199 protein-coding genes, 8 tRNA genes and 1 pseudogene (2 of these 208 only partly in view) are annotated in these 230,686 nt (G+C 59.6%); 167 read left to right on the top strand and 41 right to left on the bottom strand.

Annotated elements, in window-relative coordinates; translation table 11 throughout:
- The 3 genes from GT571_RS01305 to GT571_RS01295 all read left to right on the top strand — a co-directional run.
- Positions 1-3,386: the 3' portion of a P-loop NTPase gene (locus GT571_RS01305; RefSeq protein ID WP_161154956.1), read on the top strand. Its footprint begins 271 nt before the window's first position; the window shows 3,386 of its 3,657 coding nt (coding positions 272-3,657); the start codon falls outside the window, past its left edge; its stop codon occupies positions 3,384-3,386.
- Between the two features lie 92 nt (positions 3,387-3,478).
- Complete coding sequence (locus tag GT571_RS01300) at positions 3,479-3,814, top strand: hypothetical protein (RefSeq protein WP_117774269.1); 336 nt, start codon at positions 3,479-3,481, stop codon at positions 3,812-3,814.
- Between the two features lie 74 nt (positions 3,815-3,888).
- A complete protein-coding gene (locus tag GT571_RS01295) occupies positions 3,889-4,593 on the top strand; it encodes a hypothetical protein (protein WP_161154954.1) in 705 nt (234 codons plus the stop codon).
- 186 nt (positions 4,594-4,779) lie between these two features.
- Here the strand turns inward: GT571_RS01295 and GT571_RS01290 are convergent, their stop codons facing one another.
- Positions 4,780-6,108 (bottom strand): hypothetical protein, encoded by a 1,329-nt coding sequence (locus tag GT571_RS01290; RefSeq protein ID WP_117774271.1) that lies wholly within the window; start codon positions 6,106-6,108, stop codon positions 4,780-4,782.
- 887 nt (positions 6,109-6,995) lie between these two features.
- Positions 6,996-8,378 (bottom strand): RNA-binding domain-containing protein, encoded by a 1,383-nt coding sequence (locus GT571_RS01285; protein WP_117774272.1) that lies wholly within the window; start codon positions 8,376-8,378, stop codon positions 6,996-6,998.
- 642 nt (positions 8,379-9,020) lie between these two features.
- Between GT571_RS01285 and GT571_RS01280 the strand changes: the two genes are divergently transcribed.
- The 9 genes from GT571_RS01280 (at position 9,021) to GT571_RS01240 (ending at position 21,317) form a co-directional block, all read left to right on the top strand.
- A complete protein-coding gene (locus tag GT571_RS01280) occupies positions 9,021-11,156 on the top strand; it encodes a DUF4118 domain-containing protein (protein ID WP_204987178.1) in 2,136 nt (711 codons plus the stop codon).
- Positions 11,153-12,058 (top strand): hypothetical protein, encoded by a 906-nt coding sequence (locus GT571_RS01275; protein WP_161154950.1) that lies wholly within the window; start codon positions 11,153-11,155, stop codon positions 12,056-12,058. Before GT571_RS01280 ends, GT571_RS01275 begins: the two co-directional genes overlap by 4 nt.
- Positions 12,055-13,935, top strand: coding sequence for a DUF2194 domain-containing protein (locus GT571_RS01270; protein ID WP_161154948.1), 1,881 nt, complete (start codon positions 12,055-12,057; stop codon positions 13,933-13,935). The genes GT571_RS01275 and GT571_RS01270 overlap by 4 nt, the downstream gene beginning before the upstream one ends.
- A complete protein-coding gene (gene pelF / locus GT571_RS01265; protein WP_161154946.1) occupies positions 13,932-15,359 on the top strand; it encodes a GT4 family glycosyltransferase PelF in 1,428 nt (475 codons plus the stop codon). Before GT571_RS01270 ends, pelF begins: the two co-directional genes overlap by 4 nt.
- A 3-nt stretch (positions 15,360-15,362) precedes the next feature.
- Positions 15,363-16,907: an exopolysaccharide Pel transporter PelG gene (gene pelG / locus GT571_RS01260; RefSeq protein ID WP_161154944.1), complete on the top strand. Its 1,545-nt coding sequence runs from the start codon at positions 15,363-15,365 to the stop codon at positions 16,905-16,907.
- Positions 16,897-18,666, top strand: a complete 1,770-nt coding sequence (locus GT571_RS01255) for a CotH kinase family protein (protein WP_161154942.1) — start codon at positions 16,897-16,899, stop codon at positions 18,664-18,666. Before pelG ends, GT571_RS01255 begins: the two co-directional genes overlap by 11 nt.
- A complete protein-coding gene (locus tag GT571_RS01250) occupies positions 18,653-19,444 on the top strand; it encodes a polyphosphate polymerase domain-containing protein (protein ID WP_161154940.1) in 792 nt (263 codons plus the stop codon). Before GT571_RS01255 ends, GT571_RS01250 begins: the two co-directional genes overlap by 14 nt.
- A 3-nt stretch (positions 19,445-19,447) precedes the next feature.
- The gene (locus GT571_RS01245) at positions 19,448-20,113 is read left to right on the top strand and encodes a DUF4956 domain-containing protein (protein ID WP_161154938.1); all 666 of its coding nucleotides are present in this window, start codon (positions 19,448-19,450) and stop codon (positions 20,111-20,113) included.
- Positions 20,114-20,324: 211 nt separating this feature from the next.
- Complete coding sequence (locus tag GT571_RS01240) at positions 20,325-21,317, top strand: PLP-dependent transferase (protein ID WP_161154936.1); 993 nt, start codon at positions 20,325-20,327, stop codon at positions 21,315-21,317.
- A gap of 225 nt (positions 21,318-21,542) precedes the next feature.
- Here the strand turns inward: GT571_RS01240 and GT571_RS01235 are convergent, their stop codons facing one another.
- Positions 21,543-21,890, bottom strand: a complete 348-nt coding sequence (locus GT571_RS01235; RefSeq protein ID WP_161154934.1) for a winged helix-turn-helix domain-containing protein — start codon at positions 21,888-21,890, stop codon at positions 21,543-21,545.
- Positions 21,891-22,083: 193 nt separating this feature from the next.
- Here GT571_RS01235 and GT571_RS01230 point away from each other — a divergent pair, with 193 nt between their 5' ends.
- From GT571_RS01230 to ffh, 26 genes are all read left to right on the top strand, one after another.
- Positions 22,084-23,595, top strand: coding sequence for an IMP dehydrogenase (locus GT571_RS01230; protein ID WP_161154932.1), 1,512 nt, complete (start codon positions 22,084-22,086; stop codon positions 23,593-23,595).
- Positions 23,596-23,965: 370 nt separating this feature from the next.
- Positions 23,966-26,542, top strand: coding sequence for a leucine--tRNA ligase (leuS, locus tag GT571_RS01225; protein ID WP_161154930.1), 2,577 nt, complete (start codon positions 23,966-23,968; stop codon positions 26,540-26,542).
- A gap of 257 nt (positions 26,543-26,799) precedes the next feature.
- Positions 26,800-27,294: a ribosome maturation factor RimP gene (locus tag GT571_RS01220; RefSeq protein ID WP_118267782.1), complete on the top strand. Its 495-nt coding sequence runs from the start codon at positions 26,800-26,802 to the stop codon at positions 27,292-27,294.
- Between the two features lies 1 nt (position 27,295).
- A complete protein-coding gene (nusA, locus tag GT571_RS01215) occupies positions 27,296-28,543 on the top strand; it encodes a transcription termination factor NusA (protein WP_022094169.1) in 1,248 nt (415 codons plus the stop codon).
- Between the two features lie 91 nt (positions 28,544-28,634).
- On the top strand, positions 28,635-31,349 hold the full coding sequence (gene infB / locus GT571_RS01210) for a translation initiation factor IF-2 (RefSeq protein ID WP_117779148.1): 2,715 nt from the start codon (positions 28,635-28,637) through the stop codon (positions 31,347-31,349).
- An 11-nt stretch (positions 31,350-31,360) separates the two neighbouring features.
- Entirely contained in the window at positions 31,361-31,771 is a 411-nt protein-coding gene (rbfA, locus tag GT571_RS01205; RefSeq protein WP_117647311.1) for a 30S ribosome-binding factor RbfA, read from the top strand.
- Positions 31,764-32,807, top strand: coding sequence for a DHH family phosphoesterase (locus GT571_RS01200; protein WP_161154928.1), 1,044 nt, complete (start codon positions 31,764-31,766; stop codon positions 32,805-32,807). The genes rbfA and GT571_RS01200 overlap by 8 nt, the downstream gene beginning before the upstream one ends.
- Before the next feature lie 15 nt (positions 32,808-32,822).
- Entirely contained in the window at positions 32,823-33,755 is a 933-nt protein-coding gene (gene truB, locus GT571_RS01195; protein WP_161154926.1) for a tRNA pseudouridine(55) synthase TruB, read from the top strand.
- Positions 33,755-34,759: a riboflavin biosynthesis protein RibF gene (ribF, locus tag GT571_RS01190; protein ID WP_161154924.1), complete on the top strand. Its 1,005-nt coding sequence runs from the start codon at positions 33,755-33,757 to the stop codon at positions 34,757-34,759. The genes truB and ribF overlap by 1 nt, the downstream gene beginning before the upstream one ends.
- The gene (gene dnaG / locus GT571_RS01185; protein ID WP_161154922.1) at positions 34,752-36,881 is read left to right on the top strand and encodes a DNA primase; all 2,130 of its coding nucleotides are present in this window, start codon (positions 34,752-34,754) and stop codon (positions 36,879-36,881) included. Before ribF ends, dnaG begins: the two co-directional genes overlap by 8 nt.
- 110 nt (positions 36,882-36,991) lie before the next feature.
- Complete coding sequence (rpoD, locus tag GT571_RS01180) at positions 36,992-38,335, top strand: RNA polymerase sigma factor RpoD (protein WP_161154920.1); 1,344 nt, start codon at positions 36,992-36,994, stop codon at positions 38,333-38,335.
- Between the two features lie 160 nt (positions 38,336-38,495).
- A tRNA-Asn gene (locus tag GT571_RS01175) sits at positions 38,496-38,570 on the top strand.
- Positions 38,571-38,731: 161 nt separating this feature from the next.
- Positions 38,732-39,121 (top strand): Asp23/Gls24 family envelope stress response protein, encoded by a 390-nt coding sequence (locus GT571_RS01170; protein ID WP_006234031.1) that lies wholly within the window; start codon positions 38,732-38,734, stop codon positions 39,119-39,121.
- Between the two features lie 27 nt (positions 39,122-39,148).
- Positions 39,149-40,810, top strand: a complete 1,662-nt coding sequence (locus GT571_RS01165; protein WP_161154918.1) for a DAK2 domain-containing protein — start codon at positions 39,149-39,151, stop codon at positions 40,808-40,810.
- A 9-nt stretch (positions 40,811-40,819) separates the two neighbouring features.
- A complete protein-coding gene (gene recG / locus GT571_RS01160) occupies positions 40,820-42,997 on the top strand; it encodes an ATP-dependent DNA helicase RecG (RefSeq protein WP_161154916.1) in 2,178 nt (725 codons plus the stop codon).
- Complete coding sequence (rsmD, locus tag GT571_RS01155) at positions 42,994-43,650, top strand: 16S rRNA (guanine(966)-N(2))-methyltransferase RsmD (protein WP_161154914.1); 657 nt, start codon at positions 42,994-42,996, stop codon at positions 43,648-43,650. The genes recG and rsmD overlap by 4 nt, the downstream gene beginning before the upstream one ends.
- Positions 43,643-44,140, top strand: coding sequence for a pantetheine-phosphate adenylyltransferase (gene coaD / locus GT571_RS01150; RefSeq protein ID WP_117716044.1), 498 nt, complete (start codon positions 43,643-43,645; stop codon positions 44,138-44,140). The genes rsmD and coaD overlap by 8 nt, the downstream gene beginning before the upstream one ends.
- A gap of 68 nt (positions 44,141-44,208) precedes the next feature.
- A complete protein-coding gene (locus GT571_RS01145; RefSeq protein ID WP_040358176.1) occupies positions 44,209-44,706 on the top strand; it encodes an ATP synthase subunit B family protein in 498 nt (165 codons plus the stop codon).
- Positions 44,706-45,260 carry a YceD family protein gene (locus GT571_RS01140; RefSeq protein ID WP_117790380.1) on the top strand — a complete coding sequence of 185 codons (555 nt, stop codon included), beginning with the start codon at positions 44,706-44,708 and terminating at the stop codon, positions 45,258-45,260. Before GT571_RS01145 ends, GT571_RS01140 begins: the two co-directional genes overlap by 1 nt.
- 64 nt (positions 45,261-45,324) lie before the next feature.
- A complete protein-coding gene (gene rpmF / locus GT571_RS01135; protein ID WP_022094017.1) occupies positions 45,325-45,504 on the top strand; it encodes a 50S ribosomal protein L32 in 180 nt (59 codons plus the stop codon).
- Between the two features lie 87 nt (positions 45,505-45,591).
- Positions 45,592-46,611, top strand: coding sequence for a phosphate acyltransferase PlsX (plsX, locus tag GT571_RS01130; RefSeq protein ID WP_161154912.1), 1,020 nt, complete (start codon positions 45,592-45,594; stop codon positions 46,609-46,611).
- 124 nt (positions 46,612-46,735) lie between these two features.
- Positions 46,736-46,978, top strand: coding sequence for an acyl carrier protein (locus tag GT571_RS01125; RefSeq protein ID WP_055309519.1), 243 nt, complete (start codon positions 46,736-46,738; stop codon positions 46,976-46,978).
- 3 nt (positions 46,979-46,981) lie between these two features.
- On the top strand, positions 46,982-47,707 hold the full coding sequence (rnc, locus tag GT571_RS01120) for a ribonuclease III (RefSeq protein WP_089571704.1): 726 nt from the start codon (positions 46,982-46,984) through the stop codon (positions 47,705-47,707).
- A gap of 10 nt (positions 47,708-47,717) precedes the next feature.
- Positions 47,718-51,254 (top strand): chromosome segregation protein SMC, encoded by a 3,537-nt coding sequence (smc, locus tag GT571_RS01115; protein ID WP_161154910.1) that lies wholly within the window; start codon positions 47,718-47,720, stop codon positions 51,252-51,254.
- Positions 51,254-52,171, top strand: coding sequence for a signal recognition particle-docking protein FtsY (gene ftsY / locus GT571_RS01110; RefSeq protein WP_117629291.1), 918 nt, complete (start codon positions 51,254-51,256; stop codon positions 52,169-52,171). The genes smc and ftsY overlap by 1 nt, the downstream gene beginning before the upstream one ends.
- 10 nt (positions 52,172-52,181) lie before the next feature.
- Entirely contained in the window at positions 52,182-53,657 is a 1,476-nt protein-coding gene (ffh, locus tag GT571_RS01105) for a signal recognition particle protein (protein ID WP_161154908.1), read from the top strand.
- 120 nt (positions 53,658-53,777) lie between these two features.
- Here ffh and GT571_RS01100 read toward each other — a convergent pair whose 3' ends face one another.
- Positions 53,778-54,542: a DUF134 domain-containing protein gene (locus tag GT571_RS01100; RefSeq protein ID WP_161154906.1), complete on the bottom strand. Its 765-nt coding sequence runs from the start codon at positions 54,540-54,542 to the stop codon at positions 53,778-53,780.
- A 216-nt stretch (positions 54,543-54,758) separates the two neighbouring features.
- Between GT571_RS01100 and thyA the strand changes: the two genes are divergently transcribed.
- From thyA to GT571_RS01080, 4 genes are all read left to right on the top strand, one after another.
- Complete coding sequence (gene thyA / locus GT571_RS01095; RefSeq protein WP_117629294.1) at positions 54,759-55,607, top strand: thymidylate synthase; 849 nt, start codon at positions 54,759-54,761, stop codon at positions 55,605-55,607.
- 9 nt (positions 55,608-55,616) lie between these two features.
- On the top strand, positions 55,617-56,135 hold the full coding sequence (locus GT571_RS01090) for a dihydrofolate reductase (protein WP_161154904.1): 519 nt from the start codon (positions 55,617-55,619) through the stop codon (positions 56,133-56,135).
- Between the two features lie 109 nt (positions 56,136-56,244).
- Positions 56,245-57,159 carry a TrmH family RNA methyltransferase gene (locus GT571_RS01085; RefSeq protein ID WP_161154902.1) on the top strand — a complete coding sequence of 305 codons (915 nt, stop codon included), beginning with the start codon at positions 56,245-56,247 and terminating at the stop codon, positions 57,157-57,159.
- Between the two features lie 125 nt (positions 57,160-57,284).
- Positions 57,285-58,634, top strand: coding sequence for an MATE family efflux transporter (locus GT571_RS01080; RefSeq protein ID WP_161154900.1), 1,350 nt, complete (start codon positions 57,285-57,287; stop codon positions 58,632-58,634).
- Positions 58,635-58,719: 85 nt separating this feature from the next.
- Here the strand turns inward: GT571_RS01080 and GT571_RS01075 are convergent, their stop codons facing one another.
- Positions 58,720-59,205 carry a cob(I)yrinic acid a,c-diamide adenosyltransferase gene (locus GT571_RS01075; RefSeq protein ID WP_161154898.1) on the bottom strand — a complete coding sequence of 162 codons (486 nt, stop codon included), beginning with the start codon at positions 59,203-59,205 and terminating at the stop codon, positions 58,720-58,722.
- A 92-nt stretch (positions 59,206-59,297) separates the two neighbouring features.
- On the opposite strand from GT571_RS01075, the gene ftsH reads away from it, so the two are divergent.
- The 3 genes from ftsH (at position 59,298) to GT571_RS01060 (ending at position 62,163) form a co-directional block, all read left to right on the top strand.
- Entirely contained in the window at positions 59,298-61,190 is a 1,893-nt protein-coding gene (gene ftsH, locus GT571_RS01070) for an ATP-dependent zinc metalloprotease FtsH (protein ID WP_192934582.1), read from the top strand.
- A gap of 76 nt (positions 61,191-61,266) precedes the next feature.
- A complete protein-coding gene (locus tag GT571_RS01065; RefSeq protein ID WP_161154896.1) occupies positions 61,267-61,728 on the top strand; it encodes a 2-thiouracil desulfurase family protein in 462 nt (153 codons plus the stop codon).
- A 207-nt stretch (positions 61,729-61,935) separates the two neighbouring features.
- On the top strand, positions 61,936-62,163 hold the full coding sequence (locus tag GT571_RS01060) for an IS3 family transposase (protein ID WP_369831449.1): 228 nt from the start codon (positions 61,936-61,938) through the stop codon (positions 62,161-62,163).
- Between the two features lie 115 nt (positions 62,164-62,278).
- On the opposite strand, the gene GT571_RS01055 is transcribed toward GT571_RS01060, so the two are convergent.
- Entirely contained in the window at positions 62,279-62,881 is a 603-nt protein-coding gene (locus GT571_RS01055; RefSeq protein WP_161154894.1) for a Type 1 glutamine amidotransferase-like domain-containing protein, read from the bottom strand.
- Between the two features lie 514 nt (positions 62,882-63,395).
- Positions 63,396-64,478 (bottom strand): iron-containing alcohol dehydrogenase family protein, encoded by a 1,083-nt coding sequence (locus GT571_RS01050; protein WP_161154892.1) that lies wholly within the window; start codon positions 64,476-64,478, stop codon positions 63,396-63,398.
- A gap of 509 nt (positions 64,479-64,987) precedes the next feature.
- Between GT571_RS01050 and ileS the strand changes: the two genes are divergently transcribed.
- From ileS to GT571_RS00995, 11 genes are all read left to right on the top strand, one after another.
- Positions 64,988-67,765 carry an isoleucine--tRNA ligase gene (gene ileS / locus GT571_RS01045; RefSeq protein ID WP_192934595.1) on the top strand — a complete coding sequence of 926 codons (2,778 nt, stop codon included), beginning with the start codon at positions 64,988-64,990 and terminating at the stop codon, positions 67,763-67,765.
- A 222-nt stretch (positions 67,766-67,987) separates the two neighbouring features.
- Positions 67,988-68,587, top strand: a complete 600-nt coding sequence (gene lspA / locus GT571_RS01040) for a signal peptidase II (protein WP_233502795.1) — start codon at positions 67,988-67,990, stop codon at positions 68,585-68,587.
- Entirely contained in the window at positions 68,587-69,600 is a 1,014-nt protein-coding gene (locus GT571_RS01035) for an RluA family pseudouridine synthase (RefSeq protein ID WP_161154888.1), read from the top strand. The genes lspA and GT571_RS01035 overlap by 1 nt, the downstream gene beginning before the upstream one ends.
- A gap of 82 nt (positions 69,601-69,682) precedes the next feature.
- Positions 69,683-70,978 carry a glycosyltransferase family 2 protein gene (locus GT571_RS01030; protein ID WP_117635141.1) on the top strand — a complete coding sequence of 432 codons (1,296 nt, stop codon included), beginning with the start codon at positions 69,683-69,685 and terminating at the stop codon, positions 70,976-70,978.
- A gap of 80 nt (positions 70,979-71,058) precedes the next feature.
- Positions 71,059-71,481 (top strand): prepilin peptidase, encoded by a 423-nt coding sequence (locus GT571_RS01025; protein WP_161154886.1) that lies wholly within the window; start codon positions 71,059-71,061, stop codon positions 71,479-71,481.
- 31 nt (positions 71,482-71,512) lie between these two features.
- Positions 71,513-72,760, top strand: a complete 1,248-nt coding sequence (locus tag GT571_RS01020; protein WP_161154884.1) for a deoxyguanosinetriphosphate triphosphohydrolase family protein — start codon at positions 71,513-71,515, stop codon at positions 72,758-72,760.
- A gap of 60 nt (positions 72,761-72,820) precedes the next feature.
- Positions 72,821-74,170, top strand: a complete 1,350-nt coding sequence (locus GT571_RS01015) for a replication-associated recombination protein A (RefSeq protein ID WP_240136073.1) — start codon at positions 72,821-72,823, stop codon at positions 74,168-74,170.
- Positions 74,171-74,270: 100 nt separating this feature from the next.
- Positions 74,271-74,864, top strand: a complete 594-nt coding sequence (locus GT571_RS01010; RefSeq protein WP_161154882.1) for a hypothetical protein — start codon at positions 74,271-74,273, stop codon at positions 74,862-74,864.
- A complete protein-coding gene (locus GT571_RS01005; protein WP_161154880.1) occupies positions 74,857-75,234 on the top strand; it encodes an ATP-binding protein in 378 nt (125 codons plus the stop codon). The genes GT571_RS01010 and GT571_RS01005 overlap by 8 nt, the downstream gene beginning before the upstream one ends.
- 1 nt (position 75,235) lies before the next feature.
- On the top strand, positions 75,236-76,027 hold the full coding sequence (locus tag GT571_RS01000) for an RNA polymerase sigma factor SigF (protein WP_117635146.1): 792 nt from the start codon (positions 75,236-75,238) through the stop codon (positions 76,025-76,027).
- Entirely contained in the window at positions 76,024-77,436 is a 1,413-nt protein-coding gene (locus GT571_RS00995; RefSeq protein ID WP_161154878.1) for an AI-2E family transporter, read from the top strand. The genes GT571_RS01000 and GT571_RS00995 overlap by 4 nt, the downstream gene beginning before the upstream one ends.
- A 6-nt stretch (positions 77,437-77,442) precedes the next feature.
- Here GT571_RS00995 and GT571_RS00990 read toward each other — a convergent pair whose 3' ends face one another.
- Entirely contained in the window at positions 77,443-77,682 is a 240-nt protein-coding gene (locus GT571_RS00990; protein WP_161154876.1) for a hypothetical protein, read from the bottom strand.
- A 194-nt stretch (positions 77,683-77,876) separates the two neighbouring features.
- On the opposite strand from GT571_RS00990, the gene alaS reads away from it, so the two are divergent.
- The 14 genes from alaS to GT571_RS00920 all read left to right on the top strand — a co-directional run bounded on the left by alaS (position 77,877) and on the right by GT571_RS00920 (position 91,073).
- Entirely contained in the window at positions 77,877-80,534 is a 2,658-nt protein-coding gene (alaS, locus tag GT571_RS00985; protein WP_161154874.1) for an alanine--tRNA ligase, read from the top strand.
- A 17-nt stretch (positions 80,535-80,551) separates the two neighbouring features.
- Positions 80,552-80,980 (top strand): Holliday junction resolvase RuvX, encoded by a 429-nt coding sequence (gene ruvX / locus GT571_RS00980; RefSeq protein WP_161154872.1) that lies wholly within the window; start codon positions 80,552-80,554, stop codon positions 80,978-80,980.
- The gene (gene mltG / locus GT571_RS00975) at positions 80,973-82,406 is read left to right on the top strand and encodes an endolytic transglycosylase MltG (protein ID WP_240136072.1); all 1,434 of its coding nucleotides are present in this window, start codon (positions 80,973-80,975) and stop codon (positions 82,404-82,406) included. Before ruvX ends, mltG begins: the two co-directional genes overlap by 8 nt.
- A gap of 1 nt (position 82,407) precedes the next feature.
- Entirely contained in the window at positions 82,408-82,905 is a 498-nt protein-coding gene (locus GT571_RS00970; RefSeq protein ID WP_099431674.1) for a YqeG family HAD IIIA-type phosphatase, read from the top strand.
- An 8-nt stretch (positions 82,906-82,913) separates the two neighbouring features.
- A complete protein-coding gene (locus GT571_RS00965) occupies positions 82,914-83,447 on the top strand; it encodes a shikimate kinase (protein ID WP_099431675.1) in 534 nt (177 codons plus the stop codon).
- Positions 83,444-84,553, top strand: a complete 1,110-nt coding sequence (locus tag GT571_RS00960) for a dehydroquinate synthase/iron-containing alcohol dehydrogenase family protein (protein ID WP_161154870.1) — start codon at positions 83,444-83,446, stop codon at positions 84,551-84,553. The genes GT571_RS00965 and GT571_RS00960 overlap by 4 nt, the downstream gene beginning before the upstream one ends.
- A 131-nt stretch (positions 84,554-84,684) precedes the next feature.
- Positions 84,685-85,815: a M24 family metallopeptidase gene (locus GT571_RS00955; protein ID WP_161154868.1), complete on the top strand. Its 1,131-nt coding sequence runs from the start codon at positions 84,685-84,687 to the stop codon at positions 85,813-85,815.
- Between the two features lie 160 nt (positions 85,816-85,975).
- Positions 85,976-86,539, top strand: a complete 564-nt coding sequence (efp, locus tag GT571_RS00950) for an elongation factor P (protein ID WP_006233983.1) — start codon at positions 85,976-85,978, stop codon at positions 86,537-86,539.
- Positions 86,540-86,563: 24 nt separating this feature from the next.
- Positions 86,564-86,926 (top strand): Asp23/Gls24 family envelope stress response protein, encoded by a 363-nt coding sequence (locus GT571_RS00945; protein ID WP_006233982.1) that lies wholly within the window; start codon positions 86,564-86,566, stop codon positions 86,924-86,926.
- A 3-nt stretch (positions 86,927-86,929) separates the two neighbouring features.
- Positions 86,930-87,517: a transcription antitermination factor NusB gene (gene nusB / locus GT571_RS00940; protein WP_117803269.1), complete on the top strand. Its 588-nt coding sequence runs from the start codon at positions 86,930-86,932 to the stop codon at positions 87,515-87,517.
- Positions 87,518-87,519: 2 nt separating this feature from the next.
- A complete protein-coding gene (locus tag GT571_RS00935; protein ID WP_117736309.1) occupies positions 87,520-87,750 on the top strand; it encodes an exodeoxyribonuclease VII small subunit in 231 nt (76 codons plus the stop codon).
- Between the two features lie 44 nt (positions 87,751-87,794).
- Entirely contained in the window at positions 87,795-88,598 is an 804-nt protein-coding gene (locus tag GT571_RS00930) for a TlyA family RNA methyltransferase (protein ID WP_161155092.1), read from the top strand.
- On the top strand, positions 88,595-89,455 hold the full coding sequence (locus GT571_RS00925) for an NAD(+)/NADH kinase (protein ID WP_035138200.1): 861 nt from the start codon (positions 88,595-88,597) through the stop codon (positions 89,453-89,455). The genes GT571_RS00930 and GT571_RS00925 overlap by 4 nt, the downstream gene beginning before the upstream one ends.
- Positions 89,445-91,073: a DNA repair protein RecN gene (locus tag GT571_RS00920; protein WP_161155090.1), complete on the top strand. Its 1,629-nt coding sequence runs from the start codon at positions 89,445-89,447 to the stop codon at positions 91,071-91,073. The genes GT571_RS00925 and GT571_RS00920 overlap by 11 nt, the downstream gene beginning before the upstream one ends.
- Before the next feature lie 59 nt (positions 91,074-91,132).
- Here the strand turns inward: GT571_RS00920 and GT571_RS00915 are convergent, their stop codons facing one another.
- Positions 91,133-91,990: a MurR/RpiR family transcriptional regulator gene (locus GT571_RS00915; protein ID WP_161154866.1), complete on the bottom strand. Its 858-nt coding sequence runs from the start codon at positions 91,988-91,990 to the stop codon at positions 91,133-91,135.
- A 271-nt stretch (positions 91,991-92,261) separates the two neighbouring features.
- On the opposite strand from GT571_RS00915, the gene GT571_RS00910 reads away from it, so the two are divergent.
- The 9 genes from GT571_RS00910 to GT571_RS00870 all read left to right on the top strand — a co-directional run bounded on the left by GT571_RS00910 (position 92,262) and on the right by GT571_RS00870 (position 102,944).
- Positions 92,262-94,265, top strand: coding sequence for a fructose-specific PTS transporter subunit EIIC (locus tag GT571_RS00910; protein ID WP_161154864.1), 2,004 nt, complete (start codon positions 92,262-92,264; stop codon positions 94,263-94,265).
- 505 nt (positions 94,266-94,770) lie between these two features.
- A complete protein-coding gene (locus tag GT571_RS00905) occupies positions 94,771-95,034 on the top strand; it encodes an HPr family phosphocarrier protein (RefSeq protein ID WP_022094575.1) in 264 nt (87 codons plus the stop codon).
- A gap of 133 nt (positions 95,035-95,167) precedes the next feature.
- Complete coding sequence (ptsP, locus tag GT571_RS00900) at positions 95,168-96,871, top strand: phosphoenolpyruvate--protein phosphotransferase (RefSeq protein ID WP_161154862.1); 1,704 nt, start codon at positions 95,168-95,170, stop codon at positions 96,869-96,871.
- Between the two features lie 74 nt (positions 96,872-96,945).
- Positions 96,946-97,878 carry a 1-phosphofructokinase family hexose kinase gene (locus GT571_RS00895; RefSeq protein WP_055250439.1) on the top strand — a complete coding sequence of 311 codons (933 nt, stop codon included), beginning with the start codon at positions 96,946-96,948 and terminating at the stop codon, positions 97,876-97,878.
- 183 nt (positions 97,879-98,061) lie between these two features.
- Entirely contained in the window at positions 98,062-98,994 is a 933-nt protein-coding gene (locus tag GT571_RS00890) for a 1-phosphofructokinase family hexose kinase (RefSeq protein WP_117583462.1), read from the top strand.
- Between the two features lie 164 nt (positions 98,995-99,158).
- Positions 99,159-100,553: a CCA tRNA nucleotidyltransferase gene (locus tag GT571_RS00885; RefSeq protein WP_161154860.1), complete on the top strand. Its 1,395-nt coding sequence runs from the start codon at positions 99,159-99,161 to the stop codon at positions 100,551-100,553.
- 128 nt (positions 100,554-100,681) lie between these two features.
- A tRNA-Glu gene (locus GT571_RS00880) sits at positions 100,682-100,758 on the top strand.
- Positions 100,759-100,908: 150 nt separating this feature from the next.
- Positions 100,909-102,216, top strand: a complete 1,308-nt coding sequence (locus tag GT571_RS00875) for a lysylphosphatidylglycerol synthase transmembrane domain-containing protein (RefSeq protein WP_161154858.1) — start codon at positions 100,909-100,911, stop codon at positions 102,214-102,216.
- A gap of 116 nt (positions 102,217-102,332) precedes the next feature.
- Positions 102,333-102,944, top strand: coding sequence for a TetR/AcrR family transcriptional regulator (locus tag GT571_RS00870; RefSeq protein ID WP_055250431.1), 612 nt, complete (start codon positions 102,333-102,335; stop codon positions 102,942-102,944).
- A 3-nt stretch (positions 102,945-102,947) separates the two neighbouring features.
- On the opposite strand, the pseudogene GT571_RS10030 reads toward GT571_RS00870, so the two are convergent.
- The 6 genes and pseudogenes from GT571_RS10030 to GT571_RS00840 form a co-directional block, all read right to left on the bottom strand.
- Positions 102,948-103,172 (bottom strand): annotated as a pseudogene (locus GT571_RS10030) (DDE-type integrase/transposase/recombinase); the annotation flags it as partial.
- A 29-nt stretch (positions 103,173-103,201) separates the two neighbouring features.
- Positions 103,202-104,518 (bottom strand): ABC transporter ATP-binding protein, encoded by a 1,317-nt coding sequence (locus tag GT571_RS00860; protein WP_161154856.1) that lies wholly within the window; start codon positions 104,516-104,518, stop codon positions 103,202-103,204.
- Complete coding sequence (locus tag GT571_RS00855; RefSeq protein ID WP_114620020.1) at positions 104,519-105,541, bottom strand: FecCD family ABC transporter permease; 1,023 nt, start codon at positions 105,539-105,541, stop codon at positions 104,519-104,521.
- Positions 105,542-105,563: 22 nt separating this feature from the next.
- Entirely contained in the window at positions 105,564-107,135 is a 1,572-nt protein-coding gene (locus GT571_RS00850) for an ABC transporter substrate-binding protein (protein WP_161154854.1), read from the bottom strand.
- 4 nt (positions 107,136-107,139) lie between these two features.
- Positions 107,140-107,673, bottom strand: coding sequence for a hypothetical protein (locus GT571_RS00845; RefSeq protein ID WP_161154852.1), 534 nt, complete (start codon positions 107,671-107,673; stop codon positions 107,140-107,142).
- A 144-nt stretch (positions 107,674-107,817) separates the two neighbouring features.
- Positions 107,818-108,744: a sirohydrochlorin cobaltochelatase gene (locus GT571_RS00840; RefSeq protein WP_161154850.1), complete on the bottom strand. Its 927-nt coding sequence runs from the start codon at positions 108,742-108,744 to the stop codon at positions 107,818-107,820.
- Positions 108,745-109,202: 458 nt separating this feature from the next.
- Between GT571_RS00840 and cobM the strand changes: the two genes are divergently transcribed.
- Genes cobM through cobK form a run of 17 tightly spaced genes read left to right on the top strand, consistent with a single transcriptional unit; the run spans position 109,203 to position 125,630 of the window.
- On the top strand, positions 109,203-109,994 hold the full coding sequence (gene cobM, locus GT571_RS00835) for a precorrin-4 C(11)-methyltransferase (protein ID WP_161154848.1): 792 nt from the start codon (positions 109,203-109,205) through the stop codon (positions 109,992-109,994).
- Position 109,995: 1 nt separating this feature from the next.
- A complete protein-coding gene (cbiD, locus tag GT571_RS00830) occupies positions 109,996-111,180 on the top strand; it encodes a cobalt-precorrin-5B (C(1))-methyltransferase CbiD (protein ID WP_338400639.1) in 1,185 nt (394 codons plus the stop codon).
- Positions 111,173-111,862: a precorrin-2 C(20)-methyltransferase gene (gene cobI / locus GT571_RS00825; RefSeq protein ID WP_117654692.1), complete on the top strand. Its 690-nt coding sequence runs from the start codon at positions 111,173-111,175 to the stop codon at positions 111,860-111,862. The genes cbiD and cobI overlap by 8 nt, the downstream gene beginning before the upstream one ends.
- Positions 111,863-112,996 (top strand): cobalt-precorrin 5A hydrolase, encoded by a 1,134-nt coding sequence (locus GT571_RS00820; RefSeq protein ID WP_161154846.1) that lies wholly within the window; start codon positions 111,863-111,865, stop codon positions 112,994-112,996.
- On the top strand, positions 112,996-113,739 hold the full coding sequence (cobJ, locus tag GT571_RS00815) for a precorrin-3B C(17)-methyltransferase (protein WP_161154844.1): 744 nt from the start codon (positions 112,996-112,998) through the stop codon (positions 113,737-113,739). The genes GT571_RS00820 and cobJ overlap by 1 nt, the downstream gene beginning before the upstream one ends.
- A complete protein-coding gene (cbiE, locus tag GT571_RS00810; RefSeq protein WP_161154842.1) occupies positions 113,727-115,199 on the top strand; it encodes a precorrin-6y C5,15-methyltransferase (decarboxylating) subunit CbiE in 1,473 nt (490 codons plus the stop codon). Before cobJ ends, cbiE begins: the two co-directional genes overlap by 13 nt.
- The gene (locus GT571_RS00805; protein WP_338400638.1) at positions 115,196-116,578 is read left to right on the top strand and encodes a cobyrinic acid a,c-diamide synthase CobB; all 1,383 of its coding nucleotides are present in this window, start codon (positions 115,196-115,198) and stop codon (positions 116,576-116,578) included. Before cbiE ends, GT571_RS00805 begins: the two co-directional genes overlap by 4 nt.
- A complete protein-coding gene (cobT, locus tag GT571_RS00800) occupies positions 116,571-117,713 on the top strand; it encodes a nicotinate-nucleotide--dimethylbenzimidazole phosphoribosyltransferase (protein ID WP_161154840.1) in 1,143 nt (380 codons plus the stop codon). The genes GT571_RS00805 and cobT overlap by 8 nt, the downstream gene beginning before the upstream one ends.
- A complete protein-coding gene (locus GT571_RS00795) occupies positions 117,710-118,258 on the top strand; it encodes a bifunctional adenosylcobinamide kinase/adenosylcobinamide-phosphate guanylyltransferase (protein ID WP_117654697.1) in 549 nt (182 codons plus the stop codon). The genes cobT and GT571_RS00795 overlap by 4 nt, the downstream gene beginning before the upstream one ends.
- A complete protein-coding gene (gene cobS, locus GT571_RS00790) occupies positions 118,255-119,022 on the top strand; it encodes an adenosylcobinamide-GDP ribazoletransferase (protein ID WP_161154838.1) in 768 nt (255 codons plus the stop codon). The genes GT571_RS00795 and cobS overlap by 4 nt, the downstream gene beginning before the upstream one ends.
- Positions 118,956-120,020, top strand: coding sequence for a histidine phosphatase family protein (locus tag GT571_RS00785; protein ID WP_240136070.1), 1,065 nt, complete (start codon positions 118,956-118,958; stop codon positions 120,018-120,020). Before cobS ends, GT571_RS00785 begins: the two co-directional genes overlap by 67 nt.
- The gene (gene cbiB, locus GT571_RS00780; protein ID WP_161155082.1) at positions 120,020-120,994 is read left to right on the top strand and encodes an adenosylcobinamide-phosphate synthase CbiB; all 975 of its coding nucleotides are present in this window, start codon (positions 120,020-120,022) and stop codon (positions 120,992-120,994) included. Before GT571_RS00785 ends, cbiB begins: the two co-directional genes overlap by 1 nt.
- Positions 120,991-122,214: a pyridoxal phosphate-dependent aminotransferase gene (locus GT571_RS00775; RefSeq protein WP_161154836.1), complete on the top strand. Its 1,224-nt coding sequence runs from the start codon at positions 120,991-120,993 to the stop codon at positions 122,212-122,214. The genes cbiB and GT571_RS00775 overlap by 4 nt, the downstream gene beginning before the upstream one ends.
- Positions 122,207-123,706, top strand: coding sequence for a cobyric acid synthase (locus GT571_RS00770; protein WP_338400637.1), 1,500 nt, complete (start codon positions 122,207-122,209; stop codon positions 123,704-123,706). The genes GT571_RS00775 and GT571_RS00770 overlap by 8 nt, the downstream gene beginning before the upstream one ends.
- The gene (locus tag GT571_RS09945; RefSeq protein ID WP_192934581.1) at positions 123,703-124,218 is read left to right on the top strand and encodes a cob(I)yrinic acid a,c-diamide adenosyltransferase; all 516 of its coding nucleotides are present in this window, start codon (positions 123,703-123,705) and stop codon (positions 124,216-124,218) included. The genes GT571_RS00770 and GT571_RS09945 overlap by 4 nt, the downstream gene beginning before the upstream one ends.
- Positions 124,219-124,860: a precorrin-8X methylmutase gene (locus GT571_RS09940; protein ID WP_192934580.1), complete on the top strand. Its 642-nt coding sequence runs from the start codon at positions 124,219-124,221 to the stop codon at positions 124,858-124,860. It abuts the gene before it with no gap.
- Positions 124,857-125,630 carry a precorrin-6A reductase gene (cobK, locus tag GT571_RS00760; protein WP_161154832.1) on the top strand — a complete coding sequence of 258 codons (774 nt, stop codon included), beginning with the start codon at positions 124,857-124,859 and terminating at the stop codon, positions 125,628-125,630. Before GT571_RS09940 ends, cobK begins: the two co-directional genes overlap by 4 nt.
- Positions 125,631-125,841: 211 nt before the next feature.
- Here the strand turns inward: cobK and GT571_RS00755 are convergent, their stop codons facing one another.
- The 6 genes from GT571_RS00755 to metK all read right to left on the bottom strand — a co-directional run bounded on the left by GT571_RS00755 (position 125,842) and on the right by metK (position 134,475).
- Entirely contained in the window at positions 125,842-127,056 is a 1,215-nt protein-coding gene (locus tag GT571_RS00755; RefSeq protein ID WP_161154830.1) for an ABC transporter permease, read from the bottom strand.
- Positions 127,053-127,826: an ABC transporter ATP-binding protein gene (locus tag GT571_RS00750; RefSeq protein WP_161154828.1), complete on the bottom strand. Its 774-nt coding sequence runs from the start codon at positions 127,824-127,826 to the stop codon at positions 127,053-127,055. The genes GT571_RS00755 and GT571_RS00750 overlap by 4 nt, the downstream gene beginning before the upstream one ends.
- Positions 127,826-129,244: an efflux RND transporter periplasmic adaptor subunit gene (locus GT571_RS00745; protein ID WP_161154826.1), complete on the bottom strand. Its 1,419-nt coding sequence runs from the start codon at positions 129,242-129,244 to the stop codon at positions 127,826-127,828. Before GT571_RS00745 ends, GT571_RS00750 begins: the two co-directional genes overlap by 1 nt.
- A 132-nt stretch (positions 129,245-129,376) precedes the next feature.
- Entirely contained in the window at positions 129,377-131,092 is a 1,716-nt protein-coding gene (locus GT571_RS00740; protein ID WP_161154824.1) for a L,D-transpeptidase, read from the bottom strand.
- Positions 131,093-131,241: 149 nt separating this feature from the next.
- Complete coding sequence (sdaAA, locus tag GT571_RS00735; protein ID WP_118225765.1) at positions 131,242-132,849, bottom strand: L-serine ammonia-lyase, iron-sulfur-dependent, subunit alpha; 1,608 nt, start codon at positions 132,847-132,849, stop codon at positions 131,242-131,244.
- 345 nt (positions 132,850-133,194) lie between these two features.
- Positions 133,195-134,475 (bottom strand): methionine adenosyltransferase, encoded by a 1,281-nt coding sequence (gene metK / locus GT571_RS00730; RefSeq protein ID WP_161154822.1) that lies wholly within the window; start codon positions 134,473-134,475, stop codon positions 133,195-133,197.
- Positions 134,476-134,741: 266 nt separating this feature from the next.
- Here metK and gltX point away from each other — a divergent pair, with 266 nt between their 5' ends.
- The 6 genes from gltX to GT571_RS00700 all read left to right on the top strand — a co-directional run bounded on the left by gltX (position 134,742) and on the right by GT571_RS00700 (position 143,190).
- A complete protein-coding gene (gene gltX / locus GT571_RS00725) occupies positions 134,742-136,217 on the top strand; it encodes a glutamate--tRNA ligase (RefSeq protein WP_161154820.1) in 1,476 nt (491 codons plus the stop codon).
- A 210-nt stretch (positions 136,218-136,427) separates the two neighbouring features.
- Positions 136,428-138,854, top strand: a complete 2,427-nt coding sequence (priA, locus tag GT571_RS00720; protein ID WP_161154818.1) for a replication restart helicase PriA — start codon at positions 136,428-136,430, stop codon at positions 138,852-138,854.
- A gap of 18 nt (positions 138,855-138,872) precedes the next feature.
- On the top strand, positions 138,873-139,409 hold the full coding sequence (gene def, locus GT571_RS00715) for a peptide deformylase (RefSeq protein ID WP_161154816.1): 537 nt from the start codon (positions 138,873-138,875) through the stop codon (positions 139,407-139,409).
- A gap of 322 nt (positions 139,410-139,731) precedes the next feature.
- Positions 139,732-140,652, top strand: coding sequence for a methionyl-tRNA formyltransferase (fmt, locus tag GT571_RS00710; protein ID WP_161154814.1), 921 nt, complete (start codon positions 139,732-139,734; stop codon positions 140,650-140,652).
- The gene (locus GT571_RS00705) at positions 140,649-142,049 is read left to right on the top strand and encodes an RsmB/NOP family class I SAM-dependent RNA methyltransferase (RefSeq protein ID WP_161154812.1); all 1,401 of its coding nucleotides are present in this window, start codon (positions 140,649-140,651) and stop codon (positions 142,047-142,049) included. The genes fmt and GT571_RS00705 overlap by 4 nt, the downstream gene beginning before the upstream one ends.
- Before the next feature lie 184 nt (positions 142,050-142,233).
- Positions 142,234-143,190: a hypothetical protein gene (locus tag GT571_RS00700; RefSeq protein ID WP_161154810.1), complete on the top strand. Its 957-nt coding sequence runs from the start codon at positions 142,234-142,236 to the stop codon at positions 143,188-143,190.
- 88 nt (positions 143,191-143,278) lie between these two features.
- Here GT571_RS00700 and GT571_RS00695 read toward each other — a convergent pair whose 3' ends face one another.
- The 7 genes from GT571_RS00695 to glgB form a co-directional block, all read right to left on the bottom strand.
- The gene (locus GT571_RS00695; RefSeq protein WP_117861871.1) at positions 143,279-143,515 is read right to left on the bottom strand and encodes an FmdB family zinc ribbon protein; all 237 of its coding nucleotides are present in this window, start codon (positions 143,513-143,515) and stop codon (positions 143,279-143,281) included.
- A gap of 88 nt (positions 143,516-143,603) precedes the next feature.
- Positions 143,604-146,900 carry a 4-alpha-glucanotransferase gene (locus GT571_RS00690; RefSeq protein WP_161154808.1) on the bottom strand — a complete coding sequence of 1,099 codons (3,297 nt, stop codon included), beginning with the start codon at positions 146,898-146,900 and terminating at the stop codon, positions 143,604-143,606.
- A 217-nt stretch (positions 146,901-147,117) separates the two neighbouring features.
- Complete coding sequence (gene glgA / locus GT571_RS00685; RefSeq protein ID WP_161154806.1) at positions 147,118-149,202, bottom strand: glycogen synthase GlgA; 2,085 nt, start codon at positions 149,200-149,202, stop codon at positions 147,118-147,120.
- Between the two features lie 90 nt (positions 149,203-149,292).
- Positions 149,293-150,420, bottom strand: coding sequence for a glucose-1-phosphate adenylyltransferase subunit GlgD (glgD, locus tag GT571_RS00680; RefSeq protein WP_161154804.1), 1,128 nt, complete (start codon positions 150,418-150,420; stop codon positions 149,293-149,295).
- A gap of 4 nt (positions 150,421-150,424) precedes the next feature.
- Positions 150,425-151,573 (bottom strand): glucose-1-phosphate adenylyltransferase, encoded by a 1,149-nt coding sequence (locus GT571_RS00675; protein ID WP_035138263.1) that lies wholly within the window; start codon positions 151,571-151,573, stop codon positions 150,425-150,427.
- 104 nt (positions 151,574-151,677) lie between these two features.
- Complete coding sequence (locus GT571_RS00670) at positions 151,678-154,104, bottom strand: glycogen/starch/alpha-glucan phosphorylase (RefSeq protein ID WP_161154802.1); 2,427 nt, start codon at positions 154,102-154,104, stop codon at positions 151,678-151,680.
- 93 nt (positions 154,105-154,197) lie between these two features.
- The gene (gene glgB, locus GT571_RS00665; RefSeq protein WP_161155080.1) at positions 154,198-156,477 is read right to left on the bottom strand and encodes a 1,4-alpha-glucan branching protein GlgB; all 2,280 of its coding nucleotides are present in this window, start codon (positions 156,475-156,477) and stop codon (positions 154,198-154,200) included.
- Positions 156,478-156,808: 331 nt separating this feature from the next.
- Here glgB and GT571_RS00660 point away from each other — a divergent pair, with 331 nt between their 5' ends.
- The 20 genes from GT571_RS00660 to GT571_RS00565 all read left to right on the top strand — a co-directional run bounded on the left by GT571_RS00660 (position 156,809) and on the right by GT571_RS00565 (position 178,131).
- On the top strand, positions 156,809-157,498 hold the full coding sequence (locus GT571_RS00660; RefSeq protein WP_161154800.1) for an HAD family hydrolase: 690 nt from the start codon (positions 156,809-156,811) through the stop codon (positions 157,496-157,498).
- A 9-nt stretch (positions 157,499-157,507) separates the two neighbouring features.
- A complete protein-coding gene (locus GT571_RS00655) occupies positions 157,508-158,149 on the top strand; it encodes a thiamine diphosphokinase (RefSeq protein WP_161154798.1) in 642 nt (213 codons plus the stop codon).
- A 79-nt stretch (positions 158,150-158,228) separates the two neighbouring features.
- Positions 158,229-158,304, top strand: a tRNA-Ala gene (locus GT571_RS00650).
- 779 nt (positions 158,305-159,083) lie between these two features.
- Positions 159,084-159,635, top strand: a complete 552-nt coding sequence (gene loaP / locus GT571_RS00645) for an antiterminator LoaP (protein ID WP_338400870.1) — start codon at positions 159,084-159,086, stop codon at positions 159,633-159,635.
- A gap of 66 nt (positions 159,636-159,701) precedes the next feature.
- Positions 159,702-160,451 carry a sugar transferase gene (locus GT571_RS00640; RefSeq protein ID WP_338400668.1) on the top strand — a complete coding sequence of 250 codons (750 nt, stop codon included), beginning with the start codon at positions 159,702-159,704 and terminating at the stop codon, positions 160,449-160,451.
- Positions 160,451-161,617, top strand: coding sequence for a beta 1-4 rhamnosyltransferase Cps2T (gene cps2T / locus GT571_RS00635; RefSeq protein WP_161154794.1), 1,167 nt, complete (start codon positions 160,451-160,453; stop codon positions 161,615-161,617). The genes GT571_RS00640 and cps2T overlap by 1 nt, the downstream gene beginning before the upstream one ends.
- Positions 161,618-161,624: 7 nt before the next feature.
- The gene (gene rfbA, locus GT571_RS00630) at positions 161,625-162,524 is read left to right on the top strand and encodes a glucose-1-phosphate thymidylyltransferase RfbA (protein ID WP_161154792.1); all 900 of its coding nucleotides are present in this window, start codon (positions 161,625-161,627) and stop codon (positions 162,522-162,524) included.
- Between the two features lie 11 nt (positions 162,525-162,535).
- A complete protein-coding gene (gene rfbB, locus GT571_RS00625; RefSeq protein ID WP_161154790.1) occupies positions 162,536-163,555 on the top strand; it encodes a dTDP-glucose 4,6-dehydratase in 1,020 nt (339 codons plus the stop codon).
- A 122-nt stretch (positions 163,556-163,677) separates the two neighbouring features.
- Positions 163,678-165,138 (top strand): sugar nucleotide-binding protein, encoded by a 1,461-nt coding sequence (locus GT571_RS00620; protein ID WP_161154788.1) that lies wholly within the window; start codon positions 163,678-163,680, stop codon positions 165,136-165,138.
- A 10-nt stretch (positions 165,139-165,148) separates the two neighbouring features.
- Positions 165,149-166,108, top strand: coding sequence for a glycosyltransferase family 2 protein (locus tag GT571_RS00615; protein WP_161154786.1), 960 nt, complete (start codon positions 165,149-165,151; stop codon positions 166,106-166,108).
- A complete protein-coding gene (locus tag GT571_RS00610) occupies positions 166,108-167,403 on the top strand; it encodes a hypothetical protein (RefSeq protein ID WP_161154784.1) in 1,296 nt (431 codons plus the stop codon). Before GT571_RS00615 ends, GT571_RS00610 begins: the two co-directional genes overlap by 1 nt.
- Before the next feature lie 79 nt (positions 167,404-167,482).
- Entirely contained in the window at positions 167,483-168,883 is a 1,401-nt protein-coding gene (locus GT571_RS00605) for an oligosaccharide flippase family protein (protein WP_161154782.1), read from the top strand.
- Between the two features lie 57 nt (positions 168,884-168,940).
- Positions 168,941-169,792 carry a LicD family protein gene (locus tag GT571_RS00600; protein WP_161154780.1) on the top strand — a complete coding sequence of 284 codons (852 nt, stop codon included), beginning with the start codon at positions 168,941-168,943 and terminating at the stop codon, positions 169,790-169,792.
- 77 nt (positions 169,793-169,869) lie between these two features.
- Positions 169,870-170,940: a pyridoxal-phosphate-dependent aminotransferase family protein gene (locus GT571_RS00595; RefSeq protein WP_161155076.1), complete on the top strand. Its 1,071-nt coding sequence runs from the start codon at positions 169,870-169,872 to the stop codon at positions 170,938-170,940.
- A 9-nt stretch (positions 170,941-170,949) separates the two neighbouring features.
- Positions 170,950-172,086, top strand: a complete 1,137-nt coding sequence (locus tag GT571_RS00590) for a polysaccharide pyruvyl transferase family protein (RefSeq protein WP_161154779.1) — start codon at positions 170,950-170,952, stop codon at positions 172,084-172,086.
- A 107-nt stretch (positions 172,087-172,193) separates the two neighbouring features.
- On the top strand, positions 172,194-173,384 hold the full coding sequence (locus GT571_RS00585; protein WP_161154777.1) for a Coenzyme F420 hydrogenase/dehydrogenase, beta subunit C-terminal domain: 1,191 nt from the start codon (positions 172,194-172,196) through the stop codon (positions 173,382-173,384).
- A 26-nt stretch (positions 173,385-173,410) separates the two neighbouring features.
- The gene (locus tag GT571_RS00580) at positions 173,411-174,799 is read left to right on the top strand and encodes a Gfo/Idh/MocA family oxidoreductase (protein WP_161154775.1); all 1,389 of its coding nucleotides are present in this window, start codon (positions 173,411-173,413) and stop codon (positions 174,797-174,799) included.
- 628 nt (positions 174,800-175,427) lie between these two features.
- Positions 175,428-176,735, top strand: a complete 1,308-nt coding sequence (locus GT571_RS00575) for an SMODS domain-containing nucleotidyltransferase (protein ID WP_161154773.1) — start codon at positions 175,428-175,430, stop codon at positions 176,733-176,735.
- Between the two features lie 9 nt (positions 176,736-176,744).
- Entirely contained in the window at positions 176,745-177,296 is a 552-nt protein-coding gene (locus tag GT571_RS00570) for a hypothetical protein (protein ID WP_161154771.1), read from the top strand.
- Positions 177,297-177,687: 391 nt separating this feature from the next.
- Positions 177,688-178,131 carry a hypothetical protein gene (locus tag GT571_RS00565; RefSeq protein WP_204987177.1) on the top strand — a complete coding sequence of 148 codons (444 nt, stop codon included), beginning with the start codon at positions 177,688-177,690 and terminating at the stop codon, positions 178,129-178,131.
- A 566-nt stretch (positions 178,132-178,697) separates the two neighbouring features.
- Here the strand turns inward: GT571_RS00565 and GT571_RS00560 are convergent.
- Positions 178,698-178,859, bottom strand: coding sequence for a hypothetical protein (locus GT571_RS00560; protein WP_161154767.1), 162 nt, complete (start codon positions 178,857-178,859; stop codon positions 178,698-178,700).
- A 247-nt stretch (positions 178,860-179,106) separates the two neighbouring features.
- Here GT571_RS00560 and GT571_RS00555 point away from each other — a divergent pair, with 247 nt between their 5' ends.
- The 6 genes from GT571_RS00555 to GT571_RS00530 all read left to right on the top strand — a co-directional run bounded on the left by GT571_RS00555 (position 179,107) and on the right by GT571_RS00530 (position 185,294).
- Complete coding sequence (locus GT571_RS00555) at positions 179,107-179,913, top strand: endonuclease/exonuclease/phosphatase family protein (RefSeq protein ID WP_161154765.1); 807 nt, start codon at positions 179,107-179,109, stop codon at positions 179,911-179,913.
- Positions 179,903-180,481 (top strand): hypothetical protein, encoded by a 579-nt coding sequence (locus GT571_RS00550; protein WP_161154763.1) that lies wholly within the window; start codon positions 179,903-179,905, stop codon positions 180,479-180,481. Before GT571_RS00555 ends, GT571_RS00550 begins: the two co-directional genes overlap by 11 nt.
- Complete coding sequence (locus GT571_RS00545) at positions 180,459-181,631, top strand: hypothetical protein (protein WP_161154761.1); 1,173 nt, start codon at positions 180,459-180,461, stop codon at positions 181,629-181,631. The genes GT571_RS00550 and GT571_RS00545 overlap by 23 nt, the downstream gene beginning before the upstream one ends.
- Before the next feature lie 335 nt (positions 181,632-181,966).
- Entirely contained in the window at positions 181,967-183,073 is a 1,107-nt protein-coding gene (locus GT571_RS00540; RefSeq protein ID WP_161154759.1) for a hypothetical protein, read from the top strand.
- A gap of 596 nt (positions 183,074-183,669) precedes the next feature.
- A complete protein-coding gene (locus GT571_RS00535; RefSeq protein WP_161154757.1) occupies positions 183,670-183,930 on the top strand; it encodes a hypothetical protein in 261 nt (86 codons plus the stop codon).
- Positions 183,891-185,294: a trypsin-like peptidase domain-containing protein gene (locus GT571_RS00530; protein ID WP_161154755.1), complete on the top strand. Its 1,404-nt coding sequence runs from the start codon at positions 183,891-183,893 to the stop codon at positions 185,292-185,294. The genes GT571_RS00535 and GT571_RS00530 overlap by 40 nt, the downstream gene beginning before the upstream one ends.
- 267 nt (positions 185,295-185,561) lie before the next feature.
- Here the strand turns inward: GT571_RS00530 and GT571_RS00525 are convergent, their stop codons facing one another.
- Entirely contained in the window at positions 185,562-186,020 is a 459-nt protein-coding gene (locus GT571_RS00525) for a transposase (protein WP_161154753.1), read from the bottom strand.
- Positions 186,021-186,111: 91 nt separating this feature from the next.
- On the opposite strand from GT571_RS00525, the gene GT571_RS00520 reads away from it, so the two are divergent.
- The 4 genes from GT571_RS00520 to GT571_RS00505 all read left to right on the top strand — a co-directional run bounded on the left by GT571_RS00520 (position 186,112) and on the right by GT571_RS00505 (position 189,459).
- Positions 186,112-186,285 (top strand): hypothetical protein, encoded by a 174-nt coding sequence (locus GT571_RS00520; protein WP_161154751.1) that lies wholly within the window; start codon positions 186,112-186,114, stop codon positions 186,283-186,285.
- A 69-nt stretch (positions 186,286-186,354) separates the two neighbouring features.
- Positions 186,355-186,813, top strand: a complete 459-nt coding sequence (locus GT571_RS00515) for a Panacea domain-containing protein (protein ID WP_161154749.1) — start codon at positions 186,355-186,357, stop codon at positions 186,811-186,813.
- Positions 186,810-187,754, top strand: coding sequence for a hypothetical protein (locus GT571_RS00510; protein ID WP_161154747.1), 945 nt, complete (start codon positions 186,810-186,812; stop codon positions 187,752-187,754). Before GT571_RS00515 ends, GT571_RS00510 begins: the two co-directional genes overlap by 4 nt.
- A 1,132-nt stretch (positions 187,755-188,886) precedes the next feature.
- Positions 188,887-189,459, top strand: coding sequence for a hypothetical protein (locus GT571_RS00505; RefSeq protein ID WP_161154745.1), 573 nt, complete (start codon positions 188,887-188,889; stop codon positions 189,457-189,459).
- 306 nt (positions 189,460-189,765) lie between these two features.
- On the opposite strand, the gene GT571_RS00500 is transcribed toward GT571_RS00505, so the two are convergent.
- Positions 189,766-189,981: a hypothetical protein gene (locus GT571_RS00500; protein WP_117747089.1), complete on the bottom strand. Its 216-nt coding sequence runs from the start codon at positions 189,979-189,981 to the stop codon at positions 189,766-189,768.
- Between the two features lie 80 nt (positions 189,982-190,061).
- Positions 190,062-190,727, bottom strand: a complete 666-nt coding sequence (locus GT571_RS00495; RefSeq protein WP_204987176.1) for a hypothetical protein — start codon at positions 190,725-190,727, stop codon at positions 190,062-190,064.
- Positions 190,728-191,585: 858 nt separating this feature from the next.
- On the opposite strand from GT571_RS00495, the gene GT571_RS00490 reads away from it, so the two are divergent.
- Positions 191,586-193,286: an AIPR family protein gene (locus GT571_RS00490; protein ID WP_117747021.1), complete on the top strand. Its 1,701-nt coding sequence runs from the start codon at positions 191,586-191,588 to the stop codon at positions 193,284-193,286.
- 328 nt (positions 193,287-193,614) lie between these two features.
- Here the strand turns inward: GT571_RS00490 and GT571_RS10230 are convergent, their stop codons facing one another.
- Positions 193,615-193,815, bottom strand: a complete 201-nt coding sequence (locus GT571_RS10230; protein WP_368159231.1) for a transposase — start codon at positions 193,813-193,815, stop codon at positions 193,615-193,617.
- 183 nt (positions 193,816-193,998) lie between these two features.
- Here GT571_RS10230 and GT571_RS00480 point away from each other — a divergent pair, with 183 nt between their 5' ends.
- From GT571_RS00480 to GT571_RS00460, 5 genes are all read left to right on the top strand, one after another.
- Complete coding sequence (locus GT571_RS00480; RefSeq protein WP_161154738.1) at positions 193,999-196,236, top strand: hypothetical protein; 2,238 nt, start codon at positions 193,999-194,001, stop codon at positions 196,234-196,236.
- 160 nt (positions 196,237-196,396) lie between these two features.
- Positions 196,397-196,735: a hypothetical protein gene (locus tag GT571_RS00475; protein ID WP_161154736.1), complete on the top strand. Its 339-nt coding sequence runs from the start codon at positions 196,397-196,399 to the stop codon at positions 196,733-196,735.
- A 5-nt stretch (positions 196,736-196,740) separates the two neighbouring features.
- Complete coding sequence (locus tag GT571_RS00470) at positions 196,741-197,385, top strand: hypothetical protein (RefSeq protein ID WP_161154734.1); 645 nt, start codon at positions 196,741-196,743, stop codon at positions 197,383-197,385.
- Between the two features lie 255 nt (positions 197,386-197,640).
- The gene (locus tag GT571_RS00465; RefSeq protein ID WP_161154732.1) at positions 197,641-198,756 is read left to right on the top strand and encodes an AAA family ATPase; all 1,116 of its coding nucleotides are present in this window, start codon (positions 197,641-197,643) and stop codon (positions 198,754-198,756) included.
- The gene (locus tag GT571_RS00460) at positions 198,749-199,546 is read left to right on the top strand and encodes a hypothetical protein (RefSeq protein ID WP_161154730.1); all 798 of its coding nucleotides are present in this window, start codon (positions 198,749-198,751) and stop codon (positions 199,544-199,546) included. Before GT571_RS00465 ends, GT571_RS00460 begins: the two co-directional genes overlap by 8 nt.
- Before the next feature lie 131 nt (positions 199,547-199,677).
- Here the strand turns inward: GT571_RS00460 and GT571_RS00455 are convergent, their stop codons facing one another.
- The gene (locus GT571_RS00455) at positions 199,678-201,003 is read right to left on the bottom strand and encodes an RNA-binding domain-containing protein (RefSeq protein ID WP_161154728.1); all 1,326 of its coding nucleotides are present in this window, start codon (positions 201,001-201,003) and stop codon (positions 199,678-199,680) included.
- A gap of 260 nt (positions 201,004-201,263) precedes the next feature.
- Between GT571_RS00455 and GT571_RS00450 the strand changes: the two genes are divergently transcribed.
- The 3 genes from GT571_RS00450 to GT571_RS00440 all read left to right on the top strand — a co-directional run bounded on the left by GT571_RS00450 (position 201,264) and on the right by GT571_RS00440 (position 202,730).
- The gene (locus GT571_RS00450) at positions 201,264-202,052 is read left to right on the top strand and encodes a DUF3825 domain-containing protein (protein WP_161154726.1); all 789 of its coding nucleotides are present in this window, start codon (positions 201,264-201,266) and stop codon (positions 202,050-202,052) included.
- A gap of 138 nt (positions 202,053-202,190) precedes the next feature.
- Positions 202,191-202,265 (top strand) — tRNA-Val (locus GT571_RS00445).
- A 392-nt stretch (positions 202,266-202,657) separates the two neighbouring features.
- Positions 202,658-202,730: transfer RNA gene (locus GT571_RS00440), tRNA-Ala, on the top strand.
- A 115-nt stretch (positions 202,731-202,845) separates the two neighbouring features.
- Here GT571_RS00440 and GT571_RS00435 read toward each other — a convergent pair.
- Positions 202,846-202,921: transfer RNA gene (locus tag GT571_RS00435), tRNA-Ile, on the bottom strand.
- A gap of 281 nt (positions 202,922-203,202) precedes the next feature.
- On the opposite strand from GT571_RS00435, the gene GT571_RS00430 reads away from it, so the two are divergent.
- The 20 genes from GT571_RS00430 to GT571_RS00335 all read left to right on the top strand — a co-directional run bounded on the left by GT571_RS00430 (position 203,203) and on the right by GT571_RS00335 (position 220,586).
- Positions 203,203-203,275: transfer RNA gene (locus GT571_RS00430), tRNA-Ala, on the top strand.
- A gap of 75 nt (positions 203,276-203,350) precedes the next feature.
- Positions 203,351-205,384 (top strand): ABC-F family ATP-binding cassette domain-containing protein, encoded by a 2,034-nt coding sequence (locus GT571_RS00425; RefSeq protein ID WP_161154724.1) that lies wholly within the window; start codon positions 203,351-203,353, stop codon positions 205,382-205,384.
- Positions 205,371-205,667 carry a hypothetical protein gene (locus GT571_RS00420; RefSeq protein ID WP_168170409.1) on the top strand — a complete coding sequence of 99 codons (297 nt, stop codon included), beginning with the start codon at positions 205,371-205,373 and terminating at the stop codon, positions 205,665-205,667. Before GT571_RS00425 ends, GT571_RS00420 begins: the two co-directional genes overlap by 14 nt.
- A 9-nt stretch (positions 205,668-205,676) precedes the next feature.
- Entirely contained in the window at positions 205,677-206,360 is a 684-nt protein-coding gene (locus tag GT571_RS00415; RefSeq protein ID WP_161154722.1) for a site-2 protease family protein, read from the top strand.
- An 84-nt stretch (positions 206,361-206,444) separates the two neighbouring features.
- Positions 206,445-207,254 carry a segregation and condensation protein A gene (locus GT571_RS00410; protein WP_117786831.1) on the top strand — a complete coding sequence of 270 codons (810 nt, stop codon included), beginning with the start codon at positions 206,445-206,447 and terminating at the stop codon, positions 207,252-207,254.
- 11 nt (positions 207,255-207,265) lie between these two features.
- The gene (gene scpB, locus GT571_RS00405) at positions 207,266-207,994 is read left to right on the top strand and encodes an SMC-Scp complex subunit ScpB (RefSeq protein ID WP_161154720.1); all 729 of its coding nucleotides are present in this window, start codon (positions 207,266-207,268) and stop codon (positions 207,992-207,994) included.
- A 22-nt stretch (positions 207,995-208,016) separates the two neighbouring features.
- Positions 208,017-208,943 carry a pseudouridine synthase gene (locus GT571_RS00400; RefSeq protein ID WP_161154718.1) on the top strand — a complete coding sequence of 309 codons (927 nt, stop codon included), beginning with the start codon at positions 208,017-208,019 and terminating at the stop codon, positions 208,941-208,943.
- A 68-nt stretch (positions 208,944-209,011) separates the two neighbouring features.
- Positions 209,012-209,698 carry a (d)CMP kinase gene (gene cmk, locus GT571_RS00395; protein WP_161154716.1) on the top strand — a complete coding sequence of 229 codons (687 nt, stop codon included), beginning with the start codon at positions 209,012-209,014 and terminating at the stop codon, positions 209,696-209,698.
- 3 nt (positions 209,699-209,701) lie between these two features.
- Complete coding sequence (locus tag GT571_RS00390; RefSeq protein ID WP_161154714.1) at positions 209,702-210,430, top strand: lysophospholipid acyltransferase family protein; 729 nt, start codon at positions 209,702-209,704, stop codon at positions 210,428-210,430.
- 2 nt (positions 210,431-210,432) lie between these two features.
- Entirely contained in the window at positions 210,433-211,332 is a 900-nt protein-coding gene (locus tag GT571_RS00385) for a 4-hydroxy-3-methylbut-2-enyl diphosphate reductase (protein ID WP_117757988.1), read from the top strand.
- A 2-nt stretch (positions 211,333-211,334) separates the two neighbouring features.
- Positions 211,335-212,777: a DUF512 domain-containing protein gene (locus GT571_RS00380; RefSeq protein ID WP_161154712.1), complete on the top strand. Its 1,443-nt coding sequence runs from the start codon at positions 211,335-211,337 to the stop codon at positions 212,775-212,777.
- Positions 212,778-212,787: 10 nt separating this feature from the next.
- The gene (gene der / locus GT571_RS00375; protein ID WP_161154710.1) at positions 212,788-214,122 is read left to right on the top strand and encodes a ribosome biogenesis GTPase Der; all 1,335 of its coding nucleotides are present in this window, start codon (positions 212,788-212,790) and stop codon (positions 214,120-214,122) included.
- Positions 214,115-214,798 (top strand): glycerol-3-phosphate 1-O-acyltransferase PlsY, encoded by a 684-nt coding sequence (gene plsY / locus GT571_RS00370; RefSeq protein WP_161154708.1) that lies wholly within the window; start codon positions 214,115-214,117, stop codon positions 214,796-214,798. The genes der and plsY overlap by 8 nt, the downstream gene beginning before the upstream one ends.
- A gap of 9 nt (positions 214,799-214,807) precedes the next feature.
- Positions 214,808-215,815 (top strand): NAD(P)H-dependent glycerol-3-phosphate dehydrogenase, encoded by a 1,008-nt coding sequence (locus tag GT571_RS00365; protein ID WP_161154706.1) that lies wholly within the window; start codon positions 214,808-214,810, stop codon positions 215,813-215,815.
- An 18-nt stretch (positions 215,816-215,833) separates the two neighbouring features.
- Complete coding sequence (rpe, locus tag GT571_RS00360; protein WP_117855692.1) at positions 215,834-216,505, top strand: ribulose-phosphate 3-epimerase; 672 nt, start codon at positions 215,834-215,836, stop codon at positions 216,503-216,505.
- A 6-nt stretch (positions 216,506-216,511) separates the two neighbouring features.
- Positions 216,512-217,690 (top strand): cysteine desulfurase family protein, encoded by a 1,179-nt coding sequence (locus tag GT571_RS00355; RefSeq protein ID WP_161154704.1) that lies wholly within the window; start codon positions 216,512-216,514, stop codon positions 217,688-217,690.
- Positions 217,687-218,496: a Nif3-like dinuclear metal center hexameric protein gene (locus GT571_RS00350; protein WP_161154702.1), complete on the top strand. Its 810-nt coding sequence runs from the start codon at positions 217,687-217,689 to the stop codon at positions 218,494-218,496. The genes GT571_RS00355 and GT571_RS00350 overlap by 4 nt, the downstream gene beginning before the upstream one ends.
- Positions 218,493-219,212, top strand: coding sequence for a zinc ribbon domain-containing protein (locus tag GT571_RS00345; RefSeq protein WP_161154700.1), 720 nt, complete (start codon positions 218,493-218,495; stop codon positions 219,210-219,212). The genes GT571_RS00350 and GT571_RS00345 overlap by 4 nt, the downstream gene beginning before the upstream one ends.
- 2 nt (positions 219,213-219,214) lie before the next feature.
- Positions 219,215-220,429: a bifunctional phosphopantothenoylcysteine decarboxylase/phosphopantothenate--cysteine ligase CoaBC gene (gene coaBC / locus GT571_RS00340; protein ID WP_240136298.1), complete on the top strand. Its 1,215-nt coding sequence runs from the start codon at positions 219,215-219,217 to the stop codon at positions 220,427-220,429.
- A gap of 80 nt (positions 220,430-220,509) precedes the next feature.
- Positions 220,510-220,586: transfer RNA gene (locus tag GT571_RS00335), tRNA-Pro, on the top strand.
- A gap of 607 nt (positions 220,587-221,193) precedes the next feature.
- Here GT571_RS00335 and GT571_RS00330 read toward each other — a convergent pair.
- Genes GT571_RS00330 through GT571_RS00305 form a run of 6 tightly spaced genes read right to left on the bottom strand, consistent with a single transcriptional unit; the run spans position 221,194 to position 225,811 of the window.
- Positions 221,194-222,591 (bottom strand): sensor histidine kinase, encoded by a 1,398-nt coding sequence (locus GT571_RS00330; RefSeq protein ID WP_161154698.1) that lies wholly within the window; start codon positions 222,589-222,591, stop codon positions 221,194-221,196.
- 26 nt (positions 222,592-222,617) lie between these two features.
- Positions 222,618-223,280 carry a response regulator transcription factor gene (locus tag GT571_RS00325; RefSeq protein WP_161154696.1) on the bottom strand — a complete coding sequence of 221 codons (663 nt, stop codon included), beginning with the start codon at positions 223,278-223,280 and terminating at the stop codon, positions 222,618-222,620.
- A gap of 45 nt (positions 223,281-223,325) precedes the next feature.
- Complete coding sequence (locus GT571_RS00320) at positions 223,326-223,508, bottom strand: hypothetical protein (protein WP_161154694.1); 183 nt, start codon at positions 223,506-223,508, stop codon at positions 223,326-223,328.
- Positions 223,501-224,316, bottom strand: a complete 816-nt coding sequence (locus tag GT571_RS00315; protein ID WP_204987175.1) for an ABC-2 family transporter permease — start codon at positions 224,314-224,316, stop codon at positions 223,501-223,503. Before GT571_RS00315 ends, GT571_RS00320 begins: the two co-directional genes overlap by 8 nt.
- Positions 224,316-225,086, bottom strand: coding sequence for an ABC-2 family transporter permease (locus GT571_RS00310; RefSeq protein ID WP_161154690.1), 771 nt, complete (start codon positions 225,084-225,086; stop codon positions 224,316-224,318). Before GT571_RS00310 ends, GT571_RS00315 begins: the two co-directional genes overlap by 1 nt.
- Entirely contained in the window at positions 225,083-225,811 is a 729-nt protein-coding gene (locus GT571_RS00305; RefSeq protein WP_161154688.1) for a lantibiotic protection ABC transporter ATP-binding protein, read from the bottom strand. Before GT571_RS00305 ends, GT571_RS00310 begins: the two co-directional genes overlap by 4 nt.
- A gap of 396 nt (positions 225,812-226,207) precedes the next feature.
- On the opposite strand from GT571_RS00305, the gene GT571_RS00300 reads away from it, so the two are divergent.
- From GT571_RS00300 to GT571_RS00275, 6 genes are all read left to right on the top strand, one after another.
- Positions 226,208-226,912 (top strand): CDP-alcohol phosphatidyltransferase family protein, encoded by a 705-nt coding sequence (locus GT571_RS00300; protein WP_089573364.1) that lies wholly within the window; start codon positions 226,208-226,210, stop codon positions 226,910-226,912.
- A gap of 66 nt (positions 226,913-226,978) precedes the next feature.
- Positions 226,979-227,413, top strand: a complete 435-nt coding sequence (locus tag GT571_RS00295; RefSeq protein ID WP_006236002.1) for an FHA domain-containing protein — start codon at positions 226,979-226,981, stop codon at positions 227,411-227,413.
- Positions 227,414-227,416: 3 nt separating this feature from the next.
- Entirely contained in the window at positions 227,417-228,295 is an 879-nt protein-coding gene (gene ftsR / locus GT571_RS00290) for a transcriptional regulator FtsR (RefSeq protein WP_117736838.1), read from the top strand.
- Between the two features lie 40 nt (positions 228,296-228,335).
- Positions 228,336-228,866 carry an adenine phosphoribosyltransferase gene (locus GT571_RS00285; RefSeq protein WP_161154686.1) on the top strand — a complete coding sequence of 177 codons (531 nt, stop codon included), beginning with the start codon at positions 228,336-228,338 and terminating at the stop codon, positions 228,864-228,866.
- Positions 228,867-228,898: 32 nt separating this feature from the next.
- Positions 228,899-230,026: a coiled-coil domain-containing protein gene (locus tag GT571_RS00280; protein ID WP_204987174.1), complete on the top strand. Its 1,128-nt coding sequence runs from the start codon at positions 228,899-228,901 to the stop codon at positions 230,024-230,026.
- Between the two features lie 165 nt (positions 230,027-230,191).
- Positions 230,192-230,686, top strand: partial view of a DegV family protein gene (locus tag GT571_RS00275; protein WP_161154684.1) — the 5' portion only. It continues 372 nt past the right edge of the window; 495 of the gene's 867 nt are visible here — the first part of the coding sequence; it begins with the start codon at positions 230,192-230,194; its stop codon lies off the right edge, out of view.

Raw genomic sequence — 230,686 nt, 5'->3', positions numbered from 1 at the left:
GCAAAACCGGAATCAATCCGCAACTCATAGATCGAATCATCCTGTGCCACACATACTTTCGCCTTTCACCTCTGGTACTCGAGGAGGTCCGTGCCATCGATCCACGGATAGAAATAATCGGGCCAGAGACAATTGCGAGCGACCTTGATGGAAAATACCCTGCGCTAGCGCATACGGTATTGGGCGTTCCACTCGGAAAGGGATCATTCATCGCCCCAGACCGCTTCATCGAGCGAAGCCTGAACGACCGTTTCTCAACCGACCTGTCGAAGCTCCTCATGCACAGGGATTCCGAGTTTTCAGTCATCGTCGAATCGATAGAGCAAAACAAGGCAGTGGTGATTCAGGGGCAGTCTGGATCGGGGAAAACCAAGATCGCCCTCGACGCATGCCTCTCATTCAGCAAACGGCATCACTGGGATCTTCTTATCTTGGACTCTAGGTATTCATCGCATCTCGACGATGATATCGAGCTGATTTTGTCGGAGTCGGAAAACATTATCCTTCTAGTCGATGATGCAAACGGCAACCTGTCACTTGAGCACTTGCTGGGAATCTGTTTGGAAAACAAAAAGCTAAAGATTGTCCTCACCTGCAGGAAGATGCACCGAAGCGAGTTGACCGCAAAAATCGGCAGTTATCTAAATTTCAGAGAAATAGAGCTGGAGCCTCTAGCCGCGGAAAATATAGAAGCGATACTCGAGACCGAATACAACATAAAAAACATAGCACTGAGGGAGAGAGTATCGGCAATCGCAAACGGAAACCTGCGCTTGGCTATCATGGCAGCAAGCCCCATAGCAGACGGCAATTTCGAAGCCATCCAAGAGCCATACGATCTTTTGAACATCTATATGAATTCTGCTTTAGCTGGGTACTCCAGCAGGGAGCAGCGTCTCGCAGAGAACCTTGCAATCTACGACTGCTGCGATCTTATTGAAGGAGACCCTTGTTACGAGGAACTCTTGGGGCTGGGGTACGACGACGCCGAGATTCGGGATTTTGCATCCAGATTGAACGACCAGGAAATTGTCACGATCCTTACCTCCGCCGATGGCGTGCTAGCCATAAGAATGGAAGAGCAGAATCTTCGCGACTTCTTGATATGCCGCCACTTCGCAAAAGAAGGGAACGGCAGTTTTGCGGATTTCATTCTGCATACCGCAGAAATGCCGAACGCGCCGTATCTCAAAGCCGCCAAGTCAATGGCTGAAGTGTGCGGAAGTGCGAGCGTGTACGACTACCTTCGAAGGGAATGCGAGAAAGCTTGGGATGAAATAAAGAATCGGGATGCGCGAATTGCCGATCAGTTCATAGTCACATTCAATCAATTCCTCCCCATACAGGCGCTCGCCTTTGCCTCAAACCGCATCGAAAACGCTGATTGCGCTGACGTATCGGAAGAAATTCTCGGCATGAATTCGACATCCGACGGATCTATGCCCCTGCAAATTTCTGTATCCCTGATGAACTCAAGCGAGTATTCGCAAACAGCCTCCGAGTTGTTCGTGAAGTGTGTAGAAAGAGGCACCGAGCGAGCGGCCGAGTACAACTGGGCATGCGGGCCGGACGGCGCTTTCGCTTACGATCTCGATCGTACGGGATTCGATTTGGAAAACAGCAAACTCGATGCCCTCGCTCAAAAATATCAACAATCGCATTCCCGCAATGTTGCAGCATGTCTGATCGTCTTGACGAGTTCATACCTCTCTTCAAGGGCCCAGCGCGTTTGTCAAAACGGCATAACGTACACATACAACACTTTGACCTTCAATTTCACATCAGAGCTGGCCGAGCTCCACGCCCATTGCTTCCGGGCGCTCTCCGTTCTGGTCGAAACCGAATTCAGCAGGCAAGTTAAATCCACTTTTCGGCAGCACTTCTCGTTCTATGGCAAAGAACCTGAAGCGGAGTACGCAGAAAACATGTATTCGGTACTCTCGAGGATTGAAGAGCTATTCCCCAAATATATAACCGAAGACTCGACAATCGATCTCTTATGCAGCTTAAGCATCAACCAGATTTACGAAACATGCGCGCAGAATCCCCCTCTGAGCCTCGATGGGTTCCGCCAGAGCGCATTCGACGCACTTGGTCTGGAGAACTCCGAGTCTCTCGTAGAGAAAGAACCGAGGATATCCGCGGAAGAGTTACCGCTAGAACGACTGACCGAAGCCCTGGGAAAGCTAGCCGAAGATTATGAGATTTCCGATAAAGAGTGGGAGTCGGGCAGGGCTATCGGAAAAGTCCTTCTGGAAATCGCCAAAAGGACCCCAGATACTGCCTCAAGCATAATCGCACGCAATATCGCTTCGTCGCCCTCGACGATCCCTGTCCCGTACGAAGCACTTGATCATCTTGCTGAAACCATCGGCAGGAAGGTCCTTAGAAACGAGCTGGGCGCGGTGATCGACGTGAGTGACCATCCGGCCCTGTTTGACTATCTTGATTTGCTAGCAATAAAGAACGGGCCCGACAAGGAGGAGCTCGACGAAATTCTCGCAAGACTCGATGACGGCAGAACGCATCTCTGCTTGGAAGATTTGGAGATAGTCGAGCCAAAGCATCCTGGCTATATCCTCAAATATGCTTCTTGGCTTTCCGAACATATACACAATGATGGGGTTTGGCGGTTTTTCGGCAACTGCGGAGACGAAAAGCGCGTCTCCGCTTTAGATTCGTACTTCGAATCCAATCCCTCACCGGCCGTCAACCTGTATTTTCTCGCACTTGAAGGATATCCTACTTTCGACTATAACCTCGCTTTCCTACGCTGCCTTTTACGCCTTGACAGCTCAATGATTGACCGTTTTTTGGAGTACGTTGCCAACCTCGACTACCGACAAAGGCACGATCTCCTGCGAAGAATCAGCTCGTTTTGGACCGTCCAGGATGATCATGCCTGGAATCTGCTGAAAGCAATGATCGATGAAGCGCTGAGCGAACCACTCGGCAGGCTTGAAATAGCCGTTTTGTTTCCCGTTCATGACGCAAATGCGCTCTCGAGCGATATTTTTTGGGAGCGCTTGGAATATACCATCCGCGAAAGGATCGCCGACGCAAATAGCCTCGATAGAATTAGCTGGGCCTTGTCCGATTGCAATGACGAGACGAGGATTAGGGCTATCACCCTCATTCTGACGCTCGATAAAGACGGGATATCGATCAACCATTTGGATCTCCGTCGATCTTCAATGAGCGGGTCCCCTGAAAAAGGCTTTATTCCAGCAAAGCTCAAGGAGATTGAGGCGATTGACTCGATTGCTGCTCAGCTGCCCGCAGGTGTTGCATATTTAAAACACAGAGAATGGCTGTCAAAAGTGAAGTCATCAATTGAAAGAGACATCGAAGACGAAAAGTGGAGGCTATTCCACGGCAGGCAGTAATCGACTTTAACACCTAGAATTAGGAAAAGCCTCGGGGCTCCTGCCTAGCCCTTCGACCTGCACTGCGTGCAGAAGACGGTCGAGGGCGAACCGTGGTGCAGCTCCATGAGCTCGAGCTGCATCGCCCTGAACAGGTCCTCGGGCTTGTTCAGCAGCCGCTCGTCGATGTTTGTGTCAACGGCCTACTGAATACTGTTCAGTTTTACGCTACCACTGACAGCGAGGTCGAAGTGGCTCGTTGCTATTTCGAAGCCGCGCGCGCGGCGCGGAAGGGCGGCGTGGACCCCGAGGCCACTGCCTACAAGCTCGACAAGATGATTTGGTTGCTCTGCACAAGCGACTTTTACCTCGAAGGGGGTCTAAAGCTCTTTTCAACCAATGCACTTGTTGAATCGAACCTGAGCGCTTATTCGGGGGATGGCATTTAAATCGGAGCCACTTTCAGAAAAGCGGCGCTGCAAACGCATGCCAAAACTGGCAAATTATTATGAAAGGTAATCTTATGGCAAACGCAGAGGAATCAACTAAGGCCGGTCTATCGCGCTTGCAAGACGACGCAAGGCCGACTATTTGCAGCGACTCTCTCGAACTTATTTCGAATATCGCAGAGGTTGGCCTGGACGAAATTCTCCAAAACGAGTTCTTGAAGGACATCCCCGTCATCTCAAGCCTAGTGAGCATCTACAAAATCGGAAACAATATCCACAATGCGCATCTGCTGAAGAAGTATGCGTGTTTCCTCGATGAGTTCAACCGCGACTCTTTTGAAAAAGGCTCATGGAACAAGTACAAGCAATACTTTGAAGAGTCAAATAGGAAGCGCGATATTGAGTACCTGCTTATCCTGCTCGAAAGATACATTGAGGAGGACAAAGCGCGGCGACTAGCAAAGATTTATGAGGCCTACCTAGATAAAGAAATTAGCTGGGACGATCTTCGTTTGTTTGCAGAGACTTTGGACAGATTTCTACCTGGAGACTACGAAATGCTTCGAGAAAAGGAAACTTTTCAGACGCTCAGAGGCAGAGATGCAGAAGTTCTTCTTCGATTAACCGGACTGGGATTGCTGATTGAGGATATCCATCGGCAGCAGTGGGACGTAGTAGATACGACGCTCATCTTCGACGATCCCGACGAAATTGAGAAAGAAGAAAGGGTTTATCGTAGGACCGAATTTGGAAACAGGATGGTATCTATACTTGGCTAGCTACTGCAGACAGCAATCTGAGCGCGCTCTTGTCGTCTTGGTTAAACTGCTCGGATCTACCAGTGATTTTTACTGCATTAGGCATTCGTAAAGGGAATCGGTTCTTCACGATTCGCATCCTTTCTAGTGCTGCCTTTATTTAATGATCGAGATATGCTCGGCGACTGCGGTGTTCTGCCCCTTAGGTTACAGACGGTTGTTTCTATTGAGCTTCCAGAGGAAATACATGGGGTTCTCTTTTGCCTTGGCTTCTCGCAAGAAATCTGCGGATTGAGATGCAACGGCCCCTATGCCGGCAGCCCCGAGGAAGGCCATGGCATCAGAAGGTGATGCGATTCCGTATTGCCCCAATGTAAAGCTCGCAATTCCGATAGCGGCTTCAATGCCTGCGGAGGTGACTAATCGGGATCGCTCGTTTTTCATCACTAAAGATATCTTGTGAAGCTCGGGCTCAATTAGGTCGTTCTTCAGGTCAGCTAATGTCGAGGTGTCGATGGGCCTTTCGCTCAGGCCTTTGGACAAGGTATCCCTAAACACAAGAAACGACTCTTCGTTTCTAATGCGGCAATCAAGGATGCTACGCAACGTTGCATTTTCAGCAATGGGGAGGGGGCAAGATAACCGGCGAATGGGTATGGTCTGATCTTTTCGAGGATAAAGGGTGGAAGTTGCGGACTCGAGGAACTCAATCTGAGCTGGACGAGTGGTTAAATACGAGCTATTCGAAAAATAGGGATTGACGAGGGCTTGAAAGCAATCGTCCAACAATGGCAGTAGGATAGTCAAGATGCCGCCTTTCTCCAGCATGTCTCTATCCAATCGCGTTTCGCCTTGGCTTGCATAGAGCGATTCGTATTCAGACGGGATTACCAGGAAATCGACATCCATCTCATCATGGGACCCATATGCATCCATTCCCTCAATCGCTACATACAGATTCCCATCTGGTGCTTGTTTTAAAGTGCACGAGGTAGAGGAACAGAATTGTCGTACGAGTTCATCCCAATAACTCGATATCAATCCTTTTGCTTTTGATTCTCTTTCGATTTGTCGCGCTAGGCAATCTTTGCAAAGAGGAATGTAATTGCTCGAAAATCCGAGTATTCCAGCTTTGACTATGTCTTCGACTCGCATGGTCAAATAGATCCCGAATGCAAGTTCATCGACTGAGACATAATCATCGTGCCCCATTTCGAATGCCGATTCTATAGGGCAATGAATCAGTGTTTTATCTGCATACAATGCTGAGAACTTTGCCAAATGGTAAATGTTTTGCTCTCGACAGGCATAGTCAGTGCAGGGGAATTTGCCTCCTTCAAGGGTGGAGTCAACAGAAAAATTGAACAGGGATTGATTTTCGATTTTTTCGATTGGGATAAGGGGTGCAAGGCCCCTAATAAAGGCGTCGAACCTCCTTTGCCCCAGTTCTTCTAGGTACGCAATTATTTCGGCAAGAGAGCTGTTCTTGAATGCGGCTAGATAAGAATAAAGGTCATCGTATGCATGAGTCGCCATTTCGCTCACCTACACTTTCGGAAAGAGTTTTGCGTCGTTATTTCCGAGGCGTCGTTGGGCTCGCAATCGACTCTAGTGTGCAGCTGCTTCTCGACGTACTCCCTCATGTTCTGCCTCCACATGTAACTAATTGATTTGCTATGTGCCATTATGAATGGTATATAGCAAATCAATTAGTTACATTTAATGGAGCATTGCGAGCGTGGCGCGCGCAAAGAAGAGTCGTTGTATGGAGGCTTCCGGCAACGGCCTTTTGTACGTCCGTGACTGTTGGGTGCTATCGCGGATGACGTCATTGTTGCCTGCACTCTCGATCCAAGGATGTAATTACGGAAGTGCGGGGAAAATCGAGAACCTTCGAGCACAACGCGATTTTTAGCACCAAAACCGCAGTTCGCGGAAGCGAAAACTGGGGCCTGGTTAGCATTTCTTCGATTTTCCCCGCACTTCCGAATTTGACCCCTTGCCGCACCTTGATCACGTCTTCAAGTGGCTGGTTCATCGCTAATGGAGTTTTCTGCGGTGCTTGAATTGCGGTGTTGTGATTAGGGCAAAAGGCTCTTGGCTCCGGGGAGGCTCATCGCACGAAAATTCAAGTTGCTGCTGAAGTAGGGCTTGCTTCGGCAGCGCTAACAATAAGGGCGGCTCTGCTAGTCTCGGGAGACCGCGGCATTCGGCGGGCCTGCCGAATGCCGCGATCAGTAGCGGTCAGTAGCGGTCAGTATATTCTTCGGAGCCGTTTCTCTGGGCTTCGGCGGACTTGCCAACTCGCGCTTGGGCACTACTCAGTAGATTACTCAGCAGTGCCCAGTAGATTACTCAGTAGTGCCCAGCAGGGGGAGGGCAGCAAACGCAATGGGCCTGTTTCCCGGCTAGGACCTGCAGCCTCAAACTTCGCTTGGCATCCTGTAGAACTGGTGCGGGTCTTTCGGGCTTTTCCCTACCCATTCCAACAGGCCTCGCCCGGCAAGGTCTTTCAGAGTCTTCGAGGCCGTTTTCCTACCGACATTGGACTCCCGCGCGAGGTCGGAGGTCGTGATTTTCCCCTGAGCGGCGGCAATTGCCATCGCTGCTCGTTCGCGCTCGCTGAGGAGCGGTCGGTTGTCGGCCGCGGTTCTCCTGAAGGCCGCTTTCTGTAACCCAGGACGCTCGAAGACGACGACGGTGCTGTTGACGGTCTGCTCGAAGCGGAACCTCACGCCGGCTGCCTCGCAGGCCTCCTTGATGCGCGGTATGCCCGTGCCGTACTGCTCGATGACGCCGGCGCGGAACAGGGTGCGCGCGATCGCGGGGTTTCGGAGGCCGAACTCGCTCGCGGTACCGTCTAGGTGCTCTTGCGGCGAGTCGCCCTCGGGGAACAGGCCCGGGCTCACGATCTGGACGGTGTCCATGAACACGTTGACCTCGACGGCGGTGCCGGTGGTGTAGTCGCGGTGGCACAGCGCGTTGGCAACCGCCTCGCGGATGGCCTCGGCCGGGATCTCGGGGATCTCCTTGCGGTACATGCCCGTCTCGCCGATGACGAACTCGCGCCTGATGTTCGACGTCACGAAGTACTCGGCGAAGTCGAGCAGCTTGAGCATGGTGCCGCACTCGCGGCGCAGGTCGAGGATCTTGGCCTTGGTGTTGCCGCCCAGAAGCCCCAGCTTCATCCTGGGGTAGGTGTCGGATCCCTCGCAGAACAGCTCCACCGCGGCGTTTCTTAGGCTGCCGTCGGGCGCGACGAGGTCGAGCCTTGCCAAGGTGTCCTCCACGCCGGCGAACCCGCCGCCCACGCGTCCGGCCCTGCCGCCGCGCGCGACGAAGTCACGCACCGCCTGCTCGTCGGCGTCGGAGACGGGCCTGCCGGACGGCAGCGAGTCCCACGGGCTACGGGCGCGCTCACGCTTGACGACCATGGCGCTCAGCTCCGAGGCCGACAGCGCTTTGTTCGAAGTCCCCACGCGGGTGAAGTAGCGTCCGTCGGCGGAGTAGGGGGCGTCGGCACCTGAGAAGGCAATTTTGATGTATCGCAGCCCATCATCGGCGTCGAGGCACTCGACCGTCGGGAACACCGCGGGCTCGATCTTGTCGGACACCCACGACGTCACCTGGCGCAGCGTTGCGTCGCTGACATCCTGGCCGATGACATCGCCGTTGTCCTTCACGCCGAAGTAGAGCTCGCCGCGGCCGTGCTTGTTCAGCATGGCGCTGATGGCTTGCAGTGCTTCTTTATGCTCGCCAGTGGACTTCTTGAACTCGACGGTCTCGCTCTCGCTGCCCAGGTTCATCCGCGCTGCCTTTCCCGTTCGTTGCTTGTCTCGTTGGATTATACCGTGGTCACCATGGGCGAAAACGTGGAAGCGCGCTTGCTTGCCTCTACCATGTTCTCATGCGCCTTAATGCCCTTTGTGAAGAATCGTCCCATTGGGAAACGGGTCCCTATGGAACGATTTTGGTATCAGGCATAGGGGGGCGCTATCGTGGATGTCGTCACCATTGCCTGCGCCCTCGATCCAGAGATGTAATTACAGAAGTGCGGGGAAAAATCGAAAACCTTCGAGCACAACGCGGTTTTTTTGTATCAAAACCGCAGGTCGCGGAAGCCTAAAACGGGGGTCTGGTCAGCATTCCTTTGGTTTTCCCCGCACTTCCGAATTTGGCCTCTCGCCACATCCCGATTACGTCTTAAAGTGGCGCAAAAAGCCGTGTGCTCTGCTTGATTTTGCTCAGGAATTATGCCTGAGGGGTAGTGGATTCGCCTTTCTCCGCCGTGCAGCGGCACGTGTAGGGCTCTCTGGCTCAGGCGCGAGTCGCTTCCCGTCTGAAAAAGTTCTTAAAACAGCTTTAAAGTTGCCTTTGGCCTACATTGACAGCGTACAATACGCATGTTTACCATGGCAAAAGCTAAATTTGGGGAGGGGGAGCGCACGGTGGAAGTGCTGGTTGTTGGCAATACCGCGTATGTCGATGACGACTTTTGTGCCAAGGCGTTTCCCGGTGACCATGTTCAGGTCGTGGCGGCCAACGAGGCGCGCCGCGACGGGTCGTCGCTCCATGCGTCTTGGAAAGAGCTGCTGCAGCACCTGGACCAGGCTTACGAATTCGACCGTGTGGTCTACCTCTCTACCTATCTCACGCCGCATACCGAGGCCGTTGGCGACATCGAGCTGCTGCGCTCCGTCTTTCGAGCTTGCATGGGTCGCCAGATTCAGCTGCTGTTTGTGACTGGTCCCATGGGAGCGGACGGTGCGGTGGACGTTGCGGGGCAAAACGGCAAGGGCATCATTGCCCGTGCGGCCAACGACCTGTGCCGCTACTATGCGGTCCGCGACGGCATTCAGGCCAAGATCTTGCGCGTGCCGTATCTGTACACCGCCTCGCCCACGCTGGAAGACCCGATTTTGACCCCGCTGTTCGAGGCGTGCTCGCAAGGCTCTGCTGTCATGAGGGCTGGGGCGGACTCACCGCTCGGTGCCCTCTGCGCCGAGGAGCTGGCCGTTCTGGTGCGTCGCATCTTCGACAGCTGGGATGCCACATTCGAGGAACTCGAGGTTCCGGATAGCTTTGCCCACACCGTGGGAGACCTGGGCGAGGCGCTCAAGGGCTTGTTCCCGGGGCTCGACATTACCTACGACGGGGACGCCGTCGTCTCCATTGCTCCGAGCGATACCGTCCGCACGCGCTACGGGTGGTTCCAGCGCTATGACGTGCTGCGCGATCTTTCGACCATACACGCCCGCTGGGAGCAGACCCTCGCGGGCAAGCGCCATCCGCTGCGTGCCGCCATCGACCGCATGCGCGGGCGGACACTGCCCATCAAATGCCTGGAGACCGCGCTGGCCTGGGTGCTCTTTGAGGGCCTGGAGCTGGTGTTTTCGCAGTTTGCTCAGCTTAACGTGCTCGACTACCGCCTGCTGTACGTGGTACTGATCGGCACGCTGTATGGGCTCGATTTTGGCCTGGTTGCGGCGCTGCTGGCGTCGGTGGGTTTGGCCGCGAGCTACTTTACTCAGTACGGTTATACCTTCCAGGGTCTCTTTTACGAGCCGTCCAACTGGCTGCCGTTTATTGCGTACTTTGTGGTGGGTGCCGTGTGCGGCTATGTGCAGCTGCGCAACAGCGAGGCCATTAAGGCGGAGCGTGACGAGAACGAGCTTGTGCGAAACCGTAACACGTTCCTAACGCGGCTCTATCACGACGCGATTGAGGACAAACGTGCCTATAAGCGACAGATTGTGGGGCGCCACGACAGCTTTGGCAAAATCTTTGCTGTGACACAGGAGCTCGACGTACTCAACCCGCGTGATATATACCGCAAGTGCTGTGAGTTGCTGGGCGAGATTCTCGAGAACGATTCGGTGACGATCTACCATGTTTCGGGTGGGGCATTTGCGCGCCTGGTAGCGGCGAGCCCGGCGATTTCCAACGATGTGCCGCGCTCGCTCTCGCTCGATGACCTTGCGCCCGTGCTCCAAGGTGCGATCTCGGGTTTGTGGGTGAACCGCGCACTGACGTCGGGGCTTCCGATGTTTGGCTATGCGATCGAGCGCGATGGAGCCCCAGCCGTATTGATCTTTGTGCGTCACGTGGCCGAAAGCCAAATGACCCTGTACTACCAAAACCTGTTCCGCATCCTGTGCGGCCTGGTGGAAAGCGCGCTGGGACGCGCCTTCGATTACGAGGCAGTGGCGCAGGATAAGCGCTGCGTTGCCGGCACGTGCGTTCTCAGCCACGATGCCTTTGGCCAGGAACTCGCCGCCGAGCTGGCGCTTGCGGACAATAAGATGGGGAGCTTCTTGCTCTTGCGCGTGGTGCCGGGCATGGAGCCTGTTGGCGAGCTGGTCGGCGCCATTGGGTCGGCGATTCGCGAGAGTGACGCTGCGGGCCTGGTCGATGGACACACACTTTACTTGCTTATGCGTCAGGCAACCGAGGCCGACCTGCCCGTTATTTGTGCGCGCTTGGCGGCCAAGCACATTACAGTGGAACCTGTCGGCAGCGAGGACGTTGTGGCCCTGATGCAACGCATCGCGCCCACCGGAAGCGGTGAAGGGGAGGCCGCTTGATCTCGCTTGTTGTTGCTACCGTACTGCTATTAATTCATGCGCTGGTGTGTCTGGTGCTGTGGACGCTTATGAAACTGGGCTTGCTGCCGGTTCGAGGGCACATGCTTACTGTGATGGTGCTCGTACCGCTGTGGGGCCCGTTGCTCGTGGCACTACTCTCGGTGCGTAGCGCGGTGTTCGGCGCGGACCTCAAGGACGCCACGCTGGAGACGCTTCGCATTAACGACGACATGCATCGCAGTTTGCTCGTGCAGGGACGCGAGCGCGATGATGGCGTGGTGCCGCTCGAGGAAGCATTGATCGTCAACGACCCGGGCGACCGCCGCCGTCTGATGCTCTCCATGCTTACCGAGGATCCGGATGCGTACCTGGCACAGTTGCAGGCAGCAAAACTCAACGACGATGTTGAGGTCGCGCACTATGCCGCGACGGCGGTGGCGCAGATTTCCAAGGAGTCCGACCTTAAGCTGCAGCAGTTGGAGCGCGCGTTTAAGACCGATCCCAGCTCGCATAACCTGGATGCGTATTGCGATTTTCTGGGCGCCTATCTGGACTCGGGTTTGGCAGAGGGCTGCGTGGCACAGATTCAACGTCAACAGTATGCACGTTTGCTCGCGCGTCGTTGCGAACGTGAGGACGTGCCGGCGCTGCGCATTCGCTATGCCACGGCGCTGGTCGATGCCGGCGAGATTGATAAGGCGGAGGACGTCGCGAGCCAGTTGGTGATCGATGCGTCAGACGAACAGGACGTGTGGATGCTCTGCCTGCGCTTGGCTGTGATTCGTCGCGATGGGCAGGCGGTACAGCGCGTAATCGACGCGATCGACAAGCAGCATGTGTATTTGAATGCCGAAAATCGTGAGAGGCTGGCATTTTGGCACGAAGGAGAGGAGGCCCGATGAGCGTGGTGCAACATATCCGCGAGCGTGCGGGCCATTTTCGCTGGATGGGGCTGCTCGTGGTGTGGGCGGTCTTTATTGCCATGGCTGTCGTGCTGTTGATCGAGCGTGCCGGCGTGCAGTACAGCGCCGGGCAGCATAAGCTGGGCATGCTCGCTGCCAACGACGCGGTGCCGGCAAGTTCGGCGATGTTTGGCCAAAAGCCCACGTGCTTGGTTATTACCGACTCGGACCAAGATGGCGTCGAGGACGTCAAAGAGCAGTTCGACCAGATCTTGCTTGACATGAAGATCGCCCACCGCGATGTGGATATTGCCACCGATGGTGTTGATGCGATTCCTTCTCTCACGTCCTTCAACCGCGTGATTTTACTGATGCCGTCGCTCGACGGGCTCGGTACGCACCTCTCCGACATCATGAGCTGGGTGAGTGCCGGCGGTTCGCTGATGCTCGCCATGACGCCGGATAACTCCAGCTACCTGCAGGCAATCGGTCCCAAGCTGGGCATCGATTCTGCCGGCTATGAATATGCGACGGCAGAGAGCATCGTGCCGAGCGAGGACTTTATGATCGGCGGTGGCCAGCGTTATGAGTTATCGGACCCCTTTGATTCGTCGCTTTCGGTTTCGCTGCGTGAGACGGCCCACGTGTGGGCTAAAACCGGTGACACGGGTACTCCGCTTATTTGGTCGAGCGATTGCGGCAGCGGCCGTACCGTGGTGTGCAATATCGGTATCTACGACAAGGTCATGCGTGGTTTCTATTCCGCGGCCGTGAGCCTATTGGGCGATGCCACGGCCTATCCGGTCATCAACAGCGCCGTCTTCTATCTGGATGACTTTCCCAGCCCCGTGCCCTCGGGCGACGGCACTTACATTAAGCGCGACTACGGCCTTTCCATTGCCGATTTTTATGCCAAGGTCTGGTGGCCCGATCTGCAAAAGCTCGCGCAAAAATACGGCATTCGCTATACCGGCGTGATGATTGAAAACTACGAGGACGCGGTCAACCAGACCGAGCCCGCGCGCCAGGCCGATACCACGCAGTTCCGCTACTTTGGCGGCATGCTGCTGCAGATGGGCGGAGAGCTGGGCTTTCACGGCTACAACCATCAGCCGCTGGCACTCTGGGACACCGACTATGGCACGCTGTACGACTACAAGACGTGGAAGAATAAGGAGACGATCGTTGCATCGCTCAACGAGCTTATCGCCTTTCAGGACGAGGTGCTGCCCAACGCGCACGGCTCGGTCTACGTGCCGCCGTCGAATATCCTTTCGGCCCGCGCGCGCAAGCTTATCGGCACCGACGTGCCGCGCATCAAGACCATTGCCAGTACGTATTTTGAGGACGGCACCGACCTGCCGTACGTGCAGGAGTTTGGCGTGGCGAGCGATGGCATTGTGGAGCAGCCGCGTATTGTCTCGGGCGGCATGGTCGACGATTCCTACATGCGCCTGGCTGCCGTGTCCGAGCTCAACATGCACTACGTGAGCACGCACTTTATGCACCCGGACGATCTGCTGGATCCCGATCGCGGCGCTAAGGAGGGCTGGGAAGTCTATAAGGGCGGCCTGACCGACTACCTGGACTGGCTTACCAAGTCTGCGCCCGACCTGCGTCGCCAGACCGGTTCGGAATGCTCGGGTGCCATTCAGCGCTTTTCGTCCGTGACGGTGAGCGTGGATACCAGTGCGGATGCCTGGACGCTCAGTCTGGGCAATTTCCACGACGAAGCGTGGCTCATGTTCCGCGCCAACAACGGCGAGCCGGGTGCGGTTACGGGTGGCGAGATTACGCATCTGACGGGTGACCTGTACCTGGTCAAGGCCACGGACAAGACGGTGACCATTGCGCGCAAGGAGGGTGGCGACAAATGAGAATCTGCTTGGTACTCGAGGGCTGCTACCCCTATGTGCACGGCGGGGTGTCCACATGGATGCACGGCTATATACAGGCCATGCCCGAGCACGAGTTTGTGCTGTGGGTGATTGGCGCGCATGCTGCCGACCGCGGCAAGTTTGTCTACGAGCTGCCCGACAACGTGGTCGAGGTGCACGAGGTGTTTCTGGACGATGCCCTGCGGCTTTCGGGCGAGCAGGAAGAGGTCGACTTTGACGACCGCGAGCGCGAGGCGCTGCGTCGCCTGGTGTCGCTCTCCAATCCGGACTGGGACGTGCTATTCGATATTTTCCAGCGCCGCCACGTGCATCCGCTCTCGTTTTTGCAGAGCCGCACGTTTATGGACATCTTCCGCGACGTGTGCCTGGCCGAGTACCCCTACACGCCTTTTGCCGACGCATTCCACACCATGCGCTCCATGCTGCTGCCCGTGCTCTACCTGCTGGGCAGCGAGGTACCGGTGGCCGATGTGTACCATGCCATCTCGACTGGCTACGGCGGCCTGCTCGCCTGCCTGGGCTCAAGCGTTCACCATGCGCCGGTGCTGCTTACCGAGCACGGTATCTACACGCGCGAGCGCGAGGAAGAGATCATTCGCGCCGACTGGGTGGTGCCGTCGTTTAAGGACCGCTGGATTCGCTTTTTCTACCTGCTTTCGGAGGAGATCTACCGTCGCGCCTTCCGCGTGACGAGCCTGTTTCACAACGCCCGCAAGACGCAGATCGACATGGGCTGCGATGCGGACAAATGTCTGGTCATCCCCAACGGCATTCAATTCGACCGCTTTAAGGACATTCCCTTAAAGCCCGATGACGGCTGGGTGGACATTGGCGCGGTGGTGCGTCTGGCGCCCATCAAGGACGTTAAGACCATGATCTATGCCTTCTTTGAGCTGCACGAGCGCCTGCCCAAGGTGCGCCTGCATATTATGGGCGGCGTGGACGATGAGGAGTACGGCGCCGAGTGTCATGCGCTGGTGGAGACATTGGGCGTGCGTGACTTGATCTTTACCGGCCGCGTCAACGTGGTCGAGTACATGGAGAAGCTCGACTTCACCATTTTGACGAGCATCTCCGAGGGGCAGCCGCTCAGCGTGCTGGAGTCGCTTGCTGCGCGTCGCCCCTGCGTGACGACCGAGGTGGGCTGCTGTCGCGAGCTGCTCGAGGGCGCCCCCGGCGACGACTTTGGCGTGGCCGGATTTGTGACGCCACCTATGTATCGCAAGGGCTTGGCCGATGCCATGGAACGCATGTGCGCGAGCCGTGCCCGCCGTATCGAGATGGGGGAGCGCGGCCAGCGTCGCGTTGCCACATACTTTTTGCACGAGCAGATGCTCGCCAACTATCGTGCGCTGTACGACGAGACGGCGTGTGCGTTTAACCTGCCCAGAGAGGGGGAGTAGCCGGTGGCCGGAATTGGTTTTGAGCTCAAGCGCCTGTTTAGGCGTAAGGGTCTGTTTGCCATGATGCGCGCCTATGGCTACGCCGGCATTGTGTGCACGGGCCCCATGCTGCTGGGCGTGCTGCTCCAGGTGGGTATCTTGGTGCTGTGCGGTCTGTGGGGCGTGGGACGTGCCAACCAGGATTTGCTGGTGTGCATGGTGACCTATACGCTGCTGGCGTCGCTCACGCTCACGAGCTTTTTCTCCATGCCGGTCACGCGTTTTTTGGCCGACATGCTCTTTGCCGAGCGCGAAGAGGAGGTCTTTCCCTCGTTTTGGGGCTCCAACGCCATCATGTTGGTTGCGGGCACGGTGCTTTACGGCATCTTTTTGCTGTTCTCGGGCGCCACGCTGCTGCAGGGGCTGCTGTGCCTGTGGCTGTTCAACATTATGATCGTCAACTGGAACGGCATGGGCTACCTCACGGCCATTAAGGACTACCGCGGCATCCTGCGCAGCTTTGCTGCCGCCATTGGCGTGGCGTGCCTGTGCGCCCTGGCCGCGCTGGCACTGGGGCTGCCGCCGGTCGAGGGCCTGCTGGCGTCGATCGCCCTGGGCTACGGCGTCATGCTTGCCTGGGACGTGGTGCTGCTGTACCGGTATTTTCCTCAGAGCGATCGCAGCCCCTGGCTCTTTTTGCAGTGGCTCGATGAGTTTATGCCTCTGGCACTCACGGGCCTGTTTACCAACCTGGGACTCTTTGCGCACCTGGTGATTATCTGGGCAGGGCCCATTGGCGTGCAGGTCAAGGGCTTGTTTTACGGCGCGCCCTATCACGATGTGCCGGCGTTGCTTGCGTTTTTGACCATTCTGGTCACGACCGTCAACTTTGTGGTGTCGGTCGAGGTCAACTTCTATCCGCGCTACCGCGACTACTACAGCCTGTTTAATGACGGCGGCGTGGTGGGCGACATCGTGGTGGCCGAGGAGGAAATGCTCGCCACGCTCAACCGGGAGCTGCGGTTTTGTGCGCTCAAGCAGCTGTTTGTGACGGCAGCGGTCATTTCGCTCGAGACCACGGTGCTCTCGGCCCTGCCACTGGGCTTCAACAACCTGATGCACGGGTATTTTCGCACGTTATGCGTGGGTTTTGGCCTGTATGCCGTGGGCAATACGGTGATGCTCATCTTGCTGTACTTTACCGACTACAAGGGCGCCGTGCTTGCTTCCGGGCTGTTCGCGGGTGTGGCAGGGCTGGCGACCATCGTCTCGCTGTTCTTTCCGCAGCAGTTTTATGGCTTTGGCTTTTTGCTCGGCGCGGCGGTGTTTTTTGTTGTGGCGCTCATGCGGCTCGATACCTATACTGCCAACTTGCCGTATCGTATCCTGAGTCAACAGCCCATTGTGGCGACCGACAAGACGGGTCGCTTTACGGAGCTGGGCCGCTTGCTCGACCGTGCCGAACAGCGCTACGAGGAGCTGCGTTTAGAGGGCGAGCCGCATGGTGCGTTTGAGCGCATAGTGGTTCGCGTGTATCGCAATCGTTGGGGAGGTCCTGATGACCGATAGGATGATATCGCGCCGCCGTTTGATTGAGGCGGCTGCCGGCGCCTTGCTGCTTTCGGGCTGCTCTTCGCAGGACGAATCCTCGACCAAAAAGACCAAGAAGCAGGGCAAGATTAAAAAGGCCGATGCGTCTAGCGGGACCAAGCACCTTCGCGATAAGGACGAGCTGTACGAGGTCTACGACGACTCGGGCATTGTGGCCATGTACCTGACGGTCTCGCGCGGCAATAGCTCCGAGAACACTGACCACAGCTGGGCCGAGATCAATACGTACTCGGTCTACGACTATGCCGACATGGGCGTGACGCGCTATCAGGTTATGGGCCTGCTGCAGGCGGGTGACGAGGACGGTCCCGTTGCTGGTGAAGTGGGCTATGGCGAGGAAGCGCCCAATGCTACCGTGCAGGTGCGCGGCCAGACGTCGAGCATGAACTCGCAAAAGAATTACAAGATAGAGCTCAAAAAGGGCAAGGGTACCTGGCGCCATCAGCGCGCGATTGCGCTTAACAAGCACATGGGAGAGGGCATGCGTTTTCGCAACAAGATGGCCTATGACCTTATCCGTGGAATTCCCCAGATGATGGGCTTGCGCACGCAGTTTGTGCATCTGTGGGTGTGCGACCAGACCGAAAAGTCCAACGATACCTTTGAGGACTACGGTCTGTTTACGCAGGTGGAGCAGCTCAACAAGACGGCGCTCAAAGCCCACGGTCTGGATAAGAGCGGGCACCTGTACAAGGTGAACAGCTTTGATTTCCATCGCTTCGAAGACACCATCAAGCTGGCGGGTGACCCTGACTATAACCAGACGGCGTTTGAGGGCATGCTCGAGATTAAGGGCGACTCGGACCATACCAAGTTAATCGAGATGCTCGATGCGCTCAACGACGATACGCAAAAGATCGACGATGTGCTCGACACCTACTTCGATACCGAGAACCTGGTCTATTGGATGGCGTTTCAGATCTTGACGGGCAATTGCGATACGCAGAACCGTAACTGCTATCTGTACAGCCCGCTTAACTCCAAGGTCTGGTACATCCTTGATTGGGATAACGACGGCATGCTGCGCAAGCTGGAGCTGTCTCTTAAGGGGTTTTCGGACTACGCGAGCTGGGAGCGCGGCGTGAGCAACTACTGGGGCAACGTGCTGTTTAACCGCGCGTTGCGCAGCAAGTCGTTCCGCAGCGAACTCGATAGCGCCGTGAAGGATCTGCGCTCGTATATGACCGAGGCGCGCCTGAGCAAGATGGTCGAGCATTATCGCGAGGTGACGGAGTCGCTCGTCTTTGCTGCGCCCGACCTGGAGAATCTGCCCGTGACCAAGGACGAATACGAGCAGATTGCCGCGGCGATTCCTTCCGAGATCGAGGAGAACTATAAGAGCTTCCGCGAGAGCTATAAAAAGCCCATGCCGTTCTACATTGGCGTGCCGCAGATCGATAACGGTAAGTTGCGCATTGGCTGGGATGCCTCCTACGACTTTAAAGCGCGTGACATTCGCTACACCGTGGAGCTGGCGCGCGACTACGCCATCAAGGACGTGATCTTTAAGGCCGAGGATGTGCTGCTGCCCGAGGTGACCTGCGATGCGCCCGATGCCGGCCAGTATTTTGTGCGCGTGCGCGCCACCAACTCCGACGACTATACGCAAGATGCGTTTGACTACTATGTGACTGACGACGGCAAACAGTACGGCATGAAGTGTTTTTACGTGCAGGACGGCGGTAAGGTCGTGGAGGACACGTATGAGGAGGGCTAGCGCGCTGCTTGAGCGCTTGGCGGCCCCGCCTGCGCGTACCACGCAAGAGCGTTACCGCCACGAGCTCAAATATCTCATTAACGAGGGCGAGCACGCCGCGATTGCCTGTCGCATGGCGCCGGTGTTTAAGCTGGACAAGCATGCGCGGGCAGGCGGTTACACCATTCGCAGCTTGTACTTCGACGACTACTGCAACTCGGCCTACGAGGAAAAAGACGCCGGCATTCTCATGCGCAAAAAGTATCGCGTGCGCATCTATAACGGTGGCGACAAGGTGATTAAGCTCGAGCGCAAAAAGAAGTACGGTAGCTGGATCTATAAGGAGGACGCGCCGCTCACGCGTGGCGAGTTTGAGCAGATTCTGGCCGGCGACTACGACTTTTTGCTGAGGAGCCCCTATCCGCTCTGCCGCGAGTTCTACATCGAGTGCATCTGCAACGTGATGCGCCCGCGGACCATCGTGGACTACGAGCGCGAGCCGTGGGTGATGGATGAGGGCACCGTGCGCATCACGTTTGACATGAACGTGCGCGCCGCGGTGGGAAGCTTCGATATCTTTGACGCGACGCTGCCCGCGCTGCCGGTCCTGGAGCCCGGCAAGCTGGTGATGGAGGTTAAGTTTACGGAGTTTTGCCCGCAGCTCGTGCGCGATATGGTGCCGCCGGGCGCGGCCGAGCTTACGGCGGTCTCCAAGTACTGCCTGTGTTACGAAAAGACCGCCTACTTACGCGGCTTTAACTACTGGGAATCGGATTTTGAGAACCGAGGGGATATTTAGACCATGAGCACCAGGGACTTTTTTAAGAACTCCGTCTTGGAGGCGTTTGGTCAGGTCGACCCTGCCAAGATCGGCCTGTCGCTGCTCGTGGCGCTCGCCATGGGCATCCTGATCTATTACGTGTACAAGCGCTTTTTTACCGGCGTGGTGTATTCTCGCAGTTTTGCCGTGACGCTCGTGGGCATGTGCGTGCTCACCTGCATGGTGACGCTCGCGATCTCGACGAACGTGGTCATCTCGCTCGGTATGGTCGGTGCTTTGTCCATCGTCCGCTATCGTACGGCGGTCAAGGACCCGCTTGACCTGCTGTATCTGTTTTGGGCCATTACCACAGGCATTACGGCGGGTGCCGGCATGTATGCGCTCGTAGGGATCACGGCAGTGGTGATCGTGGTGATGATTGCCGGCTTTGCGAGTCATCAGGACAAGGCGCGCGTGTACATGATGGTCATCCACTACACGGGCCAGACCACCGGCGACGACATTGTCCGTGCATTTGGGCGCACCAAGTTCACCGTCAAGTCCAAGACTATGCGCGGCGAAAAGGTCGAGATGGCCGTCGAGGTCTTCTCGGACGGCGTTGACATGCCCTATGCGGACGCCATTCGCGCGCTCGACGGCGTGGAAGACCTAACGTTGATCCAATACAACGGCGAATACCACGGCTAATTTTGTTCCGGCGTTCTAACGAACGCCGGACCGCTCGACGCTGCGCGGGCATCTGCCGGGCGATCTGCCGCTCAAACCGTCGCTCGCGTACATGAAGTACGCGTCGCTCCTCTTTCACGGCACCTCGCCACGACAGCTGCCTGCTCGCTGGCGCGTGCTCTTCCAGGATGGCTAATTTGGTTCAGTTTTATTATTTAGGGGACGGTATCGCGTGGACGTGCAACAGTTAGAAGAGGCCTGGGCTGCAAGGGCTGGTGCGCGTGAGGCGCGTCTTGTTGCGGTCTCGCATGTGCCGGCGGCGCTGTCGCCGCTGGGGATTGTGCAGCCCGGCGATCGCTTGGTGGCCTTTGCGGACGACTTTGCCGATACGTTTGCCTGCGGCTTTGATGGCTGCGATGTTGCGCTGGTGGGGGAGCCCGCGACTGCGGCGTTTGCTGCTGCGTCCGAGGGTTTTGATGCTTCGTTTGATGCCGAGGGGCCGCATCTGTGGTGGTTCGTCAACTCCATCGGCGGGTTTGGCCTGCGTGTGCCCGACCTTCGTGCGCTGGGTCGCGCGGCTCGTGAGTTGCATGCGCTGCTCGTGGTTGATAACACTGTGTCGGGCGTCTTTGGGTGCGACCCGCTGCGTCTGGGCGCCGCGCTTTCGCTCGAGGCGCTCGACCGCGTGTGTGCTGGCGTTGCGCCGCGCAAGCTCGTCGCCGCTTCGGTGGCGCGCTCGCAGCTTAAGCGCCATCGCGTGGATGCCGCGGCCGAGTGCGCGCACGCCCTGCTCGAGGGGTGCGGATTGGCTGCGCTCGACTTGTCCTCCGATGAGGCCGAGATTCTAGAGCATGGGCTCGACACGATCGACACCCGCATGCAGGCGCATTTCGACCGCGCCCGTGCGCTAGCCGAGTATCTGGCCGCCAACGAGATGGTACGCAACGTGCGCTATCCCGGGCTGACCTCGCATCCCGACCATACCATCGCGACCGGCATCCTGGAGCACGGCTTTGGCCCGGCAGTAGAGTTTGACCTGATGGACTGCACCGCGGGCGAATTCTTTAACGCACTGCCCGACAAGTTCCGTATATCGCCCGCCGGCGGCGCAACGACGCGCCTCTCTGCTCCGCGAGGCAAGCAGGGGAGCACCATTCGCCTCTTCGCCGGCGCTGATGATCCCCTGGTAGTGGCTGCCACCCTAGACACCGCCCTCCGGAACTAGCTAGTATTGGGTCTGTGCCACGAAAACGGCCTATCTACTACGTTTAACCCCTAGGGGTCAACCATACCCGCCATTTTTGAAAAATGGCAAGCTGTCTACCAGCGGTTTTATTTTCACGAAATCTGGGGTGGTCGAGGGTGTTCAACTAAACGTAGTAAATGGGCGCATTTTATGGCGCGCGTCTTAATTCGTTAGTGCGGCGGACCAATAATCAGCCCAGATAGTCTACTTTGCGTTAATGCTGGCGATGAGGTCGTTGGCTTTGGTGGCAATGACTTGGTTTATGTCGGCCTGCAGCTCCTCGTAGACCGCGATGGCGCGCTCGCCGGCCGGCGTGAGCGTGGATCCGCGGGCGCCGTCGCGCTCGATGAGCTTGCAACCCAGCTGCCCTTCGGCTTCGTTCACAATGCGCCAAGCCTTGGAATAGGCCATGCCCATGCTTTTGGCGGCGCGGTTGAGCGAGTGCTCGCGGGCGATGCCTTGCAGCAACAAAACGCAACCATGGCCGAACACGCCCGGCAGGTCTTTGTCGCACGCTTGAATGACCAACTTTGCCGTCGTCTTGTACTCCATGTGCCTTACGTCTCCCCGCTAAAGTGTTTGCTGGGCAAACGCATAGCCTGCGTCAAACCCTCGTGTGCTCTTCTTAAATCATGCATTGTAGCAGTCAAAGTGCGCTAAGATACTTCCCCAGTATTGGGCGCCCAAGGTTGGGCTGGGTCCTACGAGGCCTGCAGCCGACCGGTCGCATGGAAAAAGGAGAAACATGGCTACGTTCTTTCCCGGTGAGTCCCACACGTTTTCGGAGTATCTGCTGGTCCCTGGTTACTCGTCCTCGCAGTGCATTCCCAACAACGTCTCTCTCAAGACGCCGCTAACCCGCTTCAAGCGCGGTGAGAAGCCGGCAATCACCCTGAACATTCCCATGGTTTCCGCCATCATGCAATCCGTCTCGGGCGTCGACATGGGTGTCGCGCTCGCTACCGAGGGCGGCCTGTCCTTCATCTACGGTTCCCAGACCCCCGAGTCCGAGGCTGCTATGGTCAAGGCCGTCAAGGATCACAAGGCTGGCTTCGTTCAGTCCGATTCCACGCTGACCCCCGATATGACCATGGAGCAGGTTATCGAGCTCAAGGATAAGACCGGTCACTCCACCATGCCGGTCACCGACGACGGCACTCCCAAGGGTAAGCTCCTGGGCATCGTCACCAGCCGTGACTATCGCCCCAGCCGCGATGACCACCAGAAGAAGGTCTCCGAGTTCATGACCCCGCGTGAGCAGCTCATCGTGGGCGACAAGAACATCAGCCTCAAGGTTGCCAACGATGTCATCTGGGACAACAAGCTCAACGCCCTGCCCATCGTCGATGACAACGATCACCTCATGGGCATCGTCTTCCGCAAGGACTACGACAGCCACAAGACCAACCCCAACGAGCTACTCGACGGCGATAAGCGCTACATGGTCGGCGCCGGCATCAACACCCGCGACTATGCCGAGCGCGTGCCGCTGCTCGTCGAGGCCGGTGCCGACGTCCTGTGCATCGACTCTTCCGAGGGCTTCAGCGAGTGGCAGAAGCGCACCATCGAGTGGATCCGCGCCAACTACGGCGAGGACGTCAAGGTCGGTGCCGGTAACGTCGTCGACGCCGAGGGCTTCCGCTTTTTGGCTGACTGCGGTGCCGACTTCATCAAGGTCGGTATCGGCGGCGGCTCCATCTGCATTACCCGTGAGACCAAGGGTATCGGCCGTGGCCAGGCCACCGCGCTGATTGACGTCTGCCGCGCTCGCGACGAGTATTACGAGGAGACCGGCGTCTACGTGCCCGTTTGCTCCGATGGTGGCATCGTCTACGACTACCACATGACGCTCGCCCTGGCCATGGGTGCCGACTTTATGATGCTGGGCCGCTACTTCGCCCGCTTTGACGAGAGCCCGACCGAGCGCGTCAACGTCAACGGTCAGTATATGAAGGAGTACTGGGGCGAGGGTTCTGCACGTGCCCGCAACTGGCAGCGCTACGACCTAGGCGGTGCTGCGAAACTCAGCTTCGTCGAGGGCGTCGATTCCTACGTTCCCTACGCTGGCTCCCTCAAGGACGGCGTGGGCGGCACGCTCTACAAGGTCAAGTCCACGATGTGCAACTGCGGCGCCCTCTCGATCCCCGAGCTCCAGGAAAAGGCACGCCTGACCCTGGTCAGCTCCACCTCCATCGTCGAAGGCGGAGCCCACGACGTAGTCGTGAAAGACTCCCAGCAGTCTGTGTCTTATCGATAAGCGGCTTTCCCAAGCACCGTACCTTGGACCTCAAACCGTCGCTCGCGTACCAAAGTACGCGTCGCTCCTCTTTCGGCCCAATCTGCGGCACTCGGAAAACCCGTTCATGCTAGGACGGGTCACAAACAAAGGTTGAGTATCAACCACGTTATTTAGATAAAGCGAGATGCCTGCAAGTCGCAGGCACCTCGCTTGTCGTATTTGCTATCATCAGTCAAGTTAACCTTAGGGTCGGTCGGCTTGGCTTTGTTCGCTACAAGTTCCGCACGCAAAGAAGAGCACTTAATGTGCTCTTCGTCTTGCGCAGGACTGTCCGCAGTAGCGAACAAAGCCAAGCCGACCGACCCCAGCTAAGATTAAAGGAGCTGATATGTGCGATTGCACAGATCATAAGGACGAGATCCCTGCCTACGACGCGCAGGCCATTGAGTCCAAGTGGATGAAGGCCTGGGAGGACTCCAACCTCTTTGCTGTCGACACCGACGACAGCAAGCCCAAGAAGTATGTGCTCGAGATGTTCCCGTATCCGTCGGGCGACCTGCACATGGGCCACGCGCGCAACTATACCATCGGCGATGCCATGGCCCGTCAGGCCCGCATGCGCGGCTACGACGTGCTGCATCCCATCGGCTTCGATGCCTTTGGCCTGCCCGCCGAGAACGCCGCCATCAAGCACAACACGCAGGCTGCCGCCTGGACGTATAAGAATATGGATCAGGCGCTTGCCACGATGAAGCGCATGGGCTTCTCCTACGACCTGGATCGCACCGTTAAGACCTGCAGCCCCGACTACTACCGCTGGGGTCAGTGGATCTTTGAGAAGATGTGGGAAAAGGGCCTGGTCTACCGCAAGAAGAATCCGGTCAACTGGTGCCCCACCTGCAAGACCGTTCTTGCTAACGAGCAGGTGACCGAGGGTAAATGCTGGCGCTGCGGCACCGAGCCCGAGAAGCGCGATCTTGAGCAGTGGTACTACAAGATTACCGAGTACTCCCAGGAGCTGCTCGACGATCTGGAGAAGCTCCCCGGCTGGCCCGAGCGCGTTAAGCAGATGCAGGCCAACTGGATCGGCCGTTCCGAGGGCGCCGAGGTCGACTTTACCCTGTGCGACAAGGATGGCGAGCCCATCGAGGGCGACGAGGGTAAGATCACCGTCTTCACCACGCGAGCCGACACGCTCTTCGGTGTCTCCTTCTTTGTCCTGGCTCCCGAGTACGCGCGCCTGCACGAGCTCGTCGAGGGCACGGAGTACGAGGAGGCCGTCACCAAGATTGTCGAGGACTCCAAGCATATCTCTGCTGTGGAGCGTGCCCAGGGCACCCTCGAGAAGCATGGCGCCTTTACGGGCCGCTACGTGGTGAACCCCGTTAACGGCGAGAAGGTCCCCGTGTGGGTTGCCGACTACGTCGTGGCCGACTACGGCACCGGTGCCGTCATGGCTGTTCCTTGCGGCGACCAGCGCGACTTTGAGTTCGCCCGCAAGTATGACCTGCCTATTGTGCCGATCATCCTGGACGATGACGACCGCGCTGCCGTCGAGGCCAGCGGCGAGACCATCGATACCTTCCATGCCGAGACCGTCGACTGGGATTGCGCCCACGCTGCCGAGGGCACGCTCGTCCAGTCCGGCAAGTACACCGGCATGCGCGGTGGCAAGCACTCCGAGGGCGAGGCTGCAATCGTGGCCGACCTCGAGGCCATGGGCTGCGGCCGCCGCAAGGTCGAGTTCCGTCTGCGCGACTGGCTCATCAGCCGCCAGCGTTATTGGGGCAACCCCATCCCGGCCATCCACTGCGAGCACTGCGGCATCGTGCCCGTGCCCGAGGACCAGCTGCCGGTGACGCTGCCCGAGAACCTGGACCTGGGTGCCGGCGAGACCCTCGCCGAGTGCAAGGAGTTCTACGAGACCACCTGCCCGGTCTGCGGTCGCCCGGCCAAGCGCGAGACCGATACCATGGACACCTTCACCTGCTCCAGCTGGTACTACCTGCGCTATACCGATCCGCACAACACCGAGCTGCCCTTCTCCCGAGAGGCTGCCGATCGTTGGATGCCCGTCGATAACTACATCGGTGGCATCGAGCACGCCATTCTGCACCTGCTTTACAGCCGCTTCTTTACCAAGGCGCTGCGCGACCTGGGCCTGCTGACCGTTGACGAGCCCTTCACCAACCTGCTGTGTCAGGGCATGGTCAAGGACGAGAACGGCGACACCATGTCCAAGTCCAAGGGCAATGTTGTGCCCCCGAGCTCGGTTATTGAGCCCTACGGTGCCGACACCATGCGTCTGGCGATCCTGTTTATCGCCCCGCCAGAGAAGGACTTCGACTGGGATCCCAAGGCCGTCGAGGGCGCTAACCGCTTCATTAAGCGCGCCTGGCGTATCGTGTGGCAGCTCGTCCAGTCCGGTGACGCCAACGTGGCCTTCGACAAGTCCGCGCTCGACGAGGTCGCGATGATGCTTTATCGCGAGCGTCACCGCACCATTGCCAAGTGCACCGAGGACTTTGACCGCGGCCAGTTCAACACCGCGATCTCGGCCGTCATGGAACTCGTCAACGCGGCGAGCGCCTACCTCAATGCCGCTGAGGGCGCTTCCCGTGACAAGGCGCTGTGCTACGGCGTGGCCAAGGATATCGTGAGCGTCCTTGCCCCCATCTGTCCGTTCTGGGCCGACGAGCTGTGGCACGAGGCACTCGGCTGCGAGGGCAACGCCTACACCGCCGCCTGGCCCGAGTTCGACCTGGCCGAGTCCATCGAGGACACGGTGCAGATCGTCGTACAGGTGCTCGGCAAGGTCCGTGGCCGCATCGACGTCGCCCGCGACGCCTCCAACGAGGAGATGCAGGCTGCCGCCGAGGAAGCCGTTACCAAGTGGCTCGAGGGCAAGACGGTCGTCAAGGCCATCTGCGTGCCCGGCAAGCTGGTTAACCTGGTGGTCAAGTAAGCGCTGCGCGCATAGCTGACATCAAAAAGCGAGGGACGATTCTGCAGGGAGTCGCCCCTCTATTTGGTTAAGGATACTTACGACAACACCCAATTATCCATTTCTTGTGGAGAACCTGTGCTCACGCTGACCTGCGGGTTTGTGTTGTGGTTGCACGTTTGTGCAGGTATTGGTATAGTTTGCTTGCAAATGAAGTTGTAATTGAAAGAAGTGGGGTTTCGGCCCCGCTTCTTTTTTGTATGGATGGAGGTCCCGCAATGGTCAAGACCAAGACCGAGCAGGCGATCATCGACGCGCTCGAGGCCGTCGCTCCCCAGCACGATGTCGACATCGTCGACGTTGAGCTCGTGGGAGCCACCAAGGCTCCCTGCGTGCGCGTGCGTATCGAGGGTGCCGAGGGTCAGAGCCTGTCGCTCAATGACGTCACGGCCAACACCAAATGGGTCGGCGATGTGATTGAGGAGCTCGACCCCATCTCTTCGAGCTATACGCTCGAGGTGTCGAGCCCGGGTATGGCGCGCCCGCTGCGCCGCCCGAGTGACTTTGCCCGCTTTGTGGGCGAGAACTGCGAGCTCACCTCCACCGCCACCGAGGGTCGTCGCAAGTACGCCGGCAAGATTGCCGCCGCCACCGAGACGAACGTGACCCTCGAGCTCGAGGACGGCGAGTCCGTCACCCTCGATTTTTCCGATGTTAAAAAGTGCAAGTTGAAGCCCACCTATGACTTCAAGCCCGCGAAGGAAGGAAAGTAAGATGGCAGCATCCGACATGATGTCCGCCCTGATGGAGCTTTGCCAGGAGAAGCACATCGACCAGCTCTACCTGATCGACCGCCTGGAGCAGTCGCTCGCCAAGAGCTATGCCGAGATCCTGCATCTTGAGTGGGGCGCCAAGGTGACCATCGACCGCACCACCGGCAAGATTTACGTTTACCGTCTGGAGCCGATCGACGATTCCATGGACGAGGAGGGCAACTTCACCGAGTTCGAGGAGATCGACGTCACTCCCAAGAACACGAGCCGCATCGCCGCCCAGCACGCCAAGGCCGAGATTAACGCCATCGTGCGCAACTCCGCCCGCGAGCAGATCTACGAGGAGTTCTCCGGCCGCATCGGTGACCTCATCAGCGGTACCGTGCTGCAGTCCACGCCCGACTTCACGATCGTCAAGATTCGCGAGGGCGTCGAGGCCGAGCTTCCGCACTTCGACCAGCGCCGTTACGAGAACGAGCGCAACGAGCGTCCGATGGGCGAGCGCTACCTGCACAACCAACACATCAAGGCCGTGATCATCGACGTTCGCGACCCCAACTCCAACCTGCAGCCGGTTCGTGGCGAGCACAGCCGTCCGCCGATTGTCATCTCCCGTACCCATCCCGAGCTCATGCGTCGTCTGTTTGAGCAGGAGGTGCCCGAGATCTATGAGGGCACCGTTCAGATCAAGTCGATCGCCCGCGAGCCCGGCCAGCGCTCCAAGGTCGCCGTTCACTCGCTCGACGATCGCCTGGATCCCGTGGGCGCCTGCGTCGGCCCCAAGGGCAGCCGTGTTCGCGCCGTCGTGGGCGAGCTCCGTGGCGAGCGCGTCGACGTCATCCTGTGGGATGCCGATCCGGCCGTCTACGTTGCCAACGCCCTGTCGCCTGCCAAGGTCACCCGCGTCCTTATCGACGAGGAGAAGGCCTATGCCGGCGTTATCGTGCCCGATGACCAGCTTTCGCTCGCCATCGGCAAGGAGGGCCAGAACGCCCGCCTCGCCGCGCGCCTGACCGGCTGGCACATCGATATTAAGTCCGAGACCCTTGCCGCCGACATCCTCAAGAACGTTCCCGTTCACGAGGAGCCCGCCGCCGACCTGATCGGTGACGAGGAGGACGAGGACGTCCGTCGCTGCGAGTTCGTGTCCGAGGACGGCATCCAGTGTCGCAACCAGGCCCGTCCCGGCTCCCGTTTCTGCGGTGTCCACGACACCGACGCCTTCGATGATGCGGAGGACCTGATCTAGCGCGCGGTCGCGCCGGGCGGGTCCCGGCGCATACCCCACGCTCGTTCAGTCTCTAGGCACCCAAGGTGCCAGAAAGGGTAGGTGAAGTCATATGGCAAAAGTCCGTGTGTCCACCCTGGCCAAAGAGTTCGGCATGACCTCCAAGGAACTGATGGGTCATCTCGCCGAAATGAAGATTCCCGCTAAGTCCGCTTCCTCCGCCCTGGAGGACGCCTACGTCGCTATGGTCCGCAAACAGCTCGCCTCGGTGATCGAGGCCCGCGCCCAGGAAGTTGAGGCCGCCAAGCAGGCCGAGGAGCAGGCAGCCGCCGCCGAGGAGGCAGCACGCGCTGCCGAGGCCGAGCGCGAGCGCATCGCCGCCGAGAAGGCACGCGAGGAGGAGCGCCGCCAGTTCGCCGCCGCCCAGGCTGCCGAGGAGGCCGCCCGCGCCGAGGCCGAGGCCAAGAAGAAGGCCGAGCAGGAGCGTCTTGCTCGCGAGAAGGAGGAGGCTGCCCGCGAGGCCCAGCGCCGCGCCGTTCCCGCTTCCGACTCCGGTTCGCGCTTCCGTTCGCTGCTCGACCAGATCGCCGCACAGGAGACCGTGCTCAAGGAGAAGAAGGACGCCGAGCAGAAGGCCAAGGCCGAGCGCGCTGCCGAGCGCGGCAACCGTCGCGGCGGCAACAACGACCGTCGCGGTGGCCGTCGTAACGATCGCAACGCCTCCGACAACAACTCCGAGCGCAATGCCTCCGAGAACCGTCCCCACAGCCATCGCACCAATGCCAGCAACAACGTCGCTGCCGGCATGGACTTCCCCAACCCCGACAAGCAGGGCAAGGGCAAGAAGCGCAAGGGCGGTCACAACAACGAAGAGGACCACTACAGCCGCATGGCTCGCGAGGCCGAGGAGTATAGTCGCGAGAAGGTGCTCGAGGAGGCTCGTGCCGCCGTCGAGGAGGCCTCTCGCGAGTCCACTGGTCGCCGCAAAAAGCGCAAGGAGAAGCGCGAGCGCGAGGCCGCAAAGGCTCAGGAAGAGCGCAAGATTGAGGAGGCGCTGGCCCAGGGCGTGAACCCCGAGGACCTCGACGCCATCAAGGTCTCCCAGGGCGTTACCGTCCAGGAGCTCGCCGAGGCGCTCGACGTTCCGGCCAACGACATCATCAAGCGCCTGTTCCTGCTGGGCACGCCGCTTACCATGACGCAGTCCATGTCCGACGACCTCGTCGAGCTCGTTGCCGACGATCTGGGCCGCCAGATCAAGATCATCACCCCCGAGGAGGAGAACACCTTCTCGTTCTACGACGATCCCGCCGACCTTAAGCCGCGTGCCCCGGTCGTCACCGTCATGGGCCACGTCGACCACGGCAAGACGAGCCTCCTCGACGCCATCCGTCACACCGGCGTCGCTGCCGGCGAGGCGGGCGGCATTACTCAGGCCATCGGTGCTTCGCAGGTCATGATTAACGACCGCAAGATTACCTTCATCGATACCCCCGGTCACGCCACCTTTACGGCCATGCGTGCCCGCGGCGCCAAGGTGACCGACATCGTCATTCTGATCGTGGCTGCCGACGACGGCGTCATGCCCCAGACCATTGAGTCGATCAACCACGCCAAGGCCGCCGGCGTCCCCATCGTCGTCGCCGTCAACAAGATCGATAAGCCGGGTGCCAACCCCGACCGCGTGCGCCAGGAGCTCACCGAGTACGGCATCATCCCCGAGGAGTGGGGTGGACAGAACATGTTCGTCAACATCTCTGCCAAGCAGAAGATCGGTATCGACGACCTGCTCGAGACCGTCCTGCTCCAGGCCGACGTGCTCGAGCTCAAGGCCAACCCCGATACGTTCGCTTCGGGCAACGTCCTCGAGGCTAAGCTCGACAAGGGCCGCGGCTCGGTTGCCACCGTGCTCGTGACCCGCGGTACCCTGCACGTGGGCGATACGCTGGTCGCCGGCCTTACCTACGGCCGCGTCCGCGCCATGCTCGACCCCAAGGGCAACGCCGTCACCGAGGCCGGTCCCTCCGACGCCGTCGAGATCCTGGGCCTGCAGTCCGTCCCCAACGCCGGCGATGAGTTCCGCGTGTTCGAGGACGAGCGCGAGGCACGCGCCCTGGCCGACGAGCGTTCGCTCAAGGCCCGTATCGAGGAGCAGAGCCGCGTGAAGCACGTGACGCTCGAGAACCTCTTCGAGACCATCGCCGACGCCGAGGTCAAGGAGCTCAACCTGATCATCAAGGCCGACGTCCAGGGTTCTATCGAGGCCCTTCAGGACTCCCTCGACAAGATGGACCAGTCCGAGGTGCGCATCAACACGATCCACTCCGCCGTTGGCGCCATCAACGAGACCGACGTCGTTCTGGCCGACGCCTCCAACGCCATCATCATCGGCTTTGGCGTCCGTCCCGACGGCAAGGCCCGCTCCGCCGCCGAGCGCGAGGGCGTCGAGATCCGTTGCTACGACGTCATCTACAAGTGCCTCGAGGACCTCGACGCAGCCCGTATCGGCATGCTCAAGCCCACCGAGGTCGAGGTTTCCACGGGTACCGCGACCGTTCTGGACACCTTCAAGGTGCCCAAGGTCGGTATCGCCGCCGGTGTCCGCGTCGAAGAGGGCGAGATCGCCGCGACCGATTCCGTGCGCCTGGTGCGCGACGGTATCGTGGTCTTCAACGGTAAAATCGCCTCGATGCGCCACTACAAGGACGAGGCCAAGAGCCTCAAGAGCGGCTCCGAGGGCGGTATTGGCCTGGAGAACTTCCAGGACATCAAGCCTGGCGACACCATTGAGGGCTACCGCATCGACCAGGTTGCCCGTACCGAGTAGGGGGTAGCGCTATGAAGCAAACGCAGGCAACCCGCCGTTTGGGCGAGCAGCTTCGCGAGAAGCTCGGTTATATCCTGCTCTTTGAGGTTTCCGATCCGCGTCTCGACCTGGTCACCCTGACCGCGGTCGAGGTCGCGGTGGACCGTTCGTTCGCGCGCGTGTACGTGTCGTGCGACGCGAGCCGCTACGACGAGGTCATGGAGGCGCTCGCCAGCGCCAAGGGCCGCATCCGTAGCCTGCTGGCCCGCTCGCTCGATTGGCGCGTCACGCCCGAGCTCGATTTTCGCATCGATCGCTCGACCGATGAGGCCGAGCGCATCACGCGCGCGCTGGAAAACGTTCCCGCCACGCTTGCGATCGAAAAGGACGAGGACGGCTATCCAATTGCGGATGCCGCCCAGGAGGCAGCTTTAGATGAGTAATTCCGCCGACCTCGCATCGTGCGAGTCTGCAGATATTCAGCGACGCATTCTCGAGCTCATCGAGGGTGCGTCCTCCATTGCGATTTCGGGACATACGTCTCCCGATGGTGACGCCCTGGGCTCCGTGCTGGGTCTGGGCCTCTCGCTTATGAAGTTTTTCCCCAACAAGGACATTGCCCTGCTGCTGGCAGACGATGACCCGGTTCCGCGCATCTACCGCTTTATGGAGGGTGCCGACCGTCTGGTGCCGGCATCTGCGTATACTGGCAATCCGGACCTGTTCATCTCGGTGGACGTGCCGGTTGTCGAGCGTCTGAACAACTCCGCCGATGTGCTCCGCCGCTCGTCGCATGTGGTGTGCTTCGATCACCATCCGGCGCGCGAGGAATTTGCCGAGCTGAGCCTGAGGTGCGTCGACGCCGCGGCCTGCGCCATGATCATCGACCGCTTTTTGGACAATTGCGGTATTGTGGCTCGCGATGGTGTCGCGACCTGCCTGCTGTGCGGCCTGGTGACCGATACCGGTCGTTTTCAGTACCAAAACGCCGATGCCGCTGCGTTCCATGCCGCCTCGCGCCTGGTCGCGCACGGTGCCGATCCGGCGCGCGTTGCGCTCGAGGTCTACCAGAGCATGCGCGTAGAGTTCTTGCATCTCAAGTCCATCGTTATGGGCCGCATCAAGACAGTGGCGCACGGTCGTGTGGCATATAGTTATGCGTACCAGAGCGACCTCGAGGCCTGCGGCGTCACTTCGGACGAGTGCGACGGCCTGGTCGATGTGGTGCGTTCGGTGATGGGTGTGGAGGTCTGCCTGTTCCTGAAGGGCATTGAGGGCGATACCAAGGTGCGCGGCAACCTGCGCTCCAAGGGCGACCTCAATGTTTCCGAGATCGCTGCTGCTTTTGGCGGTGGCGGGCATCCCGCGGCCGCCGGTTTCTCTAACAACGGAACGATTCTCGAGACGCTCACCGCGGCACTCCCCATGCTGGCCGAGCTGGTAGGGGAGGATCCCGCTTCGGTGACCGTCGAGCTCTAACATTTTGGATGGTACATGGCTCGTCGTACGCCTTCCCAATTGAATATGCTGCTCGCCGTCGATAAGCCGGTGGGCTGTACGTCCCACGACGTGGTTTCGCAGTGCCGACGCGCCCTCCATGAGCGACGCATCGGCCATGCCGGTACGCTCGACCCCATGGCTTCGGGTGTCATGGTGGTGGGCGTGGGCCAGGCGACCCGTCTGCTTGGCATGCTAACCCTCGATACCAAAAGTTATGTCGCTGACATTTCGTTTGGCGTCGAGACCAATACCGATGACGCGGAGGGCGAGGCCGTCCGCACGGTGCCCGTTGCCCCCGAGCTGCGCGATTCCGCTTACGCCCGTGAGCAGCTGGCCGCTATGCTGGGTCCGCAGATGCAGGTGCCGCCGGCGTTTTCGGCCATCTCGGTCAATGGCGTTCGCGCCTACAAGTCTGCTCGCGAGGGCAATGCGGTGGACTTACCTCCGCGCCCCGTCGAGGTCTATGCCGCCGACCTGATTGCCGTGGGCGGCGAAGGTGATACGTGCGTCTGGACCGTGGCGTTTTCGGTAAGCAAGGGCACCTACATTCGCGCGCTCGCTCGCGACCTGGGTCGCGCCTGCGATAGTGCTGCGCATATTTCCGCGCTGCGCCGAACGGCCTCCGGTGTTGTTTCCATTGGCACCTGTCATGCGGTCGAGGAGCTTTCTCCCGAGTCCGCTGCCGGCTTCGCTCTTGATCCCATCGCCGCCCTTGGTGCCACGCGTGTCGATTTGCCGGGTAATCTTGCAGACGACCTGCTTTGTGGTCGCCGCATTCCCGTTGAACGCGCGCTTGCGGACTTCGATACGGCGAAGGCACCGTTCGCTCTCGTGCTCGATGGGGGACTCAAGGCGCTTGCTCGTATCGAGGGCGGCCGCTTTGTGATGGAGCACGTCTTTCCGCAGGCGATCGGCGGTGTTCGATAATGCTGACGCCCCACGAGCTCGCGCGTATCTTTTTCGCGGGTGAGTTGGATGAGGCCCGTATCGTTTCTGCCGATGCATTTGATGGGTGCGAGTTCTTGGGTGCCGCGTCGATCGCCATTGGCGTGTTTGATGGCGTGCATCGTGGGCACCAAGAACTGATCGACGCGGTTATTCGCGATGCGCATGGTCACGGCAGCAAAGCGGTCGTGGTCACCTTCGATCCTGATCCGGACGTCGTGGTGAGTCCTTCGCCCGCTCAAAAATTGATGACGACGGCCGACCGCCTGCACGCCCTGGCTCAAACCGGGGTCGATGCGGTGGTGGCCGTTCCCTTTACACCCGCCGTGGCGGCACTCGACCATGTCGGGTTCCTGGCGCTGTTGTCGCGCGTTGTCGACATTCGCTCCATTCGTGTAGGCAGCGACTTTAGGCTCGGCCGTGGCGGCGCTTCGGGCGTTGCCGAGATGCGCGCCTGGGGTGTTGAGCGTGGGGTTGACGTTTACGGTCACGACCTGCTCTGCGTTAACGGGCAGACCATCTGTGCCACGCGCATCCGCCATGAGCTGGCCCAGGGTCATGTGGAGCTGGCTGCCGAGCTTCTCGGCCGTCCCTATATGGTGCGCGGCGTTGTGGCGGCTGGCCGTCACGAGGGCTCCGACATGGGATTTCCCACGGCAAACATCCAGGTGCCCGACGGCATCCAAGTGCCTGCCGATGGCGTCTATGAGGGTCTGGTGCTGGTCGACGATACCGTATGGCCTGCTGCCGTTAACGTCGGTCTGCCGCCGACCTATGCCGATGATGCCGCCTCGGCGCATCTCGAGGCCAACTTAATCGGCTATGCGGGCGACCTGTATGGCGCTTCCGTGTCGCTGGCGTTTACGCGCTGGCTGCGTCCGTCTCGCGTGTTCGATTCCCTGGACGAGCTTATCGCGACCGTCGAGGGTAATATCGACGATATACGTCATAACTTGGGTGAGCAGGGGGTGAGTATCCGTGATTAGCGATGAGGAAAAAGATCAGGTACGCGCGGCGTCGGACCTGGTTGCCATCGTGCAGGAAACGGTTGAGCTCAAGCCCCGTGGCCATGAGTTTTGGGGCTGCTGCCCGTTTCATGGCGAAAAGACCCCATCGTTTCACATTATCCCTGCTACGCAGGTGTGGCACTGCTTTGGCTGCGGCGAGGGCGGCGACGTCTTTACCTATATCATGAAGCGCGAGAACCTGAGTTTTCCCGAGTCGATCCGCTATTTGGCTGATCGTGCGGGCATTGAGCTGCACGATACCGGTGCGCAGCGCGATCGTGGCACCAAGCGTGCCCGCATCTATGACCTGTGCGCCGAGACGGCTCAGTTCTACCACACCATGCTTATGCGCGGTAAGGACAGCCGCCCGCGCGAGTACTTTGCCAGCCGCGGCATGGGCGGAGATGTCTGTCGACGCTACTGCCTGGGCTTTGCGCCGGGTCGCAACGCGCTGGTTTCGCATCTGTCTCAAGCGGGCTTTACCCCGCAGGAGATGATTGACGCCAACGTGGCCGTGAGCCGTGGGCGCGGACAGCTCGCGGACCGCTTTTACGATCGCGTGATGTTTCCCATCTTTGATGAGCAGGGTCACAATATCGCCTTTGGCGGGCGCATCATGGGCGATGGCCAGCCCAAGTACCTCAACACCGCCGAGACGAGCGTGTTTCATAAGAAACGAAACCTCTATGGCTTTAACTGGGCCAAGGAGTTTATCGTTGCGCAGGATACCGCCATCGTGGTGGAGGGCTATACCGACTGTATCGCCTGCTGGGAGGCAGGGATCAAAAACGTCGTCGCCACGCTGGGGACGGCGCTGACGGAACATCACGTTAAGACACTCACCCGTTTTGCCAAGCGCATTGTATATATGTTCGATGGCGATGCTGCCGGTCAAAAGGCTGCCCGTCGCGCGATTCAGTTTATCGAGCAGGATTCGATGGACCTGCGCTGCGTGGTGCTGCCTGACGGCAACGACCCCATGGAGTTCATCACGGCGCATGGTGGCGAGGCGCTGCAGGCGCGCATTGACGCGGCCGAGCCCCTCATGGACTTTGTCTACCGTTCGCTGCAGGAGTCGAGCGACATTACCACGCCGGGCGGTCGCGCTAAAGCGCTCGAGGACGCGCTGACGCTCATCTATCCTTTGCGCGACAGCTATATGATCGACACGTACTTTATCCAGATTGCCGATCTGCTTGGCTTGGACTTGGAGACCGTGCGCGCGAGTTCGGGCCGTGTGTTTCGCGATGTCGCCAAGCGCGAGGATGCCGAGCGCCGGCGTGAGCAGAGCTATGAGCGTCAACGCGCGCAAGCTGAGCGCGCGGGCGGTTCGCAGGGACGAAGCTTGGGCGGCGGTGCGACTGGTGCGCGCAGTGCCGGTCGCGGTGCCTGGGCCGCGGGTGCGACGCCGCCGGTGTCCGCACCGGTCGAGGAGGACCCGTACGACTACGTTCCGGTTGATGCCTATGGGGCCGCTCCGGTGCAGGTCGACGAGGACCTGCCGCCAATCGATGTGCCAGCGGGGATGGAAAGCGCTGCGACCGTTGCCGATAGTTCAAGCGCGGCGGCAGCTCCGTCGATGCCGATTGTTTTGACCGATCTGGAGCGGAAATCCCTGGCGGGGGAGCGCGAGCTGCTTACGATGCTCACGAGCTACCCCGATCTGTTCCGCACGTATGCCGATCGTATTTGTTCTATCGAGTGGGTCGACCCGCGTCACGAGTCCATTGCGTGGGCCGTACTTGCGACGCCCCCGGGCACCGATCCTGCGGCCTGCATGGATGCGGCGCGCGCGGTGTGTCCCGAGGCGGCGTCGCTTGTCAGCGCCGGGCGCATCTCGGCGACGAGTAAGCACCCGACCGAGACGAACATCGTCTTTATGCTCGATACGCTCGAGCTCTACACCATCAAACGTCGCATGCGAGCCGCGCAGGCCAAGTTGCGTCAGGACCGTTCACTCGACGATGAGGCCCGTCGCGTGTTGACTATGCAGGCGGTGCAAGATTCACAGCGCCAGCGCGAGCTCCAAAAGTCGATCGGTGGCGTGGCCGACCCGTTCCGTTTGATCGGTTTGGAGACCGCAGGTGCCGATCAGGCCTAGATGTTGTGGTCAACCAGCGTATTCTCGCCTATATCCTGTCTTTATTTTGGGTATAGACGTCTACGTGTGTGCTAAAGTATTGAGTCCTGTGGACTACGAAGGGAGAATCTGTGCCAAAAAAGACTGAGAGCACGGGTACTGGGCTGGAATCCTACGTTGCAAAGCTCATGGGCAACGGCTCAAACAGGACTTCGGTAACCGAGGACGAGATTCAGGTCGCCCTGAAGGATATCGATGTCTCCGATGAGCAGCTCAACGCGGTGTATTCCGCGCTGCGCAACAGCGGCATCCAGATTATCTCCGCGAGCGGAAACGACGACGCCCCGATGGGCGTCGACGATGACGATAACGATACCGACGATTTCGATGACGATGACGAGCACGATTCCGGCTCGCTTGACGATCACGAGCTTAAGATGGCCCGCCAGGCCGATGCCGAGATGGGCTCTTCCAAGAGCAAGAAGAAGCGCACCGTGCGCACGTCCCGTTCGCGTTCGCGCGTGCGCGGCATCGATGCCTCCACGGTGATGCTGACCGGCGACCCGGTTCGTATGTACCTCAAGGAGATCGGTAAGGTCGACCTGCTGACCGCATCTGAAGAGGTCGATCTGGCCATGAAGATTGAGGCCGGTCTCGAGGCTACCGAGAAGCTCGAGGCTGCCGATGCAGGCGAGATTGAACTCACACGCTCCGAGATGCGTCGACTTACGCGTATTGAGAATGTTGGTCTTGAGGCCAAGCAGGCGCTCATCAGCGCAAACCTGCGTCTGGTCGTCTCCATCGCCAAGCGCTATGTCGGCCGTGGCATGCTGTTCCTGGATCTGATCCAGGAGGGCAACCTCGGTCTGATCCGCGCCGTCGAGAAGTTCGACTACCAGAAGGGCTTTAAGTTCTCCACGTACGCCACGTGGTGGATCCGTCAGGCCATTACGCGCGCTATTGCCGACCAGGCCCGTACCATCCGTATTCCCGTGCACATGGTCGAGACCATCAACAAGCTCGTCCGCGTGCAACGCCAGCTCCTCCAGGATCTGGGTCGCGACCCGACCCCTGAGGAGATCGGTGCTGAGATGGACATGAGCGCCGACCGCGTCCGCGAGATCCAGAAGATTTCGCAGGAGCCCGTGTCGCTCGAGACCCCGATCGGTGAGGAAGAGGATTCCCAGCTGGGCGACTTCATCGAGGACTCCCAGGCTATCGTTCCGCCCGATGCCGCCAGCTTCTCCATGCTGCAGGAGCAGCTCACCCAGGTGCTCGATTCGCTTGCCGATCGTGAGCGCAAGGTTATCGAGCTGCGCTTTGGTCTCGTTGACGGACATCCCCGCACGCTCGAGGAAGTCGGTCGCGAGTTTGGTGTCACGCGCGAGCGTATCCGCCAGATCGAGTCCAAGACCCTGGCCAAGCTCCGCCATCCCAGCCGCAGCAGCAAGCTGAAAGACTACATCGAAAGCTAGTCAAGCAAGAGGCGCCCTCAAGCACATCCGCTTGGGGGCGCTTTCATGTAGTCGTTGGGGACGTCTCCAATGACTAGGTCGGAAAAATTCTCAAAAAAGTTCTTGCCCTAAGCTGATTCGTCCGTATAATAAACTTCGTTGCTTGAGAGCACGCACCTATTCCTCGGTAGCTCAATGGTAGAGCACGCGGCTGTTAACCGCGCTGTTGTAGGTTCGAGTCCTACCCGGGGAGCCAGGTTGTAAAACCCGTCGCTTTTGCGGCGGGTTTTTTCATGTCGCGATCACCTGTGGCGAACGTTACCATATCAACATTTCGTGTCGAGGATGTAATCGCGAACCCCGCCGCCTTAACATGGCGCGGTCGTTGTAAAATATTGGAATGATTGCTCCCACGACATGGTGCCGCGAGCACCAGAAAAGGAGATTCTTGTGTCTGAGACCATTAACGGCAGCCTGAGCGTTTCGAACGACGTTATTGCCGATATTGCCGGTTATGCCGCGATGACGTGCTACGGCGTCGTCGGTATGGCCGAGCAGCTGCAGGGCGCCGAGAGCGTGCGCCTGCTTGCCGGCCAGCGCCTCCGCAAGGGCGTGCTTGTTTCCGCCGACGAGAACGGCCTCACGGTCGACCTTCACGTCGTGCTCGAGAACGGCGTCAACATGAAGTCCGTCTGCCACAATCTTTCGAGCTCCGTCGCCTTCACCCTGCAGGAGATCGCCCAAATCGATCCCGCCAGCCTTAAGATCGGCATTCACATCGACGCGCTCAAGAGCCGTCTGAACTAGCATCCGAATACGGAGATTTCACCACTCATGATTGCAAAGACCATTCGCACCTGTTTTCCGATCGCTGCGGCTGCCGTTTCCGAAAAGGCCGAGGAGATCAACAAGCTCAACGTCTTCCCCGTACCCGACGGTGACACCGGCACCAACATGTCGCTCACGCTCGCCTCGGTGACCAAGGAGCTTTCCGCCCTTCCCGCCGATGCCGACATGGAGGCCATCGCTGGCGCCATCACCCACGGCTCCCTCATGGGCGCCCGCGGCAACTCCGGTGTCATCACCTCGCAGATCCTGCGCGGCGTGGCCGAGGGCCTTGTCTCTGCCGATGAGCCTATCACGTCCGCCAATATCGCCTTCGCCTTCCGTCGTGCCGTCAAGGTTGCCTTCCAGGCTGTTCGTAAGCCCATCGAGGGCACGATCCTCACGGTCCTGCGTGATGTTTCGACCAAGGCAGACGAGTGCGAGAAGAAGAAGTTCTCTGCCGAGGATGCGCTCGACGCCATCGTCGTCGAGGCCTACCAGTCCGTCGCCCGCACACCCGACCTGCTGCCCGTCCTCAAGGAGAACGGCGTGGTCGACTCCGGCGCCTTTGGCTTTGCCATCTTCTTGGAGAACTTTGTTGCCGCCGCTCTTGGCCGCAGCACCGTGGTCGAGGATTTCTCCGCCACGTTTGATTCCGCCGGCTCTGCCCGTGACGCCGCTCTTGGCCGTGTCGAGATCGAGGCTAACGACGACTGGGAGGGCTCGGAGTTCCGCTACTGCAACGAGTTCCTCTTTAAGGCCGACGCTCCCTTTGACGAGGACGAGTGCCTTAAGTTCCTGGGTTCCATGGGCGACTGCGAGCTGCTCGTTGGTGCCTATCCCGACTACAAGATCCACGTGCACTCCAACACCCCCAACCTGGTGCTCGAGCACATGCTGCAGCTCGGTCAGATCTACGAGGTCTTCATCCACAACATGGAGATGGAGGCCCACGACCGTACCGCTAAGATCCACGAGGACCAGGAGAAGGCCACCGAGCCCGCGAAGGCCCTGGGCTTTGTCGCCGTTGCCGCCGGTTCCGGCGAGGCTGACATCCTCAAGTCCCTCGGCGTCGATGTGATCGTGTCGGGTGGCCAGACCATGAACCCCTCGACTGCCGACCTGCTGGGCGCGGTGGACCAGGTTAACGCGACCTCGGTCATCATCCTGCCCAATAACGGCAACATCCGCATGGCTGCCGAGGCTGCTGCCTCCGCCTGCACCGACAAGAAGGTCGCCGTCGTTCCCACCAAGACCGTCCCGCAGGCCTTCTCCGCGCTGTTCGCGGTCCTGCCCGATTCCGAGCTCGAGGATGCTGTTGCCGCTATGGTCGACGCCATCAGCGAGGTCCGCGATGGCGAGGTCACCCGCGCCGTGCGCGACTCCAGCGCCTCCGACGGCTCGCCGATTCACTCCGGTGACGTCATGGGCATCATCGCCGGCTCCATCGACGTGGTCGGCTCCGACGTGAAGCAGGTCACGCTCGACTGCATCAACCGTATGCAGGAGGAAGAGGAGGGCGACGCGTTGACGATTCTGGCCGGCGAGGAGCTGTCCGACGAGGCCTTCCAGGAGATCGTCGACGCTATCGAGGAGGCTCAGCCCGATCTGGAGATCGACGCCCATCGTGGCGAGCAGCCGCTCTATCCCGTGATCTTCTCGATCGAGTAGGCTCTGCCTATGTCCGAGCTGTGCTCCGTGCCGCGCGTCTCGGAGCGTTTTGCCCAGAGCAATGCGCTCGACGAGGATATCGCGCGACTCAAATATGTTTCGGGTAAACGTGAGGAGGCCCTTCGCCGTCTGGGAATTCGGACGGTGGGGGACCTCCTTCTCCATATTCCTCATCGCTACCTGGACTTCACTCGCTCGTGGTCCATCGAGATGGCGCCCATCGGTACCGTGTGCACCATCATCGCCACGGTCGATCGTATTGTCCAAAAGCAGCCCCGTCCGCGCATGCAGGTGACTGAGGTCTCGCTTGTGGACGAGACGGGCGTGCTGCAGGTTGCCTTTTTCCGTCAGCCTTGGATTGCCCAGCAGTTCAAGCAGGGCGATCGCCTGGCCGTGATGGGCAAGGTCGAGTTTGCCTACGGTTTTAAGCAGATGGCCTCGCCCCACTTTGAAAAGCTCGAGGATGGGCGCGCCGCCGGCACCATCCTGCCGGTCCACTACGTAAGTGACGGCGTGAGTCAGGCATGGATGCGCCGTATCGTGAGCGGTGCGCTCGAAGTGGTCTCCAATCCGTTCGATCCCATTCCCGCGCCGCTGCGCGCAAAGCGGAAGCTCATGAGCAATGCCCGTGCGTTGCGTTCGATCCACTTTCCCTCGAGCATGGCCGAGCGCGACATCGCACGCCGGCGACTTGCCTACGAGGAGTGCCTCTGCTTGCAGCTGGCGCTGCGCTTGCGCAACGACGGCGGCTTGGTCGAAGTTGCTCCCTACGCCCACACCGCGGGCGGACACTTGTCGGCGCTCAAGGAAGCCCTGCCGTTTTCGCTGAGCGACGAGCAGGAGGGCGCGTTCCAAGACATTCTGCACGACATGTGCGATGGCGGTCGCGTGATGAACCGTCTGCTGCTGGGCGACGTCGGTACCGGTAAGACCGCCGTTGCCGCCTGCGCGTTGGCGGTTGCGGCCGATAGCGGCACTCAGGCCTGCGTTATGGCGCCCACGGGCGTGCTGGCGCGTCAATATGCCGATAAGACCGGCCCCTTGCTCTCGCAGGCTGGCATGACCTGGGCGCTCCTGACGGGCGCCACGCCGGCGGCCGAGCGTGAACAGATTCATGCTCGGCTCCAGTCTGGCGAGCTCGACGTGCTCTTTGGTACCCATGCGGTGCTTTCGGAGAACGTCACGTTCAAGCATTTGTCGCTTGTGGTGATCGACGAGCAGCACCGCTTTGGCGTGGGCCAGCGTAACGCTCTGCGCGAAAAAGGCCCTGGTGCCGACTTGCTGGTTATGACTGCCACGCCGATCCCGCGCACGTTGGCGCTTTCGGTGTACGGCGACCTGGATACGAGCATCATCCGCCATCGTCCCGTCCCTGGCGCTGGCGTGACGACACGCGTGCTTACCGAGTCGAGTCGCGACCTTGCCTATGGCGCCATCCACGAGGCGCATGAAAAGGGTCAGCAGGCCTACGTGATTTGCCCGCTCGTGGAGCCGAGTGACTCGGCCGATGATCTGGAGGACGTGCCCGGTATCGCCCGCGACGACGAGGGCCGCGTGACGGTCCCCGTGCCGCTGCACGATACGGCGACCGAGCTCGATCGCCTGCGTCTGGCGTTGCCGGGTCTTGCCATCGAGCGCCTTCACGGCCGCATGCCAGCGGGGGAGAAGGACCAGGTTATCGATGCCTTTAAGCGTGGCGAGATTGACGTGCTCGTCTCGACTACGGTGGTCGAGGTGGGCGTCGACGTGCCTAACGCCACCGTCATGGTCATCGAGAACGGGGAGCGCTTTGGTTTGGCTGCTCTGCACCAGCTGCGCGGTCGCGTGGGCCGTGGCAGTGTGTCGGGCACGTGCCTGGTCATGACGCACTCCAAGGGCAACGGCGGCGCGTCGGCGGCGCAAGACCGCCTGCAATCGCTCGAGAAGACCTCGGACGGCTTTACGCTCGCCCAGATGGACCTTCGTCTGCGCCACGAGGGCGAAATCCTGGGGTACCGCCAGCATGGCGGTGTGACTCTGCGCTTTGTCGACCTGGATGCCGACGAGGAGCTGATCGAGTGGGCCCATTTGGACGCGGTCGAGCTCTTGCGGTATGCTTGCAACCTTGACTCCGTGGCGACGCGCCCCCTGCGCGATGCGGTCGCCATGCGATATCGACACATTTTTAAGGAGGTCAGCGGAGGATGAGAATCATCGGCGGCGAATGGCGCGGTCGTAAGATCGAGGAGCCCCGTGGTCGCGATGTCACCCGCCCCACGACCGATCGCGTGCGCGAGGCATGCGCATCTATGGTCATGTCGGCATTTGACTTCGATCTGGACGAGGTCCGCGTGCTGGACGCCTTTGGCGGCTCCGGTGCCTTAGGGTTAGAGATGCTCTCACGTGGTGCCCGCTCGCTCACGACGTTCGAGATCGATCGGAATGCCGCGCGGCTCATTACCAAGAATATCGAGTCGCTCTGCCGTGACCGTGCGCGTTGGCGCGTGATAACGGGCGACATGCTGGCGAGTGCTTCGCGCGGTCGTGTGCCGGGCGGCCCCTTTGATCTGGTCCTGCTCGACCCGCCCTATGCTTTTGGTGCCGAGCCGGTCGAGGAGCTGCTGCAGAACCTGGCTCAGCAGGGTCTGCTTGCACCTGGCGCTTATGCCCTGTTTGAGCATGCCGCCGCCGATGCGGGCGCGCATCCGGCAGGCTTTGAGATCGCGCGCGAGAAGCGCTACGGCATTACCTCGGTCGACCTGCTTCGTTGGGTCGGCGATGACGATGGTAAGGAAGATTGCGCCGGCACCGATGCTCACAACAACGATGCCACGACGGTTCAGGAGAACGCCCATGAGTGACACCATCAACCGCGTGATCGTCCCGGGCACCTTCGATCCCATCACGTTTGGCCATATCGATGTGATCCGCCGCGCCCGCCGCATCTTTCCCAGCGTGATAGTCGCTGTCGCCGAGTCGCAGGGTAAAAACGGTGTGGGCACCACGTTTATGCTCGATGAGCGCGTGGCGCTGGCCCGCGAGGCGCTCGGTGATATCGACGGCGTCGAGGTCCTGCCCTTTACCGGCCTCTTGGTCGACTTCGCTCGCGAGCAGGGGGCGGGGGCCGTGGTCAAGGGCCTGCGCGCCATGACCGACTTTGAGTACGAGCTGCAGCAGGCAGATCTCAACTATCGCTTGGATAACGAGCTGGAGTCCATCTTTGTCATGAGTGCGCCGCAGTACGGCTATATCTCGAGCTCGGTCGTTCGCCAGATCGCCTCACTCGGCAGCGATGTATCGACGTTTGTCCCGCCCAACGTGGTCGAAGCGCTCAGACATCGCTTTTCGTGACGTTTTTTATTGCCTGGTGGCATGTGGTAAACTAGCACGATGATATGTTACCTATGAAAGGAGACCGGATGCCGGGCGAGAATTTTCCTGGCGATAGGATCGTCAGCTTGGTCGATGAGCTCGAAGGGCTGATCGAGGAAGCCAAGCCGCCTTTCGGCAAGAACGCTCAGTTCAAGGTCATCGACGCCGACGTGTTCTTCAACATCCTCGACGAGATCCGCATGAGCTATCCCGAGGAGTGGCAGAAGTCCCGCCGTATCCTTAAGGAGCGCGAGGAGCTTATGGCTTCCGCCGCCGCTCAGGCCGATTCCATCATCGCCGACGCTCAGCAGCAGGCCCTCACCATTGCCGGTGAGCAGGAGATCGTCCGCTTAGCCCAGCAGCAGGCCGACGACATCCGCGATCGTGCCCAGCAGTACGAGCGCGAGACGCGTTATGCTGCCGAGGACTACGCAGAGCAGGTCTTTACGCACCTGGAGGAGAACCTCAAGAGCCTGACCGGCACCGTTACCCGTTGCCGTCAGCAGCTCAACGAGGGTGCCGCCCAACAGAATGGTCAGTGGTAATGGCTGAGTTCCCGAGCGTTACCGTCGATCTTTCCGAGCAGCTCGAGTTTCCCGGAGATTCGTATCCGCTGACCGGCAAGGTCGATGTCGCCACCTACACGGTGGGCGAGAAGGAGTACCAGCTACAGGACGGCATCGACTACGACGTTGTCTTTACCAATGCCGGTACCGGTGTCTTGCTCACGGGCATGGTCCGCGCGCACGCTACCGGCGAGTGCGACCGTTGCCTGGAGCCCGCTTCGTTTGATATCGCCGGCGAGATCGAGGAGTTCTACCTCTTCGAGGAGCCCGAGGATCCCGAGGCCTTCGAGGACGGCTACGAGCTCCTGGGTGAGGACCGCATCGTCGATCTGGGTGAGCCCATCAACGACGCGGTCGTCATGGACACGCCGTTTGTGGTGCTCTGCAAGCCCGATTGCCGCGGTCTGTGTCCCACTTGCGGTTGCAATCTCAACGTCGAGCAATGCGATTGCGCCGCACAGGCAGAGGCAGAATGGGCCGCTGCCACGGAAAATCCATTTGCAGCATTGAAGAATCTCAAGCTCGATGAGTAAAACTGTGGTAGTATCGCTACTTGCGCGTAATCGCCACACTGGATAGTTCATAAGGAAGGTCACTATGCCCGTACCTAAACAAAAGCAGGGTCGTATCCGCACTCACACCCGTCGTTCCGCCAACATGAAGATCTCGGCTGCGGCTCAGTCCACGTGCCCCCGTTGCGGCGCTGTCAAGCTTCCGCACCACGTGTGCCCCAGCTGCGGTTTCTACAAGGACCGCGAGGTTATCGTTACCGAGTAACGGTATACTCTGGATGCGATGCCGTTCCAAATGGAACCACAATGGCCGGCTCAATGAGTCGGCCATTTTTGTATAAGGAGCATGTATATGAGTAACGTTCGCGTTTGTGTAGACGTTGTGGGCGGAGACGAGAAGCCTCAGGTTGTTCTCGATGGTATCGAGGCCGCACTTGCCGCCGATCCCGATATCGAGGTCTTGGCAGTTGGCCCCGCCGAAATCGTCAATCCCTTTGCCGCGGCCCATGCACGTGTTGAGGCCCTTGAGGCACCCGACGTTATCGCCATGGATGACGATCCCATTCGCGCCGTGATGACCAAGCGTAAATCGTCGATCGTGCTGTCGTGCCGCGCCATCAAGAAGGGAAATGCGGACGCGTTCTTCTCCGCCGGCTCGACCGGCGCCATGACAGCTGCCGCGACCGCCTACGTCACACCGTTTAGATATATGGCCGAAGGCAAGAAGCAGCCGGTGCGCCCTTGTCTGACCAATGCGCTGCCCAATCGCGCCGGCGGTCTGACGGTGCTGTGCGATATGGGCGCCAACCCCGATGTCGAGGTCGACGACATGGTGCGTTTTGCCCAGATGGGTAGCGCCTATGCCCGCGTTGTCCTGGGCATCGAGCATCCTCGCGTGGGCCTGCTTGCCAATGGCACCGAGGATGAGAAGGGTTCCAACTTTACCAAGGCCTGCTTCCCGGCCATGAAAGCCGCCGTTCCCGGCTTTGTGGGCAACTGCGAAGGCACCGACCTCACCTCGGGCAATTTCGATGTCGTTGTTGCCGACGGCATGTCGGGCAATATCGCTCTCAAGGCTACCGAGGGCGCTGCCAAGTTTTTGCTGCAGGAGCTCAAGGGCGCCTTTATGGCCTCGCTCGGCACCAAGATCGCCGCGCTGCTCATCAAAAAGCAGATGCGCGAGATTAAGGCCAAGCTCTCTGGTGATGCCAAGGGCGGCGCGATTCTTTTGGGCCTGCGTGGCGTGGTCCTGATCGGCCATGGCGCCACATCGGTCGAGGCTGTTAAAAACGGTACGCTCGCGGCGGCCGAAGCCGTGCGCGCGGGGCTGGTCGAGAACGTCGCCAACTCCATGGACGGCATCGTTTTGTAAGAGCGAGTTAGAGCGCTGTTATGTGCCTCGCGGCCTGCTTCGTGGGGTAGAATCAGAACCGTGTCTTGGTACCGCCCGGGCGGTACCATTCTTTTGGTATTCATGCACTATGAGAGGAAGCGCTATGGACCGCTCCGAAATCTTCGACAAGATCGCCGAGGTCGCTGCTGACGTTCTGGGCGTCGATGTTGCCGAAATTAGCGATGAGACCACCTTTGACGACCTCGATGCCAACTCGCTCGAGCGCCTGCAACTGGTTACGGCTATCGAGGACGAGTTCAATCTCGAGATCGATGACGAGACCCTGCTCTCGCTCAACTCTGTCGCCGACGCCGTCGACGCGATCGAAAACGCCAGGGAGGCTTAGGTCTTGGCTTTATCCGAACGACTTACGCGCGCCCAGGAGATTCTGGGCCACGAGTTCAATGACAAGGTGCTGCTGCGCGCGGCCCTTACGCATCCTTCGGCCGTCGAGGGCCAGCCAGTCTCGGCAAGCTACGAGCGCCTTGAGTTCTTGGGTGATTCCATTTTGGGCGCCGTTGTCGCACGCTCCCTGTTTGTGTCCTATCCGGAGTTTGACGAGGGCAAGCTCACGCGCCTGAAGGTGTCCCTTGTCTCGGGCGCCACGCTGTCCGAGGTATCGCACGAGCTGGGTATCGATGACATCATCATCTTTGGTGCCTCCGAGACCGGTACCGGCGCGCGCGGCCTGCACTCGGCGCTCGAGAACGTCTACGAGTCGCTCGTGGGCGCGCTGTATCTGGACGCCGGCTGGGATGCCGCGGCGGAGTTTATCCACCGTACGCTTAAGCCACATTTGGCATCCGAGCGTGCCGAGCACCCTGCGAACCCCAAGTCGTATTTGCAGGAGTGCGTGCAGGCCGACGGCCACGAGCCTCCCGCGTACAAGCTGGTCGGCTCCGAGGGCCCTGCGCATGCGCCCACCTTTACCGCCGTGGTGTTGATCGATGGTATTCGCCAGGGTCGCGGCTCCGGCTCCTCAAAGAAGGAAGCCGAGGGAGCCGCTGCACTCGAGGCACTTGACCGCATGGGCTACACCACCAACGGCGTGATTCTCAACAAGAAGCCTGTTTAAGCGAGGAACCGTGTATCTCAAGTCCCTCACGCTCAAAGGGTTCAAGTCGTTTGCCGACCGCGCCCATATGACGTTTGAGCCGGGCCTGACCGTCATCGTCGGTCCCAACGGCTCGGGAAAATCGAACATCTCTGACTCGATTCTGTGGGTCCTGGGCGAGCAGAGCGCCAAGCAGCTGCGCGGCCAGGCCATGGAGGATGTCATCTTCTCGGGCTCGTCAGCGCGCAAGCCGGTGGGTGTCGCCGAGGTCACGCTGGTGCTCGATAACTCGGACCATATGCTGCCCGTCGACTTTGACGAGGTCGCCATCACCCGTCGTATGTATCGCTCGGGCGAAAGCGAGTACCTCATCAACTCGAGTCCGTGCCGCCTGATGGACATTCAGGACATCCTACACGATTCGGGCTTGGGCAAGGATACGCATTCCATCATCAGCCAGGGCAAGCTCGACGCCATTTTGCAGAGCCGCCCCGAGGAGCGCCGCGCCCTCATCGAGGAGGCCGCCGGTATTTCCAAGCACAAACGCCGCAAGGAGCGTGCGCTCAAAAAGATTAAGTCGATGGACGAGCACCTGACGCGTGCCCGCGACATCAATAAGGAAATCGCCCGTCAGCTGCGACCGCTGGAGCGTCAGGTCGATCGTGCGCGCAAGTACAAAGAGCTGTCCTCGCGCGCGAACGAGCTTACGCAGATGCTAGCCGTCGACGAGCTGCGTTCGCTGCAGTCGCAGTGGAACGACCTGGAGAGCCGCTCCAAGGAAGGCGCCGCCGAGCTGGAGCTTGCGCAGTACCGCATGGGCGAAAAGGAGCGCGAGCTCGAGAAGCTCCAGGTTATGCTCGAGGAAAAGGGCCTGTTTGTGGGCGACCTGGGCGAGCAGCGCCGCCATATGCAAGACGTGGTCGGCCGCATTAACTCCGATATGCGCCTGCTCGAGGAAAAGGGCCACAACATGGTGTCGCGCCTGTCCGACATGCGTGGCCAGATCTCGAGCTCCGAGCATCAGCGTCGTCGCGTGGTCGAGGAGCTCGAGGACGCGCGTGCACAGCTTGAGGAAGTGACCGGCGCGCACATGCAGGCCCAGGAGGACGTTGACGCCGCTGGTCCTGCCGCCGCTGAGCTCCACGAGCGACGCGTGGCTCTCGACAATCAGATTTCGCAGCTTACGCGTGAGCAACGCGATGTGCAGCGTCGGGCCGATAACGCGGCGCTCGAACTCGCCAAGGTGAAGGACTCGCTGAGTAACGCCGAGGTTGAGGACAACATGTACGCCTCGCGCTTGGAGCAGATCGATGAACAGCTCGAGGAGGTCACGGCCTCGCTCGAGAGCCGTCGCGACCGTGCTGAGGAGCTTGAGAGTGCCCTTGAGGCGGCTCGTCAGGCCCAGAACGATGCGCGCGAGGCCACCGAGACGGCACGCGCTGCCCTCAAGGACCTGCGTAATCGCGAGAGCGAAGCGCGCAACAAGCTGTCCGAGGTTCGCTCGGAGCTTGCCAGCCAAAAGAAGCTCGATGCCCGCATGGCAGACAGCTCGCCGCTGGTGAGCCGTCTGGTGGGCGCGCTGGGCGACGATGTTTCGGGCCGTCTGGGCGATGTGCTCGAGGCACCGCGTGAGCTCGAGGGTCTGGTTGAGCAGCTGCTCGCAGGTGATATCGATGCCCTGCTGTTCGATAACGCTGCCGCACTCGAGCGCGCCGGTCGCGCTGCCCTGGACCAGAAGAAGGCCTCGGGTGAGGCACTGCTGATGGCGCGCGGCGTGAGCGGCGGTGCTGCTGCCAATGGCGCTGCCGGTACGCGTCTGGTCGATCGTCTGTCCGTGCGCTCCGGTTATGGCCCGGTTGTCGAGGCCCTTCTCGGCGGCTATTACGTGGTCGATGACTTGGCTGCCGCGTTGGCTGCCCCTGTCGTTGACGGTGTGACCTACGTGACTCCCGATGGCGCCCGCGTGAGCTGTGGTGGTCTGGTGCGCGTGGGGCTCGATGCCGGCGAGGCTTCGGGTGCCTTGGAGCGCAAGCGCCGCATCCGTGAGCTCGAGGGCCTGGAACCCGATCTGGCTGCTGTGTTTGAGCATGTGTCGGATCAGGTCGTCGAGGCCAATGCGGCCGTTGAGGAGGCGCGTGCTGCCGAGGGCGATGCCGCCGGCGAGATCGCCCGTCTTGAGGGCGAGCGCCGCTCGCTGCTCTCCGAGATTGGCCGCCTGGAGCAAAGCGCCAACAACGCCGAGGTCGAGCGCGTGCGCATCTCCAAGCGCCGCGAGCAGGCCGCCGAGGCCGTTCGCGCTGCGCGCCCGCGCGTTGACGAACTCACCCGTTCGCGTGACGAGGCGCGTGCACAGGCAAGCGACCTGGGTCTCCAGATTGCCGAGGCCAACGATGAGCTCGATCGCGTTCGCCGTGACGATTCCGAGGCCGCCGGTAAGCTCGCCGATGCCAAGGTGCGCCTGGCCCAGACGAGCGAGCGCCTGCGTTCGCTGAAGGGCCGCGTGCCCGACCTTGAGCATCGTCTTGAGGGCATCGACCGTCGTATCCGCGGAACACGCCAGGCTTCGCGCTCGCTCGAGCTGCTGCGCCTGCGCGTCGACCCCATGCACGAACGCTATTCTGCCCTGTTGGAACGCGCATCGGATTGGGCAGCGCGCCTGCGTGACCAGGCCTCTCTGGAAGAGGCGGACTCCGCTTCGCTCAAGAAGACCATCGAGGATGCCAAGGCCGAGGTTGCCCGCGCTAAGGAGCGGGTCGATACCGCCACTGCCACGCAAAACGAGTTCAAGGTCGCACGCGGCAAGCTTGAGGTGCAGGTAGAGGCCGCCATTAAGGCCATTACCGCCGATGGCACCACAGTGCTCGAGGAAGCGCTCATGCTTCCTGCTCCCACCGACCGCGACGCCGCCGAGCGGGAGCTCAACCAGCTCGTGCGTCATATCAACAATCTGGGCCCCGTGAACCAGGTTGCCATGGAGGAGTACGAGCAGCTCAAGCGCCGCGCCGACTACATCGAGGACCAGCTGGCCGATCTGGAGAGCGCGCGCAAGGCGCTCACCAAGATCACAGTGGCCATTGATCGCAAGATGCGCAAGGCGTTTCTGGTGACGTTTGAGAAGGTCGACGCGAACTTCCGCGAGATCTTCGCCATGCTGTTCCCGGGTGGCCAGGCTCATCTTGAGATGACCGATCCCGAGCATCCTGCCGAGACGGGCATTGAGGTTGTGGCGCAGCCGCGCGGCAAGCGCATTACTAAGATGATGCTCATGTCGGGTGGCGAGAAGAGTCTGACGGCGCTCGCCCTGCTCTTTGCCGTGTACCGCACGCGCACGGTGCCGTTCTATGTGCTTGACGAGGTCGAGGCGGCGCTTGATGACGCCAACCTGTCCAAGCTCATCGGAGCCCTCGATGTGCTGCGTTCCGATACACAGCTCTTGGTCATTTCGCATCAGCGCCGTACTATGGAGGACGCTGACGTTCTCTATGGCGTCTCGATGCAAGCCGACGGCGTCAGCCGCGTCGTCTCGCAAAAACTCGATCGCGAAACCGGAAAGGTCGTGAATGCATAATGGGATTCTTTGACGCTCTCTCGCGCGGACTTGAGCGCAGCCGCGAGGCCCTCAACGAGGTCTTCTACTTTGGCGGCGAGGTCGACGAGGACTTTTGGGAGGACCTTGAGGACACCCTCGTTATGGGTGACATGGGTGCCGAGGTCGCTATTCAGGTCTCCGATGACCTGCGCGATGCCGCAGCCAAGAAGAACCTCAAGACCGCACCGCAGCTTCGTCGCGCTCTGGCCGAGCAGCTTGAGCAGCACTTTGTGCCCATCGAGCGCGATCCGTTCTCCGATACGCCGAGCTGCGTGCTGTTTGTGGGCATCAACGGTGCCGGCAAGACCACGACGGTCGGCAAGATTGCGAGCGCCATGGCTTCCCGCGGCAAGAATGTCGTGATCGGTTCGGCCGATACCTTCCGCGCCGCCGCCATCGAGCAGCTCGATGTGTGGGGTCAGCGCGCCGGTGTTCCCGTCATCAAGCGCGACCGCGGCTCCGACCCGGCGAGCGTTTGTTACGACGTGCTCGACGAGGCCGACAGGCGCGGCAGCGACCTGGTGCTTATCGACACCGCCGGTCGTCTGCATACGAGCCCCGAGCTCATGCGCGAGCTCGCCAAGGTGGTCAACGTGACGCGTAAGCGCGCCGCCAATATGGCCGCCGGCCCCATGCCGGTTTCGGTCGTGCTTGTGATCGATGCCGCCACTGGTCAGAACGGTCTGAACCAGGCGCTCGAGTTTAACGAGGCGCTGGGCCTGGACGGTATTATCATGACTAAGCTCGACGGCACGGCTAAGGGCGGTATCGCCATGGCCGTGGCCGAGAAGCTCAAGCTCCCGATCCTGCGCATCGGCGTGGGCGAGCAGGTCGATGACCTGCAGGAGTTTAACGCCAAAGATTTCTGCCGCGCCCTGGTGGGCGAGTCCAATTAAGGAGTGACTAGTGTTTGATTCTCTGAGCGATCGCCTCAACGACACATTTGACCGCCTGCGCGGCAAGGGTAAGCTGACCGAGGCCGATATCACCTCGGCCATGCGCGACATTCGCATGGCGCTGCTCGAGGCCGACGTTAACTTTAAGGTCGTTAAGGAGTTCGTTGCTAAGACCAAGGAGCGCTGCATAACCGCCGAGGTCATGGAGTCGCTGTCGCCGGCGCAAAACGTCGTCAAGATTGTGCTCGACGAGCTCACCGAGATGCTCGGCTCCACCGAGAGCAAGCTCGTTTTTAGTAACCGCATTCCTAATGTCATCATGCTCGTGGGCCTGCAGGGCTCCGGTAAGACCACGGCTGCCGTAAAGCTTGCCTACCTGCTCAAGAAGCAGGGCCGCTCGCCGCTGCTCGCCGCGTGCGACGTCTACCGTCCCGCTGCTGCCGATCAGCTTGCCACGCTCGGTGGCGAGATCGGCGTGCCGGTCTTCCGCGGCGACGGTGCGCACCCGGTCGACATCGCCAAGGGCGCCATCCAGGAGGCCGTCGACCACCTTCGTGACGTGGTGATCGTCGATACCGCCGGTCGTCTGCAGATCGACGAGCAGATGATGCAGGAGGCCGTCGACATCAAGAAGGCCGTCAAGCCCGACCAGGTGCTGATGGTCGTCGACGCCATGACCGGCCAGGATATCGTCAACGTGGTCTCGACGTTTGCCGAGCGCACCGACTTTGATGGTGTGATTATCTCCAAGCTCGACGGTGACGCCCGTGGCGGTGGCGCGCTTTCGGTGCGTCAGGTGACCGGCAAGCCCATCAAGTTTGTGAGCATGGGCGAGAAACCCGATTCGCTTGAGCCGTTCTATCCCGATCGCATGGCCAAGCGAATCTTGGGCATGGGCGACGTTGTCGGCATCATCGAGAAGGCCCAGGAGGCCGCCGATGCCGAACAGCTCGAGGCTGCCGAGCGCATGCTGCGCGAGGGCTTTACCATGAATGACATGCTCGACCAGATGAAAGCCGTCAAAAAGATGGGCGGCATGAAGGGTATCCTGGGCATGCTCCCCGGTGGCCAGCGCGCGCTCAACCAGATGGGCGGTAACCTGGACGAGGGCATCTTCGACAAGAACGAGGCCATCATCATGTCGATGACCAAGGAGGAGCGTCTGCGTCCCTCCATCATCAACGGCCAGCGTCGCGCGCGTATCGCCAAGGGCGCCGGTGTGACCCCCACCGAGGTCAATAGCCTTATGAAGCAGTGGGGCGAGATGAACAAGATGATGGGCCGCATGCGCACGATGGCCAATCAGGCACAGGCCGGCGGCAAGAAGGGCAAAAAGGGCAAGAAGGGCAAGAAGATGCGCATGCCCAATATCCCTGGGCTGGACGCTATGGGTCTGGGCGGCATGGGCGGCCTGGGTACGGGCGGTCCCAAGTCCGATATGGAGCTGCTGCGCCAGATGGAAGCGCAGATGCGCAATAAGAAATAGGGCTGTAATTCCAGCTTGATATGGCAAAGGCCACTCGGAAGTTACCGGGTGGCCTTTGTTGTTGGCTTTGATAGTTGGGCTGCGTTCAGCGTCGCGCCCCGAGCTCGCGGTGCCGTGCCGTTAGTGGCAGCCGCAGCCCTCGTGGCCCTCGGGCTCGTGATGGCCGTGGCAGCTGCAGGACTCGCCATGTTCGTGGGCGTGGTCGTGGTCATGGCCGTGGCAGCTGCACGTGGCCTCGCCGTTCTGTGCGAGCGTTCCGGCGATAAGGGCCTCGACACAAGCGTCGCAGCTGCCCTGAGCTCCTGCGTACACCGTGATGCCGGCTTGGGCAAGCGCGTTGATGGCGCCACCGCCGATGCCGCCGCAGATGAGCGTGTCCACGCCACCGTTGGCGAGCAGGCCCGCAAGGGCACCGTGACCGGTGCCGTCGGTGCCCACGACCTGCTCGTTGAGTACCTTGCCATCCTGAATGTCGTAGATCTTGAACTGCTCGCTGCGGCCAAAGTGCATAAAGATGTTGCCGTTGTCGTACGTGGTTGCCACCCTCATGGTGTCGACCTCCTTTGCTGGCCATGCGGCCGTCGTTGCGGTGATGGGGGAGTACGCGATATTGCCGCCCTCGATGACGAGCGCCCGCCCGTTGACCAGCGCGTTTGCCACCTTGCGATGTGCGCGGCTGCAGATGGCCGCCACGGTGGCGCGGGCGATGCCCATGTGCTGGGCGACCGCCTCCTGATTGAGGCCTTCCAGGTCGCACAGGCGCAGTACTTCGAGCTCATCGACCGTCATCTCGATGGCGTCTCCGCTGGCAAGGCCGTCGGGGGTAAAGCCGCGATATTCGGGGATGATCCCAACACGGCGTAATTTTTCGCGTCTTCCTGCCATACTCTCTCCAAATCTGACATATGTCAGTAATAGGATAGCGTGTATGCGGTTCCGCGCAAGCTTTTTTAGCATATGTCAGAAATTCAAAGTTGTTACGTCTGCGATTGTGGGGTTGCTGGCTGCCGCGCATTGCGTGTGCCGACCCAAGTGTCCAATCCGACACTGCGCGCCTGGGATACAATGAATCTCGCTTATAGGCGACTGACAGGAGGGTCAATGAGCAAAGCTGATCAACAGTTTGTAACCATGTGCCGCGATATTCTGGACCATGGCACCACCACCGAGGGCCAAAAGGTCCGTCCGGTGTGGGAGGACGGCACCCCTGCCTATACCATTAAAAACTTTGGTGTCACGGCACGCTACGACCTGCGCGAGGAGTTTCCGGCGCTTACCCTGCGTCGTACGGCCCTCAAATCTGCCATGGATGAGATCCTATGGATCTATCAAAAGAAGTCCAATAACGTGCATGACCTCAACAGCCATATTTGGGATGAGTGGGCCGACGAGACCGGTTCCATCGGCAAGGCCTACGGGTATCAGATTGGGCAGAAGAGCCATTATGCCGAGGGCGACTTTGACCAGATGGACCGCGTTCTGTACGACCTTAAGAACACGCCGTACAGCCGCCGCATTATGACGAATACCTATGTGTTTAGCGACCTGTCCGAGATGCACCTGTATCCGTGCGCCTACAGCGTGACGTATAACGTGACGCAGCGCCCGCAGGATGACAAACCGACGCTCAACATGATTCTCAACCAGCGCAGCCAGGACATTTTGGCCGCGAACAACTGGAATGTGTGCCAGTACGCCATCTTGCTGATGATGGTCGCGCAATCGGTCGATATGATTCCCGGCGAGCTGCTGCATGTGATCGCCGATGCCCACATTTACGACCGTCATGTCGATATCGTCCGCGAGCTTATCGAGCGTCCGCAGTTTGCCGCGCCTAAGGTAACGCTTAACCCCGATGTACATGACTTCTATGCGTTTACGACCGATGATCTGATTGTCGAGGGCTATGAGCACGGCCCGCAGGTCAAGAACATCCCCATTGCGGTGTAGGTGACGCGCATGACGTGTAAGCTTTCCGCCATTGTCGCCGTGTGTGACGATTGGGGCATTGGGTGCGAGGGTGACATGGTCGTGTCTAATCGCGCCGACATGCGTCATTTTGTGGCGCGCACCAAAGGCTGCCCTGTCATTATGGGACGCAAGACGCTGCTGAGTTTTCCCGGCGGGCGTCCGCTCAAGAACCGTCGTAATATCGTGCTCACGCGTGATGAGGACTTTGCTGCCGAGGGCGTCGACGTGGTGCATAGCGTCGACGAAGCGCTCACCGCGGTAGCCGATGAGCCCGTTGCGTGGGTGATCGGTGGCGGCGAGGTGTATCGGCAGTTTTTGCCGTATTGCGCCGAGGCCGAGGTTACGCATGACCATTGCGTGCATGACGTGGATACGTATTTTCCCGATCTGGATGCCGATCCCGCGTGGGAGATTGCGCGGCGTGGCGGTGTTGCCACGATTGCCTCGGGCGAGGGCGACGAGGGTGTCGATTATGAGTTCGTAACGTATCGTCGCGTTGAGGCGTAAATCGTCCGGCGTGAACGGTATCATCGGATTGTCTGAATGCATGGGGCGGCGCTTAGCGTCGCCTCGTTTGGTATAGATGCGCTGTAAAGAAAGGTGCGGGCTGGCTGCTATGACTGATGCCGTTGAGGTGCTGCGAATCGATTCGCTCGAGGACGAGCGGCTTGATGCCTACGTGCGACTGACCGAGCGTGAGCTGCGCTGCGTGCTGGAGCCGCAGAAGGGCATTTTTATCGCCGAGAGTGCCAAGGTCATCGAACGTGCGGTTCGCGCCGGATACGAGCCGGCGAGCTTTCTTTTGGGCGAGCGCTGGCTCGACCAGATGATGCCGCTGTTTGAGCGCCTGGCGGTACGCGAGGGCGCGGGTCCGGTTCCCGTGTTCGTTGCCTCGATGGAGCTTATGGAGCGTCTGACGGGTTTTAACGTGACGCGCGGTGCGCTCGCGGCATTTCGTCGCCCGCGACAGATTCCGGTTGATGAGTTCTTGGGCGGCGTCGTCGAGGCGGCGGGGGAGCGCCCGGTGCGCGTGTGCGTGCTCGAGGGCATTGTCGACCATACCAATGTGGGCGCAATATTCCGCTCGGCGGCCGCGCTCAACGTCGACGGCATTTTGGTCAGTCCTACGTGTTGTGATCCGCTGTATCGTCGTTCGGCCCGCGTGAGCATGGGCACGGTGTTCCAGGTGCCCTGGACACGCATTGGCAGCGAAGCGCGCGTATGGCCGCATGATGGGCTGGCGGCGCTACACGATGCCGGCTTTTCGTGTGCCGCTATGGCGTTGACGGATGATTCGGTGTCGCTGGACGATCCCGCGCTCCAGGAGATTGACCGCCTGGCAATCTTTATGGGCACCGAGGGTGCTGGCTTGGGCGCCAAGACCATTGCAGGCTGCGACCGCGCCGTGCGTATTCCGATGGCGCATGGGGTCGATTCACTCAACGTGGCCGCGGCAAGCGCTGTTGCCTTTTGGCAGCTGTGCTCGCATGTGAGCAACGAGTACCACTACCAGCCGGGGCTGTATCACTAGGCAGATAGTTAGCACCGGGCTCTGGTTCGGGGCGTTTCGGCCGACGTCGGTCGGTGCTAAGCTGGTATTGGCTTTGGTCTTAAATTGCCGTTTTGTTGTTTGACGTACGCTGGTGGGGAGGGCGTGTGGCTAAGAAATCTACGGCTATCGATGTAACGCAGGGTGTCATTTGGCAACAGCTGCTGTCGCTGTGCGTCCCTATCTTCTTTAGCTCGTTTTTTCAGCAGGCTTACACGCTTATTGGTACGTATATCGTCGGCCAGTTTGGCGGCAAGCTCGCGCTGGGTGGCATTCAAGCCACGATGGTGCTCACCGAGCTCTGCATTGGCTTTTGCGTTGGCGTTGGCGCTGGCTGCGCGGTCATTACCGGTCAGTATTTTGGTCAGCACGATGATGAGCGATTGAGTCGTTCGGTCCATACGGCCATGACGCTCGCGCTGGTGGGCGGTATCGTTTTCTCGATTCTTGGCATAGTGTTCGTTGAGCCCATGCTGGTACTTATGAACACGCCGCATGAACTATTGGCCGAGGGCGTGGCCTATGCTCGTTGCTATTTTGCCGCCATGGTTGCGGCGCTGCTGCTCAATATGGGAACGGCGCTGCTGCGCGCCGTGGGCGACACACGCGGTCCTGCTGTGATCATTGCTTCCGGCTGCCTTGTTAATGCGGTGCTGGATGTCATCTTCGTTGCCGTGCTTCATATGGAGGCTCTGGGCTGCGGCATCGCGGTGGCGCTGACCATTTGCTCCAACGCCACGATGATCGTGATTCGTATGATGCACGCTCCGGGTGCGTGGCGGCTTTCACTGTCCAAACTCTGCATTGATCCTGGCATTTGTAAGAGCATGATCTCGTGTGGTCTGCCGCTTGGCTTTCAGTCTGCTGCGTATTCGATTTCCAACGTTTTGATTCAGGTGTCGGTCAACTCGTTTGGTGCCGATGTCACCACGGCGTGGGGTCTTTCGGGCCGTTTGGATGGCATTGTCTGGATGGTTACCGAGGCGCTTGGCGTTTCGATCACCACGTTCTCGGCACAGAACTTTGGCGCGCGCAACTACGAGCGCATGCGCAGGGGCTACCATACGTCGCTTGTGCTGTCGTTTATGCTCATTGGTGGCCTGTCTGCCGTGCTACTGGTGTTCTCGGGTCCGTTGTCGCGTCTGTTTGTCGACGATGCTTCGATTTCGGCCTACACCACGACGATTCTTCATTTCATCGCGCCGTTCTACGCGATCTTCTCGATTATCGAAAACGCGTCCGGCTCCATCCGCGGCGCTGGCGTGAGCTTCCAGCCTATGATGCTCACGATTTTTGGCACCGTCGTGCTCAGGGTGATCTGGGTGTTTGCGATTATGCCGTTCGATCCGGCGCTTGAGCACCTGCTGCTGGTTTACCCCGTAACCTGGCTCATCACGGCCACGATGTTTACCATCTACCACCACAGCGGCAACTGGCTCGGCCGCGCCACCGCCTAATGATCCGTAGGGGACGGAGGAAAACGGATCATTGACCTGGCGATAAGGCAAAATGATCCGTTTTCCTCCGTCCCCTTCGGATCATTTAGTATTCGATGCCTTGGCGGGCTAGGAGGCCTTCGTCGAAGTAATGTTTGACGGGGCGCATTTCGGTGACCAGGTCTGCCAGATCGGCGAGGGGCAGCAGACCGCGGCCGGTGAGCACGAGCTCCGTGGTGGCGGGCTTTGTCGCGATCAGCGCTTCGACATCCACGCGCGTCACAAATCCACGGCGCATGGCCTCGCCAAGTTCGTCCAGAATCAGAACGTCGACTTGGCTAATCTGCTTGCGCGCCAGCTCCATGATCTGTGCGGCACAGGCTTCGGGCGTGTCGCGGTCGGCTTGTGCGATGCGCAGACCTAAACGGGGCGCCGCATCATGCTCGGCGCAGTGCAGCTTCTTGGCAAACTGCAGCATAAGCACGTTAAGTCCATAGCCCGTGGCGCGCAGTGCAAGCCCCAGCGCAGCCGTCGTCTTGCCCTTGCCGTCGCCCGTGTAGATCTGAACCTTGCCGACTTCCAGTGATGCCATCTCTGTCCTTTCGTGTCCGGCGTCGGTTTATCGTCGCTCGGGTTGGGTATTCTAGAAACCATTATCAACCCCAGTAGATGGAGTTCAAGCAGATGGAGATGGATGACAACAAACGTAGACGGAATATGATCCTCTACGTGCTCATCGCCTTCGTCGTCTACCTCGTGCTCTCGACCGTTCTGTTCCCCAACATCGGTCACACGCAGCAGATTACGAAGACCGATTACTCGACCTTTGTCAAAGCGCTCGATAAGAAGAGTGTCGACAAGGTCGAATACAATACGGACGATTACACGATTTATTACACCAAGAAGGGCGAGGACGAGAACATCGCCTACAAGACGACCGGTGTGCCAAACGATGCGGGCTTTACCGATCGCGTGCTTGAATCCGGCGCCTCGCTGGAGTCGGTCGTTCCCGACAAGAGCTCGGGCCTGATGACCTACTACCTGATCACCCTCATTCTTCCCATGGCGATTTTCTTCCTGATTGGCTGGTGGCTCAACCGCCGCATGAAGAAGGCTATGGGCGATGACGGCCCGTCGATGAACTTTGGCGGCGGCGGTTTTGGCGGCGGCGGATTGGGCAAGTCCGGCGCGCGCGTGATCGCCTCCAAGGACGTGGGCGTGACCTTTAAGGACGTCGCCGGCCAGGAAGAGGCCAAGGAGTCCCTCAAGGAGGTCGTCGACTTTCTGGAGAAGCCGCAGCGCTACGAGGAGATCGGCGCCAAGCTGCCGCGCGGTGCCCTCCTTGTCGGCCCTCCGGGTACCGGTAAAACCCTGCTTGCCAAGGCCGTGGCCGGCGAAGCGGGCGTGCCTTTCTTTAGTATTTCTGGTTCTGAGTTTGTTGAGATGTTCGTCGGCCGTGGTGCCGCCAAGGTTCGCGATCTGTTTAAGCAGGCCAAGGAAAAGGCCCCGTGTATCGTCTTTATCGATGAGATCGATACCATCGGTAAGAAGCGCGATGGCGGCGGCTTTAGCGGCAACGACGAGCGCGAGCAAACGCTCAACCAGCTGCTGACCGAGATGGACGGCTTTGATAACCATAAGGGTATCGTCGTCCTCGCTGCCACCAACCGTCCCGACAGCCTCGATCCCGCTCTGCTGCGCCCCGGTCGTTTTGACCGCCGTATCCCCGTTGAGCTGCCCGACCTGACCGGTCGCAAGAACATCCTCGAGCTCCACGCCAAGAGCGTGAAGACCCAGCCGCCGATCGATCTGACCGCGATTGCCCGCGCCACGCCTGGTGCCTCGGGCGCCGACCTGGCCAATATCATCAACGAGGGCGCCCTGCGTGCCGTCCGCGAGGGCCGCAAGCGTGCAACCCAGGACGACTTCGAGGAGTCGGTGGAGGTCGTCATTGCCGGCCAACAGCGTAAGTCCACGGTGCTTTCCGACCACGAGAAGCAGGTCGTTTCCTACCACGAGATCGGCCATGCCATCGTCGCTGCCCGCCAAAAGGGTTCCGCGCCGGTCACGAAGATTACCATCGTACCGCGCACGAGCGGTGCTCTGGGCTACACCATGCAGGTCGAGGAGGATGAGCGCTTCCTGACCACACGCCAGGAGGTCCTGGACAAGCTCGCCGTCTATTGCGGTGGCCGTGCAGCCGAGGAGCTCATCTTTGGTGAGATGACGACTGGCGCGGCCAATGATATCGAGCAGGCCACCAAGCTCGCCCGCAACATGGTGACGCGCTTTGGCATGTCCGATGAGTTTGGCATGATGGCGCTCGGTACCGTTCAGAATGCGTACCTCAACCAGGATACGTCGCTCACCTGCGCCCCCGGTACGGCCGAGCGCGTGGATGCAATTGTCGCCAAGCTGATCGAGGATGCGCACGACCGCGCCCTGCAGATCCTGAAGGAAAACAAGTTTAAGCTCCACGAGCTGGCTCGTTATCTGTACAAGAAGGAGACGATCACGGGCGAGGAGTTCATGAATCTCCTCACGCGCGAGAATCCGCTGATGCCGAAGCAGCAGTAATACTGGCTGCGCAGTGTCTATCGCCCCATTTGAGTGTCCATCTCAAATGGGGCGTTTTGCGTGGGGAGAGTTGAATATGAAAATCGTGGTAAGTGCCTGCTTGATGGGCGAGAGCTGCAAGTATAACGGGCTCGATAACTACCATCGCGAGCTGGTCGAAGCGTGCGAATGCACGGGGACCGAGGTACTCTTGGTGTGCCCTGAGGTCTTTGGCGGCCTGCCCACGCCGCGCAAGCCGTCCGAGATTGTGAACGGCGAGGTCCGTACCTGCGAGGGCATCTCGGTCGATCGCGAGTTTCGCCTGGGTGCCCAACGTGCGCTCGATATGTGCGAACAGGCGGGCGGCCCGTCCGAGATCGCTGCGTGCGTCTTGCAGGACCGTAGCCCCTCGTGCGGTGCGAGTCGCGTCTACGATGGCACCTTTAGCGGTACGCTCACCGCGGGCAACGGTGTTTTTGTCGATCTGCTGCTGCGTCACGGGTACCGTGTGATTCCGGCTAGCGAGTTCGATCCCAGCATGCTGGAACATTGTCCATAGCATTCGAACCCAACACTTCCTCACGGGTGACCGTTTTGGCATCATCCGTGAAGTTGATATTGAGTACGACCCGGTCATCAAAGACGTAGACCGAGTTGACAGGCGCCGTACCCAGGCAGCCCCTCCCCGCGGCCCTCGCGCAGGAACGCGCACACGGCCTTCCCGTCTCTTGCGCCCCTCCTGGAACTGTCCACATCAGTGTAGCCAATTCAGTCCGCCAAGGGCTGCAGCCCGGACAACGCGGCGATGGAGGGCTTCTTCGGCCTGCTCAAGAAGGAGTTCTGGCACGGCAGGGACTGGTCGGACTGGACCCCCGCCCGCTTCATCGAGGAGCTCGGGGGCTGGATCGGTCGATACAATACGGAGAGGCGCAGCGATGCGCTCGGTGGCCGCACGCCGGCCGAGTTCCGCTCCGCGCTGGGAAGGGCCGCGTAACGGTCCAAGAAATCGTCCGCAGTCCCCATTCTTGCCCCTTTGGGACAGCTTCTTGTTGGGGCGTGCCTGCCCCTAACCCTGCTAGGAACGAGTACAGCAAACTGGAATTTTCAAATTAGTCTTTGCAAATTACCTTTGAACCTTCACCATCAATTACAATTCCCTGACGGTTGTTAATTGGGCATAGATTCAAATCCGAAAACTCAGTCATTATCTTCTCGGTAACTTTCTTAAATGGTGCCGTAAGATAATGCGGAAGAACATAGAAATCAATCAAATTAAGCCCTGAATCATCTTCTTGTGAGTAGTCCTCCGGCTTTTCATCCATTTGCTCGATATATTGGATGCTTGGAGCGCATACAATCGCACCTGCCGATTCACCAATCATCAGTTTTCCCTTTGCCAGTTCTTTCTTCAACAGCTCATCCGTTCCCGTTTTACGGAGCTGGTCTATAAGGAAAAAAGAATTTCCGCCGGTAAAATAGATCACATCCGCATCTTCAAAAAGAGACTGTATCGTTGAATAAGCCTCCGTTGAAATATCAATTTCAGTTACGATTGCTCCCAACTTTTTGAATAATTTTCGAGCCGAGCCGACATAACCGGTGTAGTCTTCACGCAGCGAAGCTGTTGGAATAAATGCGACTTTTTTATTTTCAATTTCTTCCTTTATCAGACTTCCTACACTTGAAAAGTGAGAACATAAAAACAGTTTCATCAATATTCTCCTTTATATATAAATTCTTATTTGTTGAACTAAGCCGTGTATACCATACTCTCCAATGAAAGAACGCCCTGATATAGCGAAATTTTGCCGTTTTTCTGCGTACGTGCGTACACACTCCACAGTAATTCTAAGGGGCCTGCCCCCTTAGCACACGGACTTTGGAACAAAGTCTAGTGTGTTACGCCTTGCCAGAGGTGTACAGGCTCCCGGTATGCACGTACGAAGCAATTGCCATCAATGCGCCATATAAGTGGCGATCAAGTTCGCATAAAGCGACCTTGATCCCGCAAAACAAAAGGCAGGATACCATCACCACGATGATACCCTGCCTCTGTTCGTTCCTGTTTACCGTTCCGAGTAGTCCTTCCGCAGAATTTCCGATAAACAAAAAACGTACCCGAACCCTTTCTCGTAAAGAATTGGGTTCGAGTACGAACTGAATGCTGGAGCAATAAAAAACCACCAGAAAGGTGCCTGTCCCCTTTGTGGTGGTTTTGGGCCAGTCCTAGAGCGTGTGGCCGTAAGCGTCGGCAGCCTTGATGGCGGCGGCGAACTTTTCGTCGGTGAAGGGCTCGGGGTTTCCCTGCTTCCACTCGTTGGTGGTGTGCGCGTACTCGCACAGGGCGGGGATATCGGACTCGGAAAGCCCGACCTGCTCAAGCGTCACGGGCAGCCCCATCTCCTTGTTAAAGGCTGCGTAGCGCTCAAGGTTCTCGGTATCGTCCGTGTAGGCAAACAGCACCAGCACGCCCAGGCTCACGACCTCGCCATGCAGGTAGGTGCCCTTGCGCGGAATGCTGCAGGTGGCGTTGTAGAACGCATGCGCCACGCTCGAGTTGTAGTAGTAATCGTTTTGGTTGGTCAGGTTGGAGACGTAGCCCGTGTTGACCACGATATCGAGCGCGATCTGCTTGACGGCCTCGGTCGACAGGTTCTGGCGAACGTCCTCAAGACCCTTCACGCCATAGGTAAACAGCGGCTCGGAGCAGGTGTGTGCGAGCGCCAGGCCAAGATCGGCGGTGTGCTCCAGGTTGCCGGCGCTCGTGGCGTACTCGACCTCGGGCTGCTTGGACAGGGCATCGCCCACACCCGCCCAGAAGTATTCTGCCGGAGCCTCGGCGATGATTTTGGGGTTGATGAAGATGTGCGCGGGGCGGTTGGGGTACGAATAGCCCTCGAGCGAGCCGTCGTCGTTGTAGACAACGGCAATGGCGGTCGCGGCCGAGCAGTTGGAGCAGATCGTCGGCACCGTAAAGACGATCTTCTTGAGCTCGATGGCTGCGGTCTTCACGGTATCGAGCGCCTTGCCGCCGCCACAGGCAATGAGCACGTCGACTTCCTGGCAGGCGGGGGAGTTTAAGACCTTGGCGATATTGGCGCGCGTACTGTTGGTACCGTAGACGCGTGTCTCCAGAATCTCGACGTCGGTACCTGCCAGCGCAGCTTCGATACCGGGAAGTGCTGCGGCCAGTGCTCGTTTACCACCAATGATGGCGACCTTGGTTGCTCCGTACTCGGCCAACGCGCCGTGCAGCTCGTCAAAGCAGTCTTCGCCAACGGTATAGTCGCTCATTCCGATCGTGCGCATAGCAATCTTCTTTCGTTCGATAAAGTGCTTACAGGTATTTTGCTCCAAGAGAAGGTCCACGGCCGCAAGAAATTTCGAACGTATAAAACCAGTGTTGAGGGTTTTTCGCCGGTGCGGAACGTGCTAGCATACTCCGCATAAGCGTTGATGGGGACGAGTAGTCGGCCGTCCGCATGCTACAGAGAGCGGGGAGCGCTGAGAACCCGTGCATGCGACCGATGAAAATCACCCCGGAGCTGCGGTCCCAACGGACGTGCCGCGTAGGTTCGTCTTAGTAGACATCGCCGAGATGGTCGTCGATACAGACCAGCCGAGTAACGGATGCGAGCGCGCGAATACGCGGGCGAGGGCATCTAAGCTGGGTGGTTAAGCGAAGAGCTTTTGCGGGCGTGCAGCCCGTTTGTGGCGCTTCGTCCCAGCTTGTAGGGACGGGCGCTTTTTTGGTGCCCAGAGGGCGTGCGCGCCCATGACAAGAAAGGGGTACCGTGGCAAACGAGTACAAGCAGACGATGAATCTGCCCAAGACCGGTTTTCCCATGCGTGCCGGTCTTTCCAAGTCCGAGCCCAAGCGACTCAAGGACTGGCAGGACAACAAGGTCTACGAGCAGGTTCTGAAGAAGAACGAGGGTCACAAGAAGTTCGTGCTGCACGACGGCCCTCCGTACGCCAACGGCCCGATCCACATCGGCCACGCCATGAACAAGATCTCCAAGGACATGATCAACCGTTACTGGATGATGCAGGGCTATGAGGTTCCCTATGTCCCCGGTTGGGACTGCCACGGTCAGCCGATTGAGCACAAGGTCGAGGAGAAGCTCGGCACCGAGAAGTTCAACCAGACCTCCACGGCTAAGATCCGCGAGCTCTGCAACAAGTTCGCTGTCGAGAACATCGAGCTGCAGAAGGCCGGCTTCCGTCGCCTGGGCGTGCTCGGCGACTGGGACAACCCCTATCTGACGCTCTATCACCAGCATGACGCCGCCGACATCGAGGTCTTCAAGGCCATGTTCGATAAGGGCATGATCTATCGCGGCCACAAGCCGGTTCACTGGTGCAAGCACTGTCACACCGCACTCGCCGAGGCCGAGATCGAGTACTCCGACGAGACGAGCCCTTCCATCTTCGTTCGCTTTGAGATGACCTCCAAGCCCGCCGGCCTCGAGAACTTCGACGGCCCGGTCGACTTCATCATCTGGACGACTACCCCGTGGACCATCCCCTCCGACCAGGCCGTTTCCCTCAAGCCCGGCGCCGCCTATGTCGCCGTTGAGCACGACGGCCGCGCCGAGGTCATGCTCGAGGACCTTGCTCCCAAGTGCTGCGAGGAGTTTGGCTGGGAGTACACCCCGGTCATGGTCGACGGCAAGCCCTACGTGGTTCCCGCCGAGACCTTCCACCACATCCACTACAAGCAGCCGATCTTTGACGGCGTCGAGGGCGTGGCGCTGCTGGCCGATTACGTCGGCGTCGACGACGGTACCGGTATCGTCCACAACTCGCCCGGCCACGGCGTCGACGACTACTTCGCCTGCCTCAAGGAGGGCATCACCGACATCTGCATGCCGGTCGATGACGACGGCAAGTTCTACACCGGTGAGGAGTTTGGCACCGGCGGTCCCTTCAGCGGCATGGACACCGATGAGGCCAATCCGCACATCATCGAGTTCCTGCGCGAGCGCGGCACCCTGGTCCTCGAGAAGAAGATCACGCACAGCTATCCGCACTGCTGGCGCTGCAAGCACCCGGTGCTCTTCCGTGCTACCGACCAGTGGTTTGTCTCGATGGACAAGACCGGTTTGCGCGAGCAGGCTGGCAAGGAGGTCCGCGAGAACGTCAAGTGGTATCCGGCCCATGCCGCCAACCGCATTGGCGCCATGGTCGAGCAGCGTCCCGACTGGTGCATTAGCCGCCAGCGCAACTGGGGCGTGCCAATCCCCAGCTACACCTGCGCCGACTGCGGCGAGAAGGTCATGAACGACGCCACGCTCGACGCCGTCATCAAGCTCTTCCACGAGAAGGGCTCCGACGCCTGGTTCACCGACGCTCCCGAGAGCTACCTGGGCGAGGCCTGCGTCTGCCCCAAGTGCGGTGGCCATCACCTCAAGGCCGATAAGGACATTCTTGACGTGTGGTGGGACTCCGGCGTCTCCTGGAAGGCCGTCTGCGAGTACCGTCCCGAGCTGGAGTACCCGGCGGACGTCTACCTCGAGGGCTCCGACCAGCACCGTGGTTGGTTCCAGAGCTCGCTGCTCACCTCGGTGGGCGCCAATGGCCATGCCCCGTACAAGGCGGTCGTCTCGCAGGGCTTCACGCTCGACGGCCAGGGCCGTAAGATGTCCAAGTCGCTCGGTAACGTCATCGACCCCAACAAGGTCTGTGACGAGATGGGCGCCGACATCATCCGCCTGTGGGTCGCCTCCGTCGATACTAGCTCCGACGTCTCCATCGACCACGAGATTCTCGCCCGTACGTCCGATGCCTACCGTCGCTTCCGCAACACGCTGCGCTTCCTGCTCTCCGAGCTCGAGGGTCAGTTTGAGCCCGAGACCGACGGCGTCGCTTTTGCCGACCTGCTGCCGCTCGACAAGCTCATGGTTGCCCGTCTGACCCAGGTCCAGGCCGAGGTCGACGACGCTTACTCTTGCTACGAGTTCCCGCGCGCTTACCGTGCGCTTTACGACTTCGTGGTTACCGAGCTTTCCAACGTGTACCTCGACGCCCTGAAGGATCGTCTGTACTGCGACAAGCCCGGTACGCTCGAGCGCCGCAGCGCCCAGACCGTGCTCGCTGAGCTCTTCTCGATGCTCATGCGCGATCTGCAGCCGATTCTGTCCTACACCGTCGACGAGGCCATGGCCTATGCGCCTGCCGGCTGCGTCGATCACCAGAAGTACGCCGCGCTGCTCGATTGGTACAAGTCGCCCATCACGGTCGACGAGGCCAACGAGTTTGAGGGCGTGCTCGAGGCTTCGCTCGAGCTCCGTAGCGCCGTGACCAAGGCCCTTGAGGATGCCCGCTCCGCCGGCACCTTCACTAAGAGTCAACAGGTCCGCGTCAAGGCGGTCGTTCCCGCCGAGGTGTATGCGCTGCTGACCGGCGACAAGGCCGTCGACCTGGCCGAGTTCTACATCGTCTCCGCTGTTGAACTGACCCAGGGCGAGGAGCTCTCCGTTGCCATCGAGGCTGCCGAGGGCGAGTGCTGCGATCGTTGCTGGAACTACCGCACCACCGTCGGCGAGTACAACGGTCACGCACATATTTGCAAGAGGTGTGCGGAAGCCCTTTAAGGCACGGTAACTCGGCATTTTAGTTATAGGGAGTATTTGGGCGCCCTCGCCCCTTTTGCTCCGCTGAATAAAAGCGGCATTCTGTTTTTCGGAATGCCGCTTTCTTTTTATGCTGGTTATTTAGCTTGCGTTGGTGGATATGTCGTGCGTTCTGCGTGTGTCAATATAAGATGGTTAATTGCGTTAAACGTAATTCGATGTTTTTGAGGGTAGGGGATTGATTTGGGTCGTTCTGCGGATATGACGCCGCCTTTGCGTTGGCGGTTGGGTGTTGCTGGTAGCGTGGCGTTGGCCGTGCTGCTTGTTGACCAGCTGACCAAGCTTGCGGTTCGTGCCGTCGGCGATGCTCTGCATGTGACTGTTATCCCCGGTGTGATCGACTTCCTTTTCGTGCGTAACATCGGTGCTGCCTTTAGCATGGGCGAGGGACATGGCCTCGCGTTTGCCGTGCTGGCGTTTGTCGTTATCGTTGCGATCGCGGTGTACTTGCTTCGCGCGCCCCAGCTTGCTCGCTTTGAGGTTGTGGGCATGGCTATGGTCGTGGGCGGCGCCATTGGCAATGCGATCGACCGTCTGGCTTTTGGCTTTGTGACCGATTTTATTGCCACCACCTTCATCGACTTCCCCGTCTTCAATGTGGCCGATGTCGGCATTACGGTCGGTGTGGTGCTTGCCCTCATCGGCTACATGTTCTTGAGTCCTGCGGCCCGTGAGGTCGACGCGACCGCCGAGCTCAACGCCCGTGACGAGGCCCGCGCTAAGCGCAAGGCCCAGCAGCGTGGGGAGCGTGCCCGCAAGATTCGCGAAAGGAGCGAGCGCTAATGGCCGACATCCATATCCTTGTTGCCGACGATGCCGCTGGTCAGCGTCTTGACGCCTATCTGGGCGCTAATGACGGCTGCCCTACGCGCTCTGCCTGCGCGCATCTGATCGAGGGCGGTGCCGTTGCCGTCAACGGCGAGACATGCCTGTCAAAAAAGTATGCCGTGCGCTCCGGCGACCGTATTTCGGTCGATTTGCCCGAGCCGCACGACCCGACCGACGTGATTCCCGAGGCCATCCCGCTCGACATTCGCTACGAGGACGACTACCTTATCGTGCTCTCCAAGCAGCGCGGTCTGGTGTGCCATCCTGCGCATGGTCATGAGAGCGGTACGCTCGCGAATGCCCTGGTCTATCACTGCGGTATCGACCATCTGGGCACCGTGCAGGGCGAGGACCGCCCCGGTATCGTGCATCGTTTGGATCGCGATACCTCGGGTCTCATGCTTGCGGCAAAGGACGACGACACCCAGCGCGCGCTCCAGAATCTCATCCGCACGCGCACGCTCGACCGCCGCTACATTACGCTCGTCCACGGCCACATTGCCATGGACGAGGGCACGATCAACACCGGCATTGCCCGTTCTACGCGCGACCGTGTCAAGATGGCGGTTTCGGACGATCCTTTCGCGCGCCAGGCCATTACGACCTTTAGGGTCCTCGAGCGCTTCGATTCCACGCGTTTTGACGATGGCTATACGCTCGTCGAGTGCCACCTGTTTACGGGTCGCACGCATCAGATTCGCGTGCACATGCGCCATATCAACCACGCCTGCGTGGGCGATCCGCTCTACGGTAAGTGCGATGTGCGTGCCGACCAGGGTTTGACCAGGCAATTCCTCCATTCCTGGCGTGTGGCGTTCGATCATCCCGTGACGGGGGAGCGCATTGAGTGCCGTGATGAGCTGCCGTGGGATCTCGCCGCCGTTCTGGATGACCTAGCCCCGCGCTCGCTCGGCCGCACTGCCGCCGGCGACGAAATCGTTCCGCAGCTCGGTCTGCTCGAACCCTAACCAGTATTAGGTGGTTTCTTGAACTCGGTTAGCCTACGGTAAGATATACGGTTGTTTACGTAACGCGTTCTCGGGAGCCTGCATGCTCGCCTTTTTACAAACTAACACGCCCATCGTGATCTTTAATCAGATTGTGGTTACGCTACTCACGGTCTGCTTTCTGTACCAGGTGGTCTTCTTTGTCATTGGCGCTCTTCGTGGCGAGGTCGCGCCTCCCAAGGCCAAAAAACTCCACCGCTATGCCTTCTTTATCGCGGCGCATAACGAGGAGGCCGTGATCGCCAACCTCGTTCGCTCCATCAAGGACCAGGATTATCCGTCCGAGCTTATCGAGGTCTTCGTGGTCGCCGATGCCTGCACCGATAATACGGCGCAGCTCGCGCGCGAGGCAGGCGCCATCGTTTATGAGCGCAACGACCTGGCCCGCAAGGGTAAGAGCTGGGTCATGGACTTTGGTTTCGATCGCATTCTCAACGAGTATCCCGACACGTTTGAGGGCTACTTTATCTTCGATGCCGACAACGTTATCTCCCGCGATTACGTCTCCAAGATGAATGATGCCTTTGACCAGGGCTTCCATGTGGTTACGAGCTATCGTAACTCCAAGAACTTCGGCAGCTCGTGGATTTCGTCTGCCAACGCCACCTGGTATCTGCGTGAGGCCCGCTTCCTCAACAACGCGCGCAACATCTGTAAGACGTCTTGTGCCGTCTCTGGTTCGGGCTACCTCATCTCCGCCAGTGTTATTGAGGGCATGCACGGCTGGCAGTTCCACACGCTGACCGAGGACATCCAGTTCACTACGTTCTGTGCCATTCACGGCATTCGCATCGGTTATGCGCCGGCGGAGTTCTTTGACGAACAGCCCGTGACGTTTAAGGCGTCCTGGAAACAGCGCATGCGCTGGACCAAGGGCTTCTACCAGGTGTTCTTTACCTACGGTAAGCACCTGGTCAAATCGACCTTCCGCTATCATCGCTTTGCCGCCTACGACATGTTTATGACCATCGCTCCGGGCATGCTTCTGTCCCTGATTTCCATGCTCGCCAACGCGACGTTCCTCATCGTGGGTGGACTCTCGCACGGCTTCTTAGCTACCGAAGTCGAGATGCAGGCTTGTGCCGCCTCGCTTATCATGACGTTCGTGATGATGTACCAGACCTTCTTTATCCTGGCGCTGCTCACGACTATCTTTGAGTACAAGCATATTCACTGCGCGCAAAAGTGGCGCCTGGTGACTAACCTGTTTACCTTCCCGATCTTTATGTTCAGCTATATCCCCATCACGGTGGCTGCGCTGTTCCTGAAGGTCGACTGGGTGCCGACGCAGCACGCCGTCAACGTCACCCTTGACGAGGTCATGCAAGGCGCCAAATAATCACCACCAAAACCACCACAAAGGGGACAGGCACCTTTGTGGTGGTTTTTGCGTTTGAGCGTTCAATTGAGGGAGTTTCTATGTTCTATATCCCATTTTGGATCTGTGCCTTTGCCGGCGCGGCGATTGATATCCGCGAGCGGCGGTTTCCCAACGCGCTTGCTGCTGCGTGTGCCGTGGCGGCGTTTGCGGGCGTGTGGCTGGATGGGGGCTTAAACACGGCACTTGACCACGCTGGCCTTGCGGTCATCGTGTACCTTTCTCTTGTGCTGACTGAGTCGCTTTGGCGGCGACATCGCCAGACCCCCGGCATCGGCATGGGAGATGCTAAGGCACTTTTCGCGCTTTGCACGCTCGACCCTATGGGTGGCATCGTGGCATTTGCCGTCGCGCTCCTGGTCCTGGCCCTCTCCTGCCTCATCACAAAATCGCGCTCCCTGCCATTGCTCCCGTTTTTGGTGCCGATTTTTGCCATAATCGAGGTCGTGGGCTGCACATTGTAACCGATTGCGCATCCTTTTTAAGGAGCATGCCATGGCAACTAATCAAGAATCGGCCGTCATTAAGGCGCGCATGGACCGTATTCCCTCGGCGTTGTCGCCCGAACTTGTCGAGCGCATTTCTGCCGATCGTGCTTCGGGCTATGTCAACCCGTATCGTTGCAACGACGATCAGGTAATTCGTCGTATTGATCGCGCCGCCGACAAAGGCACGCTTTTGCGTCCGGCGTTTATGCGCGATACCGAAAAGATACTTCATCTTCCGGCGTACACTCGTTATGCAGGCAAAACGCAGGTCTTTAGCTTCCGTAGCAATGACGATCTGTCACGTCGCGGTTTGCACGTGCAGCTTGTCTCCCGCATTGCGCGCGATATCGGTCGCGCCCTGGGGCTCAATTGCGATCTGATCGAGGCGATTGGCCTGGGCCACGACTTGGGACACACGCCTTTCGGCCATGCCGGCGAGCGCTTCCTCAACGATATCTATCATGAGCGTACGGGGCGTTATTTTTTCCATAACGTGCAGTCGGTCCGCGTGCTCGACGCGCTGTACGGCCGCAACGTGTCACTCCAGACGCTCGACGGCGTGCTATGCCATAACGGCGAGTACGAGCAGCGCGTGTTTGAATTGTCGGATATGGGCTCCTTTGACCAGTTCGATCAGGCGGTCGAGGACTGCATCGCCACGGGCTATGGCGCCATTGGGCACCTGCGTCCCATGACGCTCGAGGGCTGCGTCGTTCGCATCTCGGATATTCTTGCCTACGTCGGTCGTGACCGTCAGGATGCGATCGCGGCGGGCCTGCTTTCGCCCGACGCTTTTGATGATGGCCGGGGCGGCGCCTACAACAGTTGGATCCTAACGCATGCCTCCATCGATATCGTTGAGCACAGCTATGGTAAGCCGCGTATCGAGATGAGCGAGGACCTGTTTGAGGAAATTCGCCGAGCCAAGCACGAGAACTACGAGAAGATCTATAGCAAGGGCGGTATCGAAGGCGATTCCGAGGCGGAGCTGCGCGAGGCGTTCGTAAAGCTCTACGACCGTTGCCTGTGGGATCTAAACAGTGGCGACGAGTCCTCTTACATCTTTAAGCACCATATTTCGCGCATTGAGCAGCAGCTTTCCTACTACGATCGCACCTATGCCTGGCAGGACGACAAGGACCAAGCCGTGGTGGATTATATCGCGAGCATGACGGACGGTTATTTCTGCGAGCTGACGAGCAAGCTGTTCCCGGGTCTAAAGTTTCCGCACCGTACCTATATTAACGAACGGTAGTTCGTATAAATTCGGTATACTGTTAGTGGAAAACGTTTTTGAATGATGCACGGGATGGCTATGGACGACCTTTTTTCTGTTTCGACGCGCGAGCGTTCCTTTCAGAATGCGCCGCTTGCGGTTCGCATGCGCCCCAATTCGCTCGATGAGTATGTGGGCCAGCAAAAGGCCGTCGGTAAGGGCTCATGGTTGCGTGCCGCGATCGAGCACGACGTGCTGTCGAGCGTGATTCTGTACGGGCCGGCCGGTACGGGCAAGACGACGCTGGCCCACATTATCGCCAACCATACCAAGAGCGAGTTTGTCGAGGTCAGCGCCGTGACGGGCACCGTGAAGGACTTGCGCCGCGTGATTGACGAGGCCAAGACGCGCCTGAATACCTACGACCGTCGCACCATTCTATTCATCGACGAGATTCATCGCTTTTCGAAGTCGCAACAGGATGCGTTGCTGCATGCGGTTGAGAACCGTACCGTCATTATGATCGGCGCCACGACCGAGAACCCGTACTTCGAGGTCAATTCGGCACTGTTGTCGCGCGGACGCGTGGTGGAGCTTGAACATCTGAAGGATGAGGATATCGCCACGCTTATTGAGCGTGCGCTCGAGGCACCACAGGGCCTGAACGGTAAGTTCTCGGCCGATGAGGATACGGTCAAGACCATTTGTACGCTGGCTGCGGGTGATGCACGCTCGGCCCTGACGACACTTGAGCTGGCGAGCGAGATTGCCGTCACGCGTCCCGATACCGAAGGGACGCCAGCGCCGGCGGCGGGGGAGCGCTATCCCATCACCGTGGATGACGTAAAGATTGCCAACCCGCGTCGTGGCTTTTCGTACGACAAAAACGGCGACATGCACTACGACATTATCAGTGCGTTCATTAAGTCCATGCGCGGCAGCGACCCCGATGCCACCATTTATTGGCTCGCGCGCATGATCGATGCGGGGGAGGATCCCAAGTTTATCGCTCGCCGTATTATGATTCAGGCTTCTGAGGACGTTGGCAACGCCGATCCGCAGGCGCTTTTGGTGGCGCATGCCGCGTTTAAGTCTGCCGAGGTCATTGGCTATCCCGAGTGCCGTATTAACCTGGCTCAGGCTGCCCTCTATGTGTGCTTGGCGCCTAAATCCAACGCGTGTGAGGCTTCGATCGATGCGGCGCTGGCCGATATCCACTCTAGTGGGCTTCGCGAGGTGCCGAGTTATCTGCGCGATCGCCATCGCCCGGGCAGCGATGAATACGGTGTGTATAAGTATCCGCACGATTATCCCGAAGGCTGGGTCGACCAGCGCTATTTGCCCGAAGGCTTAGAACGCGGTGCATTTTGGCGGCCTGCCGGCCGTGGTTGGGAAGAATGGCGCGTAGAACAAAGCGAACGTGACCGCAGCGGGAATGCACCGAAGTAGCTGCTGATAATTTTGTCCCACGTTGCTGCTCTTGGCATGTTCGGTCCCCTTTGGGGTACCATGGAAAGCGTCTGTATTTCGATTCCTTTGGGAGGCTTGTATGAGTCCCATTCAAATCGCCTTGCTGCTGCTCGCCGTTGCCGGCGTGTGGGCTATCGTTGAGCTTGCGCTTACCCTGCGCAAAACCCGCACCGTTGTCGATTCGCTCGACAAGACCGTGAACGACCTCAACAACACCATCGCCGAGGCTCAACCTGTGGTGGCAAAGCTCGATGGCGCTGTCGATGAGCTTACGCCGGCGCTTGTCCAGATGGAGCCGCTGCTTAAGTCGAGCAAGACGGCAGTTGATGCCCTTACCTCCAATCTCGTAGAGGTCGAAGCCGTGGTTCGTGACATTTCCGAGGTTACGTGCAGCATGGCCGAGGCCAGCAATGCCGTATCGAGTGTGACTGATTCTGCTGCTGGCGCCGTGCAGAAGCTTTTCAATAAGGTGAAGGCTCCTGCAGCCGACGCCGATCGCAAGCTCGCTGCTGCCGCCGCCGAGGCCGAGCAGCCTACCGAGCGCGTTCTGATCGGTGAGGCCGAGGACGAGGCCGAAGATGGTGCGGATGCGGCTCAGAAGCCCGCAGCCAAGCCGGCTCAGTATTACACCTATACGCCCGCCGAGTCCTCTGAGGAGTCCCGCGATGAGTAGCGAAGCAACCTGTCCCATCACGCTGACCGTTGCCGGGGACCCGCGTCTGGCGCGCCTGGTGCGCATGACGGCCGCCAACGTTGGTGCCCTGTGCTCCATGTCTGTCGATCGCATCGAGGACATCCGCATGGCTGCCGAGGAGGCTTTCATCTTTGGGTGCACCGCGGTCGACTGCGACGACATCACCATCAAATTCGATGTCGATGAGACTCACGTTGGCATGACTATTACCTTTGGAGACCAGGCTACGGTTGATGAAAACGACCAGGCTGCGGTGTATGCCGAGCTCATCCTCGCGAGCGTGTGCGATTCCTACGAAAAGACTACAGCGCCCCTAACGCTTTCCCTCGACCTCAAGGCGGATATCTAATATGACCGAACGCTCCCGGAGCGGCAAGACCGCTTGGGACAAGGAGAAAACCCGCGAGCTGTTTCGTCGTTATAAGGAGACCGGTGATCCGGATGCTCGCGAGCAGCTCGTCATGTCCCATATGAACCTGGTAAGGTTTCTTGCCAACAAATTCAAGAACCGCGGCGAGCCGCTCGATGACCTTTTGCAGGTCGGGTACTTGGGCTTGCTCAAGGCTATCGATCGCTTTGATCCCGAGCGCGGACTCGAGTTCACGACGTTTGCCACGCCCACCATCTTGGGCGAGATTAAGCGCCACTTCCGCGACAAGGGCTGGAGTGTGCGCGTGCCGCGTCGTCTGCAGGAGCTCTCTGCCAAGGTTAACCAGGCCACCGATAAGCTTACCAACGAGCTTCAGCGTTCGCCCAAGGTTGAGGAAATCGCCGATTACCTTGGCGTGACCGTCGACGAGGTGCTCGAAGCCATGGAATCGTCCTCGGCCTACACCTCGGTGCCCATCGAGGCTCCCGGCGCGTCCGACTCCGACGATGCTCCCTCGATTCTCGATCGCTATGCCGACGACGACAACGAGCTCGACTTTACCGATGACCGCCTGGTAATCGAGGAAGCCATCCGCGATTTCTCGCCGCGCGAGCGTGAGGTGATCGAGCTACGCTTTGTGAAGGGCATGACCCAGATCGAGATCGCCAAGAAGCTGGGCATTTCGCAGGTGCAGGTCTCGCGCCTACTGCGCCGCACCCTCAAGAAGATTCAAGACAAGATTGACCCTGACGGAGTGATGGTTCGTTCATGAGTGAGCACCCCCAACAAACCGACCGCACGCTGCGCGATACCCGCATTCTGACGCTTCGCATTTGGGCTGTCGTCGGTTGCATCGTCATCGCCGCCGTCATCTTTAACCTTATGGGCATCCTGGCACCGGTTATTGAGTTTCTTGCCGTCGGCTCCATCATTGCTTTTGTGATGTCCCCGATCACCAATTGGCTCGAGCATCACGGCGTCGGTCGTGGCATCGGTTCGCTCATCGCGCTCATTGTGGTTGTTGCCGTGCTCGTCGGCGTCGTCTGCATCCTATCGCCTATTTTGCTCGGTCAAATCATGGAAGTCCTGAGCCGCCTGCCCGAGCAGCTTCGCGTTGCGGGTGGCGATCTCAACGAGATGCTCTCGCACGCCAAGACGCTCAACAACACGCCGCTCAAGGAGTATCTGGACGACAATCTTTCTTCGCTGGTTACCGTAGCGTCCAAGTACGTCTCGCAAATCGCTGCCGAGCTCGGTCGCGGTGTTTTCCCGCTCATTACCAATACGGCCTCGCAGCTGTTCGTCATCTTCCTGGGCTTAGTGCTTGCCTATTGGTTGGCCTGCGACTATCCCCGTATGCACCACGAGGTCTGCACCATCATCGGACAGGAAAAAGAGACCTCGTACCGCTTTATGGTTGCCATCCTTTCACGCTCGGTCGGCGGCTATATGCGCGGCATGGTCGTGACGTCCATCTGCGGTGGCTTTTTGGCTTTTATCGGCTTTACGCTCATTGGCCATCCATACGCAGCGCTCATGGCCATCTTTACCGGCATTATGCACTTGGTTCCGGTTGTCGGTCCCTGGGTGAGCGCGGCGATCGCCACGGTGCTCGGCTTTATGTTCAGCCCCATGTTGGCGTTGTGGACGCTCATCGTGACGATGGTCGCGCAAAACGTCACCGATAACGTGATTTCGCCTAAGGTCATGCAGAGCTCGGTGCAGGTGCATCCCATCATGAGCCTCACGGCGCTCGTTATTGGCTCGGCACTCATGGGCCCCATCGGCATGATTATCGCCATCCCGCTTTGTGCGGCCCTCAAGGGCATCTTCGTGTACTACTTCGAGAATGAGACCGGCCGCCAGCTTGTGGCCTATGACGGCGCCGTGTTTAAGGGCACGCCGTATCGCGATGCCGAGGGCAACCCGGTCGCCGCCTACGACGCGCTTGGGGACGACACCTTCATCTATGAGTCCGAGCTCATCGGTAACGAGACCGCGCCCGAGGCTAAAGCTATGCCCAAGCCCGAGCTCGATAATCCTTGGATCAAGCTTTCGGACCTGCAGCCCGATGCCACGGGCTTCTTCAAGAACCCCTTCGCCAAGGATGACGATTCCAACACGGATGACGACACCAAAACCGGCATCGACGGCTCCATGGACGACTCGGATTCTAAATAGGTCCTATTAACGTTTCTTGAAGTTGTAAATGACAAGAAACGCGAGCAGAGCGATTGATAAGGGGCCGGCAACATAGAAAAAGAGAACGTCAATTGCACGTAGAGTGTAATAAGCCTTATCGCCGGACATTACTGCATACAACACGTAGCCAAATGCTGGTTGGTTTGCGTACCAGCAGGTGAAAGCCAAAAGCGTTAAAAGTGCCGCTAACAGAAGTGCATTGAGGAAAAATCGTTTGCTTTTCATCGATCGCTCCTTCCGGGTGACTCTTATATGTAATTCTACAGCAGCCCTTTTTCAAAGGATCGCACAGTACTAAATAACGTGCACTTTCGCTGTAGGGTCGCTGTTTGGCGGCCCTCTTTTTTGCACAGGCGCGGTGGGATGGTAATATCGTTACGTTTGAACTGTTTCGATGTGAAACCGAGGAGATTCCCTCTATGAGTGCTGACTACCCGTCAATGACTACGGCCGAGATCCGCTCTAAGTTCCTCAACTTCTTTGAGGAGCGCGGTCTTAAGCTCTATCCTTCTTCGTCCCTCGTCCCCGACGACCCTTCGCTGCTGCTTGCCAACGCCGGTATGAACCAGTTTAAGGAGTACTACCAGGGCAAGAAGACCATGAAGGAGATCGGCGCAATCTCCTGCCAGAAGTGCGTCCGCACCAACGACATCGATTGCATCGGCGAGGACGGCCGTCACCTGTCCTTCTTTGAGATGCTCGGCGACTTCTCCTTTGGTGGCGTCTCCAAGCAGCAGGCCTGCGCTTGGGCCTTTGAGCTCATCACCAAGGAGTTCAAGCTGCCGCTCGACCGTCTGTACTTCACCGTCTTTACCGAGGACGACGAGACCCATGACGTGTGGCGCTCCCTGGGCGTTGCCGAGGATCACATCTCGCGTCTGGGCGAGGACGACAACTTCTGGGCTGCTGGCCCCACCGGCCCCTGCGGTCCGTGCTCCGAGATCTACTTTGACATGGGCGAGGAGGTCGGTTGCGGCAGCCCCGACTGCAAGCCTGGCTGCGACTGCGATCGCTTCCTTGAGTTCTGGAACCTCGTGTTTACCCAGTACGACCGCCAGGAGGATGGCTCCATGCCGGAGCTGCCGCACCGCAACCTCGATACGGGCATGGGTCTGGAGCGCATGGCCGCCATCATGCAGCACAAGACCGCTAACTACGACGGCGATCTGATGCAGCACCTCATCAAGCTGGGCGAGAAGATCAGCGGCAAGACCTATGACGCCGACGATTATTCCGGTGCCAGCCGCTCCCTGCGCATCATCGCCGACCACTCCCGTGCCGTCGACTTTATGATCTCCGATGGCATCCTGCCCGGTAACGAGGGTCGCGAGTACGTCCTTCGCCGCCTGCTCCGCCGTGCCGTGTTCCACGGTCGTCTGCTGGGCATCGAGGGCGCCTTCCTGACCAAGTTTATCGACGAGGTCAACACTCAGATGGGCGAGTCCTATCCCGAGCTGCTCAAGAACGTCGCGCTCGTCAAGGGTATCGTCGCTTCCGAGGAGGAGCGCTTCTCCACGACGCTCGACAACGGTCGCGTCTACCTGGATGAGGCCCTGGCAGCGCTTGCCGAGGGCGCTGTGCTTCCGGGCGATGTTGCCTTTAAGCTGCACGACACCTTTGGTTTCCCCATCGACCTGACCGTCGAGATCGCCGGCACCGCTGGCCACGACGTCGACATGGATGGCTTCACCGCCTGCATGGAGGACCAGAAGGCCCGCGCCCGCGCCAATGCCAAGGGCGACGCCTGGGGCAGCTTCAACGACGTGTGGGTCGAGCTTTCGGACAAGGTCGCTGCGACCGAGTTCGACGGCTATGACAACGATGTGATCGAGGATGCCAAAGTTGTCGCTATCGTTCGCAACGGTGAGTCCGTCGAGTCCGCCGCTGCGGGCGAGGACGTCGAGGTCGTGCTCGACCGCACCCCGTTCTACGCCGAGATGGGTGGCCAGCAGGGCGATGCCGGCGAGCTTTTCGCCGAGGGCGTTGCGCTGACCGTTTCCGATACCAAGAACCACAATGGCCTGTATGCTCACGTCGCCCACGTTGCCGAGGGCACATTGACCGTCGGTGCTACCGTGACCGCCGCGCTCGACGCCGAGCGCCGTGGTTTCCTGCGCCGTAACCACACCGCCACCCACCTGCTCGACGCTGCGCTTAAGCAGGTCCTGGGCGAGCATGTCTCCCAGGCTGGCTCGCTGGTGACGCCCGAGCACCTGCGCTTTGACTTCACGCACTTCGAGGCCCTGTCCTCCGAGCAGCTCAAGGCTGTCGAGGACCTGGTCAACCAGCAGATCTTCGCCTCCAAGCCGGTCGTGACCCGCGTCATGGGCATCGACGAGGCCAAGGCCGCCGGTGCTGTCGCCCTGTTTGGCGAGAAGTATGGCGACGTCGTCCGCGTTGTCTCCGTGGGCGCCGAGGACCAGCCGTTCTCCCGTGAGCTCTGCGGTGGCACCCATGCCGCCAACACCGCCGAGATCGGCCTGTTCAAGATCATTTCCGAGTCCTCTACGGGCTCCAACGTCCGCCGCATTGAGGCCGTGACCTCTAAGGGTGCTCTCGACTACATGGCCGACCGTCTGGCGCTCGTCGACGCCGCCGCTGCTGCGCTCAAGTGCCGCGTGGATGAGGTTCCCGCCCGCGTGGAGAACCTGCAGGCCGAGCTGCGCGAGACTTCCAACAAGCTCAAGAAGGCGCTGACCGGTGGCTCCTCCGACGCTATCTCCAGCGCCATCGAGGGCGCCGTCGAGCTCGACGGCTACAAGCTCGTCGTCGCTGAGCTCCAGGGCCTTGAGGCTGCCGACCTGCGCAACGTCTGGGATACCGTGCACCAGAAGGTCGCCGGTCCTGTCGCCTGCGTCGTCGCCAGCGTGACCGAGAAGGGCACCCCGGCCCTGCTCGCCGCCGGCTCTGATGACGCTGTCAAGGCCGGTTTCCACGCCGGCAACGTGATCAAGCAGATCGCGGGCCTGGTCGACGGTCGCGGTGGCGGCCGTCCCAACATGGCCCAGGCCGGTGGCAAGAACGCCGCCGGCATCGCCGATGCCCTCGCGGCCGCTAAGACCGCGCTCGGCGCCTAAGAATCTAGGTAGTCGCTGTGGTCGCGCTTGCGCTGGACATAGGGGAGACCAGGATCGGTATCGCCGTCTCGAGCCGTGATGGCAAGATGGCGATGCCTGTCAAGGTGCTCCCGGCTGCAGAGGTCACCGGTATGGCTAAGACGTTCCGCTACCTGGTTGAGGACTATGAGCCCGATTTCCTGGTAAGTGGGCGTCCCCTGACCATGGCCGGTGAGCCCGGTCCCCAGGCCGAGCGCGTTGCCGCCGTGGCCCAAAAGATTGCCGACGAGCTCGATCTTCCGTTGGAGTTTGAGGACGAGCGCCTGTCCTCGCAAGAGGCAAAGCGTATCCTGCGCGAGCAGGGCCTCAACGAAAAGCAGATGAGGGGCAAGATTGACATGATTGCCGCCAGCCTGTTTTTGCAGACGTGGCTTGATCGTAAAAACGAGGAGGTTTCGCATGCCTAGCGCTCCCGATCCGCGCCAGCCGAATCGTACACGTCAGCCGGCGTCGCGCCCTGCCCAGCCTGGCCAGCGTCCGGCACAGCCGACCCAGCGCGCAGCTCAGTCTGCCGCGCGCCCGGTGCAGTCCTCCTCTCGTTCGGCCCAACCTGTTCAACGGACGGGTCAGCAGCCTTCTGCTCGTTCGGTTCAGTATCCGGCTTCTCACGCGGCTCAGCAGCCCACTGCTCGTTCGGCTCAGCCTGCAGGCGGTGCTCGCTTTAAGCAACAGGCACCTACCCAGCGAACGCAGGCCCCCCAATCGCATTCGCATCACGCTCGCGGTTCGCATGGCGTTGCTCCGGCGACTCGCTCGAGCTACAACACGCATGCTCGTCGCGGTGCTCAAAAGAAGAGTTCTCCGGTTCCTATGATCATCGGCGTTGTGGTGGCCGTAATCGCGCTTGCTACTATCGCTTTCTTTGTCGTACCTGCCGTTAAGGGCTTCTTTGCCGGTGAGGATGCGAAAGTCGCTGCTAGCCAGCAAGTTACGGTGACCATTCCCGACGGTGCTTCGGGCGATACGATCGCCTCGATTCTCTCCGAGAACCATATCGTCGAAAATCCCAAGGATTACTACGCGGCGGTGAAAAAGCTTAACGCCGATATGTCGCTTAAGCCTGGCACCTACTCGTTCACCACACTCATGGATGCGACCAAGGTTGTTCAGCAGCTCATGGAAGGCCCCAACGCGGGCTCCAATGCGCTGACTATCCCTGAGGGTCTGACAGTCGATCAAGTCGCCGACCGCGTGGCCCAGGCCTACGACAGCATCTCTAAGGAAGACTTCCTCAACCAGGCCAAGGCCTCCAACTATGTGGACGACTATAGCTTCCTTAAGGGCGCCGCCAACGACTCGCTCGAGGGTTTCTTGTTCCCCAAGACCTATTCGTTGGGTGATTCGCCGACGGCCGATGACGTGATTCGCGCCATGCTCGATCAGTTTAAGACCGAGTACAAGTCGCTTGACTTTGCGAGCTGCGAAGCCAAGATCAAGGAGCGCTACGGTGTGGAGATGTCCGACTACGACATCGTCAACTTGGCCTCTATCGTTGAGCGCGAGGGCCTCAACGCCGATCAACGTGCGCACGTGGCCTCGGTTTTCTACAACCGCCTTGCCGGCAAGCTCGACGGTCTGCGCTATCTCAACAGCGATGCGACCATGATGTATGTCACCGGTGGCGAGGTTACCGCCGACGACCTGCAGAGCGATAGCCCCTATAACACCTATAAGCACGAGGGCCTGCCACCCACGCCCATCTGCTCTCCGTCGCTCGAGGCACTCAAGGCCACGCTTGAGCCGACCGACTCCGATGACCTGTATTTCTACATTACGCAGGACGAGGAGTACTTCTCGCAAACCTACGAAGAGCATCAACAGTCTTGGAATTAGCATGAGGATATTTAGCCCCAAACGATACGTTGCCTCGGTCGATCGCATCGACCTTGATACCCTGTGGGCCGACGGCAAACGCGCCATTCTGCTCGATCGCGATAACACCCTGGTTCCGCGCGACACCGAGCAGGTTCCCGCCGCGGTTTCCGCTTGGCTCGATACCGCCCGCGCCAAAGGCTTTAAGCTGTGCATGGTGTCCAACAACTGGCATCGCGATCAGGTCATGAGCTCTGCACGCGAGCTGGGACTCGAGGCCATCAGCCACGCCATGAAGCCCGCCCCGTTTGCCTTGAAGGCGGGTCTTAAGCGCCTCGGCGCCACGGCAGACGAGGCGGTGCTGATCGGCGATCAGCTGTACACGGACGTGTGGAGCGGTAACTTTGCCGGCGTTGACACTATTCTGGTCAAGCCGCAGGCAACCCAGGACCTGTGGTACACGCAGATCTTCCGTATCTTTGAGCGCCGGGCCCTGCGCGACCTTCCCTGCGAGGAATAGGTTTCGCCATGTCCCAGCACATCAAACACGGCTGCGACCATATCTTCTTTATCGGCTTTTTGGGCGCGGGCAAGTCGACGCTTGCGCGCAATGTGGGCACTATGTTCAAGCGGCGTTTTATCGATACCGATCGCTTGGTTGTGCGTCGATGCGGCAAGTCGGTGACCGAGATATTTGAGACCGAGGGCGAGGATCGTTTTCGCGAGCTCGAGACCTCGGCACTCCGTTCGCTTCAAAGCGAGCGCAGCCTGCTGGTATCGTGCGGGGGCGGCATCGTCGAGACGCCGGTGAACATTGAGCTGATGCACGAGATGGGTACATGCGTGTACCTCGAAGGCGACTTTGAGGACTCGTTGCGCCAGATTCGTCGCTCCGATACCCGGCCCGATTTCCGCTCGCCCGAGCACGCTGCGCGCCTGTTTGAGCATCGCCGTCCGCTGTATCGCCAGGCGGCCGATATTACCCTTGATATTCGCAACAAGTCCTTCGAGGACGTTTCCTACCTTTGTGCCGAGATGCTTTTGGAGCGTGGACTGCTATGATTCGCCGTCAACTTATCAATTTCCAAAACCGCAGTGTCGATGTCCGCGTCGGATTGGGGGCGTTCGAGGAGCTGTCGCGCATGTTTGCCTCGGCTGTGGGCAAGCCTAAGCGTGCGATGGTGGTTTGGAACACCGCCACGTCAGAGCGTTTAGGCGAGGTCATCGAGCATGCGCTGGTTGATGCCGGTTTTGTCATGTCACAGCTCCCTCTCGAGGTTTCGCCTGCTGGTGCCACGCTGGCCGATGCCGATGCTATCTTTGGCGCCCTGTCTGCCCACGGCATTACCTGCGACGATCTGGTTGTCGCCGTTGGCGATGCCGCAACCTGCTCGGTTGTTAGCTGGTGCGCCAACCAGTGGTGTGTCCGAACCGAGTGCGCGCTGCTGCCGACGACGTTCGATGCCATGCTCACGGTCGCGACGACCATGAAGCCGCTCGTCGCTTCGTCGGCGAATGCGCTTCCCGCTATCGCGTTCCGTCCCGAACCGGGCCTGGTCGTGTGTGACCTCGACCTTGTTCGGGAGGCGGACCCCGAGGACCTCAAGCTCGGCTATGCAGTACTTGTTGGCACTATGCTTTCGAGCAGCAAGTCCCGCTGGAATCAGTTTACTGAGACCGTCCCCGAGATTCTCGCGGGTGAGGAGGTCGCGCTCGTCAATGCCGTTCAATGGTCTCAGACTGCCCGCAAGGACGTACTGATGGCCACGAACCCGAGCGCTCGCCATGCGCTCGATTTTGGCAAGACGGGGGAGTGTACCCTGCGCGCCTGCTTGGGCGATGCCGCTTCGCAGGTCCCTGCCTACCAGCTGTTGTCCGAGGGCATGCGCTTTGAGGCGCGCCTAGCACATGATGCCTGCGATTTCGATATCGATTACGTCTTTGAGGTCGATGACTGCTTGGAGGACTTTGGTATCGAGGAACTTGCCTTCGATCTGGAGCCTACCGCATATATCGAGGAGTTCCGTAGGCAGCAGTTCGTGCGCTCAAACCGCAGCATGCTGCCGCTGCCCGCGGCACTCGGCGCCATTCGCCTAACGAACGTTGAGGACGAGGTTCTTGAGCGCCATGCTCACGCCTACTTGGCTTCTCGTAAAGAACTTCTCTAAGATTTATTGACTTTCATCGTCTTTCGTATCATGTTGAGGGGCGGGTTTCCAATCGGTTGCGGATCGCATGCGATTCCGTACGTTGATTGAGCCCGTCCCGTCTTCGTTGAGACAACAAGAAAGGAATCTGCATGTCTGAGTTTGCTGCCGGTCCTGCCGGTCGTATCGAGCGTGTCCGTGCCCTGATGGCTGAGCGCGGTTACGATGCTATCGTGGTGCGCGACGAGGCCAATCTTCGTTGGCTCACGGGCGTGAAGGGCGTCTTCGATTACACCTTCGAGTTCCCGCACGCGGCGTTTATTGCGGCTGACCAGTGCCTGTTCCATACCGACTCGCGCTACCTCAACAGCTTTGAGGAGAACACGCCCGCCGGCAGCCCCTGGGTCTACGACATGGACGAGGGCACCATCCCCGGTTGGGTCGCCGGTAAGATCGCGGTCAATAAGTGCCGCGTCTGCGCTGTCGAGGACGATATGCAGATCAACTTCTACCAGGGTATCCAGCGTGGCTTGGAGGATCGTTCCGTCGCCTGCATGTTGCCGCTGATGCACGACGACATCCGCAAGATGCGCGCCATCAAGGATGCCGAGGAGATCGAGCTCATGCGCCATGCACAGTCGATCACCGACGCCGCCTTCCAGCACATGCTCGGTTTTATTAAGCCTGGTATGACCGAGAAGCAGGTTCGCAACGAGCTCGAGAATTTTATGTTCGCCAACGGCGCCGATAGCCTGGCCTTTGGCTCCATCGTTGCGAGCGGTCCCAACACCGCCAACCCGCATGCCGTTCCGAGCGACCGTGTGATCGAGAAGGGCGACTTTGTCCTGATGGACTACGGCGCGGGCTACTGCGACTATCGCTCCGATATGACGCGTACCGTCGTGATGGGCGAGCCCACGCAGGAACAGCTCGACCTGTACGCGCTCGTGCGCCGTACGCACGAGGAGTGCGTCGCCGCCATCCATCCGGGCGTCGAGGGCAATGACATTTTTAAGCTTTCCAAGAAGATTATCGGCGATGCCGGCTATGGCGATTACTACAACCATGGTCTGGGCCATGGTGTCGGTATCGACATCCATGAGCTGCCCAACTTCAACCGCAGCAAGAACATCATCGAGGTCGGCTCGGTTATCACCATGGAGCCCGGCGTGTACCTGCCCGGCGTGGGCGGCGTGCGTCTGGAGGACTACGGCGTGGTCACCGAGAACGGCTACGAGCCCTTCACCAAGACGCCGCATGACCTTCACGTCATCGATTGCTAGTCTACTTCGGTAGATAGTTTGGGGCGGGGCGTCCGGATCGATTCGGACGCCCCGCGTTCTCTTTTTATGCACTCGCTGCAGGTGCCGTCTGCAAGTGTATAATTTCCATCGTATGTAATTTGGACGTTTGTGCGTTCTGCCCATAACAAGAAAGGTCACTATGCCTACCATTTCTACCGCCGACTTCAAGAACGGCCTCGGTCTCCGCATCAAGGACAAGGTCTACACCATCGTCGAGTTCCAGCATGTCAAGCCGGGCAAGGGCGGCGCGTTTGTGCGCTACAAGACCCGCGACATCAAGAGCGGCCGCGTCGTCGAGAACACCTGCAACGCCGGCACCAAGTTCGAGAGCGTCATGCTCACCACCCGTGAGTTCCAGTACCTCTACAACGATGGCACCGACTACATCTTCATGGACAATGAGTCCTATGAGCAGGTTCCCGTTCCCGAGGACATGGTGGGCGAGAACTCCAAGTGGCTGCGCGAGAACGACATCTGCCAGCTGCTCTTCGCCGACGATGAGCTCATGGGCGTGACTCCGCCGATGTTCATCGAGACCACCATCGTCCAGACCGACCCGGGCTTTAAGGGCGACACCGTCCAGGGTTCCACCAAGCCGGCCACGATCGACACCGGCGCTGTCATCCAGGTCCCCATGTACCTCAACGAGGGCGAGGTCATCAAGGTTGACACCCGCGACGGCAAGTTCGTCTCCCGCGTCTAGCAACCAACTCTTCTAGGAGGACTCATGCCCCAGGAAATCAAGATTGACGGCATCGGCATTTCGCCCGATGTTCTGACCGCCATCGTCTCGCGCGCCGTGTCCGATGTCGAGGGCATCGCCTCCGTTGGCGTCAAGGACCTTGCCACCAACCTTGTCTCCATGATGCTCTCGTCCAAGGCCCCGGCTTCCGAGCCGGCGGTCGAGGCCGAGGTCGTCGGCGACAAGCTCGCACTCACCGTGCGCGTTGTGGTGTTCTTTGGCTATCCGTTCAAGAAACTCGCCGAGGCCGTTCGCGCCGCTGTAGTCGCCGCCATCGATGCCCAGGTGGGTGTCGAGGTCGAGCGCGTTGACGTTTGTATCGACGGCCTCGTTTTCCCCAAGGAGTAACCTTTGAGCCTTAAGGTTTATCGCGGGCGCACGCTTGCCCGCAGTCAGGCGCTGCAGCTGCTGTTCCAGGCCGAGGCCACGGACAGCCCGCTCGAGCGCGTCCTCGAGGGCGATTTCCTGATCTCGAAGGGTCCCCTCGACCCCTATGCACTGGAGTTGTGCCGCGGTGCCTACGAGCATATCGATCGCATCGACTGCGCTCTGCGCTCCGTTGCCAAGAACTGGGATCTTATGCGCATGCCCGGCGCCGACCGCAATCTGCTGCGTATCGCCGTCTACGAGATGCGCTTCCTCACCGACGAAGAGGTCTCGGACGCTATCGTGATCAACGAGGCCGTCGAACTTGCCAAGGCCTATGGCACCGACCAGTCCGCGTCGTTCGTCAACGGCGTGCTGGGCAAGATCGCGCGCAGCGAGGAGTTGCCGGGCGAGGACCTGTACCAGGAACTGCTGGCCGAGGATCGCGCTCGCGAGGAGGCCCAGGCTGCTGAGGCTGCCGCCAAGGTCGCTGCCGCTCAGGCTACCGCCGGTGTACTTGCCGAGGATGTGGACGCTGCTGAGGCCGTCGAGGCCGACTCCGTCGAGGAGTAGCCATGCCAGAGGGTTCTGTCCGCAACTTTGACGAGATTTCGGACCGTCTGGACCAGATCATCGCTACCGTTCGCTCCAAGGATACGTCCTTGGAGCGTTCACTCGATCTGTTTGACGAAGCGATTGAGCTGGGCTCCCGCGCGGTCGACATGGTCGATAAGTTTGAGCTGACGCCGCGTGAGGCCGACAAGCTCGAGCAGGAATACGATGAGGATGCGGCAAACGAATCCTAGGATAGCTAGGCCGCATCTCCGGATACGAATGGTTGATGGCATTCATGAAACGCGTGCGTCTTGATGACGAACTGATTTCAAAGGGCATCTGCGCCGATCGCGCGGATGCCCTTCGCACTCTTATGGCCGGCTTGGTCTCGAGTGGCGGTGAGCGTTTGACTTCGCCGGGCCTTAAGGTGATCCCGGGCCTGCCGCTGCACGTGAAGGGGCGCATTCCCTATGTTGGCCGCGGCGGTCTTAAGCTTGAAGGCGCGCTTGATGCGTTTGGTATCAATCCGACGGGCCTTGCCTGTCTGGATGTTGGCTGCTCTACCGGCGGCTTTACCGATTGCCTGCTCAAGCGCGGAGCTGCGACCGTTGTCTCGGTGGACGTGGGCCGTGCCCAGTTTGATTGGTCGCTGCGTCAGGACGATCGCGTGACGCTGCATGAGCGCACAAACGTGACGCAGCTGCCTGAGCTTGGTTATGCCGGCGCCATCGACCTGGCTGTGTGCGATGTCTCGTTTACCAGCATCACGAATATAATCGACGCCGTGCTGGCGTGCCTGAAGCCTTCGGGTTCGTTCTGCACGCTCGTAAAGCCCCAGTTTGAGGCGCCGGCTGCGCTGGTGGGCGAGGGCGGTATCGTGACCGACCCCGCCGTCCGCCGCGATACGCTCGTGGCGGCGATTGAGCTTTTTGCCGTCAAGGGCCTGTTCCCGCTTGACGTGTGCGTGTCGCCCATCCATGGCGCTAAGGGCAACGTTGAGTTTTTCTTGTACGGCACAAGGTTTGTCCCCGGGGAGTGCGCCGACGATGAGCTGCAATCCCAGGTATCGGTTTTGAGCGAGAAAGCTGCAACGCTATGAAGGTCTTTCTGGTTCCCAATTACTACAAGCAAGAGGCGGTCGAGAGCGGCCTGATGCTCGAGCTTTGGCTGACGCGCCAGGGCTATGAGGTCGCATGGGCTGCCGACCAGCGATCGAAGATTCAAAGCACGCCTGATATTGACGGCTCCGATCTGGTCATTACGCTCGGCGGCGACGGTACGCTGCTGCGCGCTGCCCGCATCCTCAACCATCGCGAGATTCCTATCCTTGGCCTTTCCTATGGTCACCTGGGTTTTTTAACTGCTGCGAGCCCCGAGGAGCGCGACATTCTGCAGGTCGTGAGCGACGCCCTGTCCGGCGAGCTGCACGTGAGCCGCCGCGCCACCATCGCCGCGGATATCGTGTCCGTGCGCGAAGACGGCACGAAGGATGTCGTGCGCACGTTTGCCCTCAACGATATGGCACTTACGCGCGGCCCCCTGTCCGATATGGTTGAGTTTGACATCACGGTGTCCGGCCATCATATCGACCGCCTTCGCGGCGACGGTGTCGTCGTTTCGACGGCGACCGGCTCCACCGGCTACGCGCTTTCCGCCGGCGGTCCCATTGTCAGCCCCGATTACACGGGTATGGTCTGTGTGCCCATCGCCCCCCATACCATTCAGGCTCGCGCTTTTTTGACCTCGCCGAGTGATGTCGTCGAGATCTTTATGTCCGATGATCGCCCGAGCGTGCCGGCGATTGCCATCGACGGACAGTTTATTACCTGCGATGGCACGGTCGAGAGCGTGGCCGTGCGCCGTGGTCCCGGCGACGTGCTGCTGCTCGATTACGGTCCCGAGAGCTTCTATAACTCGGTGAGCCGCGTGTTCTATGGAGTGCGCCATGATCGATGAGCTGCAGGTTTCCAACATCGCGCTCATTCGCGAGGCGACGTTGGTTCCGAGTGCGGGCCTAACGGTTTTGACCGGCGAGACCGGCGCCGGCAAGACCGCGCTGCTCTCGGCCCTCAAGCTTATTTTGGGCGAGCGCGCGGATTCGTCGACGGTGCGCGAGGGCGAGGCGCTGGCGAGCGTCGAGGCACGCCTGTTCGACGGTCCGCACGACACGGAGGGGTTCACCGTACAGCGTAGCCTTTCTGCCGAGGGCCGCAGCCGCGTAAAAATTGACGGCCGCATCGCCAGCGTGCGTGAGCTTTCGGAGCGCGTCGGCGTGATGATGGATCTTTGCGGTCAGCACGAGCACCAGCGCCTCCTCGATCCGGCGCATCACGTTGCCATGGTCGATGCCTGGGCTGGTCGCTCTGCGCTCGAGGCGCTCGACCGTTACCGTGCCTGCTTCAAGGCTTCGCGTGACGCCGCCAAGGAGCTTCGCCGTGTGGAGGAAGCCTCACGTGCGCAGGGGAGTCGCGTCGAGGAGGCGCGCTTCGCCCTGGAGCGTATCGCCGAGGTCGACCCCAAGCCGGGTGAGTATGAGGAGCTCGAGGAGCTGCTGCCGCGCTCCGAGCATGCCGAGGTACTGGTTGCCACAGCTAACGATGCCCATGCATCGCTTGCCGCCGAAGGTGGAGCGCTCGATGCCGTGAACAGCGCCGTGGCAGAGCTTTCCCGTATGGCTACCGTCGATCGCAAACTGGGCGACATTGCCGATGCGCTTACGGATGCCTGCATCTCCCTTGAGGATAGCGCGAACGAGCTTCGTGCCTATCGCGATGGCGTCGCCTTCGACCCGCGCGAGCTCGCTCGCATGCGTGAGCGGTATTCCGACCTCAAGGGCCTGTTGCGTCAGTGGGGTCCCACCATGGACGATGTTTTTGCCATGCGCGATCGCTCGCAAGAGCTGCTGTCCCTGGTCGATGATGGCGATGAGCAGATCAAAAAGGCGCGTGAGGCACTCGGGAGCGCCGAGCGCGAGCTGTTCGCTGCCGCCAAGGCGCTTAAGCGCGCTCGCAATACGGCGGCCCCGCGCTTCTGCCACGAGGTTGGTCGTCAGATGGCACGCTTGGAGATGGGCGGCGCCGAGCTCGTTTGGGAGTCGCGTGATCTTCCGCGCGCCGAGTGGACGCCGGCGGGTCCTTCGAGCTACGAGCTTTTGTATCGCAGCGGTGCTGGCTTGACGCCGCGACCCCTGCGCCGCATTGCGTCGGGCGGCGAGCTCAGCCGCGTTATGCTGGCGAGCAAGGTGGTCTTGGGTAATGCGGACGGTGTCGATACGCTGGTGTTTGACGAGGTCGATGCCGGTGTCGGCGGCTCCACGGCTCGTGCTCTTGCTGGTGTGCTGGCCGATCTTGCCGCGACGCATCAGGTGATAGTCGTTACGCACCTGGCGCAGGTCGCCGTTATGGCCGATAAGCACTACGTGGTGAGCAAGGAACCCGGCGATGTTCCCCAGACGCATCTGGACGAGGTGACGGGAGACGCCCGTACCGCAGAGATCGCCCGAATGCTGAGCGGCGATCAGTCCGAGGCAAGCTTGGCCCACGCAAAGCAGATGCTCGAAGAAGCTCGAGGCTAAGTTGTATCAGCGGTGTTGGTGGGACAAAATAGACTGAAATTTTTGTCCCACTACGCGTTTTACTCAACGACCTTGTCCGGCTGGATGAGCTCCTCGTAGTAGCTGATATGTTCGCGAGCGTCTTCAATCTCGGGCAGCAGGAAGTTGTAGATAACTTCGATGATCATCGTGGCGCTGATCTTGGAGAACGCAAAGTCGCCCGTCGTCAGCAACGCCTCGTGGTTGACGGTATTAAAAGTATAGTCTGCCAGGCGTGCGAGCGGGGATTTGCTGTCGCTGCTGATGACGACTACTGTGGCACCGCAGTCGCGAGCCGCTTTTGCCATGCGATTCAGTCGGCGCGACTTGCCGGAGTTTGAGATGAGCACGATGACGTCACCCGGGCGCAACGTGAGCGCAAAGCCGATTGATGTCTCGCTAATGGTGCTCGCCATGCAACGCAGGCCCAGCTGCGAAAACTTAAAAGTCGCATCGAGCGCGACCGCGTTCGTATTGCCTACAGCCGCAAACTCAATAACCCCTGCATGTTTAAGGGCATCCACAACAGCCGCCAGCGTATCGTGGTCGATCCCGTCGATGGTCGCATTAAGCTCGCTCACCTTGGCAGCCAGGATGTTCTTGAGGCTCTGCTCCATATTGTCGAGTGAGACCTCGTCAGTCAGGCCCTCGTTGCGCTGGCTTTCCAAATCCCTCGCTAACGAAAACTGAAAGCTGCGGAAGCTGCCAAAGCCAAGCTTGCGGCAGAAGCGCGAAACGGTCGCCTCGGACGTGGCGGCGGCGCGCGAGAGCTGAGCCGCCGTGAGGCGTGGCGCCTCGGACTGGTGCTCCAATATATAGTCGACAATGCGCTGCTCGGACTCGCTGTATCCCTGATGGGTGCTAATGAGGGAAAGTGCGCTCTTGCTACTATCGGTCATGGATGGCTCCTGGTTGGCATGAAAATTGGACTCGTTTGTAATGTCATAGTATAGGGGGATTTGCAATTACAAGATACACCTTGCCGTTTCAAGTGTTGATGGTAAACTTTCACCTACCGTTTACGGTTATGAAAGAACCTTTCACCGGAGATTTGCACCTTGTCTCTTCTCACGCGGACGGTAGGTTGGTATCTTTCAGTTGTGGAAAAGCGCGCAAGGACGCGCGTGTAGGGGAGCGCCTGCGGGCGCAAAACTTAAAAAGGAGGGACACATGGCTAAGTTTGACATCATCGCCGCCACCGGTTGCCCGACCGGCATTGCGCACACCTTCATGGCGAAGGAGGCACTGGAGAAGGCAGCTGCCGAGCGAGGTCTGACTATTAAGGTCGAGACCCATGGCCAGGTCGGTGTCGAGAACGAGCTCACCAAGAGCGAGATCACCGGTGCCAAGGCCGTCGTCGTCGCAGCCGATAAGGATGTCCAGGCTGAGCGTTTCGCCGGCAAGCCCATGGTTTCCGTTGGTGTTTCCAAGGCCCTGTCCGTTGAGGCCGCCGGTAAGCTGATTGACCGCGCGCTCGCCGCCAAGGGCGACAACACGGTTGCAGCCGCTGCCGATGTCGAGGACGAGGCCGAGGAGAAGGAGTCCATCGGTCACGTCATCTACAAGCACCTTATGAACGGCGTCAGCCATATGCTGGTCTTCGTCGTTGCCGGTGGTGTCCTGACCGCCGTCTCGTTCCTGTGGGGCATCACATCCTTCGATTCGACGGCTGCTGACTACAACAGCTTCGCCGCCATGCTCAAGATCATCGGCGGCATCGCCATGAACCTCATGGTTCCGGTGCTTTCCGCCTACATCGCCGAGTCCATCGGTAAGCGCCCGGCGCTCGTCCCTGGTTTTGTTGCCGGTATGATCGCCATTCAGGGCCTGCCTGTTAACGCCGAGACCGGCATGATCGACGCCGGTGGCGCCGGCGTGGGCTTCGGCTTCCTGGGCGGCATCGTCGGCGGCTTCCTCGCTGGCTATGTCATCCTGCTGCTCGAGAAGGTCTTTGCCGGTCTGCCCAAGAACCTGGACGGCCTCAAGGCTATCTTCCTGTACCCGCTGTTCTCGACCGCCATCGTCGGTCTGGTCATGCTCGGCATCTCCGGCCCCATGGCTGCCATCAACACCGCCATGATGGACTTCCTCAAGGGCCTGTCCGCCTCTGGCGCCGTTGTCCTGGGTCTTGCCATCGGCTGCATGTGCGCCTTTGACATGGGTGGCCCGGTCAACAAGGCTGCTTACGTCACCGGTACCGCCATGCTCACCGAGGCACTGGCTGCCGGCGTTGGCACCGATACCTACAATTTCGGCACCAACTTCATGGCTGCCGTCTCCGCAGCTTGCATCGTTCCGCCGCTGATCACCACCTTCGCCGTCGTTGTCGGCAAGAAGTACTTCAGCCAGGAGGATCACGACGCCGGTATCGTCAACCTCATTCTTGGTTGCACCCACATCACCGAGGGCGCCATTCCGTTCATGACCAAGAACATCTGGCCGGTCATGCCCATCATGATGCTCGGTTCCTCTATCGCTTCGATCCTGACCATTATGTTCAACGTTCACGATCCGGCGCCTCACGGTGGCTTCCTGGTCCTGCCCGTTGTCGAGAACGGTCCGCTTTGGGTCCTCGCAATCCTCATCGGTGCTGTTGTCGGTGGCATCCTGTTCGTGGCCTTCAAGAAGTACGACTTCGAGAAGAATCAGAAGGCCGCTCCTGTAGCCAAGCCGGTTGAGGCTTTCAAGGCCGCTGCCGTTGAGGCCCCTAAGGCCGAGGCTGCCGACTTCGTGAAGGTTGAGAATGTCTTTGTCGCCGAGGACTTCGCTTCTCGTGACGAGGCTCTGAGCTTCGTTTCCAACCAGGCTGTCAAGGCCGGTATCGCCAGCGACGCCGACGCCGTGATGAACGCCTTCCTGGCCCGCGAGGCCGAGGGCACCACGGGCATGATGGAGGGCTTCGCCATCCCGCATGCCAAGTCCGACGCCATTACCGAGGCTGCCGTCATCGTCGTTAAGGACGAGTCCGGCGTGACCGGTTGGGATACCATGGACGGCGCTCCTGTCAACGTGGCCATCGCTCTGCTCATCCCTGGTGCACAGGCTGGCACCACGCACCTCAAGATCCTGTCCAAGGTTGCCGAGGCGCTCATGGACGAGGACTTCCGTGGCACCGTCAAGGGTTCCACCGACGCCGCCGAGATCGCCAAGACGATCAACGCCCGCCTGGTCTAATCCCACAGTACGCGAATAACATCGCCCCCTGTAACAAAGGCGAGGACTCCCTACGGGTCCTCGCCTTTTTTCATACCACCCGGCACTCAGGGATGTTCCTTTCCTGCCGGCACCCCGGGACACTCCTTAGTCCCCAACAGGGCATAAATAGCCCTCATCGACTGAATCACCCACGCGAACAATAATTCAGCCAGAATTCCTTTTGCACGATATTTCTTGGACGGAAGCATGTTCCCGCAGCTTGCTCGCCGGGCGGGGCGATTAAGTTTGTCGCGAGTTCCGCACGCAAAGGAAAGCACTTAATGTGCTTTCCGTCTTGCGCAGGACTGTAGAGCAGCAAACTTAATCGCCCCGCCCGGCGAGCAAGCGGACGACAAACACATCTGTCCAATAATTCGTCTGAAACACAATGAAAAACCGTTTGATGTGAGTTAATATAAACAACGTCGTGAATCTGACTCCTGCCACATGCATGACAGGGGTTAAACACAAAAAGGAGTCAATTATGGTTTCTGAGAAGGCTACCCTCGTTAATCCTCAGGGTCTGCACATGCGTCCGGCTGGTCTGTTCGCCTCCACCATGGGCAAGTACGCCTGTGACGTGACGGTCGTCACCCCCGAGAAGGAGGTCAACGGCAAGTCCCCGATGGCTCTCATGGCTGCTGGTATCCCCTGCGGTACCGAGGTCGAGGTAAAGTGCGACGGCGCTGACGAGGCCGAGGCTCTGGCTGCTGCCATCGAGCTCATCAAGAGCGGTCTTGGCGAGTAGAACTCAAACGGGTCGCATGTTGAACAACTAAGTTCATATTTGGGGGCGCAGTGACCTGTTGTAAGGTAGCTGCGCTCTTTTGTCATGGATATGGCAAAACGCTTTATCACATGACACGGAGAGAGGAATGGGAATGTATCAGGGAGTCAACGCTTCCGAGGGCATCGGTATCGGCACCGTCATGGTCGCCGTCGATCCCGACTTGACGTTTGAGCCGCACGAGGTTGCTGATTCGGCAGCAGAGAAGGAGCGCTATCAGACCGCTCTTTCGGTCTTCTGCGAGAAGACCCAGGCTCAGGCCGACCACATGAAGGAGACGGTGGGCGAGGCCGAGGCCGAGATCATGAGTGGACACATTGTCCTGGCTCAGGACCCGGGCATGACCGACGCCATCAACGCCGCCATTGACGGCGGTACCTGCGCCGAGCAGGCGCTCATGGACACCTCGACCATGTTCGAGAACATGTTCCTGTCCATGGACGACGAGATGTTCCGTCTGCGCGCGGCCGACATCGCCGACATCCGCACCGGTATTCTGGCCGAGCTGCTGGGCAAGGAGGTCGTCGACCTCTCCGTCCTGCCCGAGAATACCGTCGTTGTCGTGCACGACCTCACGCCGTCCATGACCGCCACGATCGATAAGGCCCATGTTGCCGGTATCGTCACCGAGACCGGTGGCCGCACGTCGCATTCCGCGATCATTGCGCGCGCCCTCGAGATTCCGGCTGTCCTTTCGGTTTCCAACAGCTGCACCGCACTGCGCAACGGCATGACCGTTGTCGTCGACGGTGGCAAGGGTATCGTCGAGGCCGATCCCGATGAGGAGACGCTCGCCGCTTACACTGCCAAGGCCGAGGCTTTCGCTGTCGAGAAGGCGGCTCTCGAGGCCTTCCGCGGCAAGCCGTCCGTGACTGCCGACGGCATCAAGAAGATCATTGCCTGCAACATCGGCAACCCCGATGACGTGCCCAACGCGCTCGATCACGACGCCGAGGCTATCGGCCTGTTCCGTTCCGAGTTCCTGTTCATGGACTCTGCTGAGCTTCCTTCCGAGGAGGAGCAGTTCAACGCCTACCGTAAGGTCGCCAGCGCGCTCAAGGGCGCTCCGGTCATCATCCGCACGCTCGATGTGGGTGGCGACAAGGAGATTCCGTACCTGCACATGGTCAAGGAAGAGAACCCCTTCATGGGCTTCCGCGCCGTGCGTTACTGCCTGGCCAACCCCGACCAGTACAAGGTCCAGCTCCGCGCCCTGCTGCGCGCCAGCGCCTTCGGTGACGTCAAGATCATGATCCCGCTCGTCACCTGCGTCGAGGAAGTCTTGGCTGTCAAGGAGCTCGTCGAGCAGTGCAAGGCCGAGCTGACCGAAGAGGGTCGCAAGTTCAACGAGAACATCGAGGTTGGCATCATGGTCGAGACGCCTGCCGCCTCGCTGCTCGCTGACCGCCTGGCCGAGGTCGCCGACTTCTTCTCCATCGGCACCAACGACCTGATCGGCTACACCATGTGCGCCGACCGTGGCAACGACACCATCTCCAACCTGTACCAGGTTTACTATCCCGCCGTGCTCCGCTCGCTCAAGAACATCATCGAGAGCGGCGTGAAGGCCGGCATCATGGTCGGTATGTGCGGCGAGGCCGCTGCCGATCCGTTGCTCGAGCCGCTGCTGATCAGCTGGGGCCTGGAGGAGTTCTCGATGAGCGCTCCGTCCATCCTGCGCGCCCGCAAGACCATCAGCCAGTGGACCAAGGCCGAGTGCGACGAGCTCGCCGAGAAGGCGCTCGCCTGCAACACCGCTGCCGAGGTCAAGGCACTGCTCGAGTCCGCAGCTCGCTAATTTGGTATCAGAGGTAACCGCGTGGTTGGAATGGGCCGGCCACGCGGCCCTCACATATACAGGGGGTACTGTAAATGTTCTACACGCTAACCGCTAACCCGGCTGTCGACATGACGGTTTCGAGCTCTCCGCTCGAGCCCGACGAGAACGTCCGCACCGGCTCGGCCAGCTACACGGCTAACGGCAAGGGCCTCGACGTGTCCTTCGCCTTTAAGAAGATGGGCGTCGACACCGTCGCGCTCGGTTTCTTCGCCGGCTTCACGGGCAAGTTCATCGTCGAGGAGGTCATGAACCTGGGTTGCCTCTGCCGCCCGGTCTGGACCGACGGTATCACGCGCATCAACACCTACGTCAACGATGGCCAGCACGAGTACGGCATCCTGAACCCCGGTGCTCCGATCACGCCGCAGCATCAGGAGGAGCTCTACAACATCCTGGACACCGCGGGCGACCTTGAGTGCCTGATCGTCTCCGGTTCCGTGCCTCCCAAAGCTACGCCCGACTTCCTGGCTCAGGTCATGGAGCACGCTCAGGCCCGTGGCGCCGACGTCGTCCTGGACCTGTCCTCCGACAAGCTCAAGGAGCTCGCTCACAAGAAGCCGCTGCTCATTAAGCCGAACCATCACGAGATGAAGGCTATCTTCGGCGTGCCGGTCGACACCGACGACGAGGTCCGCGTTGCCATGAAGCTGGCTCACGAGGCCGGCGTCCAGAACGTGCTGCTCACCCGTGGTAGCCGCGGTGACGCTTACTTCTCCAACGGCGAGGACATCTGGTATGCCAAGCGTGAGTTCAACATCAAGCTTGTCTCTTCCGTCTGCGCCGGCGACTGCACCCTCGCTGCGTTCCTGCACAAGTGGTACAGGGATCGCGACAACGTCGAGGAGGCCATGAAGCTCGCTATGGCCACCGGCGCCAACGTTGCTGAGTCCGTCGGCATCGGCGACTTTGGTCACGTCGACGAGTACAGCAAGCGCGTTGCCGTTCGCAAGCTCGATCGCAAGTAAGCGAAACACGACAAACTCGTGCGCATACGGCGTCCCGGTTTCGACCGGGGCGCCGTTTTTTGTCCCACTCGAACCTCGGAGCCGCGCTTCACGCGTTCCACACCGTTCACCGAGTTGTTGTAGCCTTTTGCCGAAGCGTGGAATATACTTTCATTAACACGTTGCTTCGTGAAAGGAACATTCATGATTTACACGCTTACTGCAAATCCCGCTATTGACTACAACATCTCCTGCGATGGCTTGTCCGCCAACACCGTTACCCGCACCCGTAACGCTGTCTACACCCCCAACGGCAAGGGTCTCAACGTTTCGTTTACGCTCGACCACTACGGCGTCGACACCACGATCCTGGGCTTCTTCGCCGGCTTCTCGGGTGAGTATATCGTTAAGGGCGCCGAGGCCCTGGGCGTGCCCGTCAAGCCCGTGTGGACTGACGGCATCACGCGTGTTAACGTGTTCCTCAACGCCGGTCCCGACACCGAGTACAACATGGTCAACGCCGGTGCCGCCATCAACGAAGCCAACGAGCAGGAGATGTTTGAGCTTATCGATTCGCTCGATGACATGACCTGCCTGGTTATCAGCGGCTCGCTGCCCCCCAACACCTCCGAGAGCTTCCTGGCAGAGGTCCTGCGTCGCGTGAAGGCGAAGGGCGCCGAGTTCGTGCTCGATATCTCGAGCCATCAGCTGGCCGACCTCATTGCTATGGAGCCGTTGCTCATTAAGCCTAACGACGACGAGCTGCTCGACATCTTTGGCATTAAGGTGAGCGGTGGCGACGACGAGTCCGTCAAGGGCGCCATGGCCGAGCTGCACGCCAAGGGCGCTAAGAATGTACTGCTGACGCTCGGCGGCGACGGCGCGTACTTCTCCAACGGCGAGCACATCTGGTTTGCCAACCGCACCTTCGACGTCAAGCTGCTGTCGACCGTCTGCGCGGGCGACTCCTCGCTGGCCGCCTTCCTTTCCGTGTGGCACGACGCCCCCGAGCGCGTCGAGGATGCCCTGCGCCTCTCGATGGCCACCGGCGCCAACGTGGTCGAGTGCCCGGGTCTGGGCGATTTTGCCAAGGTCGATGAGTATCAGAAGGGTATTGCAATCCGTCAGGTTTGCTAGTTCCGGCACCTTGCCTGAATAGTTCAATTATTTCGCATCCGTCTTAGACCAGGACGGATGCGTTTTTGTTTATCGGACTTGCGTGTGCAGTGGAGGCTGTTTCTTGCTAGACTTCTTGCAGACGCAATCGATAGCCAATTTGATAGTCGCAGGAGGCCATAGGCATGTGCAATGTTTCGCTCAACGGTACGCAGCCGACCGATGCCTCTATCCGTGTCCTGCGTGCGCTTGGGGCAGCAGGTCTTGAGGCTTGGTACGTGGGCGGTTGGGTACGTGATGCCCTGATGGGACGCCCCAGCCACGATGTTGACATGTGCTGCAGCGGCCTGTGGCAGGAGTCCAAGGCGGCACTCGAGGCCGCCGGTATTGCCGTAGTTGAGTCGGGCATTAAATTTGGCGGCATTACGGCTATTTGCGATGGCGAGCGCATTGAGGTCACCACCTATCGCCTGGACGGCTTCTATACCGACGGTCGTCATCCTCAGAGTGTGGAGCGCGCCGCTTCGCTTGAGGATGATCTGGCGCGCCGCGACTTTACCGTCAATGCCATGGCGTGGCATCCCGAGCGTGGTCTTGTCGACCGCTACGATGGTCAGGGCGACCTAGACCGCAAGCTCATCCGCGCCGTTGGAGATCCCAAGCGTCGTTTTAACGAGGACGCGCTTCGCATGCTGCGCGCGGTGCGTTTTGCCTGCCGTCTGGATTTTATGATCGAGCCTAAGACTAAACAGGCGCTTGCCGAGTGCGCGCCGCTGCTCGATGCTGTGGCGCGCGAGCGCGTGGGCATTGAGCTCGAGGGCATTCTTTCGACCGGCCATGGGGGAGACGCGATGCTGCGCTACCCCGAGCTTGTTTGCGCCGCCGTGCCCGAGCTCGCGTCCGCTCGCGGGTTTGATCAACGCAGCGTCTATCATGCGTTTAACGTCTACGAGCATATCGCCCGCGTGCTGACGGTGGCAGGGGAGCTGGCGCTGTGCGACGGCGTCGCGCCCTCGTCGAGCCTTATGTGGGCGGCGTTTTTGCACGACGTTTCCAAACCCGAGTGCTTTACGGTCGATCACGACGGCAGCGGCCACTTCTACGGTCATCCCGAGCTCGGCGCCAAGAAGGCGCGTGTCATCATGGATCGCCTGGCGCTCTCGCACGATTTGGTCCGCGATGTGTGCCTGCTGATCAAATACCATGACAAGCCGCTGCGCCCCGAGCGCTCCTGCCTGCTCAATATGATGCGCGCGCTTTCGGGCGAGGGTGTCGATACGCCGCGTCTGATGGACGAGCTCATGGACCTTAAGCGTGCCGACACGCTCGGCAAGGCGCCCTCGTGCTTCTATTACGTCGAGACGATCGAGGAGATGCGTACGCTCGCCCACGATCTGCTGCAGGCGGGGGAGCCCTATACACTCAAGATGCTTGCCATCAATGGTGGCGACCTGATCCGCGCCGGCGTCAAGCCGGGGCCGGAGCTGGGACAGCTTCTCAACGCCGCCCTCGACGCCGTGATCGAGGACAACATCCCCAACAACCGCGAAGCCCTCCTGGCTCATCTCAACTTGAACTAGCTAACCAGTTGACCTGCGCGTTCCATAACCTGCCGACAATTTTTTCGGCAATTTGGAATTTCTTCTTGCGCTGATGTTTTTTGTCCCGTAATATATTTCCTCGCAGCACGGCAGTGCAGATGTCATGTGGCCCGTTCGTCTAGCGGTTTAGGACGCCGCCCTCTCAAGGCGGAGATCACCAGTTCGAATCTGGTACGGGCTACCACGCATCTGATACCCGGTCTTTCCACGGAAGGCCGGGTTTTTTATTATCAAACAACTGTCTGTCATTCCCGTTTGAACAAGAGCTTTGCGTTCTGCTTATGGCCCTTACGGGTACAATAACCAAGATATTTTGACTGTTAGAAGGAGTCTCATGACGGAGTCCTCTCAGCATACGTCCAAGCCCCAGGTCGAGGTTGAGGCCTCGGGCGGCGATGACAATAAGAGCGCACGCCGCGGCGCAATCTTTATCGGCGTTGTGCTGGTGGGTTATATCGTCTATCTGGTGGTAACCGGGCAGATGGGGCAGTTCTGGGCTGCTATGTCGAGCGTCCAGGCGCCCTGGCTCGTTGTCGCGTGTCTTTGCATGTTTATGTATCTGTTCTTTGGCATTGTGGCCTATGCGATCGCCGTCTGGCTCGACCCCAATTCACCCGTCGGCATTCGCGACCTGATCTCGGTCGAGGCGAGTGGCATCTTCTTTGGCAACCTGACGCCCATGATGATGGGCTCTACGCCTGCCCAGATCTACCGCCTGACCAAAGCGGGCCAAAACGTGGGCGAAGCGGGTGCCACGCAGTTCACCCGATTTATTGTGTATCAGTTTGGCCTCGTTGCCTGGGGCGCTATCCTATTGCTTGCTCGCATGCCGTTTTTTGCCGAGCGCTATGGCGACATGACGCTGCTGTGCGTCTTTAGTTTTGGCGGTCACTGCTGCATCCTGCTCGGCATCTTCGCCGTCGCGCTCATGCCTAAGACCGTCACGCGCGTCGCCCATTGCATCATCAATTGGCTCGAGCGCATAGGTGTCTCGGCCACTAAGATCGATGGATGGCGCTCGTTTGTCGATGGCGAGATCTACTCCTTCTCCGAGAAGTTCAAGCTTTCGGCCGGACATTTTTCTTCCATGCTGCTCACCGTGTTTATCACCATGCTGCAGCTCGCGTTTTTCTATCTGGTGCCGTATTTTCTGATGCTCGCCTTTGGCCACCACGAGGTCGACTTTTTCTCGGTCATGGCCGCGAGCGCCTTTGTCCAGCTGCTGAGCTCTGCGGTTCCCTTGCCCGGTGGAACTGGTGGCGCTGAGGGCGGCTTTGCTTTGTTCTTGGGTCATTTCTTTGGGTCGGCTTCGACCGCCGGCTATCTGCTGTGGCGTCTCATTACGTTTATCGCGCCGACCATTTTGGCTGCGCCCCTGCTGGGCCTTAAGAGCGCCCACAACGAGAGCATCCATGCGCGCTGGGATCGCGTGATGCGCAAGCTCGGCCGCGAGCCTCAGACGCCCTCTGCGCCCACTAAGCCGCACCCCACGAATGCTGTTACCGTTGATCCCAGGAAGCACGCTCAGAAGGCTTCTGGGACCGCTAAGCCGGCTCATAAAGCCTATGTGCGCCAGACGGGCGACGGTATCCGCGTATCTCTGTCGGCGCTCAATAAGAAGAAGCACCCTAAGTCGCGGTAGGGCAGTCGTGCGTTCTTCATGATGCGGGGCATATTTGAGCTGTATGGGGGATAATCCTCTTACGTAGATTATCTCTCATCTGTTGATGAATGCTCGCATATCGAAGGGACACACCCATGGCCACCAGTAAACCGCGTATTGATCGCCGTATCGTTCGCAGCCGCAATGCCATCCTTTCCGCTTTTGAGCGCTTGCTCATGGAAAAGCCGCTGGCAGACATTACGGTGAGTGCCATCGCGCGCGAGGCCAATGTCGACCGTAAAACCTTCTACGTGCACTTTGGTACGGTTGATGGCTTGCTCGATGCCATTGCCGTCGATGTGGTGGAGATGATTGTCGACTCGGTCGAGAAAACGCTTGCTTCCATGGACGGTGACACCAACGAGCGCGCCCTGGGCGCGGCGGCGACCTTCTTTAAAACCGTTAACGAGGCGCTGTGCAACAACCTGGTGCTCAATCGTCAGCTGATCGAGAACATTCCGCTCGATGATTTTATGGCTCGTCTTCGCGCGCCGCTCGAGCACGAGATTGCCGAGCGCGATCTGCTGCCCCACGGTCTCAAGGACGAGATGTTCGACTACTATCTGGCGTTTTTGCTGTCGGGTATTATCGGAATCTATCGCACATGGGCGCTGTCTGACGGCTCGGTTCCTATCGAGCGCGTCTCGGAGGTCGCCAACGACCTGACTCTCAATGGCCTGTCGAGTCTGGAATCTCGCTTGGATTAGGCGCAGGCTCGAGTTCGCGAGGCGCTTGTCGGGGTCCAGCCCGATCGACCAGGCGACGAGCATCCCGCCGAAGCAGTCGATGACCGGGCTCAGGTAGACCTTCTCGCCGCCCGGGAGCCTGAACTCGGTGATGTCGGTGAGCCACAGCAGGTTGGGCTCGTCGGCGTGGAAATTCCTGTTTACGAGGTTCTCCGGCGCCTTGTAGACCTCGCCGGCGTAGGAGCTGTAGCCTGAGGATCCTTAAAAGAAAGTCCAGTTTATCCTTTCCACCCCAATTGGGAATCCTCCGATGCGCCTTCGCACGCTCGCATGACCTCGATACCGTGCGAGCGTGCGAACTCGACGAGCTCTGCGTTGCGGGCGTTAATGGTGCCGAAGGCGGCGGGGCACACGATAAGGCGCGCGCAGTGGACGAGGAGCTCTTTGGCGCGGGCTATGGTTTTATCCCCGATCGGCTCGAAGGCGCGCTCGGCCACGCATTCCGCCGCCAGGTCGCGCGCGAGCTCGCAGTCGATGTCCCCTTCGTGCAGAACGCCCGTGTAGAACGCCTTGCCCTGCCGGATGAGCTGGCGAAACACAGCCGACCCCGTACCTGCGCCGGCGATGACGAACGTGTGCGCATCGCCGTGCGGGCGCCCAATTTCCACGCTGCCGAAGCGCTCGTTGAAGGTGCCATGCTGAAGGCCGTAGAGCTCGCCAATCGTCTCGCGCGTGAATATGTCCTCGGGTACGCCGGCGCGGAAGACCCGGCCGTCCTTCACGCAAATCACCTTGTCGGCGCTTTTCTGCGCGAGCTCGAGTTCGTGGATGGACATGATGACAGCCACATTCCGCGATTTCGCAAGGTGTCGAAGTATTCGCAGCAGGTCGATCTGGTAGCGGATATCGAGATACGACGTGGGCTCGTCGAGCACGAGCACACGCGGATCCTGCGCGATGGCGCGTGCGAGCATGACGCGCTGGCGTTGCCCGTCGCTTATCTGCATGAAGTCGCGCTCGGCGAGCTCTTCCACATGTGCGGTTTTCATGGCCTCGTCGACCCGACTATGGTCGTCGGGCGAGAGTGTGCCCATTCGCCCGGTGTAGGGATGCCTTCCCGCCTCTACGATATCGCGGCAGGTGAGGAGCTCGGTCCGGGGGCGATCTGTCAGCATAACGGCAAGGTTCCTTGCGAACTCCGCCGTCTTCCATCGGGAAATCTCCCGCCCGTCGAGCTCGACCGCGCCGGCAAGCGGTGCCAGATGGCGTGTGATGGTTTTCAAGATGGTCGACTTGCCCGAGCCGTTCGGCCCGATGAGCGCCACAACGTCGCCCGCGCGAACCTCCAGATCGACGCCTCCGACTACGACCTTCTTGTCGTAGCCCGCCGACAGGTCGCTTATGCGGAAAAGCGGAACTCCGTCAGCCTGCGTTTCGACCGGGGCTTCGAGGTTCGACTCCGCTCGGAGGAGTCGTTCCGCGCGCAGTTCCGCACGAGCCGAAAGTGCCTTCTGGCGCTTTCGTGCGAGCTCAGGACTGTCTAAGCATGGAATGTTCCCTCCGAGCTTTTTGGGCCGCGGCACGAATTCCCCCATCTACCTCACCCGCTTCTTCAACATGAGCGCGATAACCACCGGCGCGCCGAAGATGGCGGTGACGGCGCTGATGGAAAGCTCGACGGGAGAGAACAGCGTACGTGCGATCAAATCGCAGCCCGCGCAGAAGATGGCGCCTCCCAAGAAGCACGCAGGAATCACGCGGATGGGTTTCGACGACTTTAGCGCCGACTTCACGAGATGCGGAACCGCGATGCCTACGAACGACACCGGACCAGCGAACGCGGTCACGCAGGCGGAGAGCATGCTCGCTAGAAGGACGAGCACCACGCGGAAGCGTGCGACGTTCACGCCGACGCTTTTCGCGTAGGCTTCTCCCAGCTGGAAGGCGGAAAGGGGCTTCGATATCGCGAATACGCATGCGCTCACGGTGATCACCACGACCGCGATGACCGCAACGTCGTCCCAGCTCGAACCCGAGAAGCTACCCAAAGACCAGTTGTGCAGGTTCACGATGGACTGGTCGTCGGCGAAGGCGATGAGGAAGTTCGTCGCCGCCGAGCAGATGTATCCCACCATGACGCCCGCCACGATGAGCATGGCCATGGAACTTATGCGCCGTGCGATGAGGAGCACGAAGCCGATGGTGATAAGCGAGCCCAGAAACGCTGCGGCCACCATGGCCGGCGAGGACATGGCCTGGTTCGCGCCTAGAAGCACGATCATCGTAAGCGCGACAACGAACTTTGCGCCCGAGGAGACGCCCAAGATGAACGGGTCGGCGATGGGGTTGTTGAAAAACGTCTGCAGCAGGAACCCGGAAAGCGAAAGTGCCCCGCCGAGAAGCACGGCTGAAAGCACGCGCGGCAGGCGAATCTCCCAGATGACCTGGCTTTCCATGGAATTGGCCGCGCCGCCCGAAAGGATGCCGGGGATGTGGTCTGCGGGCACGAGCACGCTCCCGATGCACAGGTTGGCCCCGACGAGCACGATGAGGGCAACAGCGAGCAGCGCCGTCACGACGCGACACCGCGCGGCGCGCCCCGATTCGTCGTATGCCATGGAAAACCGGCTTCTCATGGCGCTAACCGAGCTTCCTCAGATAATGGAAGTCGCTCGCGTCATTGCCGGTGAACGCCCCGTGCAGCTCGTCGATAATGTCGGCGGTAGAAGTCATCTGCTGGTACATGTCGGCGCTTGTGACCCAGACGTTGCCGTTCTTCACGGCTTTGAACTGCGACAATAGCGCGTTTTTGCCTACGAAGTCGTTCAAGGTGGTAACTGACTCGTCGATGGTGCCGTTGTAGACGATAATGTCGGCATCCTTCGCCGTCGCGTAGAAGCGCTCCATTTCGAGCGTTACTGACGAACCTGACGTCGACGACGCCTGCGCGTCATCGAGCGCGTAGCTGCCGCCTGCAAGCTCGATCATCTGCGCCACGTAGTCGCCCGCCCGCCGCGTGACGGCGGCCCCGTTCGAGTTAATGTAGAAATACGCCACGGTTTTACCTGACGACGCGAGCCCCGACGTTTGCTCGACGCGGGCCTTCTGCTCGTTGAACAGGTGCGCGGCCTCGTCTTCCTTGTCGAACAGGACGCCGAAAAGCTTAATCCACTCGACGCGCCCGAGTGCTTCGGGCTCGCTCGACGACTGTTCGGTGAGCACGACGAGCCCGAGCTTCTGCAGCTTTTCCTTCACATCGGGCGTGTGGTTGATCATGGTGTTCTCGATGGCGAGCGTGCAGCCCGAGGCCGATATTCGCTCGTAGTCGGGCGCGCTGTACTTGCCGCCGTAGGCGATCGCCCCACTTTCGAGCGCGCTTTTGAAGCCTGCGACCGAGCAATCGTCGGCCTTCGTGCCCGACATGATGATATTGTCGTTCGCATCGAGCGCGTCGACCAGGCACATCGTCGCCGACGACACGAGGTACACCTTGTCGGCGGGGCGCCTTATGACCGCGATGTCGGAGCTCAACCCATCAGGTACCTTCGCATCTTGCGGCACCACGAGGAAACGCTCCCCATTCGAAACGCAGATAAGCCGCAGACCGCCTTCGAACTCGTCGACAGTGAAGTGCTTGGCGTATTCAAGCTGAAGCGCCCCCGTCGGCTCCCAGCCGCAGCCCAAATCGGCGTTGTGGAAGTCGGCCGCGGCGCTTGAAGCCGTTCCCGCAGGGGAGCCGCCGCTTGCATCGTCGCCCGATTTCTCCTTCATGGTGGATGAGTCGAAGTGGATCGTGTATTCGATGGTGTGCGGCGTCGACATGGCGACGGTCTCGGCCGACACGGCGATGTCCTCGTCGAGCGTGACGGGTATCTCGAACGTGGAGTTGCCGCCGTCGTTTACGGGCGCGTAGTCCACGCCGTCGACGGTCATCTTGTCGTAGTTCGAACTCGACCAGGTGATGGTCGCGGTGTAGGTGTCGCCATCCTTCACAATTGTGGTGGGTGAGGCGATGCTTGCTCGCCCTGACCCACCGGAAAGCGAGACACTCACAGTGTATTCCTGAGAGCCCGCCGTGCCACCGGTCGCGTTCGGGCTCGCACTGCACCCCGCGAAGGAAAGCGCGAGCAGGGCGACGAGAACGCAGGCGATCGCGCGCGCCGCGATGCTGTGGAGCTTCCTGTTTTCCCCCTTGGGAAGAATCGACCGCATAGCGTTACTTCAGTGCGTCGGCGCGCAGATCGACGCCGGCGGATTCGAACACAAGCGTGCGGTCGTACCACTGCTCTTTTCTAATACTCCACGCGGCACAGGCGGTGTCCTCGCCGAGCGCATCAACGGGCACGTCGTAGGTGTACTTGCCTTCCGCGTTTTCCACATAGGGGATGAAGTCGGCCTCGCTCGCGGCGGCAGCCTCGTCGCCCGTGCCCATGAAGAGCTTGCCGTAGCCCGTGCCGGAAAGCGTCATCACGCAGTGCATGGAGCCGTTTTCCACGATGAGCTGGGCGTCCACAATCCTGAACATGTTCGAGCTGGAATCTACGGTGATCGGATAGGTGCCGTCGGCCACCTTGTCGGCGGTGATGGGGGCAGCGCTTGCGCCCTCGGTCGCATCGGCCGCCTGCTCGGTCTTTTCCTGGGAATCGGTATTGCTTGCCTTTGCGCTGTCGCTTGAATTTCCGACGCAGCCGGCGAGCGAGAACGCGAGAAGCGCCGCCGACAGGGCGAAGACGAGGGTTTTCTTCAACATGGAGGGGTTCCTTTCAATCGCTTCTACCGCCCGCGCCGTGCGGTGGGCGGGCGGGATGCGAATGCAACGGGCATGCGCCGTCGGTCGGGGAAGGCGCATGCCCGTTGCACGGGGACGCGACCGGCGCCCCCGTGCGCGGCGAGTTTACAGCTTGGCGATGGCGTCGTCCACGTGCGAGACGTAGATGTCGTCGACCGCGACGTTCTGTCCCAGACCCTGGAGCAGGCACGTCACTTCGAAGCCGGCGGCCACGAACTTCGCAGCCCAGCTGTCGGGGTCGGTCTCGTCTGCCATGTCGTTGTTCGCGTGGTCGCCCGCGACCACCATGAACGGCGCGAGCACGGCTTTCTTGTAGCCTGCGGCGCTCGCGGCGGCGATAACATCCTCGCAGGTCGGTTCAGCCTCGACGGTGCCGACGAAGAACTGCGTCAAGCCCTCGTTCTTGAACACTTCCTGCATCTTGGCATAGTCGGCGTTGGAATCGGCTTCGGTGCCGTGGCCCATGAGGCACAGCGCCGTCTTGCCGTCGTCGAAGGACGCCATGTTCTCCTTAATGGCTGCGGCCACCTTTTTGTAGTCATCGTCGGAGGTGAGCAGCGGGTCGCCGAGCGAGATTTTGTCGAACTTGTCGGCGTACTTGTCGAGCTCGTCTTTCACGTCGGTGTATTCCAGGCCACCCATGAGATGCGTCGGCTGCACGACGATTTCCTTCACGCCGTCTTCCACGCAGCGGTCGAGCGCCTCGGTCATGTTGTCGATCGTGATGCCGTCGCGCTTCTTCAGCTTGTCGATGATGATCTGCGCGGTGAAGGCGCGGCGGATGTCGTAGTCCTGCCAGTACTTCTCGCGGATAGCGTCTTCGATGGCGCCGATGGTGATGTGGCGCGAGTCGTTGTAGCTCGTGCCGAAGCTCGTGACGAGGATGACCGGCTTCACGGCCTTCTCCTTTTTACTCGATTTCTCGGAACTCGCGGAGGTGTTGGAACAGCCCGCGAGCGCGACTCCGGCGAGCGCGACGGCTCCGGTTGCTGCGGCGCCCATGAAGCCGCGGCGTGACATCTGGTCGGACATGGTTTTTCCTTTCCTCGGTTTGCCGGTCCCCCGGCGACAGTTGCTTGTCGGCACAAGCGAAAGAAAAGCGCACCCCTCGGGGTTCACAAGGAGCTAACGCCACGGCGATGCCGTGAGGAAAAGGCGAAGCAGTCTGGCTTGGGGCGCGAGGCGGTTCGCCCGCGCGTCCTATACAGTAATGTCCCTTGCCCAGGATTCCCACCTGGTTCCCTCCGCAAGCCAGCGCGGGCTGTGCGGGCGCCGCGCCGGTCATTTCCTTTTATCCGATTGTCATATGCTCGTTGCCGAAACTTTTACTATGATAGTGGGCACTTGTGAACGTGTCAAAGCCAGGGCGGGCTGCATTGCGCCTCCTGCCTGCGTATTTGCGTCGATTGCCGCCGCAGGCGCCGTGTTTTGCCCGCTGCGCGAATGGCGGCGTAAACGGTTGCGATGAGAAACGGGAAGGGAAGGCTCGGATGATTCATATCGTTGGCGCGGGCTCGGGCGCCGCCGACCTTATCACGCTGCGCGGGGCGCGTCTTCTGCGCGCGGCCGACGTGGTCGTTTGGGCGGGGAGCCTTGTGAACCCCGAGCTGCTCACCGAGTGTAAGGAATCCTGCGTTGTCTACGACAGCGCGCACATGACCTTGGAGGAAGTGCTCGACGTGATGTGCGCGGCGGATGCACGGGGCGAGGAAGTGGTGCGCCTGCACACGGGCGACCCGTGCCTGTACGGCGCCATCCAGGAGCAGATGGACGCGCTCGACGCGCGCGGCGTGGACTACGAGGTGGTGCCCGGCGTGTCGAGCTTTTGCGGTGCCGCGGCGGCGCTTCGCCAGGAATACACGCTGCCGGGAATCAGCCAGTCGGTCGTGATCACGCGGCTTTCCGGGCGCACCCCTATGCCCGCGGGCGAGGGCATGCGCACCATGGCGGAAAGCGGCTCGACTATGGTCATCTTCCTGAGCTCGGGTATGCTCGCCGAGCTTTCCGCTGAGCTTTTGGCCGCGGGCCGCAGCTCCGACGAGCCGGCGGCGCTCGTGTACAAGGCGACCTGGCCTGAGGAGCGCGTGGTGCGCTGCACAGTGGGCACGCTCGCCGATGCGGGCGCGCGAGAGGGCATCGACCGCACGGCGCTCGTGGTGGTGGGCCGCGTGCTCGGAGCTCGCGGCGGGCTTGCGCACAACGGCGGGCAAGCGGAGTCCTACGAGCGCAGCAAGCTTTACGACCCTTCGTTTGCCACAGGGTATCGGAAGGCGAGCAGCTAGCGTGGCCTTCGAGCACTACATATATACCGGGACGACCCGCCTGCGCTGCGGCTACACCACGGGGAGCTGCGCCGCGCTCGCGGCGAAGGCGGCCTGCGAGATGCTCTTGTCACGAAAGCCCGTCGGCCGCGTGTCGATCGTCACCCCCGGCGGGCTGCCCGTCGAGGCGAACGTGGTCGACGCATGTATCGGCGAGGGGCGCGCCCAGTGCGCCGTGCGAAAGGACGCAGGCGACGATGCCGATGTGACCGACGGCGTGCTCGTGTACGCGCGCGTGGAACATGCGGGGTCGGGCACGGGTGCTGCGGGCAGCAAGGGCGTGCCCGCGCGCGAATCGGAAGTTTCCGTCGATGGCGGCGTGGGCGTGGGGCGCGTGACGTTGCCCGGGCTCGAGCAGCCAGTGGGGGCGGCCGCCATCAACGCGACGCCGCGCGCGATGATCACTTCGGCGGTGCGCGAGGTGTGCGCCGCGCACGGCTTTTCTGGAAATATCGCTGTGACGATTTCGGTACCCGAGGGTGTTGCCCTTGCCGAAAAGACCTTCAACCCGCACCTGGGGATAGAGGACGGCATCTCCATCCTGGGCACGACGGGCATCGTCGAGCCGCGCAGCCTCGCTGCCTTGCGCGACAGCATCGAGCTCGAGATCCGGCAGCATGCGGCTATGGGGCGGCGCGGAGTCGTGCTCACGCCCGGCAACTACGGCGCGCAGTTCATCTCGGGGCATTTCCACCTAAACGGTGCGCCGGTGGTCTTCATCTCCAACTTCGTGGGCGATGCGATTGATTGCTGCGTTCGCGAGGGATTTACCAATGTCCTTCTTGTGGGACACATCGGCAAGCTGGTGAAGGTCGCGGGCGGCATCATGGACACCCATTCGCGTACCGCCGACTGCCGCGCGGAGATTCTGGCCGCCCACGCGGCCTTGGCCGGCGCGGGCACGAAGACTGTGCGCGAGATCATGTCGTCGGTCACGACCACGGCGGCGCTCGAGGTAATCGAGGCCGCCGGCGTGGGGGACGCTGCGCGCGCCTCGCTCGCTGTGGCAATCGAGGACAGGTTGCGCCGCCGCGCGGCGGGCGGATGCGACATCGCCGCGGTCGTGTTCGACGCCGAGCGCCGCGAGCTTTTCCGCACGTCGGGCGCCGATGCAGTTATCGGGGAATTGGGGGCGACGTATGAGTAAAGGCGTGCTGTACGGCGTGGGCACGGGGCCTGGCGACCCCGAGCTGCTCACGATCAAGGCCGTCCGCACAATCGAATCGTGTCCGGTCATCGCCGCACCGCAGACGGCGGACGGGGCCATGGTCGCGCTCGACATCGTGCGCGGCGCCGTCGACCTTACAGGCAAGACGGTGATCCCCGTGCGATTCTCGATGACGCGCGACGTCGAGCGCCGCGCGGCCGAGCATGCCTCGCTTGTTCGCGAGCTTGTCGCGCACCTGGATGCGGTCCGCGACGTCGCGCTGCTGAACCTGGGGGACCCGAGCATCTACGCCACCTTCCAGCGCATAGCGCCCGACGTGCGCGCCCGCGGGTTCGAGGCGCGCGCCATTCCCGGCGTGCCGAGCTTCTGCGCGGTCGCCGCGGCGCTCGAGCGCGACCTCACGCCCGAGATGTCGTCGCCTCTGCACATCGTGCCCGGCGGCTACGACGACGTGCGCCGCGCAATCGGCTGGCCGGGGACGAAGGTGGTCATGAAGGCGCGCCGCTCGCTTGCGGACACGAAGTGCATCCTTCGCGAGGAGGGCGCCTTCGACGGTGCCGAGCTCGTAGAGGACTGTGGGCTTCCGGGCGAGCGCGTGTACCGCTCGGTCGACGATGTGCCCGATCGGGGCAGCTACTTCTCGACGATGGTGGTGCGCTAGATGAGGGTTTCCTGCATAGCGTTCACTGAGAGGGGATATGCGTTGGCGGAGCGCACCGCACGCGCGCTTTCCGATTGCGCGCAGACAGGTGAAGATGACCCTGGCTGGGACGTTTCCGTTTCGCGCGGGTTCGGCGAGGGGAAGGCCGACCTGTGCGCATGGACGGCGCTCGCGTGGGAAGCGTCGGACGCGCTTCTGTTCGTGGGCGCGGCGGGCATCGCCGTGCGGGCGATCGCGCCGCATGTCGCCTCGAAGGCAAGCGATTCCGCGGTTGTGGTGATCGACGAGGCGGGGCGCTTTGCCGTCCCGCTTTTGTCGGGGCATTTGGGCGGTGCGAACGAGCTTGCGCAAACTGTGGCACGCGCGGCAGGGGCCATCCCCGTCATCACCACGGCGACCGACGTCCGCGGCGTGTGGGCGGTGGATACGTGGGCGCGCTGTGCGGGGCTCGCCGTTTCGAATCCCGAGGCCATCAAGCGAGTGTCGGCGCGGCTGCTTTCGGGCGGGCGCGTGGCGCTCTATTCCGACATGCCGATTTCGGGACAGCCGCCTGAGGGGGTTGACATTGCGTCCGACCGCGCTCGGGCCGATATCGTCGTGTCACCGTTCGCTGGCGCGAATGCAGGTGCGTCCGTTCGCGCAGCGGAGACGACGGGCGATGTCGTGCTCGCCGGTGAGACGGGGAAGCCGGCGGGCGTGCGGGCGCAGGCGCCTGCCCCCGAGCCGCTTCGCCTTGTCGTGCCCTGCATCGTTGCGGGCATAGGGTGCCGTCGCGGTGCGTGCGCCGAAGCGATCGGGGAGGCGTTTCTTCTCGCGTGCGGGCAGGCGGGTATCTCGCCTTCGGCCGTGCGCGAGGCGGCGACGATCGACGTGAAGGCGCACGAGGAGGGTCTGCTCGCCTTCTGCCGCGCGCGCAAGATTCCGCTTGCGACGTATTCCGTAGAGGAGTTGTCGCAGGTCGAAGGCAGCGTTTCGCCATCTGATTTCGTGCGCGCGACGGTGGGGGTCGACAACGTGTGCGAGCGCGCGGCGCTCGCGGACGGGGGCAAACTTATCTTCCCGAAGCTCGCTCACGGCGGCGTGACCGTCGCGTTTTCCAAGGTAACTATCGAACTTTCGTTTAAGGAGCTGTGATGGGAAAGCTCTTCGTGGTGGGGATCGGCCCGGGCGGCCCCGACGGCATGACGATTGCGGCTCGGCGCGCGCTCGAGGCGGCCGACATCGTTGTGGGGTACACGAAATACGTGGAGCTCGCGCTCGCCGCCGTGCCCGACGCGGCGCATCTCGCGACGCCGATGATGCACGAGGTCGAACGGTGCCGCCTGGCGCTTTCGCGCGCGCAGAGCGGAGAAGCCGTGACGCTCGTGTGCAGCGGTGACGCGGGCGTGTACGGCATGGCGAGCCCCGTGCTGGAGCTTGCGGAGGACTACCCCGATGTAGACGTGGAAGTTATCGCCGGGGCCACCGCGGCTCAGAGCGGGTCGGCGGTGCTCGGCGCCCCGCTTGCCCACGACTTCGCGGTCGTGTCGCTCTCCGACCTGCTCACGCCGTGGGAGGTCATCGAGCGCAGGCTCGCCGCCGTGGCGAGCGCCGACTTCTGCATCTGTTTGTACAACCCGCGCAGCAGAAAGCGCGCCGACAGGCTCTCGCGCGCGGCGAAGATTATGCTCGAATGGAAGGCCCCCGACACGCTCTGCGGCTGGGTACGCAACATCGGGCGCGAGGGGCAGCAGTCGGGCATGTGCAGGCTCTCCGAGCTGGGGGAGTTCGACGCCGACATGTTCACCACCGTGTTCGTCGGCAACGCGGACACGAAGCGCGTAGGCGGCCGTATGGTCACGCCGCGCGGGTATCGGGAGATTCCATGCGAAAGGTAACGATCATCGGGGCGGGGCCCGGAAACCCCGACTTGCTCTCGCGCGCGGCGCTCGACGCGATCGACCTCGCCGACGTGGTCATCGGCGCTCATCGCGCGCTTGTCAGCATCGACGTGCCGCCCGACGTGGTGAGATGCGAGCTCGTGAAGACGGCGGACATCGTCGCCGCTCTCACCGATGCGGCGTCGTGGCAGCGCGCCGTGGTCGTGATGACGGGCGATGTGGGGCTGTTCAGCGGCGCGCGCCGCCTGGTGGAGGCGCTCTCCGGCGACGCGCGGGTGGACGTGCGCGTCATTCCCGGCATAAGCTCAGCGTCGTATCTCGCCGCGCGCCTCGCGCGTCCATGGCAGGATTGGCGCTTCGCGAGCGCTCACGGTGTGGCGTGCGACATCGTGGCCGAGGCCGAGCGCGCAGGTGAGCTCTTCCTCGCCACGTCGGGCGGGGAAGACCCCTCGCGGCTTTCGGGCGAGCTTGTGCAGGCGGGCTTCGGGGACGCGCGCGTGACGGTGGCCGAGCGCCTGTCGTACCCCGACGAGCGCATCACCTGCGCGACCGCAAGTGAAATCGCAGGTCAGACGTTCGACGACTTGAACGTGATGCTTATCGAGCCCGCAGGCGGCGCCGGGTCGCCTGCGGGCTCTAGCGCAGCCTCCGAGGCGCCGGCCGGCGCGTCTGCGCCCGCGACGGCTTCTTTCGCGGCGGACTCTGCGGGCGCATTCCGCGCCGCGAGCTCCCGCTGGCCGTACGCTTCCTCGGGCATTCCCGACGAGCTCTTCATCCGCGGCGACGTTCCCATGACCAAGCAGGAGGTGCGCGCCGTCGCGCTCGCGAAGCTGCGCCTTACCGCGACCGACACCGTGTGGGATGTCGGCGCCGGCACGGGGAGCGTTTCGATCGAGGCGGCGCTCGTCGCGCGAGCGGGGTCGGTATGGGCGGTCGAGCGCAACGCGGCCGGCGTGCTGCTCATCCGAGAGAACGCGGATGCATTCGGGTGCGGCAACGTGCATGCGGTCCCCGGTGTCGCCCCCGAAGCGCTCGCGAAACTGCCCGTCCCCGACGCCGTGTTCGTCGGCGGGAGCGCGGGCGAGCTTCCCTCCATCGTGGAGGCGGCGCTCGAGAAGAACTCGCAGGTTCGCCTGTGCGTGCCATGCGTCACCGTTGAGACGCTCACCGAGGCGTGCGCGCTCCTCTCGGGTTCGCGCTTTAAGGGGTTCGAGGCGTGCCAGGTGTCGGCCGCCCGTGTCGAGGCTGTAGGCTCGCACCATCTTATGAAGGCGCAAAACCCCGTGTTCCTCGTCAGCGCGCGTGGTGCGGGCGCGGATGCCGAGGAGCTTGCCGAAGTCGGCGCGCTTGCTGAGTCGCCTGTCGGGGAGGACCTCTCTGTCGAGGGGAACCCATCCGTTGAGGTGGTCTCGCTTGCTAACTGCAGCGCCGCAGGTGGGGAAGGCGGCGCCCGGTGAGCACGTCCATCCCGCGCTTCATGGTCGCTGCGCCCTCGAGCGGGAGCGGCAAGACGGTCGTAACGTGCGCGCTCCTGCGCGCGCTCGCGCGCCGCGGCATTGCATGCGCGGCCTTCAAATGCGGCCCCGACTACATTGACCCGCTCTTTCATCGCCGCGTCGTGGGTGCGCGCTCGGGCAATTTAGACGGCTTCTTCACCGACGCCCCGACGCTGCGCGCCCTGCTCGCACGCGGCGCCGCGGGCGCGGATGTCGCGGTGCTCGAGGGGGTTATGGGCTTCTACGACGGCATGGCGCCCGGCGTGGCCGACGCGAGCAGCTACCAGGTTGCGCGCGACACGGAAACGCCGGTCGTTTTAGTGGTGAACGGGCGCGGGGCGTCTTTATCGCTCGCCGCTGTAATCCGCGGCATCGCCGAGTTCCTGCCTTGTGCGAACGTGCGCGGCGTCGTGCTGAACAAGACGAGCGCCGCTGCCTGCGCCTACGCGGCGCCTGCGATCGAGAAGCACACGGGCGTCGCGGTTTTGGGGAATATCCCCGCCGACGAGGCGTTCTCGCTCGAAAGCCGGCATCTGGGGCTTGTGACCGCCGACGAGGTCGAGCAGCTCTCCGCGCGCATCGACAAGATGGCCGAGCTGGTGGAAAAGAGCGTCGACGTCGACCGCTTGCTTGAAATAGCGGCGACGGCACCCGATATTCGCGAGGAACCTTACCGGTTGGAGCCGATCGTGGGAGCGCGGCCCATCGTCGCCGTCGCGCGTGGCGAGGCGTTCTCGTTCTACTACGAGGAGAACCTGCGTGCGCTCGAGGACCTGGGTTGCGAGCTGGCCTTTTTCAGCCCCCTGTGTGATAGCGAGTTGCCCCGGGGGACAAGCGCCCTCTATCTGGGGGGCGGCTACCCGGAGCTCCATGCGCGGCAGCTCTCCGAGAACGTGTCGATGCGCGAGGCGGTGCGGCGCGCGGTGGAATCCGGCATGCCGACGGTCGCCGAATGCGGTGGGTTTCTGTACCTGCTGCGCGAAATCGCCGATAGCGAGGGGTGGCGCTGGCCTGTTGCGGGCGCCCTTGAGGGCGCAAGCGAGAACGGGGGAAGGCTGTCCCATTTCGGGTACGTGGAGCTTACTTCCCAACGCGACGGGCTCTACGGGCCGCGCGGCACACGCATCCGCGCGCACGAGTTCCACTACTGGCAGTCCACCTGCCCGGGCGGCGACTTTTGGGCGCAGAAGCCCCGGCGCGACAAGGGCTGGCCGTGCATGACGACCACCCCGTCCCTGGTGGCGGGCTTCCCGCATGTGTACTATCCTGCGAACCCCGACGTTGCGCGCGCGTTCGCGTCTGCCGCAGCGTCGTTCGCAGAGAGGAGGCGGCATGGCTGAAGCAACCGAAACCGCGCTTGCCTGCATCCGCGAGGAAGTCGAGCGCGCGTTCTCGTCGGCGCCGGGCGCCGTGCTCGAAGCCGCGCTTTCCCGGATCGCGCCCGCAGACGAGTGCGCCCGTGCCGCCGCGTACGCCGCGTGGGACTCCATCGCGCACCCCTTGGGGGGATTGGGCGACTTTGAAGACGCCGTCGCGTGTATCGCCGCAGCTCAGGGGAGCGCCGAGGTGGCCGAGTTTCCCCGTGCGCTCGCTGTATTCTTCTCCGACAACGGGGTCGTTGCCGAAGGCGTGTCGCAAAGCGGACAAGACGTGACGCGAGCCGTCGCGCGCAACATGTGCGAGGGGGCCGCGAGCGCCTGCCGCATGGCGGCGTTCGCGGGTGCCGAGGTCGTGCCCGTCGACGTGGGTATGGCCCGGGGCATAGAAGACGCGCGCATGGTGCGCGCGAACGTGCGGAGGGGGAGCGGCAACATCGCGCACGGCTCCGCTATGTCTCGCGATGGGGCCGTGCGCGCGATCGAGGTCGGAATCGCCGTCGCGTGCGGGCTCGCCCGCGCCGGCGTGCGCCTTCTCGCCGCGGGCGAGATGGGCATCGGCAACACGACCACCTCGGCGGCGGTGGCCGCAGTGCTCATTCGGGCGGACGCGCGGAGCCTCGTCGGGCGCGGCGCGGGGCTCTCGGACGCCTCGCTCGCGCGCAAGCGCGACGTGGTCGAGCGCGCTATCGACGCGAACTCGCCCGATCCGGCCGACCCGATCGACGTGCTCTCGAAGGTGGGCGGCTTCGACATCGCGGCGATGTGCGGCTTCTACCTGGGGGCCGCGGCCTCGAAGGCGCCGGCGCTCCTCGACGGAGTCATATCCTGCACGGCGGCCCTGTGCGCGGCGCGCCTGTGCCCCAACGCCTTGGGCTACCTCGTGGGCACCCACGCATCAAGCGAACCCGCAAGCCAGGAGCTCCTTCGCGAGCTTGGCATAAAGGCACCCCTCGACGCAGGCATGCACTTGGGCGAGGGCGCGGGCGCCATGGCGTATCTGCCCCTTCTGGATTCGGCGCTGCGTGTGTACCGGGATGGGAAGACGTTCACGGCGACTGGCATGGCTGCTTACGAGCATTTCGAGGCCGGGAAATGACGGTGACGCTCGTCATCGGCGCCGCCGCGAGCGGCAAGAGCGCCTACGCCGAGTCCCTGTGCCTTGGGCACGACGGCCCCCGCGTGTACCTGGCAACGATGGAGCCCTTCGGGGAAGAGGGCGCCCGCCGCATCGCGCGCCATCGGGCGCTGCGCGAGGGCAAGGGGTTTTCCACCCTCGAGCGCACGCGTGACGTGGGCGCCGCAGTGTCCGGGCTTCCGCGCGGCTGCACGCTTCTTTTGGAGGACGTGGGCAACCTGGTTGCGAACGAGCTTTTCGCGGAAGGCGGCTTGTCCCCACGTGACCCCGACGCTGCGGCGCGCGAGGTGCTCGGAGGCATCGAACGGCTCGCTCAGGCCGCTGCGTATACGGTGGTGGTCACCGTCGACGTGTTCGCCGATGAGATGCGCTACGATGAGGGGACCGAGGCATGGAGGCGCGCGCTCGCGCGCGTGAACGCGGGCGTGGCGGCGCTGGCCGACCGCGCAGTCGAAGTGGTATGCGGGATTCCCGTGTGGATGAAAGGTGAAGGACCTACAAGGTGAAGATAGCAGAGGCAATCGGCGCGGCGTTCGGAACGTTCTCGCGCATCCCCGTCCCGAAATCGGCCTGGACCGATTTCGGGTCAACCCATGCGCTTGCCGCGTTTCCCCTGGTGGGCCTTGCGGAAGGCTTCCTCATGACGGCGTGGGGGCACGTGGCGAACCTGCTCGGCGTGCCCGCGACCATCGTCGCGGCCGTGCTCGTGGCGCTGCCTGTGGCGGTGACAGGAGGCATCCACCTAGACGGGCTCTGCGACACCTCCGATGCGCTTGCGAGTTGGGCCCCGCGCGAGCGAAAGCTCGAGATCATGCACGACCCGCGGGCGGGCGCCTTCGGGGTCATCGGTGTTGTTGTGTACCTTATTCTGCAGTTTTCCCTGTTCACCGCGCTGCCGCTTACGGCGGGGGCGTTCCTCGCGCTTCTGTGCTCGCTCGTGTTCTCCCGCGCGCTTTCGGGGCTCGCCGTTGAATGCTGGCCTGCCGCGCGGGCGGACGGCATGGCCGCGGGGCTCTCGCCTGCGAAGAAGCGCGCGGCGATCGTCGTGCCGCTTTGCGCTTTCGCTGCGGCTTCGGCTGCAGGGATGGTCGCGTGCGCTCAGGCCGTCGGCGCCCTTATGGCGGTGGCGGGGCTTTTGGTGCTCGCGTGGTACCGCCATGTTGCCCTGTCCCGCTTCGGCGGGGTGACGGGGGATTTGGCCGGATGGTTTCTGCAATGGGCCGAGCTCGCGATGCTTGCCATGCTGGTGGCGGGGGGCATGCTCCTATGATGCTCGTGGTAGGTGGCGCGCATTCGGGGAAGAGGACCTTCGTGCGCGAAAAGCTCGGGTTCGCGGCGGACGATTTCGTCGACGCGGCGCAGCTTGCGGAGGGCGGCGTGCCCGCGGCTTTTGCCGGCCGCGTCGCATACCATGCTGAGGAACTCGTACGTGCGCTCGACGCTGACCGGGCGCTTGAGCGGCTGATCGGCTTCGACGCAGTGATTCTGCCCTTGGTCGGCTCGGGGGTCGTCCCCATGAGTGCGGAAGACGCCCAATGGCGCGAGCGCGCGGGGCGCCTGGGATGCGCGCTCGCTGCGCGCGCCGACGTCGTCGTGCGCATGATGTGCGGGATTCCCCAGGTCATCAAAGGAAACCTTGCCGATGCACCTCGAGGGACGCAGGGCGCGGGTGCGCCTTTGGAAGTCGTCTTCGTGCGCCATGGTGCCACGGCGGGCACGGAAGACCATCGCTACAGCGGGGCGGGCACCGACGAGCCCCTGTCGAGTGCGGGCGAGCGCGCTTTGCGCGACCTCGCGTGCGATCGTGACGTGTTCCGTGTTATCACGAGCGGCATGGCCCGCACCGACCAGACGGCGCGCATCCTCTTCCCGAACGCGGAGCTTATGGCGTGCCCCGGTCTGCGCGAGATGGATTTCGGCGACTTCGAGGGGCGAAACGCCGCCGAGCTTAAAGAGGATGCGCGCTATCGCGCCTGGGTAGACTCCTGGTGCGAGACGCGCTGCCCGCATGGCGAGGGCAAGAGCGATTTCACCCGCCGCGTCATCGCGGCGTTTCGGGAGGCGTGCGAATCGGAGCGCGCCCAGGGGAGTGGGCGCGCCGTCTTCGTCGTTCACGCGGGTACCGTGAAAGCGCTGCTCTCCGAGCTAGCTGTCCCGAAAATGGGATACTTCGACGTGCATACCGAGCCGGGCGGCGCATGGGCCGCCACTTGGGATGGGCGCTGCCTTCGCGACGTTCGCCCCGCTTCGGGGGGCGATGCCCGGTGATGACGATTCTTGCCGTCGCCGCCGGGTTCGCGGCCGACCTTGCCTTCGGCGACCCGCGCTGGCTTCCCCATCCCGTCGTCGCCATGGGGCGCGCGATCACGTGGGCCGAAGGCCGCCTGCGGGGCGCATTCCCGCAAACGTCCGCGGGCACGCGCGCCGCAGGGCTTGTGCTCGCCGTGGCGCTTCCGCTTGCGTGTGGGCTTTTGACCTGGGGAATCCTGCATCTTTGCGGCATGGTTCACTCCGGCTTGCGCTTCGTGGCCGAGGCATGGGCGAGCTATCAGATTCTCGCGGCATGCGAGCTGCGCCGCCAGAGCCTGGCCGTTGCCCGCGCGTTCTCGAAGGGCGGCCTTGTCGCGGCGCGCGAAGCCGTCGGGCTCATCGTGGGACGTGACACGTCTGTTCTCGACGAGCAGGGCGTCGCGCGCGCCGCCGTGGAAACGGTGGCGGAGAACGCGAGCGACGGTGTCATCGCGCCGCTTTTCTACCTTATGATCGGGGGTGCGCCCTTGGGCATGGCGTACAAGGCGGTGAACACGCTCGACAGCATGGTGGGCTACAAAAACGAGCGCTACATCGACTTCGGCTGCGCCTCGGCGCGCCTCGACGATGCGGCGAACTGGATTCCCTCGCGCTTATCGGCCCTGCTCATGATCGCCGTGTGCCCGATCGTCGGGCTCGACGCGCGCGGGGCGGCGCGCATCTGGCGCCGCGACAGGCGTCGCCATGCGAGCCCGAACGCGGCGCAGACCGAGTCAGCGTGCGCGGGCGCGCTCGGCCTGCGCCTGGCAGGGCCCGCGGTGTATTTCGGCAAGCTCGTTGAGAAACCGACGATAGGCGACGCGTCCCGTGAAATCGAGTGGGGCGACATCGCCCGGGCGACAAGGCTCATGCTCGCCGCGTCCGTATGCGCGCTCGTCGTCTTCGGTGCCGCGCGTGCGGCGGTCGTGCTCGCCGTGGGGGCGATGGCATGAGGGAAGACCACGCCGCGCCCCGGGTTGCCGGGGGAATCCTGCGCGCCCGTGCGCATGGAGGCAGCTCGCAATCGCTCGGCATCGCTTGCGAAGGGGGCGCCTCCGACCTCATTGACTTCTCGGTGAACGTGAATCCGGCAGGGCCCTCGCCGCGCGCCCTCGCCGCAGCTTGCAAGGCGCTTTCTCGAATCGACGCCTACCCCGATAGGGAAAGCCTCGCCCTCGTTCGCGCCCTAGCGCGCGCCCAGGGCATACCCGAAGATACTATCGTCTGCGGCGCGGGCGCGTCCGACATCATCTGGCGGCTCGCCGCGTCGGTGCGCCCGAAACGCATCGTCGTGTGCGCGCCGACGTTCTCTGAATATGCGGAGGCGGCATCGTACTACGGTGCATGCGTGCAGGAGTTCCCGCTCTCCGAAGCGGACGACTTCGACGTGCCCGCCTCCTTCGCCCGCGCGATCGAGGGGCCGGGAGACGTGGCGTACCTCTGCAATCCGAACAACCCGACGGGGCGCCTCGTCGACCCCAGCGTGATCGATGCCGCGGCTTGCCGCTGCGAGCAGGTGGGCGCGCTGCTCGTCGTGGACGAGTGCTTCCTCGGATTTGCGCCCGACGCCCGCGAAAGGAGCGTGGCTGCACGCGCCGCGTTTTCGCGCCATGTGGCCGTGCTCTCCGCGTTCACCAAGCTCTACGGAATGGCGGGGTTGCGTTTGGGATATCTGATCAGCGGAAACGCTCAACTCATCGAGGGGATTCGCCAGGCGGGGCAGGCGTGGCCCGTCTCCTCGGTCGCCGAGGCCGCGGGCATCGCCGCCCTGGAAGACGTTGAATACGTCTCGCGCACGCGCGATGTATTGGCGGGCGAGCGAGCGTGGCTTTCCCACGAGCTCTCCACGCTCGGGCTTTCCGTCGTGCCCTCGGATGCGAACTTCCTTTTAGTCCGCACGCCGGCGAAAGACATCCCCGAGCGCCTGTATAAACAGGGGGTTTTGGTCCGCACGTGCGACTCGTTTTCGGTACTGTCCCGTTTCTGGTGCCGCGTCGCGGTGCGCACGCGCAAGGAGAATGCCCGGCTTGCGATGGCGTTCAGCCGCGCACTTCGGGCGGAAGGTGCATCGGGCGAAGGCGAACCCGACGAACGGGGCGGCGCTTCTTGCAGCGGCGCTATGGCGGGCGCGGATGGCCGAGGCTCGGCGAAGGAGGTCGATACCCGTGGGTAGGGCGAAGCCCATCATGATCCAGGGCACCATGTCGAACGCAGGGAAGAGCCTGCTTGCGGCGGGGCTGTGCCGTGTGCTTTCGCAGGACGGCCTGCGCGTGGCTCCCTTCAAGAGTCAGAACATGGCGCTCAACAGCGGTGTCACGGCCGACGGGCTCGAGATGGGGCGCGCCCAGATCATGCAGGCCGAGGCGTGCGGCATCGCGCCCGACGTGCGCATGAACCCCATCCTTCTCAAGCCCGAAAGCGACCACCGAAGCCAGCTCATCGTGACCGGCAAGGCGCAGGGAGCCTTCGCTGCGAGGGACTACTTCGCGCGAAAAAAGGCGCTCATGCCGCAGATTTTGGAGGCGTTCGATTCGCTCGCGGAGGAAAACGACGTCATCGTCATCGAGGGCGCCGGCAGCCCCGCCGAAATCAACCTTTCCGAAAACGACATCGTCAACATGGGGCTCGCGCGCGCCGTGTCCTCCCCCGTGTTGCTCGCGGGCGACATCGACCCAGGCGGGGTGTTTGCCCAGCTCTACGGTACGGTCGCGCTCTTTGCGCCCGAGGATCGCGCGCTTTTGCGGGGGCTTGTGGTGAACAAGTTCCGCGGCGATGTGGAAATCCTGCGCCCGGGTTTGGCCCCGCTCGAGAAGATGTGTGGGGTTCCCGTCGTGGGGGTCGTGCCGTATCTTACGCTCGACCTGGACGACGAGGACTCGCTCGCGCCGCGCCTATCTGCCCGCGAGGCGCGCGGTGTCATCGACGTCGCCGTCGTGCGCCTTCCGCATCTTTCGAACTTCACCGACTTCGACCCGCTTTCGCGCGTGCCTGGCATGGGCGTGCGCTACGTTTCCTCGACGACCGATCTGGGCCGACCCGACCTGGTGGTGCTTCCCGGCTCGAAGGCCACGCTCGACGACGCGCGCTGGCTTGCGGCTAGCGGCATCGGAGCCTGTGTACGCGCGCTTTCGGGCGCGGGTACGCCGGTGCTCGGCATATGCGGAGGCTACCAGCTTTTGGGAGACGAGCTTTCCGACCCGCACGGCAGGGAAGGCGCTGGCACCGCGCGCGGGCTCGGGCTCATCCCTGCAAGTACGGTGTTCAAGGAGGAAAAGCGCCTCGCCCAGTCGGAGCTGCGCATCACGGGCGCCCAAGGCGCGTTCTCGGTGTGGAACGGCATGACGGCGCGCGGGTACGAGATTCACGACGGCGAAACGACCGTCTCCTGCGCCCCTGCGGGCACGATTGGCGGCAAACCAGAAGGCGCGGCCTGCGGAAACGTGTTCGGAACCTATCTCCACGGCCTGTTCGACGAACCTGGGGTGGCGCTCGCCCTCGCGCGCTCGCTCGCGCGCATGCGCGGCCTGCCCGAGAGCGTCGTGGGTGCTGCGGGCGCGGCGTCCGCAGCCGATCACCGTGCGCGCGAGTTCGATCGCCTGGCCGACGTCGTGCGCGGGGCGCTCGACATGGAGTATGTCTACCGCATTATCGAGGAGGGCGTATGATCCACGTGTATCATGGCGACGGCAAAGGCAAGACCACGGCGGCGATGGGCCTCGCCCTTCGCATGCTCGCCGCAGGCCGCCGCGTCGTCGTCGTGCAGTTCCTGAAAGACGGCGAAAGCGGGGAGGCGCGCCTGCTCGCCGAGCATTTCGGCGTGCCCGTGTTCGCGGGGAAGGTGTCGGACAAGTTTACCTGGTCGATGACGTCGGAAGAACTTGCCGCGACGTGCGAGCTGCACGATGGGAACCTCGCTTCCGCGCTCGCCGAGCTCGAGGGCGCGCGGGAGGGGCTGCTCGTGCTCGACGAGGCGCTCGACGCGCTTTCGAAGGAGCTTGTCGACGAGGCGCTCGTGGATCGCGCGCTCGATCTGTCCGCGCGCGGCGTCGAAGTGGCGCTCACCGGGCGCGCGCCTTCCCGCAAGATCGTGGAGAAGGCCGACTACATAACCGAGATGCGGTGCGAGAAACACCCCTACTCTCAGGGGATATGTGCAAGGGAAGGAGTGGAGTACTAGATGGATTCCAAGGAGATGGCGCCCGGCGACATCGAACGGCGCAGCTTCGAGATCATCACCGAAGAGCTCGGCGGCCGCACGTTCCCGCCGCTCGAAGAGCCCGTCGTGAAGCGCGTCATCCACACCACTGCCGACTTCTCGTACGCCGATTCCCTCGTGTTCACCCATGACGCCGCGCACTGTGCGCTCGACGCACTGCGCGCAGGGGCCACGGTGCTCACCGACACGAACATGGCGCTCGCAGGCATAAGCAAGCCCGCGCTCGCGAAGCTCGGCTGCAAGGCCGTGTGCTACATGGCCGACCCTGATGTCGCCGCGGCTGCGCGCTCCGCGGGCACGACTCGCGCCGTTGCGAGCATGGACAAAGCTTGCGGCATCGAGGGTCCGCTCATCGTGGCCGTCGGCAACGCTCCCACAGCACTTCTGCGCCTCGCCGAGCTCATGGACGCGGGGAAGATCGCGCCCGCGCTCGTCGTTGGGGTGCCGGTCGGGTTTGTGAACGTGGTCGAGGCAAAAGAGGAGCTACTCGCGCGACGCGTGCCGACCATCGTCGCGAGGGGTCGCAAGGGCGGCTCGACCGTGGCGGCCGCCATTATGAACGCGCTGCTCTACCAGATCACGCGCCCAGGCGGTCCGAAGTGACGGCGCCCGCATCCGCGCCGGCGCTGCGCATCTTCGCCGGCACCACCGAGGGCCGCCTTCTGTGCGAATGGGCGAGCGAGGCGGGCATCCCCGCCCGTGCCTACGCGGCAACCGAGTACGGAGCTGAGCTTTTGGGCGAGCTTCCGGGCATCGAGGTGTATGCGGGCAGGCTCGACGAGGCCGACATGGAGCGCGAGCTTTCCGGCGCGCGCATCGTCGTCGACGCCACGCACCCCTTCGCTACGCTCGCAAGCGGCAACATCCGGGCCGCTTCGCTCGCCGTGGGTGCACGATGCCTGCGCCTTGCGCGCCCGGCTGAGGCGCTACCCAAAGGCGTCGTGCCGGTCGCGTCGATCGCCTGCGCGGCGCGCTTTCTCTCCGAGAACCCGGGTCGCGCGCTTCTCACGACGGGGAGCAAGGAGCTTGCTCCCTACACGCGCGTCGCCGATTTCGCGGAGCGCTTCTTTGTGCGTGTGCTCCCGCTGCCCGGTGCTATATCGAAGTGCATCGACGCGGGTTTTTCGCCGTCGCACGTCATCGGCATGCAGGGGCCCTTCACCCGCGAGCTCAACGAGGCGATGCTTCGGCAGGTGGGTGCCCAGTGGCTTGTGACCAAGGACTCGGGAACCGTAGGCGGCACGGCCGAGAAGCTCGCCGCCGCGCGCGACGTGGGAGCGCGCTGCATCGTGGTCACCCGTCCCGCCGAGGGAGGCGGGGCCCTTTCGCTTCGGGAAGTGGAAGACGCGCTCTTACGGGAGTTCGCGCGCTAGGCGCTCGCCGCGCCTGCGCGCCCTCCCGCCCGCGAGGAGGAGCGCCCCGAGTAAGCTCGATCCGTACAAGCCCGTCATCCGCCAATAGCTAGAGGACGACGCCCGGAACTGGCGCAAGCGGCCCTTCAATAAGTTGCGGTGAAATAGTGTCTGTTTTTGCTGCTAGATAGCATATTCAGTCCCTAATTCACCGCAACTTTTTGGTGGTGACTTACTGGTAGCGCAGGCACTCCACCGGGTTGAGCTTTGCCGCGCGGCGAGCGGGGTAGAAGCCAAAGATTACGCCGATGCCGACGGAGACAGCGAAGGCCAGCAGCACCGTGGCGATTGAAAAACTCGGTGTGATTTGCCCGCTGGCTCCGAGCTCGCCAAGAATCCCGGATCCGGAGGCAAACATCGCGAGGCCCCAGGCCAGCAGATAGCCTATCAGGACACCCAGTAGGCCACCGGTGACGCACAGCGCCGAAGACTCGGCCAAAAACTGTGCGGTGATATCGCGACGACTGGCGCCCAGAGCGCGGCGGATGCCGATCTCGCGAATGCGCTCAGTCACGTTGGTGAGCATCATATTCATAATGCCGATACCGCCGACAAGCAGCGAGATGCTGGCTACAGCACCCATGATGAGCGAGAACGCGCCCATAAAGGAGTTGAGTGCATCGATGGCGCTTTTCATGGAGGTCGCCGATACACTGTCGTACTCATCATCCTCCGTGATGCCCTTCATTGCGCGCACCTTGGACTCGATGGTCTTACAAAGCTCATCCATGTCCGTGCCCTCGGCGGCAAGCGCCGTCACGCTGGGGAATGAAGGATTCTCGTCGCCAAACAGGCCGGAGATAGTTTCGCGTGGCATATACAGCGTGAGCGAGCCCATGGAGTCGCCGCCGCCATCAATCACGCCTACAATCTGCACCTCGCCGTTGGACACCTTGATGGTTTTCCCCAGCGCGTCCTGTTCGTTGCCGTAAAGCTGATCGGCGCCGCCGCGGCTGATGAGCGCCACGCGCGAGCCTGCCTTTGACTCGACTTCGGTGTAGGTGCGCCCCGCAACGAGCTTGCTGGCACCCACGGCGTCGAGCATGTCGCTGTCGACACCCTGTGCCATGACGGTATAGCTTTTATCGCCGGTCTTGTACTCGGTATACGCGCTGTCGACAATGCCGATCTGCTCTATCTGCGGCACCAGTTTTTGAAGCTTCTGGACGTCAGAATCAGTGAGTTCTTGGGACGAATAGATCTGCACCATGCGGGCTGCATTGAGCCCCAGGCTGTTGACCAGGCTGTTTTGGATGCCGCCGATGAGCGAAGTCATGGCGATAACCGAGGCGATGCCGATGACAATGCCCAGGATGGTGAGCAGGCTGCGCCCCTTGTTGGCCTCGAGCGAGTGAAGGGCTTCCTGGATGAGATCGCGGGCGCTCATGCCACCACTCCTTTCGGCGGGTTGGCGGAGGCGGAAATCATGGGCAGGCTATCTACGGCGCTGCGCAGGGTCCGCGGTGCATGTGGAATATACGCGCCGTCGTGAATGCGACCGTCGCGGATGGTCACGGCACGGTCGGCCTCGGCGGCGATGCCGGGGTCGTGTGTGATAAGAACGATGGTTTTGCCGCGCTTCTGGAGCTTATGGAAGGTCTCCATCACAAGCGCTCCAGTGGCGGAGTCCAGGTTTCCAGTCGGCTCATCGGCCAGGATGATGGGCGGATCGTTGACGAGGGCGCGTGCGATGGCGACACGCTGCATCTGGCCGCCCGAGAGCTCGGATATGCGGTGGTCCCAATGGTCGACGGGCAGCGTGACGGCCTGCAGCGCGTGCACGGCGCACATCTCGCGTTGGCTACGGGGTACGTTGGTGTAGGCCAGCGGCAGCATGACGTTTTCGATAACCGACAGGCGCGGTAGCAGGTTGAAACTCTGAAAGACAAAGCCGATGCTCAGGGCGCGGACTTCGGTGAGCTCGTCATCATCGAGCTCGGCCACGTTGAGCCCTTGCAGGTAGTAGTCGCCCGCCGTCGGCTTATCCAGGCAACCTAGGATGTTCATGAGCGTCGACTTGCCCGAGCCCGAGGGGCCGGTGATTGCGACGAACTCACCGGGGTTCACCGCCAGGCTCACGTTGTGCAGGATGTGGGCGCAACCGGCCTCGCTCTCAAAGATGCGGTGCACGTTGCGGATGTCGATGACGGGACGCATTACTTGCCCTCGTCGGCAGACATATTGTCGCCGCCGTCTGCCGTCATGCCTGTGCCGGTATCCGTCACGATGGTGTCGCCGTCGCGTAACTTGGTAACCGGGACGTCTGGGTTGATCTCGTTGCCCTGGTCGTCGCGCTTGACCTGCGTCTTACCGACTACAGCCTCGTTGTCGTTTTGCGTCACGACGGTCACCTTCACGCGGCGCGTCTTCTTGCCTTCCGAATCGGTGGCCAGATTGACGTAATAGTGCTCGCCATCTTCGGTCATCAGCGCCATGGTCGGCACCATAACCACGTCGTCGAGCTTCTCGGTCACTACCGAGACCTCGGCAGTCATACCCGGCTTAAGGCGACTGTCGGGTGCTTCGATGAGGATGTCGACGTTAAAGGTTACGCTGCCGCCGCCGGAGTTGGAGTCGGAGTTTGCCACCGAGGCGATGGCCGTGACCGTTCCCTGGCTCACGATATCGGGAAACGCTGGATAGGTCACGTTGGCGCTCTGGCCCACGGCGATCTTGGCGATATCCTTTTCGCCCACCTGCACGGTCACCTTCATCTTGGACAGGTCGGCAATCTGCATGCACTGCTTGCCGCCGCTTGTATCGCTTTCGCCCATGATCATGCCGCCTGTTACCGTGGCGCCCACCTTGGCGTTGAGCTCCACGATGCTACCCGAGCTCGGGGCCGTGACCGTACGGCTGGCGGCCTTGGCGTTCGCCTGATCGAGGTTTGCCTGGGCCGATGCGAGGCTGCGCTGCGCGGCCGATACGGCGTTCGTCTCCGCCGATGCGGCGGAGACGCCAGCCGCTGCGGAAGCTCCATCGGCGTCCGTCGTCGGGGTGGCCTGCGCGGCAGCTGCGGCTTTCTGCGCGTTGGTGAGGTCTTCCTGAGCGGCTGCAACTGCACGCTGCGCCTCGGCAACGTTGCGATCGAGCTCGTCGTTTTTAATGGTCATAAGCACGTCGCCCTCGTTGACGGATTGGCCTGCCTGCACGTTGATCGAATCGACCGTGCCGTCGACAGAAGGGGAGACCACTGAGGACGAAATGGGTTTGAGCTGGCCTTTCGCCTCGACCGTTGTGGTAAACGTGCCCTCGGTCACCATGTCGGTCACAGGCCCGCTAGCGCCCTGCGGCTGCGCATTGATAACCAGGGTTGCGACAATGGCAATGAGCGCGATGGCACCTACGACGCCGGCGGCAATACCGCGTCGAATCAGCTTTTTGCGTCGACGTTCGGCACGTTTTGCCTTGAGCTTGGCATACGCCTCTTCATCGGAAATCTCGGCCGTATCGTTCGTGCGTTCGCTTTGCTTGTCGGCATGTACGTTTTTAATCAGAGGAATCGTTTCGGTGGCACCTTCGGGCGTGTACTCGGCATCATCCGGGCCTGGGGTGATGGTGGGGACATTCGGCATAGCGTCTCCTTTATAGAAAGTTCCTAAATAAGTATATGTGCCCGTCGCGTAAGGCGGGCGCATATGGCGGATTCTTTCGGAACTGTTAGATTGGTCGCAGCGGCTCCACGTTGTAGGAATGCGCGCGTTGCACTACGAGTGGACAACCACGCACAGACCGACTTTGATGCAGTCGTGAAGTGCCTTGGCGTCGGCCAGGCGCAGGTTGATGCAACCGTGGCTGCCGCACCACTTGTACGATTCGGCGTTATCGAAACTCGAATCGTTTTGCCAGGTGGCGTCGTGGAATCCGACCATATTGCCCTCGAACGGCATCCAGTAGCTTACCGGGCTCTCGTATTTGGGCTTGCCGGTCTCGGGGTCCTTGGCACCGATGAGTTTGCTGGCGCCATCGTTGCTGTTGATCTGCCATACGCCCTCGGGGGTGGCGTCTTCGCCCGGTTTGCCAGAAATAAAGTTGGCCTCCCACACGATGTTGCCGCTCTCGTCGTAGTAGCGCGCATGCTGCTCGGACAGGTCGACGTCGATATAGGCCTTCCAGTCGGGCTCGCCCTTGGCGGTAAATGTGTCGGCCTTCTGGGAGTACTTGATCTCGATTTCGCCGGTCTGCTTGTTGTTAATGGCGTCTTCGACCTGCTTGGCGAGCGAGCTGCTGTCGATGGACCAACCAAAGTCGCCGCCTTCGACGGCGCACTGCTTGCCATCGGCGCGCGTCCACCAGCGAGTGGAGCCCACGGTATTAAAGCCGTTGGCGAGCTCGGCTGCCCAGCTGCTGATCTGCGACGTATCGAGCGTGGGGTTGGCCGGATCGGCAAAGCTGATCCACTGCAACACGGAGCTGCCATCAACCTTGCCGGCATCCTCGCCGTTAAGCTTGAGGGTCACGTTGACGCCCAAGAAGTTATTGGCGGCATCGCATGCGGCCTGAATCTGATCATCGGTCAGCGTTCCATTGAGCGGCTCATAGGCATCGTTGCCGAGCTTGGAAAGATCTACGGTCTCGGCCAGCGAGGCAAGCTCGAGCTCGGCATACTTAATGACATGCTCGCGGTTGAGTTTTTCGTTGGAGCGCGCCTTCTCGACGGTAAACTTGCCGGCCTGCTCGTCATAGGAGCTATTGGCCTCGAACGTGCCCGAACGGCCCTCGTTAAACTCATCGATGGCGGTGCCCAGATCCTTCTCAAACTGCTTTTGGTCAAAGGTATCGGAGAGCATGGACAGGTCGACGTCTTGATCAAGATCGACTTCGTTGGAGCTAGCGGTTGTTTTGGTCTTGCCGCTTAAGGATTCTACAAGGCGAACCGGCCATACAATGGCTTCGTTGCGGCTGATAATCTCTTTTGCGGCAGCTTCGCCGTCGACAATGGGCTCATCGGACTCGGGCTGATAGGTCCAGCTAAAGTCATCGCCTGTCACGGTGAGCTTATAGTGCTTCCAAGCCGAGTTGACCTTGGTGGCGGCAGACGAAGCGTTGGAGAACGAGACATCGACGCCGGCGATAGTGGTGTTGGGGTAGGCTACCTGCGAAAACGCTACGACGCCTACGATATAGACAATGACGATAAGACCCAGAACGACAAAGAGCGTCGTCTTTTTGCCCGACTTATTGTTCTCGGCGGGTTTGCGTGCGGGGCCGCGATCGCCTCGAGCGTGCGTGGGGGGCTGCTTGGGCGCATTGCCATTTGTCTGGCGCTGCTGATGCTGCTTGTTCGGACGTTGGGAAACGTTTGCCGCACCTCGCTGCTGACCGCGGCTCGGCGCGATAGGACGCGGCGATTGAACGCCGCCGGTGTGCCTGCTCGGCTGCTGCGGATCGGGAATCAGTTGAGTTCGATCGTTTTGCGACATCGTATGCATATCCTTCGAATTTCGCCTTGCGGCTCATCGTGTTTTTACTGGGCTTGCATTATAGCGATTACCTAGTTGTTTGTGGTATGGAAACGGTGGCATTCAAAAGAGGTGGGACATTTGTCCCACCTTCGAGTCTTTCTTTGTCGCTATCCGCACACACCGCATTTTGCACAGGCCGAAAGTGCGGCCGGAGCCTGCGCGATGCCACCCTTTGCCGTCTCGCGCAGCGTGGCCGGCAACGCGTGGCCCACGGAGAGCATGACGTGCGCCATCTGGTCAAACGGCACCAGGCTCTTGATACCGGCAAGTGCAAGCTGCGCCGAGCTAAAGGCGGCTGCCACGCCGATGGCGTTGCGGTTTTGGCAGGGTACCTCCACGAGGCCACCGACGGGGTCACAAACGAGGCCCAGCAAGTTACTCAGCGCGATGGAACTGGCGTCGAGCGCCTGCCCGGGCGTGCCGCCGAGCATCTGCACCAGCGCGGCGGCTGCCATGGCGGCCGCACTTCCGACCTCAGCCTGGCAGCCGCCCTCGGCACCGGCGACGCAGGCGCTCGTGGTGAGGTTGAGGCCGATGGCGGCTGCGCAGTAGAGCGCGTCCATGACCTGCTCGTCGTCGAGCTGAAGGTGATCGGCGAGCGCCAGCACGCAGCCGGGCACGACACCCGCGGAGCCTGCCGTGGGAGCGGCGACGATCACTCCCATCGTGGCGGAGCGCTCGAGCACGGCCATCGCGCGGGCCACGGCGTCGGTTTGAACGGTGCCCATCAGGCTCGTGCTCAAATCGTTGCGGCCGGTGGCATCGACGAGTTTAGCCTCGCCGCCGATAAGCCCGCCGAGCGATCGTTGCGGATTGACGATGGGGGTCGTGGTCTCCTCGCGCATGACGTCGAGCACGCGGCGCATGGCGGCGACGGCGTGGGCCTCGCCGGTCAGACGCGCCTCGCGCACGGCCATAACGGCGCCGATATTCAGGCCGAGCTCGGCGCACGCATCGAGCAGCTGCTCGCCGTCGTCGAAGATCTCCTTTGCCGAGACACCGGGGGAGAGCGACGAGGCAGAACCGGGGAGCTCGATAAAGGTCGCGTAATCGACATTGTCGAGTTTGCGGAGCATGGGGACGACGGTGTCGTCGGGCGCGCCGTCGGTCTCGAAGACGGAGTAGGCCTGTCCGCCCACTTCGGTGCGGTAGGTGCGGCAGAAGGCGATGTTCACGTGTGCGTAGGCGAGCAGGTTCGTGAGCGCGGCGAGCACGCCGGGGACGTCGTAGTGCGCCACGAAGAGTGTGGAGTACATGCCCGAGATGTCGACGCCGACGCCGTTAATGCGGCTGATGCGCATCTTGCCGCCGCCCAGGCTCTCACCGCGGACCTGGGCCGTGGCGCCCGTGTCGTCGACCATGTCGATGTCGACGGTGTTGGGGTGGATGGAGGCGTCGTCGCCCTTGATGTCAAAGTGATATTCGAGGCCCTGCTCGTGCGCGAGGTCGAAGGCCTGCTTGATGTTCTCGTCATCGGTGTCGAGGCCCAGGATGCCCGCGACGAGCGCACGATCGGTGCCGTGGCCGCGGTAGGTGTGGGCAAAGGAGTTCCACAGGCCAAAGGTGACCTTAGTGATGCGGCCTTCCAGCAGGCTGGCGGCAACTTGGGCGCAGCGCAGGGCGCCGGCGGTGTGCGAAGAACTGGGGCCGACCATGACGGGGCCCAAGATCTCGAATGCCGAGGTCGTAGCTAGTGTTTGCGGCTTGCCTGCCATGGCTGCTCCTTTACGTGGCTCGTCGTCCCAAGGGTCGGGGCATACTCTGTCCCGCCGTTCCGAGGGCTTTAGTATTTGGTCGCCTGCTCGGACAGTCCTGACTCGCATGGAGAGCACATTAAGTGCTCTCCGGCTCGTGCGGAACTCGCGATCGACCAAATACTAAAGCCCTCGGAACTTAGGATACATGGTTGGAGTCGCTCTGCTGCAAATTTCATCGGCTGGTGACCAATTTCGCTTCTCATGTCGATGCATCTTCACCACCTTTAAATAAAAAAGAAGTACCGGTTGGGGCCGGTACTTCTTTGTGCGCAATGCTGTGTTGTCCAGGTCTGGCGAATCGTCTTACAGTCCGCAGGCTGCTTTGAGTTCTTCGACTCGGTCGGTTTTCTCCCAGGTGAAGTCGGCGTCTTCGCGGCCGAAGTGACCGTAGGCTGACGTCTTTTCGTAGATGGGGCGACGCAGGTCTAGGTCGCGGATGATTGCGCCCGGGCGCAGGTCGAAGGTCTTCTCGACGGCCTCGACGATCTTGTCCTCGGCAACATGCGCGGTACCGAAGGTGTCGACCATGATTGAGAGGGGCTTGGAAACGCCGATGGCGTAGGCAAGCTCGACTTCGCAGCGGTCGGCCAGACCGGCGGCGACCACGTTCTTGGCGACCCAGCGCGCGGCATACGCGGCGGAGCGGTCAACCTTGGTGCAGTCCTTGCCGCTAAAGGCGCCGCCGCCGTGACGGCCGTAGCCGCCGTAGGTGTCGACGATGATCTTGCGGCCGGTGAGGCCCGTGTCGCCCATGGGGCCGCCCACGACAAAGCGACCGGTGGGGTTCACGTAGATGTCCGCGTTGTCCCACGGCATGTTCTCGGCGGCCATGACCGGGGTGATGACGTGTTCGATGAGGTCGGCCTTGATCTTGCCCATGTCCTCAATCTCGGCGGCGTGCTGCGTGGAGATGACGATGGTCGTGACCTCCACGGGCTTACCTTCCTCGTAGCGCACCGTGACCTGGGTCTTGCCGTCGGGGCGCAGGTAGGGCAGGGTTCCGTCATGGCGCACGGCAGCCAGGCGCTCGGCCAGGCGGCTTGCCAGGTAGTGCGGCATGGGCATGAGGGTCTTGGTCTCGTTGGAGGCATAACCGAACATCATGCCCTGGTCGCCGGCGCCGATCAGGTCGATCGGGTCGGTGGTAGCGCCGGTCTGGGTCTCGAAGGACTCGTCAACGCCCTGGGCGATATCGGGCGACTGCTCGTGGATGAGGCTCATGACGCCGCAGGTGTCGCAGTCAAAACCGAACTTGGCGCGGTTGTAGCCAATGCGGCGGATGACGCCGCGGGCGATTTCCTGTACGTCGACGTAGGCCTGGGTGCGAATCTCGCCGGCGACGATGACCGTGCCGGTGGTCACGAGGGTCTCGCAGGCGCAGCGGACGTTCTCCACGTTGGCGGGCACACCGTTGGGCGCAATATAGCCCTGCTCCTGCAGCTCTATTTCTTTGGCGAGGATTGCGTCGAGGACGGCGTCGCTGATCTGGTCAGCGATCTTATCGGGATGACCTTCGGTCACCGACTCCGACGTAAAAACAAAGGACCCGTGTTGGGGTGGGATGGAACGAAGTTCTTCTGACATGATTGTCCTTTCAAAAACGTGTCCTGGCGACCGTTACCATTCCGCCGGGCTCTCTATGCAAGGGCACATCATAGCGCGTAAATCAAACATTCACACCCTTTCCGCACCTACTCATTGGGGACGGACTTAAATGACCAGTCGGGTGCTCATTGGGTAGTCATTTAAGTCTGTCCCCAATGAGTGGGTCGGTGCCCTTTGTGCGGAGGTTGCTTTGATGCTTTATACTGGTGCGGTTAGACATCCATCCTGCAATCGAGGAGATTTCCATGGCATCAGACGTTCGCGTCCGCTTTGCACCCTCACCGACGGGCAAGCTGCACATCGGCGGCGCCCGCACCGCTATCTATAACTGGGCTTTCGCCCGCGCAAACGGCGGCACGTTCATTCTGCGCATCGACGACACCGATCCCACCCGTTCCACCGACGAGAATACGCAGATCATCCTGCGCGCCATGCGTTGGCTGGGCCTGGATTGGGACGAGGGTCCCGAGGTGGGCGGCGACTATGGCCCCTATGCCCAGACCGAGCGCCTGGACCTGTACAAGCAGGCCGCCCAGAAGCTTTGGGACGAGGGCAAGGCCTATCCCTGCTTCTGCACCAAGGAGCAGCTCGACGCCGACCGCAAGGCCGCGCAGGAGCGTAAGGACCCCTTCCAGGGCTATCAGCGCCGTTGCCGCGATCTTGATCCCGAGGAGGCCCGCCGTCGCATCGAGGCCGGCGAGTCCTATGTCCTACGCATCAAGGTGCCCGAGGACCGCGGCGACGTCGTCATTCACGATGCCGTCCACGGCGAGGTGACCTTCGACGCCAAGGAGCTCGACGACTTTGTCATCTTCCGCTCCGATGGCACGCCCACGTACAACTTCGCGACCGTCGTCGACGACGCCATGATGAAGATCACCCATGTCATCCGCGGCGACGACCACCTGTCCAACACCCCGCGTCAGGTCATGGTCTACGAGGCCCTCGGCGCGCCCGTGCCCACGTTCGCCCACATCTCCATGATCCTGGGCGCCGACGGCAAGAAGCTCTCCAAGCGCCATGGCGCCACCTCGGTGGAGGAGTACCGCGACGCCGGTTACCTTTCCGACGCCTTCGTCAACTACCTGGCGCTGCTCGGTTGGTCGCTCGACGGCGAGACCACGATCATCCCGCGCGATGTCCTGGCCAGCAGGTTCTCGCTCGACCGCATCTCCAAGAACCCGGCGACCTTCGACCCCAAGAAGCTCGATTGGGTCAATGCCGAGTACATCAATGGCATGTCCGATGCCCAGTTTGCCGACGAGATCATGGTCCCCGAGCTGCACGAGGCGGGTCTTATCGAGGGTAATGTCGAGTACGGCGAGGACTGGATCGACGCGCTTGCCGCCATCGTCAAGCCGCGCACCAAGATGCCGGCCGACGCCGTGACCGTCGCCGCTCCCATCTTTGCTACGGCCGAGACGCTCGAGTATGACGAGAAGTCCGTCAATAAGGGCTTGGCCAAGGAAGGCATGGGCGCCATTCTGGATGCCGCCAAGGCCGCGCTCGAGGGCGTGGACAAGTGGACTGCCGAGGCCATCGACGCCGCGCTTGAGCCGCTGCCCGAGCAGATGGACCTTAAGAAGCGCGTGGTGTTCCAGGCCGTGCGCGTCGCCGTCTGCGGCAACATGGTGAGCCCTCCGCTGGGCGAGACCATGGCGCTCGTCGGCCGCGACGACTGCCTGGCGCGCATCGACCGCGCCCGCACGATGGCGCTGTAGTAGACGCGCAAACGCATGTATCCGAGCCCCGTTCCCTCGAGCGGGGCTCTTGTTTCTGTACCGATGAGTGGGTTGCTGGGACAAAATAATCAGTAGTGTTTGTCCCATGTTCGAGTGACGCAACGAGCTCGACACTCGTATCGGCCGTGGGACAAACTCTACTGATTATTTTGTCCCACCCCTTTCAGGTCCGTTCGTTAGAGGTGGTGTATGGCTCAACAACTGTCGCTGTTTGGTTTGCCTGAACCGGAGGAAGCTCCGGTGAAGCCCAAGCCTGCACCCGAACCCATCGCCGCCTATGCGAGCGTGGTCCTCGATATCCCCACCCGTGCGCTGTCGGAACCGTTTGCTTACGGTATCCCCCAGTCCCTTGCCAACGGGGTCCAGGTCGGATCGACAGTCCTGGTCCACTTTGGTAACCGTGCCGCCGCGGGCTATATTGTCGACATTGCGCCTGGGCTGGGCGATCTGCAGGGCAACAACACCCTCGACCCCGTGCGCATTAAAGCCATCGAGGCTATCCTCAGCAGACCGCTCTTTACTGCCGAGGCTGCCCGTATCGCACGCTGGATGAGCCGCGAGTACGTCGCGACGCTTTCCGAGTGCCTGCGCCTGTTTTTGCCTCCGGGTGGCAGCCCACGCGTGGTCAAGGGCGATGACGGCGCATGGTCGGTTGAGCGCCCCGCCGTCAAGCCTATTCAAAACCGCTGGGTCATGCTCACGCCCGAGGGCTTCGACTATACGCCGCCCAAGACCGCCGTTCGCCAGCGCCAGCTCATCGAGGCGCTCCAGTGCGGCCCCGTCACGACGCGCGACCTCAACCTGCTCTACAACAGTATGTCGGCGACCATCAAGGCGCTCGAAAAGCGCGGCGTCGTGGTGGTGGAGGAGCGCCGTGCCTGGCGTGGCTGCGGCGAGCAGACCACGCTGTCCTCGGCGAGCGGCAAGGCCCCGGTCGCGCTTACGAACGGCCAACAGCAGGCGCTCGCACAGATTGAGCGCGCCCGTCTGGACGCCCACGGCGACGTGGTCCTTGTCGATGGCGTCACCGGATCCGGCAAAACCGAGGTCTATCTCTCCGCTATCGAGCGCGTGCTCGCGGCCGGTCGCTCGGCCTGCGTGCTCGTGCCCGAGATCTCGCTGACGGCTCAGACCGTCGGTCGTTTCCGCTCGCGCTTTGGCGAGACGGTCGCGGTCTTCCACTCGCGTCTTTCGGCCGGCGAGCGCCTGGACCAGTGGGACATGGTTGCCAGCGGTGCCGCCCGCGTTGTCGTCGGTGCACGTTCGGCGCTCTTTTGTCCGCTCAGCGATCTGGGCCTTATCATTATCGACGAGGAGCACGAGACCAGCTATAAGCAGGGCTCCAGTCCGCGCTACCATGCGCGCGAGGTGGCGGCCGAGATGGCGCGTCGGTATCGCTGCCCGCTCGTACTGGGCTCGGCCACGCCTTCTGCTGAGGCTCTCGACCGCTGCCGTCGCGGTACGTTCAACGGTGTCACCTGGACGCGTGTCGAGATGCCCGAGCGCCCGGGACACGCCGTGTTACCCACAGTCCGCATTGCCGACCTACGCCGCGAGTTCTCGCACGGCAGCCGCTCCATGTTCTCAAAACCGCTGATGGAAGGTTTGGAACGCGTGGTCGAGCGCCGCGAGAAGGCCGTGCTGCTGCACAACCGCCGCGGTTTTGCGCCGTTTTTGATGTGCCGCGAGTGCGGCTGCGTCCCCACCTGCAACCATTGCTCAACCGCGCTCACGTATCACGAGCGCACGCATACGTTGCAGTGCCACACCTGTGGTTCGTCCTGGCGTGTGCAGCCCTATCCGGCGCCCACGAGTCGCTGCCCCAAGTGCGGTAGCCGTTACCTGGCAAAAATGGGGCTGGGTACGCAGCAGATCGAGGACGCAATGCACCAGATGCTGCCCGACGATGTCGCCATCATTCGCATGGACGCCGATTCCACGCGCGGCAAGGACGCGCACAAAAAACTGCTCGAGCAGTTCGATGCCGCCGATTGCGCGGTGCTGCTGGGTACCCAGATGATTGCCAAGGGCCTCGATTTTCCCGAGGTCACGCTCGTGGGCGTGGTCAATGCCGACTTTGCCCTCAAGCTGCCCGATTTTAGAGCAGGGGAGCGCGCTTACGATCTGTTGGAGCAGGTCGCCGGTCGTGCCGGTCGCGGCGATCGCCCCGGCGAGGTCATCATCCAGACCTATCTGCCCGAGGACCCGGTTATTCGCGCCGTTGCCGAGCACGACCGTTCGATCTTTACCGACTACGACCTGGACCAGCGCCGCGACGCCCTGTATCCGCCGTTCGTGCGTCTGGTCAATATCTTGGTGTGGTCGGCAAGCCGCGACGATGCGCAGGATTATATCGGGCGCATCGCAAAGCTCCTCAAGCGCCGCTGGCATGCCGCCGCGCCCGACTTTTTGCGGGCGGGGAGCGCCGTCCCGCAGGTGCTGGGCCCGGCTTCGTGTGTAATCGAGAGAGCCAAGGACCGTTACCGCTTCCATCTGCTTGTGAAGTCGCCGGTAGGGTACCATGTCTCTGATGATATCGACGCCTGTCTCAAAGAGGTGGGCTCCGTGCGCGGCGTGAGCGTGAGCGTTGACGTCGACGCCTATGATTTGATGTAACAAACCGAAAGGATGGCCATGGAAGCCAACGGAATCGTACTGTCCCCTGATCCTCGTCTGCGCCAGGAGTGTGCCGTCATCGAGGAAATCACCCCGGCGATCGAGGCGCTTGCCGAGAAGATGAAGAAGATGATGTTCGACAACGGCGGTTGCGGCCTGGCCGCCCCGCAGATCGGCGAGCTCATTCAGCTCGTCACCATCGACTGCGACTACAGCGACAAGAACGACTACGATCCGTACGTGCTCATCAATCCCGTGATTGTGGAGCAGAGCGACCGTCTCGTGCCGTTTAGCGAGGGCTGCCTTTCCATCCCCGGCATTAGCTGTGAGATCGAGCGTCCCGACCATGTCGTCGTCGAGGCGTACGACCTGGATGCCAACCTGATTCGCTATGAGGCCACGGGCGACCTGTTCTGCGTGTGCCTGCAGCACGAGATCGATCACCTGCACGGCAACACCATGTTCGAGCGACTCAAGCCCATGCAGAGGCTCAAGGCCGTCAAGGAGTACCAGGACGCCCTGGCCCGCGGCGCTCGACCGGGCGAGACGGAGTAGGTTTGTCCGTCCCCGGGACGCCCGCCTATATCATCCAGTGCTCAAACATTTTCGCTGCGCTGCGAAACTGCGCGCGGGACGATATAGGCGGGCGCCCCGGGGACTACGTTGACGCTGTTTGTCTCGCCCGGGTGCCGTCGGGCCAGGGATGGGCGTCTTCGCTGATAATTGCTTTGTTGGAAGAGCTGCTTTTATTGCGGCTCTTTCTTTGGTTTTGGGTATATTTGTTCTTGTTGAATTGTTATTGCGGATGGACTGGTGACTTGGCTTTCCGCTGTTCTTTGTAGCCGTCTCGGCTTTGGTTGAGGGGAGACTAACTTTTATGCGTATTGTGTTTATGGGTACGCCTGATTTTGCTGTGCCTTCTTTGACTTCGCTTGTTGAGGCTGGGAATGAGATTGCGCTTGTTGTTACTCGTCCTGATGCTGTTCGCGGGCGTGGTAAGAAGTTGGAGCCGTCTCCTGTTAAGGCTAAGGCACTGGAGCTGGGGTTGCCGGTCATTGAGGCGAATCGCATGACCCCTGAGGTTGTTGAGGTGCTCCAGGCTGCCCAGGCTGATATTTTCTGTGTGGCTGCTTATGGCTGTATTTTGCCTGATGAGGTGCTGCATATAGCGCCGCTTGGTATTGTGAATGTTCATGCTTCGCTGCTGCCTCGTTGGCGTGGGGCTGCTCCTATTCAGCGTGCCATTCTTGCTGGTGATGAGATTGCTGGTGTTTCTATTATGCGCATTGGGCATGGCGTGGATACCGGCGCCTATTGTGCGCAGGCCTCGACCTCGGTTGCCGGTAAGCATGCCGAGGCGCTGACTATGGAGCTCGCTGAGCTCGGCGGCAAACTGCTTGCCGATACGCTTCCTTCTCTTGCCGATGGCACCGCCGTGTGGATCGAACAGGACGAGGCGCTCGTTACCCATGCTGCCAAGATTTCTAAGCAGGAAATGCGCTTGGATCCGCACATGGCGGCGCTCGATTGCGTGCGTCATGTGCTGGCCTCGTCCGATACCGCGCCTGCTCGTTGCGTGATTGCCGGCAAGACCGTGCGTGTGCTCGATGCTGCGGCGGCTGATGTGTCGCTTGGCGAGGGTCAGGTTCTCGTTCAGGCTAAGCGTGTTTACCTTGGCCTTTCCGATGGCTCGGTTGAGTTGCTCGAGGTTAAGCCTGATGGCAAGCGTGCTATGGCCGCTTCTGCTTGGGCTGCTGGCCTGCAGGGTGCCGATCTTTCGTGGGGTGTTTTGTCATGAGCAAGCTGTCTCCCGCGCGCAAGCTTGCGCTCGATGTGCTGATGGAGGCCGATCGCCGCGGCATGTATGCACGCGACGTGCTGTCCTCTCGCGCATCGGCCAAGGCTATTGACCAGCGCGATTCCGCTTTTGCCGCCCGCTTGGCGCTGGGTGTTGCCGCCACGCAGGGTATTTTGGACGAGCTGCTCGATCAGTTTCTCGATAAGCCTAAAAAGGTTGCGCCGCGTGTTCGTATGGCGCTTCGTATCTCGGCCTTCGAGATGCTCTATCTGCATACGCCGGGCCGCATTGCCGTTAGTCAGGGAGTTGAGCTCGTTCGCAGTGGTGCTAAGTCCGCCGCTGGCTTGGCCAATGCCGTGCTGCACAAGGTTGCGGACAATGTTGAGGACTTTGCCACGGCATCCGACGTGGATGAGTCCGAGCGCCGTTTGGTTCGTCTGTCTCGCCTGATGGGCTTGCCGCGCTGGCTGTGCGCTCGCATTATGGCGTCGTTTGACACGCCAGAGGGTGCGCTTAACTTTGCCGGCAATCTGGCCCCTGCACCGCTGGCCCTGCATGAGAACGCCTTTGCGACTAAGCCCGATCCGTATATCTCGCAGCTCGTCGCGCCTGTCTTCCCGGGCTGCCATGCCCCGGTTGATGCCCAGGTTACTGTTGCTTCGGGTGTGTTTGAGCGTGCTGCCGCGGTGGCATCTGATCTCAACGCGCAACTTATCGCCACAGCTGCCACGCGCCCTGGTAGCTGCCTTGAGATTGGTGCCGGTCGTGGCACCAAGACCTATGTGATGATGTGCCAGGCCAAGCGTGCGGGCTATGAGCGTCAGCATACGGCGCTCGATCTGCATGATCGCAAGTGCGATCTGAATCTCGCTCGTCTGCATAAGGCCGGTATTCAGGGCGTTCGCACGGTTTCGGGTGATGCTTGCGAGCTTGATGAAGTGCTCACATCGTTTGATGCCATGCTTGGCGAGCCGGTTAAGTTCGATACGGTCTTTATCGATGCGCCGTGCTCTGGCACCGGAACCATGCGTCGTCATCCCGAGATCCCGTGGCGCCTGACCGAAAAGGATGTGACGGTTGAGCTGCCCAAGCTGCAGCTTACGATGCTCAAGGAAGCCGCTGCGCGCGTGGCTGCCGGCGGCGAGCTCATCTATGCCACCTGCTCGGTCTTTGAAGAGGAGAACGCGCAGGTCGTGGATGCCTTCCTGGCTTCTCCCGAGGGCGCCGGCTTTACCGTGGCGCCGCTCTCTGAAGCGCAGATTCTGCAACTCCCCGAGTTCGATCAGGCCAAGAAGCTCGTATCCGTACGCCAGAACGATCGAGGCCTCTTCCAAAGCGTGCCGGTAAACGCCGATTCCTACGACGGCCACTTCTGCGCCAGGCTGGTCCACAAGTAATTACTACGTTGCGGTGAAATAGGGATTGAATAGCGGCATCTACCCGCCAAAAAGTCCTTATTTCACCGCAACTCAGGATTTTTCTGGGACGGGGATTAATAAATCGGGTATGAAAGCAAGCGGTTGGGTTCGGTAGGTTTCTAGTTGCATGAACCGCTCTCGGATTTAATATTTAGAGGTTAAAATGACCGATCTTAACTATGACAAGATTGACAATCCTGAAGATAAAACTCAGGGAAATGAAGAAGTTAAAAATTCTTCGATTAAAAAGCGGGTAATTATTGGTGCCGGTATTGTTGCTCTGCTTATTGCTGGTTGTGTCGTTGGTTATGCTGGTTACAATTACAAACAAGCATGTAGTGAACATAATCAGCAGGTTGAAGTTTTGTATTCAAAGGCTAGCGATAGTGTTGTTGCCTTTAAAGCTGATCCTAGGCTACTAACATTTGAGCAACGTCTTGATACCATTAGAAATGCTCAAAACAATAAAGAGATGTTGAATAAAGAAATCTCTGATGACAAATTTAAGTATGCTGATGGTACTTCCCCTGATTGGACGAAGTTGCTTAATAAATACGATTCCATCATTAAAGACTGCCGTAATGCTCAAAATAATGAGTGGAATACTTCTCTAGCTGACCATGTTAATTTTGATGTAAATTCTACTGAAGATACCGACTCTCTCCAACAGCATATAAATAGCCTTAATGGCCTTTTTAATGATATTTCTAATAAAGACAATCAGAAGCTTATTTTTGAAGATGCCAAAAAGGATTCTAAGAAGTTCATTGATCAAATCAATGAACAGATCAGTCGTTATCAAACTCGTATTGATGATGTAAATAAGGCCAAGGCTGAAGATGAGGCTAAGGCTCAAGAAGAAGCAGCTAAGGCTCAGCAGCAGGCTTCTCAGCAAAACAATTATTCCAGTAATTCTGGTAGTAAATACTCTGGCGGTAGCGGCTATTCTGATGGCTCCTCTAATAGTGGTTATTCTGGTGGCTCCTCTAACGGCGGCGGCAAAGTAGTCATTAAAACCATGGACGTTTATGACGAAAATGGTAACTATGTTGGATCGACTCATTGGTATAGCGATGGTACCTGTGACGATCCCTATTCTGCCGGTATGGGCGGATTTTAAATTATGCTAATTATTAAAAATTAATTAGCTACCTATAGCGCAAAGAATCAGCCCCGCGATTGGTGTTGGTCGCGGGGCTGATTGGTTTCTAGTGGCTGTGCGGGCAGTTGGCGCAGCAACCGCTCGTGGCGCTTGTGCTGGAGCCGCCGCTTCGCTGGTCGGTGTTGTAGAAACCGCTGCCCTCAAATTTAATGCTGCTGGCCGAGAACGTCTTGGCCGCCGGGGCACCGCAGCTCGGGCACACGACCTCGGGAGTCTCGGACATGGGATGCTCAACCTCAAACACGTTGCCGCAGCTCGAGCACTTGTAATCGTAGCGCGCCATAATACTTCCTTTTCAGCACAAAGCGGGCAGATTACTCTGCCCGCAAAAATTCAAACGTCTGTAACTGTACCCTATATCGGGCGTTTTATCACGCTTCGCCCCAGAATCTATGCGTGTTGCGCAGGAGCTGTGCGGTTTTGCCCTCAGCGGCCGCAACGTCGGCCTCGTCAGCCTGCCAGGTCCAGTTGCCCGTGGCCACGCCCGGTACGTTCATGCGCGTGTCGTCGCCAAGCCCCAGCACGTCCTGCAGCGGCATCATCACCAGGGGAGCGTCGCTTGTCAGGGCGTTGCCCATGAGCTCGCTTGCCAATGCAATGCCGCTCGGTTCGTCGCCACCCGCAAAGGAGCGCGTGCACCAGCCGGCAAGCGTCGAGGTGTCGTGCGTCGAGGTGTACAGGATCTTGCCCGGTGTGGGATGAATTCCGCAGCGAACGTCGTAGTCGCTAAACTCCAGCACGTCCATGCCGGGGAAGCCGCAGGTCGAAGCCATCGCACGAACGCCAGGCGTCAGATAGCCCAGGTCCTCGGCGATAAAGTTGAGCGGACCCAGCTCGTCATAGGCGGTCTGGAACAGGTCTTTGCCCGGTCCTGCCAGCCAACGCCCGTCGGCGCATGCCTTGCCCGCGGGAATGCTGAAATAGCTGTGGAATCCCAGGAAGTGATCCAGGCGCACGCGGTCGTAGAGCGAAAACGCACGACGCAGGCGATCCATCCACCAGCTATAGCCGTTCTGCTTCATGTGGTCCCAGCGGAACGTCGGGTTGCCCCACACCTGGCCCTCGGGCGCAAAGTTGTCGGGCGGCGCGCCAGAAATCTCAATCGCCTTACCGGTATCGGACAGCCAGAAGTTCTCGGGCTCGCTCCATGCATCGGCCGAATCGTCCGAGACATACATCGGGATATCGCCGATGACCTCGATGCCCTTCTTGTGCGCGTAGTTCATGAGCTCGCACCAGGCTAGGTCAAAGCGGTACTGCATGTACGCCTGAAGCTCGGCCTCGTCGTGGAAGCGCTTGTCGTCGATCAGATGCTCGTTGTAGCGCGCAACATCTGCCGGCCAATCGTGGCGCGATTCGCCCTCAAAGTACTTTTTGACGGCCATGTAGACGCAGTACTTCTCGAGCCAATCGGCATTGCGATGTTTAAACGCGGTGTACAGCGGATCGGCATCCTCGCCGCCACGGGCCTTCCAAGTTTCAAAGTCGGCCGCCAGCTCCTCGTGGCTTTCGGGCAGCAGGTCGATATTGCCTGCAAAGGCCGAAGGACCGGCGTAAGGGGAGCGGAAGAAGTCCGTCGGGTTGACAGGCAGGACCTGCCAGTAGCGCATGCCCATAGCGGCCAGATGGTCGATAAAACGACGCGTTGGCGCGCCGATCGTGCCGGGCTTGCCGTCATCGGTCGGTACCGAGGTGATATGGCACACAACGCCCGCGCCGTGATCGAGCGGCTCCTGCAGGCGCTGCTCGGCATGGTGATAGATGATCGACGAGCCCAGCGGATACAAATCGAGCGTGACCGTGCCGTTGTGGATCTCGCACTCGTGACCGCTGATCACGTCACTCGCGCATTCGGCGAGCGCCGGAATCGTCACGCGGTGCGAATTGCGCAGACTACGGTTGATGATAACCGTCGCGGACTCGCCATCCTTGCCGGTGCGGTTGTATGCCAGCACCTCGTCGTTGAGCGCGAAGGCCCTGATCTCGCCGTCGATCATAAACGGCAGTGCGCGGCGTACGGCGGAGGCGTTTTTGACAATAGCCAGCGTGTCGAAGTCGTGCAGTTGGTCCTTGGTCGGCAGGGTGCGGCGGTTGCCCGGATCGGTTAGACCCTCCAGGCCGTATTCGTCGCCGTAGTAGATCGAAGGCACGCCGGGGAAGGTCATCTGCATGAGCGTGGCGAGCCAAAAACGGCTCTTGGCCAGGCCCATCGAGTTCTCGTCCAGGCGCCATTTGCTGCGCTCGCACTCGGGCAGCTGCGACTCGTCGGGGCCGCCGCCGAGCACCGAGATAATGCGCGGACGGTCGTGGCTCGAAAGCAGATTAAGTGCGCAGGACAGGGCCTCACGCGGATAGTTCTCGCGCAGGGTCTCGATATCCTCGGCTGCCTGGTAGGCGTTCTTGTAGCCCATCAAAAAGCCGATGACCATGTCGCGGAAGGGATAATCCATAGCCGAGTCGAGCTCTGAGCCTTGCAGATAGCGACGCAGATGGCCGTAGCTGATCTTGTTGGAGGCGTCTTCCCAGACTTCGCCGAGCAACAGTGCATCAGGCTTTTCGGCAAGTACTGCCTTCTTGATCTCGGTCAGGAAATCGTCCGAAAGCTCGTCGGCCACGTCCAGGCGCCAGCCATGAGCGCCGGCACGTAGCCATTTACGGATCACGCCGTCCTTGCCCAGAAGCCGCTCGCGTACCAGCTCGGAGCTCTCATTGATGGCGGGCATATTGCCCACGCCCCACCAGCAGTCGTATGAGCCGTCCTCGTGGAAATAAAACGCATCGCGCCATGGCGAATCCTCGCTCTGCCACGCGCCCACGCCGGGGTAGTTGCCGTAGCGGTTGAAATAGATCGAGTCATCGCCCGTGTGGTTGAAGACGCCGTCCAGAATGATGGAGATGCCCAGCTTCTCGGCCGCCTGGCACAGCTCGGTAAAGTCCTGCTCGGTGCCCAGGATCGGGTCGATCTTGGTGTAGTCGGCCGTGTCGTAGCGGTGGTTGCTCGCGGCTTCAAAAATGGGGTTGAGGTAGATGGCCGTAAAGCCCAGCTCGGCGATGCGAGGCAGGTCTTCCTGGATGCCCTTGAGCGACCCGCCGTAGAAGTCCCAGGTTTTGATGGAGCCGTCTTCGGCGCGCTCGTACACGGGCGGCTCGTTCCAGTCCTCGACCATGCGGCGCTGGATTCCGTTGCGTGGTTTTTCGACCTCGGCCAGCGTGCGCTCGCGCCAGTTTTCATCTCGGGCGTAGCGATCGGGGAAGATCTGGTAGACCATGCCACGCTCGTACCACTCGGGACGCACTTCGCGGTGCGTGTAGACGGTAATCTGGAAAGACGGGACCTCGGCGTAGTCGTAGGTTACGCCCTCGCCACCGGTGCGACCCTGCGGTGCGCCCAGGCGGACCTCGGGCTGGCCTTCGATATTGCAGATAAAGCTGTACCAGATAAGACAGGGCTCGTTGCACTCAAGCTCTACGGTAAATATTCCGTCGCCCTCGTGCGTCATGGGATACCGAGACTCACCGATTTCATCGACCCAGGTGCGCAGGGTGAGCGTTGCCTGGTTGGGGTCGGCATCCTCCAAAATCACCGAGAGCGAAACGGAAGTTCCAGTGGTCACAGCGCCAAACGGAGTGCGAAACTGCGGTAGACGGCTGTTGTGAATCAATCTCATAATACGGTCCAGTTCAATAGAATCACGGCCTGCGGGCCATGGGCTTTACGCACAGGATATAAGTATATCTGTTGTACACAGGCTGTATAAACAACATCCGTTTACCATCGGCGAACGGTTGTCCTAGAAAATCGTTTTACCACTACCTACAGAGAAGGGGCGCCCGGTTGGAGCGCCCCTTGCTTAGGGTTTGATGAGGTTTTGAATCGTCTGTGTGCTAGCGGCGCTTGCGGGTGGCCGTTGCCTTGCGGACGGACGTCTTTTTGTTCGGAGCCTTTTCCTCGGTCGCGGCGGCGGGGGAGACCGGGGCCTTCTTGGCGGGTTCGGGCTTGGCCTTTACCTCGGCTTTGGGCTCCTCTTTGACGGCAGCGGACTTGGCTTCGGATGCCTTCGGTACCGGCTTGGCCTTTACTGCGGGCTTGGCCTCGACCTTAGCTTCCGCCTTGGGAGCAGCAGCCTTGGTCGGTGCCTTGACGGCGGGCTTGGCCTCGACGGCGGCCTTAGCCTTTACCTCGGGAGCAGCCTCGGCCTCGGCGGTCTTCTTGGCAGCTGCGGTGGTGCGCTTGCGCGTGGTCATTTTCTTGGCAGCGGTGGTTTTGGTTGCCGCCGTCTTGGTCGCTGTGGCCTTCTTGGCCGTCGTCTTACGAGTCGTGGTCTTCTTAGCCGCAGGCTTCGCAGCGACCTTCACCTCAGGCTCGGCCTTAACGGGCTTAGCTTCAACTGGCTTCTCTTCGGCCTTGGGCTCCTCGGCAGCAGCGGGTTCCTTAACGGGTGCCACAGTCTCGGACTCAACTGCCTCAGGCTCCTCAGACTCAGCCACAGCCGCCGGCCTCTCAATCTCCGGGTGCATAAAGAAGTACAGGTCCAGATACTTGTCGGCCGAGCGCGTCCAGCTAAAGTCCTGGCTCATGGCCTGCGTGACCAGCTGGTTCCAAGCGTCGCGGTTATCCCAGAACAGGCGCGCCGCGCGGAATACGGCGTCGCCCATCTCGTCGCCGTTAAAGTTGCTAAACGAGAAGCCCGTGCCTTCGCCGGTAAACTCGTTGTACGGCTGCACGGTGTCCTTGAGGCCACCGGTCTCGCGCACGATGGGCAGGGTGCCGTAGCGCATGGCAATGATCTGCGACAGGCCGCAGGGCTCAAACTTCGAAGGCATCAGGAACATATCGGCGGCGGCATACATGCGCTGCGACAGCGCCGGATCGAACTCGATGCGCGCGGCCATGGTGCCGGGGTACTTGTCCTGGAAGTAGCGCAGGCCGTCCTCGTAGTCGCGGTCGCCGGTGCCCAGCACCGCCACCTGCACGCCGCCGGCCAGGATGCGGTCGAGCGCGTACATGACCAGGTCCAAGCCCTTCTGGCGCGTCAGACGCGTGACCATGACCATAAGCGGACGGTCGTCGCGAACCTCGAGCCCCAGCTCTTCCTGCAGCTTGGCCTTGCACACGGCCTTGCCGGAGCGGTCTTCAACCGTGTAGTTGGCGGCAATGCGCTTGTCGGTCGCCGGGTCAAAGCCTGCCACATCAATGCCATTAAGGATGCCCTGCAGCGCGTACGAACGCTCGCGCAGCACGCCATCCAGGCCCTCGCCAAACTCGGGCGCCTGGATCTCGTTGGCATAGGTGGGGCTCACCGTGGTGATGGCATCAGCATAGCGCAGCGCGCCCAGCATGTAGTTGATGCTGCAGGCGTCGCAACGCAGCTGCGAGGCGGCCGCCGGAATATGCGCCACGCCCAGGATGTCCTCCATCACGGTGTCGCTAAACTGGCCCTGGAACGCCACGTTGTGGATAGAGAACACGGTCTTGACGCGGTCGTACAGCGGCAGGCCCTGGTAGAACTCGCGCAAGAACACGGGCGCCAGTGCCGTCTGCCAGTCGTTGCAGTGCAGGATGTCGCACTCAAAACCGGCCGGCAGGTGCTGCAGACTCTCGGTGATGGCCTTGGAGAAGAACGCAAAGCGCTCGCCGTCATCAAAGAAGCCGTACGGATAGTCGCGCGCAAAGTAGCGCTCGTTGTCGATGAACATATAGGTGACGCCGTCGTGCTCGAGCTTCTCGAGACCGCAGTACTCGTTGCGCCAGCCCAGGCTCACGTAAAAGTCGGAGAAGTGCTCCATCTGCGCCTTGTACTCGTCCTTGATGGTGGCGTACTTGGGCACCATGACGATGACCTCGGCGCCGGCGCGCACAAGCGCCGCGGGCAGCGAGCCCGCCACGTCGCCCAGGCCACCGGTCTTTACAAACGGTGCGCACTCGGCCGAGGCAAACACGATCTGCATCTTTTTGCTGGAATCTGCCATATTGTCTCCCATGTTGCAATTCGAGAATAGCCGCCTGGCACAAACCGGGCGGCTATTCTACATGTTACGAGCGATGTTGCGGTGCCAACGTTAACGTACGATGGTGGTGTCGGAAGTTAACGGAGCCTTGCCCAGCACCAGGATGTTCTCGGGCGTGCCGCGAAGCTCGGTGTTGGTGGGAACCACGTTGTTCTTGTCCAGAATGGCATTCTCGACCCGGGCGCCGCTCTTGATGATGCAGCTCTGGTTGATGATCGAGTTGGTCACCGAAGCGCCTTCCTCGACCACGACGCCGCGCGACAGGATCGAGCTGCGTACGGTGCCCTTGATGATGCAGCCGGCCGAGATGATCGAGTTGCACGCGTGGCTGCCGGTCGCATAGCGCGAAGGCGGCACGTCGTGGGCCTTGGTCAGGATTGGGCGCTCGGGGTCAAAGAGCTGATCGGCCACGGTCTGGTCGAGCAGGTCCATGCTGCGGCGATACAGCGACTTCTCGCTAAACACGCCCACGACCTCGCCCCTGTACTCGTAGCTGCACACGTCGATGTTGCCAAAGTCGCCCTGGAGTGCCTCGAGCAGGTCCAGATAGTCGGCGGCCTGGTAGTGGTCGATGATCTCGAGCAGCGTCTCACGGTTGACGATGCAGCAGTCCATAGACGCGTTGTCGCCATACACGACGCCGGCGCTCACGCCCGTCAGGCGACCGTTCTCGTTAATCTCGAGTTTGGTCTCGTCTTCGACGTTGCGCGTGGCCTTGCAGTACACCACGGTCATCTGGGCGCCGGAGTTCTCGTGCGCCTCGATGATGGTGTTGAGGTCCATGTTAAAGATGATGTTGGTGCCCATCATCACGACATAGGGCTTCTCCGAGCGCTGGAACAGCGTCTTGTTGGAAATGATGTCGCGCAGCAGGAAGCGCATACCGCCCTTGGTGGTGCCATACGCGTTGCCGGGCACCATGAACAGGCCGCCCTTCTTGCGGTCAAGGCCCCAGTCCTTGCCCGAGCCCACGTGGTCGATTAGCGAACGGTAGTTACCCGGCATGACGACGCCGACGGTCTTAATGCCGGCATTCATCATGTTGGACAGTGGGAAGTCGATCAGGCGGTAGCGGCCCAAAAACGGAACGGACGCGATGGGGCGGTCCTTGAGCAGGACACTGCCGTAGGACGAAGAGTAGTTAGCGGTGATATAACCGATGGCCTTGCGATTGATCATCGGATCATTCCCCCTTCCCGATAACGACGTCATTTCCAACGACGGCCGTATCCTTGGTGGTATCGACAGAGCCGAGCTTCACGCCCTCTTCGACCGTGGAGTTCTCGCCCAAAATAGCGCGGCAGATGTGCGCGCCGCTCTTAACGTGCGCACCCGGCAGCAGCACGGAGTCCTCGACCACGGCGCGCTCCTCGATGATGACATCGGTCGAAAGGATCGAGTGGCGAGCGGTGCCGTAGATCTTGCAGCCATTGGAGACCAGGCAGTCGTCTAGGCGGCCGTCCGGGCCAATGTAGTGCGGCGGACGCGTGGTGATGTTGGACATGATGGGGAAGTTCTTGTCGAACAGATCGAACTCGGGGTTGTTACCCAGCAGGTCCATCGAGGTCTCATGGAAGCTGGCGATGGTGCCGACGTCCTTCCAGAAGCCGTGGAACTCGTAGCTGTACAGGCGCTTGTTCTCACCGAGCAGCTTGGGGATGATGTCCTTGCCAAAGTCGTGGCTCGAGCGCTGGTCCAGAGCGTCCTCCTCGAGCGCCTCGATCAGCACGTCGGCCGAGAAGATGTAGATGCCCATGGAAGCGAGGTTCGAATCGGGCTTCTCGGGCTTCTCGGTGAACTTGGTGATGCGGCCGTCCTCGGGGTCGGTGGTCAGGATGCCAAAGCGGCTGGCCTCCTCCCACGGCACGGGCATAACGCTCACCGTGAGGTCGGCGTTGTTCTCAATGTGCGTCTTGAGCATCTTGCGGTAGTCCATGCGATACAGGTGATCGCCCGAAAGAATCAGGACGTACTTGGGGTCGTTGGCCTTGATGTAGTCGAGGTTCTGCGTAATGGCGTCGGCCGTGCCCGCATACCAGGCGCCGCCTGTCTGCGTCTCGTACGGCGGCAGGATCGACACGCCGCCGTCGCGGCTGTCCAGATCCCACGCCTCGCCGGAGCCCACGTAGGCATGCAGCAGGTAGGGACGGTACTGCGTCAGAACGCCCACCGTGTCGATGCCCGAGTTGGAGCAGTTGGACAGCGAAAAGTCGATAATGCGGAACTTGCCACCAAAGCTAACCGCCGGCTTGGCGATCTTTTGGGTGAGTGCCCCCAATCGGCTGCCCTGTCCTCCTGCGAGGAGCATCGCGATGCATTCTTTCTTACTCATCGATTTCTCCTTCTGTCATCGATGTTCCTAACCCATTAGCGACGGGCGCGGCGCACTGTCACGCCCGTCGAGTAATGCCGTGCGGCAAAGGGAGCTCGCGCGCTTTATGCGTGCCAGATCTCGTCGCGATACTCGCGAATGGTGCGGTCGGACGAGAACCAGCCGGAGGAGGCGGTGTTGAGCAGAGCCTTGCGGTTCCAGGTCTCCTGGTCGCCGTAGCTGTTCGTGAGCTTTTCCCAAGCATCCACGTAGCTGCGGAAGTCGGCCATGACCAGGTCGGGGTCGTTGTTGTTCATGAGCTCGTTGTAGATGCTCTCAAAGTTGCCCGAAAGACCCGCAAAGGTGTTGTCCTTGAGCTCGTCCATCACGCGGCCCAGACGCTCGCGATCGTTGTTGAGGGTGTCCCACGCAAAGTAGCTGTTGGATGCCCAGAGCTGCTCGACCTCGGGAGCGGTCAGACCAAAGATGGCCTCGTTCTCGCGGCCGGCCAGATCGGCGATCTCGATGTTGGCGCCGTCGAGGGTGCCCAGCGTAATGGCGCCGTTCATCATGAGCTTCATGTTGGACGTGCCCGAGGCCTCCTTGCCGGCCGTGGAGATCTGCTCCGAGATCTCGGCGGCGGGGTAGATGAGCTGGGCGTTGCTCACGCGGAAGTTGGGGATAAAGCAAACCTTCATGACCTCGTTCACACGGGCGTCGTTGTTGATGACGTCGGCCACGGAGTTAATGAGGCGGATGGTCTCTTTGGCGAAGGTGTAGCTCGAGGCAGCCTTGCCGCTAAAGATGAAGGTCGTCGGCGTCACGTGGAAGTTGGGATCAGCGATGCGACGGTTGTAGATGTCCATCACCTTCATGATGTTCATGAGCTGGCGCTTGTAGGCATGGAAGCGCTTTACCTGGACATCGAAAACGGTGTTGGGGTCAATAACCAGACCGGTCTCAGCCTTGACGTAGGCGGTCAGGCGCTCCTTGTTAGCGCGCTTGGAGGCACCCACGGCCTTCAGGAACTCGGTGTCGTTCTGGAACTCTTTGAGCTTTTCCAGCTCAAAGGCGTCCTTGAGCCAGCCATCGCCAATGGCCTCGGTCACAAGCTTGGCATAGGTGGGGTTGGCCTCGGCAAAGAAGCGACGGTGCGAGATGCCGTTGGTCTTGTTATTGAACTTCTCGGGCGTCAGGGCATAGAAGTCCTTGAGCACGATGTTCTTGATGATGTCGGAGTGAATCTTGGCCACGCCGTTGACGCTGTGGCTGCAGATCACGGACAGGTTGGCCATGCGAATCTCGCCGTCCCACAGGATGGCGGTCTGGCGCAGACGCTCCTGCCAGCCCTCCTGCGTGGTGTCGAACGACTCGTGCCAACGACGGCTGATCTCGTCGATGATCTGGTACACGCGGGGGAGGAGCTTGGAGAACGTGCCGATGGGCCACTTCTCCAGGGCCTCGGGCAGGATGGTGTGGTTGGTGTAGCTCACGACCTGCGTCACGATGTTCCAGGCGTCATCCCACTCGAGCTTCTTCTCGTCGATGAGGATGCGCATGAGCTCGGGGCCGCACATGGCGGGGTGGGTGTCGTTGGTGTGGATGGCCACAAACTGCGGCAGCAGCTCCCAGTTAGCGCCGTGCTCCTTTTCAAAGGTGTCGAGCAGGCTGTAAATGCCGGCCGAGACAAACAGGTACTCCTGCTTCAGGCGCAGCAGACGGCCGTGCTCGCCGGCGTCGTTGGGGTAGAGGATGGCGCTGATGGCCTCGGCCTCGGCGCGCTCGGCGTCGGCCAGGGCGTAGTCGCCGCGGTTGAAGGCCTCCAGATCGAAGTGCTCCTCGACCGGTTCGGCGGCCCAGACGCGCAGCTTGTTGACGGTCTCGCCGGCATAGCCCACCACGGGGATGTCATAGGGGACGGCCAGGATGTCCTGCGTGTCCACCGTTCGGTAGAACGTGCGGCCGTTCTCCTCAAAGCCCTCGACGTGGCCACCAAACTTGATGGTCACGGCCTTGTCCTGACGACGGACCTCCCAGGGATAGCCGTGGGTGAGCCACTCGTCGGTGGCCTCGACCTGGCTGCCGTTGACGATCTCCTGCTTAAACAGGCCGTAGCGGTAGCGCATGCCGTTGCCGTAGCCGGCAATGCCCTCGGCTGCCATGGAATCCAGGAAGCATGCGGCCAGGCGGCCCAGGCCACCGTTGCCCAGCGCCGGATCGGGCTCCTGGTTCTCGATGACGGACAGGTCAAAGCCCATGTCGTCGAGCGCCTCGGCGACCATGTCGCGCACGCCAAAGTTGAGCAGGTAGTTGTCGAGCAGGCGGCCGATCAAAAACTCGATCGAGAAGTAGTACACGCGCTTCTTGCCCTCGGCGGTGGCGCGGGCGTCGCTCTTGGTGGCAACGGTGCGCGCCTTCTCGGCCACGAGCTTGGCCAGGGCGTTGAAGCGGTCGAGGTCGCTGGCGGCCTCGACGCTCTTGCCGCTGATGCTCATGACGGCATCGCGATAGAGCTCGGTAAACTCCTGCTTGTTGTCGAAGATCTTATTCATACGTTCCTTTCCCCCGGGAGTTGTTCCCCGGAACGGTTATGACTTGTATCCTACGCCCCCACGGGGCGGGTGATTACAACTGTAACGGCTTTGTTACGCATCCTTGGCAGACGGCTTAGCAGAAGCAGACTTGGCCTTGGTAGCGGCCTTTTTGGCAGCCTGCTTCTTGGTCGCGGCCTTAGCAGCGGGCTTTGCGGCAGCCTTAGTCTTGGCCTTAGTCGCGGTCGCAGCCTTTGCCTTAGCCGGAGCCTTCTTGGCGGCCGCGGCCTTGGGCTTCACCGAGGACGTGCGCTTTTTGGGCGCAGCCTTGGGAGCCTCAACCACCGGCGGCTTGTAGCTGCTGGGACCGCGGCGCTTAAGCACCACGCCTGCCAGTCCGGGCACCTTAATCTCGATGGAGTCCATCTGCCCATTCCAGGGATAGGGCTCGCTCGAGCAGGTGTAGGGCTCCTCGCCAGCATAGCCGCTGCCGCCAAACTCGGGACGGTCGGAGTCAAAGATGACCTCCCAGTCACCCTCGCGCGGCACGCCCACACGGAAGCTCTCGTAGCTCGCCGGGTCAAAGTTGATCAGGATCACCAGGTCGTCGTCGACGTCCTCGCCCTGACGCACAAAGCTCACGATGGACTGCTTGGAGTTGTCCGCATCGATCCAGGTAAAGCCGTCGTCGGTGTAGCCGCGCTCGTACAGGGCGGGCTCGGCGGTGTACAGGTGGTTGAGCGCCTTAATAAACGCCTGATGATGCCTGTGAGTCTCGTACTCCTCGGTCAGGAACCACTGGATGGACTCGTAGTAGCGCCACTCGATAAACTGGCCGATCTCGTTGCCCATAAAGTTGAGCTTGGCACCGGGATGCGTCATCTGGTAGAAGGCCAGCGTGCGTAGGCCGGCAAACTGGCGCCACCAGTCGCCCGGCATGCGGCCGATGAGCGAACACTTGCCGTGCACGACCTCGTCGTGGCTCAGCGGGCAGATAAAGTTCTCGGTAAAGGCGTACATGATGGAGAACGTGAGCAGGCCGTGGTTGCCGGGACGCCACGGAAAATCGGTCTGCATGTAGTGCAGGGTGTCGTTCATCCAGCCCATGTCCCACTTGTAGTGGAAGCCCAGGCCGCCGTCCTGCGGCGGGTAGGTCACGAGCGGCCACGCGGTGGACTCCTCGGCCATCATCATCACGTCGGGGAAGTGGGCCTCAACAGCGCAGTTGACCTGACGGATAAACGCGCTGGCGTCCAGGTCCTCTTCGGTACCGTACTTGTTGAACTTCTTTTGGCCCGGATCGTCGATGCCAAAGTTGAGGTACAGCATGCTGGACACGCCGTCCATGCGAATGCCGTCCACGTGGAAGTTCTCGAGCCAGTACAGAACGTTGGAAACCAGGAAGGAGCGGACCTCGCCGCGGGCGAAATCGAACTTATGCGTGCCCCAGTTGGGGTGAATCTCGTGCTCAAACAGCATGTGGCCGTTAAAGGTGGCAAGGCCGTGGGCGTCGGCGCAAAAACCGCCGGGCACCCAGTCCATGATTACGCCAATGCCTGCCTCGTGGCATGCATCGATAAAGTGCATGAGCTGCTGCGGGTTGCCGTAGCGCGACGTGGCGGCATAGTAGCCGGTCGTCTGGTAGCCCCAGGAGCCATCGAAGGGATGCTCCATAAGCGGCATGACCTCGATATGCGTGTAGCCCATGTCGCGTACGTAGTCCACGAGCTCCACCGACAGGTCGTCGTAGGTGTAGAACTCACCGCGCTGTGCGGGGAAGGGATCCATGGGGCCGGGGTAGTTGCCGTACTCGTCCGGCTCGCCCTGCGGCGCGTCGCCGTGGCGCTTCCACGAGCCAATATGCACCTCGTAGATGTTAAGCGGCTGCGACATGTGGTTATGGCTGGCGCGGCGCTTAAGCCACGCGGCGTCGTTCCACTTGTAGCCATCGAGGGTCCACAGCACGCTGGCGGTACCCGGAGGGCACTCGGCCTTAAAGGCGTACGGATCGGCCTTGTAGAGCTTTTCGCCCCCGTTGGTCTCGATAAGGTACTTATAGAGCTGGCCTTGCTCTGCGCCAGGAATAAAGCCTTCCCAAATAGCGCTCGTATGCATGGGCACCAGCGGGTTGGCTTGTTCATCCCAGTCGTTAAATTCGCCAATGACATGGACGCTCTTTACGTCGGGCGCCCAAACGCAAAAACGCCAGCCGCGCGTACGGTTCTGCGTGTCGGGGTGCGCGCCCATCTTTTCCCAGCTGCGCTCCCACGTACCAATGCCAAACAGATAGACATCGTCCTTGGTGAGCTCCGGTGCGTGCGGGGCGGCTTTGCGGGTAGCAGGCTTTTTGGTTGCTGGCTTTAGCTTTGTATCGCTCACGTTTGATCCCATCATGACGCGGCAGCGTGTTGCCTTGGTGACTAGATGCGAAAGGTCCAAGGCTGCACGAATCGAGGGGACGGCGATAGTTCTATGATTCGTTCCACCTCGCGTGCTCGGTGGAACTTTCGGCACGAAATACGATAACACCTGTTCGTTACTTTTATGGAGAAAAGTGGATTTGCGGCGGTGTTTAATCGGCGAGCGCCATGTTTAGACCACTGGCAGAATTGCGATGGTAAAACTCTTGACAGTTTTACCAATTAGGGTTTCAAGATTGTTAGTCTGACGTTTGGTAAAACGTTTTTATCAGGATGTTTACCATTTGACATTGAAAGGTTCGTTTATGTCCCAGACCGCCGCCCCCAACGTTGCTTTTATTTTCGATTGCGACGGCACGCTGGTTAATAGCACTCCCGTTTGGGCCTATGCCCAGCCCGAGTTATTGCACCGCCACGGAGTTGACGTGACGGTCGACGATTTTGCCCAGTTTGAGCATTTGTCGCTCGAGGACGAGTGCCAGGCCTACCACGACACGTGGGGCATTGGCGAGAATGGCGAGGAGCTGTATCGCGAGCTGAGCAACATCCTGATCGATGGCTACTCCAAGGTGCCACCGCGCGAGGGGCTCTTGGCATTTTTGGAGCAGGCGAAGGCGGCGGGCATTTCCATGTGCGTTGCCACGTCTACGCCGGCCGAGCTGGTGCAGTCCGCGCTCGCTGGTGCCGGACTCGACGCTTACATGGAGTTTGTTACCACGACAGGCGAGGCAGGACGCTCCAAACAGTTCCCCGATGTGTACGAGCTGGCGCTGCGCCGCCTGGAGGAGCATCATGGGCATAAGTTTGAGCGCGCTTGGGTGTTTGAGGACGCGGTTTTTGGCCTTAAGAGCTCTGGGGCCGCCGGCTTTAAGCGTGTGGGTATTTATGACCCGCACGGCCGCATGAAGCGCGACAACGTGCGCGCCAACTGCGATATCTTTATCGACAGCTACGAGGAGCTGGATTTGGCTCGCGTGCTTTCGTTTGAAGGATAGGCGAGGTTTTTGGCTTGCAAAGTACTAGTAGTCTGTGGCTCGCCCGTGTTGGCGAGCGCGGATCTGTTGCGTAGGTTAGCAGGGGAGTGCGATCACGTTGTCGCCGTGGACCGCGGCCTGGATGCCCTTCTGGGTGCGGGACTAAGCTGCGACGTGTATGTGGGGGATGCCGACACGGTAAGTGACGCGGGTCGTGCGTTGGTCGATGCCGCCACCGACTTTGAAGTTGAGCGTCACGACCCCTACAAAGACTATACCGACCTGGCGCTGGCGCTCGATTCCGTCCGCCGTCGCTGGCCGGGTGCCGAAGTGTTCGCGACCTGCGCCACCGGCGGCCGTCCGGATATGGCGCTATCCGTACTGGGGCTGCTCGCGGGCTACAATGACGCCCCCGTCTGGATTGCCGAAAACGAGACCACGGCCCGCATCCTCCACGCAGGCGAAACGTGGACCATCGAAGGCACCGAGGGCAAGACTTTCTCCATCATCGCCATAGCCCCTGGGACGGTTGTAAGCGAGCACGGCCTAGAGTGGGAACTAGATCACAGCTCTCTGGACCTGCTAGCCGACACAGGCATCAGCAACGTCGTTAGGTCAACAGCCACGATCCGAGTCCACACCGGCACCGCCATCGCTTACCTATATCAATAGGCTCAATAGGCATTTAAAGTCTGACCCAAAAAAGTCCTTGCACGTCGCGTCAACTTCCCCTATAGTATCTCCTCGTCACGGGGGCGTAGCTCAGCTGGGAGAGCGCTTGACTGGCAGTCAAGAGGTCAGGGGTTCGATCCCCCTCGTCTCCACCATCGTGAATGCAAAGGCCTTCGGAATTCCGAAGGCCTTTTTTCATGCCAAAATACCTCGCGTCACAAACCCATACCCACATCAACAAAAAGTTGCACAATTTATTTCCCATGTCTGTACATAGTTTGTTATCCAAATGCAATTACCAGTGCAGCTCGCTTCTCCAGCTGGGCTTCAGGAACGCTACCAATTATTGCCAGCACCCCATTAACCTGCGCCAACGTGAACACATCTCAAAACAACCCCCTTAAGCACGTCAAATGAACGATATGTTGTCCAACGCAGCCCAAATCAGTTTCACTAACAGCTTGTGCTAGGATACCTAACGTTACATGAGTTCAACTGTGCTCGCGGCTCCAGCAAGTCACAAAGCGCAGGGTCGATCAGCATCCGGCCGTAACGGCGGTGTTAGAAAAACCACGAGCTCCAATATCGATTGCCATGCACGTTTTGCACTTGCTTTTGTGGCTATTTATAAGTTCGCATTAGAAGGTGTAATAAGTTGTTACGGCAAACTACGGCAGTTCTTCAGCTGTTTGCGTGTGGTCCAGTTTTGAAATCGCTTGACCGGCTCGCACGCAGTCAGCTGAGGTTGCAGGCATTCTTGCGATACGTGTCTGTGACCTCTGCGCTGCATTTATACATACCGTTCACGGTGGGGCAGAGCCACGTGCTTGTCTAACTGGGCTCAGGGTTTGAATATGGAGCGCCTTCGCGCACAAGCGCCCTGGCGAAGCCATACCCAAACCCCGTGAGCCACACATAAGACAGCAAGGGGGTGGTGCTCGTGTGGTATGTGATCCAGGTCATTAACGGTCGCGAAGACGTTATGCGCGAGCGCATCGAGCGTATGGTGCCGACTGGTGCCATGCAAGAGCTCTTTTATCCCCAATATAAAACCGAGATTAAGGTACACGGCGAATGGGTCAACACGACCAAGCCGCTCTTTCCCGGTTATCTTATCTGCGACACAGCAGATCCCCGAACCGTGCAACAGTATCTGCTGCGCATGGACGACTTTGCCCGAGTGTTATCCCAGGACGGTCAGTTTGTGCCGCTTGCAAAAGAAGAGGTCCAGCTTATTGGCGGGTTTACGCATAGGGGAGACCGCGTAGTGCCCATGAGCGAGGCCCTAAAAGACGGTGACCAAGTCGTAGTGACGGCTGGTCCGCTGCTGGGCCACGAGGGCCTCATTAAAACCATTAATAGACGCAAGAGCACTGCTTTTTTGGAGCTCGACCTGTGCGGCCGACGCGTGACTACGCGCGTTGGCCTCGCCGTGCTTTCAAATGAGCAGCGCTTCATGCGCAACCTTAAAAAGGCGATCGCCTAGCTGCAGACGGTCGCTACTCAGAACAGGGAGGATCCCCGACCCGGGGACGAAGTGTTGGAAGAGAACGTGTCGGATAAAACTAAATTTGCAACAGATGCGCCCGCTGGGGCGGTGTTGATTGCTCAGGCCATGGGCCGGCGCGAGGGCGCCGGCCGCTACAAGGCCATGCAATCCATTATGGACTGGGACCGCTCGCGCCTGGCGTACCGTACCGTCAAGCGCGCCTTTGACATCATGTTCAGCGGTGCCGTGCTCGTCGCAATCGCGATTCCGAGTTTGGTGCTGGCGGCACTCATCCGCCTGGAGAGCGAGGGCAGTCCGTTCTATAGCCAGATCCGCGTCGGCCGCACCCGTTCCGACGGTAGTTTAACCACCTTTCGCATGTGGAAGTTCCGCAGCATGTACAGAGATGCCGACGAACGCCTCGCCGAGCTCAAGGAGCAGAACGAGATCGCCGGTGCCATGTTCAAGATGAAGAACGATCCGCGCGTCACCAAGATCGGAAAGTTCATCCGCAAGCACTCCATCGACGAGTTCCCGCAGTTCCTGAACGTGTTCATGGGCCAGATGTCCGTCGTGGGCCCGCGCCCGCCGCTGCCCAACGAGGTGGCCGAGTACACCGAGTACGACCTGCAGCGCCTGGCCGTGAAGCCCGGCATCACCGGCTGGTGGCAGGTTACCGATCGAAACTCAACTGGTTTCGACGGCATGGTCCGCCGCGACCTCGAGTACATAGCCAAGCGCGGAATTGTAACTGACCTCAAGATCGTCTTCCTAACGGTTCTGGAGGTCTTCAACGGGAGCGATGCGTACTAATGCAGCATGTTTTCATCATCGGATCCAAGGGGATTCCGGCAAACTACGGCGGCTACGAGACGTTCGTGGAGAAGCTGACCGAGAATCAGGTATCGCACGACATCAAGTACCACGTGGCATGCGCCGTGGACTCCGCCGAGCAAGTCGGCGAGTTCGAGCACAACGGAGCACACTGCTTCAACGTGCTGCGCAGGCCCGTCGGCGCCGCGAGGGCTATCTTCTACGACATCGACGCCCTCAAGTGGTGCATTGCCTACATCAAGGAGAATCGAGTCCAGCACCCCATCGTCTACGTACTGGCCTGTCGCATCGGGCCGTTCTTCGGCAGGTACGTGAACAGGATCCACGCCCTTGGCGGCGAGGTCCTCGTGAACCCCGACGGGCACGAGTGGAAGCGCGCCAAGTGGAGCGCACCAGTCCGCAAGTACTGGAAGCTCTCGGAGCGCGGGATGGTCAAGCACGCCGACCTGATGGTGTGCGACTCCAAGAACATCGAGAAGTACATCCGAGGGGAGTATGCCAACCTGCACCCCGAGACGACCTTCATCGCCTACGGGGCCGACATCAAGCGCTCAGCGCTCGCTGACGACGACCCGAAGTTCACGGGATGGCTCTCCGAGAAGGGCCTCGAGCCCTTCGGCTACTACCTAGTTGTGGGGCGCTTCGTGCCCGAGAACAACTACGAGACCATGATCCGGGAGTTCATGGCTTCCGACTCCAAGCGAGATTTCGCGCTCGTGACGGGAGTGGACGACTCCTTCCTCGCGGAGCTCGAGCGGAAGACGCATTTCAAGTCCGATCCACGCATCAAGTTCGTCGGGACCGTCTACGACCAAGAGCTCCTCAAGAAGATCCGCGAACGGGCATACGGCTACTTCCACGGCCATGAGGTCGGTGGCACCAACCCGAGCCTCTTGGAGGCCTTGGCTTTCACTCAGCTGAATCTTCTTTTAGACGTGGGCTTCAACCGAGAGGTCGCAGAAGGTTCCGCCCTGTACTGGAACAAGGACCTGGGGAACCTCGCCGCTCTTATCAATTGCGCCGACGTCATGGACGAGGACGAGATTGAGGCCTTAGATGAGGCGTCCACAGATGTTATCCGGAGTCGTTACTCATGGGGCTATATCACCGACTCATATGAGGAATTGTTCCTCGGAAGGGAATAAAAGGACTATGAAAGGCATCATCCTCGCCGGCGGGTCCGGCACCCGCCTGTACCCGCTCACGCTCGTGACCTCCAAGCAGCTGCTGCCGGTCTACGACAAGCCCATGATCTACTACCCGCTCAGCACCCTCATGCTGGCGGGCATCCGCGACATCCTGGTCATCTCCACGCCGACCGACCTCCCCAACTTCGAGCGCCTGCTCGGGGACGGCTCGCGCTACGGCGTGAACCTGTCCTATGCAGAGCAGCCGAGCCCCGACGGCCTGGCGCAGGCCTTCACCATCGGCGAGGAGTTCATCGCCGGCGAGCCGTGCGCGCTGGTGCTCGGCGACAACATCTTCTACGGCAACGGCCTCAGCCGCCACCTGACGCGCGCCGTCCAGAACGCCGAGTCGGGCCGCGCCACGGTCTTCGGCTACCACGTGGACGACCCCGAGCGCTTCGGCGTCGTGGAGTTCGACGGCGAGGGCCGTGCCGTCTCCATCGAGGAGAAGCCCGCCGAGCCCAAGAGCTCCTACGCCGTCACCGGCCTGTACTTCTACCCGGGCGACGTCGCCGTCAAGGCCCATAGGGTGCAGCCGTCCGCGCGCGGCGAGCTCGAGATCACCACGCTCAACCAGATGTACCTGGAGGAGGGGACGCTGTCCGTGGTCACCCTCGGCCGCGGCTACGCGTGGCTGGACACCGGCACCATGGAGAGCCTGCACGAGGCCGCGGAGTTCGTCCGCGCCGTGGAGCACTCCCAGGACCTGCCCGTGTCCGTGCCCGAGGAGATCGCCTGGGAGAACGGCTGGATCACGACCGCCGAGCTGGAGGAGGCCGCGAAGGCCTACGGCAAGTCGGTCTACGGGCAGCACCTCAAGAAGGTCGCCGCCGGCGAGATCGTCAATAGCCCGCGCGAGTACTAGGAGGAACCCCCATGTCCGAGATCTTCGAACCCAAGAACATCATCGTCACGGGCGGCTGCGGCTTCATCGGCAGCAACTTCGTGCACTACGTCGTGGACAACCATCCCGGTGTGCACGTCACCGTCCTGGACAAGCTGACCTACGCCGGCAACCCCGAGAACATCGCCGGGCTTCCCTCCGACCGCGTGGAGCTCGTCGTGGGCGACATCTGCGACGCCGAGCTGCTCGATAGGATCGTCCCGGGCCACGACGCCATCGTGCACTACGCCGCCGAGAGCCACAACGACAACTCCATCGCCGACCCCGAGCCGTTCCTGCGCACCAACGTCGAGGGCACCTTCCGCCTGCTGGAGGCCGTCCGCAAGCACGGCATCCGCTACCACCACGTCTCCACCGACGAGGTCTACGGCGACCTGGCGCTCGACGATCCCGCTAAGTTCACCGAGGAGACGCCGTATAAGCCGAGCTCGCCGTACAGCTCGACGAAGGCGTCCTCCGACATGCTCGTGCGCGCCTGGACCCGCACCTACGGCCTGCGCACCACGATCTCCAACTGCTCCAACAACTACGGACCCTACCAGCACGTGGAGAAGTTCATCCCCAGGCAGATCACGAACATCGTCGACGGCGTGCGCCCCAAGCTCTACGGCCGTGGCGAGAACGTCCGCGACTGGATCCACACCGAGGACCACTCCTCGGCCGTCTGGGACATCCTCACCAAGGGCCGCACGGGGGAGACCTACCTCATCGGCGCCAATGGCGAGAGGAACAACATCACGGTCCTGCGCATGATCCTGGAGGCGATGGGACGCGACCCCGAGGACTTCGACTGGGTCGCCGACCGCCCCGGCCACGACCGCCGCTACGCCATCGACTCGACGAAGCTCCGGCGCGAGCTCGGCTGGAGGCCGGCGCACACCGACTTCGCGGAGGGGCTCAAGCAGACGATCGACTGGTACGTGGAGAACGAGTCCTGGTGGCGCCCGGCCAAGGAGGCCACCGAGGCCCGCTACCGCGCGCAGGGGCAGTAGGCCCCGCGCGGGCATCCCGCACCGCGGGGCGCCCGCGCGGGGCCGCAGGGCATGGGGATGATCCTGCGTCCCCGCGCGGGCGCCCCCGGTTATCCAACCTCTTCGATAGGAGCTTTTCCCACATGGCAGACATCGCATTCGAGAAGGACCTCTCCGTCGCCGAGACCGGCATCGAGGGCCTCAAGGTCGTCGACCTGGCCGTCCACAGCGACTCGCGCGGCTGGTTCAAGGAGAACTGGCAGCGCGCCAAGATGACCGAACTCGGCATCCCGGACCTCAGGGTCGTCCAGAACAACATCTCCTACAACGACAGCCGCGGCGTCACCCGCGGCATCCACGCCGAGCCCTGGGACAAGTTCATCTCCGTGGCCCGCGGCTCGGTCTTCGGCGCCTGGGTGGACCTGCGCGAGGGCAGCGAGACCTTCGGCAAGGTCTACACCTGCACGCTCGACCCGTCCAAGGCCATCTACGTCCCGCGCGGCGTGGGCAACTCCTTCCAGGCCCTGGAGGACGGCACCGCCTACACCTACCTGGTGGACGCCCACTGGTCGCTGGAGCTCAAGAGGACCTACACCTTCGTGAACCTCGCCGACCCCGAGCTCGCCATCGAGTGGCCGATCCCGCTGGACCAGGCCACCGTATCCGAGGCCGACCTCAACCACCCGATGCTCGCCGACGTCGTCCCCATGGCGCCCAAGAGGACGCTCGTCACCGGCTGCAACGGCCAGCTGGGCCATGCGGTGCGTGCGCTCGCCGAGGAGCGCGGCGTGGCGAAGGACTTCGACTTCTGCGACATCGACACCTTCGACATGTCCGACCCGGAGGCCTACGCGCAGTACGACTGGTCGCTCTACGGCACCGTGATCAACTGCGGCGCCTACACGGCCGTCGATAAGGCCGAGACCCCCGAGGGCCGCGTGACCGCCTGGAAGGCCAACGCGACCGGGCCGGCCCTGCTCGCCCGCACCTGCGCCGTGCACGGTATCACCCTCGTCCACGTGTCCAGCGACTACGTCTTCGACGGCACGGCCGAGGTCCACGACGAGGAGGAACCCTTCTCCCCGCTGTCCGTCTACGGCCAGACCAAGGCCGCCGGCGACATCGCCGTGGCCGGGTGCCCGCGCCACTACATCATGCGCAGCTCCTGGGTCATCGGCGAGGGGCACAACTTCGTCAAGACCATGAGGGGGCTGTCCGACCGCGTCGCCGACCCGGACGACAAGCTGGAGCAGGTCACGGTCGTCGACGACCAGCTGGGCCGCCTGACCTTCACGCGCGACATGGCCGAGGCCATCTTCCACGTGCTGGGGACGCACGCCCCCTACGGCACCTACGACTGCACCGGATCCGGCGCGGTGAAGTCCTGGGCGGACATCGCACGCGCCGTCTTCGAGGCCGCCAACGGCAACGGCGGGAAGGTCGTGCCGGTATCGACCGCCGACTACTACGCGAACGCCGCCGGCCCCGTCGCCCCGCGCCCGGTCCACTCGGCGCTCGACCTGTCCAGGCTCGAGTCTACAGGGTTTAAGCCCAGAGACTGGGAGGCTTGCTTATCCGATTATCTAGATTCTTTTTTTTGTTAGGAGAGTCAGCATGTTTTCGAAATCCCCTAACCAAAATGTAGCGATTATGATGGCTACCTATAATGGAGGCAGGTTTCTCGCCGAGCAAATTGATTCAATTCTGTCACAAACTTATCGTAATTGGGTCCTCTTTATTCGTGATGATGGTTCGACTGATTCAACACTCGATGTTATTGCTAATTATGTCAAAAGATATCCAGAGAGAGTACTTGCAATAAATGACCCCAGTCTGAAAGGTGGTGGTTCTAAAGAAAATTTTGCCGCAATTCTAGGATGGGTTAAAAAAAACTATGACTTTGAGTACTTCATGTTCTCCGATCAGGATGACGTATGGTTGCCTGATAAGATTGACATTGAGCTCACGGCTTGCAAACATGCGGATGACCATGGATCAATTCCCACTCTGGTCCACTCTGACCTCATGGTTGTTGATAAAGAGTTGAATACTCTAGGAGACTCGTTCGTAAAGTTCCGAGCCATTGACCCATACAAAGCCGACTTGCGTCATCTATTAGTCCAGAACAATATAACTGGCTGTACGATGTTGTGGAATAAGAGTTTCTGCAATCTTCTTGATTTAAATGACTCTGCAATTGCAATGCACGACTGGTGGATGGGCCTTACGGCTTCATGTTTTGGCAAAATAATTTTTGTAAATAAAACAACTATTAAATACCGTCAACATGAGGGAAATGTTGTTGGCGCAACTAATGTAAATTCAATCGGGTTCGTGCTAAGGCGACTGTCCGGCGCCAATCATGTACGCAAGACACTTGAGATGGCTTTTAAACAAGCCGATGCATTCAAAAAAACCTATTCTGAAGTACTTAATAGCGAGCAAACGGGAATCATCTCTGATTTCTGTGAGATCCCCGGGCATTCAAAATTGACTCGTGCTCGGCTTGTAATTTCTGGTGGCTTTCTCAAACAAGGTCCGGTCCAGATAATTGGGGAGTTGATGTTTGTATAATGACGTTAACTTCGCATAGAAAAACATTAGTTGATTACACATTAAACGATGGGTTTCTATTAGCTTTGTTTTTCACAGGGTTATTTGCTTGCGCTCCCGTTATTACCCTGTTTGGCAATAGCCTATATAAATTATTTGCTTTGATTTCTGTAGTTTTTCTACTACTCATGGGTCGTCTTCTTATTGGCAAAACTGGTATACAGATGTATGCAGCGTTTGCGATAGTTACGACTCTATTAACCATTGTTCAATTACCGGATGCATACATTGCTGTTGAAATTAAAGGACTTATGTCCATTCTTCTGATAGCAATGATCGTTCCAATGCTATATGGCGATGCGAGTTCATATCTTCTTAAAGGTGTAATTTTAGGTGGAAAACTAAATATCATTTGGATTTTCATCCAAATGTTCGCATGGTGGTTTCTCTCTGTTGATATTAATGACCTGTTGTTTTCTCAGGTATTTAATATGGTTGAAACTGCTTCGCAGTTCAAGGCAACTGGATTCGTCGCTACTGGTTTATGCTGGAATGTTGGCGGGATTGTGGCTGCTCTACTTTTAGTTTTCATTGCTGAACGTGAGCCGGTTTGGAAGATTCTTACTTTCGTTGCGGGCGTACTTACTCAAAGCTCTACAGCTCTTTTAGGCTTAGGACTCTGCACGGTTTATATTTTTGTGAAGTGGCTTTTTAGTAACTCTGACTTGATTCGAAGTTGTGTCTCCGGTAAATGGTTTTTATGCATAGCGGGATTCTTGTCAGTCTTCGCATTAATTTACAGTATCTCGCCTACCGTGCAGCATGCATTACAAAATGCTTTATCTTTCACTGTATTCAGAATCGGTGCTTTAAATGGGCAAAATGTATTCGATTCGAGCGCCCAGGCACATTCTGATTATATTTCTAACATTCCTGCCCTATTTTCAAATATGAATTTTAAGTCCTTTTTATTCGGATATGGAATTAATTGCTCAGGTCTTCCTTATTCGGCCTTGACTGGTCAATATAAAACTATCAGCGCTTGGACTGTCGAATGTGATTTGACAAACACCTTGCTTAGTATGGGGGTTATCGGCACTGGGGTGTTTTATGGATGGCTTTTCTCTAGTGTAGTCACTACTTGGCGTATTAATAAATCAATCTCGTTTCTTTTGATTGTCTTAATCTTTTGCGGTTTCTTTTACAATCTCCAGTCAGTCAATTCCTTTTGGCTCATCCTTTGCGAGGCTTCAATTGTTTCTGACGCGCAAGGTGAGCAATGCTCTTTATTTAGTAAAAATCGTACTTTACGATGAGCGATCCGAATTTTGAACGTCTAATTAGTGCATATAAAAGGTGAAAGACCTGGTCACGTACATTTTATTTGGATATTAAATGAATAAGAAATTGATCTTACAGAATATGAGCTTTGCTTTTTTAGCACAAGGCGCAAGTATGGCTCTATCCGTAATCCAGACGCTCGTCGTCCCAAAGCTTCTTGGGGTTGAGCAGTTCGGATATTGGCAACTATATATCTTCTACGTGAGTTATGTCGGGTTCTTTCATCTGGGTCTTTCCTCTGGAGTCTATCTGACCACAGGTGGGCAGAAGCGCGAAGAGATGGACAAAGCGGCAATTAAGAGCCAGATGCTCTTCGGAGCCTTTTACCAGACAATCATGGCCGGAGTAATCATCTTATTATCTAGTTTCCTGCAGTCTGGTGCTGAGAGAATGTTCGTAATCGTTATGACGGCGATTTACCTTGTTCTGCAGAACCTTGCGACCTTCATGATGAATGAGTTGCAATGCATGAACGAGACAAAGAAGTCGTCATTTTCGACGATTGTGGAACGTTTAGCGTTTTTGATACCGTTACTGGTGTTGCTTGTCCTGAGAGTCAACGTCTTTTATCCCTATGTGGTTTCCTATACTGCCTCTACAGTAGTTCAACTCGGTTATTGTTCTTGGCATCTGCGCGATTTTTGGAAAGCAGAGTCGCTCGGCTTTTGTCGGGCGGCGCAGCTTTCATGGGCAAGCATAAAAATAGGGTTCCCAATGATGCTCGCGAATGTGATGAGCATGCTGATTCTTGGCATTGGGCGTTTTTTCATTGATGCGCGGTGGGGAATTGAGACATTCGGTAAGCTATCACTCGCTCTTTCTCTTGTGAGCTTCTTCCTGGCGTTTGTTTCGCAAGCCTCCATGGTTCTTTTCCCCTCGTTGCGGCAGGCTGCGCTTGACGAGGTTCGAAGGTTCTACCGCGCCGCACGTGACGCCATGGGACTTTTATTTCCGGGTGTTTACGCTCTGTACTTCCCGATGGTCTGGTTGCTAACGATGTGGCTGCCCGACTACTCCAGTACCTTTACGTACCTGATATTCCTTCTGCCCATCTGTGTTTTTGACAGCAAGTACAACATCACTGGCGTGACTTACTATAACGTTCTTCGGCGAGAACGCGTGATGCTGCTTGTAAACATGGTATCCGCAATTTCTTGTTTAATTCTTACTCTATTAACAGTCTACACTCTTGGTTCCGTCTTTGCAGTCATCTCGGTTATGACCGTAGTGATTGTCGCCCGAAGTCTATGGTCAGAGTTCTACATGAACCGTCTGATGGAGGTCCCAGTAAGCACCATCAGTGCTGCTGAGATTATGCTGACTGTTGGTTTCATCTTGTTAGCCTTTTTTCTGCCTCCCGTACCGGCTTTCTGCCTTTATTCCTTGATTTATATGGCGTTTCTGACCTTCTTCCGCCGTGATCTAATAGCGACTATAAAAAAACTTAGGCCGTAGGTGAAGGTTTCCCACGCGTTGCATTTTCAAAAAAAACCGTGAAAGGAAATGATTGTTATGGGACTTATGCAGTCCAGCGCACCGCATGTTGAGGGGGAGCTCGAGCTAAGGGATATTCAGCTAGAGTCCCTAAAGATTCTGAAAGATATCGATACTGTTTGCAGACGCGAAGGTATTACGTATTGGCTGATGTACGGAAGTCTTATCGGCGTTGTGAGACATCAAGGGTTTATTCCCTGGGATGATGACTTAGATATCGCGATGCCCCGTTCAGACTACGAGCGGTTCTTAGCTTGCTTCGATGGTCGCTTCCAAGAACTCGACAAGTACACGCCCGTGAAACCGGAGATCGGTTTGAGAAGGCCGTTCCTTATAACGCGCATCTCTAATCCTGAATATAAGATGCTAGGGGAGTACGGCGACGAGGTCGATGAACTTGGGACTTTCATCGATATTTATCCGCTGGACGGCCTTGCCGACAATATGAGCGAAGCTCTTGATAAAAAGATAGTGGCACACAAGCTGATGCTCCGCTATCTACGGGCATGCAATTTTGATTGTTACAACAAAGATATCAATCCAACAAAAAAACTAGCAAAGAGTATTTTGAGCCGAATGCTCGGAAAGCCGGATAAGTATCAGGAACAACTCAATACCCTGTGTATTGAATGCCCGTTTGATTCCAAAAAGTACGTTGGACTTATTTCTTGGGCCGGGACTCCGGAAGCTGGCATCTATGAGCGAACATGGTTCGAAGACACCGTTTACATGCCTTTTGAGGATATGAACGTACCCGTGCCTAGTGGCTATGACCCGCTGCTGAGGTCTGCCTTTGGCGATTATATGCAGCTTCCGCCAAAAGAGGAGCGCGTGGGGCACCACTTCTACTCAATCATTAGGCGTCTTTAGGGCTGTCACCATTGGTTTCAGTTCAGAGATTCATGTTTTATTGAAACCTGAAGAAGTAAGAGATTTGGAGAATGCAGATGCTTAACTTCACCGTTGGTCCGGTTATGAGTCCCAGCGAGGTGCTGGAAGTTTCAGCCAAGAGCGCTCCCTATTTCCGCACGCCAGAGTTCTCTCAGGTAATGCTAGAGAACGAGCGCATTATGTTGGGCTTGTTGTCCGCACCCAAGGATTCACGCTGCGTGTTTCTAACGGCTTCTGGCACAGGCGCTATGGAGGCTGCTGTGATGAGTGTCTTAGCGCCCGCCGAACGAGTTGCAGTGGTCAATGGCGGCAGTTTCGGGCAGAGGTTTGTCGACTTATGCCAACTGCACGGGCACCCCGTTGACGAGATCAAACTTGAGTTTGGACACCAGATAACGCGGAAAAACCTCGAAGACGCAGTGGATCTCAGCTGCGGTGCGCTGCTCGTGAACATGCATGAGACCTCATCAGGACTGTTGTACGACATGAGCCTCCTGTCTGGCTTTTGCCGCGAGCGCGGGATGGCCCTGATCGTCGACGCCGTGAGCGCGTTCATCGCCGAGGAGATCGACATGACCTCCCTCGGAGCAGACGTGGTGCTGACCGGATCGCAAAAGGCCCTCTCGTGCCATCCGGGTATTTCGCTCATGGCACTGTCGCCACGCGCGCAGAAGAGGGTAGCGGACAACCCTGAGCTTTGCTCCTACTTAAGTCTAAAGGAGGCCCTGCGTAACGGCGAGCGCGGCCAGACACCATGGACGCCTGCGGTAACAACGTTATTTGAGATCAACTCGCGCCTGAAGGCAATCGAAGATCGCGGCATCGATGCAGAGCGAACGGAGATCGCAGGGCGCGCCGAAGCCGTGCGCAGCGCCTTGGAGAACACGACGCTCCAGATGGTTCCGGAGAAACCCTCCAACGCAGTGACGGCGCTGCGTTGCCCCGCACGCAACGCAAAGGCAATTATTGAGCGTGCTAAAACCGCGTACGGCATGTGGCTGTGTCCCAATGGCGGCTCGCTGGCTGATGAAGTGTTCCGCATTGGTCATATCGGTGCAATCACCGCCGAAGACAACCGTAAACTCATCGACGCTCTGGGTGCAATGTCGGCAGAGGGTCTGTTCTAAGGAGGACGAATGAGAAAGTTCGCTACTGTTTCGTACAACCTGTACGGTAACTTTACCAACTATGGATCCGCACTGCAGACATACGCGTTAAGGCGCGCCATTTCCGAGCTCGCTCCGTCTGAAGTCGAGGCTATTGTATTGGACTACTGTCCTGACTGCCTGAGGGAGAACGACCCGCTTAACCCCGCAAAGCGCATGTGGGATGCTGATGAAGAGTCAAGGCGCATGGTAGAGCTTACGATGCCCGCCATTCGTGAGAACTACGCCAAGTTCGATCGCTTCTATCATGAGGAGTGCAACCTTTCTGAGGGCTCATACACATCGTCTAATTTCGACGATTCCTTTGCCGCTGAGGGCCTAGATGGCTATGTCTGTGGTAGTGACACCATTTTCTGCATCCGCGAGTTCGACGGATTCGACGACGGTTACTTCGCCAACTTCCCCGCAATGCGCAACCGATCGATCAGCTATGCGGCAAGCTTCGGCGACGTCGACTGGACCGTAGATGAGAGCGAGACGCTCAAAGAGCGTCTCGCGAACTTCAAGGCTCTCGGTGTCCGCGAGGGTGGCGCTGATTTTGAATGGATCCGGGCTAACGTCGACGTTCCCGTTACGCGCGTACTCGATCCGACGCTTTTGCTCACGGGCGCAGACTACGCGCCTATAGTGGGCGAACCGCAGATGGATGAGCCCTATGTCCTTCTCTACTCGCGCCGCTACAATCCCGCGATGGAGGCCTATGCCGACCGCGTGGCGGAAAGGCTGGGTTGCAAGGTCGTTGACATCAGTCTGCGTGCGACCAACGCAGAGCGCGGGCACGTGATGCGCTATGACGCCGGAGTCGAGGAGTTCCTAGCGCTCACCAAGGAGGCGCGTTACGTCGTCACCAACTCGTTCCACGGGCTTATCTTCGCCGCTCAGATGCACACGCCGTTTTCGGTGTTCTCGCGCGAGCAGGCTGATACGAAGATTTCACAGCTGCTCGCGTGGCTGGGTCTTTCCAATCGCGCAATGGTGTCAGGCGACGAAGACGTGCCACTGGAGATGAGCTTCAACGACATGGAGTCTCGATTGGCCGAGCTGCGCGAGTCGAGCCTCGGCTACCTGCGCGGGGGTCTTCGACTCTTGGGGGCGGAATGCCTGTAGAAACAGCCGAGACGGATCTTCGGGCGTGCTTTCTCAAGACCGGGCGCAAGGCAGACTGCTGTGGCTGCGAGGCATGCGCCTCCGTTTGTCCTGTCGAAGCTGTGGCTATGTGCGAGGACAGAGAAGGTTTTCGCTATCCTGTCGTTGACAAGAATGTCTGTATCGGATGCGGACGCTGTGAGGCGGTCTGCTCGTTGCCTTCTGAGCGTTTCCACGCCGCGGATGCCCAGCGCGGCTTTGGCGGTTCCATTAAAGACGCGGAACTTCTCGCTGAAAGCACGAGTGGTGGTGCCTTCACTGCTATCGCGACTGCGTTCCTCAAGAATGACGGAATTGTTTTCGGCGTGGAGTCGAGCGAAGTCTATAAGGCGCGCCATGCTTCTGTGTCCAGCGTCGAAGGGCTTGTTGCCTTCCGAGGCTCCAAGTATGTACAAAGTGAGATCGGAGACGCCTACTCACGTGTTCGCGATCTTCTCAAAACGGGAAACCGTGTCCTCTTTTCGGGCACACCGTGCCAAATCGACGGTCTCTACGGCAGTTTGGGTAGGCTCGCAGACTCACCTTTGTTGCTTACGGTGGAGGTTGTTTGCGAGGGCGTACCGACACCGCGACTTATCGAGAAGCAGCTCTCCTACGTCTCGGATAAATGGTTCAAGGGGCAACCTATCGAGTCAATGAGATATCGAGACAAGTGGAACTCCGCCTGTAGCAGTAGTAATAGGTGGGATTTAGAGGGAATGAGCTTCGCCGTTGCCGGCTGGGATTACCAGGCAACGTCCATCGAAGGCAAAACTAGTAAGCGCCGTGTTGTCGACCGCTGGTTTAATCCTTTTTGGAGCATATGGCTCCAGCACCTCGTGTCTCGTCCTTCGTGTGCTGAGTGTCCGTTTGCGCGCCCTGAACGTGTTGCCGATATCACTCTCGGGGACCTTTGGGGCGTGCATTTATACTGCCCCGACCTCTATAACGACGACAGGGGTGCGTCCCTTGCTGTATGCAACACAGAGAAAGGACTCACCGCCTTCGAGGCTGCCATGCCTTTAATAGAGTCTAGAGAACTTGATATGGTCGACGTAGTTCGCTACCAAGGACCCATGAGGAAGCCGACCGGCACAAACCCCCGCAGGGAAGAATGCATGAACGACCTGCGTTCAATGGGCTGGCGTGAGTTCACGCGCAAGTGGGCAAAGAAGCCAACGCTGAAACTACTGGTCTCAAAATACCTATGGGGCACAAACAAACAGGTCTGTGCGAAGGCGAACAAAGCGAGCAGGAAATGCGGCACAAAAGACAGCTGACAGAGCAAGGGAGGAGATGAGGTCCCATGAGGAAAGTAATTACATACGGTACGTACGACCTCTTGCACCGGGGCCACGTCCGCCTGCTCGAGCGTGCAAAGGCGCTCGGTGACTACTTGGTCGTCGGCGTGACCGCCGATGGCTTCGATAAGGTGCGCGGAAAGATAAATGTGTCTCAAACTCTTAACGAGCGCATGCGTGCCGTTCAGGAACTCGGAATCGCCGACGAGGTGATCGTTGAGGAGTACGAGGGCCAGAAGATCGACGATATCAGGCGTATGGGAATTGATGTGTTCACCGTAGGCTCTGACTGGGTCGGTAAGTTCGATTATCTCAAGGAATACTGCGATGTGGTCTACCTTGATCGCACGCAAGGCGTCTCGAGCACCGAGCTTCGCGCCGAAAGTGGACATCTACGAATGGGGTACGTGGGCAAGCGTGTGCTAGTGGAGAAGTATCTGCGTGAAAGTACCTTCGTGAATGGCGTTGACCCCACCTGCGCGATGCTCGACAGTGATGAAAGCCTCGCAGGCTGTGGCTTAGTCGAACAGGTTTATGATTTCGATGAGATAGTCGGTCGATGCGACGCAATCTACCTTGCATCGCATCCTAATCAGCACTATGGACAGATTAAGCGAGCACTTGAGGCGGGCAAACATGTTCTATGTGAGAGCCCCATTGCCTCAACGCGTGAGACGTGCCAGGAGTTGCAGGCGCTCGCACGCTCAAAGGGCCTCGTTTTGGCCGACGCGGTCAAGACAGCGTATTCAACAGCCTACCATCGACTGCTTCTGCTCGCCAAGAGTGGTCACATTGGACGAGTTCTGTCGGTGCGCGCTGTATGCACCAGCCTTGTTGATCTAGGCAGTGAGGACATCTCGAGCGTTGAGGGCAAGTGGACGAGCTCCAAAGCCTGGGGTCCAGCAGCGTTGCTGCCCATCTTGCAGCTACTCGGAACTGATTATAGATCAGCCGATTTTGTAAGGGCCGACCTTGAAGGTCACGCAGGCTTTGACGCGTTTGGTGAGATCCGGTTGGCGTTCGAGGATGGCTACGGCGAGGCGGTTTTCGGCAAGGCGGCTAAATCTGAGGGGTCGCTTGTGGTTTCCGGCACGGATGGCTACATTTACGTACCTGCTCCCTGGTGGAAAACAGACTACTTCGAGGTACGCAAAGAGGATTCTTCTCAAAACAAGCGGTATTTCTTCCAGCTTGACGGCGAGGGAATTCGCAACGAGCTCGTGGAGTTCGCGCGAGCAGCTGAGCGTGGAGGCAAATGCGGTCTTTACATCGATGATAGTGTATCCGCCGCCATAGCTGGCCTGCTGGGCCAATTCGACGCAAGTAAAGACCACATCGAACTGTCGCCCATCAAGCTCGGGAGCGACACCTGTGGTGAGGGCGTAGCGAGATAACCGTGCTTAGATATACACTCAACGCATTATTCATGCCGTAATTTGAAGCATGGGGGAGAGGTGACCATCATTCTTCTGGGTGATAACGGTCTGTATCTCGATTGCATGCTTATCTTTCATTGATTTAATAACAACGCAAGCAGCAACTTGCGAATAACGGAAGCCGAAATTTGGCTACTTCCACGCAAACACTCTCTTTGAGTTTTGACTTACGTTGGTTCAATAATTGACTACGACAACTTGCGATCTAACGTAAACCTACCGTAGGCACTTGAATGTGTCTTCGCTATTTGGTATTTGGCAAAACAAAACAAATGAAGGCCCCTTTGCTAGGGTCATGATGACTACATAATTTGATTTAGAATCAGGCTCACATTTTCGACACGATCTTCGGGGGCCTTCCGGTCTCTGAATCATCAACTGTTTTCTAAACTGATATATAAATTGAAATCGACCCTTGAGGAGTAAAACAGATCCTCAGGGGTCGATTTCATATATGGAAAACCAAAAACACCCTGGCAGAAACTATCAATCTAAGATTCGAATCAGTATTTAAATTGATGTCACATAAATTAATCTACTCGAATATTATTACTTATAATAGAACATACGTTTGAATTGGAGAATTGTGGCAAACAGTACCGACTTCGAGTCTTTTCTAAAAGATATCAACCCAAGTAAATCTACTATCGATGAAGCAAGCAGACTTCACCAGAATCTTAGGAATCACTTGAAAACTTGTGAGAGCTATAAACATATTTATGTTCACAGCTATTTGTCAGGATCTTACGCTAAGCAAACGTTCATTCGTCCAAAAAAGAATTCGGATTGCTGCGATATTGATGTTGTCATCGAAACTAGTCGTTCAACAAACGATTCTCCGACTTTTGTATTGAATGAGCTTGAAAAGGCCCTCAAACTACGCAGCTGTTACCAAAAAACGACTATTCAAAATCATTCTGTCGGTATAGATATGGCAAGTTTCCATCTTGATGTTGTGCCCTTGGTCAGAGATGAAAACGGTTTTCTTAATATTGGATCATCTAAGGAAGGCACTTGGAAGCGAACTGATCCGAAGAAACATATTTCTTGGACAACAGAAGTTAATCAAGGGTATGAAAATGCATATAAGCCTTTGGTGAAAATTTTTAAATGGTGGCGAAGAGAAAACTGTCCATCGAATGTCAAATATCCAAAGGGAATTACTCTTGAGAAAATGATTGCTGATAATTTACCAGAACCGCACCTCACGATTGAAGAGCGTGTAATGCAAACAATGGCCAATTTGTCAGAAGCGTACTCAGAAGATTTAAGTTCTGGCAACACTCCATTTATCGAAGATCCCGCATTTTGTGAAAATAACCTAGCGGAAAAGTACAAACACAACGACTTCCTTGAGTTTTCAAATAAACTGATCGAACAACTTGATCTTATTGCAGAAAAAGGCACTGGCAACGATATTTGGAGAACCATTCTTGGCATTAATTTCCCAGCAGGGAATGAATCGAGATCTTACGCAGCTGGAACAAGGCGAATTGCACAGGAACGCGCGTTGTCCGTTACCCATAGACAAAAGCTGAAGTATCCCTTGCAATCTCAAAAACCAAATGCAACCATCACTGCAACTGCCACTCTTCCTTCGGGCAAACAAATCAATCTTCCAAATGATGGGCCGGCGGTTCCGAAAGGGTCCTCAGTGATATATAAAGTCACATACAGCCCAATTAAAGACGGGCGTGTAAGATGGCAGATCACCAATACCGGTGAAGAGGCTATGCGATGCTGTCAGCGTGGGGGCTTTGAAGCTCCCAACGAAGGGAAAACTTCAAGACGAGAAGAAACAGCCTATACCGGAAAACATATCGTGCAGTGCTTTGTTGTGCGTAAAGGCTATTGCGTACGATGGACCCGTCCGTTTTTCATTAATGTGGATTAGAAAATTGATATGGATAAATTGTTGGAAAAAATACTACAGCTCCTACAAATCTTTTATAGCGCCCGTGACTGCATAACTGCTATCTGCTCAGTATTTGGGTTCATCGCACTGTTGGTAGTTGCCGCGGGATCTTTTGCTGGCATTACTCAAGCCCTGATCAGATTCGGGCTAGCGTTATTCGCAAAGAAAATCGCCATTATCGCAGGACTTGATGATTTTAATGACATTCGAAAAGATTTGGTCAATTCCGGCCTTATTAAAACAAGAAATATTCAGCATGTCACCAACAAACACCTTGATGAAGCTCAATCAGCGCTTTTAATGATTATTGTTCATGGATATCTAAGCAACGAAGAATTCAATGCTGTTGTCCGAGGTAAAAAGCCCCAGTGCGGATTAATCGTCTACTGCCCTCCTGAAAAAGGAAGGATCGATGAGCAGGGCATGAAACTGCTTAGCATGATTTCATTTACCGCGCTTTGCAACTTCAGGGGACGAATGGTCAACGACGTTCTTCTGATGATGCTATCCACGTCGTTTAAAGGAAAAGATATCAATTAGGGCACTATCCCCTAAACAGCCCATACAACCAATCAACTAACAGCATAAGCTACAATGCGGAACGACTTTCAGATCAATCGGGTATTCTACTGCGATCAATGACCCCAATAACGCAATTCTCATTGCCAGAGAATCCTGAATGTAGAGCGATAATTGTAGTATTGCCAATTGATTTTTGGTGGCGGAGGAGACAATGGACCTAACGAATCTACCTGAGTACATCTCAGCGATTGTGGCAATCATCGCATTGCTCATTTCTTGTTACCAAGCTCGTCTCAGTAATAAACAGTCTCTATTCAATCGACGTTAAAATATATGGATAACCGTCGATAAACTCATGAGTGTTTACGTAAAAAACGCGAAGGACTTGGAACTAGATAACGAGCCGCAAATGGCTATCGGCCAACTATTTGAATGGCTGACTAACACCACGTACCTGCAATCAATCTCAACCTCAATTAATAAGGTGTTAGATGCTGATCTTCAGCTCAAACTGCATTTAAAGCTTGATGAAATGAGATCGCTCGCCATGGAGGCGAGGTTTTGCTTCAAAGGAAAGAGCAGAGAGGCAATTGCCGAATTCATAGAAGCTTATCAATCCCTTTTATTTTCAATTTATCAGTATCAGATTCTATTAAATAAAATGTCTCAGAGTGCAAAGGTATATCAATGGACGCTTGAACAGGCTTCTGAACAGTTACATGAGCTCGAACAACGGCAAGATCTCTTTGAGAGAGAAAGCGCTCTTGCCGCTTCATACAAGACTCTATGTCAGCAAAACAAGCGGGGTGCAATTCAGCGGCAAATACAACTAGCAGGTCCTATATGGCGCTGAGAGATTCGATGGTTTACATGTTGATTTGTAGCAGCACTCCTTATCTACCGATAGTCCAAGCAAGCTATCTCATGACGTAGTTTGAATGCACCTGGTGGTTCATTTGATGACCTTCACCTGCCGTTGGAGAACTTTTAGGATAGATGTAATTACTTTAAGGATATGCCTCACGGGGGCATGATTAAGTCTACTTAAACTGACAAGCTCATAGCGGAGACAGGGCGTACGCGTGAGACCTATTTAGTGACATCTGGGGAGTGCGATGGCCCTGTTTCTCACAGACTTCAATATAATAGGCGCATTTTAACTGGCTCGTATTAGTTACGTAAATCCGAGCCAGAATTAAGGTATAAGCAATCGGGTCGGTAATACTAGGTCGTCAACCCTGATGGTTTCGCACAGCGCGAACCGGTCCTGGTAGCCGGTTACCGTGGCGAGCGACTTGCGACAATGCTCGAGAACGGTACCCGTGAGGAAGGTAACCCCCTGTCGCAGCAGCGGCAGTGCCATCTCGGTACCTCGGCCGCGATAGACCCGTCTCTCTAGGCGCCGTGCGCGCCGCGCTCCTAGTACTCCGGGTCCGGCAGATAAGCCGCGGCGTTCTCGGCGAGCTTGCCGACACCGACCTCATCGCGGCAGCGCCTCTCGTCGACGGCCTTTCTGAGCAGCAAGAACTCGTCGGCGGTGAGGACCGCCACAAGCTCCCCGAAGGGGTTCGCTCTTCCCATATAGATCTGCCCCTTGCGCCCGACCCCCCAGAGGGGTTTGTCACCAAACATAGATTCGTGTGGGCACTCGGACAAATTATCTGTTTGGCTGGGAAGAGCATGGCATTCGGGGGCCTTTCGGTCCCCGAATTATCACCTGTTATCTAAGCTGTAAGAAACGCAGTGAAATTAGTCGGCAAAGACCTTTGAAGTGTAGGGTATATTTGATTTGATTGGTTTCATTTCATAGGAACAGCCAGGTGAGGTTTTGCGATTATTCTTTTGGAATTTAGCTCGCAAGAGTCTTGCAGATCTTATTTACGCCGCTATTCAATTGAATGACGTTGACGTGGCGGCTTTTGCCGAGGTTGACCAATTAGACTTTCAGCGATTGGCCGAGCTGCTTGATGATCATTATCAAACAGTGGAAACAATTGATGGAAAAGTGAAAACGAGTATGCTTGTCAAGAGAACAATTCGCTGGCAAGAAGCCTCTGCGGTGGTAAATAATCTTACCTGCACTTTGAACCTTGACGATATCCCCGTGAATATCTCAGTTGTCCACCTGCCGGACAAGCGCAATGATCCACTGGGTCATCATCGCGAAAGAACTATCCAACAACTCGTGAGCGAACTGAATACAATAAAAAAGTTGCACCCCGGCAGTGTTAACATGCTTTTAGGTGATTTTAATTGCAATCCATTCGACCCTGAAATGGTAAAGCTCAATTCATTAAACTCGACCTTTTTTAAAGAGGTTGCAATGAGACTAAAAGTCAGAAATAGTGATGGTTCTGCTTTTCCAATAATGTATAACCCTGCGCTAGAATTTTTATCAGAGTCCAATTCTAATCAGGGTTCATTTTATTGGAGCTCGGGAGACTGCACTTATTATTGGCATTCTCTCGATCAAATCGTTGTAGATTGGCAACTGGCTGACTGCATTGTCGATTGTCGCTATCTTCATCAAATTGGCGATACTAAACTCATTGTTAAATCACAGCCGTGCTCAAAATATAGTGACCATTTGCCACTTTTGGTAACCATGGAAATGGGGGATTGTCATGGTAGGTAAAGAAAATTTCTGGACGGACATAATTGATCAACCCTTGGCGAATTCTGCCGAGAACGTCGAATCGATCATGCAGGGACAGTGCGAGGATGTAAAAGCTGCATCCCGAGGTCTGATTGAAGCTCGTTTTGTCAAACTTGCTTTTACCACCAAAACAACAGGCAGTATGTGGAGCACTCAAGAAATGAAGCTGCAATTCGGTAGCCCAAAAACAATAAAAGTAGAGAAAACCGCCTTGAAGCTCAGCGATGTTAACGACTCTTATTCGCCTTCCGATTATGCTTTTGATATTTTCACGACGCAGTACAAATTCAGGATCCTAACAATGAAATTAGGCGCCGTCTATCCAATTGAATTAGTCTTAGATGAGGACATATTCTGTCAAACAAGGGATTTGTACCCCGATGGAATTGCAGTTTCCAAGCATAAAGGGTCAATTGTTGTTCAAAATGACAACGAGCTTAAAGGTTGCTTGGAAATTATCATTTCTAGGAATGAGAAAATGAAGTTTATCGTCCATAAGATGATTGAATCGGAAAGCGCATTGCATGCAGATGCTAATGATGAATAACGCGAACTCATTACTATCTAGGGATTCATTTAGTCTTCAGCTCATAATAGAAGAAGGCATATTTCTCGGACGATTGCTGGACCAACATGAACGATTTCCAGATAATTCTCCGTGTCTCATACTCACGGCATTACCTTTTCTAACAATTGCAGAACATGATGCAATTCCCTTTCTCAATAGAAAGTTGGGGCTTGGTCTACCCACAGAAGATGCGCGACTAACTTCTATAAGACATATGACTAAGTCTCTAGACTCAAAGCATTTTGATTTTGAAGCCTATTCTTGCCAAGCAAATAAGGTGATCGAACACCTCAACAAGCAGTTTTACCTCTTTAACAGAAAGACGGGATCTTGGATCGATTGGGGGAGAACAAACGTTGGCATTTCTTATTACGAAGATGCCCCCATTTATGCTAGCTACTCGTCTACCCACCTGTTTACACAGGATAGCCCTGACCTATTAGGCACAGACGAACATAAGTATGAGGACCAAATTGGATTTTCGACAGGGAAGTCCGGGAGGGTCCTTTTGGAATTCGCAAAGAGCTATTTCCCGTCACCGGAGATGTATCAAACCCATCGGTTTCACGTAAAAGCAAATGACTGGAAATATGGAAAACTAACTGCATCCCTAGAAAAGCAGGGCATTCATGACGGTTCAATTTTCTTTTTCTTTTCTGAACTCCTTATGTTACTAAGCTCAGTATGTGCACTTAGATCCGCGGGTTATTTCAACGATGCGGCATGGCTGAAGTATTCCTCCCTAACACTAGATCACGCTTGGAGAGCCATTGAGCGCTTCTCTGGTTACCATCGTAAAAAGGGGGATAAGTCAACAATTCCAACTGACTTTTTAAATTCTGTCAGTAGACTCTTAAATCGAGATGAAAAGAAGTTTATTAATAAGACACATCCGCTACGTAACGCCATGATGCATTACGACTTTACCGACAAAATTGTTCCTATAGAGGTGGATGGTTCTGACCCTTGGACCGTTATGAGCGTAGCTTCTGAAACAGTTGCTGGAATGTCAGCTCTTGAATACGGATGTGAACTGTTTAGGGTGAGAGACAAACTGATAGATTCAATTTCTGAATTAATATCATTTCCGAACTATAATCCGTTTAAAAGTCCACTAGGATGGCGATGATGACTATCTCTTTAATCTGATCTTTGAGTCCAAATCACCCAGATCTTTAATTCATACTGTCTGGCCTACCGGCTTAAGAAGAAACCCAGTTCCAACAACTTTCTTTCCGATTCCATTCGGAGCGTCATAAGACGTACGAAGGCCAAGGGCGTTTTCATGCTGGCTTTAAACAACCCTTCCATTCACCGACTGGCAAAACGATTTACACCTAATTCCCGGCACTGTTCAGGGATATTTTCTTTGTTTGTGCCTTGATCTCGCTAAACTGATAACTGCTGCTACCAGGGCGTTTTCTGGTGCACATTCTATTGGCTCCTGCGAAGATCGGAGCGGGTATGTTTGCTGCCGAGTCCTACACCAGCCGTCATTACATTGCGATTGTTGCCATGGCCTGCCTATGCGTTTTGCTGGGCGGGCCTTCTTATGCCGAGGGCGCGGAGAGCCTCATCATCGCGGGCGCGACGTACTACGAGCCGGGCGTGTCGGGCCCCGGCTGGGCCTGGACCGATACCGACCACCTGGAGCTTAACGGCTACGCGGGCGAGGCCATCGGCGCCGAAGGCAACCTGGTGCTGACGCTTACCGGGCAAAACTCCGTGACGGAGTCGCATGCGCCCGATGCGGACATCACGCTGTGCGGCATGGAGGTGTGGGGCAACCTGACGCTTCGCGGTACCGGGACCCTGACGGCGACGGGCTCGCAGTGCGGGATCCACGTCTCGCAGGCGCTCGTGGTGGACGGATGCACCGTCGATGCCCGGGCGGACGGGGCCGATATTACGGAAGAGGCGGTTGCCGGCGTGATCGCAGGCGACATGGCCGTGCGCGGCGGCGGACGCGCCGTTGCCGCGGGCGCCGGGTCCGGAGCGGGCGTGCGTGCCTACGGCGTGTATCTGCAAGATGCGGGCCTTGGCGACGGTGCGGCCGGCTGTCGGCTTTCCGTCGACGCCTCGTGGCTCGATGCGACCGGTGCCGACGGCGGCCTTGCGTGCACGGGCGGGTCACTTGTGTCTGCGCGGTTTGTGACGCCTGCTGGTGGGGCTTTTGGTGCTAGCGGCGTGGTGGACGCCTCCGGTGCGGCGGCACCGCGTGTGGTGGTTGAGCCCGATGTGGCCACGCCTCCGGCGGGGGAGACCGACGGGCGCGATGTTCCTGGCGATAGCGCGGGCAAGTCTCCCACCGACGCTAACCCCGCTGCCGGAGAGCCCACCACAGGGCCCACGGCAAATCCCACGATGAAACCCGTGGCCGCGACAACCAAGACAAACATAACGACCAAGACGACGGTAACCAAGACCACGGTCTCTACGTCCTCCAAGCCTAAAGCCACCAGAGTGACCGCAGCGACACTCCCCAAGACCACCGACAACAACTGGATCGCCGCCTCTTTATCGTTATTCCTGCTGGGATTGGCACTTTTTGGTGCCGCATATCGCTGCTGAGGTGCCAATTTATCAGAAGTATGCGGTGATCGATTTCTCATCTATTTGCTAATCACCGATTATCGCTAATCGATGACCTTACAACTGGCAGCATGCCGTCGCATCACCAAGAAGATCATCTCTCAGCATTTGCGGTGCACATGTCGGCTATAAGTTCAATTCGCGACATTGATAGCGCCCTATGACAAACAAGAAAGATTTCTCCTCTCCATTCATAATCATCTTCAAGGACAACATCGTCTGAAAGCCTATTCTGGACGGAAATCCGAGGTAAACACGTGAGCACAAAAACTCAGATTGCAACATAGATGAAATCTGGAGGCTGCTGTTTCTACCTGATAGGTAACAAGAGGGCTCATTGCACAGACGACGCCGTGGAAGGCGCGCCAACATCATGCTTGCCCCATTACGGATTAATGATGCGCAGTTCGGCCTTTGCGCATAATTAAAGACTGGTAAAATGACCCCTATAGCCGGTTCGAATTAGCGTTTGCGCATCGCAATCGGAAGTGCTTTGTTTGCACATTATATTCTGCTACGTGTCTATCAGGTACGACTCTACGGAGGAACCGGCTATTAACTTTAAGGATAATCTGATGCTCAACGAACTTCAGTCGAAAGGCGATCTGGCTGGGTTTCTTGGCCTGACCTTGGAAAAGCTTGATTTCTTTGTATATCCAACTTCCATGTATGACCTATATAGAAATAGGTTGGTTCCAAAAAGAAACGGTGGCTATCGAGAACTATTAATCCCAAGGTCTGATTTAAAAAGGGCTCAAAGAATCATCGCCTCTGAGCTTGAAAAGGCTATAAGCCATTGCCTTGTGTCCATGGTTTTATCAAAGGACGGTCGATAAAAACAAATGCTGAAAATCACATTGGCTCACAAGTAATTGTTGGCCTGGATATTAAGGACTTCTTTCCTTCTATCTCGTCAAGACGAGTGTACGGGCTTCTTGTTTCCAAGAAGTTAGGTCTAACCCCTGAAGTTGCATTCTGTATTTCAAGGATTGTTGCGACACCGAAAGGACTCCCTCAAGGCGCTCCCTCATCTCCTATTATTTCGAACATGATTTGCCTCGGTATGGATAAACAGCTAATGCACTTATCACGAGAATATCGATACCAATACTCTCGATATGCCGATGATCTTACGTTCTCATTTAATAGTTCTTACTTCTTTTATCGAAATTTTTATTCAGGTGGAAAGCTAAGGTTGCCCAATAAGCTACGAAACGCAATCACTAGCTTCCATGGAACCGAATCGTTTGAGCTCAACGAGGATAAATCGTTTTACAGTTGCAGTTTTTCAAGACAACTGGTCACGGGCGTTGTCTGCAATCAAAAGACAAATATAAAACGCGAGCAATATCGGCGACTCCGCTCAACGCTCCATCGACTAAGCAATGGCGACATTGAAGGCGCGATGGGCTGCTATTACGGTAAAACCATCGCCAAACTTACTGATGCAGAAAGAGGGATGTTTGAAGCGTCTCTTCGCGGAAGTCTTGATTTTTACAAGTCTCTGATTAAGGACCCCTGGACATCAGGACCACTTATGCGTTTGGGCAGTTTGTACAACAAAACGAAACCAGAAAATATGCCTACTTTCCCAGTCGCACTTCAACAAGACTCACTTCTGTATCTCGAAGGAGATGATGGCGAAGAAAACTCATTTGAGGGTCTCGGGTTTTATTTGCCTGGCTACGGTCTTGTTACGGCATGGCATGTGATATGCGATGCCGTTTCCCATGATAAAACTAGCAGGGAAATTAAATTATTCAGCTCGGATAAGACGCCGCTTGCAATATTTAGGTTTGGGAATGAGGTAGTTCAGGACAACAAACACGATGCCGCAATATTACAAGATGTTCCTCCTGCGATCTTAAGGAACATTCCCCTTCTTCCATCAAATATGGATTTGCTTACCAAGGGCGACAGGATTTCTGCTTACCAACACCATTTTTCCAAATCTAGATTCAGCTTTGAACTACACAGCGGAGATTTGCTCAGGGTCGGAGAACCAAGTGAAGAGGGCACACTTTGTTATACGAATTGCTCATTTCGGCATGGAATGAGTGGTGGGCCAGTGTTTAATGGTTTGGGCCAGGTCGTTGGCATAGCACATACCGCAACTGAACATGGAAAACTTGGCTCATTTCTTCCTTTAAGGGATTGTGTCCGCTCAACCGATGTTTATGGAGAATGGCTACTCTTCTAACTAGGTTGCCAAGCACTCTAGCCCCGAAACTCTCATCGCGGCAGACTCGGAACAAGGTGTCTGCTGCTTTTACCTAAACGGCAACGATACGGAATGCCATAAGAAGATGCTGAGCTACATGCTGGAAAACGGGCTAGTCAGGAAGACAAAGAACGGCGAGCTGTAGATAGTGTCGCGAAAGTTGGTGTAAGGCTCGGCTCGCGATGGTGGCCGGAGGCCGCCTGAGTGAGCCGAGAATCACCTAGAATTCCGCCATTCTAGCTCATGTCACGCCGCCTTCCTGCCGGGAATCGGGTTGTCGGCCACGACGAGCGCGATGATCCTTGCCGCGTGCTCTGCTGCGGTGCCCTCGTAGGCGTGCTCAGGCGCGTTGACCTTGGCGCCCTCCACGGCCCTGCCGATGGAGTCGTCGTTGAACCAGCGGCGGCCGGCCCAGTCCTCGTCCATCTCGGCGAACACGGCGCCCATCATCCTGATGAGCGATTTCCCGCTGGGGAAGACCTGCACGACCCGGCTGCGGCGCTTGAGCTCTCGGTTGGCGCGCGCCTGCACGTTGTTGGTGCGCAGCCTCACGTGGTGCTCGTAGGGGAAGTCCAGGTAGGCCAGGGCGTCGGCCTCGGCCTCCTCCAAAAGCTCGGCGGCCTTGGGGCAGAAGCGCTCGATCTGCTCGGTGGCCAGCTGAGAGCTCGAGTCCGGGCTCGCCGGCTGCAGGGCAACGCGCGCCATTAGCGAGGGGTGCGGCGACCGCGAGATACACGGTAGCGACCTTGGGCGCATGTGCGCGCTTCTGCAGGTTCGTGCGTAAGGAGGTGAAGTGATGGGCGAAGACGTGAAATGGGCTTTGGGCATTGCGGTCACGGCGCTCGTGCTCATGGCGTTCCTGCCGCACGTGCCGTTCGTCCTGGTGCTGGGGCCGTGGAGGACTAGGGGGCGCGTCCGAGACCGAAACCCCCGCTGGAGGGACCGTTCGTTTTTTGTCCGGACGAGCTGAGATGCTTTTATCACGATAAGCTCAGATGGGAAGCGCATCACTGGTATGATTTGGAAAAGGAGGAAACAGATGAAAGTCCAAATCGGGACAGAGTACAGCGCGATGGAAATCGCCGAGTACGCCGTCAGCAGGCGATATCGCCACGACACGCCCATCAGCAATCTTCAGCTCCAGAAGATTCTTTACTTCCTGCAAGTCATACACGCGAGCGAGACCGGCGAGCTGCTATTCGCCGACCAGTTTGAGGCATGGCCCTACGGCCCGGTCATCAGGGATGTCTACGTTGAGTTCTCTGACTGCGGCGGCTTCCCGATAAAACGCGAGTTCGACACCGAGATAAATGACTCCATCCGCCCGTTCCTGGATGCGGGGGTGGACATGCTCGCCGAGAAATCCCCATGGGAACTCGTCAGGATCTCACACGCCGAGGGGTCCCCGTGGGACGTCATCTACAACCAGAAGCGCCTACACAAGGGAATCATCCCAAATGAGCTGATCATGCAGTGCGCTAGCGAGGTCTCTGAGTGACCGAACAAGAATACGCAAAGGCGGCCGAAAACATCGGAAGAGCCCTCTCTCTGCTCACCAGCAAAATTGGGACTCTTTCGAAACCGCCCCTGAAAGTTCCTCCAATAAACGCAGGCAGTGACGACGCAGAGAAACGCAAGGCTCTCCGCGACATGCTCGAATCCCTCGCCAGCACGGATGATGCTGCGGTGCTCTCCCAAGAGGACATACGCCGAGCCTCGAGCTTCTTCGCAAAGCTATATGGGGGGAGCGAGCCCTATCGCCATAGATATGCCGACATCTGCGACCTGGTATTCAATGCACTCGGGCAGTCCTCTGGGGACTTAGACGAAGGGGTCCCCTATTCGGTCAATTGCCTCGCTGAGAACATTCGCATCATCCATGAGTACCTGACGAAGCATGGACTTTGTGACCAGGCGAAAAGTGTCCTCAAACTCGCCGACCACATCGACCTGGAAAAGACGAGGCTGAGCCACGACATCGAACAGCAGCAGGCCATGCGCGCATTCAAAACGGCAATCGCCGAAGTAAAAGCGGAAAGGGACGAGGCGGACCAGAAACGCGCAGAGCTGGAAAGGGAGTTCGACGAGCGCCTCGACAAGACGAGGATGGAGTACATCGCGATCCTCGGCGTGTTCGCGGCGGTCGTGCTCGCCTTCAACGGCGGCGTCGGGTTCTCGACCTCCGCGATGGGCGCGCTTGGCATCGACGGCGGCATACGTGCCATCGTGCTCCTCGCCGCGCTCGTGGGCTTCGTGCTCATCAACACGGTCTGCATCCTGCTGATCTTCATCTGGAAGATGTCCTTCAACCACAGGAAGGTGGAACTGGGCAACTGGCCGAGGAACTGCCTGATCGCCGCAGACGTCGCCCTCGTGTTCATTATGGCTGCGATGATGGCGCTCTCTCACCCTGGACTCAGGGAGTTCATCGGGCTGTAGCCCGAACGCGACGCCAAGGGCCGCCCTCCGGGGCGGCCCTTCTCATGGCGACACGTCTAGGAGCATAGCCGTGCGGTAATCCTCCGCCGCATGGGGCGTTGGGAAGCCGTCCTTCGGGGCGGCTTCCCGCTTTTCGCGGCGGGCGCGATTGATTGGGGGCGGTGCTTGGACGCCGACGAGCCGATGGCGAACCCGCGCCACGAGACATATTGCCGCGAGCGCGTGGCCGGCAAGACGCAGAGGCAGGCGATGCTCGCCGCATAGCCCGACCGCTCGCGCTGGAAGCCCGAGACGGTGGACAACAAGGCCTGCAAGCTCGAGGCCGAGCATGAGGTCAAGGCTAGGATTGCCCGCCTCAAGAGGCTCGCGGCGGAGAAGGCCACCACGACGCGCGCCGAGGTGCTCGCGGGCATAAGCTATACCTTCCAGGCGGGCATAGCACGCGTGCGCGGCGCCGGGGACGGCAGGCAGCTGGACTACACCTCGGTCAACGCCGTCACGCAGCTGGGCAAGACTCTGCTCGATGCGCTGCCCAAAGAGGGGGGGGGGAGGCGGCTGAGGCCGAGCGGCCCTTCTGCAGGGACTCTGGGTCGGCGAGCCGACGCTGTCAATCTACCACGCCGGCGAGCGCATCGCCACGCACCGGTTGCTGCCGCCCAATGTCTGGAATGTTACCGTCAATGGGAAATCGGCCAATTGGTTGTATTTAGATTAGCCCTAACGCAACTGCTACTCCGACGTTGGCGAGGAGGGCGCATACGCTGTCTGCCTCGCCGAGCAGGAGGGTGTGCTTGCTGAGGGCGGGCTCGTCTGGCATTCACATAATCCAAGCTAACACCTTTCCGGTCAAATCCTGCTACAGCCCTGCTGAATCCAGACGCGAGGTTTTGTAAGGCCTCTATAAGGCGGAATCTGTAGAGGAGGGAGGCTGTGGTATCGTGCGTTTCGACGATGATATGCCTTGCGAAGGGTTTTACGAGCTCTACCGCGTACTCTTTTACCCCGGGCTTCACGAGAGGCCTACGGCCAGAATGCGGGATGTGCGACGGGGGCAGCGAGCCGTTCGCCAAGTGGGGCCCGACGACCGGAAGCCTCTCCTTGAGGCGGCGACACTGGCGGATGGGTTGGCCAAATGATCACGGATGGCGTTGTAATTAGTTTCAACGGCCAAATCGATTTCGGCACGGCTGTTGCTTTCCTATCTTTGGCGCTCACTCTCCTCCAGTGGATTGTCTCGCTGGTACGGGGCCGCCGGGCGGCCGCGCGGAGCCAGGCATCGGCCATCTGTGCCCGTGTGGTCAGGATGTCCGAGAGGGAGACGGCCACGGTTGGAGGGTGCAGGGCTGATATCGCGCCGCAGTTCGGCCTAGAGGTGATGAACAATAGCAACGACCTCGTTTACCAAGTTATCCTCACTGCCGTGCTCGTCCAAGGCGCCGGGCCTGAAGACGGGAGGGCCGTCGAGGGGAGCGACGGCAGGGTTCTGCTCTCGTCCGTTGCTCCGGGCAAAACCGTGAGGTGCATCGGGCATCTCGATCGCTCGATGCATAAGGCCCTCGGCTGCGAGGTGGCTTTCACCGATCGCTACGGACGCAGTTGGGTGCGGAAGAGCGACGGTCATTTGGGCAGGATTCAATTTAAAACGCCCGTCGATTATTACGGTCTGATGCAGCCTGTAGAGTGGATGGACTTCGATGAGCCGTAATCGACATACTCTGGTTTTGAACGAAAACCCCGGAGACGATCGATAACGATTCTTCTTTGATGATGCAAGCGGCGCTACTAATAGTAGCGCCGCTTGTTTTATATTCCGCTTGCAGATCCATCTGGACATCGCGTTCCAAAACTGGCAGAAACGTTCCTCGTTGCCGAATACGAGATTGTTTTCAGCACACAGAGCGGAACACATCCAAATTGCTCCAAATGGTTTGAATGTAACTTCGACCGTTTTCGGTTAGCGGAGTTTTATGGAGTATGAAAAAATCTGGTTGGAAGTTGTTAAATCTCTGGTTTAGAGCGATTTGGCCACCGATCCAAACCAGAGATTTAACGTTAGATAGCTGTTGAATCCCAGCCAGTAATTTGACGTAGTGTCACAGCGGCTGGGCACGCTGCTTTCGGCATGGCTTTGCAGAGTGATTTCGAGCACTGCTTTTAATTGCTTTAGCTGCAGATAGTCTAGAACCGGCTGCATCTGAGCTGGGACCATATTGATCAGCGCTTCCATCGGGGGCTCCTTTCCTCCTGGTTCGATGGAAACAATTCTGAAGCGTAGGCCTACGTCCCGGTAAATGATTATTTGGTGGCTTAACTCATCTCCGCGCCTAAGACAAGCGCCCTCGCTTGTTCAGCGATCCTAAATTGATCATCACTTCCGAACGATATGGCTTTATACATTTGAGATACAAGATCGAAATCGTAGTTATGCCCTGGCACCGTGACAATGACGCGCTCGAAAGAGACCGAATATGCACTCAATGAAAGAAAGGCAGCAAGCGCCTCTTCGAGCATTACCGTATCGGCCAGCACATCCGACCTTATGAATAGGTGATTGTGCGCAAATGGCCTATACCCGCCGCCGTTTAGCTTACCAAGTTTTTCCTTGTAAGCTTCTATAACCAGGCCAAAAGAATCTTTGCCGCTGGGACCGAAGAGGCCCCAATCAAACACCTCAGCACCAACCTGCTCGATTCGTTCCGTCAGCCGTTCCTTAAGCTTTGCGTCATCCGTTTCGCGGAGCTTCGCATACAAAGCGTCCGCCTCCTGGGTTTCTTGAGATATTGCTTGGGTTACCTCGACTCCCAGGTCATGGAGTTCATCCCAAAGGTCGGGTTTGTCCCTATGCGACAGGTTTCTATACGTTGCTTCATCAAGGAATTGAAGCACGAGACGGGCGTATACCTCCCAGATATCGAATGGCATATGGGAGGGCAGCACGCCTTCGTAACTTGTCGTTGTTCCCTTATTGTCCATGTTCAAATTGTACAACCTCGTCAATCGCGATTTTCCCCGCTCATTAGCATCGACAGGAGAGCGTCTCTAAGCGAGGAAAGTGCTTGCATTTCAATCCTGTTGTCGAGAATGGTATCGAACAGAGGCATCAAGTTCTCGCAAAGTGCCGAAATGGCACCGGAATTATGGGGTATCTCCAACTGTAGTTTTTCAAGGCGCTCAGGTTAGACTGGGCAGTTCCCTGTGCAATGCCAATCATATGTTCCTTAAAGGCAGTTTGCCAGAACCAGAAAAAAATCCTGTCAGCGTGTCTTTCCTGACAGAAACGAGCACGGCAACTCGATGATTAAGTAAACAGTCAGGTTCCGCAACAATTCCGACCCTGCCAACACTGCCCATGAGCGAAAGCACGATATCTCCTAGCATGAGTCTGCAATACGATTTTATGCGGCCAGGAATGTTCACGATACGATTGGCGTCAGAACAGTCAACGTTGCCGTCCCGCACGTTCTTGATTGTCTGAACTTTATAGTTGCCGTCATCTGAATAAGTGCCGCTATTGAAAGCGTAACCGTTCCCAAAGTCGACCAGTTTATGCAGTGATATAGCAGCGTCGCATTCCGATAGATACCTATCGAGTAACCGTCTTTCTCCGTACCGCCTGTAGCGGGCGGTACGGAGAAAGACGGTTACTCACGATCTGCCCACATGTTCCTGCGTTCTATGTTTGCCTGCGTCACCGCAGCCCATGCTGAATAAAGTGTTGCGACGATTTTGCCCAAAGCTTATCAGGCTGTTAAGACGCGGTTGTTTTGGTGCTTACACTAAAATCATAAAAGTCGTATCATTTCATTAGCTTATTCATCTTTAGGAGGAAGAATGCCAACCAACAGCCAGATTCTGATAGACGGATTCATTTCGGACGAATTCTCTAAGCAGACTGAATATAGTTCTAAAGGGGACTACTTTGAACTGTTGGCTTCTTCTCGATACATGGCTCCATACGACCTTGACGACGACGAGATAGCGGAAGGGCTCATTGGAGGGTCGCGAGACGGGGGCTGCGATGCTATTTACATCTTCGCCAACAATTATTTCTTGAGTGAGGATGTCCAGATTCAAAACTACATCAATCGTGGATCAAGGGTTGAAATTGTTATTCTTCAGACTAAGGTTTCAAAATCATTCAAAGAAGACGCGTTCTTGAAGTGGAAGGACACCTGCAATGACCTTCTGACATTCGATAAAAACTTAAATGATTTCGACGATAAATATTCTGATCGCGTTATCGATACTTTTGGAAGAATAAGAGAAGCGATTCAAGCGGCGGCGATGGCCGGAAACGAAATCCGAATGAAGTTCGTGTACATCGCGAATGCGGATTCACCATCGGACGGCGTTAAGATTCAGAAAGAGCAGCTTCCCGCTGCCATTGACGAAATCGTCGGCGTAAGCCGATTTAGTTCTTCGTGTGTTTTAGTTGGAGCAGACGAATTGATGCGCATCTGGTCGCCTCCCGCAGAGAGTGGGCTTGTTATGCGTTTTTCGGGGTCCTATGCATCAGTTCCTCAGAGAACGGATGTCTTTGGCCTGGTGTCTTTGTCGGATTACTACCGCTTCCTCACTGACGACCAAGGACAGCTCCGTAGCTATCTTTTTGAGGCGAACGTCAGAGATTACGAGGGAAATGTTTCAGTCAACAAAGGAATCAGGGAAACGTTGGAGCATCCTAGCGAAGACGATTTCTGGTGGCTCAACAACGGGGTAACGATACTGGCTTCTGAAGCCTACCAAATAGCAGGAGCAGAAGTGAAAATGGAAGAGCCTCGCATCGTTAATGGACTTCAAACGTCGTATGAAATATATAAATTTATGGAGTCTCGCACAGAAGACGCCGAAGATTCCAGAAATGTGATGGTAAAAATCCTTGTGCCGGGAAGCGATGAGACCAGAAACAGAGTGATACTGGCGACGAACAACCAAACTCAGGTGAAAAAGACATCGCTTCGCGCTACTGACCAAATCCATATCCAGATAGAACTCTACATGAAAAGAAATGGACTGTATTACGAAAGGCGGAAGAACTATTACAAAAACCAGGGGAGGAAGAGAGAAGAGATCGTAACCCTCTCCTTTCTTGCGCAATGCATGATGTCGATACTTCTCGGCAGGCCGGATCAGGCAAGGGCAAGACCGTCGACACTTTTGTCTGACGAAGTTCAATATAAGAAAATATTTGGTCAGGATGGCAACCTTGAGGCTTACTACAGAGCCGCTAGTCTCGGAAAACAGGTTTGCCTGAAGTTTCCACAAATTAAGAGAGACTTAGAGGGTTCCCAAATAAGCGACATAAGATTTTACGTGATAATGGGCGTTGCTTCCATGTTGTCCAATAAAGATAGCCTGACATTTGGTGACATAGAGAATCTCGACCTTGACAAGCTTTCAGATGAAATTATTCAAACTGTTGCGGACATGGTGATGGATGTTTATCTGGCCCTTGGCGGAACATCCAAAGCTGCTAAGTCTTACGCCATGGCAAGTAAGGTCAAGGAAAAGATTTCACTACTGTTGCCTTAGGGCAATCCAGGGCTGTTCTCTAGAATGCCATCAGCAGAGAGGTCCTTTTTGCAAAGGGCCTCTCTATTTTCGTTCGGTTCCGAACAGTTTGACGATCACTAATCAGCTCGCGTCGTCAACCGCTTCGCTTTCAGCCCCTACTTTGATGCAGGCGTAGGCGACGAGCGTGCACAGCCCCATACCCATTCCAATCAGGTGCAACAGGAAGGCCATTTTCTCGCCTTACTTTTCGCCTTCGTACGGCTTTTCGGGGGCGAGCCCGTCTGGACGGCGTGCCATGAGCACGGCGCCACCCTGACGGCGGCCGGCGTCCACGAGACAACCGAGGCTATGTACAGGGCGCAGGGGCAGTAGACCACTGTATGCGGATGAAGTGCGCTGCACAGCGCCGGCACTTGGCCCCAGGGAACATCTCGGCGAGCGAGCCGACCATGCCGACGGCCTTGTCGCCGGTGAACATGCGCACGCCGCGAAGCCCTCGTAGCTCGCAATCGAGCTGGCATATGCAGTCCGCTGGTAGTATTTGCAAACTGGCTGATCAGGTAATTCTCACAATGCGCGTTTTATGCTGGCGGCGGGTTGCGGATATCCCAGTCATTGCAAAAACAATTTCCAAAACATGTGTTCTATTTGAAACTACATGAAGGAAGATCACTATAGAATGCAAGCTACAATAGCAAACGAGTATTGGACTCGAGTCTAGCGGAGGATTATGGGGTTCCAAGATATCCTTGCTGCGATTGATATCATCACGGGGCCTGACCCGGCCCTTTCTATCCTGGCGGTTTCGATTGTCGTCGCGCCGGCGTTGCTGTGGTTGTGTAAGCAGGCTTTGGCGCGGTTTTACAAGGCTGATATCTTTGTTGTGGCACTGGCGTTCGTCGCATTGTTTGCATCGGTTAGGCTTAGCCTTTTATGGTTGACGGGTGTGGCATCGGTCTTTCTCGCGGTGTGTCTGCTCGCTCTTCCCGCCAACTATTTTTGGTGTGCGCAGCGGCTAGATGACATAGTGGGCAAGGCTGATCCCTCTCTTCCCGATTGCGACTACGTAGCTGCCTTCAGGCTGATGAACTCGGTTGACCGTGATCGACTGTCCAGAAGGCAGCTCGCCTGCCTCGACAAGGACAGGATTTTCTGCAACATCTACTTGGGAAACAACGGCGTTGCAAAAAGGATGCTTGAGGACGAAAACTTAGAACCGGCTTTCAGGCATTTCGCCCTCCATATTATCGCGGACTCCGCTTGCGATTGTGCTGGGTCGCAAGCGGAACTCGAAAGCGCCTTGGCCGAGATATCCGACAAGACAGACCCTTTCATCAAAGTCCAGCTTTGGCACAACCGCGCGGTTGGCTATATCGTGAACGGTCAGTTCAAAGTCGCCGACGACGAGTTCAAGAAGACGTATCGTGAAGCCAAGCGTCTGGGCGTTCGGAATAAGTCGTTCCTCTTGCTACTGTTTGAGAATGCAACATTGAATAAAACGAAAATCGGCTTGCCTGATGGCGGCATTGAAGAAGGGTGGGGGTTGATTGAGGAATGCGAAAAGGCGCTTGCGCCGATTGGCCCCAACGATTTTGGGCAGCTCTTCAATCTGCGGCTTCTTTTCATGAGGCAGATAGGGGCAAGCATCGAGGACAGGAACAAGTTGTATTTGGCCGAGGTCGAAAGCACCCTCAGCAATGCCTCCCTTTCCGAGCAACAGCGCGTCGTCGCTATGGCGAGCTTGGGAAGAATCGCGTGGGCCGACGGGCTCGACCCCGCCCCCGTGCTCAATTTCTTCGAAGGATGCGATCGGTTTTTGTGCGTGAGCGACCCCGATGCACGTTACTATGCCCATATGAACCTGAGGGCGATGCTTTCGGGCTTGGCGGTGGATGACCGCTCCCTAAATACTTTGGCTGAGAGCGTAATGCGGTATTTCAAGGATGGGGACGCGGAGCATGATTTGGATGTGATGGAGGATGGCCTTCCTCCCGAGGCGATTCTGCGGCGCTCCCAAGTGCTGCGAGAACGCGCTGCCCTAGCCTTAATGGTGGGAGAGAACGTTGAGCGCGCCGTGTCGTACACTGATGAGGCTATAGGCCTCCTTGAGGGAAGCTTGCAGGTTATGGCGGCGCTCGAGTGTCGATGGCAGCTTGCCCGGCTGACACTGTACGACAAACCCGAGGTGGCAAAAATGCAGCTCTCGATTGCCGAAGAGCGCCTCGCTACGCTCAACAAGCAACCGTCCCTCGGATATCCCTATCTCGAGATGAGCCTGTGCTACGCCTTGCTTGGTATGCGTGCCGAGTGCAGAGGCGCGTATGAAAGGGCCGCCGGCTTCGAGACTCCGATGAGCCATTACGCGCCCGGCATTCGGATTAACATTACCGCCGCCGCCTTCTGTGCCAGGTTCTACATGCTTACGGAAATGCTTGGAAATCCCGAAGAGGTTTGCCCCTTGCTTAAAACTCGAGAGGGCAGGGCGTGGCTGTCTCGCTATCCGAAGGTTTCTTCCCTGTCGAAAACGCTTCTTTGCGGGAAGTTTCTTGGGTATGGGGATGTCGTGCCCGCCATGACGAGGCTATTCTTGGACGAGGCAGGGAAGCTATATGCCGAAACGTGGCTCGTCGTCCAAGAGATCGGGCTCGCGTTCGATCTTGATTCCAGAAAGCCCGGCGAAGAGTATGGGTTGGTTGTCGAGATCCAAAGGCACCCGCTGGTTGCCGATGACGATGCCCTTGCGAGGGTCGCTGTGCAGCACGGGTATACTGTGCTTGGTGCGAGGTTGGACCTGTGCAACGAAGACCTCCTCGGGGTCGATGACGCAGCCGCCGTATTCGATGTGCTGGATGCCTTGGGCATATTGGCCGAAGGACGCGTGCCCACATTGGAAGACATCATGAAGAGTTACCTCGAAAGCTGTGTCGACGTTCCTGCCGGCGGTTGGGGTACCTTTGCCGAGAGGTAGCTTCGTCCTGCCACGCTTCACAAAACGTTTCACAAACTTCTCGTTGCTGGCCAAGTTCTCAACACGTAGCGCTGCAATGGCCCTGCCTGTTTTATCCTTCTAGCCCCTTGGGGCTGCGGTGGAAATCCTAGACCAAAAGAGAACCGGGAGGATCATACGGATGTACAGCGCAGAGCAAAGGGCAAAGGTCATCGTGACGTTCGCCAGGTTCGGATGCAGCACGGCTGACACCATAGCAAAGCTCGGCTACCCCAGCCGCGTCACGCTCCACAACTGGTGGAAGGAGTACCAGATCGACGGCGATGAGCTCCTGGAAAGGGAGCATCGCAGGCCGAGGTGTTCCGACGAGGCGAAGCGGGATGCGGTCAATCGCTACCCGGGGCACGGGAAAAGCCTGGCGCGCACGATAAAGGCCATTGGATACCCGAGCCGCGAGGTACTCTCCAAAAGGAACGACGAGCGCACCCAGGTGATCTGCGCTGTGCGCGAGAAGGAGTGACGCGTGTGGGCCGCGTGATCGCCGACGACACGGCCGTGCGCGGCGGCGCGCCCGCCGCCGGCGTGCGTGCCTACGGTGTGTGCCTGCAGGACGCTGGCGCCGGCGACGGCTCGGCCGGGTGTGGGCTTTCCGTCGATGCCTCGTGGCTCGATGCGACCGGTACCGATGGCGGTGTCGGGTGCACGAGCGGGTCGCTTGCGTCCGCACGGTTTGTGACGCCTGCGGGCGGGGCCTTCGGTGCCGGCGGCGTGTTGGATGCCTCCGGGGCCATGGCGCCGCTTGTAGTGATCGAGCCCCAGGGCGCCACGGCGCCGGCGGGGGAGACCGGCGGGCGCGAGGCGCCCGGTGGCACGGGCGAGCCGGCCGGCGGTGCCGGTCCTGCCACTGGGCAGCCCGGTGCCGGGCCCGCGACGGATCCCGCGCTGAAGCCGGCGAGCACGACGCCCAGGATAACCACGACAACCAAAGCGACAGTGACCAAGGCCACGGCGTCCAAGCCATCCAAGGCCAAGGCTGCCAGCGCCGCCGCCACGCTCCCCAAGACCACCGACGTCAACTGGATCGCAGTCTCCTTAGCGCTATTCCTGCTGGGAGCAGCGCTCCTGGGTTCCGCACGCCGCTCAACTTGCGCCTACACGCTGCCGGTCTGAGTGGATTTCAACCTTCTTCGGATGATCCGCATCTCTATCGTTCGTCGCTCTGGAAAACCTCGCCCCGCATATCTCGTAGGTTGTCTCATGTAGTTGCCAGCACTACGGAATCGGTTGGACAGGTCCGGTGCGCATCGCGTACTTCCGTAGTTTTTCTTCGGAATATCCGTATTAAAAATACGGGTAAATTGACCGATTTGCTCAGCTGCTTTACCCTGTGTCTCAAATAACCTCAGAAAGCAGAGGAACTGTACCATGCTCAAGAAGTTTTCGGTTTCAAATTTCAAGTGCTTCGATAAGCGAATTACATTTGATCTATCCGATCCCGCCAACTACTCATTTAATCAACAGGTGATTCAGGGCGGCGTTAAGGCAAAGGGCATCATATATGGTGCGAATGGCAGCGGAAAGTCCAATTTCGCCCTCGCGATATTCGACATCGTTCTGCATCTGACCGACAAGGAAAAGCTGCTCAAAAAATACTTGCCATATCGGTGCCTTGATTCAAAGAGTTCAATCACAGAGTTTCAATACGATTTTGTCTTCGACAATATCGACGTCGTATACCGCTACGGGAAAACCGACCCACAGACGCTTGTGTACGAGAGCCTGTGCATTGATGACGTGGAGGTCTTGAGCTACAGGTTCGACGCTCAAACGGGCCATGTTGACCTGCCGGGCGCCGAGTCCCTCTCGCTTTCTACCGATCTCCCCGCTGAGTCCGACAGGCTGTCGCGTGTCAAATACGTCAAGAGCAATGCAATACTGCGAGATGAGCCGTCTGCCAGGGCGTTTAGAGCCTTCACCTCCTTTGTCGACAACATGCTGATGTTCTACTCACTCGACGAGCGCGGGTACCAGGGGCTTTCGGTTGGCACGGATAGCTTTACCCAGGGCATTATTCGCGAGGGGAAGATAGAGGACTTCCAAGAATTCTTGCGCCAGCAGGGAATCTCCCTGAACCTCGTATCCGTGAACGTGAATGGAGTTCCCGAGCTTTATTGCAGGTTCGAGGGCGGTACCGTTCCGTTTGCGTCGGTTGCCTCGACAGGCACCATGTCACTTGCTCTGTACTACTACTGGTATATCAAGATGAGCAAGGCTTCCTTGGTCTTCATCGATGAATTCGATGCTTTTTATCACTTTGAATTGTCCCGGTCGATCGTGGAGATGCTGCGGGACCTCGAGGGTGTCCAGGTTTTCATTACGACGCACAACACGGACCTTTTGACGAACGACCTCATGCGGCCCGATGTCTATTTCATTCTTAAGGAGGGGGAGATTCGCTCGCTGGAGAAGCTAACGCCCAAGGAGCTCAGATTGGCCCATAACCTCCAGAAGATGTTTAAGGCCGGTGCTTTCGATGGCTAGTCCGGTCACGCTTTTCATCGTTGAAGGGGAGTCGCGTGACCTGCGCTTTGCGGAGAAGATGAAAGAGCTTTTTCTGAAAGGGAGAGATGACCTGAGGGTGATCTGTCTGCCAGCGGCGCAGAACATCTACATGCTCTACGAACGGCTTGCAGAGGAGGACTTCGATCTGGATGTTGTGGAGGTGCTAAGAGAAACGGTGCCTTCCGCTGCAAAATGTCTAGAGGGCGTGGAGCGGGATTCTGTTGACGAGGTCTTTCTCTTCTTTGACTACGACTCCCATCAAAACAATGCGCCTGGATGCGAGTCCGATGCCCTTGTGGAGGCAATGCTCCTCGCATTCGATAACGAGCACGAGAGCGGAAAGCTCTATATAAGCTACCCGATGGTCGAGGCGCTGTACGATTATCGCGCGGGGCAGTGCCAGGCGCATTCAGGCTGTTTTGTTGACAACTCGGAAATCGCTCAATATAAAAAGATGTCGGGAGAGGGAAACGTTAACGTGGGGAAGCACATGGAGCTTCCCCAATGGAAAGATGCAATCGCTGCCTTCGTATTGAGATGCAAGTGCCTGCTCGATCTCGATGAGGTTTCATTTGGGACATATCGAGAGCTGGTTACGGTCGATGCGATTTTCCGCGAGGAGAAAAGAATGCGGAGCGAGGACGGTTCGGTGTTTGTGCTGTCGGCTTTTCCAGAGTTTCTACTCGACTACTTTGACGATAAGTTCTTTAATTCCATGGCCCCGATGCGCCACCTTAAGTTCGATGATTGCCCTCGAGAAAAAGGATGAGGCGCAATTAATCTCGCGGGCACAGGTTCTCCTGCCTAAATCGTGAACTCGGCATAAGAGCCCCAACTCGCCCGTTAGCCAATTGCTCTTGACCAGAAGGCAAAGTGGACAATTGCCTCAGAGACACATCATTACGCCAATTCGTATCGCAAGGTGCGGCCTCCGCCGTGTCTTGCGATTTGCCCCTTATCCACCATCTCTTTCAATATGCGGCCGGCCGTGGACTGGCCGATCCCGAGCAACGTCTGCGCTTCCTTTCGGGTGATTGAGGGGTGCTCTGCCAAGAACCGCAGGATCTCGTCCTCTCGGGAATAGGAAGCAGCGGGCGCCTCCTTGCTGTTTGCCGTGGGCGTTTCCGCTGCCGTTGCTGCGAAGTTCGTGTTGGGCAGGACGATTTTGAATGCGTTGTTCGTGGCCATGATTTGCGGCTGAGAGGCCGCACCCGCGTAGGCCCCCATGATCTTCCTCATCCCCGTGCCGTATGCCTCGATGAGCTGCAGGCGGTAGAAGACGTTGGCGAGATGCGGGTTCCGGCAGGCGGAGACGCCCATCATCAAATCCTCCAGCTCAAAGCCGGGCAGAAGGCCGCCGACTGACACGAACTCGATCCTGTCGTCGTAGACGCTGATCAGCGTGCTGGTGCGGAAGGAGTAGTCCCTGTGCACGATCGAGTTCAGCAAGGCCTCGCGCACGGCGACCTCCGGGTAGTCCCGGGTGTCGACGCGCAGCAGCTTTTGGTAAGTGGCATGGGTCTGGTTGTGGAAGTCGATGTAGTCGTAGACCTCGTCGAGCTGCTGCATGAGGGACCCGGAGAACTCCCGGCGATCATTGAACACACTCGGGTCCGTCCCCTCGAAAACGGCCGCTTTTACGGTATGCGGGCACTGGTCGGACAGGAGCAGGCCGAGGTTTGTGTAGAGACCGTCCGATGAGGTTATATTCAGGGCCTGCATCTGCGGCGCGCCGAAGGGGATCTTTCGTGTCTCGAATTCCCCTTTCGTCGACTCGAAGGTGAGCGCTTGGTCGAGGGAGCGCATGTCCTCAAAGCTGTCGCCGTCAGTCTCTTTGATCATCTGCCGGATGGCAGCATCGGTCGCCGGGACGGAGGAGTACCCCTGCCGCACGTAGACACCCTCGGGGCGCAGGCCCTTCTTCGCTAGGTAGTAGGGGCGGTTCGTGCCGCGCTGGACCTTGACGGCCACGACCGCCTTCCCGTCGCAGTCGAGCGTTTTATAGCTGACAAACATGGTGACGTCTGGCTTCACGGCGTCTCTCACCATGTTGGAGACCTGCAGGGCGCACGCATCCGCGTCCTCGACGCCCGGCACGGCGCCGTCGTCGGCGACGCCAACGTAGACCGTGCCGCCGCCGCAGTTCGCAAATGCGACGATCTCCTTCTTGATGCCGTTCTGCGCAATGGCCTTCAGCTCGATTGTCTCTGTTTCCTGGAATTTCATGCTGTCCGCCTTCCGATTCTATTCTGCCCATATTCTAACCATTTTGCTAACCATGGTGGTTAGCAAAATGGTTAGAATTATGCTTCCCAAAGCAGAGGCGCACCGCCCTTTTCAAGCAATGAAACAGCAGGTAGAGACTTTGTCGATTTGAGGAGCTCGCGCATAAGCTTAGGCTCAATTGTGCTGTGCCCCTCAAGGAGACGCCGCCCGTATAGAATCAAACCATCCGCACGCCAGCTATCAATTGGATTGGACGCCACATGGAGATCCCCGGCACCCTGTGCAGCAATGTCTACGACTTTGCGTTTTGCCCCGAGCCCAGCTACGACCGCCTGGTAGACCTCGCCGATCCCGAGGACTGGGGCCCCAGCAACCGCATCCTCAAAAACTACCTGTCGTTCTCGTTTAGCCGCGCGGTATTTCTGACCGAGCGCGACGTGAACCAGACCGCGCCGTCCAACCTGCCGCTGGTGTTCGACGACGACCGTTGCCTGTTCAACACCGGCCTGTACACGCGCCGCTACGAGACCATCTACGGCCTGTTTGAGCCCAACACCAAGCCCGACGCACACCAACGCTGGTTTTTGAAGGGCTTCTTTAGGGAAAGCGACCCCATGCTGGTCTCGTTTGAGTACCTGCCGTGCCGTGTCCGCTTTGCCGAGGACCCCTCCGAGCTGGTCTTTGACTACCGCTTGCCAATCCGCTCCAACATCGACCACATCCTGGGCGACGAGGAAAACCTCACGCGCATCCCCGCCAGTCTGATGGGGGAGGGAAACTCGCTGCTACTGCGCCGCGCCTTTGAGGGCGCCGTCGTCGAGGCCGCCCGCCGCGCCGCCGCCAACTACACGCTCGCCGTGCCGCAGTTCTACGGTGGACGGATTCAACTGCTTCTGCCGCTGTGCCTGACCGGCGACAAGCCCGAGCTGGCGCTGACAATCCAACGCGAGGGCGGATTCTACGCCGCGCGCACCTGCCTCACGCTCGAGATGGCCTACAACAACGCGCGTCTTATCTGCCGCCCCGAGACCTCGTGGATAAAGCGGTAAAGGCTCCTTGAGCTGCGGGTTTGCTGTTAATCTGGACCGCGCCAGAGCAGCCAGCGCCCACGAATTTAAAATCGAGGGGAAAAAGTTCTTGGTAAACCACGCGCGGCTATGATAGTATCTCTTTTGCCGAAAGGCGACGGGCGATTGGCTCAGGGGTAGAGCATATCCTTCACACGGATGGGGTCACAAGTTCGAATCTTGTATCGCCCACCATCAAAAGCGCAGGTCAGAGGTATTAAGCCTCTGGCCTTTTTGTTTTTGCCACCAAGGGTGACACCAAAAGTGACACCAAATTTTGCAACTTTATTAAAATGGGGCCTCCTTTTTTATTGAATATGACCCCTTCACAATTCCTACAAATGTATAAAATCACCTAACTAAAAGTTTTGTACCTCGGATCTCATAGACTAAATGTAACTATGGTTTACGTTTTTAATGCAAGCGTGTATAAGTGTTTCAAACTGTTGCAGAGGTGTAACACTTTGCGGCTTTATTAGCTCTTGGCTATTAGTAGATTTGTAACCTCATCTCATACCGTCGCGGAAAGTTTTTCCAAAATTGTCCTTGCATCGCCGCCGGTGTTCCCGTATAGTACTTCAACGCACGGGGGCGTAGCTCAGCTGGGAGAGCGCTTGACTGGCAGTCAAGAGGTCAGGGGTTCGATCCCCCTCGTCTCCACCCGAGCATTGAAGAAGGCTCCAACGCAAGTTGGGGCTTTTTTTCATATAGGCACACAATTTAAGCTATATAAAAGAAAGAAGGCCAGAGATGGTGTCTGACCTTTTGGAAATTCTGGTGGGCCCTCCGGGATTCGAACCCAGAACCCAGGGATTATGAGTCCCCTGCGCTAACCGTTGCGCCAAGAGCCCTTGTAGTTAGTGGCTGCGATAGTAATGGCGGCTATCCATTTGCATTAGTTTCTCACCACGAGGAAGAATACTACCATGCACGCGATGGTCGTTCAACGCACGATCTTGTCGACCAGGAGAATCAGGCGTTCGCCTTTGTCCTTGCAGTCGATAGGAGGCCGTCTTGCCCGCTTCCGGGCGCCCCGAGCGGCTGCCGGGCACCGCCACACCGCCCCCGCAGAAGTTTTTCCAAAATTGTCCTTGCATCGGCGTCCAAGTTCCCGTATAGTACTTCTTCGCACGGGGGCGTAGCTCAGCTGGGAGAGCGCTTGACTGGCAGTCAAGAGGTCAGGGGTTCGATCCCCCTCGTCTCCACCCGAGCATTGAATGAGGCTCCAACGCAAGTTGGGGCCTTTTTTCATATAGGAACACAAGGTCAAAGGCGGCACCATGATCCTCCTGGTCGACAAGATCGAAAAAAGCTTCGGCGCGCGCGTCCTCTTTAGCGGCGCGTCCTTCCAGATCAACCCCGGCGAGCGCTTCGCGCTCGTGGGCCCTAACGGCGCCGGCAAAACCACCATGCTCAAAATCATCATGGGCATCGACAGCCCCGACGCCGGCCAGGTCCAGTACGCCAAGGACTGCCAGGTGGGCTACCTAGAGCAGGAAACTAATCTGGAGCACAAGGACACCACCATCCTTGCCGAGGTCATGGCCGCCGCCAAGGAAATCCGCCGCATGGGCGAGCGCGCTAACGAGCTGCAGGCCCAGATCACAGAGTTCTCCGAGCAGGGCAAGGACGTCGACGCACTCCTTAACGAGTACGGCCAGGTCCAGGACCGCTTTGAGCACCTGGGCGGCTACGAGCTCGAGAGCAACGCCCGCAAAATCCTTTCCGGCCTGGGCTTTAAGGTCACCGACTTTGAGCGCCCATGCTCCGAGTTCTCGGGCGGCTGGCAGATGCGCATCGCGCTCGCCAAGCTCTTCCTGCGCCACCCCGACCTGTTGCTGCTGGACGAGCCCACCAACCACCTGGACCTCGAAAGCGTCCAGTGGCTGCGCGGCTTTATCGCCAACTACGACGGCGCTGTCCTCATCGTCAGCCACGACCGCGCCTTTATGGACGCCTGCGTCGACCACGTCGCCGCGCTCGAAAACCGTCGCGTGACCACTTACACCGGCAACTACAGCAGCTACCTCAAGCAGCGCGAGGACAACCTTGAGCAGATGCGCGCCAAGCGCGCCGCCCAGGAGCGCGACATCGCCCACATGCAGGTCTTCGTCGACAAGTTCCGCTACAAGCCCACCAAGGCAGCCCAGGCCCAGGAGCGCATCCGCAAGATCGAGCAGATCAAAAAGGAGCTTGTCATCCTACCCGAGGGCCACAAGCACATCGACTTTAAGTTCCCCGACCCGCCGCGCTCCGGCGACATGGTCGTGGGCCTGGAGGGCGTCTCCAAGTCCTACGGCAACAAGCACATCTACAGCGATATCGACCTCAAGCTCTACCGCGGCGAGCACGTGGCGCTCGTCGGCCCCAACGGCGCCGGCAAGTCCACGCTCATGAAGATCATCGCCGGACTGGAGCCGCCCACCACCGGCACCCGCGACCTGGGCACCAACGTGGGCGTGGCCTATTACGCCCAGCACGCGCTCGAGGGCATGACCGAGTCCAACACCGTCCTGCAAGAGATCGACACCGTCACGCCCAAGTGGACCGTGCCGCAGCAGCGCAGCCTACTGGGCGCCTTCCTGTTTAGCGACAACGATTCCATCGAGAAGCAGGTTCGCGTCCTCTCCGGCGGCGAAAAAGCGCGTCTCGCGCTCGCCAAAATGCTCGTGGCCCCCGAGGCGCTCCTGTGCCTGGACGAGCCCACCAACCACCTGGACATCGACTCGGTGGACATGCTCGAGAACGCCCTGCAAAACTTCCCCGGCACCATCGTGCTGATCAGCCACGACGAACACCTGGTGCGCGCCGTGGCCAACCGCGTGATCGACATCCGCGATGGCAAGGTCACGGTCTATGACGGCGACTACGACTACTACCTCTACAAGCGCGAGGACCTCGCAGCCCGTGCCGCCGCCGAGACGGCAGGGGAGAGCACACCTGTCGCAGGGAAGTCCACCAAGGCCAACGCCGCCCAGGCCGACACCCCCGTCGCCGCCCCCAAGCCGGCCGAGGGCAAAAAGACCAAGGAGCAAAAGCGCGCCGAGGCCCAGGCCCGTGCCGCGCTCAACAAAAAGCTCAAGGGCGTGCGCAACCAGCTTAAGAAGATCGAGTCGGAGCTCGACAAAAAGCGCGCCCGCTATGACGAGCTTATGGAATTGATGGCGAGCGAAGAGCTTTATGCCGATCAGGATAAGTTCAACGCCGCGCTGGGGGAATATAACGGCCTTAAGCAAGAGCTGCCCAAGCTCGAGGACGAATGGCTGGAGCTTTCCACCCAGATTGAAGAGGAGACCGCGCGTGAACTCTCGTAAGGCCGCCGCTGTGGCGATGAGCATCATCGCCATCGCCTGTCGCATCTGCGGCATCTTTATGAGCGCGATGACCGTGCTGCTGTGTTTTAGCGGCCTCACCGCCAAGCTGCAGATCGTGGGCTTTGTCGTTGAGCTTTCGCGCGCACTGCCGAGCGCCATCGCCGGCTATGGCGTCATCACGTCGCCCTTTGGCGGCGTGTTCCGCCTGGATTACGCCATCGTCGCCGTGATCCTGTTTGTGATCGACTACCTGCTCACGCGCGCCTCGCGCCGCGTCCGCTAGGGGAGCGCTATGTCCAGCAGCTACCTCATGAACCTGCTCGCCAGCGCCGTCGCCGTCATCGTGGGCATCGTGATCCACGAGAGCGCGCACGCCGCCGCGGCCTGGGCACTCGGCGATAAGACGGCCCGTTCGCGCGGCCGCGTGTCGCTCAACCCGCTTAACCATATCGACCCGTTTGGCACCATCATCCTGCCGCTGCTCATGCTTGCCGCCGGCGGCCCGGTGTTCGCCTTCGCCAAACCCGTGCCCGTGTACCTCAACAACCTCAAGCACCCCAAGCGTGACGAGGTCCTGGTGAGCGCAGCCGGCCCCGCATCAAACATCGCGCTCGCGTGTCTCGCTGCCGCCCTCATGCACGCAGCCTATGGCAACCTCTATGCCAGCATGTCCTTTGCCCTGGCGTCCCAGATCATGAACTTCGGCGCCACCTTTATCGTGGTCAACCTGTCGCTTGCGTTCTTTAACCTCATCCCAATCCCGCCGCTCGACGGCTCGTCGATCATCGTGCCCTTCCTCAAAGGCAAGGCGCTCAACAACTATTACCGTCTGCAGCAATATGCTATGCCCATCCTCATCATCGTGCTGTATCTGCTGCCCATGTGGACCGGCATCGACGTGATCGGCCGCTATTTCGACGTTACCGTGTATCCGCTTGCTGAGCAGCTGCTCAACTTCGCAATCGCCGGCATCTAAGGTAAACTTACAGGTCGACCGTGCAAAACGGTCGTAACATGCACCCAAACCGCGCCGCGAAGGCGCCGTCAAAGGAGGTCGAAGATGTCGTATCGCGTGTCGACGCAGGTCTACAGCGGACCGTTCGACCTGCTGCTGCAGCTGGTAACCCGCCAAAAAGTAGATATCGGCGCTATCTCCATCAGCGAGGTGGCCGAGCAGTACCTTGCCGAGGCCGAGCGCATTGAGGCGCTGGACCTGGACGTGGCGAGCGATTTTTTGCTGGTCGCAGCAACCCTTTTGGACATCAAGGCCGCCTCGTTGGTGCCGCAGGAGGCCCCGCGCAAAGTTGATGACGACGACGAGATTGACGAAGACCTCGAGGAGCTCAGCGCGCTCGACGGCGACGCCCTGCGCGAGGTCCTAATCCAGCGCCTGATCGCCTACAAGCAGTTTAAGGGCGCGGCGGCGGCCCTTGGCGCGCGGATGCAGGCCGAGAGCCGCATGCATCCGCGTGTTGCCGGACCCGACCCTGAGTTTTTGGGCCTCATGCCCGACTACCTGGCCGGCATCACCCTGCGCGGCCTGGCCGTTATCTGTGCCGACCTGGACGGCAAGCGCCAGACCTTCTTGCTGGAGGCCGAGCACGTGGCACCGCATCGCGTGCCGCTCGACCTGACCGTGGCCTCAGTCGACCGCTTTACCATGACGCACCAAACCTGCACCTTCCGCGAGCTGTTGGACGGCGACGCCACCACCGAGCAGCTCGTCGTTACCTTCCTAGCAATGCTCGAGCTAGCCAAGCGTGGCTCGCTCACGCTGAGCCAGGACGAGATCTTTGGAACCATTCAAATCAACCGCGTCGAGGGCGCCGAGGCATACGTGCCCGGCGAGGGCCCCGATCTCACCGAATAGGAGCCGCAACCATGTCAACCCTTTCCACGCTGGAGGCAAACAGCCTCAAAGGCGCCCTCGAGGCGCTGCTGCTGGTGTCGAGCGACCCGGTGAGTGCGCCCGCGCTCGCCGGCGCACTGGATATCGCCCCCGGCGAGTGCGCATCGCTGCTCGCCGAGCTCAAGGTTGAGTACGAGGAGGCCAACCGTGGCTTTCAGCTGCGCGAGGTCGCCGGCGGCTGGCGCCTGTTTACGCATCCCGCCTACCACGACGTGGTCGAGGCCTATGTGCTGAGCTGGGACACGCAAAAGCTGTCGCAGGCGGCGCTCGAAACACTGGCCGTCATCGCATACCACCAGCCCGTGACGCGCGAGGTGGTCAAGGGCATCCGCGGCGTCAATTCCGACGGCGTCATCGCGTCGCTCGTGGACAAGGGCCTGGTGCGCGAGCTCGGTCGTGACCCCCAGCGCGGTCAGGCCATCATTTACGGCACGACCAACGCATTCTTGGAAAAGTTCGGTCTGCGTTCCACCCGCGACCTGCCCGACCTGGAGCAGTTTGCCCCCGACGAGCAGTCGCGTCAGTTTATCCGCGAGCGCCTGAGCGGCCGCAGCATTCAGTCCACGCTCGAGGAGCAGGCCGAGGACCTGGACGAAGAGCGCGAACTGCTCGATACCGATGTTGACGATGTTGAGGCAATCGAGGACTTGGAGACCCTGGTCGTCGACAAGACCTCGGAGGATTTACATGACGAGGACTAACGAAGTAGGGGAGACGCGCGCCATGGGTAACGCAGTACCCGCTGCCGACGCCCAGCCCGTCTATCCGCACACCATGCGCCTGCAGCGCTTTTTGGCGCGCGCGGGCGTGGCGAGCCGCCGCGGGTCGGAAGACCTGATGACTGCCGGCCGCGTGACCGTCAACGGCCAGGTCGCGACCGAACTGGGCACCAAGGTCGACGTCGACCGCGACCATATCGAGGTCGACGGCATGCCCGTCAAGCTCAACCAGGGCGCCGTGTACTTGATGCTCTACAAGCCGACCGGCTACCTCACCACCATGAGCGACCCGCAGGAGCGACCTTGCGTGGCAGACCTGGTCCCGCGCGACCGCTATCCGGGGCTCTTCCCGGTGGGTCGCCTGGACCGCGACACCACAGGCCTTTTGCTCTTTACCACCGACGGCGACCTGTCGCAGGACCTGCTGCACCCCAGCAAGCATGTCTATAAGACCTACCAAGCACTCGTGGACGGCCACCTGACCGATCGCGACTTGGGACCGCTCCGCCGTGGCATCGAGCTCGACGACGGCCTGTGCCAGCCGGCGATCTGCCGCGTCATCAACGCGCGCGAGGCAGAGGCTGTGGCACCGCAAGGCGTCAAGCCCGGTACCACCGCCGTGGAGGTCATCATCCGCGAGGGTCGCAAAAACCAGGTCAAGCGCATGCTGAGCAAGATCCACCATCCGGTAATCCGCCTGCATCGCTGCAACTTTGCCGGCCTTGAGCTCGAGGGCGTGGCCAAGGGCTCATGGCGCGAGCTCACCGACCGCGAGGTGCAGATCCTCAAGGCCGGCGGCATCCCGCCCAAGCAGGCCGTCGGCAAGCGCGCCGGCGCGGCGGCGACCAACGCCGCGACCCGCACGCGTCACCACGGCAGCCACGGCTCCGCACCCAAGCGCAATACCTACCGCGAGCGTTACACCGGCTAGGCAGACCGCCAACCAATACAGCGCCCGCGAACCATACCAGCACGTCAACCATCGAAAGGAAGCACTGCATGATCGTCGCCATCGACGGCCCCGCCGGTTCCGGCAAATCCACCATCGCCAAGGAGATCGCCCGCCAGCTGGGCTTTAACAAGCTCGACACGGGCGCCATGTATCGCGCCGTCACCTTCGCCGCGCTCGACCGCGGCATCGATCTGGACGACGAGACGGCCATCGACGCCCTCGCCGAGCAGATCGAGATTCGCTTTACCAACGGCACCGGCGAGGACACGCGCCTGACCATTGACGGCCAGGACGCTTCGGTCGCCATCCGTACCCCGCAGGTCGACGCCAACGTATCCAAGGTCTCGGCCTACCCGGGCGTGCGCGCCGCCATGCTCATTCACCAGCGCCGCGCCGCCGAGGACCGCGATATCGTGGCCGAGGGTCGCGACATCGGTACCGTCGTATTCCCCAACGCGCAAGTAAAGGTCTTCCTGACCGCTGACCCGCGCGAGCGCGCCCGTCGCCGCGTGCTGCAGCGCCACCAGAACGACGCCCAGCCGCTTACTGCCGAGCAGCTCGAGGCCGAGGTCGACGAGACCCTCGACGCCCTCAAGCAGCGCGACAAGCTTGACAGCAGCCGCGAGGTCGCGCCGCTCGTGCCCGCCGAGGACGCCGTGCACGTTGACTCCACCGCCCATACCATCGACGAGGTCGTCCGCATTATCGAGGACCTCATCAACCAAAGGAGGTAGCCCATGCGCCTGTTTAAGCAGACGCCCGAGGATTATTACAACGCCCCCTATGCCGAGTTCCCGGCGCTCATCCGCGGCACCGTCGTCGTGGTCATGGCCATCCTGTGGGCCTTCTCCAAGCTCATGTGGCGCTGGAAGGTCGAGGACGCTGACCTGCTGTTTGAGCGCCAGGACGGACGCGGCAGCGTGGTCATCTGCAACCACACCTCGATGGCCGAGCTCTTGGCCGTGGAGACGGCGCTGTTCTTTGGCGGGCGCCGCATCCGCCCCATCTTTAAGTCCGAGTTCGCCAAGAGCAAGATCGTACGCTGGGCCTTTAGCCGCGTGGGCGGCATTCCCGTGGAGCGCGGCACCGCCGACATGAAGTGCCTGCGCGCCGCCCAGCATGCGCTGCAGCGCGGCGAGGACGTCCTGATCTTCCCCGAGGGCACGCGCATCCGCTCGCGCGAGATCAAGCCCGAGGTCCATGGCGGTTTTGCGCTCATCGCTCAGATGGGCAAGGCGCCCGTCAACCCACTTGCCATCTGTGGCTGGTCCGACATCACGCCCGCGGGCAAAAAGCTCATGCGTCCCAAGAAGTGCTGGATTCGTGCCGGCAAGGCCGTCTCGCTTTCGGACGCGCCGCCCGGGCTTAAGCGTACGGAGCGCCTGGCCTGGTTTGAGTCCGAGGCCATGAACCGCGTCTACGCCATGCGAGACGAGCTGTGCGCCGAGCATCCGGGCAGGTTCTAGCCATGAGCGAGAACGTGACGAACACTGCCGTGACCGCGTCCGACCAAGCCACCGCGCCTACCATCGAGATCGCCGCCCACGCCGGCACTTGCTACGGCGTACAGCGTGCGCTCGATATGGCGCTGGCCGCTGCGCCGCAGGCAGGGGAGTGCACTCAGGTCCATACCTTGGGTCCGCTCATCCATAACCCTATCGTGGTGCGCGAGCTCGCTGAGGCAGGCGTTAGCCTGGCTGAGAACCTGGATAGCGCCGCAACCGGTACCGTGATCATCCGCGCCCACGGCGTGGTGCCGCAAGTGATCGATGCTGCCCGCGAGCGCGGCCTTACCGTGGTCGACGCCACCTGTCCCTACGTGAAGAAGGTCCATGTGGCCGCCGAGCGCCTGGTACGCGAGGGCTACCGCGTGGTAGTCGTAGGCGAGCCGGGCCATCCCGAGGTTGAGGGCATCTTGGGCCACGCCGGCAATGATGCACAGGTCGTGAGCTGTGCCGCCGACGCCACCGCCTTGTCGCTCAAGGGCAAGGTAGGCCTCGTCGTGCAAACCACCCAGACTGCGCAGAACCTCGCCGAGGTCGTGGCTGCTATCACCCCGCGCGTGCAGGAGCTGCGCGTGATCAACACCATCTGCGCCGCCACGAGTGAGCGTCAACAGGCAGCAGCCACACTTGCCAACCGCTGCGACTGCATGGTCATCGTGGGCGGCAAGAACTCGGGCAACACCCGCCGCCTGGCGCAGATTTGCGCAGACGCCTGCGAGCGCACGCATCACATCGAGGAAGCTTCCGAGCTCCAGGCCGCGTGGTTTGCCGACGCTCACCACATCGGCATCACCGCCGGAGCCTCCACCCCGCAAGAACACATCGAACGCGCCGTCACGCGCATCAAGGAGCTTTGCCGCTAACCATGGACCAGACCGTACCCGCATACGCCGCCGAGGTGGCCGATTACGGGCGCAGCCGCGACCCCGAGCCGGGTGAGGGCGCGCTCGTCAAGAACGTGCGTCCCGAATCGCCCGCGTGGGATGTGGGTATCGAGCCGGGCATGCGCGTGCTCACGGTCAACGGTGAGCAGCTTACCGACATGATTGTGTGGCTCTGGGAGGCCGACGATGATACCGTCGAGCTCGAGGTTTTCGACCCGCGCGACGGCACCGTCACCCCCGTCGAGCTCGACCGCTTTCCCGGCGAGGATTGGGGTTTGGAGTTCGATGGCCCCATCTTCGACGGCATGCGTACCTGCGTCAACGCCTGCGTGTTCTGCTTTATGACCATGCTCCCCAAGGGCGGCCGCTCCACGCTCTATATTCGCGACGACGACTATCGCCTAAGCTTTTTGCAAGGCAACTTTGTCACGCTTACGAACCTCACCGACGAGGACGTGCAAAACGTCATCCAGCGCAACATGAGTCCCATGAACGTGTCGGTCCATGCCGTGAGTCCCGATGTCCGCCGCCGCATGATGGGCCGCAACGCCCAGCGCGGCATGGACGTGCTCGAGGCCATCATGGCCGCCGGCATCGAGATTCACGCGCAGATTGTGCTGTGCCCCGGCATGAACGACGGCGAGGAGCTGGAAAAGACCCTGCGCTTTTGCGAGGAGCACGAGCAAATCACAAGCCTGGGCATTGTGCCGCTCGGTTTTACCAAGCATCAGAACCGTTTTAGCTGGTCCTACAGCGACAAGCCCGAGCTCGCGCGCGAAACCATTGCCATGATCCGTCCCTTCCAGGACCGTGCCTTCGAGCGCTTTGGCCGCCACACGTTCCAGATGAGCGACGAGTTCTATCTGGACGCCGGCATCGAGCCGCCCGAGGCAGACTTTTACGACGGCTACCCGCAGTACTACGACGGCATCGGCATGATCCGCTCCTATCTGGACGAGACCGACAACGTGCTCGCCGCCGATGCCGAGCGCCTGACCCGCGTTCGCGAGGGAATCGCCGCCCGCAGCCAGCGCCTGCTGTGCCTTTCGGGCGCCAGCGCGCGCGATACGGTCGCGCGCTTTGTGGAATCGCCGCACGGCCTCGCCGGCACCGTCACAGCCATCAAAAACCGCTACTTTGGCGGCAACGTGGACGTGACCGGCCTCATTGTCGCCTGTGACATCTTGGAGCAGCTGCCGCAAGACCTGTCGGGGGTTATGCTCTTTGTGCCTAAGCTCATGTTCAACGCTGACGGCATGACGCTTGACGAGTATCATCGTGACGATTTACTCGCAAGCCTTACCAGTCGCGGCGCCGAGGTTCATGTGGTGTCGACCATGCCGCATGAGCTGCTCGATACCCTGGAGCACATCCTTGGCATTGTGCCTGCCGACTCTACTAATTCCGCTGACCCTACCCATTAAAGGAGAGCAGATGAAACCTATCGTCGCCGTCGTAGGACGCCCTAACGTGGGCAAGTCCACGCTCGTTAACCGCCTAGCCCAGACCTCGGACGCCATCGTCCACGAGTCGCGCGGCGTCACGCGCGACCGCTCGTATCACACGGCCGATTGGAACGGCCGCGAGTTCACCATCGTCGACACGGGCGGTATCGAGCCGCTCAAGAGCGACGACGTCTTTGCTACGTCCATTCGCGACCAGGCGCTCGCCGCCGCCGAGGAAGCTGCCGTCATCCTGTTTGTAGTCGACGGCCGCACCGGCGTCACCGAGGAGGACGAGTCGGTCGCCCGCATGCTCAAGCGCTCCGACAAGCCGGTCTTTCTGCTGGTGAACAAGCTCGACAATCCTGATCGCGAGAACGACAACATCTGGGAGTTCTATTCGCTCGGCATCGGTGAGCCCACACCGCTCTCGGCCCTGCACGGCCATGGCACGGGCGACCTGCTCGACGACATCGTGGCGCTGCTGCCCGAGGAGGAGGACGAGGTCGCCGACGAGTTCCCCGACGCCCTGAACGTCGCCATCATCGGCCGACCCAACGCCGGTAAGTCTTCGCTGTTCAACCGCATCCTGGGTGCCGACCGCTCTATCGTGTCCAACATTGCCGGCACGACGCGCGACGCCATCGATACCGTCGTCGAGCGCGACGGCAAGCACTACCGCATGGTCGACACCGCGGGCATTCGCAAGAAGAGCACCGTGTACGAAAACATCGAGTACTACTCCATGGTCCGCGGCCTGCGCGCCATCGACCGAGCTGACGTGGCACTGCTCGTCGTCGACGCCTCCGTGGGTGTTACCGAGCAGGACCAGAAGGTCATGGGACTCGCCATCGAGCGCGGCTGCGCCATCGTGGTGCTGCTCAACAAGTGGGACCTGCTCGACGACGACCGCAAGCGCGAGGCCTGCATGGAGACCGTCGAGCGCCGACTGGGCGTCATGGCTCCCTGGGCCCAGTACCTGCGCATCTCTGCCCTCACCGGCCGCAGCGTCGAGAAGATCTGGGCCATGGTCGACGCCGCCGAGAAAACGCGCTCGCAAAAGATCTCCACCTCGCGCCTCAACACGTTCCTCACCGACCTGCGCGAGTTTGGCCACACCGTGGTGGACGGCAAGCGCCGCCTGCGCATGCACTACGTGACCCAGACGGGCGTCAACCCGCCGACGTTTACGTTCTTCGTCAACCACAGCGACCTGGTCAACGATACCTACCAGCGCTACGTGGAGAACCGTATGCGCTCGACCTTCGACTTTGCCGGCACGCCCATCCGACTCTTCTTTAGGAAGAAGGAGCAAAAGGATGCTTAATCCGATTCTGCTGACCGCCATCTGCGCCGTGGTCTCGTTCTTTATCGGAGCGATTCCGTTTGGCCTGATCCTGGGCCGCGTTTTCAACCACACGGACATTCGCAAGGCGGGCTCCGGCAATATCGGCACCACCAACGCCCTGCGCGTGGCCGGCCCCAAGGTGGCCGCGCTCACGCTGCTGCTCGACTGCCTGAAGGGCGCCATCTGCGTCCTTATCGCCCGTCTGCTCATCGCGAGTGTGGGCTATGGCTTCCCTGTGAGCATCATGGCTCCCGGCGCTCCGGGCGACTGGATGCTCGGTGTCATCTGCCTGGCAGCGGTGTGGGGACACATCTTCTCGCCCTACCTCAACTTCCATGGCGGTAAGGGTATCGCCGTGGGCCTGGGCGTGATTCTTGCCTGGTACTGGCCCATTGGCCTGTCGCTGCTGGGCATGTTTATCGTGGCCGTCGCCATCACCAAGTACGTGTCGGTGGGTTCACTTGCCGCCGCCATCGGTCTTCCCATCGCTGCCTGCGCGGTCTTTCCGTACAGCAGCCTGGGCCTCAAGTTTTGCATGGCGATGATCGGCATCACCGTGGTGTGGGCCCATCGCGCGAACATCAAAAAGCTCATGACCGGTAAGGAGTCCAAGCTCTCGTTTACCAAGCGCGTCACCGAGCCCGACGATAAGTAGGAGAGAGTCATGAATGTTGCGCTGATTGGCTCCGGCTCCTGGGGAACTGCCGTCGCCGGCCTTGCGGCCGCGCGAGCCGAGCGCGTGACCATGTGGGCCCACAGCGAGCAGACGGCCGCCGGCATTAACGGCGAGCACCGTAATCCCCGCTATCTGGTGGACTACGTGCTGCCGGAAAACGTTGTCGCCACGACGGACCTAGCCCAGGCGCTCGACGGTGTCGAGGCTATCATCTTTGCCGTGCCTTCGACGCATCTGCGCGACGTCTGCCACCAGGCGGCGCCGTTCATCGCGGACGAGACGCCGGTTCTGTGCCTCACCAAGGGCATCGAGCCCGAGTCCGGCCTGCTCATGAGCGAGGTCATCGCCAGCGAGATCGGCAACGAGTCGCGCGTTGGGGCACTTTCGGGCCCCAACCACGCCGAGGAGATCTGCCGCGGCGGGCTTTCGGCCGCCGTCATCGCCAGTGAAGACCAGCAGGTGGGGGAGACCTTTAAAGAGCTGCTGCTTTCCACGGCCTTCCGCATCTACCTGTCGCAGGACATGACCGGCGTCGAGGTCTGCGGCGCCATGAAAAATGTCATCGCTATCGTATGCGGCATCTCTGCCGGCTCGGGTGCGGGCGATAACACACTCGCTCTCATCATGACGCGCGGCCTGGCCGAGATCAGCCGCCTGGTACACGCCCGCGGCGGCCAGGCCATGACCTGCATGGGACTCGCCGGCATGGGCGACCTTATCGCCACCTGCACCTCCGAGCATTCGCGCAACCGCACCTTTGGCTACGAGTTCGCTCATGGCGTGTCGCTCGACGAGTACCAGGCACGCACGCATATGGTGGTCGAGGGCGCCGTCGCGGCCCGCAGCGTCAGCGAGCTCGCCCGTTCATTGGGTGTAGACATTCCGCTCACCTTTGCCGTGGAGCAAACGCTCTACAACGGTGTTACTTTGGATAGGGCGCTCGAGATTCTAACCGACCGCGTTCCCTCCCAAGAGTTCTACGGACTCACCGACTAGCGCAGAAAGGCTTCTACCATGGGTTCCATCAAAATCGCTCCGTCCGTCCTTTCGGCCGATATGGCCAACCTCAAAGGCGAGCTCGACAAGATCGCCGGTGCCGACTACGTGCACTTCGATGTTATGGACGGTCACTTTACCGGTAACCTCACCTTTGGCGTCGACATCCTCAAGGCCGTCAAGCGCTCCACCGATGTACCGGTCGATGCGCACCTGATGGTGTCGAACCCCGACGAGACGGTCGATTGGTACGCCGACGCCGGTGCCGACATGATCACCGTGCACTACGAGGCCTCCACGCACCTGCACCGCACGCTCACCCATCTGCAGCAGCGCGGCGTCAAGGCCGGCGTGGTGCTCAACCCCGCCACCCCCGTGTGCGTACTCGAGAGCATCATCGACGTTGTCGACATGGTGCTGCTCATGAGCGTGAACCCCGGCTTTGGCGGCCAAAGCTTTATCCCTGGTACTATTGCCAAACTGCACGAGCTTACGGCCATGTGTGAGCGCCACGGCGTTTCGCCCCTGATCGAGGTCGATGGCGGTATCTCTTCCAAGAACATCGCCGAGGTCGTCAAGGCCGGCGCCAACGTGCTCGTAGCCGGCTCCGCCGTATTTAAGTCCGAAGATCCCGCCGCCGAGGTTGCGCTGCTGCAGAAGCTGGGCAACGAGGCCGCACAGGAGGCATAAACCCTTATGACCGCAGGTCAAAACCGCATACCCGTGAATCTTGACTATGCCGCCTCGACGCCCATGCGCGTCGAGGCGCGCCTTGCACAGCGCGAATATGACGACAGCGAGCTTGCCGGTGTCAACCCCAACTCGCTGCACTCGCTTGGCCGCAAAGCCGCCGCACGCCTAGAAGTCGCCCGTCGCGACATCGCCCGCAGCTTTGGCGCGCGCGTCCGCCCGTCCGAGATCATCCTTACCAACGGCGGCACCGAGGCTAACCAGCTGGCGCTGCTCGGTCTTGCCGAGGGCGCTCGTCAGCGCGATCGCAAGCGCGATCGCGTAATCGTTTCGGCCATCGAGCACGATTCGATTCTGGACAACCTGCCGCTGCTGCGTGCCGCCGGCTTTACCGTCGACCTGGTGCAGCCCTGCCGCGCGGGCTACATTGAGCCTGCCGCGCTTGTCGAGCTGTTGGGCGACGACGTTGCGCTTGTGAGCGTTATGGTCGCCAACAACGAAACCGGCGTGGTGCAGCCCATCCGCGAGCTGGCCGCCGCCGCACATGCTGCCGGCGCCTTGTTTCATACCGATGCCATCCAGGGCTACTTGCATATTCCGCTCGATGTCACCGAGCTGGGCGTCGACGCTATGACCGTTGCCGCGCACAAGATCGGCGGCCCTGTGGCTTCCGGCGCGCTCTACCTTAAGAACCGCACGCCGCTGCGTCCGCGCATCTTTGGCGGTGGACAGGAAGCCGGCCGTCGTGCCGGTACGCAGGATCTGCGCACGCAGCTGGCTTTTGCCGCTGCCGCCCGCACGCTGGCGCCCCATGTGGCCCAGGAGCGTGCGACGCTGCAAGCCCTTTCCGATAAGCTCTACGCCACGTTTACGGCCCATCCGCGCATTCACGCCACCATGGGCGACTACGCGCAGGCGGATCGTTTGCCGGGTATGGTTTCGATTTATGTCGACGGCATGGACTCCGAGGAGCTCATCATCAAGCTCGATGCCGCCGGCTTTGAGGTTTCGGCCGGTTCTGCCTGCTCGAGCGGAAGCATGGACCCGAGCCATGTGCTCAGCGCCATGGGCATTGGCCGCGAGCAGGCGTTGGGCGCACTGCGCATCTCCTTCGATGACCGCGTGAATCCGGACGATCTGGACAACTTTGCCCAGACGCTGCTCTCAATCGTAGGTGCCGCATGATCGTCGCCGAACTCGAGCGTGCGCTGCTGGCACGCTATCCCAAGACTGACGCCGAACCCTGGGACCACGTAGGCTTATCCGTAGGCGACCCCGACGACGAGATCCGCGGCGTGGCCTGCACGCTCGACGCTACCGAGGCCAACGTGCAGCGCGCCTTGGAAGCCGGCGCCAACGTGCTGCTGACGCATCATCCCATCTATATCAAGGCGCCCGAGGCCTTTTGCCCGCCCAGCGCGACGCGTCCCCAGTGCAGTGCGGCGCTGTACGAGGCAGCTCGTTGCGGCGTGAGCATCATCTCGCTTCACACCAACCTGGACCGCTCGCACGAAGCGCGCGTTCGCCTGAGTGAGCTGCTGGGCGCTGAGCCCATGAGCTCGTTGGAGCATGTGGACGACCCCGAGGCCTGCGGCCTGGGCGCGTTAGCAACGCTCAACGAACCGTGTACGCTGCGCGACCTTGCCACGCGCGCCGCCACGGCGTTTGGCAGCGACCCCCGTGTTTGGGGCGAGGCCGATTACCCGTGCCGGACCGTTGCCATTCTGGGCGGCTCCCTGGGTGACTTTGGAGAGCTTGCCATTGCCGCCGGTGCGGATGTTGTCGTGACGGGCGAGGCGGGCTACCACGTGGCGCAAGACCTTGCCTTGCGCGGGCTGCCAGTGGTTTTGCTCGGCCATGACCGCTCCGAGGAGCCGTTCGTTGATATATTGATGAACTCTGCAGTTGACGCCGGGGTCGACCCCCGTCATGCGATTAAAATACTGAACCCTTGCCAATGGTGGACTGTGACAAAAGGAGAGAACTTATGAGCGCCGGCGCTACGCTACTCAAGCTGCAACAGATCGATTTGGAGCTCGCCCGCAACAAGAGCGAACTTGCCAATATGCCGGAGCTCAAGGAGCTCGCTTCCAAGCGCAAGACCTATGTGAAGCTCAAGTCCGAGATGACCAAGCTCTACGCCCAGCGCAAGGATCTGGATATCGAGCTCGACGACCTCAACACCACCGAGATTCAGACCAATAACGCCATCGAGGCCGCCAAGAAGCGCCACGTTGACGGCTCTGACTACCGCGAGGTTCAGGACCTGGAGAACGAGCTCGCCACCCTGGCCAAGCGTCTGGACAAGATCGAGCACACCCGCAAGGACGTCGTAGTCGCCCACAAGGAGGCGCTCGACCGCGAGGCCCGTGCGCAGGCCATCATCGCCAAGTTCGAGGAGGGCGTGAAGGCCGATACCAAGGCCGCCCGCGCCAAGGCAGCCGACCTCCAGGCCCAGATCGATGCCGCCACCAAGGAGCGCACCGCGCTGGCCGCTACGCTGCCCACCGACGTGCTCAGCGACTACGAGCGCCTGCTCAAGCAGTTCCGCGGCCTGGCCGTCGAGACCATCAAGGGCAACATCCCCACGGTCTGCCACACCGCGCTGCAGGCGTCGTCCATGAGCGACCTCAACCACGACGGCAGTGAGATTACGCACTGCCCGTACTGCCACCGCCTGCTCGTACTCCCTAGCAAGGAAGCCTAACGATGACGGCGGCACCCAACAATTCAATGCAACTTGAGGGAAAAACGATCCTGCTGGGCATTACCGGCGGGATCGCCGCCTATAAGTCGTGCAATATCGTGCGCCTGCTGCAAAAGCGCGGCGCGCACGTCAAGGTCGTCATGAGCGAGCGTGCCACTGAGTTCGTGGGGCCGCTCACCTTCCGTGCGCTCACCAATGAGCCGGTCGCGGTTGGGCTATTCGACGACCCCTCCGACCCCATCCACCATATCTCGCTGGCGCAGGAGCCCGACTTGGTGGTCGTGGCGCCCGCAACGGCCAATATCATCGCCAAGATGGCAAACGGTATCGCCGATGACCTCATCTCCACTACGCTGCTTGCCACGCCGCGACCCATCGTGATCGCCCCCGCCATGAACAACGGCATGTGGAGGGCACCGGCGACGCAGGCCAATATGGCCACGCTGCGCGAGCGCGGCGTTCACGTGGTTGGCCCCGGTAGTGGCTACCTTGCCTGCGGCGACGTTGACACGGGACGCATGAGCGAGCCCGAGGACATCGTCGAGGCCATCTGCGAGGTGCTCAATCCCGTGCCCCAAGACCTTGCAGGCAAGCGCATCGTGATCACCGCCGGTCCTACGCATGAGTCGATCGATCCCGTGCGCTTCATCGGCAACCGTTCGTCGGGCAAGATGGGCATCGCCCTGGCGGGGGAGGCCGCTCGCCGCGGTGCTGCGGTCACGCTTGTGCTGGGGCCGACATCGCTCGATGTTCCACGCGGCGTGGAGTGCGTACGCGTGCAGACCGCCGCAGAGATGCTGCAGGCAGCGCTCAGCGCCTTCCAGACGGCCGATGCAGCCATTTGCGCGGCTGCTGTCGCCGACTACACCCCCGCGGCCCCGGCGGACCATAAGCTCAAAAAGGCCAACGAGCGCCTGGATCGCATCGAACTGGTCGAGACGGTCGATATCTTGGCCGAGCTCTCGCGCCAAAAGGGGGAACGGTGCGTGATCGGATTTGCGGCCGAGACCGATAACGTTGTCGAGTACGCCGAGCGCAAATTAGCCCGCAAGGGTTGCGATGCCATTATCGCCAACGATGTTTCGCGCGCCGATTCGGGCTTTGGAACCGATACCAACAAGGCCTGGATTGTGAGCACAACGGGTACGAAAGAACTTCCCGTTCTAACAAAACCCCAGCTCGCAGATACAATTTTGGACTTGCTTCAAAATTTGTAAAAAAGTTCTTGCACAAGGACAAAGTTTCGGGTTAATATACTTCCTGTTGCAAGCGAGAGCAGAGCAACAAACAAAAGCTTCGGGACGTGGCGCAGCTTGGTAGCGCACTTGACTGGGGGTCAAGGGGTCGCTGGTTCGAATCCAGTCGTCCCGACCAGAAGTTTGCAGGTCAGGCACCTAGTGCCTGACCTTTTTTGTTTTAAGCAATTGCTTAATTTTGTTTAAGCAACAGGGTGCCAAAAATCTACCTGCGCGATAATCGCCTTTTGCGGCTACTTGCGCGTTTTGCACACGCTTGAGCCGATTTATTAACGCGATATGAATCTACATACGCGTAGCTGGTATGCAGCCGAGTACAGGCTGTATTTATCGCGGCGATTAACACAGATATAGCGACTGTAACGGACAAGCGTGTCGCTGTATTTATTCCAGTAGTTCACTTGATCGGTGGACAAGTGGGCGATTGCAACGAAACCCCAAGCGGGATGGGCTCTATACGAGGATGCCATAGTGGTAATGGCGGGGGAGTGCAGCAGGCGCTCTGAGAGCCGCTGTATGACCCCATGTCTCCTCAACTCGATAATTTGTGTTTCAAGCCACGAATCGGTCGAGCAATTGCCAAAAGAAAGGCCCATGCAGGATTGCACGGGCCTTACATCAGATCAAATTTGAGCTAGAAGCACCAAGCGGGGCAGACGCAACACCATCTCGTCGCGGCCTCGGCGAGCGACATATCGCAGTCGAGGTAGACATCGAGGAAATCGTCAGATCCCGCACAGGGGGACCGCGATGGTGGCCACCGCACCGCCCGAGGGGCCGTTGGCGAGCGAGACGGAGCCCCCGTGGGCGCTCGCGGCCTCGGAGGCGACGTGGAGGCCGAGCCCGTAGTGGCGGCCTCCGTCACGCGAGGAGCGGGAGGAGTCGTCTGTGAAGAGGCGCTCGCAGCCGCGTTCGAGGGCGGCGGGAGAAAAGCCCGGTCCGTCGTCGGCAACCTCGATGACGAGGTGCCCGCCCGCGACGTCGCAGGAGACAGCCACGCGCGAGCGTGCGTGCTCGGCGGCGTTGGCCACGAGGTTCGCGGCGGCTCGCGCAAGGGCGGTTCGGTCGAGCGGGGCCTCGGGCGCGCCCGCGACAGCGGGGCCCGTGGCCGCGTCGAGCGTCACGCCTCGCGCCCGGGCGATCTGGGCGGCCTCGGCGAGGACCTGCTCGCAGAGCTCGGCCGGCCGCATGGGGGCCCTCTCCGCCCCGCCGGACCCGCGCGAGGCCTCGATGAGGAGGCACACGTAGCCGTCGAGCCTTTCGACACTGCCGGCTATGTCGCGCGCGGCGGCCGCGAGGTCGGCGTCTTTCTCGTCTTCCAGCTCCTCCGCCACGAAGTCGGCGTTGGCGCGCAGCACGGTAAGCGGCGTCTTGAGGTCGTGGGCGAGCGACGCCATCTGCTCGCGCTGCCCCCGCTCCGCGGCCCAGCGAGCCTCGAGCGACTCGGCGAGGGAGGCCCGCATGGCGTCCATCGCGGCGAGGACGTCGTTCACCTCGCGCACGTTGGTGCTGCCGACCGCGAAGTCGAGCTCCCCCGCGCCGACGCGCCCCGCCGCCTCCGCGAGCGGCGCCATCTTGCGCGAGATCACGCGGCTCGCGCGGCGCGCCACGAGCGCGAGCGCGAGCGCGCTTCCCGCCGTAGCGCCGACGAGCATGAGGTTCTGCGGGTTGGGAAGCAGGCTGGCGAGATCGCGCGAGACCCACTGCGGCAGGTACTCGCTGACGAGTGCGCAGGCCCCGCCGCCCTTGAGCGGGAACGCAGCGTAGGTGAGGCCCGAGCCCCCGCCCTCGATCTCCACTGTGCCCGGATCCGCGGCGAGTGCCGTACTGGCCATTTCCGTCGCATCCTCGAGCCGCGTACCCTCGAGGTCTGTCATCATCACGTTTCCGTCCTTGTTCAGGATGAGGTAGCGGTAGGCCGTCGGCACGTCCTGCTGCCCGCAGACGCCGTCGCGTGCCAGGCCCTCCGCGACATCGCGCGCATTGGCCGGCCCCCAGCTTGCCTCGTAGACATAGCCCGCGTTGATCGCCACGGAGAGCACCATGAACGAGGCAAGCCACGCCGTGGCGACCGCCGCGAACGCGTAGGCGAAGTAGCGCGCGATGACGAAGGAGAGCGGCATGCCCCCGCGACCTCGCGCCCCGATCCTCAGAGCTGCCACTTGTACCCCATCCCCCAGACGGTCGCGATCGGATCGGCGCCGGCCTCGGAGAGTTTCCTCCGGGCGCGGCTGACCTGCATGGATATGGCCGCATCGTCGGCGTCGCTCTCCCAGCCGAGCACCGCCTCGCGTATCTGCGCGCGGCTCATGACCTGCCCGGGGTGACGAGCGAGGTACTCGCAGATGGCGTACTCGGTGGGCGTGAGCGGCACGGCCTCGCCACCCACGGCGAGGCCGCGCGCCCCGAGGTCGATCCGCACCTCCCCGAAGGAGAGGGCGTGCGAGCGCGGCCGGCGCTCACGGCGTAGATGGGCCGCGACCTTGGCGCGCAGCTCCGCGGCCCCGAAGGGCTTGCGGACGTAGTCGTCGGCGCCCAGGCCGTAGCCGGCCACAGCATCCTCCTCGGCCACGCGAGCGGTCAGGAAGACGATGGGCCCGTCGAAGTCCGGGCGGATCTGCCGCACGAGCTCGAAGCCATCGAGCCCCGGCATCATGACGTCGCAGAGCACGAGGTCGAAGCGCGAGAGGTCCATCCCCGGGACCGCCGTCGGGTCCGCCTCCCTGACGACCTCATGGCCGTCGCGGCCGAGGACGCGCGCGAGAGCGTCGAGGATCGCCCGTTCATCATCCACTGCCAGTATCCTCGCCATGTTAGACCTCCTGAAACTCTCGTCGGAATTGTACTAGCGCCGCATTCAGCGGTCCAGAGCCCCGCGCGCAGCTGCGGGCGCCAACATGACGATCTCAGGGTTGGGCAGCACGCGGTCGGCGATCGAGCGCAGCGCCGAACCCCAGCCCGCGTCGAGCAGGGCATTCCCGCCCAGGACAAACGCTGCGGAGAGGGGGACGTGCACGGCGGCGAGCGGCTTCCTATGCATCTGCCTTCCCGTCCTCGAAGCGGCAGAACCAGGCGAGAAGGGCGGCGTCGGCTGCCAGGGTGAGCACGAGGCTAGCGAGCTCAGTCGTGAGGAGAGGGCCCGCCGCGCGTGCGGCGTCGATGAAGGCCTCCACCCCGAGCGACCCCAGGCGCGCGGGCCAGGCGAGCGGCACCCAGCTCAGGGGCGTCGCCAGGGCACCGGTAAGCTCGCCGGTCATGAGGCCGTGCGCAAGTCCGCCCACCGAGAAGAACGCGAGGAGCACCCCCGCCGCGCCGGCGCCGATGGCGGCGTTGCGGCCGAAGCGCAGGGCCACGCCGAGCCCCAGCGCGTAGAGGGGCAGGCTGCCCAGCACGATGCCCGCCCAGGCGGCCGCAAGCGGAGCGGGCCCGAGCGGCAGGCGCCCGGCGACGGCGAGCACGGCCCCGAACACGCCGAGCGCCACCGCCAGCGCGCCCGCGCCGAGCGCCGCAAGGGCGAGCAGCTTCGCCGCGACGGCGCGCCCGCGCGAGGGGACCGCCGTGAGGTTGGCGAGGCGCCCGGCAGCGCGCTCCTCGTCCACGGCGAGCCCGCAGACGATGGCGGACATGAGCGGCATGAGGGCGCCGAGGAACTGGGCGTAGGCGTCCGCGCCCAGCGCCGGGTCCCATCGGGTTACGGAGAAGTACTCGCCGCAGGCAAGACCGGCTGCCAGGCCGCAGGCGAGGTGCACCGCCGAGAGCGGGGAGCGCGCCAGGCGCAGGGCCTCGGAGAGCAGGGACCGCGGGAGAGTCATGCGCGGCGTCGGGTCGGAGAGTCGTGTCATGGCCATCACCTCTCCTCGGAGCGCGCGAACCAGGCCGCGCCCACCGTCGTGAGCGCGGCGAACGCGAGCGCGCAGACCGCAAGGCCCGCCAGCGTGAGCATGCCGTCCGCCGCGAGCGCCCCGCCGAGCGCCATGTCCGCCGCGAGCGGCTCGCCGCTCGGTAGCACGGGGATGAAGCTCGTGGGGATGACCATGCTCGCCGACGGCGGAAAGAGCTGCGGCAGCGGCACCAGCGACCAGGCGAACCCACCCACGAGCTGCGCGGCGAGCGGGCAGAAGATGCCCGCGAGCATGCCAAGCCGCACCGTGAGAAAGAGCCCCGCGGGGATCATCCACGCCGCGGTCACCGTGTTGACGAGCGCGCAGAGGAGCATCGTGAGCGTGCCCGCGGCCGTGAGGCCCTGCGAGGAGAACGCCGATCCCGCGAGGTAGATGCCGAAGACCACGAGGTTCGAGAGCGTGCAGAGCGCGAGGCACCAGAGCGCCTTGGCCCACCAGGCGAGCCCGAGCGGGAAACCCAGGCCCAGAAGCCCCCGCATCCGCGTGCGAGCGTCCGCCCGCGCGACGCACGCCACCACGAGCGATAGAGACACAGGCAGGAAAAGCGCGTACCAGTAGTTCCACGCGCTGAAGATCTGCACGCCCCGGTAGGGCATCGCGCCGAGCAGCGGCATCGGCAGCGCCATAAGCACGGCCAGGCGAACCGGTGCCGCGTGGCGCGACTTCAGGGCCTCGGCGCGCAGGGCCGCGAGCAGGCCGCCTTTCTCACCCGTCATGCCGCCACCTCCCCGCGCGCTCGTCGCCCTTCCCGACAGAAGCTCATGAAGAGTTCCTCGAGGTCCTGCCCGGGACGAAGCGCATCCTCGTAGGCGAGGCGCCCCCCGCAGATGATGCCGATGGTGTCCGCCATCTGCTGCACCTCGGAGAGGATGTGGCTCGAGACGATCACCGTCGTACCCGCCGCCGCGAAGCCGCGGATCTGGTCGCGCAGTTCCTCGATGCCGATGGGGTCGAGGCCGTTGGTGGGCTCGTCGAGCACGAGCAGGCGTGGCCGGGCGATCAGCGCCAACGCGAGCCCCAGGCGCTGCCGCATCCCCATCGAGAAGCGCCCGACGCGCTTCTTCCCGGTGTCCGCGAGGTCCACGGCGGCGAGCACCTCATCTATGCGGCTCTCGGGAAGGCCCAGCAGCGTGGTGCGCACGCGCAGGTTCTCGCGCGCGGTGAGGTTGGGGTAGAGTGGCGCCTCCTCGATGAGGCTGCCGATTGCGTAGAGGTCCTCGCGGCGCCAGGCGTGCCCGGCAAAGAGAATCTCCCCGGCCGTCGGCCGCAGCATCCCGCAGATCATCTTGAGCGTTGTCGACTTGCCGGCGCCGTTGGGACCGAGCAGCCCGTACACCTCGCCCTCGCGGATATGAAGGCTCACGTCGGCCACGGCGTCCTGCGCCTGGTCGCCGCGGCCGAAGCGCTTGGTGAGCCCGCGCGTCTCGAGCATGTAACCCATGGGTTTATCCTTTCTCTTCCGGGAGCGCGGGCCGAGTCACCGTGCCCGCGCGCCTTACCTTTCGGATTCACCATCCATGGTGGGGCGCGTTTCTAACGAAGCCATAACGGCCGTTGGGTTCTTTTGGCGCCAGCCCTTCTCGACCCGCACATCATGATTAATTTGCTTAAGGCAACAACTTTCCCGATCGATGTAATCACCGAATCAAAACGTGTACATCACCCTCCAAAACCGACATTTTTCGGCATGTTTGGAGGCTGATGTACACGAATGTGAAATCAACCGCCGCCCAAAAGCGCCTTCCTCATGTCTGGACTCTCTATGCTTACGCTGGATAGACATCGCCGGAACGGGTATAGTAGCGAAAGTTTTGTCGTTAACCAGCGGGGGAGTCCTGTGGGCATCAAAAAGAAGATCAAAAAGGAGCTTATCGGCACTTCCGATTACCCGTCGAATAAGATCTTTACGATCTCCAATTTCATCACCTTTACGCGCCTGATCCTCACCCTGGTATTTCTGTACCTGTTTGTGACGGATAACAACCGCGTCATCGCCATCGTTATCTACGCCGTTGCCGCCTCTACCGACTGGATGGACGGTCAGATCGCCCGCATGACCAAGACGGTCTCGTGGCTCGGCAAGGTCATGGATCCCATCTGCGACCGTGCGCTGCTGTTCACCGGCGTACTTGGGCTGGTGGTCCGCGGAGAGCTGCCCATCTGGGTCTGCGTGCTCATTATTGGCCGCGACATCTATCTGGGCATCGGCACGCTTATCGTGCGTCATTATCACCGTCGCCCCATCGATGTCGTCTTTCCCGGAAAGATTGCCACTGCACTGCTCATGACCGGCTTCTCGCTCATGCTGCTCGGGTTCCCCGTTATCGACGGCCTGCATCTTTTACCTTCAACCCTTACGGCCTTCCCGGGCCTCAACGGAAGCTCGGTGCCCCTCGGCATCTTCTTTGTGTACGGCGGCGTGATCTTCTCCATGCTCACGGCTGTCATCTATTCCATTAAGGGCGGAGTGGCCATTAAACAGGCTCTCGCGCATCCCGAGGACGAGGACATCGACTTTCTGAACCCTGAAATCGAAGACTGATTCGTTGGGGTATGATTACGTACGGTTCATTATTTGCGGCACGTCCGCGATAAGTTAGGGGTTGTCATGGACAACATGGTTAACAATATGCCTCAGAATGATAAGACTGCTGACGCTACCTGCGTATTCCGCGTGCCTTCAAGCGACGTTACCGTTCCCGACCTCATGGCCAACGTGCGCATCACCGCACCCGTTCTGTCCATCGTCAAGGGTCCGCAGACTGGTGCCGCCTTTGAGCTCGAGGACGACGTGACCACCATCGGCCGCGATCCTGCGAACGGCATCTTCCTCAATGACATGACCGTATCGCGCAGCCACGCGCGCATTATCCGCGAGGGCCTCGGCGCTCGCATCGAGGACTTGGGCTCGCTCAATGGCACTTGGGTCGACGGTGCCATCGTCAATGCAGCCCCGCTGCACGACGGTTCTTCCGTCCAGATCGGTACGTTTACGCTCATCTACCACGAGAGCACGCCGGAGCGCATCGAAACCGGTGAGTAGGGCATGGCCGAACGCAACTATCTGAGTATCGGCCAAGTCGTCAACCTACTTCGAGGCGCATACCCCGATCTTTCGAACTCAAAAATTAGATTTCTAGAAGATGAGGGGCTCATTACCCCTCATCGTACGCCTAAGGGATACCGTCAGTACTCTAAGGAGGACGTTGATCGCCTGGAGGTCATTCTGCACTTGCAGAAGACCCGCTACATGCCGCTCAACGTGATTAAGCAGCGCTTGGAAAACGCCACGGACCTGTCAACGCTCGCCTACGAGGTGGGCTTGCTGTCCGATGTTCCGCTCAAGACGGAGCCCAAGGAGACTAAGCAAAAGCTGCATCCCATCGAGACCATTCCCGATATGCTGGGCGTCGAGATTTCGTTTATCCGCTCGCTCGCCGAGAACGACCTCATTCGCATCATCAAGAGTCCTCAGAATCGTGAGCTCGTCGATGGTCGCGATTTTCCAATCATCCGCTACTGCTCCGAGCTGTCACGCTTCCATATCGAGCCCCGCAACCTGCGTCAGTACGTGTCTTCCGCCAACCGCGAGTCCTCGATGTTCGAGCAGGTGCTCGTGAGCATGCTCGGCATGGATACCTCCGATGACGAGCGCGACGCCAAGCTCGAGCGTGCGTTTAAGAAGCTTCACGACCTGACCGAGGGTGTGCACACTGCGCTGCTCAAGAACCGCGTTTTTGAGTCTCTCAATGCCGTGGTCGAGGACGCCGACATCGATGCACTCGATGAGGAAATCACTCGCTCCGAGTCCACCAAAGCCAAAAACGAAGAGATAGCCACGCCGGCTTCGCACGAGGATTCTCTCGTAAAGCCGCTCAAGGTCGTCGCCCCTTCGCACTCCGGCACCGCCACGGCGGGCAAATAACCGCTGCCGCTTATCCGGCAACCCATTGAAAGGTCATGCAATGTACGATTTCGAATCTCAAATCGTCGACATCCCCGACTGTCCCGAGCCCGGAGTCATCTTTAAAGACATCACGCCGCTCTTTGGCAATCCCGAGGCGCTCAAAGCCATGACCGATACCCTCGCCGAGCACTTTGCCGGCATGGGAATCACCAAGGTCGTGGGTCCCGAGGCTCGCGGCTTTATGGTTGGCGTACCGGTGGCTGTGGCCCTTGGCGCCGGCTTTGTTCCCGCACGTAAACCGGGCAAGCTGCCGCGCGAGACCGTAAGCCAGAGCTACGAGCTCGAGTACGGCACCGATTCAATTGAGATCCATGCCGACGCTATCAGCTCTAAAGATACCGTGTTGATTCTGGACGACTTGGTCGCGACGGGCGGAACCGTCGAGGCAACAGGTAAACTGGTGCGAGATATGGGCGCAAAGCTTATCGGTTACGGTTGTATACTTGAGCTTGCGTTTCTCAACCCGCGCGAGAAGCTCACGCCGTCTGATGACGATGTGGAGCTCTTTAGCCTGGTGACGGTAGACTAGCCGTTACCCTTAGTTACTGGAAAGGAAGCTACATGCGCACAGCAAACACGCACAAAAACATGGCACGCTGCGCTGCTACGGCAACCCTCGCTTGTGTTTTGGGCTTGGGCCTCGCGGCTCCTGCCTACGCCGATACCGCATCCGACCTTGCCGCTGCTCGTACGAAACTCGAGCAGATCGGCACCCAAACCCAGCAGATTTACGATGAGCTTGCCACGCAGACGCAGGCGCTCGATCAGACTGCCGGCGAGATCACGCAAAAGCAGCAGGAGATCGCCGATGGTCAGGCCAAGCTCTCGACCTATGTCGCCGGCGAGTACAAAACCGGCGGTCTGAGCCTGCTTCAGGTTTTGACGGGTGTCGATGATCTGAGCGATATGCTCAACCGCCTGTTCTACTACGGCAAAGTTTCCGACAAGCAAGCTCAGACCATTCAAGAGGTCAAGGAGCTTAAGCAGCAGCTCACCGATAAGCAGGCCGAGCAGGAGAAGAACGTCGCCACCACGCAAAAGAAGGTCGACGAGCTTAACGCCCAGCAGGCTGAAGCCCAGAACGTCGTAAACTCCCTGGATTCGCAGCTGCAGGCCGAGCTTGCCGCAGAGGCCGAGGCCAACGCCGCGCTGCAGGCCGGCATCAACGCCAGCACTGCCGAGAAGGCCACGGTGAGCAACGAGACTGCCGGTACGACCGAGAACACCAACAACGGTGGTCAGACCAGCAATAACAACAACCAGGGCGGCAACACTCCGGCTCCTACGCCGACACCTGCTCCGACGCCGCAGCCCTCCACGCCTGCTCCGGCTCCGACGCCTTCTGCTCCGAGCCAGTCCGTCGATGGTGGTTCTGTTGTCTCGCGTGCATACAGTAAGCTTGGTTGCGCTTATTCCTGGGGCGGAATTGGCCCGAACAGCTTCGACTGCTCTGGTTTTGTTAGCTATTGCCTCACTGGTCGCTATTGCCGCCTGGGCACCACGGGTACCTTTATGGGCTGGACGCGTGTGTCCGATCCGCAGCCCGGTGACGTTGTGGTCAACTCGTACCACACCGGCATTTACATCGGTGGTGGTCAGATGATTCATGCTTCCGACTACAATACGGGTGTTATCATCAGCTCCGTTGCCGCCGGCATGAACAACAACTATATCTTCGTGCGTTACTAAGTCATCTTACACAGCGTGTGAATGTGGACCTCGTGGCTTTAAGTCGCGAGGTCCATTCTTTTTTTTCTAATCTTGTACGGCTATCTAGTATTCAAAACTAGATAGCCGTACATTCAGTTTGCAAGATGGCTATAATTGTTGAGGAACAATTAGAAAGGACCCTCTATGAGCTGGGCACTTATCTCCGATTCAAGCTGCAACCTCCGCGATTGGCAACCGACCGCGCCCCATACCACCTTTGCATTTGCGCCCCTCAAAATTCGAGTGGGGGAGCGTGAATTCATCGATGACCTTTCACTCGATGTTCATGAGCTCAACTGCGCTGTTCAGGCGGAGACGAACGCTTCTTCGAGCGCTTGTCCCAGCGTAGGGGAGTGGGCCGAGCTCTTCAAATTGGCAGACAAGACCATCTGCATGCCAATCTCTGAGGGCGTGTCGGGCAGCTACAACGCAGCAGCCACGGCTCGCGATATGGTTCTTGCCGAGGAGCCCGACCGGCAGATTCATCTAGTCAATTCGCGCGCAGCTGGCGGCAAAATGGACCTCATTTTCTTGCTGTTCGACCGCTATCTTGCAAGCAATCCGGATGTCTCATTCGAGGACGCTTGCGCATACTTCGATAGCCTTGAGCAGAACAGCAAAATCCTCTTCAGCTTGTGC

The organism is Collinsella aerofaciens, from assembly GCF_009876115.1.
GTDB classification, from domain to species: domain Bacteria; phylum Actinomycetota; class Coriobacteriia; order Coriobacteriales; family Coriobacteriaceae; genus Collinsella; species Collinsella aerofaciens_N.
The sequence above is the reverse complement of the archived record's forward strand: the minus strand, read 5'-3'. Positions and strand labels throughout refer to the sequence as shown.

Bases quoted from the DNA above. Each gene is read 5' to 3' on its own strand.
- GT571_RS00495 (WP_204987176.1), bottom strand. From the start codon at position 190,727: ATGGACAATAAGGGAACAACGACAAGTTACGAAGGCGTGCTGCCCTCC.
- cbiE (WP_161154842.1), top strand. From the start codon at position 113,727: ATGCGAAAGGTAACGATCATCGGGGCGGGGCCCGGAAACCCCGACTTG.
- GT571_RS00535 (WP_161154757.1), top strand. From the start codon at position 183,670: ATGCTCAACGAACTTCAGTCGAAAGGCGATCTGGCTGGGTTTCTTGGC.
- GT571_RS01255 (WP_161154942.1), top strand. From the start codon at position 16,897: ATGACCGATAGGATGATATCGCGCCGCCGTTTGATTGAGGCGGCTGCC.
- ftsY (WP_117629291.1), top strand. From the start codon at position 51,254: ATGGGATTCTTTGACGCTCTCTCGCGCGGACTTGAGCGCAGCCGCGAG.
- alaS (WP_161154874.1), top strand. From the start codon at position 77,877: ATGAGTGCTGACTACCCGTCAATGACTACGGCCGAGATCCGCTCTAAG.
- GT571_RS00560 (WP_161154767.1), bottom strand. From the start codon at position 178,859: ATGGGAAGAGCGAACCCCTTCGGGGAGCTTGTGGCGGTCCTCACCGCC.
- GT571_RS01295 (WP_161154954.1), top strand. From the start codon at position 3,889: ATGGCAAACGCAGAGGAATCAACTAAGGCCGGTCTATCGCGCTTGCAA.
- GT571_RS00580 (WP_161154775.1), top strand. From the start codon at position 173,411: ATGAGGAAAGTAATTACATACGGTACGTACGACCTCTTGCACCGGGGC.
- GT571_RS01025 (WP_161154886.1), top strand. From the start codon at position 71,059: ATGTTCTATATCCCATTTTGGATCTGTGCCTTTGCCGGCGCGGCGATT.
- sdaAA (WP_118225765.1), bottom strand. From the start codon at position 132,849: ATGGCAGGCAAGCCGCAAACACTAGCTACGACCTCGGCATTCGAGATC.
- GT571_RS09945 (WP_192934581.1), top strand. From the start codon at position 123,703: ATGATCCACGTGTATCATGGCGACGGCAAAGGCAAGACCACGGCGGCG.
- ileS (WP_192934595.1), top strand. From the start codon at position 64,988: ATGAATCTGCCCAAGACCGGTTTTCCCATGCGTGCCGGTCTTTCCAAG.
- cobM (WP_161154848.1), top strand. From the start codon at position 109,203: ATGATTCATATCGTTGGCGCGGGCTCGGGCGCCGCCGACCTTATCACG.
- rpmF (WP_022094017.1), top strand. From the start codon at position 45,325: ATGCCCGTACCTAAACAAAAGCAGGGTCGTATCCGCACTCACACCCGT.
- GT571_RS00545 (WP_161154761.1), top strand. From the start codon at position 180,459: ATGCAGATGCTAATGATGAATAACGCGAACTCATTACTATCTAGGGAT.
- cmk (WP_161154716.1), top strand. From the start codon at position 209,012: ATGATCGTCGCCATCGACGGCCCCGCCGGTTCCGGCAAATCCACCATC.
- GT571_RS00475 (WP_161154736.1), top strand. From the start codon at position 196,397: ATGTACAGCGCAGAGCAAAGGGCAAAGGTCATCGTGACGTTCGCCAGG.
- GT571_RS01065 (WP_161154896.1), top strand. From the start codon at position 61,267: ATGAAAATCGTGGTAAGTGCCTGCTTGATGGGCGAGAGCTGCAAGTAT.
- efp (WP_006233983.1), top strand. From the start codon at position 85,976: ATGCCTACCATTTCTACCGCCGACTTCAAGAACGGCCTCGGTCTCCGC.
- GT571_RS01220 (WP_118267782.1), top strand. From the start codon at position 26,800: ATGGTCAAGACCAAGACCGAGCAGGCGATCATCGACGCGCTCGAGGCC.
- GT571_RS00870 (WP_055250431.1), top strand. From the start codon at position 102,333: ATGGCCACCAGTAAACCGCGTATTGATCGCCGTATCGTTCGCAGCCGC.
- GT571_RS00610 (WP_161154784.1), top strand. From the start codon at position 166,108: ATGACGTTAACTTCGCATAGAAAAACATTAGTTGATTACACATTAAAC.
- GT571_RS00820 (WP_161154846.1), top strand. From the start codon at position 111,863: ATGAGGGTTTCCTGCATAGCGTTCACTGAGAGGGGATATGCGTTGGCG.
- GT571_RS00525 (WP_161154753.1), bottom strand. From the start codon at position 186,020: ATGGCGCGCGTTGCCCTGCAGCCGGCGAGCCCGGACTCGAGCTCTCAG.
- GT571_RS00935 (WP_117736309.1), top strand. From the start codon at position 87,520: ATGCCAGAGGGTTCTGTCCGCAACTTTGACGAGATTTCGGACCGTCTG.
- GT571_RS00860 (WP_161154856.1), bottom strand. From the start codon at position 104,518: ATGGGGGAATTCGTGCCGCGGCCCAAAAAGCTCGGAGGGAACATTCCA.
- GT571_RS01145 (WP_040358176.1), top strand. From the start codon at position 44,209: ATGCCGGGCGAGAATTTTCCTGGCGATAGGATCGTCAGCTTGGTCGAT.
- GT571_RS01165 (WP_161154918.1), top strand. From the start codon at position 39,149: ATGATTGCAAAGACCATTCGCACCTGTTTTCCGATCGCTGCGGCTGCC.
- GT571_RS00600 (WP_161154780.1), top strand. From the start codon at position 168,941: ATGGGACTTATGCAGTCCAGCGCACCGCATGTTGAGGGGGAGCTCGAG.
- rpe (WP_117855692.1), top strand. From the start codon at position 215,834: ATGGGTTCCATCAAAATCGCTCCGTCCGTCCTTTCGGCCGATATGGCC.
- plsY (WP_161154708.1), top strand. From the start codon at position 214,115: ATGCTTAATCCGATTCTGCTGACCGCCATCTGCGCCGTGGTCTCGTTC.
- GT571_RS00450 (WP_161154726.1), top strand. From the start codon at position 201,264: ATGGAGATCCCCGGCACCCTGTGCAGCAATGTCTACGACTTTGCGTTT.
- leuS (WP_161154930.1), top strand. From the start codon at position 23,966: ATGTGCGATTGCACAGATCATAAGGACGAGATCCCTGCCTACGACGCG.
- GT571_RS00945 (WP_006233982.1), top strand. From the start codon at position 86,564: ATGCCCCAGGAAATCAAGATTGACGGCATCGGCATTTCGCCCGATGTT.
- thyA (WP_117629294.1), top strand. From the start codon at position 54,759: ATGAGCAAAGCTGATCAACAGTTTGTAACCATGTGCCGCGATATTCTG.
- GT571_RS00960 (WP_161154870.1), top strand. From the start codon at position 83,444: ATGATTCGCCGTCAACTTATCAATTTCCAAAACCGCAGTGTCGATGTC.
- GT571_RS00400 (WP_161154718.1), top strand. From the start codon at position 208,017: ATGGGTAACGCAGTACCCGCTGCCGACGCCCAGCCCGTCTATCCGCAC.
- GT571_RS00455 (WP_161154728.1), bottom strand. From the start codon at position 201,003: ATGAAATTCCAGGAAACAGAGACAATCGAGCTGAAGGCCATTGCGCAG.
- GT571_RS00285 (WP_161154686.1), top strand. From the start codon at position 228,336: ATGTACGATTTCGAATCTCAAATCGTCGACATCCCCGACTGTCCCGAG.
- nusA (WP_022094169.1), top strand. From the start codon at position 27,296: ATGGCAGCATCCGACATGATGTCCGCCCTGATGGAGCTTTGCCAGGAG.
- GT571_RS01140 (WP_117790380.1), top strand. From the start codon at position 44,706: ATGGCTGAGTTCCCGAGCGTTACCGTCGATCTTTCCGAGCAGCTCGAG.
- GT571_RS00325 (WP_161154696.1), bottom strand. From the start codon at position 223,280: ATGGCGAGGATACTGGCAGTGGATGATGAACGGGCGATCCTCGACGCT.
- GT571_RS00965 (WP_099431675.1), top strand. From the start codon at position 82,914: ATGTCCCAGCACATCAAACACGGCTGCGACCATATCTTCTTTATCGGC.
- GT571_RS00550 (WP_161154763.1), top strand. From the start codon at position 179,903: ATGGTAGGTAAAGAAAATTTCTGGACGGACATAATTGATCAACCCTTG.
- GT571_RS01010 (WP_161154882.1), top strand. From the start codon at position 74,271: ATGAGTCCCATTCAAATCGCCTTGCTGCTGCTCGCCGTTGCCGGCGTG.
- ptsP (WP_161154862.1), top strand. From the start codon at position 95,168: ATGTATCAGGGAGTCAACGCTTCCGAGGGCATCGGTATCGGCACCGTC.
- GT571_RS01085 (WP_161154902.1), top strand. From the start codon at position 56,245: ATGACTGATGCCGTTGAGGTGCTGCGAATCGATTCGCTCGAGGACGAG.
- GT571_RS00915 (WP_161154866.1), bottom strand. From the start codon at position 91,990: ATGACCGATAGTAGCAAGAGCGCACTTTCCCTCATTAGCACCCATCAG.
- GT571_RS01245 (WP_161154938.1), top strand. From the start codon at position 19,448: ATGAGCACCAGGGACTTTTTTAAGAACTCCGTCTTGGAGGCGTTTGGT.
- GT571_RS01170 (WP_006234031.1), top strand. From the start codon at position 38,732: ATGGTGCCGCGAGCACCAGAAAAGGAGATTCTTGTGTCTGAGACCATT.
- GT571_RS01200 (WP_161154928.1), top strand. From the start codon at position 31,764: ATGAGTAATTCCGCCGACCTCGCATCGTGCGAGTCTGCAGATATTCAG.
- GT571_RS00505 (WP_161154745.1), top strand. From the start codon at position 188,887: ATGATCACGGATGGCGTTGTAATTAGTTTCAACGGCCAAATCGATTTC.
- def (WP_161154816.1), top strand. From the start codon at position 138,873: ATGGAAGCCAACGGAATCGTACTGTCCCCTGATCCTCGTCTGCGCCAG.
- GT571_RS00855 (WP_114620020.1), bottom strand. From the start codon at position 105,541: ATGGCATACGACGAATCGGGGCGCGCCGCGCGGTGTCGCGTCGTGACG.
- GT571_RS00380 (WP_161154712.1), top strand. From the start codon at position 211,335: ATGGACCAGACCGTACCCGCATACGCCGCCGAGGTGGCCGATTACGGG.
- GT571_RS00840 (WP_161154850.1), bottom strand. From the start codon at position 108,744: ATGTCCGACCAGATGTCACGCCGCGGCTTCATGGGCGCCGCAGCAACC.
- GT571_RS00920 (WP_161155090.1), top strand. From the start codon at position 89,445: ATGATCGATGAGCTGCAGGTTTCCAACATCGCGCTCATTCGCGAGGCG.
- GT571_RS00595 (WP_161155076.1), top strand. From the start codon at position 169,870: ATGCTTAACTTCACCGTTGGTCCGGTTATGAGTCCCAGCGAGGTGCTG.
- GT571_RS00990 (WP_161154876.1), bottom strand. From the start codon at position 77,682: ATGAAAAGCAAACGATTTTTCCTCAATGCACTTCTGTTAGCGGCACTT.
- mltG (WP_240136072.1), top strand. From the start codon at position 80,973: ATGCCTAGCGCTCCCGATCCGCGCCAGCCGAATCGTACACGTCAGCCG.
- GT571_RS00585 (WP_161154777.1), top strand. From the start codon at position 172,194: ATGTGCGAGGACAGAGAAGGTTTTCGCTATCCTGTCGTTGACAAGAAT.
- ftsR (WP_117736838.1), top strand. From the start codon at position 227,417: ATGGCCGAACGCAACTATCTGAGTATCGGCCAAGTCGTCAACCTACTT.
- GT571_RS00620 (WP_161154788.1), top strand. From the start codon at position 163,678: ATGGCAGACATCGCATTCGAGAAGGACCTCTCCGTCGCCGAGACCGGC.
- GT571_RS00565 (WP_204987177.1), top strand. From the start codon at position 177,688: ATGGCTATCGGCCAACTATTTGAATGGCTGACTAACACCACGTACCTG.
- GT571_RS00705 (WP_161154812.1), top strand. From the start codon at position 140,649: ATGAGCAAGCTGTCTCCCGCGCGCAAGCTTGCGCTCGATGTGCTGATG.
- GT571_RS00295 (WP_006236002.1), top strand. From the start codon at position 226,979: ATGGACAACATGGTTAACAATATGCCTCAGAATGATAAGACTGCTGAC.
- GT571_RS00995 (WP_161154878.1), top strand. From the start codon at position 76,024: ATGAGTGAGCACCCCCAACAAACCGACCGCACGCTGCGCGATACCCGC.
- GT571_RS01020 (WP_161154884.1), top strand. From the start codon at position 71,513: ATGGCAACTAATCAAGAATCGGCCGTCATTAAGGCGCGCATGGACCGT.
- GT571_RS01015 (WP_240136073.1), top strand. From the start codon at position 72,821: ATGGACGACCTTTTTTCTGTTTCGACGCGCGAGCGTTCCTTTCAGAAT.
- GT571_RS00925 (WP_035138200.1), top strand. From the start codon at position 88,595: ATGAAGGTCTTTCTGGTTCCCAATTACTACAAGCAAGAGGCGGTCGAG.
- GT571_RS00660 (WP_161154800.1), top strand. From the start codon at position 156,809: ATGTCCCAGACCGCCGCCCCCAACGTTGCTTTTATTTTCGATTGCGAC.
- cps2T (WP_161154794.1), top strand. From the start codon at position 160,451: ATGCAGCATGTTTTCATCATCGGATCCAAGGGGATTCCGGCAAACTAC.
- GT571_RS00795 (WP_117654697.1), top strand. From the start codon at position 117,710: ATGACGGTGACGCTCGTCATCGGCGCCGCCGCGAGCGGCAAGAGCGCC.
- recG (WP_161154916.1), top strand. From the start codon at position 40,820: ATGTCCGAGCTGTGCTCCGTGCCGCGCGTCTCGGAGCGTTTTGCCCAG.
- coaD (WP_117716044.1), top strand. From the start codon at position 43,643: ATGAGTGACACCATCAACCGCGTGATCGTCCCGGGCACCTTCGATCCC.
- GT571_RS00695 (WP_117861871.1), bottom strand. From the start codon at position 143,515: ATGGCGCGCTACGATTACAAGTGCTCGAGCTGCGGCAACGTGTTTGAG.
- rsmD (WP_161154914.1), top strand. From the start codon at position 42,994: ATGAGAATCATCGGCGGCGAATGGCGCGGTCGTAAGATCGAGGAGCCC.
- GT571_RS00845 (WP_161154852.1), bottom strand. From the start codon at position 107,673: ATGTTGAAGAAAACCCTCGTCTTCGCCCTGTCGGCGGCGCTTCTCGCG.
- glgD (WP_161154804.1), bottom strand. From the start codon at position 150,420: ATGATCAATCGCAAGGCCATCGGTTATATCACCGCTAACTACTCTTCG.
- GT571_RS00320 (WP_161154694.1), bottom strand. From the start codon at position 223,508: ATGCATAGGAAGCCGCTCGCCGCCGTGCACGTCCCCCTCTCCGCAGCG.
- glgA (WP_161154806.1), bottom strand. From the start codon at position 149,202: ATGGCAGATTCCAGCAAAAAGATGCAGATCGTGTTTGCCTCGGCCGAG.
- GT571_RS00885 (WP_161154860.1), top strand. From the start codon at position 99,159: ATGTGCAATGTTTCGCTCAACGGTACGCAGCCGACCGATGCCTCTATC.
- GT571_RS01055 (WP_161154894.1), bottom strand. From the start codon at position 62,881: ATGAAACTGTTTTTATGTTCTCACTTTTCAAGTGTAGGAAGTCTGATA.
- GT571_RS01270 (WP_161154948.1), top strand. From the start codon at position 12,055: ATGAGCGTGGTGCAACATATCCGCGAGCGTGCGGGCCATTTTCGCTGG.
- GT571_RS01030 (WP_117635141.1), top strand. From the start codon at position 69,683: ATGCTCGCCTTTTTACAAACTAACACGCCCATCGTGATCTTTAATCAG.
- GT571_RS00785 (WP_240136070.1), top strand. From the start codon at position 118,956: ATGGTTTCTGCAATGGGCCGAGCTCGCGATGCTTGCCATGCTGGTGGC.
- GT571_RS00465 (WP_161154732.1), top strand. From the start codon at position 197,641: ATGCTCAAGAAGTTTTCGGTTTCAAATTTCAAGTGCTTCGATAAGCGA.
- GT571_RS09940 (WP_192934580.1), top strand. From the start codon at position 124,219: ATGGATTCCAAGGAGATGGCGCCCGGCGACATCGAACGGCGCAGCTTC.
- GT571_RS00890 (WP_117583462.1), top strand. From the start codon at position 98,062: ATGATTTACACGCTTACTGCAAATCCCGCTATTGACTACAACATCTCC.
- GT571_RS01100 (WP_161154906.1), bottom strand. From the start codon at position 54,542: ATGGCAGGAAGACGCGAAAAATTACGCCGTGTTGGGATCATCCCCGAA.
- GT571_RS00700 (WP_161154810.1), top strand. From the start codon at position 142,234: ATGACCGATCTTAACTATGACAAGATTGACAATCCTGAAGATAAAACT.
- GT571_RS00390 (WP_161154714.1), top strand. From the start codon at position 209,702: ATGCGCCTGTTTAAGCAGACGCCCGAGGATTATTACAACGCCCCCTAT.
- scpB (WP_161154720.1), top strand. From the start codon at position 207,266: ATGTCAACCCTTTCCACGCTGGAGGCAAACAGCCTCAAAGGCGCCCTC.
- GT571_RS01235 (WP_161154934.1), bottom strand. From the start codon at position 21,890: ATGGAGTACAAGACGACGGCAAAGTTGGTCATTCAAGCGTGCGACAAA.
- cbiB (WP_161155082.1), top strand. From the start codon at position 120,020: ATGACGATTCTTGCCGTCGCCGCCGGGTTCGCGGCCGACCTTGCCTTC.
- glgB (WP_161155080.1), bottom strand. From the start codon at position 156,477: ATGATGGGATCAAACGTGAGCGATACAAAGCTAAAGCCAGCAACCAAA.
- GT571_RS00740 (WP_161154824.1), bottom strand. From the start codon at position 131,092: ATGTCGCAAAACGATCGAACTCAACTGATTCCCGATCCGCAGCAGCCG.
- GT571_RS01250 (WP_161154940.1), top strand. From the start codon at position 18,653: ATGAGGAGGGCTAGCGCGCTGCTTGAGCGCTTGGCGGCCCCGCCTGCG.
- coaBC (WP_240136298.1), top strand. From the start codon at position 219,215: ATGACGGCGGCACCCAACAATTCAATGCAACTTGAGGGAAAAACGATC.
- GT571_RS00500 (WP_117747089.1), bottom strand. From the start codon at position 189,981: ATGGAAGCGCTGATCAATATGGTCCCAGCTCAGATGCAGCCGGTTCTA.
- GT571_RS01285 (WP_117774272.1), bottom strand. From the start codon at position 8,378: ATGAACCTGGGCAGCGAGAGCGAGACCGTCGAGTTCAAGAAGTCCACT.
- GT571_RS00850 (WP_161154854.1), bottom strand. From the start codon at position 107,135: ATGCGGTCGATTCTTCCCAAGGGGGAAAACAGGAAGCTCCACAGCATC.
- GT571_RS00690 (WP_161154808.1), bottom strand. From the start codon at position 146,900: ATGAGATTGATTCACAACAGCCGTCTACCGCAGTTTCGCACTCCGTTT.
- GT571_RS00330 (WP_161154698.1), bottom strand. From the start codon at position 222,591: ATGCCGCTCTCCTTCGTCATCGCGCGCTACTTCGCCTACGCGTTCGCG.
- GT571_RS00345 (WP_161154700.1), top strand. From the start codon at position 218,493: ATGAGCGCCGGCGCTACGCTACTCAAGCTGCAACAGATCGATTTGGAG.
- GT571_RS00280 (WP_204987174.1), top strand. From the start codon at position 228,899: ATGCGCACAGCAAACACGCACAAAAACATGGCACGCTGCGCTGCTACG.
- GT571_RS00930 (WP_161155092.1), top strand. From the start codon at position 87,795: ATGAAACGCGTGCGTCTTGATGACGAACTGATTTCAAAGGGCATCTGC.
- ftsH (WP_192934582.1), top strand. From the start codon at position 59,298: ATGGAGATGGATGACAACAAACGTAGACGGAATATGATCCTCTACGTG.
- pelF (WP_161154946.1), top strand. From the start codon at position 13,932: ATGAGAATCTGCTTGGTACTCGAGGGCTGCTACCCCTATGTGCACGGC.
- GT571_RS00605 (WP_161154782.1), top strand. From the start codon at position 167,483: ATGAATAAGAAATTGATCTTACAGAATATGAGCTTTGCTTTTTTAGCA.
- GT571_RS00425 (WP_161154724.1), top strand. From the start codon at position 203,351: ATGATCCTCCTGGTCGACAAGATCGAAAAAAGCTTCGGCGCGCGCGTC.
- GT571_RS00540 (WP_161154759.1), top strand. From the start codon at position 181,967: ATGTTTGCTGCCGAGTCCTACACCAGCCGTCATTACATTGCGATTGTT.
- cobI (WP_117654692.1), top strand. From the start codon at position 111,173: ATGAGTAAAGGCGTGCTGTACGGCGTGGGCACGGGGCCTGGCGACCCC.
- GT571_RS00670 (WP_161154802.1), bottom strand. From the start codon at position 154,104: ATGAATAAGATCTTCGACAACAAGCAGGAGTTTACCGAGCTCTATCGC.
- der (WP_161154710.1), top strand. From the start codon at position 212,788: ATGAAACCTATCGTCGCCGTCGTAGGACGCCCTAACGTGGGCAAGTCC.
- GT571_RS01230 (WP_161154932.1), top strand. From the start codon at position 22,084: ATGGCTACGTTCTTTCCCGGTGAGTCCCACACGTTTTCGGAGTATCTG.
- ribF (WP_161154924.1), top strand. From the start codon at position 33,755: ATGCTGACGCCCCACGAGCTCGCGCGTATCTTTTTCGCGGGTGAGTTG.
- GT571_RS01290 (WP_117774271.1), bottom strand. From the start codon at position 6,108: ATGGCGACTCATGCATACGATGACCTTTATTCTTATCTAGCCGCATTC.
- GT571_RS01090 (WP_161154904.1), top strand. From the start codon at position 55,617: ATGACGTGTAAGCTTTCCGCCATTGTCGCCGTGTGTGACGATTGGGGC.
- GT571_RS00895 (WP_055250439.1), top strand. From the start codon at position 96,946: ATGTTCTACACGCTAACCGCTAACCCGGCTGTCGACATGACGGTTTCG.
- GT571_RS01005 (WP_161154880.1), top strand. From the start codon at position 74,857: ATGAGTAGCGAAGCAACCTGTCCCATCACGCTGACCGTTGCCGGGGAC.
- cobJ (WP_161154844.1), top strand. From the start codon at position 112,996: ATGGGAAAGCTCTTCGTGGTGGGGATCGGCCCGGGCGGCCCCGACGGC.
- rfbB (WP_161154790.1), top strand. From the start codon at position 162,536: ATGTCCGAGATCTTCGAACCCAAGAACATCATCGTCACGGGCGGCTGC.
- infB (WP_117779148.1), top strand. From the start codon at position 28,635: ATGGCAAAAGTCCGTGTGTCCACCCTGGCCAAAGAGTTCGGCATGACC.
- rbfA (WP_117647311.1), top strand. From the start codon at position 31,361: ATGAAGCAAACGCAGGCAACCCGCCGTTTGGGCGAGCAGCTTCGCGAG.
- GT571_RS00305 (WP_161154688.1), bottom strand. From the start codon at position 225,811: ATGGGTTACATGCTCGAGACGCGCGGGCTCACCAAGCGCTTCGGCCGC.
- plsX (WP_161154912.1), top strand. From the start codon at position 45,592: ATGAGTAACGTTCGCGTTTGTGTAGACGTTGTGGGCGGAGACGAGAAG.
- rfbA (WP_161154792.1), top strand. From the start codon at position 161,625: ATGAAAGGCATCATCCTCGCCGGCGGGTCCGGCACCCGCCTGTACCCG.
- GT571_RS01035 (WP_161154888.1), top strand. From the start codon at position 68,587: ATGGCCGACATCCATATCCTTGTTGCCGACGATGCCGCTGGTCAGCGT.
- GT571_RS00310 (WP_161154690.1), bottom strand. From the start codon at position 225,086: ATGACGGGTGAGAAAGGCGGCCTGCTCGCGGCCCTGCGCGCCGAGGCC.
- GT571_RS01000 (WP_117635146.1), top strand. From the start codon at position 75,236: ATGACCGAACGCTCCCGGAGCGGCAAGACCGCTTGGGACAAGGAGAAA.
- GT571_RS00480 (WP_161154738.1), top strand. From the start codon at position 193,999: ATGGGGTTCCAAGATATCCTTGCTGCGATTGATATCATCACGGGGCCT.
- GT571_RS00910 (WP_161154864.1), top strand. From the start codon at position 92,262: ATGGCTAAGTTTGACATCATCGCCGCCACCGGTTGCCCGACCGGCATT.
- GT571_RS00460 (WP_161154730.1), top strand. From the start codon at position 198,749: ATGGCTAGTCCGGTCACGCTTTTCATCGTTGAAGGGGAGTCGCGTGAC.
- GT571_RS00955 (WP_161154868.1), top strand. From the start codon at position 84,685: ATGTCTGAGTTTGCTGCCGGTCCTGCCGGTCGTATCGAGCGTGTCCGT.
- GT571_RS00590 (WP_161154779.1), top strand. From the start codon at position 170,950: ATGAGAAAGTTCGCTACTGTTTCGTACAACCTGTACGGTAACTTTACC.
- GT571_RS00315 (WP_204987175.1), bottom strand. From the start codon at position 224,316: ATGGCCATGACACGACTCTCCGACCCGACGCCGCGCATGACTCTCCCG.
- GT571_RS01125 (WP_055309519.1), top strand. From the start codon at position 46,736: ATGGACCGCTCCGAAATCTTCGACAAGATCGCCGAGGTCGCTGCTGAC.
- GT571_RS00355 (WP_161154704.1), top strand. From the start codon at position 216,512: ATGACCGCAGGTCAAAACCGCATACCCGTGAATCTTGACTATGCCGCC.
- GT571_RS00415 (WP_161154722.1), top strand. From the start codon at position 205,677: ATGTCCAGCAGCTACCTCATGAACCTGCTCGCCAGCGCCGTCGCCGTC.
- GT571_RS00615 (WP_161154786.1), top strand. From the start codon at position 165,149: ATGTTTTCGAAATCCCCTAACCAAAATGTAGCGATTATGATGGCTACC.
- gltX (WP_161154820.1), top strand. From the start codon at position 134,742: ATGGCATCAGACGTTCGCGTCCGCTTTGCACCCTCACCGACGGGCAAG.
- fmt (WP_161154814.1), top strand. From the start codon at position 139,732: ATGCGTATTGTGTTTATGGGTACGCCTGATTTTGCTGTGCCTTCTTTG.
- GT571_RS00905 (WP_022094575.1), top strand. From the start codon at position 94,771: ATGGTTTCTGAGAAGGCTACCCTCGTTAATCCTCAGGGTCTGCACATG.
- GT571_RS00775 (WP_161154836.1), top strand. From the start codon at position 120,991: ATGAGGGAAGACCACGCCGCGCCCCGGGTTGCCGGGGGAATCCTGCGC.
- GT571_RS00515 (WP_161154749.1), top strand. From the start codon at position 186,355: ATGAAAGTCCAAATCGGGACAGAGTACAGCGCGATGGAAATCGCCGAG.
- GT571_RS00875 (WP_161154858.1), top strand. From the start codon at position 100,909: ATGACGGAGTCCTCTCAGCATACGTCCAAGCCCCAGGTCGAGGTTGAG.
- GT571_RS00570 (WP_161154771.1), top strand. From the start codon at position 176,745: ATGGATAAATTGTTGGAAAAAATACTACAGCTCCTACAAATCTTTTAT.
- GT571_RS01075 (WP_161154898.1), bottom strand. From the start codon at position 59,205: ATGGCATCACTGGAAGTCGGCAAGGTTCAGATCTACACGGGCGACGGC.
- GT571_RS00350 (WP_161154702.1), top strand. From the start codon at position 217,687: ATGATCGTCGCCGAACTCGAGCGTGCGCTGCTGGCACGCTATCCCAAG.
- truB (WP_161154926.1), top strand. From the start codon at position 32,823: ATGGCTCGTCGTACGCCTTCCCAATTGAATATGCTGCTCGCCGTCGAT.
- GT571_RS00750 (WP_161154828.1), bottom strand. From the start codon at position 127,826: ATGCGTCCCGTCATCGACATCCGCAACGTGCACCGCATCTTTGAGAGC.
- GT571_RS00385 (WP_117757988.1), top strand. From the start codon at position 210,433: ATGAGCGAGAACGTGACGAACACTGCCGTGACCGCGTCCGACCAAGCC.
- GT571_RS00755 (WP_161154830.1), bottom strand. From the start codon at position 127,056: ATGAGCGCCCGCGATCTCATCCAGGAAGCCCTTCACTCGCTCGAGGCC.
- GT571_RS00970 (WP_099431674.1), top strand. From the start codon at position 82,408: ATGAGGATATTTAGCCCCAAACGATACGTTGCCTCGGTCGATCGCATC.
- GT571_RS00490 (WP_117747021.1), top strand. From the start codon at position 191,586: ATGCCAACCAACAGCCAGATTCTGATAGACGGATTCATTTCGGACGAA.
- GT571_RS01050 (WP_161154892.1), bottom strand. From the start codon at position 64,478: ATGCGCACGATCGGAATGAGCGACTATACCGTTGGCGAAGACTGCTTT.
- GT571_RS00365 (WP_161154706.1), top strand. From the start codon at position 214,808: ATGAATGTTGCGCTGATTGGCTCCGGCTCCTGGGGAACTGCCGTCGCC.
- GT571_RS00745 (WP_161154826.1), bottom strand. From the start codon at position 129,244: ATGCCGAATGTCCCCACCATCACCCCAGGCCCGGATGATGCCGAGTAC.
- cobT (WP_161154840.1), top strand. From the start codon at position 116,571: ATGGCTGAAGCAACCGAAACCGCGCTTGCCTGCATCCGCGAGGAAGTC.
- GT571_RS00520 (WP_161154751.1), top strand. From the start codon at position 186,112: ATGGGCGAAGACGTGAAATGGGCTTTGGGCATTGCGGTCACGGCGCTC.
- priA (WP_161154818.1), top strand. From the start codon at position 136,428: ATGGCTCAACAACTGTCGCTGTTTGGTTTGCCTGAACCGGAGGAAGCT.
- metK (WP_161154822.1), bottom strand. From the start codon at position 134,475: ATGTCAGAAGAACTTCGTTCCATCCCACCCCAACACGGGTCCTTTGTT.
- GT571_RS00675 (WP_035138263.1), bottom strand. From the start codon at position 151,573: ATGAGTAAGAAAGAATGCATCGCGATGCTCCTCGCAGGAGGACAGGGC.
- GT571_RS00410 (WP_117786831.1), top strand. From the start codon at position 206,445: ATGTCGTATCGCGTGTCGACGCAGGTCTACAGCGGACCGTTCGACCTG.